Origin of the sequence: Bauldia litoralis (genome assembly GCF_900104485.1) — a bacterium.
In the GTDB taxonomy this organism is placed as follows: domain Bacteria; phylum Pseudomonadota; class Alphaproteobacteria; order Rhizobiales; family Kaistiaceae; genus Bauldia; species Bauldia litoralis.
The window spans coordinates 1-207835 of record NZ_FMXQ01000010.1; the positions used below are offsets into that span (position 1 = coordinate 1).

General features: G+C 66.0%; 190 protein-coding genes, 2 tRNA genes, 1 other RNA gene and 2 riboswitches. Of the genes, 90 read left to right on the forward strand and 103 right to left on the reverse strand.

All coding sequences use genetic code 11. The annotated features are described in order from the left end of the window. Positions 1-927 precede the first annotated feature (927 nt). The 4 genes from BLT60_RS20115 to BLT60_RS20130 all read left to right on the forward strand — a co-directional run bounded on the left by BLT60_RS20115 (position 928) and on the right by BLT60_RS20130 (position 4054). Positions 928-2325, forward strand: coding sequence for an MJ1477/TM1410 family putative glycoside hydrolase (locus BLT60_RS20115; protein ID WP_090879369.1), 1398 nt, complete (start codon positions 928-930; stop codon positions 2323-2325). Positions 2326-2422: 97 nt separating this feature from the next. Next, positions 2423-3169, forward strand: coding sequence for a hypothetical protein (locus BLT60_RS20120; protein WP_090879371.1), 747 nt, complete (start codon positions 2423-2425; stop codon positions 3167-3169). 95 nt (positions 3170-3264) lie between these two features. Continuing rightward, on the forward strand, positions 3265-3609 hold the full coding sequence (locus tag BLT60_RS20125; RefSeq protein WP_090879373.1) for a hypothetical protein: 345 nt from the start codon (positions 3265-3267) through the stop codon (positions 3607-3609). Then, positions 3602-4054 (forward strand): hypothetical protein, encoded by a 453-nt coding sequence (locus BLT60_RS20130; RefSeq protein ID WP_090879375.1) that lies wholly within the window; start codon positions 3602-3604, stop codon positions 4052-4054. The genes BLT60_RS20125 and BLT60_RS20130 overlap by 8 nt, the downstream gene beginning before the upstream one ends. Positions 4055-4059: 5 nt before the next feature. On the opposite strand, the gene BLT60_RS20135 is transcribed toward BLT60_RS20130, so the two are convergent. After that, complete coding sequence (locus BLT60_RS20135) at positions 4060-4953, reverse strand: IS1595 family transposase (protein ID WP_244521364.1); 894 nt, start codon at positions 4951-4953, stop codon at positions 4060-4062. 135 nt (positions 4954-5088) lie between these two features. Between BLT60_RS20135 and BLT60_RS20140 the strand changes: the two genes are divergently transcribed. Beyond that, the gene (locus tag BLT60_RS20140; RefSeq protein WP_175478550.1) at positions 5089-7140 is read left to right on the forward strand and encodes an ATP-dependent helicase; all 2052 of its coding nucleotides are present in this window, start codon (positions 5089-5091) and stop codon (positions 7138-7140) included. Positions 7141-7184: 44 nt separating this feature from the next. On the opposite strand, the gene BLT60_RS20145 is transcribed toward BLT60_RS20140, so the two are convergent. The 6 genes from BLT60_RS20145 to BLT60_RS20170 form a co-directional block, all read right to left on the reverse strand. Continuing rightward, positions 7185-7391 carry a helix-turn-helix transcriptional regulator gene (locus BLT60_RS20145; RefSeq protein WP_090879844.1) on the reverse strand — a complete coding sequence of 69 codons (207 nt, stop codon included), beginning with the start codon at positions 7389-7391 and terminating at the stop codon, positions 7185-7187. Next, the gene (locus BLT60_RS20150) at positions 7388-7786 is read right to left on the reverse strand and encodes a hypothetical protein (RefSeq protein ID WP_090879378.1); all 399 of its coding nucleotides are present in this window, start codon (positions 7784-7786) and stop codon (positions 7388-7390) included. The genes BLT60_RS20145 and BLT60_RS20150 overlap by 4 nt, the downstream gene beginning before the upstream one ends. Positions 7787-7875: 89 nt before the next feature. Next, on the reverse strand, positions 7876-8664 hold the full coding sequence (locus tag BLT60_RS20155) for an ATP-binding cassette domain-containing protein (RefSeq protein WP_090879380.1): 789 nt from the start codon (positions 8662-8664) through the stop codon (positions 7876-7878). Between the two features lie 9 nt (positions 8665-8673). Further along, positions 8674-9642 (reverse strand): ABC transporter permease, encoded by a 969-nt coding sequence (locus BLT60_RS20160; protein ID WP_090879382.1) that lies wholly within the window; start codon positions 9640-9642, stop codon positions 8674-8676. Positions 9643-9752: 110 nt separating this feature from the next. After that, on the reverse strand, positions 9753-10778 hold the full coding sequence (locus BLT60_RS20165; RefSeq protein WP_090879384.1) for a sugar ABC transporter substrate-binding protein: 1026 nt from the start codon (positions 10776-10778) through the stop codon (positions 9753-9755). 78 nt (positions 10779-10856) lie between these two features. Beyond that, on the reverse strand, positions 10857-11558 hold the full coding sequence (locus BLT60_RS20170; RefSeq protein WP_090879386.1) for a GntR family transcriptional regulator: 702 nt from the start codon (positions 11556-11558) through the stop codon (positions 10857-10859). Positions 11559-11845: 287 nt separating this feature from the next. Here BLT60_RS20170 and BLT60_RS20175 point away from each other — a divergent pair, with 287 nt between their 5' ends. Continuing rightward, complete coding sequence (locus tag BLT60_RS20175) at positions 11846-12292, forward strand: response regulator (protein ID WP_090879388.1); 447 nt, start codon at positions 11846-11848, stop codon at positions 12290-12292. Here BLT60_RS20175 and recR read toward each other — a convergent pair. The 6 genes from recR to ffs all read right to left on the reverse strand — a co-directional run bounded on the left by recR (position 12238) and on the right by ffs (position 16695). Then, positions 12238-12843 carry a recombination mediator RecR gene (gene recR, locus BLT60_RS20180; protein WP_090879390.1) on the reverse strand — a complete coding sequence of 202 codons (606 nt, stop codon included), beginning with the start codon at positions 12841-12843 and terminating at the stop codon, positions 12238-12240. The two genes, BLT60_RS20175 and recR, sit on opposite strands and share 55 nt — an antisense overlap. Before the next feature lie 207 nt (positions 12844-13050). Continuing rightward, positions 13051-13572, reverse strand: coding sequence for a 2,4'-dihydroxyacetophenone dioxygenase family protein (locus BLT60_RS20185; protein ID WP_090879392.1), 522 nt, complete (start codon positions 13570-13572; stop codon positions 13051-13053). A 22-nt stretch (positions 13573-13594) separates the two neighbouring features. Further along, positions 13595-14296, reverse strand: coding sequence for an SDR family NAD(P)-dependent oxidoreductase (locus BLT60_RS20190; RefSeq protein WP_090879393.1), 702 nt, complete (start codon positions 14294-14296; stop codon positions 13595-13597). 2 nt (positions 14297-14298) lie between these two features. Beyond that, positions 14299-14628, reverse strand: a complete 330-nt coding sequence (locus BLT60_RS20195; RefSeq protein ID WP_090879395.1) for a YbaB/EbfC family nucleoid-associated protein — start codon at positions 14626-14628, stop codon at positions 14299-14301. 48 nt (positions 14629-14676) lie between these two features. Then, positions 14677-16464, reverse strand: coding sequence for a DNA polymerase III subunit gamma/tau (locus tag BLT60_RS20200; protein WP_090879846.1), 1788 nt, complete (start codon positions 16462-16464; stop codon positions 14677-14679). A gap of 132 nt (positions 16465-16596) precedes the next feature. Then, positions 16597-16695: signal recognition particle sRNA small type (ffs, locus tag BLT60_RS20205), an RNA gene on the reverse strand. Between the two features lie 158 nt (positions 16696-16853). Here ffs and BLT60_RS20210 point away from each other — a divergent pair. After that, entirely contained in the window at positions 16854-17267 is a 414-nt protein-coding gene (locus BLT60_RS20210; protein WP_090879397.1) for an HIT domain-containing protein, read from the forward strand. A 14-nt stretch (positions 17268-17281) separates the two neighbouring features. Continuing rightward, a complete protein-coding gene (gene nudC, locus BLT60_RS20215) occupies positions 17282-18232 on the forward strand; it encodes an NAD(+) diphosphatase (protein ID WP_090879398.1) in 951 nt (316 codons plus the stop codon). A gap of 10 nt (positions 18233-18242) precedes the next feature. On the opposite strand, the gene BLT60_RS20220 is transcribed toward nudC, so the two are convergent. The 3 genes from BLT60_RS20220 to BLT60_RS20230 all read right to left on the reverse strand — a co-directional run bounded on the left by BLT60_RS20220 (position 18243) and on the right by BLT60_RS20230 (position 19936). Continuing rightward, the gene (locus BLT60_RS20220) at positions 18243-19256 is read right to left on the reverse strand and encodes a ligase-associated DNA damage response exonuclease (RefSeq protein ID WP_090879401.1); all 1014 of its coding nucleotides are present in this window, start codon (positions 19254-19256) and stop codon (positions 18243-18245) included. Between the two features lie 54 nt (positions 19257-19310). Beyond that, the gene (locus BLT60_RS20225) at positions 19311-19529 is read right to left on the reverse strand and encodes a YegP family protein (protein WP_244521375.1); all 219 of its coding nucleotides are present in this window, start codon (positions 19527-19529) and stop codon (positions 19311-19313) included. A gap of 137 nt (positions 19530-19666) precedes the next feature. Beyond that, complete coding sequence (locus tag BLT60_RS20230) at positions 19667-19936, reverse strand: BrnT family toxin (RefSeq protein WP_090879403.1); 270 nt, start codon at positions 19934-19936, stop codon at positions 19667-19669. A 98-nt stretch (positions 19937-20034) separates the two neighbouring features. Here BLT60_RS20230 and BLT60_RS20235 point away from each other — a divergent pair, with 98 nt between their 5' ends. Together BLT60_RS20235 and pdeM are read left to right on the forward strand one after the other, a co-directional pair. Next, entirely contained in the window at positions 20035-22614 is a 2580-nt protein-coding gene (locus tag BLT60_RS20235; protein ID WP_090879405.1) for a ligase-associated DNA damage response DEXH box helicase, read from the forward strand. Next, positions 22607-23326 carry a ligase-associated DNA damage response endonuclease PdeM gene (gene pdeM / locus BLT60_RS20240; RefSeq protein ID WP_244521365.1) on the forward strand — a complete coding sequence of 240 codons (720 nt, stop codon included), beginning with the start codon at positions 22607-22609 and terminating at the stop codon, positions 23324-23326. The genes BLT60_RS20235 and pdeM overlap by 8 nt, the downstream gene beginning before the upstream one ends. Before the next feature lie 19 nt (positions 23327-23345). Here the strand turns inward: pdeM and BLT60_RS20245 are convergent, their stop codons facing one another. The 3 genes from BLT60_RS20245 to BLT60_RS20255 all read right to left on the reverse strand — a co-directional run bounded on the left by BLT60_RS20245 (position 23346) and on the right by BLT60_RS20255 (position 29163). Next, complete coding sequence (locus BLT60_RS20245) at positions 23346-24110, reverse strand: TIGR02186 family protein (protein ID WP_090879409.1); 765 nt, start codon at positions 24108-24110, stop codon at positions 23346-23348. Between the two features lie 5 nt (positions 24111-24115). Then, on the reverse strand, positions 24116-25045 hold the full coding sequence (locus tag BLT60_RS20250; RefSeq protein WP_090879411.1) for a sulfite exporter TauE/SafE family protein: 930 nt from the start codon (positions 25043-25045) through the stop codon (positions 24116-24118). 107 nt (positions 25046-25152) lie between these two features. Continuing rightward, complete coding sequence (locus BLT60_RS20255) at positions 25153-29163, reverse strand: peptidoglycan-binding protein (protein ID WP_139167904.1); 4011 nt, start codon at positions 29161-29163, stop codon at positions 25153-25155. Positions 29164-29495: 332 nt separating this feature from the next. Here BLT60_RS20255 and BLT60_RS20260 point away from each other — a divergent pair, with 332 nt between their 5' ends. Next, positions 29496-30140: a S24 family peptidase gene (locus tag BLT60_RS20260; RefSeq protein ID WP_090879415.1), complete on the forward strand. Its 645-nt coding sequence runs from the start codon at positions 29496-29498 to the stop codon at positions 30138-30140. Then, a complete protein-coding gene (locus BLT60_RS20265) occupies positions 30107-30808 on the forward strand; it encodes a thermonuclease family protein (protein ID WP_139167905.1) in 702 nt (233 codons plus the stop codon). The genes BLT60_RS20260 and BLT60_RS20265 overlap by 34 nt, the downstream gene beginning before the upstream one ends. A 3-nt stretch (positions 30809-30811) precedes the next feature. On the opposite strand, the gene BLT60_RS20270 is transcribed toward BLT60_RS20265, so the two are convergent. Further along, positions 30812-32473 (reverse strand): lysine--tRNA ligase, encoded by a 1662-nt coding sequence (locus BLT60_RS20270; protein ID WP_090879852.1) that lies wholly within the window; start codon positions 32471-32473, stop codon positions 30812-30814. Between the two features lie 201 nt (positions 32474-32674). Between BLT60_RS20270 and BLT60_RS20275 the strand changes: the two genes are divergently transcribed. Next, positions 32675-33097, forward strand: coding sequence for a tellurite resistance TerB family protein (locus BLT60_RS20275; protein WP_090879419.1), 423 nt, complete (start codon positions 32675-32677; stop codon positions 33095-33097). Between the two features lie 10 nt (positions 33098-33107). Here BLT60_RS20275 and BLT60_RS20280 read toward each other — a convergent pair whose 3' ends face one another. Next, positions 33108-33998, reverse strand: a complete 891-nt coding sequence (locus tag BLT60_RS20280) for a transporter substrate-binding domain-containing protein (protein ID WP_244521366.1) — start codon at positions 33996-33998, stop codon at positions 33108-33110. A gap of 129 nt (positions 33999-34127) precedes the next feature. Between BLT60_RS20280 and BLT60_RS20285 the strand changes: the two genes are divergently transcribed. Next, a complete protein-coding gene (locus tag BLT60_RS20285; RefSeq protein ID WP_175478551.1) occupies positions 34128-35936 on the forward strand; it encodes a glycosyltransferase family 2 protein in 1809 nt (602 codons plus the stop codon). Here BLT60_RS20285 and BLT60_RS20290 read toward each other — a convergent pair. Both BLT60_RS20290 and BLT60_RS20295 read right to left on the reverse strand, forming a co-directional pair. Continuing rightward, the gene (locus tag BLT60_RS20290) at positions 35866-37080 is read right to left on the reverse strand and encodes a GNAT family N-acetyltransferase (RefSeq protein ID WP_139167906.1); all 1215 of its coding nucleotides are present in this window, start codon (positions 37078-37080) and stop codon (positions 35866-35868) included. The genes BLT60_RS20285 and BLT60_RS20290 overlap by 71 nt on opposite strands. A gap of 86 nt (positions 37081-37166) precedes the next feature. Continuing rightward, positions 37167-37442: a metal-sensitive transcriptional regulator gene (locus BLT60_RS20295; protein WP_090879427.1), complete on the reverse strand. Its 276-nt coding sequence runs from the start codon at positions 37440-37442 to the stop codon at positions 37167-37169. 103 nt (positions 37443-37545) lie between these two features. Between BLT60_RS20295 and BLT60_RS20300 the strand changes: the two genes are divergently transcribed. Then, a complete protein-coding gene (locus BLT60_RS20300) occupies positions 37546-39870 on the forward strand; it encodes a heavy metal translocating P-type ATPase (RefSeq protein ID WP_342028627.1) in 2325 nt (774 codons plus the stop codon). Positions 39871-39989: 119 nt separating this feature from the next. On the opposite strand, the gene BLT60_RS20305 is transcribed toward BLT60_RS20300, so the two are convergent. Continuing rightward, a complete protein-coding gene (locus tag BLT60_RS20305; RefSeq protein ID WP_090879431.1) occupies positions 39990-40415 on the reverse strand; it encodes an RraA family protein in 426 nt (141 codons plus the stop codon). A 462-nt stretch (positions 40416-40877) separates the two neighbouring features. On the opposite strand from BLT60_RS20305, the gene BLT60_RS20315 reads away from it, so the two are divergent. From BLT60_RS20315 to BLT60_RS24455, 5 genes are all read left to right on the forward strand, one after another. Next, positions 40878-42011 (forward strand): TRAP transporter substrate-binding protein, encoded by a 1134-nt coding sequence (locus BLT60_RS20315; RefSeq protein ID WP_090879435.1) that lies wholly within the window; start codon positions 40878-40880, stop codon positions 42009-42011. Between the two features lie 82 nt (positions 42012-42093). Next, complete coding sequence (locus tag BLT60_RS20320; protein ID WP_090879438.1) at positions 42094-42723, forward strand: TRAP transporter small permease subunit; 630 nt, start codon at positions 42094-42096, stop codon at positions 42721-42723. Then, positions 42720-44141 (forward strand): TRAP transporter large permease, encoded by a 1422-nt coding sequence (locus tag BLT60_RS20325; RefSeq protein ID WP_090879441.1) that lies wholly within the window; start codon positions 42720-42722, stop codon positions 44139-44141. Before BLT60_RS20320 ends, BLT60_RS20325 begins: the two co-directional genes overlap by 4 nt. After that, positions 44141-45478 carry an amidase gene (locus BLT60_RS20330; RefSeq protein WP_090879444.1) on the forward strand — a complete coding sequence of 446 codons (1338 nt, stop codon included), beginning with the start codon at positions 44141-44143 and terminating at the stop codon, positions 45476-45478. Before BLT60_RS20325 ends, BLT60_RS20330 begins: the two co-directional genes overlap by 1 nt. Before the next feature lie 17 nt (positions 45479-45495). Beyond that, entirely contained in the window at positions 45496-45663 is a 168-nt protein-coding gene (locus tag BLT60_RS24455) for a hypothetical protein (protein WP_175478552.1), read from the forward strand. Positions 45664-45705: 42 nt separating this feature from the next. Here the strand turns inward: BLT60_RS24455 and BLT60_RS20335 are convergent, their stop codons facing one another. Beyond that, positions 45706-45909 (reverse strand): dodecin family protein, encoded by a 204-nt coding sequence (locus BLT60_RS20335; RefSeq protein WP_090879447.1) that lies wholly within the window; start codon positions 45907-45909, stop codon positions 45706-45708. A gap of 183 nt (positions 45910-46092) precedes the next feature. Between BLT60_RS20335 and BLT60_RS20340 the strand changes: the two genes are divergently transcribed. Beyond that, positions 46093-47601 carry a GGDEF domain-containing protein gene (locus tag BLT60_RS20340; protein WP_425285040.1) on the forward strand — a complete coding sequence of 503 codons (1509 nt, stop codon included), beginning with the start codon at positions 46093-46095 and terminating at the stop codon, positions 47599-47601. Between the two features lie 43 nt (positions 47602-47644). Here BLT60_RS20340 and BLT60_RS20345 read toward each other — a convergent pair whose 3' ends face one another. The 4 genes from BLT60_RS20345 to BLT60_RS20360 form a co-directional block, all read right to left on the reverse strand. Then, entirely contained in the window at positions 47645-47851 is a 207-nt protein-coding gene (locus BLT60_RS20345) for a formate dehydrogenase subunit delta (RefSeq protein WP_090879450.1), read from the reverse strand. Beyond that, the gene (gene fdhD, locus BLT60_RS20350; protein ID WP_090879453.1) at positions 47838-48659 is read right to left on the reverse strand and encodes a formate dehydrogenase accessory sulfurtransferase FdhD; all 822 of its coding nucleotides are present in this window, start codon (positions 48657-48659) and stop codon (positions 47838-47840) included. Before fdhD ends, BLT60_RS20345 begins: the two co-directional genes overlap by 14 nt. A gap of 5 nt (positions 48660-48664) precedes the next feature. After that, positions 48665-51508, reverse strand: coding sequence for a formate dehydrogenase subunit alpha (gene fdhF / locus BLT60_RS20355; RefSeq protein WP_090879456.1), 2844 nt, complete (start codon positions 51506-51508; stop codon positions 48665-48667). Positions 51509-51754: 246 nt separating this feature from the next. Next, the gene (locus BLT60_RS20360; protein WP_090879858.1) at positions 51755-53311 is read right to left on the reverse strand and encodes a formate dehydrogenase beta subunit; all 1557 of its coding nucleotides are present in this window, start codon (positions 53309-53311) and stop codon (positions 51755-51757) included. 402 nt (positions 53312-53713) lie between these two features. Between BLT60_RS20360 and BLT60_RS20365 the strand changes: the two genes are divergently transcribed. The 7 genes from BLT60_RS20365 to BLT60_RS20395 all read left to right on the forward strand — a co-directional run bounded on the left by BLT60_RS20365 (position 53714) and on the right by BLT60_RS20395 (position 60926). Beyond that, entirely contained in the window at positions 53714-54895 is a 1182-nt protein-coding gene (locus BLT60_RS20365) for an ROK family transcriptional regulator (RefSeq protein WP_090879459.1), read from the forward strand. Beyond that, a complete protein-coding gene (locus BLT60_RS20370) occupies positions 54892-55689 on the forward strand; it encodes an ATP-binding cassette domain-containing protein (protein WP_090879462.1) in 798 nt (265 codons plus the stop codon). The genes BLT60_RS20365 and BLT60_RS20370 overlap by 4 nt, the downstream gene beginning before the upstream one ends. Positions 55690-55706: 17 nt before the next feature. Further along, positions 55707-56738, forward strand: coding sequence for a sugar ABC transporter substrate-binding protein (locus BLT60_RS20375; RefSeq protein ID WP_244521376.1), 1032 nt, complete (start codon positions 55707-55709; stop codon positions 56736-56738). 63 nt (positions 56739-56801) lie between these two features. Beyond that, positions 56802-57839, forward strand: a complete 1038-nt coding sequence (locus tag BLT60_RS20380) for an ABC transporter permease (protein WP_342028628.1) — start codon at positions 56802-56804, stop codon at positions 57837-57839. Between the two features lie 17 nt (positions 57840-57856). Then, positions 57857-58627 (forward strand): SDR family NAD(P)-dependent oxidoreductase, encoded by a 771-nt coding sequence (locus BLT60_RS20385; RefSeq protein WP_090879469.1) that lies wholly within the window; start codon positions 57857-57859, stop codon positions 58625-58627. Between the two features lie 5 nt (positions 58628-58632). After that, the gene (locus tag BLT60_RS20390; protein WP_090879472.1) at positions 58633-59730 is read left to right on the forward strand and encodes an alanine racemase; all 1098 of its coding nucleotides are present in this window, start codon (positions 58633-58635) and stop codon (positions 59728-59730) included. Next, complete coding sequence (locus BLT60_RS20395; RefSeq protein ID WP_090879475.1) at positions 59727-60926, forward strand: aminotransferase class V-fold PLP-dependent enzyme; 1200 nt, start codon at positions 59727-59729, stop codon at positions 60924-60926. The genes BLT60_RS20390 and BLT60_RS20395 overlap by 4 nt, the downstream gene beginning before the upstream one ends. A gap of 37 nt (positions 60927-60963) precedes the next feature. Here BLT60_RS20395 and BLT60_RS20400 read toward each other — a convergent pair whose 3' ends face one another. Beyond that, positions 60964-61770: a hypothetical protein gene (locus BLT60_RS20400; protein ID WP_090879477.1), complete on the reverse strand. Its 807-nt coding sequence runs from the start codon at positions 61768-61770 to the stop codon at positions 60964-60966. A 300-nt stretch (positions 61771-62070) separates the two neighbouring features. Between BLT60_RS20400 and BLT60_RS20405 the strand changes: the two genes are divergently transcribed. Both BLT60_RS20405 and BLT60_RS24165 read left to right on the forward strand, forming a co-directional pair. Further along, the gene (locus BLT60_RS20405) at positions 62071-63219 is read left to right on the forward strand and encodes a GSCFA domain-containing protein (protein WP_090879480.1); all 1149 of its coding nucleotides are present in this window, start codon (positions 62071-62073) and stop codon (positions 63217-63219) included. After that, complete coding sequence (locus BLT60_RS24165) at positions 63216-63980, forward strand: hypothetical protein (protein ID WP_139167907.1); 765 nt, start codon at positions 63216-63218, stop codon at positions 63978-63980. Before BLT60_RS20405 ends, BLT60_RS24165 begins: the two co-directional genes overlap by 4 nt. A 78-nt stretch (positions 63981-64058) precedes the next feature. Here BLT60_RS24165 and BLT60_RS20415 read toward each other — a convergent pair. Beyond that, positions 64059-64133: transfer RNA gene (locus tag BLT60_RS20415), tRNA-Gly, on the reverse strand. Positions 64134-64321: 188 nt separating this feature from the next. On the opposite strand from BLT60_RS20415, the gene BLT60_RS20420 reads away from it, so the two are divergent. Then, positions 64322-64738, forward strand: a complete 417-nt coding sequence (locus BLT60_RS20420) for an SET domain-containing protein (protein WP_175478553.1) — start codon at positions 64322-64324, stop codon at positions 64736-64738. On the opposite strand, the gene BLT60_RS20425 is transcribed toward BLT60_RS20420, so the two are convergent. Further along, positions 64735-65835 carry a 2'-deoxycytidine 5'-triphosphate deaminase gene (locus tag BLT60_RS20425; protein ID WP_090879489.1) on the reverse strand — a complete coding sequence of 367 codons (1101 nt, stop codon included), beginning with the start codon at positions 65833-65835 and terminating at the stop codon, positions 64735-64737. The two genes, BLT60_RS20420 and BLT60_RS20425, sit on opposite strands and share 4 nt — an antisense overlap. 89 nt (positions 65836-65924) lie before the next feature. Then, positions 65925-66003: riboswitch (SAM riboswitch) on the forward strand. Between the two features lie 46 nt (positions 66004-66049). On the opposite strand from BLT60_RS20425, the gene BLT60_RS20430 reads away from it, so the two are divergent. The 3 genes from BLT60_RS20430 (at position 66050) to BLT60_RS20435 (ending at position 68633) form a co-directional block, all read left to right on the forward strand. Further along, a complete protein-coding gene (locus tag BLT60_RS20430) occupies positions 66050-67252 on the forward strand; it encodes an O-succinylhomoserine sulfhydrylase (protein WP_090879492.1) in 1203 nt (400 codons plus the stop codon). Between the two features lie 65 nt (positions 67253-67317). Continuing rightward, entirely contained in the window at positions 67318-67710 is a 393-nt protein-coding gene (gene apaG / locus BLT60_RS24170) for a Co2+/Mg2+ efflux protein ApaG (protein WP_139167908.1), read from the forward strand. A gap of 17 nt (positions 67711-67727) precedes the next feature. Next, a complete protein-coding gene (locus BLT60_RS20435; RefSeq protein ID WP_342028630.1) occupies positions 67728-68633 on the forward strand; it encodes a phosphotransferase family protein in 906 nt (301 codons plus the stop codon). Here the strand turns inward: BLT60_RS20435 and BLT60_RS20440 are convergent. Genes BLT60_RS20440 through BLT60_RS20450 form a run of 3 tightly spaced genes read right to left on the reverse strand, consistent with a single transcriptional unit; the run spans position 68617 to position 71718 of the window. Beyond that, complete coding sequence (locus tag BLT60_RS20440) at positions 68617-69603, reverse strand: Hsp33 family molecular chaperone (RefSeq protein ID WP_090879498.1); 987 nt, start codon at positions 69601-69603, stop codon at positions 68617-68619. The two genes, BLT60_RS20435 and BLT60_RS20440, sit on opposite strands and share 17 nt — an antisense overlap. Then, entirely contained in the window at positions 69600-70520 is a 921-nt protein-coding gene (argF, locus tag BLT60_RS20445) for an ornithine carbamoyltransferase (protein WP_090879501.1), read from the reverse strand. Before argF ends, BLT60_RS20440 begins: the two co-directional genes overlap by 4 nt. Positions 70521-70524: 4 nt before the next feature. After that, complete coding sequence (locus BLT60_RS20450; RefSeq protein ID WP_090879504.1) at positions 70525-71718, reverse strand: aspartate aminotransferase family protein; 1194 nt, start codon at positions 71716-71718, stop codon at positions 70525-70527. Between the two features lie 357 nt (positions 71719-72075). On the opposite strand from BLT60_RS20450, the gene BLT60_RS20455 reads away from it, so the two are divergent. Further along, entirely contained in the window at positions 72076-72585 is a 510-nt protein-coding gene (locus BLT60_RS20455; protein ID WP_090879507.1) for a GcrA family cell cycle regulator, read from the forward strand. 36 nt (positions 72586-72621) lie between these two features. Here the strand turns inward: BLT60_RS20455 and phoB are convergent, their stop codons facing one another. From phoB to BLT60_RS20490, 7 genes are all read right to left on the reverse strand, one after another. Next, the gene (phoB, locus tag BLT60_RS20460) at positions 72622-73317 is read right to left on the reverse strand and encodes a phosphate regulon transcriptional regulator PhoB (protein ID WP_090879510.1); all 696 of its coding nucleotides are present in this window, start codon (positions 73315-73317) and stop codon (positions 72622-72624) included. Between the two features lie 67 nt (positions 73318-73384). Next, positions 73385-74113 carry a phosphate signaling complex protein PhoU gene (gene phoU / locus BLT60_RS20465; RefSeq protein WP_090879513.1) on the reverse strand — a complete coding sequence of 243 codons (729 nt, stop codon included), beginning with the start codon at positions 74111-74113 and terminating at the stop codon, positions 73385-73387. Positions 74114-74126: 13 nt separating this feature from the next. Beyond that, entirely contained in the window at positions 74127-74927 is an 801-nt protein-coding gene (pstB, locus tag BLT60_RS20470) for a phosphate ABC transporter ATP-binding protein PstB (protein ID WP_425285041.1), read from the reverse strand. Between the two features lie 49 nt (positions 74928-74976). Continuing rightward, complete coding sequence (gene pstA, locus BLT60_RS20475) at positions 74977-76260, reverse strand: phosphate ABC transporter permease PstA (protein ID WP_090879519.1); 1284 nt, start codon at positions 76258-76260, stop codon at positions 74977-74979. Positions 76261-76275: 15 nt separating this feature from the next. After that, positions 76276-77658 (reverse strand): phosphate ABC transporter permease subunit PstC, encoded by a 1383-nt coding sequence (pstC, locus tag BLT60_RS20480; protein ID WP_244521368.1) that lies wholly within the window; start codon positions 77656-77658, stop codon positions 76276-76278. Positions 77659-77760: 102 nt separating this feature from the next. Continuing rightward, positions 77761-78798 (reverse strand): substrate-binding domain-containing protein, encoded by a 1038-nt coding sequence (locus BLT60_RS20485; protein WP_244521369.1) that lies wholly within the window; start codon positions 78796-78798, stop codon positions 77761-77763. A 115-nt stretch (positions 78799-78913) separates the two neighbouring features. Then, a complete protein-coding gene (locus tag BLT60_RS20490; protein WP_090879870.1) occupies positions 78914-80257 on the reverse strand; it encodes an ATP-binding protein in 1344 nt (447 codons plus the stop codon). A gap of 152 nt (positions 80258-80409) precedes the next feature. On the opposite strand from BLT60_RS20490, the gene ppk2 reads away from it, so the two are divergent. Together ppk2 and BLT60_RS20500 are read left to right on the forward strand one after the other, a co-directional pair. Then, positions 80410-81351 carry a polyphosphate kinase 2 gene (gene ppk2, locus BLT60_RS20495; protein ID WP_090879521.1) on the forward strand — a complete coding sequence of 314 codons (942 nt, stop codon included), beginning with the start codon at positions 80410-80412 and terminating at the stop codon, positions 81349-81351. A 43-nt stretch (positions 81352-81394) separates the two neighbouring features. Next, entirely contained in the window at positions 81395-82993 is a 1599-nt protein-coding gene (locus tag BLT60_RS20500) for a hypothetical protein (protein WP_090879524.1), read from the forward strand. A gap of 24 nt (positions 82994-83017) precedes the next feature. On the opposite strand, the gene BLT60_RS20505 is transcribed toward BLT60_RS20500, so the two are convergent. Beyond that, positions 83018-84190, reverse strand: coding sequence for a pyridoxal phosphate-dependent aminotransferase (locus BLT60_RS20505; RefSeq protein ID WP_090879527.1), 1173 nt, complete (start codon positions 84188-84190; stop codon positions 83018-83020). Between the two features lie 103 nt (positions 84191-84293). Then, entirely contained in the window at positions 84294-84710 is a 417-nt protein-coding gene (gene mscL, locus BLT60_RS20510; RefSeq protein ID WP_090879530.1) for a large conductance mechanosensitive channel protein MscL, read from the reverse strand. A gap of 186 nt (positions 84711-84896) precedes the next feature. Here mscL and BLT60_RS20515 point away from each other — a divergent pair, with 186 nt between their 5' ends. From BLT60_RS20515 to pip, 3 genes are read left to right on the forward strand one after another with little or no spacing between them, the layout of a single operon-like run. Continuing rightward, positions 84897-85142, forward strand: a complete 246-nt coding sequence (locus tag BLT60_RS20515) for a DUF4212 domain-containing protein (RefSeq protein ID WP_090879533.1) — start codon at positions 84897-84899, stop codon at positions 85140-85142. Between the two features lie 4 nt (positions 85143-85146). Next, positions 85147-86967, forward strand: coding sequence for a VC_2705 family sodium/solute symporter (locus BLT60_RS20520; RefSeq protein ID WP_090879537.1), 1821 nt, complete (start codon positions 85147-85149; stop codon positions 86965-86967). Between the two features lie 42 nt (positions 86968-87009). Then, positions 87010-87969 (forward strand): prolyl aminopeptidase, encoded by a 960-nt coding sequence (gene pip / locus BLT60_RS20525; RefSeq protein ID WP_090879540.1) that lies wholly within the window; start codon positions 87010-87012, stop codon positions 87967-87969. A gap of 4 nt (positions 87970-87973) precedes the next feature. Here pip and BLT60_RS20530 read toward each other — a convergent pair whose 3' ends face one another. After that, on the reverse strand, positions 87974-88396 hold the full coding sequence (locus BLT60_RS20530) for a hypothetical protein (RefSeq protein ID WP_090879543.1): 423 nt from the start codon (positions 88394-88396) through the stop codon (positions 87974-87976). Between the two features lie 121 nt (positions 88397-88517). On the opposite strand from BLT60_RS20530, the gene BLT60_RS20535 reads away from it, so the two are divergent. From BLT60_RS20535 to BLT60_RS20545, 3 genes are read left to right on the forward strand one after another with little or no spacing between them, the layout of a single operon-like run. Beyond that, positions 88518-88862, forward strand: coding sequence for a DUF952 domain-containing protein (locus BLT60_RS20535; RefSeq protein ID WP_090879546.1), 345 nt, complete (start codon positions 88518-88520; stop codon positions 88860-88862). Continuing rightward, positions 88859-89923, forward strand: a complete 1065-nt coding sequence (locus BLT60_RS20540) for a quinone-dependent dihydroorotate dehydrogenase (RefSeq protein WP_090879549.1) — start codon at positions 88859-88861, stop codon at positions 89921-89923. Before BLT60_RS20535 ends, BLT60_RS20540 begins: the two co-directional genes overlap by 4 nt. 31 nt (positions 89924-89954) lie before the next feature. Further along, a complete protein-coding gene (locus BLT60_RS20545; RefSeq protein WP_175478554.1) occupies positions 89955-91112 on the forward strand; it encodes a glycosyltransferase in 1158 nt (385 codons plus the stop codon). A 67-nt stretch (positions 91113-91179) separates the two neighbouring features. On the opposite strand, the gene BLT60_RS20550 is transcribed toward BLT60_RS20545, so the two are convergent. Further along, the gene (locus BLT60_RS20550) at positions 91180-91650 is read right to left on the reverse strand and encodes a hypothetical protein (RefSeq protein WP_139167909.1); all 471 of its coding nucleotides are present in this window, start codon (positions 91648-91650) and stop codon (positions 91180-91182) included. 178 nt (positions 91651-91828) lie between these two features. Further along, positions 91829-92833 (reverse strand): helix-turn-helix transcriptional regulator, encoded by a 1005-nt coding sequence (locus BLT60_RS20555; RefSeq protein WP_090879557.1) that lies wholly within the window; start codon positions 92831-92833, stop codon positions 91829-91831. Between the two features lie 302 nt (positions 92834-93135). On the opposite strand from BLT60_RS20555, the gene BLT60_RS20560 reads away from it, so the two are divergent. After that, positions 93136-94572 carry a DUF1254 domain-containing protein gene (locus BLT60_RS20560; protein WP_090879560.1) on the forward strand — a complete coding sequence of 479 codons (1437 nt, stop codon included), beginning with the start codon at positions 93136-93138 and terminating at the stop codon, positions 94570-94572. 80 nt (positions 94573-94652) lie between these two features. Here BLT60_RS20560 and BLT60_RS20565 read toward each other — a convergent pair whose 3' ends face one another. The 3 genes from BLT60_RS20565 to BLT60_RS20575 all read right to left on the reverse strand — a co-directional run bounded on the left by BLT60_RS20565 (position 94653) and on the right by BLT60_RS20575 (position 98032). Further along, complete coding sequence (locus BLT60_RS20565; RefSeq protein WP_090879562.1) at positions 94653-95990, reverse strand: MATE family efflux transporter; 1338 nt, start codon at positions 95988-95990, stop codon at positions 94653-94655. Positions 95991-96078: 88 nt separating this feature from the next. Then, on the reverse strand, positions 96079-96354 hold the full coding sequence (locus BLT60_RS20570; protein ID WP_090879565.1) for a DUF6460 domain-containing protein: 276 nt from the start codon (positions 96352-96354) through the stop codon (positions 96079-96081). A 73-nt stretch (positions 96355-96427) separates the two neighbouring features. Beyond that, positions 96428-98032: a cisplatin damage response ATP-dependent DNA ligase gene (locus BLT60_RS20575; RefSeq protein WP_090879567.1), complete on the reverse strand. Its 1605-nt coding sequence runs from the start codon at positions 98030-98032 to the stop codon at positions 96428-96430. Positions 98033-98221: 189 nt separating this feature from the next. Here BLT60_RS20575 and BLT60_RS20580 point away from each other — a divergent pair, with 189 nt between their 5' ends. Then, complete coding sequence (locus tag BLT60_RS20580) at positions 98222-99022, forward strand: MBL fold metallo-hydrolase (RefSeq protein ID WP_139167910.1); 801 nt, start codon at positions 98222-98224, stop codon at positions 99020-99022. A 167-nt stretch (positions 99023-99189) separates the two neighbouring features. Further along, positions 99190-99813, forward strand: a complete 624-nt coding sequence (locus BLT60_RS20585) for a DUF924 family protein (protein ID WP_090879573.1) — start codon at positions 99190-99192, stop codon at positions 99811-99813. 64 nt (positions 99814-99877) lie between these two features. On the opposite strand, the gene BLT60_RS20590 is transcribed toward BLT60_RS20585, so the two are convergent. The 3 genes from BLT60_RS20590 to BLT60_RS24460 form a co-directional block, all read right to left on the reverse strand. Beyond that, positions 99878-101017, reverse strand: a complete 1140-nt coding sequence (locus tag BLT60_RS20590) for a serine hydrolase domain-containing protein (protein WP_175478555.1) — start codon at positions 101015-101017, stop codon at positions 99878-99880. Between the two features lie 31 nt (positions 101018-101048). After that, positions 101049-102254, reverse strand: a complete 1206-nt coding sequence (locus tag BLT60_RS20595) for a DNA recombination protein RmuC (protein ID WP_090879578.1) — start codon at positions 102252-102254, stop codon at positions 101049-101051. Positions 102255-102348: 94 nt separating this feature from the next. After that, a complete protein-coding gene (locus tag BLT60_RS24460) occupies positions 102349-102522 on the reverse strand; it encodes a DUF7230 family protein (RefSeq protein ID WP_175478556.1) in 174 nt (57 codons plus the stop codon). A 58-nt stretch (positions 102523-102580) separates the two neighbouring features. Between BLT60_RS24460 and def the strand changes: the two genes are divergently transcribed. The 4 genes from def (at position 102581) to truA (ending at position 105379) form a co-directional block, all read left to right on the forward strand. Beyond that, a complete protein-coding gene (gene def, locus BLT60_RS20600; RefSeq protein WP_090879581.1) occupies positions 102581-103117 on the forward strand; it encodes a peptide deformylase in 537 nt (178 codons plus the stop codon). Positions 103118-103281: 164 nt separating this feature from the next. After that, positions 103282-103530 carry a hypothetical protein gene (locus tag BLT60_RS20605; RefSeq protein WP_090879584.1) on the forward strand — a complete coding sequence of 83 codons (249 nt, stop codon included), beginning with the start codon at positions 103282-103284 and terminating at the stop codon, positions 103528-103530. A 114-nt stretch (positions 103531-103644) separates the two neighbouring features. Beyond that, positions 103645-104571: a methionyl-tRNA formyltransferase gene (gene fmt, locus BLT60_RS20610; protein WP_090879587.1), complete on the forward strand. Its 927-nt coding sequence runs from the start codon at positions 103645-103647 to the stop codon at positions 104569-104571. 40 nt (positions 104572-104611) lie between these two features. Then, on the forward strand, positions 104612-105379 hold the full coding sequence (gene truA / locus BLT60_RS20615; RefSeq protein WP_090879590.1) for a tRNA pseudouridine(38-40) synthase TruA: 768 nt from the start codon (positions 104612-104614) through the stop codon (positions 105377-105379). Here truA and BLT60_RS20620 read toward each other — a convergent pair. From BLT60_RS20620 to BLT60_RS20645, 6 genes are all read right to left on the reverse strand, one after another. Continuing rightward, the gene (locus tag BLT60_RS20620) at positions 105376-105966 is read right to left on the reverse strand and encodes a hypothetical protein (protein WP_090879592.1); all 591 of its coding nucleotides are present in this window, start codon (positions 105964-105966) and stop codon (positions 105376-105378) included. The two genes, truA and BLT60_RS20620, sit on opposite strands and share 4 nt — an antisense overlap. Then, a complete protein-coding gene (dapE, locus tag BLT60_RS20625; RefSeq protein ID WP_090879595.1) occupies positions 105959-107131 on the reverse strand; it encodes a succinyl-diaminopimelate desuccinylase in 1173 nt (390 codons plus the stop codon). The genes BLT60_RS20620 and dapE overlap by 8 nt, the downstream gene beginning before the upstream one ends. Before the next feature lie 34 nt (positions 107132-107165). Continuing rightward, positions 107166-107537 carry a DUF805 domain-containing protein gene (locus BLT60_RS20630; protein WP_090879598.1) on the reverse strand — a complete coding sequence of 124 codons (372 nt, stop codon included), beginning with the start codon at positions 107535-107537 and terminating at the stop codon, positions 107166-107168. Between the two features lie 67 nt (positions 107538-107604). Further along, positions 107605-108057 (reverse strand): DUF805 domain-containing protein, encoded by a 453-nt coding sequence (locus BLT60_RS20635; protein ID WP_090879602.1) that lies wholly within the window; start codon positions 108055-108057, stop codon positions 107605-107607. Between the two features lie 111 nt (positions 108058-108168). After that, positions 108169-109014 (reverse strand): 2,3,4,5-tetrahydropyridine-2,6-dicarboxylate N-succinyltransferase, encoded by an 846-nt coding sequence (dapD, locus tag BLT60_RS20640; protein ID WP_090879605.1) that lies wholly within the window; start codon positions 109012-109014, stop codon positions 108169-108171. 79 nt (positions 109015-109093) lie between these two features. Next, the gene (locus BLT60_RS20645) at positions 109094-109681 is read right to left on the reverse strand and encodes a TetR/AcrR family transcriptional regulator (RefSeq protein ID WP_210185653.1); all 588 of its coding nucleotides are present in this window, start codon (positions 109679-109681) and stop codon (positions 109094-109096) included. Positions 109682-109788: 107 nt separating this feature from the next. Here BLT60_RS20645 and BLT60_RS20650 point away from each other — a divergent pair, with 107 nt between their 5' ends. Beyond that, positions 109789-110229 carry an ester cyclase gene (locus tag BLT60_RS20650; protein ID WP_175478557.1) on the forward strand — a complete coding sequence of 147 codons (441 nt, stop codon included), beginning with the start codon at positions 109789-109791 and terminating at the stop codon, positions 110227-110229. A 77-nt stretch (positions 110230-110306) separates the two neighbouring features. Here the strand turns inward: BLT60_RS20650 and BLT60_RS20655 are convergent, their stop codons facing one another. The 4 genes from BLT60_RS20655 to argB all read right to left on the reverse strand — a co-directional run bounded on the left by BLT60_RS20655 (position 110307) and on the right by argB (position 113153). Beyond that, positions 110307-111203, reverse strand: coding sequence for a hypothetical protein (locus BLT60_RS20655; protein WP_090879613.1), 897 nt, complete (start codon positions 111201-111203; stop codon positions 110307-110309). 20 nt (positions 111204-111223) lie between these two features. Continuing rightward, positions 111224-111364, reverse strand: a complete 141-nt coding sequence (locus BLT60_RS24465; RefSeq protein WP_175478549.1) for a hypothetical protein — start codon at positions 111362-111364, stop codon at positions 111224-111226. 140 nt (positions 111365-111504) lie between these two features. Continuing rightward, positions 111505-112251, reverse strand: a complete 747-nt coding sequence (locus BLT60_RS20660) for a pyrimidine 5'-nucleotidase (protein ID WP_090879616.1) — start codon at positions 112249-112251, stop codon at positions 111505-111507. Next, entirely contained in the window at positions 112248-113153 is a 906-nt protein-coding gene (argB, locus tag BLT60_RS20665) for an acetylglutamate kinase (RefSeq protein WP_090879619.1), read from the reverse strand. The genes BLT60_RS20660 and argB overlap by 4 nt, the downstream gene beginning before the upstream one ends. 210 nt (positions 113154-113363) lie before the next feature. Here argB and BLT60_RS20670 point away from each other — a divergent pair, with 210 nt between their 5' ends. Next, a complete protein-coding gene (locus tag BLT60_RS20670; protein WP_090879622.1) occupies positions 113364-113651 on the forward strand; it encodes a hypothetical protein in 288 nt (95 codons plus the stop codon). A gap of 16 nt (positions 113652-113667) precedes the next feature. Here the strand turns inward: BLT60_RS20670 and yihA are convergent, their stop codons facing one another. Genes yihA through rpmH form a run of 4 tightly spaced genes read right to left on the reverse strand, consistent with a single transcriptional unit; the run spans position 113668 to position 116884 of the window. Beyond that, positions 113668-114306, reverse strand: a complete 639-nt coding sequence (yihA, locus tag BLT60_RS20675; RefSeq protein ID WP_090879625.1) for a ribosome biogenesis GTP-binding protein YihA/YsxC — start codon at positions 114304-114306, stop codon at positions 113668-113670. A gap of 58 nt (positions 114307-114364) precedes the next feature. Next, on the reverse strand, positions 114365-116371 hold the full coding sequence (yidC, locus tag BLT60_RS20680) for a membrane protein insertase YidC (protein ID WP_090879628.1): 2007 nt from the start codon (positions 116369-116371) through the stop codon (positions 114365-114367). Further along, positions 116368-116724: a ribonuclease P protein component gene (rnpA, locus tag BLT60_RS20685; RefSeq protein ID WP_090879631.1), complete on the reverse strand. Its 357-nt coding sequence runs from the start codon at positions 116722-116724 to the stop codon at positions 116368-116370. The genes yidC and rnpA overlap by 4 nt, the downstream gene beginning before the upstream one ends. Positions 116725-116749: 25 nt before the next feature. Next, positions 116750-116884: a 50S ribosomal protein L34 gene (rpmH, locus tag BLT60_RS20690; protein ID WP_090879634.1), complete on the reverse strand. Its 135-nt coding sequence runs from the start codon at positions 116882-116884 to the stop codon at positions 116750-116752. A gap of 383 nt (positions 116885-117267) precedes the next feature. Here rpmH and BLT60_RS20695 point away from each other — a divergent pair, with 383 nt between their 5' ends. The 7 genes from BLT60_RS20695 (at position 117268) to cobJ (ending at position 124262) form a co-directional block, all read left to right on the forward strand. Next, entirely contained in the window at positions 117268-118704 is a 1437-nt protein-coding gene (locus tag BLT60_RS20695; RefSeq protein ID WP_090879638.1) for a dihydrolipoyl dehydrogenase family protein, read from the forward strand. A 105-nt stretch (positions 118705-118809) separates the two neighbouring features. Next, positions 118810-120192, forward strand: a complete 1383-nt coding sequence (locus tag BLT60_RS20700) for a sensor histidine kinase (RefSeq protein ID WP_244521371.1) — start codon at positions 118810-118812, stop codon at positions 120190-120192. A gap of 109 nt (positions 120193-120301) precedes the next feature. Beyond that, a tRNA-Arg gene (locus tag BLT60_RS20705) sits at positions 120302-120378 on the forward strand. 169 nt (positions 120379-120547) lie between these two features. Further along, positions 120548-120725: riboswitch (cobalamin riboswitch) on the forward strand. Positions 120726-121003: 278 nt separating this feature from the next. After that, positions 121004-122167 (forward strand): precorrin-3B synthase, encoded by a 1164-nt coding sequence (cobG, locus tag BLT60_RS20710; RefSeq protein ID WP_090879644.1) that lies wholly within the window; start codon positions 121004-121006, stop codon positions 122165-122167. Then, complete coding sequence (locus tag BLT60_RS20715; protein ID WP_090879647.1) at positions 122167-122796, forward strand: precorrin-8X methylmutase; 630 nt, start codon at positions 122167-122169, stop codon at positions 122794-122796. Before cobG ends, BLT60_RS20715 begins: the two co-directional genes overlap by 1 nt. Positions 122797-122799: 3 nt before the next feature. Next, the gene (locus tag BLT60_RS20720) at positions 122800-123531 is read left to right on the forward strand and encodes a precorrin-2 C(20)-methyltransferase (protein ID WP_090879650.1); all 732 of its coding nucleotides are present in this window, start codon (positions 122800-122802) and stop codon (positions 123529-123531) included. Beyond that, positions 123528-124262 carry a precorrin-3B C(17)-methyltransferase gene (gene cobJ / locus BLT60_RS20725; protein WP_090879653.1) on the forward strand — a complete coding sequence of 245 codons (735 nt, stop codon included), beginning with the start codon at positions 123528-123530 and terminating at the stop codon, positions 124260-124262. Before BLT60_RS20720 ends, cobJ begins: the two co-directional genes overlap by 4 nt. Here the strand turns inward: cobJ and BLT60_RS20730 are convergent. After that, a complete protein-coding gene (locus BLT60_RS20730) occupies positions 124238-125002 on the reverse strand; it encodes a cobalt-precorrin-6A reductase (RefSeq protein WP_090879655.1) in 765 nt (254 codons plus the stop codon). The genes cobJ and BLT60_RS20730 overlap by 25 nt on opposite strands. On the opposite strand from BLT60_RS20730, the gene cbiE reads away from it, so the two are divergent. The 6 genes from cbiE to cobF all read left to right on the forward strand — a co-directional run bounded on the left by cbiE (position 125001) and on the right by cobF (position 130323). Next, on the forward strand, positions 125001-126206 hold the full coding sequence (gene cbiE / locus BLT60_RS20735; protein ID WP_090879657.1) for a precorrin-6y C5,15-methyltransferase (decarboxylating) subunit CbiE: 1206 nt from the start codon (positions 125001-125003) through the stop codon (positions 126204-126206). The two genes, BLT60_RS20730 and cbiE, sit on opposite strands and share 2 nt — an antisense overlap. Beyond that, positions 126203-126571 (forward strand): cobalamin biosynthesis protein, encoded by a 369-nt coding sequence (locus BLT60_RS20740; RefSeq protein WP_090879660.1) that lies wholly within the window; start codon positions 126203-126205, stop codon positions 126569-126571. Before cbiE ends, BLT60_RS20740 begins: the two co-directional genes overlap by 4 nt. Then, complete coding sequence (gene cobM, locus BLT60_RS20745) at positions 126568-127350, forward strand: precorrin-4 C(11)-methyltransferase (RefSeq protein ID WP_090879663.1); 783 nt, start codon at positions 126568-126570, stop codon at positions 127348-127350. The genes BLT60_RS20740 and cobM overlap by 4 nt, the downstream gene beginning before the upstream one ends. Further along, positions 127347-128675: a cobyrinic acid a,c-diamide synthase CobB gene (locus BLT60_RS20750; RefSeq protein WP_090879666.1), complete on the forward strand. Its 1329-nt coding sequence runs from the start codon at positions 127347-127349 to the stop codon at positions 128673-128675. The genes cobM and BLT60_RS20750 overlap by 4 nt, the downstream gene beginning before the upstream one ends. Beyond that, positions 128672-129397 (forward strand): uroporphyrinogen-III C-methyltransferase, encoded by a 726-nt coding sequence (gene cobA, locus BLT60_RS20755; protein WP_090879668.1) that lies wholly within the window; start codon positions 128672-128674, stop codon positions 129395-129397. The genes BLT60_RS20750 and cobA overlap by 4 nt, the downstream gene beginning before the upstream one ends. Positions 129398-129570: 173 nt before the next feature. Then, the gene (gene cobF / locus BLT60_RS20760) at positions 129571-130323 is read left to right on the forward strand and encodes a precorrin-6A synthase (deacetylating) (protein ID WP_090879672.1); all 753 of its coding nucleotides are present in this window, start codon (positions 129571-129573) and stop codon (positions 130321-130323) included. Positions 130324-130484: 161 nt separating this feature from the next. On the opposite strand, the gene BLT60_RS20765 is transcribed toward cobF, so the two are convergent. The 8 genes from BLT60_RS20765 to BLT60_RS20800 all read right to left on the reverse strand — a co-directional run bounded on the left by BLT60_RS20765 (position 130485) and on the right by BLT60_RS20800 (position 139393). Then, positions 130485-131234: an SDR family NAD(P)-dependent oxidoreductase gene (locus tag BLT60_RS20765; RefSeq protein WP_090879675.1), complete on the reverse strand. Its 750-nt coding sequence runs from the start codon at positions 131232-131234 to the stop codon at positions 130485-130487. Between the two features lie 63 nt (positions 131235-131297). After that, positions 131298-132272: an ABC transporter permease gene (locus tag BLT60_RS20770; protein WP_090879677.1), complete on the reverse strand. Its 975-nt coding sequence runs from the start codon at positions 132270-132272 to the stop codon at positions 131298-131300. Then, positions 132272-133852, reverse strand: a complete 1581-nt coding sequence (locus tag BLT60_RS20775) for a sugar ABC transporter ATP-binding protein (RefSeq protein ID WP_175478558.1) — start codon at positions 133850-133852, stop codon at positions 132272-132274. Before BLT60_RS20775 ends, BLT60_RS20770 begins: the two co-directional genes overlap by 1 nt. Positions 133853-133954: 102 nt before the next feature. Beyond that, complete coding sequence (locus BLT60_RS20780; RefSeq protein WP_175478559.1) at positions 133955-135130, reverse strand: substrate-binding domain-containing protein; 1176 nt, start codon at positions 135128-135130, stop codon at positions 133955-133957. Positions 135131-135247: 117 nt separating this feature from the next. Continuing rightward, positions 135248-136633, reverse strand: coding sequence for an aspartate aminotransferase family protein (locus BLT60_RS20785; protein WP_090879686.1), 1386 nt, complete (start codon positions 136631-136633; stop codon positions 135248-135250). Between the two features lie 104 nt (positions 136634-136737). Further along, positions 136738-137730 (reverse strand): 5-oxoprolinase subunit C family protein, encoded by a 993-nt coding sequence (locus BLT60_RS20790; protein ID WP_090879689.1) that lies wholly within the window; start codon positions 137728-137730, stop codon positions 136738-136740. Beyond that, complete coding sequence (locus BLT60_RS20795; RefSeq protein WP_090879692.1) at positions 137724-138668, reverse strand: 5-oxoprolinase subunit B family protein; 945 nt, start codon at positions 138666-138668, stop codon at positions 137724-137726. The genes BLT60_RS20790 and BLT60_RS20795 overlap by 7 nt, the downstream gene beginning before the upstream one ends. Further along, on the reverse strand, positions 138665-139393 hold the full coding sequence (locus BLT60_RS20800) for a 5-oxoprolinase subunit PxpA (RefSeq protein WP_090879873.1): 729 nt from the start codon (positions 139391-139393) through the stop codon (positions 138665-138667). The genes BLT60_RS20795 and BLT60_RS20800 overlap by 4 nt, the downstream gene beginning before the upstream one ends. A 402-nt stretch (positions 139394-139795) precedes the next feature. Here BLT60_RS20800 and BLT60_RS20805 point away from each other — a divergent pair, with 402 nt between their 5' ends. Next, complete coding sequence (locus BLT60_RS20805; RefSeq protein ID WP_090879695.1) at positions 139796-140530, forward strand: GntR family transcriptional regulator; 735 nt, start codon at positions 139796-139798, stop codon at positions 140528-140530. Between the two features lie 2 nt (positions 140531-140532). Beyond that, a complete protein-coding gene (locus BLT60_RS20810) occupies positions 140533-141195 on the forward strand; it encodes an aspartate/glutamate racemase family protein (RefSeq protein ID WP_244521372.1) in 663 nt (220 codons plus the stop codon). Positions 141196-141259: 64 nt separating this feature from the next. Here the strand turns inward: BLT60_RS20810 and BLT60_RS20815 are convergent, their stop codons facing one another. From BLT60_RS20815 to BLT60_RS20845, 7 genes are all read right to left on the reverse strand, one after another. Further along, positions 141260-143185, reverse strand: coding sequence for a glycosyltransferase family protein (locus tag BLT60_RS20815; RefSeq protein WP_139167911.1), 1926 nt, complete (start codon positions 143183-143185; stop codon positions 141260-141262). 160 nt (positions 143186-143345) lie between these two features. After that, positions 143346-143549 carry a hypothetical protein gene (locus BLT60_RS20820; protein WP_139167912.1) on the reverse strand — a complete coding sequence of 68 codons (204 nt, stop codon included), beginning with the start codon at positions 143547-143549 and terminating at the stop codon, positions 143346-143348. Positions 143550-143715: 166 nt separating this feature from the next. Next, positions 143716-144810 (reverse strand): hypothetical protein, encoded by a 1095-nt coding sequence (locus BLT60_RS20825; protein ID WP_090879707.1) that lies wholly within the window; start codon positions 144808-144810, stop codon positions 143716-143718. 83 nt (positions 144811-144893) lie between these two features. Beyond that, entirely contained in the window at positions 144894-145934 is a 1041-nt protein-coding gene (locus tag BLT60_RS20830) for a substrate-binding domain-containing protein (RefSeq protein WP_090879710.1), read from the reverse strand. Next, positions 145931-146896 carry an ABC transporter permease gene (locus BLT60_RS20835; RefSeq protein ID WP_090879712.1) on the reverse strand — a complete coding sequence of 322 codons (966 nt, stop codon included), beginning with the start codon at positions 146894-146896 and terminating at the stop codon, positions 145931-145933. The genes BLT60_RS20830 and BLT60_RS20835 overlap by 4 nt, the downstream gene beginning before the upstream one ends. Then, on the reverse strand, positions 146893-147954 hold the full coding sequence (locus BLT60_RS20840) for an ABC transporter permease (RefSeq protein WP_090879715.1): 1062 nt from the start codon (positions 147952-147954) through the stop codon (positions 146893-146895). The genes BLT60_RS20835 and BLT60_RS20840 overlap by 4 nt, the downstream gene beginning before the upstream one ends. After that, complete coding sequence (locus tag BLT60_RS20845) at positions 147951-149531, reverse strand: sugar ABC transporter ATP-binding protein (RefSeq protein WP_210185654.1); 1581 nt, start codon at positions 149529-149531, stop codon at positions 147951-147953. Before BLT60_RS20845 ends, BLT60_RS20840 begins: the two co-directional genes overlap by 4 nt. Positions 149532-149910: 379 nt before the next feature. On the opposite strand from BLT60_RS20845, the gene BLT60_RS20850 reads away from it, so the two are divergent. Continuing rightward, a complete protein-coding gene (locus BLT60_RS20850) occupies positions 149911-151431 on the forward strand; it encodes a GMC family oxidoreductase (RefSeq protein WP_090879720.1) in 1521 nt (506 codons plus the stop codon). 84 nt (positions 151432-151515) lie between these two features. After that, positions 151516-151974: a paraquat-inducible protein A gene (locus BLT60_RS20855; protein WP_090879724.1), complete on the forward strand. Its 459-nt coding sequence runs from the start codon at positions 151516-151518 to the stop codon at positions 151972-151974. A gap of 16 nt (positions 151975-151990) precedes the next feature. Here BLT60_RS20855 and BLT60_RS20860 read toward each other — a convergent pair whose 3' ends face one another. The 6 genes from BLT60_RS20860 to BLT60_RS20885 all read right to left on the reverse strand — a co-directional run bounded on the left by BLT60_RS20860 (position 151991) and on the right by BLT60_RS20885 (position 158740). Next, on the reverse strand, positions 151991-152536 hold the full coding sequence (locus BLT60_RS20860; RefSeq protein ID WP_175478560.1) for an alpha/beta hydrolase family protein: 546 nt from the start codon (positions 152534-152536) through the stop codon (positions 151991-151993). Positions 152537-152812: 276 nt separating this feature from the next. After that, entirely contained in the window at positions 152813-154012 is a 1200-nt protein-coding gene (locus BLT60_RS20865) for a GntR family transcriptional regulator (protein WP_090879730.1), read from the reverse strand. After that, on the reverse strand, positions 153975-155498 hold the full coding sequence (locus BLT60_RS20870) for a sugar ABC transporter ATP-binding protein (protein WP_090879733.1): 1524 nt from the start codon (positions 155496-155498) through the stop codon (positions 153975-153977). The genes BLT60_RS20865 and BLT60_RS20870 overlap by 38 nt, the downstream gene beginning before the upstream one ends. Positions 155499-155500: 2 nt before the next feature. Then, on the reverse strand, positions 155501-156454 hold the full coding sequence (locus BLT60_RS20875) for an ABC transporter permease (RefSeq protein WP_090879734.1): 954 nt from the start codon (positions 156452-156454) through the stop codon (positions 155501-155503). Positions 156455-156518: 64 nt separating this feature from the next. After that, the gene (locus tag BLT60_RS20880) at positions 156519-157532 is read right to left on the reverse strand and encodes an ABC transporter permease (protein WP_090879737.1); all 1014 of its coding nucleotides are present in this window, start codon (positions 157530-157532) and stop codon (positions 156519-156521) included. A gap of 164 nt (positions 157533-157696) precedes the next feature. Continuing rightward, positions 157697-158740 (reverse strand): sugar ABC transporter substrate-binding protein, encoded by a 1044-nt coding sequence (locus BLT60_RS20885; protein WP_090879739.1) that lies wholly within the window; start codon positions 158738-158740, stop codon positions 157697-157699. A 298-nt stretch (positions 158741-159038) separates the two neighbouring features. Here BLT60_RS20885 and BLT60_RS20890 point away from each other — a divergent pair, with 298 nt between their 5' ends. From BLT60_RS20890 to BLT60_RS20940, 11 genes are all read left to right on the forward strand, one after another. Continuing rightward, positions 159039-160214 carry a transporter substrate-binding protein gene (locus BLT60_RS20890; protein ID WP_090879742.1) on the forward strand — a complete coding sequence of 392 codons (1176 nt, stop codon included), beginning with the start codon at positions 159039-159041 and terminating at the stop codon, positions 160212-160214. After that, positions 160211-160813 (forward strand): ANTAR domain-containing response regulator, encoded by a 603-nt coding sequence (locus tag BLT60_RS20895; RefSeq protein ID WP_090879745.1) that lies wholly within the window; start codon positions 160211-160213, stop codon positions 160811-160813. The genes BLT60_RS20890 and BLT60_RS20895 overlap by 4 nt, the downstream gene beginning before the upstream one ends. Beyond that, positions 160791-161699, forward strand: coding sequence for an ABC transporter permease (locus BLT60_RS20900; protein ID WP_090879748.1), 909 nt, complete (start codon positions 160791-160793; stop codon positions 161697-161699). Before BLT60_RS20895 ends, BLT60_RS20900 begins: the two co-directional genes overlap by 23 nt. Further along, positions 161699-162619 carry an ABC transporter permease gene (locus tag BLT60_RS20905; RefSeq protein ID WP_090879751.1) on the forward strand — a complete coding sequence of 307 codons (921 nt, stop codon included), beginning with the start codon at positions 161699-161701 and terminating at the stop codon, positions 162617-162619. Before BLT60_RS20900 ends, BLT60_RS20905 begins: the two co-directional genes overlap by 1 nt. Before the next feature lie 74 nt (positions 162620-162693). Further along, positions 162694-164298 carry an ABC transporter substrate-binding protein gene (locus tag BLT60_RS20910; protein ID WP_090879754.1) on the forward strand — a complete coding sequence of 535 codons (1605 nt, stop codon included), beginning with the start codon at positions 162694-162696 and terminating at the stop codon, positions 164296-164298. Beyond that, complete coding sequence (locus tag BLT60_RS20915) at positions 164288-165232, forward strand: acetamidase/formamidase family protein (RefSeq protein ID WP_090879757.1); 945 nt, start codon at positions 164288-164290, stop codon at positions 165230-165232. Before BLT60_RS20910 ends, BLT60_RS20915 begins: the two co-directional genes overlap by 11 nt. A 60-nt stretch (positions 165233-165292) precedes the next feature. Continuing rightward, positions 165293-167068 carry an ABC transporter ATP-binding protein gene (locus BLT60_RS20920; protein WP_090879760.1) on the forward strand — a complete coding sequence of 592 codons (1776 nt, stop codon included), beginning with the start codon at positions 165293-165295 and terminating at the stop codon, positions 167066-167068. Positions 167069-167254: 186 nt separating this feature from the next. After that, entirely contained in the window at positions 167255-169030 is a 1776-nt protein-coding gene (locus BLT60_RS20925) for an N-acetylglutaminylglutamine amidotransferase (protein ID WP_090879763.1), read from the forward strand. A gap of 65 nt (positions 169031-169095) precedes the next feature. Further along, entirely contained in the window at positions 169096-170793 is a 1698-nt protein-coding gene (gene ngg / locus BLT60_RS20930; protein WP_244521380.1) for an N-acetylglutaminylglutamine synthetase, read from the forward strand. A 12-nt stretch (positions 170794-170805) separates the two neighbouring features. Next, positions 170806-172032 carry an osmoprotectant NAGGN system M42 family peptidase gene (locus BLT60_RS20935; RefSeq protein WP_090879769.1) on the forward strand — a complete coding sequence of 409 codons (1227 nt, stop codon included), beginning with the start codon at positions 170806-170808 and terminating at the stop codon, positions 172030-172032. Beyond that, positions 172029-173387 carry an aminotransferase family protein gene (locus BLT60_RS20940; RefSeq protein ID WP_090879772.1) on the forward strand — a complete coding sequence of 453 codons (1359 nt, stop codon included), beginning with the start codon at positions 172029-172031 and terminating at the stop codon, positions 173385-173387. Before BLT60_RS20935 ends, BLT60_RS20940 begins: the two co-directional genes overlap by 4 nt. On the opposite strand, the gene BLT60_RS20945 is transcribed toward BLT60_RS20940, so the two are convergent. Both BLT60_RS20945 and BLT60_RS20950 read right to left on the reverse strand, forming a co-directional pair. Then, the gene (locus BLT60_RS20945) at positions 173380-174231 is read right to left on the reverse strand and encodes a DUF3405 domain-containing protein (RefSeq protein ID WP_139167914.1); all 852 of its coding nucleotides are present in this window, start codon (positions 174229-174231) and stop codon (positions 173380-173382) included. The two genes, BLT60_RS20940 and BLT60_RS20945, sit on opposite strands and share 8 nt — an antisense overlap. 268 nt (positions 174232-174499) lie before the next feature. Further along, positions 174500-175261: an SDR family NAD(P)-dependent oxidoreductase gene (locus BLT60_RS20950; protein ID WP_090879778.1), complete on the reverse strand. Its 762-nt coding sequence runs from the start codon at positions 175259-175261 to the stop codon at positions 174500-174502. A 228-nt stretch (positions 175262-175489) separates the two neighbouring features. Between BLT60_RS20950 and BLT60_RS20955 the strand changes: the two genes are divergently transcribed. After that, positions 175490-176407: a serine protease gene (locus BLT60_RS20955; protein WP_090879782.1), complete on the forward strand. Its 918-nt coding sequence runs from the start codon at positions 175490-175492 to the stop codon at positions 176405-176407. Positions 176408-176466: 59 nt separating this feature from the next. Here BLT60_RS20955 and BLT60_RS20960 read toward each other — a convergent pair whose 3' ends face one another. Both BLT60_RS20960 and BLT60_RS20965 read right to left on the reverse strand, forming a co-directional pair. After that, a complete protein-coding gene (locus tag BLT60_RS20960; RefSeq protein WP_090879784.1) occupies positions 176467-183318 on the reverse strand; it encodes an nSTAND1 domain-containing NTPase in 6852 nt (2283 codons plus the stop codon). Further along, positions 183315-184865, reverse strand: a complete 1551-nt coding sequence (locus tag BLT60_RS20965) for a toll/interleukin-1 receptor domain-containing protein (RefSeq protein WP_175478561.1) — start codon at positions 184863-184865, stop codon at positions 183315-183317. The genes BLT60_RS20960 and BLT60_RS20965 overlap by 4 nt, the downstream gene beginning before the upstream one ends. 222 nt (positions 184866-185087) lie before the next feature. On the opposite strand from BLT60_RS20965, the gene BLT60_RS20970 reads away from it, so the two are divergent. Then, the gene (locus BLT60_RS20970) at positions 185088-186887 is read left to right on the forward strand and encodes a trypsin-like peptidase domain-containing protein (RefSeq protein WP_090879790.1); all 1800 of its coding nucleotides are present in this window, start codon (positions 185088-185090) and stop codon (positions 186885-186887) included. Between the two features lie 12 nt (positions 186888-186899). On the opposite strand, the gene BLT60_RS20975 is transcribed toward BLT60_RS20970, so the two are convergent. Continuing rightward, entirely contained in the window at positions 186900-188738 is a 1839-nt protein-coding gene (locus BLT60_RS20975) for a serine/threonine-protein kinase (protein WP_139167915.1), read from the reverse strand. Between the two features lie 168 nt (positions 188739-188906). Between BLT60_RS20975 and BLT60_RS20980 the strand changes: the two genes are divergently transcribed. Then, positions 188907-189752, forward strand: a complete 846-nt coding sequence (locus tag BLT60_RS20980) for a polyphosphate kinase 2 family protein (protein ID WP_210185655.1) — start codon at positions 188907-188909, stop codon at positions 189750-189752. Here BLT60_RS20980 and BLT60_RS24470 read toward each other — a convergent pair whose 3' ends face one another. Continuing rightward, a complete protein-coding gene (locus BLT60_RS24470; protein WP_175478562.1) occupies positions 189753-191717 on the reverse strand; it encodes a DUF2207 domain-containing protein in 1965 nt (654 codons plus the stop codon). It abuts the gene before it with no gap. Continuing rightward, positions 191714-192283 carry a LemA family protein gene (locus BLT60_RS20990; protein WP_090879799.1) on the reverse strand — a complete coding sequence of 190 codons (570 nt, stop codon included), beginning with the start codon at positions 192281-192283 and terminating at the stop codon, positions 191714-191716. The genes BLT60_RS24470 and BLT60_RS20990 overlap by 4 nt, the downstream gene beginning before the upstream one ends. Positions 192284-192428: 145 nt before the next feature. Here BLT60_RS20990 and BLT60_RS20995 point away from each other — a divergent pair, with 145 nt between their 5' ends. From BLT60_RS20995 to BLT60_RS21005, 3 genes are all read left to right on the forward strand, one after another. Continuing rightward, positions 192429-192902 (forward strand): nuclear transport factor 2 family protein, encoded by a 474-nt coding sequence (locus BLT60_RS20995; RefSeq protein WP_090879801.1) that lies wholly within the window; start codon positions 192429-192431, stop codon positions 192900-192902. 123 nt (positions 192903-193025) lie between these two features. After that, positions 193026-193667: a ParA family partition ATPase gene (parA, locus tag BLT60_RS21000; RefSeq protein ID WP_090879804.1), complete on the forward strand. Its 642-nt coding sequence runs from the start codon at positions 193026-193028 to the stop codon at positions 193665-193667. Between the two features lie 17 nt (positions 193668-193684). Then, positions 193685-195064, forward strand: coding sequence for a metallophosphoesterase (locus BLT60_RS21005; RefSeq protein WP_139167916.1), 1380 nt, complete (start codon positions 193685-193687; stop codon positions 195062-195064). A 64-nt stretch (positions 195065-195128) separates the two neighbouring features. Here the strand turns inward: BLT60_RS21005 and BLT60_RS21010 are convergent, their stop codons facing one another. Together BLT60_RS21010 and aceA are read right to left on the reverse strand one after the other, a co-directional pair. Further along, positions 195129-195335, reverse strand: coding sequence for a DUF4170 domain-containing protein (locus tag BLT60_RS21010; protein ID WP_090879810.1), 207 nt, complete (start codon positions 195333-195335; stop codon positions 195129-195131). Positions 195336-195371: 36 nt separating this feature from the next. Continuing rightward, positions 195372-196646: an isocitrate lyase gene (gene aceA / locus BLT60_RS21015; RefSeq protein ID WP_244521374.1), complete on the reverse strand. Its 1275-nt coding sequence runs from the start codon at positions 196644-196646 to the stop codon at positions 195372-195374. A gap of 161 nt (positions 196647-196807) precedes the next feature. Between aceA and BLT60_RS21020 the strand changes: the two genes are divergently transcribed. The 4 genes from BLT60_RS21020 (at position 196808) to preA (ending at position 201930) form a co-directional block, all read left to right on the forward strand. After that, positions 196808-198235 (forward strand): helix-turn-helix domain-containing protein, encoded by a 1428-nt coding sequence (locus tag BLT60_RS21020; protein ID WP_090879816.1) that lies wholly within the window; start codon positions 196808-196810, stop codon positions 198233-198235. Continuing rightward, complete coding sequence (locus BLT60_RS21025; RefSeq protein ID WP_175478563.1) at positions 198222-199172, forward strand: alpha/beta fold hydrolase; 951 nt, start codon at positions 198222-198224, stop codon at positions 199170-199172. Before BLT60_RS21020 ends, BLT60_RS21025 begins: the two co-directional genes overlap by 14 nt. Positions 199173-199242: 70 nt before the next feature. Beyond that, positions 199243-200592 (forward strand): NAD(P)-dependent oxidoreductase, encoded by a 1350-nt coding sequence (locus BLT60_RS21030; RefSeq protein WP_090879822.1) that lies wholly within the window; start codon positions 199243-199245, stop codon positions 200590-200592. A gap of 30 nt (positions 200593-200622) precedes the next feature. Beyond that, positions 200623-201930: an NAD-dependent dihydropyrimidine dehydrogenase subunit PreA gene (gene preA / locus BLT60_RS21035; RefSeq protein WP_090879825.1), complete on the forward strand. Its 1308-nt coding sequence runs from the start codon at positions 200623-200625 to the stop codon at positions 201928-201930. A gap of 32 nt (positions 201931-201962) precedes the next feature. Here preA and BLT60_RS21040 read toward each other — a convergent pair whose 3' ends face one another. The 5 genes from BLT60_RS21040 to BLT60_RS21060 all read right to left on the reverse strand — a co-directional run bounded on the left by BLT60_RS21040 (position 201963) and on the right by BLT60_RS21060 (position 206779). Continuing rightward, positions 201963-202928 carry a DUF3298 domain-containing protein gene (locus tag BLT60_RS21040; protein ID WP_175478564.1) on the reverse strand — a complete coding sequence of 322 codons (966 nt, stop codon included), beginning with the start codon at positions 202926-202928 and terminating at the stop codon, positions 201963-201965. A gap of 55 nt (positions 202929-202983) precedes the next feature. Continuing rightward, positions 202984-204063, reverse strand: a complete 1080-nt coding sequence (locus tag BLT60_RS21045) for a DUF2865 domain-containing protein (RefSeq protein ID WP_090879831.1) — start codon at positions 204061-204063, stop codon at positions 202984-202986. Between the two features lie 259 nt (positions 204064-204322). Then, entirely contained in the window at positions 204323-204970 is a 648-nt protein-coding gene (locus BLT60_RS21050; RefSeq protein WP_090879833.1) for an alpha/beta hydrolase, read from the reverse strand. Beyond that, a complete protein-coding gene (locus BLT60_RS21055; protein WP_090879836.1) occupies positions 204970-205596 on the reverse strand; it encodes an NUDIX domain-containing protein in 627 nt (208 codons plus the stop codon). Before BLT60_RS21055 ends, BLT60_RS21050 begins: the two co-directional genes overlap by 1 nt. Positions 205597-205633: 37 nt before the next feature. After that, on the reverse strand, positions 205634-206779 hold the full coding sequence (locus tag BLT60_RS21060) for a carboxylate-amine ligase (protein WP_090879838.1): 1146 nt from the start codon (positions 206777-206779) through the stop codon (positions 205634-205636). Positions 206780-207835 lie beyond the last annotated feature (1056 nt).

Genomic DNA, 207835 nt, shown 5'->3' on the forward strand with positions numbered 1-207835 from the left:
CAGCAGCACCCGCCACCCCCTCGTCTCTCAAGAGGCGAGGAGCGCCGACAGGGCGCGACAGGGACGGGACAAGAGTAGGGTGGGCAAAGCGGCAAAGCCGCGTGCCCACGCGGGATCAACCACAATCCGGAGCGGATTCGCTCGCGGCGACGAAGGCGTTTGCCTGATGCAGAGCGATGCCGCCGCCCCGACTGTCATCCCCGGCGCGGGCGAAGCCCGCGGGAAGGGGAACCAGTAACCGATGTCGCTGCAGAACGAAGCGCGGCACCGTTTACTGGATCCCCTTCCCTCGCGCCTTCGGCGCTCGCCGGGGATGACAGGTCAGTGGTTCCCGACCAACTCCGTGACGTGGCTCGGCCGGATGGCGCGCGCGCCCCTCGACGCTCCTCCCCGCGAAAGCGGGGACCCAGGCGGCGTCGGGCATGGGCGCGCGCGGTCGGCCGATACAGGCACGCAGCGTGAGGACTGGATCCCCGCTTTCGCGGGGACGAGCGGGAAAGGATTCACAGAATGTCCCAAGGGCCGGCGGGACCTGCCGCGTACCACCCCCGCGCAGTGGCGCGCTGTGCCAACGACAGGTTCGAGGGGGCGTACGCCTGCCGCGAGCAGGCCTTCCGCACGGCTCCCCTCGACCGTCATGGCCGGGCTTGACCCGGCCATCCACGCCATGACGGCGCAGCCAACGCCATTCGCTGCCGGTCGCGGAATCGCGATGGCATGGATGCCCGGGTCAAGCCCGGGCATGACGTCGAGTAGGTGGTCGGCCGCGTGCGACCATTGTCGACTGACAGCGCGGCGCCCGCCCGCCGCCCTCCCCGGCAACGCTTCGCTCACCACGCCACACCGACCCGTCCCGCCATCCCGGCGTTTCGCGCTATACAGGCGACGCGCCCCATCCAACCCGGCCGACATGAACCGGAGCCGTCGATGACCAGCATCATGACCGCCGACGGGCCGGTCGCCATCGAAAGCTGGAGCTACCGCCTGCAAGGTCCGGGCGGCAGCCCGCTCGATCCGGGCGCGGTCGCCGCCACGCGCACGGACCTGATGGTGGTCGACTATGCCCGCGACGGCACGGCCGCCTCCGCCTTCACGCCGGCGCAAGTCGACCTGATGCAGGGGAGCGGCGCCAGCCGCAAGGCCGTGCTCGCCTATATCTCGATCGGCGAGACCGAGGATTTCCGCTTCTACTGGAACGAGAGCTGGATGAAGACCGGCGAGGCCGGTGGCAAGCTCACCGCCGCCGCGCCCGACTGGCTGGGGCCGGTCAATCCCGACTGGCCGGAGAGCCGCAAGGTCCGCTACTGGGACCCGGACTGGCAGGCGATCGCCATCGACTGGATCGAGACCATCGCCGCCCAGGGCTTCGACGGCGCCTATCTCGATATCGTCGACGCCTATTATTTCTGGGCGCATGAGGCCCGGGCAAAGGACCGCGCACCGGGCGATCCGAAGACCGGGGCGGACGCTGCGGCGCGGATGATCGACTTCATCGTCGACCTCGCCGCCCATGCCCGCGCCATCAACCCCGATTTCGTCCTCATCCAGCAGAACGCCGCCTTCCTTCTCAGCGACCTTGTCCACGACACCGGCGGCAAGGCGAAGCCCGATGCTGCCCGCGTCGCAGCGCTCCATGACGCGGTCGCCGGCATCGCCGTCGAGGATGTCTACCTGCGCGGCGGCAAGGACGAGAACAACCGCTTCAGGCCGGACAAGCAGACCATCAAGGAACTCCAGAAGTCATATGCGGACGCCGGCGAACTGGTGCTGGCGGTCGACTATGCGGCCAGGCCCGACCTCGTCGCGCGCTTCCTCGTCACGGCGGAGAAGGACGGCTTCATCCCTTATGCCGCGCCCGACCGCGACCTCGATCGCATCGCCCTCCACGGCACGGCGGAGGCCGACATACTCACCGGCACGGGCGGCGGCGACCGGCTCTATGGCCTCGGCGGCGGCGACAGCCTCGCCGGCGGCCCCGGCAGGGACCTGTTGATCGGCGGCCGGGGCAAGGACCAGTTCGTCTTCGATACAGCGCTCGGCAAGGGCGCCGGCAAGGCCGGTATCGACCGGATCGCCGACTTCAAGCCCGGCGCCGACACGATCGGCCTCGACAGCGGCATCTTCGCAGCGCTCGGCGCCAGGGTGGGCCGCGACGAATTCCGCAAGGGCGGCAAGGCCAAAGGCGACAACGACCACCTGCTCTACAAGGCGAAGTCCGGCGCCCTCTTCTACGACCCCGACGGCGACGGCGGCGCCAGCAAGATCAAGTTCGCCAGGCTCGACGCCAGGCCGGCGCTCGACCACGACGATTTTTTGGTGGTCTGAAATTTCTTAATCGTCCCTAGCGACCGCTGCGCGACACCCAATCTATAAGAGCGTCTACATACGTCACACAACCCAATGCGTCCGGAGCCCGAGCGGAATGGAGTACCTTAAGGCATACCTGTCGGCCGTCGGCGGAAGGCTTTTTCTGCTCCCGAGCGTGATTTCTGGGATAGTCGGACTTTTGGGCATTCTCAAAGGCCTCGGCGTCGGATTCCTCCCCGAAATAACGGCTCCGTGGCTAATCCTGCTCGCCTTCTCGATCGTAGCAGCGTGGTCGATCGCTGGGCTTTTGAACAAAGTAGTCACGCTGCAGCGGCAAGTCGCTTCGAGCTTGAAGATTGACTTCGAGGATAGGGAGCCTTGGGTAAGTCAGATCGAAAATAGCAATATCCCGACGCCCGCAGATCCACACAACAAAGGACCGTCGCGCTGGTATCGAGTTAGAATATTCAATCTGCGACCTGACAAATCTGCAAAGAACTGCAGAGTTCGACTTGCAAAGATTGAATATTCACAGGATGGCACCGATTTCGCGGAATCCGCTGCGTCTCTTCCTCAGAAGCTCCGGTGGTCGAATAGCCAAGATTTCTATGAATCCATCGATGTAGCAGCGCTAGAACCGAGATTCGTGGACGTGATCTCCGTCGACCCTACACACAACAGACTATTCCTGAAGACTCCCCCTGACGAAGCCTGGCTGGTGGACAACGGCTTGACGGACCGTGTCGGTATTTACCGACTGACCATAGTCGCCGTCGCGGACGAAGGGGTCGGTGCCACTTGTACCTTGAGAGTAAAGTGGTCGGGGCATTGGGACGAAACCAAGGTGGAGCTTGAAGAATAGAACGCTCTGCAATGTTTACCCGGATATATCCCCTTTGGACATGTACCGATGAATTGTGATAATCTCACCCACAATCAGCAGTGGGGAACAGTCCAATGGCAAAGAAAGAAGTCGTAGCCTCGGCGGCCGCGGCCGAGCAGGCGGCGGCAGAGAAGAAGCCTGTCACGAAAGAGGAAATAGACGCAGTTATGGTCGGCGGGCCGGCTGTCTACGCGAACAAGGCCCTTGCAACCGTTACACCGGCCGGCCTTCGAGTGTCATTCGTGGAGGCGTACGACGCGGATTCGCCAGCGGTCCTTCGGGCGGCAGTCTTGTTGCCATACGACGTAGCGATTTCGGTGCGCGACCTGCTTACCAGGCAGCTGAAGCAAATAGAGGCCGCGCAAACAGTCGAGATCGAATTCGACAAAGACGGGAAGCCTTCTCTCAAAGATGGCTAAAGCTGCGGCCCAGCCGAAACCATCTAAAAAGAATGACGTTGACGCTACGCCGCCCCCCTATGAAGGGCGGACGGCCACTAGCGACAGCGTTGGCGTCGGCGCCACTTACACAGCCACCTATGTTGACCGCGTCATAGAGGGGGTGCCTGTGTCCATTCGCGAATTGGAAGATTTTAAGAGCGCCAGCGTCGAAGAATTTTGGCAGTTTGTGGCGGGCGAATTTCTGGTTGCTGGCGCATTCTGGTTAGGGGTTGAACGTCTGGTGACGGTCGACAATGCCATGGCGGACCTCCTATTTTGGATTTGCGTCGTGGCTTTTGTGGCGGGCTGTATTGTGGGGTTTTTTGGATACCGACAACTCAGCAGACGTCAGTCCAGAATCGAAGAAATAGTCGCAGCGGCGAAAGAACGGATAGCCAATCGTGAGACAACCCAATCAACCTGATGCATTCAATCAGTTGCTTCACGCGATGCTGACGAAGCCAGAATCGGACGCGGGAAGGCTTGCAAGAGCAGGTCGAACATCAGGTCAGGGCGCTTCCGTAGGTTCCAGCGAAATTCAATCTCGCCGAGGTACTTCGGAAGGTGCTTCTGCGACACCCAGATATGTGTCCCCTCAATCGTCCGGCGAACCATCGACCAAAAAGCCTCGATAGTGTTGGTGTGGGTCTCGCCGCGAACCCATTCCTTCGCGGTGTGGTTCACCATTTCATGGCGGTAGCCTTCAAGATGAAGATCCTTGAAAGCGTTGGCGCTGTCGGTCGCCATGCGCGAGCCGTGTCGCACAAAGTCCTTGATGACCGGCACTACGTTCAACAGCTTCCGATCCGGCACGATGCGAGTAACGACCTCGCCGCCGCGTTCCAGCATCCCTAGAACAACCGTCTTATCGTCGTGGCCTTGCTTGTCCTTGCCGCCGACGAAGTGCTTGTCAGCTTCAACAATCCCACCACCGACGCCGCCCAAGCGACCATCGCCATCGACGTAGCCCATGTACTTTCTGATCTGATCGCACATGCGCCAAGCCGTTTTGTAGGTCACGCCAATCTGGCGTTGGACCTCTTTGGCCGCCACGCCGTTGCGGGTGGTGGTGAACATGAACATGACGTGGAACCAGTCCCGCAGGGATGTGCGGGTGCGGGCGAAAGGCGTCCCGGCGGTCGGATAGACCTGATGACCGCAGAACTCGCACTCGTATGAGCGCCGAGCCTTCACGCGATAGTACCGCGCATCCCGGTCGCACTTCGGGCAGTTGAACCGCTCGCCGTAGCGGACCCTCATCATGTGGTCCAAGCAGGCGTCGTCATCCGGGAATTTGGCGAGGAATCTCTTGAGTGTGGTCATCATCTATCTCCGATGACCTTAATATAGGAAATCCTCTTACATGTTTAAAGGGGATATATCCGTGTTTACCGTTTGCGAACAAACCGTGAATGATATTTGCTGGCCGCGCCCCTCGAACCGGTTGATTCGGCCCCCGTGACCGCCCACCTCGCCACCCTCAATGTCGACCAGCGCCGCGCCGCCGAGCATGCGTCGGAGGGGCCGCTGCTGGTGATTGCCGGGGCCGGCTCGGGCAAGACGGCGACGCTGGCGCATCGCGTCGCCCAGCTGATCGTCGAAGGCGCCGATCCGCGCCGCATCCTGCTCCTCACCTTCTCGCGCCGCGCCGCGGCCGAGATGGCGCGCCGGGTGGAGCGGATCGTCGGCCAGGCGATGGGGGCGAAAGCCCAGGCGGCGACCGCGGCGCTGTCGTGGTCCGGCACCTTCCATGCGGTCGGCGCGCGGCTGTTGCGCGAGCGGGCGCCGGAGATCGGCCTCGACCCGTCCTTCACGATCCACGATCGCGGCGATTCCGCCGACCTGATCAACCTCGTCCGCCACGAGCTCGGTTTCTCGAAGACCGCCAAGCGCTTCCCGCTCAAGGCGACCTGCCTCGCCATCTATTCGCGGGCGGTCAACGAGCAGGCGGAACTCGATGTGATCCTCCGCAAGGTCTATCCGTGGTGCGCCGAATGGGAGGCGGAACTTCGCGACCTCTTCGCCGGCTATGTCGAGGCCAAGCAGCGCCAGAACGTCCTCGATTACGACGACCTGCTCCTCTACCTCGCCGAGATGCTGTCGGACCCGGACCTCGGCGCCGAGACCGGCGGCCGCTTCGACCATGTGCTGGTCGACGAATACCAGGACACCAACCGCCTGCAGTCGCGCATCCTGCTCGCCCTCAAGCCGACCGGGCGCGGCCTCACCGTGGTCGGCGACGACGCGCAGTCGATCTATTCCTTCCGCGCCGCCACCGTCCGCAACATCCTCGACTTTCCGGGCGAATTCCGCCCGTCGGCCGACATCGTCACGCTGGCGCAGAACTATCGCTCGACGCCGGAGATCCTCGCCGCCTCCAACGCCGTGATCGGCCTTGCCGCCGAGCGCTACACCAAGGACCTGTGGACGGCGCGCCAGGGCGGCGGCAAGCCGGTGCTCGCCCGGGTGCTCGACGATGCCGGCCAGGCCGATTACGTCGTCGACCGGGTGCTGGAGAACCGCGAGGCCGGCATGACGCTGAAGCAGCAGGCGGTGCTCTTCCGCGCCTCGCATCATTCCGGGCCGCTCGAGATCGAGCTGACCCGGCGCAACATCCCCTTCGTCAAGTTCGGCGGGCTGAAATTCCTCGACGCACAGCACGTCAAGGACATGCTGGCCGTGCTGCGGCTGGCCGAGAATCCGCGCGACCGGGTCGCCGGCTTCCGGGTGCTGCAGATCCTGCCGGGCATCGGCCCGGCCAATGCCGCCCTCATCCTCGACCGCATCGAGGACAGCCCCGACACCGCCGCCGCCCTCGACCGCTTCATGCCGCCGGCGACGACAGCCGCCGACTGGCCGGCCTTCCGCGACCTGATCGTCAACCTCAACGCCCGCCAGACCGGCTGGCCGGCTGAGCTCGAACAAGTCCGCCAGTGGTACGAACCGCATCTCGAACGCATTCACGACGATGCAGCGGTCCGCCTCGCCGACCTCGTTCAGCTCGGTCAGATCGCCTCGGGCTACGCCTCGCGCGAGCGCTTCCTGACCGAACTCACCCTCGACCCGCCCGGCGCCACCAGCGACGAGGCCGGCGTGCCGATGCTCGACGAGGATTACCTGATCCTGTCGACCATCCATTCGGCCAAGGGCCAGGAATGGAAGTCGGTCTTCGTGCTCAACTGCATCGACGGCTGCATCCCCTCCGATCTCGGCACCGGCACCACCGAGGAGATCGAGGAGGAGCGGCGGCTGCTTTATGTCGCGATGACGCGGGCTCGCGACGCGCTCGACCTGATCACGCCGCAGCGCTGCTATGTCCACCAGCAGGCGCGGCGCGGCGACCGCCATGTGCTGGCCCAGCGCACGCGCTTCATCCCCGACCACATCGTCGATCACTTCGAGGCGCGGCTGTGGCCGGCGGTCATCGCCGGTCCCGGCCACGCCCCGGCGCCCGGCACCCCGCGCATCGACGTCGCCGCCCGCATGCGCCAGCGCTGGGCGGCGAAATGAACGTCGGCGAAGACCGATGACCGGCGATCAGGGTGAGGACGTCTTCAACCGCGGTCCGCCGGCTCGTCGTCAAATATCGCCTCGATTTTCAATGCGAAGAGCCGGGCGATCCTGAAAGCCAGCGGCAGGGACGGGTCGTACCGGCCGGTTTCAAGGGCATTGATGGTCTGGCGGGATACGTCGAGCTTCTCGCCAAGCAGCGCCTGCGACCAGCCCTGCTCCGTGCGCAGCTTCCGGATGTTGTTTTTCAACGCCGGCCCGCCCACCTCGTGAAGACCGCGGCCGCTATCCCGTATGCGACCCAGAAGACCGGGTTCAACCAGAAAACAGGAAGGGCCGCCAGATCGGAATATTTCTCCAGATAACCCCAGCCGGTCGCGATCGCCAACGCTACCGCTGCGCCGCACAGCAAAGCGTTGATCTGAATCTGGCGCAGGTACTCGTCGATCTCCTGCAGGAACCGCCAGTGCAGCCAGAACATGGACAGAAGCGCCACGATCGGGACGATCGCCAGTGCTATCATGACCAGATCGGGCAGACCGACGTTCTTGTCCAGCCACGCCAGGCCTAACGACCCGCCAAGGAAAATCGCCATCGCTGGTACAAATCCCGCGAAGTAGCGGAGCGTTGCCTGTTTCTCGCTCATGGTCGCCTCGTCGATATGTAAAGCTCCCTTTACATATCGACTCACGCAATGTTGTCAAGCGTCCTTGACACAGGGCAGTCGTCGCCGCCTCAGGCGGAGGCTTCGAGCTCTTCCTCGAGTTCGGTGATCGCCTCGCCGCCGGCCATCAGGTTGAGGACCTCCTCGCGCGACTTCTCGCCTCTCGCGAAGCTCGCCGCGACCTTGCCCTGGATCAGCACGACGAAGCGGTCGCCGACCGTCATCGCGTGGCTGGCATTGTGGGTGATGAAGACCACCGCGACGCCTTCCGAGCGGGCCTGGCTCACCAACCTCAGGACGATCGAGGCCTCCTTGACGCCAAGCGCCGAGGTCGGCTCGTCGAGGATCAGAACCTTGGCGCCGAAATACATGGCGCGGCCGATCGCCAGCACCTGGCGCTCGCCGCCGGACATGGTGCCGACGAGCTGGTCGCCGTTGGTGATGCGGGTGATGCCGAAGCGCTGGATCTGCTCGATGGCAATGCGGTTGGCCTCGGCGATGTCGATATGCTCGAACGGCCAGACGCCCTTGGTCGGCTCGGCGCCGAGGAAGAAGTTGCGGCCGATGCTCATCATCGGGATCGAGCCGACGTCCTGATGCACGGTGGCGATCCCCTGCTGCCGCGCCTCGCGCGGCCCGGCGAAGCGGATCGGCTGGCCGTCGAGCAGCACGGTGCCGAGCGTCGGCGGGTGGTAGCCGGACAACACCTTGATCAGCGTCGACTTGCCGGCGCCGTTGTCGCCGAGCAGGCAGAGGATCTTGCCGGCCTCGACCTCCATCGACACCTGGTCGAGGGCCTTGGTGCCGGCGAAGATCTTGGAGACGTCGCGCAGCGCGAGAATGGGTGGCGTGTCGGCCATGCGGTCCTCCTATTTCACCGAGAGCGCCATGCGGCGCACATAGTTGTTGGCGAGAACCGCGGCTGCGAGCAGGCCGCCGAGGAAGAGCAGAACCCAGTCGGTGCTCCAGCCGGTATAGAAAATGCCGGTCGAGATGACGCCGAAGATCGCCGTGCCGATGAAGATGCCGGTCACCGAGCCGTAGCCGCCGCCGAGCAGCACCCCGCCGATCACCACGACGATCGGCGCCTGGAAGACATAGCCCTGGCCATAGGTCGAGTTGCCCGAGTTCCACTGGACGCCCTGCAGCACGCCGACGAAGGCGGCGGCGAGGCCGGCGCCAACGAAGAGCAGGACCTTGACCCGCTCGACCGGCACGCCCGCGCCGCGCGCCGCCTGGAGGTTGCCGCCGGTGGCGTAGATCCAGTTGCCGAAGGTGGTCTTGCCGAGCACCCAGCCGCCGATGATCGCAGCGAGGATCCACCACAGGATCGAGATATTGGCCTGGCCCCATTTGGCAGCGAAGACGGCGCGGGCTGTGTCGGACTGGACGATCGAGCTCGACGTCACCTGGGCGATCAGCCGCGAGAAGCCGAGGGTCGCGCCGAGCACCATGAAGTTGGTGGCCAGCGTCACGATGAAGGATGGCAGGTTGGTCTTGACCACGACCAGCCCGTTGATCAGCCCGATCGCCCCGCCCATCGCCAGGGCAAGCGCGATCATCGGCCAGATCGGCATGTCGAAGAAGGAGGTGCCGATGGCGACCACCATCGAGGCGGCGCCGACGGTCGAGCCGATCGACAGGTCGAACTCGCCGGCGATCATCAGCATGCCGACCGGAATGGCGATGATGCCGAGTTCGGCGGCGAGATTCATCCAGCCGGCGGTGCCGTTGACCGAGACGAAGCCGGCGCCATGGGTGACGATGGCGAAGAAGATATAGGTGAGCACGAAGGCGGCGAGCGCGCCGAATTCGGGTCTGCGGACAAGTCTCATCATGGGGAATGCAATTCCGATGGGCGTTCGGTCATCGCAAGGGACTGCGACGGTAGCAGTCGGCCGGGGATCCGTGAAATCGAATCCCCGGCCGGTGGATTGGCGTCAGAGTGTCAGGATGCGCCGCGCACGCCCGAATGCTCCTTATTCACCTCGAGCGTCCTTTCGACATTCGACGAGTCGATGACCAGCGGGCCGGTGGTGACGAGGCCGATCGGGTGGAGGCCGTAGTTGAGATACTGGAAGGCGGTCTGGATCGACATGAAGCCCTGCAGGTAAGGCTGCTGGTCCATGGCGAAGGCGATCTGCCCGGCCTTGATCGCCTCGAGGACCTCGTTGGAGAGATCCGAAGTGCCGATCATGATCTCGCCGGCCTTGCCGACTTCCTCGGTGGCGCGCAGCGCGCTGATCGCCGGCACTGCGTTCAGCGTGTAGATGCCGTCGATCGCCTGGTTGGCCTGCAACGCGCCCTTGATCGCCTGCATCATCGCCTGCGGGTTGGTGGCGTCGCCGGTACCGATGGTCATGTAGGTGGTCTCGGCCCCGGCCTTCTCCATCGCGTCGACATAGCCGGTGCAGCGGGCCTCGACGGTCGGATTGCCCGGCACCTGGTTGAAGCAGAGGCCATGCTTGACGCCAGCTTCGGCCTGGATCTCACCGGCTTTGAAGCCCATCTGGTAGGGGTCCTCGCCGATAAAGCCCATCGATCCGTTGTCGGCCCAGAAGAACTGACCCGAGTTGTGGATCAGGACCGGGATGCCGGCGGCGGTGGCTTCCTTGATCAGCGGGTCCATGCCGTCGGGGAAGAATTCGCCGACCAGCAGCATGCGCGGGTTGCGGCTGATCGCCTGCTGGAGGAGACGGGGATAGTCGCTGGTCATGTTGGCCGTGTCGGTGACGGCGACATACTGGTACTCGACGCCAAAGATCTCGGCCGCGTCGTCGAAGCCCTGCTTGACGGCGGCGAAGAATGGCCAGGACAGCGGCCCGCTGACCGCGATGATGGGGCCCTCGTCCTGCGCCACTGCCGGCTGGATCGCGGCAAGCGGCGCGGCAAGGCCGAGACCGAGTGCGGCGACGGCACCCGCCCGTGTGGCGGTCGACGCAAGTCCGCTGGCGAACCTGAAGAGTTCCTGCATGATGGTTTTCCTCCCTTTGGGTTTATGTCGGCGTCGCTTTCGCCTGACCGGAGCCGCTTTCGGCGCCGACCTTGCCGATCAGACGAAGAAGTTTGGGTTTTCGCGCTCCAGCTGCTGGAGATAGACCTCGGCGTAGCGGATATGTTCGGTGATCGCCCGGGCGGCGCCGCGCGGCCGCCGCGCCTCGATCTCGTCGACGACCCGGGTGTGTTCGGCATGGGCGTCGGCGAGACGACCGGGCTGGGGCAGGCCGAGGCGGCGGATGCGGACGAGGTTGAGCCGCGCCGTGGCGATCTGGTCCCAGATGCCGGGAATGCCGGCCTCGGTGATCATGAAGCGGTGGAAATCGTCGTCCGAGGCGTGAAAGCTGTCGACATCGGCAGCGGCGACAAATCCGGCCTGCTCGGCCAGGCGCTCGCGGAGCTTGTCGACCAGCGTGCGCTTGCCGGTGGAGGCCAGGCGGTGAACGATCTCGCTCTCGACCGCACTGCGCAGGAACGAGCTCTCGACCACAGCCTGGGGCGATATTCGCGAAACGAAGGACCCGACCTGGGGCACGACACTGACCAGGCCAAGGGCGCCGAGCCGGTTGATCGCATCGCCGACCGGCGTTCGCGAGACGCCGAGTTCCCTGGCGATGGCGTCCTTGGCCAACGCGTCGCCTGGCTTGAGGTCAACCTTGACGATGGCATCGAGCAGCACCTCGAACACCGCGTCGCCGCGGGTGCGAGGTCCATCGAATGCAACGCTGCGCTGGCGCAAGCCGAGTGCGCTGACCATCGGTAACCGTCCTCCCAATGCACGGACGGTAGGCCAGGGAGCGGGGCGTTTTCAAGTCGATTTTCGATATTTCCTAATTCGCATTTTCTATCTAATTGTTTTTGCTTGTTATTTTTCTTGTTTCTGGCGTTCTAAAATGTTACATTCCAGAATCCTGCCTGCGCAGCCCCCCTCCTCCGTCGTGACGCGACAGGACGATCGCTCCAATTTTAATCAATGGTTAGCCACAATCGGTCGCCCTCCTCGCGTCGTCGGAACCCATTGCTTCGTCAACCCGTTAGTGCGGCATGAGCCAGCCCGCCCCCAACACCCCCGATGTCGTATTGGTCGTCGAAGATGAGTTCTTCGTGCGCGAGGACGCGGTGTGGGTTCTGGAGCACCAGGGATTCGAGGTACTGCAGGCGGCGGATGCCGGAGAGGCGATGGCGGTTCTCCGCGCCCGCCCCGATATCAGCGTCGTTTTCACCGATGTCAGGATGCCGGGCGAGATGGACGGGATGGACCTCGCCCGACATGTCGCGCTCCGCTACCCGCATATCCTGGTGGTCGTGACGTCCGGCCAGACCAAGCTGGCGGACGAAACGATTCCCTATGACGGGCGCTTCATTGCCAAGCCGTACGTTCCCGAAATGGTCGGGCGAAAGCTCGGCGCGATGATCAGGGACCGCTGGGCGCTGGTTCAGAACGGGGTGCGGCTGCGGATGGCCGCAGCCAGCGTTCCCTCGTCCAGATAGTCGAGCTCACCGCCGACCGGCACGCCATGGGCGAGCCGCGATATCCTGACCTCGCCGCCGCCGATCTGGTCGGTGATGTAATGCGCGGTCGTCTGGCCCTCGACTGTTGCGTTGACGGCGATAATCACCTCGCTGATGCCGCCCTCGGCGACGCGCCGGACCAGTCCGGCGATGCCGATATCATCCGGGCCGATGCCGTCGAGCGGCGACAGCACGCCGCCCAGCACGTGATAGCGGGCGTTGATCGCCGTTGCCCGCTCCAGCGCCCAGAGGTCTGCGACCTCCTCGACCACGACGATCGTCGTGCCGTCGCGGCGGGGATCGGTGCAGATCAGGCAGGGATCGCTGGTATCGACATTGCCGCAGGTCGAGCAGATGACGATCTTCTCGCCCGCCAGGTCCATCGCCTTGGCCAGCGGCACCAGCAACTCATCCTTCTTGTTGATCAGGTGCAGCGCCGCCCGCCGCGCCGAACGCGGGCCCAGGCCCGGCAGCTTGGCGAGGAGCTGGATCAGGCGCTCGATCTCGGGGCCGGCGACGGAACGGGACATGGAAGACGCCTATGGGATGAAGGGTGGCGTAGCGCGGTTAACCGCGCACACATCATCCTCCGACTTGATCGGAGGATCGGCCGGGTCGCGCAAGATCGTCAATGTGTTTGCGTTGCCCCACGATCCTCCGATCAAGTCGGAGGATGACAGCGTTGGGGATACCAGTTGGTCGTTACGCTCGTTGGCGACGGTGCCCGACATCCGCGCTCACCTAATAAACTGATCAACGAAATCGGCCCCGAGGCCGCAGTCGGTGTAATGCTTCCGGCACATGTCGATCTTGGTGAAGACGTCCTCGAAGCCGAGCGCCTTGCCCCAGGGGTCGACATAGAGCATCAGCCCGTTGACCTGGAACATGGTGATCATCTCCTCGACATCCTCCGGCACCACCAGCGTGTGGGTCTCGCCTGGCGGTTCGTAGACATAGCCGCCTTCGGTCGCCACCCAGTCGTGCTCGAGATAGTGCCAGCGTCCCTTCAGGACATAGCCATGCACCGGGTTGGTGTGGCGATGACGAGAGAGGACGCCGGAGCGGGTGACCTTGAGGAGGTTGACCCAGTAGCCCTGCGAAGCGCTCAGGCAGAGCGGCCGGAACCAGACATTGTCGGCCTGCGGCACCCAGACCCGCTCGTCCTCCGGGAGAACGCTCGGCACGACGATGTCGGCCGCGGTCTCGGCCGGCATCGGAAGCTGGAAGGGCATGCGGGGATTGGGGTCTTCGATCGCCATCGTCTGTTCCGTTCGTCGCGGGTTACATCGAGGAATAGCCGCCGTCGACCGGCAGCACGGTACCGGTAACGAAGCGGGCGGCGTCGCTTGCCAGGAACAGCGCCGGCCCGACGAGGTCGGACGGCGTGCCCCAGCGCGCCATCGGCGTCCGCTCGAGTATCGTGCGGCTGCGCTCGGGATCGTCCTGCAGCGCCTGGGTCAGCGGCGTCGCGATCCAGCCCGGCGCGACCGCGTTGACCCGGATGTCATCCCCGGCCCAGGCGATGGCCAGCGACTTGGTCAGCGTGACGATGCCGCCCTTCGACGCGGAATAGCCCGGCACCAGCGCACCGCCGAAGAAGGAGAGCATCGAGGCGATGTTGACCACAGCGCCGCCGCCCTGACGCGCCAGCGCCGGCCGGCAGGCGGAGGAAAGACGCATGGTACCGGTTAGGTTGATGTCGACGACATCGGCGAAGACTTCGAGGTCGAATTCCTTGCCGCGGCGGATGATTCCGGCCGCGTTGACGAGGACATCGAGGCGCTCGCGGCCGGCGCCGAAGCGGGCGACCGCGTCATCGTCGCGAAGATCAAGCGTGACATAGTCGAAACCCGGCGCGAACCATCCCTGGTCGGCGCGGTCGACGCCGGTCACCCGATAGCCCGCCTCCAGGAACCCCTCGGCCAGCGCACGGCCGATGCCGCCGGCGGCGCCGGAGACAACGGCGCTCGGCTGATCCGCCATCGCTAGAACGGCAGCTTCAGGCCGGGCGGCAACGCCATGCCGCCGGTCATTTCGCTCATCTTCTCCTGAAGCGTCGCGTCGGCCCGCGAACGGGCGTCGTTGCAGGCGGTGACGATGAGGTCCTCGACGATCTCCGCCTCTTCCGGCTTCATCAGCGAGGGATCGATGTGGATCGCCTTCATCTCGCCCTTGCCGTTCATCGTGACGGTGACCAGACCGCCGCCGGCCACGCCCTCGATGGACATGGCAGCGACCTCTTCCTGCATGGCCTGCATCTTCTCCTGAAGCTGCTTCGCCTGCTTCATCATTCCCATCATGTCGCCAAGCGCCATGTCGTCTCCTTCCGATTCACGTACCGCCCGCCCGTCAGGCCCGCTGTCCTAGTCGTCATCGTCCTCGTCGGCAATGGCGATGACGTCGCTGCCATCCGACAGCGGCCCCGCCCCGCCCTCGTCGGTCCGCACCCGGACGTCGACGATCTCGGCGCCGGGGAAGGTCGCAAGCACCGCGGCGACCACCGGATCGGCGCGGGCGTCGTCGACGAGCTGGTTGCGGGCCGCCTGCCGGGTTTCGGCGATGGTCGGCGCATTGGCCTCGGCGACCGCCACCATCCAGCGGCGGCCTGTCCATTCCTCGAGCTTGCGCGACAATTCGCCGACCAGCGTCTTGGGGGCGTCCTCGGTGACCGCGAGTTCGATCCGCCCTTCCTCGAACCGGCTGACCCGGATCGAGTGTTCCAGGGCGTGCTTCCACTTCAGGTCGCGCTTCGCACTGGCCAGGGCAACGAGTTCGGCGAAGGTCGCGAGGCGAACCGCCGGCTCGGCCTCGGCCGCGGGCATTGCGATGGGCGCTGGCGCCGGGGCCGGCTGCTGGACCGGCAACGGCCGTGAACCGCCGCCACCGACCGAGGCAAGCCGCGCCCGTGTCTCGCCACCGGCCGGCGGCGACGCCGAGGGCGGCGGGGTGGCGCCTCGTCCGGCCGGCGCTCCGCCGTCGCGGATGGCGCGCAGCGCCTCGTCCGGCGTCGGCAGGTCGGCGGCATGGGCGATCCGCACCAGAACCATGTCGGCGGCGGCCAGCGGCCGGCTCGCCGCGCGGGTCTCGTCGATCCCCTTCAGCAGCATCTGCCAGGTGCGGGCGAGAACGCGCAGCGACAGCTTCTCGGCAAAGGCAACACCGCGGGTCCTCTCCTCCTCGGTCAGGCTGTCGTCGGCGGCGGCTTCCGGCGCCAGCTTCAGCCGCGTAACCAGGTGAGTGAAGGCGGCGAGGTCCTCCAGCACCACGGCCGGGTCGGCGCCGATGTCGTAGAGGTTCTTGAGCCGGGTCAGCGCGCTGGCGATCTCGCCGGCCATCAGGTCGCCGAACAGGTCGATGACCAGCGCCCGGTCGGCAAGGCCGAGCATCGAGCGGACCACCGCCGCCTCAACCTTGCCATTGGCATGGGCGATCGCCTGGTCGAGAAGCGACAGCGAGTCGCGGGCCGAGCCCTCGGCGGCGCGGGCCAGCATGACCAGCGCCTCGTCCTCGATCTCGACGCCCTCCTTGCCGACGATGCCGCGCATCAGGTCGATCAGCCGGCCGGCCTCGATGCGGCGGAGGTCGAAGCGCTGGCAGCGCGACAACACGGTGACCGGAACCTTGCGGATCTCGGTGGTGGCGAAGACGAATTTCACATGCTCGGGCGGCTCTTCGAGCGTCTTGAGAAGGCCGTTGAAGGCGGCCTTCGACAGCATGTGGACCTCATCGATGATGTAGACCTTGTAGCGGGCGACCGCCGGCTTGTAGCGCGACGCCTCGATGATCTCGCGGATATCGTCGATGCCGGTATGGGAGGCGGCGTCCATCTCGATGACGTCGATATGCCGGCCTTCCATGATCGCCGCGCAATGCTCGCCGAGCTCATCCATCTGGATGGTCGGCCGGTCGACCTTGCCGGGGACCGAATAGTTCAGCGCCCGGGCGAGGATGCGTGCGGTGGTGGTCTTGCCGACGCCGCGGACGCCGGTCAGCATGTAGGCTTGCGCGATGCGGCCGGTGTCGAAGGCGTTGGTCAGGGTGCGGACCATCGGCTCCTGGCCGATGAGGTCGTCGAAGCTTTCCGGCCGGTACTTGCGCGCCAGGACGCGATAGTGGCCGGTGTCGGCGGTTTCGTGGGTGCTGCCGTCCATCGCTCGCTGCCGGTTCAGGCCCGGACCGACCGGGCCGACCCCCTTCGAGGGCGCGGTCCTGAGCCCGCCCGACGACCGGCCTTCCCGCGAAAGGCCTGCCTTTCCCGAATCGACCAGGCTCGGCGAGGCAAGAAAAGGAAGCCGGCAAGCGACCCGCGCCGAAACTCGTTAGGGCTGCTTCCTTCCGGATCTGACCCGGTTGGCGAGGAGCACGTCCGCCACCGACTTCCCGGGCCACCATATCATGGCGGCAAGCCCCTGTGGCAAGGGTCCGGACGGTTTTGACGCGATGGAATCTGTGGGAAGCCGCATCCCCGGCAGCCCGCCCCAACAGCGCCGCCCGGTTTTGGGTTAGCCTGCCGACCCATTCAGATGGCAAGCGGAACCCCATGGACACCGGATTCACCCTCGACGAACGCCTTGCCGCCGACAGCGTCGCGATCGGCCGTCTGCCCCTTTCCGACCTTCTGCTGGCCAGGGACGCGCGGTTTCCGTGGCTGATCCTGGTACCGCGGCGGCCCGACATGGCGGAGATCATCGACCTTGCGCCGGAGGACCGGGCGGCGCTCCTCGACGAGATCGTCCTCGTCTCGGAAGCGCTGCGGACCGTCACCGGCTGCGACAAGCTCAACGTCGCGGCGCTTGGCAACATGGTGCGCCAGCTCCATGTCCATGTCATCGCACGCTTCACCACCGACCCGGCATGGCCGGGGCCGATCTGGGGTCGCGGCGAGGCGGTTGCCTATGAACCGGGTGTTCGGGATAAACTGGCGGGACGAATCCGCGACCTCCTTCCCGATTGAAAAGTCCCGACATCATGGCGCATTTTTTCGACGGCCTCCCGACGGAGGATCGAAGCAACCTTCACGGCTTCTCCGGCAACCGCATCGACCGGCGCAGCGAGAACCGGGACGACGACTCGGTCCCGGCGGCGCTGGCCGATCCGGCGGCGCGGCTCTACCTGCTGCGCGACGACCTGGCGATGATGAAGCACGGCCGCGCGATCGATCCGCTCTTCACCCTTGCCGAAGCCGAAGCCTTCGGCGCGGCGCGGGACGCCATGGTGCTGCTCGGCTGGAGCGACGACGGCCCGCGGCTGGCGGCCACCTTGCCGGCCGAAACGCCGGTCGACGAGGACCGAATCCAGCTCGCCGACCTGCGCAGCCTGGCCGTCGCCGGCGAGATGGCGGCGGACGATCTCGGCGCCCTCGCCCAGGCGCGCAGCCTTTGCTACTGGAACATCCGCCACCGCTATTGCGGCGTCTGCGGCGAAGAGACGGTGATGAAGGCCGGCGGCTACCGCCGCGAATGCCCGTCCTGCGGCGCTCCGCACTTTCCCCGCACCGACCCGGTGGTGATCATGCTGGCGATCGACACGTCCGGTCCCGAGGAACGCTGCCTGCTCGGCCGGCAGGAGCGGTTCCCTGAAGGCATGTATTCCTGCCTCGCCGGTTTCGTCGAGCCGGGCGAGACGATCGAGGACGCTGTCCGCCGCGAAACCGCCGAGGAGGCCGGGATCGCGCTGGGCCGGGTCAGCTATCATTCCAGCCAGCCGTGGCCGTTCCCCTGCTCGCTGATGATCGGCTGCCATGGCGAGGCGCTGACCACCGACATCACCCGCGACGAGGTGGAACTGGAAGACGCCCGCTGGTTCCCGCGCGACGAGGTGCGGTCCATCCTCGCCGGCACCCATCCCGGCGGAATCCAATGCCCGCCGACGATCGCCATCGCCCACAAGCTGATCCGCTTCTGGGCCGAGGGCCACTGAGGGCTCTGCCCTACTCTTCCGCCTCGTCCTCGTAGCCGACCATGTGGAGCGGCCGGGCGGCAATGCCCTGAAGCTCGCACCAGCGGACCAGCGCCTCCTCCCGGCCATGGGTCACCCAGACCTCGGCGGGCGCGAGCTCGGTGATCGTCGCGGTGAGCTCGTCCCAGTCGCCATGATCCGACAGGATCAGCGGCAGTTCGACGCCGGAGGCCTTGGCCCGCTGGCGGATCCGCATCCAGCCGGAGGCGAAGCAGGCGACCGGATCGGGAAAGCGCCGCGCCCAGCGCTCGGCGATCTGGGCCGGCGGGCAGACGACGACGCTGCCGGCGAAGTCGCCCTTCTTGCCGGTTTCCACCGTGGCGGACGCCAGGTCGCCCAGGGCCACGCCCTCCTCCTCGTAGAGGCGACAAAGCTTCTCCATCGCGCCATGCAGGTAGATCGTCCGATCATAGCCGGCGTCGCGGAGCAGGCGGATGACCCGCTGGGCCTTGCCGAGCGAATAGGCGCCGACGAGGTGGGCGCGCTCCGGGAACTGGTCGAGCGACGCCAGCAGCTTGGCGATCTCGTCTTCCGGCTCGGGATGGCGAAAAACCGGCAGGCCGAAGGTCGCCTCGGTGATGAAGATATCGCAGGGGATCGGCACAAACGGCAGGCAGGTCGGGTCGGCACGACGCTTGTAGTCGCCCGAGGCGACAATCCTCAGGCCGTCCGCCTCGACCAGGATCTGGGCCGAGCCCAGCACGTGGCCAGCCGGCTGGAAGGTGACGGCGGCATCTCCGATCCGCGCGGTTTCGCCAAGCACGGCCGTGTGGCTGGCGCCGGCAAAGTCCTCGCCGTAGCGGGAGGCCATGATCCGCAGCGTTTCGTGGGTGGCCAGCACCGAGCCATGGCCGGGCCGGGCATGGTCGGCATGGCCATGGGTGATCAGTGCCCTCGGCACCGGACGGGTCGGATCGATGTGGAAATCGCCGGCCTTCGAATAGAGGCCGGCCGGGGTCGGGCAGAGGACGTCTTCGGCGCGCATTTCAGGGCATCAGCCGACAAGTTACGTGGGCGCAGTCACAAAGAATGGCGGCGCTCAGCTGTCATCCAAGACGTCCGCGGCGGACGTGTGAAGCTTGATCGATTGGATCGCCCGCATGGCCGATGCTTTTGCCCTGTAGCCTTCGGAACCAAACATCGTTTCGCCATTCGATGCCTTGAAACGAAAACGATACTCTCCACTCTTGTCCTTGTAGATCTCGAATCGATAACCTGCGGAGCGGACTGGGGTCCTGACCCTACCGGTTCGACGCACGGGCGGCTGCACCTGCGCTGACATATCGGGAGCGGTATCAGGATCCGCCGCGATCTGTCGATCGATCTCATGATCGTCCGTCGCATTGAGCTTGGCACGATCTATGGTCGGCCGAACACCTAGGATATCATCAATTATCAGCGGCTTTGTCGCCATAGCTTCCGTTCCTTGGTATTTGCCAGTCGCGCAGAAATGATCCGCCGCGTGTCGTCACGATCCGTGTAAACGACCACCATCACATCGTCAGCAACCGTCCCTATAGCGATGATCCGCGCTTCCCCGTAGTTGCGACGGCGGTCAGGCCATTCAAGCGTACGGCCTTCAAATATAAGGGCTGCGTAGTCGAATCCAAATCCACGCTCCCGCAAATTGCGCTCATGTTTGTCGGGATCAAAAGAAACTCGCATGGGTAAAGATAGACGCGCACTGCACGCGAACCAAGCGCATGTGTGTTCAAGGAACAAAACGTGGACCTCGGGCACCCCCGGCACTACCTCTTGGGTCCATGACCGCCCGCGCCGACATCAGTGATCACACGACGGTTCTTCACGCACCCTTCGCCGAATGGTTCGCGTCGCGCGGCTGGGCGCCGCGGCCGCACCAGCTCGATCTGCTCGCCAGGGCCCGGGCCGGGCGCTCGGTCCTGCTGATCGCGCCGACGGGCGCGGGAAAGACACTGGCCGGCTTTTTGCCGACGCTGGTCTCGCTGCACGAAAGGCCGAGGGACGCTCCGGTTGGCGGGCGCGGGCCGCATACGCTCTACATCTCGCCGCTGAAGGCGCTGGCGGTCGACATTGCCCGCAACCTCGAACAGCCGGTCGCCGAGATGGGGCTGCCGGTGCGCATTGAAACCCGCACCGGCGACACCCCGGTTCACAAGCGCCAGCGCCAGAAGCTGAAGCCGCCGGACATCCTGCTGACGACGCCGGAACAGACCGCCCTTCTCGTCTCGGCGACCGACGCCGACCGCTTCTTTGCCGATGTCGATACGGTGATCCTCGACGAGTTGCATTCGCTGGTGGTCAGCAAGCGCGGCGACCTGCTCGCTCTCTGCCTTGCGCGGCTTCGGACGCTTGCACCGAAGCTCAAGGCGATCGGCCTGTCGGCGACGGTCGCCGATCCGGATGCGCTGCGGGCCTGGCTGGTCGGGCAGCGCGGCGCGCCCCCCACGCCGTCTGACGAGGTTGCCAAACCCTCCGCCGGCAGGAAGGCGAAGACGCCGCCGCGTCGGCTGGCCGACCTGATCACCGTCGCCGGCGGCGCCAAGCCGGAGATCACCATCCTCGACTCGGCCGAGCGCGTGCCATGGGCCGGCCATTCCGCACGCTATGCGCTCGCCGACATCTACGCGGCGATCGGCGCCCACAAGATGGCGCTGCTGTTCGTCAACACCCGCAGCCAGGCGGAGATGATCTTTCAGGAACTGTGGCGGATCAACACCGATGGGCTGCCGATCGCCCTCCATCACGGCTCGCTCGACCCGACCCAGCGGCGTAAGGTCGAATCGGCGATGAGCGAAGGGCGCCTGCGCGCCGTGGTCGCCACCTCGACCCTCGATCTCGGCATCGACTGGGGGGACGTCGACCTCGTCGTCCATATCGGCGCGCCGAAAGGGGCGAGCCGCCTCGCGCAACGGATCGGCCGCGCCAATCACCGGCTCGACGAGCCGTCGAAGGCGCTGCTGGTTCCGGCCAATCGTTTCGAGGTGCTGGAGTGTCGCGCCGCACTCGACGCCAACTACCTTGGCGCCCAGGACACGCCGCCGATCCGGGCTGGCGGGCTCGACGTGCTGGCCCAGCACATCCTCGGCATGGCCTGCGCCGCGCCCTTCGAGGCGGGCGCGGCGCACGCCGAAGTGACCTCGGCCTACCCCTATCGCAATCTCACCCGCGAGACCTTCGACCGTGTCGTCGATTTCGTCGCGACCGGCGGCTACGCGCTGAAGACCTACGAGCGCTACGCCAAGATCCGCAAAGGGCCGGACGGCCTGTGGCGGCTGACCCATCCGCGCTTTGCCCAGCAATACCGGCTGAATGTCGGGACGATCATCGAGGCGCCGATGCTCAATGTGCGGGTCAGCCGCTCGGCGCGGGCCGGCTTTGCCGGGCGCGGAGGGCGGACCCTCGGCAAGGTCGAGGAGTATTTCATCGAGCAGTTGTCGCCCGGCGAGACCTTCCTCTTCGCCGGCCAGGTGCTGCGCTTCGAGGGCATCCGCGAGAATGAGGCGATCGCCACCCGCACCGCCGACGACACGCCGAAGATCCCGATGTATGCCGGCGGCAAGTTCCCGCTGACCACCTATCTGGCGACCGGCGTCCGCGGCCTGCTGTCCGATCCCAGGGCCTGGGGGCAGTTGCCGGTGCAGGTCTCAGACTGGCTGCGGATCCAGAAGAAGCGCTCGATCCTGCCGCGGCGCAACCAGCTCCTCGTCGAGACCTTTCCTCGCGGCAATCGCTCCTATCTCGTCTGCTACCCCTTCGAGGGCCGCCTCGCCCACCAGACCCTCGGCATGCTGCTCACCCGCCGGCTCGAGCGGGCGCGGCTGAAGCCGACCGGCTTCGTCGCCACCGATTACTCGCTGGCGGTCTGGGGGCTCGGCAACCTCGGCCGGGCCTTCGCCGACGGCGCCCCCAGCCTCGCCGAACTGTTCGACGAGGACATGCTCGGCGACGACCTCGATGCATGGATGGCGGACAGCTACCTGCTCAAGCGCACCTTCCGGTCGGCGGCGCTGATCTCCGGGCTGATCGAGAAGCGACACCCCGGCAAGGAGAAGACCGGCCGGCAGGTCACCGTCTCCTCCGACCTGATCTACGATGTGCTGCGGGCGCACGAGCCGGACCATATCCTGATGCAGGCGACCTGGGCCGATGCGGCCACCGGCCACCTCGACGTCGCCCGGCTCGGCGATATGCTGTCGCGAATCAAGGGCAGAATCGTGCATAAGCGACTCGATCGCATCTCGCCGCTGGCGCTGCCGGTGATGCTGGAAATCGGCCGCGAGGTGATCGCTGGCGAGGCGCAGGAAGACGTGCTGCGCGAGGCGGCGGAGGACCTGGTGAAGGAAGCGATGGGCGATGGCTGAACCGGCGCGACGCATGGAGACCGATCCGGAACCGGCGCTTGTCGCCGTGGCCGGGGTCGTGCTCGAGGCATTCGCCGACGGTGCGCTGTGGTGGGCGGATCGCCGCCTGCTGGTCGTCGCCGACCTCCATTTCGAGAAGGGCTCGGCCTTTGCCCGGCGCGGCCGGATGCTGCCGCCCTATGACACGGTCGAGACGCTGACGCGGCTGTCACGGCTGGTCACGCGGTTCGACCCGGCAACGATCGTCGCGCTCGGCGACAGCTTTCACGATGACGGGGGCGCGGCGCGGCTCCGCCCCTCCGACCGCGCGACGCTGAAGGCGCTGCAATCCGGCCGCGACTGGATCTGGATCGCCGGCAACCACGACCCGGCCGCACCCGCCGGTCTCGACGGCGGCCATCTCGACAGCCTGGCGATCGGGCCGCTGGTCTTCCGCCACGAGCCGACGATCGGCGACGGCGGGCATGGCGAAATCGCCGGCCATCTCCACCCGGCGGCGCGCGTCGCCGGCCGTGGCAAATGGGTACGCCGCCGGTGCTTCGCCGGCGACGGCCGACGGCTGATCCTGCCCGCCTTCGGCGCCTATGCCGGCGGCCTCAACGTCCTCGACAAGACGTTTGCCGGGGTGTTCGACCTCGCCGCCTTCCGCGCCTACATGCTCGGCGAAGACCGGGTCTATGCGGTCGGCCGCAAGGTGCTTCGGCCGGACTGACCGCTCCCCTTCCCGCTAACTAGTCCCGACGGAAGATGACGCCGGCCAGCCAGCCGGTGAACAGCGCCAGCAGTACGCAGGCAAGACCGTAGAGCAGCGCGTGGTTGTGGGCCGAGGAATACATCAGCTGCTCGAAGCCGACCTTGGTGATGTGGAGCCTGCCCTCTTCCCGCGCCAGCAGCGCGTTGCCCGAGAACAGGAAGACCTCGACCGTATACTCGCCGTCCGGCGCATTGGCCGGGATCCACATCGCCGCCTGGAACACATCGTCCGTGCCGCCGATGAAGGAGACGCCGGCGGGTTGCTCGGAATAGAGGCCGGCATTCTTCTTGAGGCGGACGAAGGCATCGCGAAATTCCGTCGCGACCGGATCATCGGCTCCATCGCGGCCCTTGTACTGGAAGTCGATGCTGTCGAAGCCGATCTCGTTGCGGGCGAGGATCGGCGGTGTCGAGATCTCCGCCAGTTCGCCGGAGGTATCCAGCGCATAGAAGGACGGAGCGGCGACGATGGTCTCGGAGGCGCTGTTGACCCACACCATGGCGATGCGATCCTTGCGGCGCTCGATGACATCCTGCGGTGGCCCGCGCAGCACGACGGCGATCTCGTAGTCGGTGTTGCGCGAGACCGTCGCCGCATCGCGCTCGATGACGCCGAACAGCGTCACGGTCTCGCCGCTGAAGGTGGAATTGACCTTGATCTCAGCGGTCGAGAGGGCAATCGTCAGCGTCTCCGCCGCAGCGCTTCCGGCGACTAGGCCGAAGACCCCGGCGAGGATGGCCATCCGGCTCACAGCGCCCCCCCGGTCAGAATGGTCAGCGAATAGCGCTCGTCCGGCGGCGTCACCAGGCCGATCAGGAAGCGGATGCCGACCGCAAGGACGAGAAGCGCCAGCAGGGCGCGAAGCTGGTCGCCGCGGATATTCTGGCCGACCCGCACACCGAACTGGGCGCCGATCACCCCGCCGACCATCAGGATGAGCGCGAGCACGATGTCGACCGTCTGGCTCGAATAGGCATGCAGCATCGTCGCGATCGACATGGTGGCGACGATCTGGATCAGCGAGGTGCCGATGACAACATTGGTCGGGACGCGCAGCAGATAGATCAGCGCCGGCACCAGGATGAAGCCGCCGCCGATGCCGAGCAACGCGCCGAGAAAGCCGATGCCGAAGCCGAGCGCCACCACCGGAATGGCGCTGACATAGAGCTTGGAGCGCTTGAAGCGCATCTTGAAGGGCAGGCGATGGACCCAGTTATGCTGGGCGGCGCGGCGGAGCGGCGCGGGTCGTCCCTTGCGGCTGTTGATCATCGAGCGGACCGACTCGCGCAACATCAGCGTGCCGATCAGGCCGAGGAAGGTGACGTAACAAATGCTGATGATCAGATCGAGCTGGCCGAGCTGGCGCAGGGCGTTGAAGACGACGACGCCGAGCAGGGTCCCGACCGCGCCGGACAGCATCAGGACGAGGGCGAGCTTCATGTCGATCATCCGCCGACGCCAGTAGCTGAGCGCTGCCGACGACGAGGAGGCGACGATCTGCGAGGCGACGGTGGCGATCGACACCACCGGCGGGATGCCGGAAAAGATCAGCAAAGGCGTCAGCAGGAAGCCGCCGCCGACCCCGAACAGGCCGGAGAGGAAGCCGACCGCTCCCCCCATGCCGAAGATGATGAACATGTTCACCGACAGCCCGGCAATGGGAAGATAGATCAGCACGGTGGAACGCCAGTCGGAGACGGGAAGCTGAGGCTCGGGCGGTCACGCACGGACACACGAATCGATAAAGCGCCGCACGCCGCGTCCTGTCAACGCGAGACGGGGCGTCAGCCGGAATTGTCGAGCGCGGCGACCAGCCCGCGGTCGATGACCCCGTTCGCTTCGACGCCGATCCGGCGCTGGAAGGCGATGACCGCCTCGCGCGTCTTCGGTCCCTCGATCCCGTCCGGCGGGCCGGGGTCGTAGCCCTGCTCGGTCAGCAGCGCCTGAATCTTCATCACCAGCGCCTTCTGGTCCGCGGCGGTGATGCCGGTGCCCTTGCCATCCCAGCCACCTTCCGGTGCGGCGACGGTGTTGGCGGCGGCGAGCGGCGGCTTGGTCCGCCACGCCTGGACCGCGGCGCGGGCGGCGACCAGTTCGTCGGGCGACAGGAGCGCGGCGACCTCGTCGCGGCGGGCCGCGGCGTCCTTGTCCCCGGCAGCGGCGGCGACCGCGAACCACTTGTAGGATTCGCCGAGATTCTTCTCGGGGCCGAGCCCGCGGGCATAGATGACGCCGAGATTGTACTGGCTGTCCTTGACCCCGTAATTGGCGGCGGCGAGGAACCATTCGACCGCCTTGTTGACATCCGGCCGATCGCCGACGCCCTCGCTCATCATGACGGCAAGGTTGTGCATCGCGCCGATATTGCCCTGGTCGGCGGCGCGCTGGTACCAGTTGACGGCCTCGGTGAGGTCCTTGTCGACGCCCTGACCGCGCTCGTAGAGGCTGCCCAGCCGATATTGCGCGACCGCGAGACCGCCATTGGCGGCGCGGCGATACCATTCGGCGGCGACCGCCAGGTCCTTGGCGACGTCGCGGCCCTCGGCGAACCGGTTGGCGATCTCGAAAGCGGCGGACGGATCGCCCAAGCTGGCTGCTTCACGCAGTTGATCCGACCCGACCAGCGGCAGGCCTGGGTCCTGGGGGATGGCGGCGGAGACGGGGCGCGGCGCGGCCGACGCGGCTGATGGTTTCCCGCCGCCTTCGAAGACGTTGGCGAAGCGCTCGTCGGCCGTCGCGGCATTTGCCAGATCAATCGCCGCCTTGGCGCTGGACGGCGGCGCCACCATCGCGACAGCGTCGACCCGCGGCACGGTCGGCGAGCCGGCGCTGCCTGCGGCGGGACGGCGAGCCGTGTCGGCGACTGCAACGGGCTGGCTGATTTCGGGCGGCTCCAGTCCGGCGGTGCTTTTCGGGCTGTTCGGCCGCAGGCCGAAGACCTGGAAGGCGCCGAGCGCCAGGACGATGGCCGCCGCCGCCAGCAGCAGCGGCTTCTTGCGGTTGCGGATCGCATGGCCGATGCGGGCGAAGGGACTGACCTTGTGTTCGGCCTCGGCCGGTTCCGGCTGTGCGGTGGCGTCGGCCTCGGCGACCGCGGCCTGGGCGGCACGGCGCGCGGCGGCGATGAAGTCAGCCCGCCTGTCGGTCGGCTTGCGATCCGGATCGGTGGCGCTCGAGGCGAGTTCGCGCAGCGCGGCGAGATCCGACTTGCCCTGCTTCGGCTCGTCCGACCGCTTGCCATCACGAGGCCCGGCGGCGGGTGGCATGACGGGAGCAACGGCCGGTGCGACACGGTCATATCCCGACTCGGGGCCGAAGGTCCCGGTGGCGGCCACGGCAACGACATGCTCCTCGGCCGGCTCGCCTTCAAGACGGCCAAGTCGCTCGACGACCGTGGCGAGCGCCCCCTGCAGCGAACCGATGGTCTGCTCGGTCCGCTCGCCGGTGTCGCCGACCGCCTTGCTGATCTGGTCGAGGTCCTGGCGGAGCGCCTCGAGCAGCTCGTGGTCTTCATTGTGGCTGGCAAAGTCGCGGACTGCCTCGCGGGCCGCAATTCGCGCCGCCTCGACCGATTCCTCGCGGCCATCCGCCAGCCCGGCCTGGAGGCGCTGGAGGTTCGTCTCGAGATCCTTGAGCGCCTCGGTCCGGGGACCGGCGCGCTCGAGTTCGTCGGCGAGGGCGGCGATCCTTGTTTCGAGCGCGGCCAGTTGTCCGGCGTCGGCATCCGGCCGCGACGCCGCCTCGATCCGCGTTGCGAGTTCGCGGACCTGGTCTTCGAGCTCGGCGACGCGTGGCGACTCGCGGTTGGCGATCTCGTCACGGATGCTGGCGATCTCGTCCCTGATCGCGTCGAGTGCGCCGGGATCGGCCGTACGAAGATTGAGGTTCTCGATCGCCGCCGCCAGACGTTCCAGCCGGTCGTCCAGTCCGTCGATGACGTCCTTCATCGGGATCTGCGAGAGTGCGTCCTCGAGCCGTTCGGCCATCGCATCGAGACGCCGTTCGACCCGGTCGAGCGCCGCCGCTTCGCGATCGACGTCGGCGGTGTCGCGCGCCTCGAGGCTCTGCCTGATCTCGGCCACGGTGGCGACGAGGCGGGCAATGGCATCGTCGTCGGTCGTCGGCGTGCGGACCGACGTCATCTCCTCGAGCGCGCTGCGGAGTTCGGCAACGTTGGCCGCGAGGCCCGGCAGCGCCGCCATGTCCGGCCCGCTGCCCTGCGAAGCGGCGATATCCTCGATGGCGCCGCGGATGTCGGCCAGCGAAGACGCCATGCCGACCGCGATCGCCTCCGACGCCGACTGGCGGGCGCTGAGCGTGGTCTCGATGGTGCGAGCCAGCTCGTTGACGCGCATCTCCAGGCGCGACACGGCCTGCGGGCTGTCGTCGCTCTCCAGCGACCAGCGGAGCGACGCGACCTCCTCGCCAAGCGCATCGAGCTTGCCGCGATCGGGCAGGCGGTGGGCGAGATCGTCGAAACGCTGGAGCAGCGTCTCCTCGCGGGCGGTGCCGGCGACCGTTGCGGCGAAGGTCTCAAGCTCGGCGCGGATGGCCTTGAGCAGGGCGCGATCCGCCGGCGCTTCCGCCGCCAGCGCGTCGATCCGGTCGAGCAGCGCCGTCTCCGCGCCCCTGTCGCCGACAACCCGCTGGAGTTCGTCGATTGCGTCGCGGACCTCTCTCAGCAACGCGCGGTCGAGCGGTGCTTCGGCAGCGAGCGCATCGAGGCGGTCGAGCAGCGCCGCCTCGCGCCCGGTATCCGAGACAATGCCGCGAAGCCCGTCGATCGCGTCGCGGATTTCATTGAGCAGGGCACGATCGCGCGGCGCTTCGGCTGCCAGCGCGTCGATCCTTCGGACCACGGATCCGCGTGTTTCCTCGTCATCCGCGACATCGCGGACCGTCTTCACCACGCGTTGCTCAAGCCCGGCCATGTCGCCGCGCAGGGCCTGCAGGGCCTCGGCCACGGCGGCTTCCGCCGACGCGGCGGATCGATCCCGCTCCACCTGTGCGCCGGCAAGGCGATCGACGAGCTCGGCCAGGGAGGTCTCGACCTGACGGGCGCGTCCCTCATCCCGGCGCGCGACCGGTTCCTCGGGGCGCGGCCTGCGGGCGCCGGCTTCCTGGAGACGGGCCTCGAGATTCCTCAGCGTGCGATCGAGGCCGGCGGAGAGCGAGGGCTGGCGCTCCTGCGGTTTCGGACCGGCGGCAAGCAGATCGTCGAGACGGGCGCGAAGATCGCCGAGCGTATCGGCCGAAGCGGGAGGGGAAACCGGAGAGGGCGGCGTTCGCTCGGCCATCGCCGCGATACTGGTGTCGAGCCTGCGAATGGCGTCGGCAACGCTGCTCGTGGAGTCCATCGTCTTCGCCCTTCCGGAGCTTCGCAATCCCTCTATCGTCGCCCGGGCCGACTCATCGGCATCGTCGAGATCGCCGGCGAGGCGATCAACCATGGCGACGATCTTGCCGAGCGCCTCGCGATCGGCTGCGCCAGCCCGCGCTGCGCTGCCGACGCGGCCCAGGGCCGCTTCGATTTCGCCGAGGCGGCCGGTCAGATCGGTCACCGCCGACCGGGCTTCGGCCCGCATCGCCTGGACCCGCCGGGCCAGACGCACCACCGACTCGGCGACGGCCCGCAACTGGTTGTCATGGCGCCCCTGACGCTCCGCAACACCGACCTCCGCCGCATGGTCGGCAATCGCCCGGCGCAGCCATTCGTCAAGCGAGACACCCGATCGACGCGCGGCTTCCTGCGCTGCCGCGCGAGCCTCGTCGTCAACCTTTATGCTCCACGACATGCCCGACTTCATCCGTCTTGCCCCACCGCCGGCGCGGCACCCCCGAGGTCGGAGACCGGGCGATTCCAGACCTTGCGCCCAAGGCGCGACAAGGGAATCAGCGTCCGCTCCGACATGACCCACCCTTCGGCAATCATGGTAAACAGGGGGTTAACCCGCGCGCTTCTCGTCAAAGCCCCGGTAAGAAGCCTTAACGCGCGACGGCAGCGGACAGGCGCCGGCCAGACACGCATCTATCCCCAGCAGGACTCGACAAACCCGCTCCGCCGGGATAAGTCGAGGAGGTATTTATTCCTGTCAGCCGACGGGAACATACGGCACGGAGGGGTCTCGTGCTGTCGCATGGACAGATATGGGCGGCGATCGACAAGCTCGCCGAACGCAAGAAACTCACCGCGTCCGGCCTGGCGCGCCGCGCCGGGCTCGACCCGACGACCTTCAACCGGTCGAAGCGGGTCGCGGCGGACGGTCGCGATCGCTGGCCGTCGACCGAAAGCCTCGCCAAGATTCTCGAGGCGACCGGGACGTCGATGACGGATTTCCTCGGCTTTCTCGGCGAGCGCCCGCGTCGCGCCCGCAGCGTCGAACCGTTGCGCCAGGTGCCGCTCCTCGGCCTCGCCCAGGCGGGCGCCGGCGGGTTCTTCGACGACGGCGGCTTCCCGGCCGGCCAGGGATGGGACCAGATCAACTATCCCGGGCCGAACGGCGACGGCGCCTATGCGCTCGAAGTCAGCGGCGACTCGATGACGCCGCTCTACCGGGACGGCGATGTCATCATCGTCTCGCCGGCCGCCGAATGCCGGCGCGGCGACCGGGTGGTGGTCAAGACCACCGAGGGCGAGGTGATGGCCAAGATCCTCCAGCGCAAGACGTCGAAGGTCGTCGTGCTGGCGTCCTTCAACGCCGAACATGAGGACAGGACGCTGTCGCCCGGCGACATCGAATGGATGGCGCGGATCGTCTGGGCAAGCCAGTGACCGGCGACGGCGCACCGTCGATGCCTCCCCGCCGCGCGCCGCGCGGCCGCGCCGTTGCCCTCGGCGTCACCATGTTGACCCTGATCCTTGCCGCGCTCGCCCCGCCGACGATGGCGCAGGACCTGGAGCGGGTGCCGCGGGCGACGCGCAACGTCACCCCGCCGGGAATCCTGCCCGGCCCCGCCGTCGACGGGCCGCTCTACCGCGAGCCGACGCCACCTGCTCCGCCGCAGCCGCCGAAATGGCGCCGCTTCTTCCTGCCGCGGACGACGGATGGTGCAACCTTCATCACCAAGGAGGGCCTGACCATCAAGGTCTATGGCGTCGCGCCGCCGGCGGTCGATCAGACCTGCCAACGCGCCGATGGCGAGACCTGGCCCTGCGGACGGACCGCGCTGTTCTCGCTGCGGATGTTCCTGCGCGGCCGGGCGGTCGAATGCTTCCTGCCGCCGCTCGACGGCATCGACCGGGCCATCGCCCCGTGCCGGGTCGGGCAGATCGACGTTGGCTGGTGGCTGCTCAGCCAGGGCTGGGCGACGCCGGACGACAACGCGACGGACGACTACCGGACCGCGGCGCGGGAAGCGCGCTGCGAACGGGTCGGCATGTGGCGCGGCGCGGAGCCCGATCCGGACTGTCCGGCCGTCCAGCCTGCGCCACCGTCCTGAGGGTCAGGTGACCAGTTCGCCGGCCACGGCGCGGGCGATCAGGGCGCGGGTCTCCGGGATGCCGTAAATGGCGACGAAGGACCCGAAGCGCGGGCCGCGCTCCATGCCGAGCAAGATTTCATACAGCGTGGCGAACCAGGTCAGCGCGACGCCCGGGCGGCCGTCCGGCGCCGTCTTCTTGGTGTCCTGGAAGCGCACGAAGGAGCGGCCGACCTCGTAGATGGTGTTCTGGCAATCGGCGGCATCGGCATCGAGCGGCAGGCCGGCCAGCGCCTCGTCGAGGGCGAGCAGCGCCTCGCGCTCCTCCGCGTCGGCCTCGCGGAACCGCTTCGTCGGCGCGACGAAATCGTCATAGTAGCGAACCGCGTAGCCGGCCAGTTCGTCGAGCTTCGGATGGCTCTCCGGCGTCACGCCATCGACATGGCGGGTGATGAAGCCCCACAGCACGTCCTTGTCGTCGGCGTTGGAGGCGGCGGCGAGGTTGAGCAGCATCGCGAAGCCGATCGGCATGTCGATCGACGGCGGCGTGCCGGCATGGACATGCCAGACCGGATTTCCAAGCCTCTGGTCGATCTCCTGGCGGCCGAAGGCGCCGAGGAACGAAAAATACTCGTCGACGGCGCGCGGGATGACGTCGAAATAAAGCCGCTTGGCCGCCTTCGGCTTCTGGAACATGAACAGCGACAGGCTTTCCGGCGACGCGTAGGTCAGCCATTCCTCGATGGTCAGGCCGTTGCCCTTCGACTTCGATATCTTCTGGCCGGTCTCGTCGAGGAAGAGCTCGTAGTTGAACCCCTCCGGCGGCGCGCCGCCGAGCAGCTTGCAGATGCGGTTGGACAGGCGCACCGAGTCGATCAGGTCCTTGCCCGACATCTCGTAGTCGACGCCGAGCGCCGCCCAGCGCAGCGCCCAGTCGGCCTTCCACTGGCACTTGACGCCACCGCCGGTAACCGGCTGCTCGACCAGCTTACCCGTCTCCGGATCGCGATAGACGATGGCACCGGCGTCGAGCTTGCGCTCGAGGATGGGAACCTGGAGGACTGCCCCGGTGGTCGGGCTGAGCGGCAGAAAAGGCGAATAGGTCTCGCGCCGTTCCTCCCTGAGGCTCGGCAGCATGATCGCCATCACCTCGTCATAGGCTTCGAGCATCTTCAGCAGCATCGCGTCGAAACGGCCAGCGCGGTATGTCTCGGTGGCGCTCTGGAACTCGTAGTCGAAGCCGAAGCGGTCGAGAAAACGTCGCAGCCGGGCGTTGTTGTGGGCGCCAAAGCTGTCATGCTCGCCAAACGGATCGGGCACGCTGGTCAGCGGCTGGTCGAGATACCCGGTCATCATCTCCCGGTTCGGGACGTTGTCGGGAACCTTGCGCAGCCCGTCCATGTCGTCGGAGAAGCAGATCAGCCGGGTCGGCACCGCGTCGACGGTCAGCACCCGGAAGGCGGTGCGGACCATTGTGGTGCGGGCGACCTCTCCGAAGGTCCCGATATGCGGCAGCCCCGAGGGACCGTAGCCGGTCTCGAAGACGACCTCCGCCGGCGGCGCTGGCGCATGCCCGATCCGCGCAACGATCTTGCGCGCCTCCTCGAAGGGCCAGGCTTTCGAGCGTTGGGCGGAGTCGGCGAGTTCGGGCGTGATCTCGATCGGCGGGGCGTCGGAAGGGCTCATTTCGGTCACCGGTTGTCTTGGGCGGGCGGACCCTAGAGCAAACTCGGTTTCGATCAAATGCCGAACTTCGGGTGCTGTCGACCCCGTGCCACATCAGCCGGGCAGTGGAACACCGCTGCGCCCTTCGGCCGCGACGGCGTGCTTGCCTCGCGACCGCCGAGGCCATAGGGTTCGGCCGGAATCCGAACATCGAGGCACCCCATGAATCAAACGGTCAAGACCGTCCCGCACCACGACGCCCTGATCTACGCAATGGTCACGATCTCAGCGGTCGACCGGAGCATGACCGACCGCGAGTTGAAGACGATCGGCGATATCGTCCAGACCCTGCCGATCTTCGCCGATTTCGACCATGAGAAGCTGGTCGACACGGCCGAGGCCTGCGGCGCCCTGATGCAGGGCGAGGACGGTTTGCAGGCGGTGCTCAACGTCATCGCCTCCTCGCTGCCGCCCAAGCTCTACGAGACCGTCTATGCCCTGGCCGTCGACGTGGCGGCGGCGGACCTGCATGTCGAGCAGGAGGAGCTTCGCTTCCTGCAATTGCTGCGCGACCGGCTGAACCTCGAGAAGCTGGTGATCGCGGCGATCGAACGCGGCGCCCGCGCCCGGCACGCGGTCGCGTAGCCCTTCCCGTTCAGAAGAACCCGACCGGGAAGGAGCGGAGATAGAGCTCCGCGAAGACGCCTTTCTCGTAAAGCGAGGACAGGGCGGAATCGATCGCCTGCTTGAGATCGACCGCGCCGCGCGGCACGGCAATCGCCATGCCCTCGCCGAAGAAGCGCGATTCCATGTAGGGCCCGCCGGCGAACACGCAGCAGCCGCCGGCCGCCTCGCTCTGCAGCCAGAAGCTGAGCTGCATGCCGTCACCGAAATGCGCGTCGGCCTCGCCGGATTTCAGCGCCGCGCGCGCCGCCTCCGGCGTCGGGAAGAGCTTGCGCCCGACCTCGGGAAAGAAGGCCGCCAGATAGGCCTCATGGGCGCTGCGGGCGACCACGGCCAGGGTCTTGCCGGAAAGCCCCTCGGCCGTCGGGTCGAAGGCCTCGCCGTCGGCGCGGACGACGAAACGGCCCGGCGACCGCATGTAGATATCCGAAAAGTCGAGTTCCTGGCGCGCATCGGCGGTCACCGCGATGCCGGCGACGATCGCATCGGCGTCGCCCTCGCGCAGGACGCGCAGGAGATCGTCCCATTCGCGCGCCTGGATGGTGCAGCGGATGCCGAGTTCATCGCAGATGGCGCGGGTCAGGTCGACGTTGAAGCCGGTCAGCCGCCCCTCCTCGTTAAGGAAACTGAAGGGCGGAAAATCGTCGGTGGTCAGGAAGCGGATCACCGGAACCGATCCCGCCGGCGGGCGTTCGACCCGGCGTTTCGGATCCCAGAAGCCAGGAATGACCGGGGTGGAGACCTCCGTCTCCTGGGCAGCGGCTGCCCCGGCGATCATCGATCCCGACGCGCCAGCTACAACCACAAGCAGGCATATCCCTGCAACCCGGGCGAAACGACGCGAGATTCGTGCTGATTTCATGCCGCAATTCCGTCGTTCGCGCTTTTTCTCTTCACCTAATAGGTGCTTTCGGCTGAAATACAGCCAAAGATGTATGGGCCCGGGCCCCGGCCGGAGACAACCGGCGGCTCCCGGGGGTGGGGGGACATTGTGGCACGCGTCGATCCCTTTGATCGGCCGGTCGCAACCGATGTTGCGACCGGCGACGAGGAAGCGGTCTACCGCAACCGCGCGCGCCGGCTCGGCCTCTCCTATACATCATATGTCGATCTCGGCCCCAACGCCTATTCCGACGTAAGCGTCATTGATCGCGGGATGTTTGCGATGGGTGCCGACGCGGGCGCGCCGGCCTATCTCGCCCCCGACGAAACGCTGATGCCGGCGATCGGACACTGGCTGTCCGTCCATCCGTCGGCGCGCGCCCGCCTCGCCGTTGCGACACCAACCACGATACGGGCAGCCCTCCGCCACACCGGTGAGGGGCGCTATGCCTCGGCGGCGCGGGACAAGCTTGAATCGCTCGACCCGAGCCTGTCCGCACGCCGCACGGTGACGCTGGCGCAGGTCGTCGCCGCTTGCCTCGCCGTTGCCGCGATCGCCGCCGCTCTCATGCTGGCGCCGGTGGCGACCCTGCTGATCATCAATCTCGCCGCGGCCGTCTTCTTCCTCGGTGTCACCTTCCTGCGCTTCGCCGCCGCCGGCCACGTGCCGGACCACCCGCCGCGCCCGCCACTCGCCACCGGATCGGACGAACTCCCGGTCTATACGGTGCTCGTGCCGCTGCTTCACGAAGCCCATATCGTCGGACAACTGCTGGCGGGACTCGACGGCCTCGACTGGCCGCGCGACCGGCTGGACATCAAGCTGATCGTCGAGGAGGACGACGTGGCAACGCGGGCCGCGGCAACGCGGCTCGCCGGCGGGGCGCCCTACGAGGTCATCGTCGTGCCGGCTGGCATCGGCCCCCGCACCAAGCCGATGGCGCTGCAATACGCCATGACCTTCGCGCGCGGCGCTTTCGTCACCATCTACGATGCGGAAGACCGACCCCATCCCGGGCAGCTTCGCGAGGCCTATGCCACCTTCCAGCGGCACGGCAAGGACCTCGCCTGCCTGCAGGCGCCGATCGTCATCGACAACACCGATGCCGGGCTGATCGCCCTGCTCTTCGCGATCGAATATGCCACCGTCTTCGACGGCATTCTGCCGACGCTTGCCCGCATGCGCCTGCCACTACCGCTCGGCGGCACCTCCAACCACTTCCGGCGCGCCGCGATCGACCGCATCGGCGGGTGGGATCCCTATAACGTCACCGAAGATGCCGATCTCGGCATTCGGCTCGCCCGGTTCGGCTACCGGGCGGCGACCATCACCCTGCCGACCCGCGAGGAGGCGCCGGCGGCGATCGGGCCGTGGATGCGGCAGCGGACGCGCTGGTTCAAGGGCTGGATGCAGACATGGCTGGTCAGTTCACGGCATCCCGTCCGGCTTTGCCGCGAGATCGGCATCCGCCAGGTCGCCGGCTTCAACCTTGTCGGCCTCGGCATGATCGTCTCGGCCCTCGCCCATCCGGTCTTCCTCGCAACGCCGATCCTGGTGACCAGCGATCCCTTCGCCCTCTGGCAGGACGGCGATCCCGTCATCGCGGCGATGGTCGGCCTCAACATCTTCAACCTCGTCGCGGGCTATGTGGCGATGGCGATGCTGGCCCGCCGGTGCCTTGCCATGCGCAATCGCGACTGGGCGATATCGGCGCTCGTCTGGCTGCCGCTCTACTGGCTGCTGATGGGCGTGGCCTGTCTTCGCGCGCTGGGGCAACTGGTGCGCCGACCGCACTATTGGGAGAAGACGCCCCATGTCGGCCAGCGCATCGCGCGGCGACCGCCCGTCAACCGCGTCTTGCGGCCAGCCGACAGCGGACCTGGTTGGCGAGGCGCGTCAGCTTCGGGTTTGCGGTGACCGTCGCCCTGGCCGAACGCACGCCGCGAATGGCCAGCCCGAGGAGAGCGCCACGCGGATGGAGGACCTTGAGGCTGCAGCGCAGATACTCGTTCTCCTCGCACCAATGGGTCTTGAAGTCCTCGTCGCCGACGGTGAAGTCGAACTCGGTGAGGCCACGGTCGATCGACCAGCGCATCAGGTGGCGCATCAGCGCGCGCCCGGGCGAATGACGCGACACCGGGCCGCCGTCATATGAGGTCATCACATAGTAGTAGCGATCGCCGCGGATGAGGCCCCAGTTGGCGGCGACGACATCGCCGTTCGACTCGATCGCTGACACGTGGGAGAGCCCGGCCGGGTATGGCTTCATCGCCAGCGCGTCATAGAAGGCGCGGACATTTGTGTCGGCAAAGTAGGGCGGGATGCCGCCGGCCGCGAGGCTCTGGTCCTTCTGGACGAACAGCGCCGACAGGACGCGCCGGACATCGGCCGGCGTCTCGGCGTCGATGGCGGCGGCGGGTCCGATACGCTCCATCTTCTCCCACTTGAGCCGGTCGTGACGGCGCGAGCTCGAGTTGCGCTTGGAGCGATAGTACGTGTCCCAATCGCCGGAGAGACGGGTCCAGTGGGCCCGGGTCCGCTGGTCCGAAGCATGCCAGGCAGCGAAGGGATTGGGGTAGCCGCCGAGGGTTTCCGGCTGACGCCGGAGATGGACGACATCCACCTCGCTCTTCAGCGGCGCGATTGCCGCCTCGACGAAGGCCTTGCGGCGTTCGGCATCCAGCGCGAGCGCGGCCAGGAAACCGGGCGCGTAGAGGCCGGCGTGATAATCGGCATAGGGCCCGCCGATCCATTCGAGTTCGGTGGCGCCAAGGCACCTGCGCACACCGAATGGCAGCAGGAAGAGGATGCTGCCGCCCGCGTCGCGCCCGACGACGATCCGCGGCGACACCTGGTCCCGCCCGATATGGAGGAGCCACGGCCGAACGAAGTCGATGGACTGGAAGACATGGCCGACGGCGGTGCCCTCGAACGCCCGCCATTCCTCCTCGATCGCACGGAGGTCGGTGACGACCGAGACCTCGGCGAGGCCAGGCACGGCGCCCGCACGGGCGACCGGCGCGGAAAGAGACTCTGTAGAGACGCGCGCGAGGGTGTTCACGAAAGGCCTGTCGACCGGCTCTGGTTCAAGTTGCCGAGAGCCTATCGCGGCACGTGTTAATGCCGAACTACCCGTCCCGGTTAACCTTACCTTTCGGCCCGGCCGATGACCTCGATCAACTCATCGACCTTGCGCCGCTGGTCCTCGGGGTCGCCGCTGCGGATGGCGTCGGCGACACAGTGGCCGACATGGTCACGGATGACCGCCTCCTCGATCTTGCGCAGGGCGGCACGAACGGCGGCGATCTGGGTCACCACGTCAATGCAGTAGCGATCGGTCTCGACCATTTTCGCGATGCCGCGGACCTGCCCCTCGACACGGTTGAGCCGCTTGCGCACCGCTTCCTTCGTTTCAGCTTGCATTGATCACCCATTCATATACCCTATGGGGGTATATTATCCGCTTATTCGGGAAAGTCCATCGGCAATGAACGATCACGCGCAACATACAGACAAGGCACGCGACATGGCGACTGATCCGGTCTGCGGGATGTCCGTCGATCCGAAGGCGGGCAAGCCGCAAGCGGTGCATGACGGCACCACGTATCACTTCTGCTCGGAAGGCTGCCGGACAAAGTTCGTCGCCGGGCCTGATCGATACCTGAAGGCGGATTCCGACGAGAAGCACGGCCATCACCACCACACGCCCGTCCCGACCGGTCCGGTGCCGGAGGGCACGCTCTACACCTGCCCGATGCATCCGGAGATCGTCCGGGACGGTCCCGGCGACTGCCCAATCTGCGGCATGGCGCTGGAGCCGATGGTCGCGACTGGCGAGGAAGGGCCCAACCCCGAACTTGTCGACATGAAGCGCCGGCTGATCGTGGCGGCGCCGCTGGCGCTGATCCTGCTCGTCGTCGACATGGCCGACCATTTCCTCGGCATCGACATCCTTCCCTTCCTTGACGCCCACGCCCGGCAGTATTTCCAGCTGGCGCTGGCGATTCCGGCCGTGCTCTACGGCGGCTGGCCGTTCTTCAAGCGCGGTGCCGCATCGCTGCGCACCGGCAACCTCAACATGTTCACGCTGATCGCGATCGGCACCGGCGCGGCCTTCCTCTACAGCGTCGTCGCGGTCTTCGCGCCCGGCCTCTTTCCGGCGTCGATGCACAGCGCCCATGGCTTCGTGCCGGTCTATTTCGAGTCTGCGGCGGTCATTGTCGCGCTTGTGTTGTTCGGGCAGGTGCTCGAGCTCAACGCCCGGGAAAAGACCGGCGGGGCGATCCGCGCCCTGCTCGACCTCGCGCCGAAGACGGCGATCCGGGTCGGCGACGATGGCGAGACCGAAACGGTGGCGCTGGAGGCGGTCGGCGTCGGCGACGTGCTGCGGGTCCGCCCCGGCGACACGGTGCCGATCGACGGCGCGGTGATCGATGGATCGAGCGCCGTCGACGAGTCGCTGCTGACCGGCGAACCGGTTCCGGTCGAGAAGACGAAAGGCGATCGCGTCACGGGCGGCACCCGCAATACCAACGGCAGCTTCGACATGACGGTCGACCGCACCGGCGCCGAAACGACCCTGTCGCGCATCGTCGCCATGGTCGCCCAGGCGCAACGCTCCCGGGCACCGATCCAGGGTCTGGCGGACCGGGTCTCTGGCTATTTCGTCCCGGCGGTGATTGTCGTCGCCATTGCCGCCTTCATCTTCTGGCTGGTGTTCGGGCCGTCGCCGGCGCTCGCCTACGCCCTGGTGGCGGCGGTGAGTGTCCTGATCATCGCCTGCCCCTGCGCCTTAGGGCTGGCGACCCCGATCTCGATCATGGTCGCGACCGGCCGCGGGGCTCAGGCAGGCGTCCTGATCCGAAACGCCGAAGCCCTGGAGCGGCTGGCATCGGTAAACACCATCGTCGTCGACAAGACCGGCACGCTGACCGAGGGCAAACCGACCCTCACCGGGATCGAGACGGTGTCCGGCTTTCCCGAGCCGGTGCTCCTCGGCATGGCGGCGGCTCTCGAATCCGGCAGCGAGCACCCGCTTGCGGAAGCGATCGTCAAGGCGGCCCGCGACCGGAAGACCCCAGTCGGCAAGGCCGTGGATTTCCAGGCGGTGACGGGACAGGGCGTCAAGGGCACGGTCGACGGCCGGGCCGTCCTCCTCGGCAATGCGCGGTTAATGGAAAGCGCGAACGTTCCGGTCAAGCCGCTCCGTGACGCCGCCGACCGGCGTCGGTCGAAGGGCGAGACGGTGATGTTCGTCGCCGTCGACGGAACACTAGCCGGGCTCGTGGCGGTGTCCGACCCGGTGCGGGAGACGACACCTGCGGCGATCGACGCCCTGCACGCCCTTGGCCTGAAGGTGGTCATGGCGACAGGCGACAGCCAGGCGACCGCGGAGGCGGTCGGCAGCCAACTCGGCATCGACGCTATCCATGCCGGCGTCACACCGGAAGACAAAAGCCGGATCGTCGCCGACCTGCAAAAGACCGGTGCCCGCGTGGCGATGGCCGGCGACGGCGTCAACGACGCGCCGGCGCTGGCCGGGGCAGATGTCGGCATCGCGATGGGCGCCGGTGCCGATGTCGCCGTCGAGAGCGCCGGCCTGACCCTGATGACCGGCGACCTCGGCGGCATCGTCCGCGCCCGGACGCTTGCCACCGCAACCATGCGGAACATCCGGCAGAACCTCTTCTTCGCTTTCGTCTACAACGCGCTGGGCATTCCGCTCGCCGCTGGCGTCCTCTATCCGGTCTTCGGCATCCTGCTTTCGCCGATCATCGCCGCGGCAGCAATGAGCCTTTCCTCGGTGTCGGTCATAGGCAATGCCCTGAGATTGCGGCAGGTCAAACTGTAGTACCGACAGGCGATCCGACGGCCAGACTTTTCGATAGCGGAATTACGTAGCGGGGGGCCTGCCTGACTTCGCGACACTGGCGCGTTGGATGCCCCCCGCGACTGCCGGCCGATCCCGGTTCACCTGTGTTCAAGAAGAGAATTACACCCTGGCGCCCTTCGCGCCGGATCATATCTTCGCTCGTGACAGAACAGCTTCGCACGTATCCGAACCGCGCGGCGGTGCCTCAGATATCCACCGAGGATCTCGCCGACCATCGCAACGTCGGCGTTGCCCGCCGCAGAGATCATCAGCACATCCCCGGCGCCGACGATGTCCAGCGCATGGACGACCGCGCCAAAGTCCGGTGGCTCGCAATGTGCGGTTACGGCGCGGCCGAACAGACGCGGCTGCCGCCCCGGTGGGTTCAGTGGACGGATCGCCGGATCGATCTGCCCGTCGTCGCGCACGAGATCGACCGCGACGGCCACTGGGATCAAGCGCCACGCCTCAATCTCAGCGCCAACAGCCGTCGCGCCAGAAGAGGGATGAACGATGACAGCCATGTCAGATGTTCCTGGCCTGCCCGGCCATCGTCAGCATCTCGAACCGCCTACCACCTGCTGAGGCCTCTTCGCGTGATAGTCCGCGATAGGCGGGCCTTGGGCAACCCCGGACGACGCGATCCATGCCGGTGTAAGTGCCGAAGGAAGAGAGCCGGATCGTGTCGATTCCGAAGAGGCCGCCGCTCGCGTGGCATCTATCCGGTCCCGGCATCCTCCCGTTGCTTCGACTCGGGCAGGTCAAACGGATGCGTTGGACAAGCGGTTCGAGAGCCGGGCCTGTTCGACAATCGAACAATACTTGGCGACGGTCGGACTTCCTGCCTGACAATGACGTGATTGGACGATAAACCGCGCAACGCCTGTTGCTCGCGCAATACGGGTGTGTACAAATGACCTTGTAAGCAAATTAAAATTCCGCGGAAAAAACCGCGAGCCTTCGAGGCGACACCAGGGAGAAATCGCATGACCAAGACAAAAGAGCCGTTGTCGCGGCGCAAGTTCCTCAAAGGCACGGGACTCGCGGCTGGCGCCGCGGCGGGTGCGATCGCGGCACCGGCGGTGGTGACCGCGCAGAGTCCGGTTGTCATCAAGATGCAGACCTCGTGGCCTGCCTCGGACATCTGGATGGATTTCGCGCGGCAGTATGTCGACCGCGTCCAGATGATGTCGGGCGGCCGCATCACCGTCGATCTCCTGCCGGCCGGCGCCGTCGTCGGCGCGTTCCAGGTCCTCGACGCCGTCAATGACGGCATCCTCGACGCCGCCCATACCGTGCCGGTCTACTGGTACGGGAAGAACAAGGCCGCTTCGCTGTTCGGCACCGGGCCGGTGTTCGGCGGCAACGCCAACACGATGCTGGCATGGTTCTATGCCGGTGGCGGCGCGGAACTCTATCGCGAGTTGACCCAGGAGATCCTCGGGCTCAACACCTACGGCTTCTATGGCTTCCCGATGCCGGCACAGCCCTTCGGCTGGTTCAAGGAGCCGATCACCACTGTCGCCGAAGTCGACGGCTTCAAGTACCGCACCGTCGGTCTTGCCGCGGATCTGATGCAGAAGCTCGGCATGAGCGTCGCCCAGCTTCCCGGCGGCGAAATCGTGCCGGCGATGGAGCGCGGCGTCATCGACGCCTTCGAGTTCAACAACCCGTCCTCCGACATGCGCTTCGGCGCCCAGGACGTCGCCAAGAACTACCTGCTGTCGTCCTATCACCAGGCGAGCGAGTCGTTCGAATTCCTGTTCAACAAGGACTTCTTCGACGACCTCGACGAGGACCTCCAGGCGATCCTGAAATACGGCGTCGAGGCGGTGAGCACGTCCAACACGGCGCTCGCGCTCGACAACTACTCGTCCGATCTGCAGAAGCTGCAAGACGAGCATGGCGTCAACGTGCTGCGGACCTCGAAGGAGATCCTCGCCGCGCAGCTCAAGGCCTGGGACGAACTGATCCCGGTGCTCGAGGAAGACGACTTCATGAAGCGGACGCTGGACAGCCAGCGGGCCTGGGTCGATCGCGTGGTCTTCTACGAGTTGATGAACTCGCCGGACCTGGCGCTGGCCTATGACCACTACTTCCCCGGCAAGCTGAAGCTCTAGTCGGGCGCGTGAACCTTCGGCCCGGCGATGCCGCCATGGCTCCGCCGGGCCACTCCGCGGGGATGACGCGTTTGTCTCACTCATGATCCGGTATATTCACTTCGCCGACCGGCTATCCGCGTGGTTCGGCAAGGCTTTCGCCTGGGCGATCATGATCATGGCGCTCGGCGTCGGCTACGAGGTCGTCGTGCGCCGCTTCCTCAATGCGCCGACCTCCTGGGCCTTCGACGTCTCCTACATCATGTACGGGACGCTGTTCATGATGGGCGGCGCCTACACCCTGTCGCGCGACGGCCATGTGCGCGGCGATTTCATCTATCGCCTGCTCAAGCCGAGGACACAGGCCAAGCTGGAATTCATCCTCTACATCTTCTTTTTCTTTCCCGGCGTGACGGCCCTGATCGTCGCGGGATGGAAATATGCGGCGCGCTCGGTCGGCTATGGCGAGGTCAGCGTCAACAGCCCGGCCGACATCCCGATCTTCCAGTTCAAGATGATCATCGTCGCCGCCGGCATCCTGCTGTTCATCCAGGGCATCGCCCAGATGATGCGCTGCGTCCTGTGCATGCGGACCGGCGAATGGAGCCGCGCCAGCGACGATATCGATGAAACCGAGGATGCCCTGATCGCACCCGACATCGACAGTCAGCTCCGACACGGATCGGAAGCGGTCGATGTCATCGACCCGAGAGACGGCAGCGCCAGGCCATGACCGATCCCCAGGTCGCGCTGTTCATGCTCGGCATTTTCATTTTCATCATCCTGCTCGGCTTCCCGATCGCCTTCACGCTGATGGCGATGGGCGTCGGCTTCGGCTATTTCGCCTATTTCGACCCCCACCGGATGTGGCGCGCCTATGACCGCGCGGTCGAGAACGGCGCCGACTGGTGGGAACAGACGAGTCTGTGGGTCGGCGGTTTCTTCAACAACCAGATCTTCGACCTGTTCGTGAACCAGACCTTCTCGGTCATGGCCAACGACGTGCTGACCGCGGTGCCGCTCTTCCTGTTCATGGGCTATATCGTCGAGCGGGCGAACATCGTCGATCGGCTGTTCACGACGCTGAGCATCGTCGCCCGCCGGGTTCCCGGCTCGATGGCGGTCGCCGCCCTGATCACCTGCGCGCTGTTCGCCACGGCGACCGGCATCGTCGGCGCGGTGGTAACACTGATGGGGCTCCTCGCCTTCCCGGCGATGCTCAAGGCCCGCTACGACACCAGCTTCGCCTCCGGCATCATCTGCGCCGGCGGCACGCTTGGCATCCTCATTCCACCGTCGATCATGCTGATCGTCTATGCCGCCGCCTCCGGCGTCTCGATCGTCAAGCTCTATGCCGGGGCGCTGCTGCCCGGCTTCCTGCTCGCCGGCCTCTACCTCGTCTACGTGATCGGCCGGGCCTGGCTGCAGCCATCCGTGGCGCCGAAGACCGTCATCGAGGATGACGAGAAGATGTCGGCGTGGCGGATCACGCTGCTGCTGCTCACCTCCTTCTTCCCCCTCGCCTTCCTGATCCTGGCGGTGCTCGGCGCGATCCTCGCCGGCTGGGCGACGCCGTCGGAAGCGGCCTCCTTCGGGGCGCTTGGCGGATTGTTCCTGGCGGCCATCTACCGTGCGCTGACATGGCAGCGGCTGCGCGAATCCGTCTACCTGACGGTGCGGACGACAGCGATGGTCTGCTGGCTGTTCGTCGGCTCCTGGACCTTCTCCTCGGTCTTCTCCTATCTCGGCGGCGAGCAGATCATCTCGGAATTCGTCTCGACGCTCGACATCTCGCCGCTGACCTTCCTGCTGATTGCCCAGCTGATCATCTTCCTGCTCGGCTGGCCGCTGGAGTGGTCGGAGATCATCATTATCTTCGTGCCGATCTTCCTGCCGCTGCTCGACCAGTTCGGCATCGATCCGCTGTTCTTCGGCATCCTCGTCGCGCTCAATTTGCAGACCTCCTTCCTGACCCCGCCGATGGCAATGTCGGCCTATTATCTCAAGGGGATAGCGCCGCCACACGTGCGTCTGACGCAGATTTTCAAGGGTTGCTTTCCCTTCCTCGGGATGGTCTTCATCGCCATGGCGATCATGTATATCTTCCCCGAGATCGTCTTCTGGCTTCCCGACAAGATTTACGGACGCTGATGCGGAACGATCTTCCCGACCTGACTGCCCTCGACGCGCGGGACCGCATGGTCCGCGGCGAATTCACCGCGCTCGATTATTGCGAGGCGCTGCTCAAGCGGATCGCCGAACGCGAGCCCGAGGTCGGCGCCTTCGCCCATTTCGACGCGGATTTCGCCCGCACCCAGGCCAAGGCCTGCGACGCCCATCGCGCCACCGGTCGCGCTACCGGCCCGCTTCACGGCCTGCCGGTCGGGGTCAAGGATATCGTCGATACCCGCGATTTCCCGACCGAGAATGGCACGCCGATCGACGCCGGGCGCAGGCCGGGCGAGGATGCGGTCGTCGTCCAGCGCCTGAAGGCGGCCGGCGCCGTTATCATGGGCAAGACCGTGACGACCGAACTCGGTGCCCGCACGCCGCGCGGGACGCGCAATCCGCACCATCGCGAGCACACGCCGGGCGGCTCGTCGTCCGGCTCGGCCGCCGCGGTCGGCGCCGGAATGGTGCCGCTTGGAATCGGCACGCAGACCAACGGATCGGTGATCCGGCCAGCCTCCTTCTGCGGCATCGTCGGCTTCAAGCCGAGCTTCGGCCTGATCCCGCGCACCGGGGTCCTTCCGCAGGCGCCACCGCTCGATACCCTTGGCGTCTTCGCGCGGAGCGCGGCCGATACCGGCCTGCTGGTCGATGCGCTTGCCGGCCATGAACCGCGCGACCGCGACACCCGGCCGGCGCCGCCACCGCGGCTTCTCCAGACGGCGCTGACCGACCCGCCGGTCACCCCGGCGCTTGCCTTCGTCAAGACCTTCGCCTGGGAGCATGCCGAGGCGGAAACCCGCGAGGGGTTTGCCGAACTGGTCGCGGCGCTGGGCGAGACCTGCCACGAGGTGGCGCTGCCGGACACCTTCCTGGAAGGCGATCGCGCGCTGGTGACGATCACCAATGTCGGGCTCGGCCGCAACTACAAGCCCTGGCACGACCGCGGCAAGGACCAGCTCAGCGACTTCATGCGCACGATGATCGAAGAGGGCGAGACGATCCCGGCGGTCGATTATCTTGAGGCGCTCGACTGGCAGACGGCGCTGCGGGTCGGGATCAACCAGCTGTTCGAGCGCTACGACGCCATCATCACCCCGGCGGCGCCCGGCGAAGCGCCGCACGGCCTCGACTCGACCGGCAATTCGGCATTCAACAATCTCTGGTCGCTGCTTGGCGTGCCGGCGCTGACACTGCCGCTGCTCGAAGGCCCGAAAGGCCTGCCGGTCGGCGTGCAGGTGGTCGGTCGCCACGGCGACGATGCGCGGCTCTTGCGCACGGCGCGGTGGCTGCAGTCGACACTCGCCTACAACAGCTAGCGGAAGAAAGGGCAGGCATGGATTTCGTCATCAAGCTGGTCGCCGCCGCCGCGTTCATCGCCTACCTGACGGTGCTCGGCATCTATGTGCCGGAGCCGAGCCTTCTCACCGTTCTGGTGATTGCCGGCGTCATGGTCGTCTACGACTTCTTCTTTTTCCGGCAGCGCCCGCGCGACCGCGCCTGACCGTCCGGTCCGGCGCGGTCCCTGTCCCGCTCGCTCCGGCGCCTATTCGAGCTCGAAAGTGATCTTGGCGTTGATGCGGTAGTTGTCGATCTTGCCCTTGGCGTTGACCGTCGCCTGCATGTTGACGATGTTGATCGACTTGATCTTGCGTACCGACTTGGCGGCATTGGAAACCGCGACTTGCGCCGCGTCGTCCCAGCTCTTCTTGGACTCGGCCAGAACCTCGATGACCTTGAGCATCGCCATGTCTTCGTCTCCTCCCATGGTTGAACGAAACGAGACAGGCTAGCATACCATTGCTTGCACACCGATTCGCGATACAGGCCGCGTCCCGGTGATTAAAAAAGCGCCGTTTATCGTGACGCTTTCACCGCAAATATTTACCGGTTGGTATATAGATTTGGGCTGAACTCCTCCCGAAACCAATTGATGGACAAGACGGGGACCATGTCAGGTCAGGCTGCAGACGACAGCGATACCGGAATGTTCGACCTTGCGCCGGTGTCGCTCTGGCTCGAGGATTTCAGCGGCGTCAAGCGGCAGTTCGATGAATGGCGGCGCGATGGCGTCGTCTCGATGCGCGAGCATCTCGAAGCCGACCCGGAGCGTGTCCGGTTGTGCTCGTCGCGAATCCGCGTCCTCAAGGTCAATCGCAAGACACTTTCGCTTTTCGAGGCGTCGAACCTCGACGAACTGGTGACGAACCTCGCCGGTATCCTGCGCGACGACATGTTCACCTCGCTGGTCGACGAACTCTGCCAGCTCTGGGACGGTCGGCTGGAGTTCAACTGCAACCTCGTCAATTACAGCCTGTCCGGCCGCCGCATCGATATCCAGCTGACCGGCAGGATCCTGCCGGGCCACGAAGACACCTGGGATCGCGTGCTGATCTCCATCGAGGACGTGACCGAGCGGGAAGCCGCGCTGCGCCTCCAGGCCGCCAGCGAGCAATATGCCGTCGGCCTGTTCGAGCACTCGCCCGTCTCGCTCTGGGTCGAGGATTTCAGCAGCATCAAGACGCTGCTCGACGAGATCCGGTCGAAAGGGATCGAGGACTTCCGGGTCTTCACCGACGTTCATCCGGAATTCGTCCAGCGCTGCATGAGCGAAATCCGGGTGCTCGACGTCAACCGGCATACGCTGCAGCTCTTCCAGGCGCCGGACAAGCCGACCCTGCTCCACCGGATCGGCGAAGTCTTCCGCGACGACATGCAGGTGAACTTCCGCGAACAGTTGATCGACCTGTGGGAAGGCAAGCTCTTCCAGCAGCGCGAGGTGGTCAATTACGCCCTCGACGGCAGCGAGGTCCATGTCCTGCTGCAGTTCTCGGTGCTGCCCGGGCACGAGGAGGACTGGTCGCTGGTTCAGATCGGGCTGACCGACATCACCGCGCGCAAGAAGGCCGAGACCTATCTGGAATTCCTCGGCAAGCACGATGTCCTCACCAGCCTCTACAACCGGTCCTACTATGTCGACGAGTTGAACCGGATCGAACGCAAGGGCCTGCGGCCGATGACGGTGGTGATGGCCGATCTCAACGGGCTCAAGGCGATCAACGACCAGTGGGGCCACGGCGCCGGCGACGCGCTGCTGCGCCGCGTCGGCGAAGTGCTGACCAAGGCCGTGGAACGGCCGGGCTGCGCCGCCCGCATCGGCGGCGACGAGTTCGCCGTCCTGCTGCCGGGAATCGACGAGGCCGGCGGTGAACTGGTCGTCCAGGACATTCAACGGCTGGTCGACCTCAACAACCAGTTCCATTCCGGCACCCTGCTCACCCTGTCGATCGGCGCGGCGACGAACCGGCCAGGCGAACGGCTGGAGGAGACGGTGCGGCGCGCCGACATGACGATGTACCGGGCCAAGCGCGATTTCTATTCGGACTTCTCCCGCGACCGGCGGCAGCGCGACGCCTTCGACGCGGCCATGGCGGCGAACTGACTAGCCGACAATGACGCAGGCCTGAGCGGGGCGTCGGGGCGGATCAGGACAGCCGGGCGACCGCCGCGCGCACCGGCGGATCGAGGCCTTCACCGCCGGCGCGGAGATGGGCGACGATCTCGGACCGCATGCGCGGGTCCCAGAACAGACGCAGGTGCTCGGCAATGCCGTCGACCGCCGTGTCGCGGTCCTCGCTGACGAAGAACTTGCCGATCTGGTTGGCCATGTAGACGAGGTTAGACGTCGACATGAGCCGCTGCTCCCATGGCGATCCGCCGGGGGTGGGTGAAGACCTCGAATCCATCCTGCCGGGCGACGGCGACAATTGTGATGCCGGCCGCCTCGGCGGTGCGGATCGCCAGCGCGGTCGGCGCCGAGACGGCGACCACCACCGGCGCGCCAATCATCGCCGCCTTCTGGACGAGTTCGACCGACACCCGGCTGGTCAGCAGCAGCAGCCCGGCATCCGCCCGGGTCGCGCCGCGCGCCAGCGCGCCGGCGAGCTTGTCGAGCGCATTGTGCCGGCCGACATCCTCGCGCAGCGCCATCAGGCCGCCCGATGATTGCCACCAGGCGGCGGCATGGACCGCGTTGGTCTCGCGATGGATCGCCTGCTCGCCCCGGATCGCCTCGAGAGCCCGGGATATCTCGGCTGCCGTGACGGGGCCCCCCTCTCCGACCTCGGGAACGGCGCGCAAGGCCTCGCCGAGCGATTCAATCCCGCACAGCCCGCAGCCGACCGGCCCCGCCATGAAGCGGCGACGCGCGGCGAGTGCTGCGGCGCGCGGCTCGGCAAGCCGGATCCTGAGCTCGATGCCGGCCTCCTCGTCGAGAATGTCCAGCGTCTCGATCTCGGACGGCGCGCCAACGATGCCCTCCGTCAGGCTGAAGCCGATGGCGAAGTCCTCAAGGTCCTCCGGCGTCGCCATCATCACGGCGTGGGTCGTGCCGTCATAGGTCAGCGCAACCGGGGTCTCCTCCGGCACGGCCCGGGTGCCCGCCGACAGGCGGCCCTGCCGCCAGGCCGAGGTCCCGACGATGCGGATGGATTGCGTCACTCTCGTCACTCCGCCGGTTCGGCCACCGGCGCAATGCGCCGGCTGGCGCGGGCCTGGGCCTCGTATTCCCGCTGCCAGTCGGAGGGCCCGTTCGATGGCGCGACCTGCACCGCGGTCACCTTGTATTCCGGACAGTTGGTCGCCCAGTCGGAGAACTCGGTGGTGACGACATTGGCCTGGGTGTCGGGGTGGTGGAACGTGGTGTAGACGACGCCGGGCGCGACGCGCTCGGTCAGCGTCGCGCGAAGGGTCGTCTCGCCGGTTCGGCTGGCGAGCTTCACCCAGTCGCCCTCGACGATGCCGCGCTGCTCGGCGTCATGCGGGTGAATCTCCAGCCGATCCTCCTGGTGCCAGGCGGCGTTGGCGGTCCGCCGGGTCTGCGCCCCGACATTGTATTGCGACAGGATGCGGCCGGTGGTCAGGAGCAGCGGGAAGCGCGGTCCGGTCCGCTCATCGGTCGGGATGTATTCGGTGATGACGAAGCGGCCCTTGCCGCGGACGAAGCCATCGATATGCATGACCGGCGTGCCTTCGGGCGCCGCTTCGTCGCACGGCCACTGGATCGACCCGAGGCGGTCGAGCTTGTCGAAGGACACGCCGGCGAAACTCGGCGTCAGCGCCGCCACCTCGTCCATGATCTCCGAGGGATGGTCATAGGTCATCGGGAAGCCCATGGCGTTGGCGATCGCCATGGTGATCTGCCAGTCCTCCATCCCCGACCGCGATTCCATCACCTTGCGCACCGGCTGGATGCGCCGCTCGGCATTGGTGAAGGTGCCGTCCTTCTCCAGGAAGGTCGAGCCGGGCAGGAAGACGTGCGCGTAGTTGGCGGTCTCGTTGAGGAAGAGATCCTGGACGACGACGCATTCCATCGCCGCCAGCCCGGCGGCGACATGATGGGTATTGGGGTCGGACTGCAGGATGTCCTCGCCCTGGATATAGAGGCCGCGGAACGAGCCCTCGACGGCGGCGTCGAGCATGTTGGGAATCCGCAAGCCCGGCTCGCGATCGAGCGGCGCGCCCCACAGGGACTCGAAGATCGTCCGCGTCGCATCCTCGGAAATATGCCGGTAGCCGGGAAGCTCGTGCGGGAAGGAGCCCATGTCGCAGGCGCCTTGCACGTTGTTCTGGCCGCGCAGCGGGTTCACGCCGACGCCGGGCCGACCGATGTTGCCGGTCGCCATGGCAAGGTTGGCGACCGCCATGACGGTGGTCGAGCCCTGGCTGTGCTCGGTAACGCCGAGGCCGTAATAGATCGCCGCGTTGCCGCCGGTCGCGTAGAGCCGGGCCGCGCCGCGAATGGTTTCGGCCGGCACGCCGCAGACCGTCTCGACCTCTTCGGGGCTGTTGCGCGGATCGGCGACGAAGGCCGCCCATTCCTGGAACTCGTCCCAATCGCAGCGCTCGCGGACGAAAGCCTCGTCGAACAGGCCCTCGGTGACGATGACATGGGCCATCGCGTCGAGTACCGCGACGTTGGTGCCGGGCTTCAGCGCAAGATGATAATCCGCCTCGACATGGGGCATGCGCACCAGGTCGATCCGCCGGGGGTCGACGACGATCAGTTTCGCGCCGTCGCGCAGGCGCTTCTTCATCCGCGAGGCGAAGACGGGGTGGCCGTCGGTCGGGTTGGCGCCGATGACGACGACGACGTCGGTGTGCTCGACCGAGTCGAAGTCCTGGGTGCCGGCCGAGGTGCCAAAGGTGGTCTTCAGGCCATAGCCGGTCGGCGAATGGCAGACGCGGGCGCAGGTGTCGACATTGTTGTTGCCGAAGCCGGCGCGGACCAGTTTCTGGACGAGGAAGGTCTCCTCGTTGGTGCAGCGCGACGAGGTGATGCCGCCGATTGCGCCGCGCCCGTAAGCGCCCTGGATCCGCTTGAACTCGGAGGCGACCCGCCCGATCGCCTCGTCCCATGAGACCTCGCGCCACGGATCGCTGATCCGCTCGCGGATCATCGGGTTGAGGATCCGGTCGCCGTGGTTGGTGTAGCCCCAGGCGAAGCGGCCCTTGACGCAGGAATGGCCACGGTTGGCCTTGCCGTCCTTGTAGGGAACCATGCGGACCACCTCGTCGCCGCGCATCTCCGCCTTGAAGGCGCAGCCGACGCCGCAATAGGCGCAGGTCGTCACCACCGAATGTTCGGGCTGGCCGATGTCGATGATCGACTTTTCGGTCAGAGTCGCCGTCGGGCAGGCCTGGACGCAGGCGCCGCAGGAGACGCATTCGGAGGCGAGGAATTCCTCCGCCATGCCCGCCGACACCACCGAACCGAAGCCGCGCCCGGCGATGGTCAGCGCGAAGGTGCCCTGCACTTCCTCGCAAGCCCGCACGCAGCGCGAGCAGACGATGCACTTCTCGGGATCGTAGGTGAAGTAGGGGTTCGACTCGTCCTTCGGCGGCGCCGGATGCTTGTTGTCATAGCCGTAGCGGACGTCGCGCAGTCCGACGGCGCCGGCCTGTGTCTGCAATTCGCAATCGCCGTTGGCGGCGCAGGTCAGGCAGTCGAGCGGATGGTCGGAGATATAGAGTTCCATCACCCCGCGCCGCAGCCGCTTGAGGCGGTCGGTCTGGGTCTTCACCGCCATGCCTTCGGCGACCGGCGTCGTGCAGGAAGACGGCGTCCCGTTGCGACCCTCGATCTCGACCAGGCAGAGCCGGCAGGAGCCGAAGGAGTCCAGCATGTCGGTCGAGCAGAGCTTCGGAATCTCGGTCCCCATCTCCATCGCCGCGCGCATCACCGAGGTGCCTTCCGGCACGGTGACGGCGCGGCCGTCGATGGTCAGGGTCACTGTCGTCGCGCTGTCGATGCGCGGCGTGCCGTAGTCGATCTCGTGAACGAGAGACATGGTTCCTACTCCTGACGCTCGCTGCAGCAAACCGAACCAGCCCACGCGTCTCCCTCCCCGAACCGGGGAGGGTGGTTGCGTTCGGCGAAGCCGGATGCAACCGGGTGGGGTTCGCCCCCATCGCCATCGCGGTGCCGCAGAATACGGCCCCCACCCACCATGCTCCGCATGGTCCGCCCTCCCCGTGCCGGGGAGGGATTTGCGTGGATGGCACCGTCAATCATCATTCGCCAACCGATCCGACTGTCATTCTGCATTGACCGGTTCGATTTCGAGGCCGAAATCCTCCGGGAAATGCCTGAGCGCACTCATCACAGGATAGGGCGTAAACCCGCCAAGTGCACAGAGCGATCCATATTTCATCGTGTGGCACAGGTCTTCGAGAAGAGTGATGTCTTCCCCTCGCGCCGTGCCGGCGCGGATCCGGTCGATGGTCTCGACGCCGCGGGTCGAGCCGATCCGGCAGGGCGTGCACTTGCCACAGGATTCGAGCGCGCAGAATTCCATCGCGAAGCGCGCCTGTCGCGCCATGTCGACGCTGTCGTCGAAGACGACGATGCCGCCATGGCCGATCAGCCCGTCGCGGGCGGTAAAGGCTTCATAGTCGAAGGGCGTGTCGAACAGCGCGCGCGGGAAATAAGCGCCAAGCGGCCCGCCGACCTGGACGGCGCGGACCGGGCGGTCGTTCCATGTGCCGCCGCCGATATCGTCGACGAGTTCGCCAAGCGTCAGGCCGAAGCCGGTTTCGAACAGCCCGCCATGTTTCGCCATGCCGGCAAGCTGGATCGGCATCGTGCCCCGCGAGCGGCCGGCGCCGAAGTCGGCATAGGCCTTTGCGCCTTCCTGCAGGATGAACGGCACGGCGGCGAGCGACAGGACATTATTGACGATGGTCGGCATGCCGAAGGCGCCCTTGTGGGCGGGCAGCGGCGGCCTTGCGCGAACGACGCCGCGCTTGCCCTCGAGGCTTTCGAGCAGCGACGTCTCCTCGCCGCACACATAGGAGCCGGCGCCAACGCGGATCTCGATGTCGAAGGCGAAACCCGAGCCGGCGACGTTGCCGCCGAGGAACCCTGCCCGCCGCGCACTGCCGAGGGCGGCCTCGAAGGTGGCGATGGCGTCCGGATATTCCGATCGGACATAGACGAAGCCCTTCGACGCCCCGGCGGCGAAGCCGGCGATCGTCATTCCCTCGATCAGGACGAAGGGGTCGCCTTCCATGATCATGCGGTCGGCGAAGGTGCCGGAGTCGCCTTCGTCGGCATTGCAGACGACGTATTTCCGCACGGCCGGCGCATCCGCCACCGTCCGCCACTTGCGGCCGGTCGGGAAGCCGGCGCCGCCGCGCCCGCGCAAACCGGAGGCCTCGACTTCGGCAATCGTCGCCTCGGCGCCGAGCGACAAGGCCCGCGCCAGTCCGCGATAGCCGCCGTGCGCCTGGTAGTCGTCGAGGACCAGCGGATCGATGACCCCGCAGCGGACAAAGGTCAGCCGCGTCTGGCGCTTCAGCCAGGGAATTTCGTCGGTCGGCCCGAGCCGGGATGCGTGGTCGCCGCCGTCGAGAAAGCCGGCGTCGAACAGCCCGTCGGCATCGTCGCCGCCGACCGGGCCGTAGGCGACGCGGCCCGCCGCGGTCTCGACCTCGACCATCGGTTCGGCCCAGTAGAGGCCGCGCGAGCCGGTGCGCACCACGTCGAGGTCGATACCGCGACGGGCGGCGGCCGCTGCCAGGGCCAGGGCGACCCGGTCGGCGCCAACGGCGACGGCTGCGGAATCCTTGGCAACGTAAATCCGGGCCTTCACGGCCATTTCCTCCCTCAGCGCGGACCTCGATCCTGGCCCGGCGCGCAAGCTAGGTCCCTCACGGGACCTGTCAACGACGCGCAAGTTGCCTGATCGCGCGCCGGCCCGTGCGTTGCCGGCGCGCAGCACCGTCGATCCGTCGTCCGGCAGCCATTCTATCATCAGGTGGTTTACGGGACGTCGAGATTCCAGCGCGATGATCGAAAACCATCGGTTCCGCCGCTCCATCCGTCGCCGTCCCGCCGGGCATGGTGAACAAGCCACAACCCCCGGGTATCCTCCTGCGCCCTGACGCCTCTTCCGACAAACCAATCGCCTTTGTATTTATTAATTCCATTTGCATTAAGATTTGTTAGCCGGCAGTATCGCGTGAACGACTGGCTGAGAGGGGCTCTCGACTGGATGGCGTTACGCGGGACCAATCAGGAATTCGGCAGGCCGTACAATCGGCGGATCGTGCTGGAAACCATCCGTGTCCACGGACCGATCACCCGCGCCGACATCGCCCGCAAGGTCGGCCTGACCATCCAGACCGTCTCCACCATCATCCGCGAGCTTGAGGAGCAGGGCTTCATTCTCGCCCGCCGCGAAGAGCCGCGCGGACGCGGCTCGCCGGCCAGCACCTTCGCGATCGATCCGACCGGCGGCTTCGCCATCGGCCTGCACGTGACGCCCCGGGGGATAGAGGCGGCGCTGATCAATCTCGCTGGCGAGGTCATCGGTCGCGACGACCGGGCATTGCCCGGCGTCGATGCCGACACCGCCTTCACCGAGATCCGGACGCTGGTCGACGGGCTGTCCGCGCTCCAACCCGACGGCCGGATGCTCGGCGTCGGCATGGCGATGCCGGGACCGTTCGGCGTCGAGTCGATGAGCTTCGTCGGCCCGACCACCCTGCAGGGCTGGAAGGACGTCCCGGTCCGCGACCGGCTGGCCGCCGCCACAGGGCTGCCGGCCTTCATCGAGGTCGATCTCGCCGCCGCGGCGCATGGCGAGCGACTCTACGGCCTCGGCAGCGACTTCCGCGATTTCTACTATCTCTATTTTGGCGTCGGCCTTGGCGGCAGCATGGTCCATGACGGCGTCGCGCTGCGCGGCGCCTGGGGCAATGCCGGCGAGATCGGCCACATTCCGGTCGTGCCCGGCGGCGATCCCTGCCCCTGCGGCAACCGTGGCTGCCTCGAACGCTACCTGTCGCTCGAAGCCTATGAGCGGCGCGCCAAGATGATCGGCGAAGCCGCGTGGCTCGACGAAGTCGCGCCGATCCTGCGCTCGGCGGTGGTGACGATCGAGAACCTGTTCGACCCGGCCACCATCATTCTCGGCGGGCTGGTGCCCAACAACCTCCTCGCCAAGCTGATCGAGGCAGCGGAGCCGCTGCCGAATTCGATTGCCTCGCGCGGCAACCGGCGGGCGAAGCGGCTGATATCCTCCGCCGGCCACGACGCCGTGTTGCGCGGCGCCGCCGCAGTCGCCGTCTCCGGCGTCCTGTCGCCGCGCTTCGGCATCATGTTCACCCAGAGCGAAGACCGCGCCGATCGTGATCCGATCATGCGCGACGCCGGCAAGGCGAGGGCCGCATGACGACAACCACACCCCTCCTCCAGCTTCAGGACATCCGCAAGAATTTCGGCGCGATCGAAGCGCTCCGCGGCGTCACCTTCGACGTCAGCGGCGGCGAAGTCGTCGCCCTGCTCGGCGACAACGGCGCCGGTAAGTCGACGCTGGTCAAGATCATGGCCGGCGGCCAGCCACCGTCGTCGGGCAAGGTGATCTTCGAGGGCAAGGAGCGGCATTTCGAGTCGCCGGCCGAGGCCAAGGAAGCCGGCATCGAGACCGTCTACCAGGACCTGTCGCTCTGCACCAATGTCGATGTCGTGTCGAATTTCTTCATGGGCCGCGAGTTGACCCGCAAGGTCCTTGGCGTCCCGATCCTGCGCCAGCGCGAGATGGAAATCGAAACCGCCAAGGCGCTCAAGGAAGGCGGCACCAACATCCCGTCGCTTCGGGTCAATGTCGCGCATCTGTCCGGCGGCCAGCGCCAGGCGATCGAGCTTAACCGCTTCGTCCACTGGGGCGGCAAGCTCGTCCTGCTCGACGAGCCGTTCGCAGCGCTTGGCGTCGAGCAGACCCGCCGCGGCCTCGAGATGATCGAGCGCGTCCGCCAGCGCGGCATCGGCGTGATCCTGATTACCCATGTGATGGCGCAGGCATTCGCGGTCGCCGACCGCATCGTCGTCCTGCGCCACGGAGTTGTTGCCGGTGACGTCCAGACTTCGCAATCCAGCCCCGACGAAGTCGTCAACATGATCACCGGCGGCATCGAGCGTGTTGCCAAGGGGCTGGCAAACCAACCGGAAACCGGAGCAGGAACATGAAAGCATTGATGCGTTCCATGACCGGCGCGATCCTGGCGATCGCGCTTGCCGCAACGGCGGTCACCGCCGCCGCGGCAGCGGAGATGAAAGGCAAGATCTACTACCTGGTGCCGACGCTTCTCGATGAGTTCCAGACGGGCTCGATCGACGCCATCACCAAGTTCATGGGCGATGTCGGCTACGAAGTCGTCTCGCTCGACGGGCAGAATCGCACCGACCTGCAGCTCAGCCAGATCGACGACGTGATCAACCTGAAGCCGGCCGCGGTGATCCTAGCCGCCGTAGACTTCGACGCCGCCAAGACGGGCATCGAGAAGATGCGCGCCGCCGGTATCCCGGTCATGATCTTCGACCGCCAGATCACCTCGACGCCGTCGGACTTCACCTCCGTCGCCGGCACGATCGAGATCGGCCATGTCGCCGCTGACGAGATCACCCGGCTGCTGACCGAGAAGAACGGCTCGGCCAAGGGCAAGGTCCTGCAGATCCTCGGCGACCCCGGCGATCCCTATACCCTCGAGATCCAGCAGGGCTTCGAGGAGAAGATGGCCGACAATGGTGACGTCACCATCATCACCCATCCGGCCATGCAGTGGGAAGCCACCAACGCCGGCACGATCGCCCAGGATCAGCTCCTGACCAATCCGGACATCGACCTGATCTTCGTCCACGCCGCGCATCTGGCCGTTGCCGTCGCCGCGGTTCTCGAAGCCCAGGGCAAGAAGCCGGGCGAAATCATGCTGGTCTCGTCGAACGGCGCGCCGGTCGGTCTCGATCTCATCCGCAAGGGATGGGAGCAGGTCGAGGTCGAGCAGCCGATGGTGGCCCAGGCCGCCGCTCTCGCGATGTTCGCCGACAAGGTGATCAACGGCGAAGAGATCAAGCCCGGCACCTATGACGTCACCGGCCTCGAGTCGGTGGTGACGATCGAGGAGTGGGGTCCGAACATCAAGATCCCGGGCGCCGCGATCACCAAGGACAACGTCGACGACGTGAAGTTCTGGGGCAACATGAAGCCCCCGACCGATCCGGTCATGTCGGTCGAATAATCATCGCCGACCTGGAGCAGGGGCTTCGGCCCCTGCCCTTTCCCTCGATTGATTGACGGCTCCATGACCACCGAAACCGCGACTGCGCCACACAACAGTTCCGAGATGCCGGCCCGGCGCCGACAGGTTCTCGAGTTCCTTCTCGACAACCTCGTCTGGCTGATCCTGATCGTCGTGCTCGCCGTCTTCTCCGTGTCGATCGACCAGTTTCTGCAGATCGGCATCTTCATCAACATCCTGCAGAATTCGACCTTCATCGGCATCATCGCAGTCGGCCTGTCGCTGACGCTGATCGCCGGACACATGGACCTTTCCATCGAGTCGGTGATGGCGCTTGCCGCGATGGTGGTGGCGCTGACCTTCGGCACCGGCGGCGCCGGCGGGGCGCTGGCGCTCGAGCCGGCATGGCTCGCCTTCCCGGTCTCGCTGCTGATGGCCCTCGCCGTCGGCGCGATCGTCGGAACGATCAACGGCGTCCTCGTCGTCCGGCTGAGCATCAACGCCTTCATCGTCACCCTCGCCTCCTTCATCTGGGCGCGCGGGCTGGTCGTCGCCCTGTCGGGCGGACGGTCGGTCTACGGCTTGCCGGATTCGATGCGGGTGATGGCGGTCGACCAGATCTACGGCATCCCGCTGCTCGCCTGGATGCTGATCCTGGTCTACATCGTCTTCGCCTTCATCCTCGCCAAGACCCCTTTCGGCCGCCACCTGATGATGATCGGCGGCAACGAGGTCGCGACCTATCGCGCCGGCATCAAGGTCGGGGCGATCGTCACGGCAACCTTCATCCTTTCCGGCATGCTCGCCGGTTTCGCCGGCTGGCTGCTTGCTTCGCGCACCGCCGGAGCGACCGCCAATCTCGGCATCGGCATGCTGTTCCAGGCCTTCGCCGCGGTGGTGATCGGCGGCGTCAGCCTCAAGGGCGGACAGGGACGGCTGTCAGGCGTCTTCGCCGGCGTGCTGCTGCTGTCGTCGATCCAGACCGCGATCAACGTCATGGGCATGCCGCCGCATTACACGCAGATGATCCAGGGCGGGCTGGTGCTCGCCGCGGTGTTGCTCGACACGATGAAGAACACCATTCGACGACGTTACCTCTAGGAACAAAAGGGCGGATTATGGCTGGGCGGCTCGAGGGAAAAACCGCGATCGTTATCGGTGCGGCACGCGGAATCGGCGAGGGAATCGCCGCGCGTTTCGTTGAGGAAGGGGCGCGCGTCGTCATCGGCGATACCGAGGTCGAAGCCGGCAAGGCGACCGCGGAACGGCTCGGCGGCATTTTCGTCGAGACCAACATCGCCTCGCCGGCCGATGCCGAGGCGATCGTCAACGCGGCGCTCGAAAGCTACGGCCAGCTCGACATCATGGTGCAGAATGCCGGCATCTACCCCTGGACACTGATCGAGAATACGCCCGCCGAGGAGTGGGACGCGGTGATGGCGGTCAACCTCAAGGGCACCTTCCTCGCGGCACAGGCGGCGCTCAAGCCGATGAAGGCGCAGCGCAGCGGCAGGATGATCTTCACCTCCTCGATCACCGGGCCGCGCGTCACCAGCCCCGGCCATGGCCACTATTCGGCGACCAAGGCCGGCGTCAACGGCTTCATCAAGTCGGCGGCGCTCGAATTCGCCAATTACGGCATCACCGTCAACGGCGTCGAGCCGGGCAACATTCTCACCGAGGGGATGAAGGCCCATCGCAGCGAGACCTTCATCAAGTCGATGGAGGCCGCCGTGCCGCTCGGCCGTCTCGGCACGCCGCGCGACGTCGCCAACGCATTCCTTTATTTTGCCTCCGAGGATGCGGAATACGTGACCGGGACGACGATCGTGGTAGACGGGGGCCAGATCCTCCCCGAAGGCGCCGATTTCCGCATCAATCCGGACTGAACAACATGGATATTCTCGACTATTTCACCTTCGAGCCCGTCGGTGCGCGCATCGACGAGCTTGAGACCCCGGTACCGATTATCGACATCGATATCGTCGATCGGAACCTCAAGCGCTTTCAGGAGCGGTGCGACAAGCTCGGCATCGCCAACTGGCCGCATATCAAGACTCACAAGCTGGTGCCGCTCGCCCGCTACCAGGTCGCCCTCGGCGCCAAGGGGATCACCGTCCAGAAGCTCGGCGAGGCCGAGGCGATGGCCGATGGCGGCATCGAGGACATGCTGCTGACCTTCAACATCCTCGGCGCGTCGAAGCTCAAGCGGCTCGCGGCGCTGGTCCGGCGGGTCAACATGACGGTGGTCGCCGACAACCCGGTGGTTATCCATGGCCTCGGCGAAGCCGGCCGCGACGCCGGCAAGGATATCGGCGTCCTGGTCGAGTGCGACACCGGCGCCAGGCGCAACGGCGCCCAGACACCTGCGGAGGCGGCGGCGCTGGCCAAGGAGATCGCCGACACCCCCGGCGTCGTCTACAAGGGACTGATGACCTATCCGGCGCCGGGCACCCGCCTGTCGACCGAGGCCTTCCTGACCGAGGCGCGCGACCTGATCGCCAAGGCCGGTCAGGAGACCGAGATCGTCAGCGTCGGCGGTTCGCCGGACATGTGGAAGGACGAGGGGCTCGACCTCGCCACCCAATACCGCGCCGGCACCTATGTCTATTTCGACCGCGCGCTGATCAAGGCCGGCGCCTGCACTTTCGACGACTGCGCGCTCAGCGTACTCACCACCATCGTCAGCGTGCCGACGCCGGACCGCGCGTTGATCGACGCCGGCTCGAAGGCGCTGACCATGGATCTCCTCGGCCTCGAGGGCTACGGCGTGGTCCATGCAATGGGCGACGCGCCGATCTACGGCCTCAATGAAGAGCACGGCTACCTCGATATCTCGAAGGTCGATCCGAAGCCGGCGGTCGGCGACCTTGTGCGGGTGACGCCGAACCACGTCTGCCCGGTCTCCAACCTCTACGATCGCGTCGTCTTCCACCGCGGCGACACGGTGCTTGGCGCGGTCAAGGTCGACGCCCGCGGCGCCGTGCAGTGACCGTCTACGCGCGGCGTGGCATCCCGACGATCGTCAACGCGGCGGGAACGCTGACCCGGCTCTCCGGCGGCATCATGCGGCCGGACGTCGCCGCCGCGATGGCGGAGGCCTCCGCCTGGTGCGTCGACATGGTGGAGCTCCAGGCCCACGCCTCCGACGCGATTGCCGACGCGACCGGCGCCGAGGCCGGCTATGTCGCCTCGGGCGCCGCCGCGGGCCTGCTGATCGGCACGGCCGCCTGCATGACCGGCCTCGACGCCGCCGCGATGGCGCGCCTCCCCGACACCAAAGGCCTGCGAAACGAGGTCATCGTCGCGCGCGGCCAGCGCAACGGTTACGACCACGCGGTCCGCGCCGCCGGCGCGCGGCTGGTCGAGGTCGGCCTGCCGGACCGCGCGTCCGGTGCCGGCGTCCGCGATACCGAGCCGTGGGAAATCGCCGCCGCGATCACTGATGCAACCGCCGCCGTCCTCTATGTCGCGACCAGCAATTCACGCCCGCCGCTCCGCGACGTTGCGGCGGTCGCCCATGCCGCTGGCGTGCCGGTCATCGTCGATGCGGCGGCCGAACTGCCGCCGCAGGCCAATCTCCGGCGCTTCATCGCCGAGGGGGCCGATCTCGTCGTCTACTCCGGCGGCAAGGCGATCGGCGGACCGCAGGCATCGGGCATTCTCTGTGGCCGGCGCGACCTGATCATGGCCGCCGCGCTCCAGCATCTCGACATGGACGTGCTGTCCGATTTCTGGGAGCCGCCGGCGCGGCTGATCGACCGCAGTGCCCTCACCGGCCTGCCGCGCCAGGGGATCGGCCGCACCTGCAAGGCCGGCAAGGAGGAGATCATCGGCCTGCTGACGGCCCTCGACCTTTTCATCGCCGAAGGCGACGCGACACGACACGCCCGCTGGCTGTCCGACGCGCAGGTCATGCGCGACGGGCTCACCGGACGCCATGCCTTCGCGATGGTGCTGACCGGCGGCGAGAACGTCGAAGCCGTGCCGAAGGTGGTCCTGCGCTTCGCCTCGGCCGACCATGCCCGCGCGTTGGTCGCTGCCTTGTTGCGCCACGCGCCCGCCATCCACGTCGACGCCGGCGAGCATGAAGCAGGAGTGATCGTCCTCAACCCCATCTGCCTCCGCCCTGGCGACGCAACGGTCGTCGTCGATGCGATCGTCGCCGCGCTCGGCCACACAGCCTAGAACGGCCTCCTGAACCACTGACGTGCGACCGCGACACTCAGCGGGAGAATAGCTCGATCACGCTGTCAACGCGCTCGGCGATCCAGCTGACCTCCGGGGGGATTTCCAAAGCCGCCAGCCCGTCGACATAGGCACGCACATGCTCTTGCGCCTTGTCCGGTTCGGAAAAGATGACCGAGAGCCTGCTGGCAGAGCAGGGAGACTTGGCGGTAACGCCGATGACCTGATCGATATAGAGATCGCGAAGCGCACATGTCTCGGCGTGGGCAGATGCCAGAATGTGATCCTTCATTGTCATCAGCGGTGTCTGCTGACGAAGGCTGCCATTCACGCCATAATTGTTTGATTGATATCGAAAACCGAAATTCTTCCGTTGCCCGACAACAGTCCGCGCATTTCGTCCGTCGGGCACAAACGTGATGGTATCGGTCCAAAGCCGGACCAGCGGAAACACCAGCACATCGTACGAGTCCGGTGAATTCGCGGGAAGGTAATCGGCCAGATCGGGCGAGTACCAGTCATCGTCGTCGTGAAAGAAGACGACAAAATTCTCGATTTCCGCGCCGATGCTATCGAGTTCGTCACAGGAGATGCGACGAGCGTCGGGCAGTTGAGCGATCGTGTCGTCGGCGATTTCCTTCAGCCGAGCGCGACAGCTGAAAAAGTCGACTGGACTATGCATGTTCCAGAGATCAACGAGTTCAACAATATTTTCGGGGAAGGAGGGAATCGACTCGGCCGGCCGAAAACGATCGGGGTCGATCGGACGCCCCTGCTTGAAGTCTCTCGCCAGACCGACCCAATCGGGCGATTGACGCGTCACCAGGAGCAACTGCTTTTGCATTCTGACTATCTCAATCGGTTATTCTGATCAGCAACGTGAATCTCGTCCCGCAACTGGCTGCGAAGGCGAGCTAGTCTCCCGTCCCGCGCCGGCACGTCTGTCACATACAATAGAGAAGCCCACGGCAAAACCGGCCGTCATCAGGGTATTCCGTGCAAACCGCGCTGCCCTGCCGCGATGCGCCTGCGACGTCCGACGATCCACGCTTGCCGAGAACCGCCCGTGCCGGAATCCCTGCTCAATCCATCAACCGACGGTTGCAGATTCGATTCACAGCTCTTATTCGGCTAGTGTTTGTGAATGCTGTCAGGTGAGGGCGGATTTAAGTCCGGGCGATCCATGTCGCGAAATCCGTATGAAGATTTGCCGCCGGATCGGTTCTGGAAGCACGGAGTTGCGACCGCAAGCTCAAGTGCGCCTCCGAATCTCTATTGCGCCAAATGGAAGATCGAGAAAAGCGACCGGATCGCGACGGCCGGAAGTTGCTTCGCCCAGCATATTAGCCGCCACCTCAAACAGGGCGGATTCTCGCTCCTCGACGTTGAGCCGCCGCCAATCCCACTCCCCGTCGAGCGTCATCACGCCTACGGCTACAGCCTCTACTCGGCGCGATATGGAAACATATACACAAGCAGGCAACTGCTACAGATCGCTCGGGAAGCGTTCGAGGGCTTCACCCCTTCCGAGGTGGCATGGACAAAGCGGGGCGCTTTTTATGATTGCTTTCGACCGGGCGTAGAACCCGTCGGCCTTTCATCGCCCTTGGAAGTAGCGGATCATCGCCGCTACCACATAGAACGCGTCCGTGACCTCTTTCTTTCAATGGACATCTTCATTTTCACGCTCGGATTGACCGAGTGCTGGATAAACAGTTCAGGCGGGGAAGCCTATCCGACGGTTCCAGGCTCGATTGCCGGAACATTCGACCCAGATCGATACGTATTCAAGAACCTTACTTTTGGGGAAATCTATAAAGACATTCTTCGCTTCAGAGAAATTATCGACGCCGCTCGGGGCGGTCGACCATTTCGTATACTCCTGACAGTATCCCCGGTTCCGCTGACAGCGACTGCTTCGGATCAACACGTATTGCAAGCTACAATATACTCCAAGTCGGTCTTGCGGGCGGTGGCTGGTCAACTGCAATCAGAATTCGACGAGATTGATTATTATCCCTCCTATGAAATCATCACCCATCCGTGGGCGACCCGCGATTTCTTTGAGTCCAACAAACGTACCGTATCGTCTCAGGGTGTCGCTCTCGCGATGAAGACCTTCATGGACGAGCACACCACGCTCCGCCCCAGCGCGACGCTGGGTGCCGCTCCGGCAAGCGCGCTGGCCACCAGATCAGGGGACGTCCCGGAGCATTCTCCCCGCGAGGCCGGGGAATCGGATCTGAAATGCGAAGAGTACCTTCTGGAGCAGTGGGCCGGAGAAACCCGTTGAAGGAAGTTCTGATTGCTGGAAACTCCCAATTGGGTGCGCTGCGAAATGCCTATCTCCTTGACAAGGACGTTGTTTCTGCCCGGCTTGACATAACCTTCTTCGCAACCCCTGGTGGGTCCGGGCCCTACATGGCAGTTGAAAACGGTCGCCTGGTTGCGAGCGATCGCGCTGACCCGAATCGTGTCTTCTGGTCGCCAGCGAAAGCATCAGAGCGTCCGATCGACTCCTACGATGCAGTCGTCGTCAGCGCCTTGGGCTTCATCGATGGCTTCACGAACGATCTTCCGGCGGCCGCCCGCGTCCGACTGTCTACGTTCAAGCCATTGGATCGCGGGACGGTGCCGTTTGTGTCCGAGGCGTGTTTTCGTGAACTCATCAGAGCCGCCCTGAGCATACAGCCCGGCTTCATCTTCCTCAGAAATCTTCGACAGGTGTATAAAGGTGAAGTGATTGTCCAGCCATTTCCATATCATCCAAGTGGAGTGACAAGGCGGACCGGCTGGCAAATAGCCAGTCGATACGATGATTCAATCGGTTATTATAAATTTCTGAGCAAAATCAAAGACTCCTATCTTTCGCAAACCTGTAATAGTCTTGGAGCAACCCTTCTTGACTATCCATACGCCGATCTTCGGAGCACCATGTTCACGCCCGAAGACTTGGTGGATCCAACGGATTTTGTTCATCCCAATACGGAGTATGGCGCTGCCGTCCTCCAGCAGATCGCTGAAGTCCTCGCTACTGGCGAGAAAGGCAGTTGATGTCGGAACGCCCGGTGCGAATGCCTGGCAGTGGCACCTTCCCCGGATCGGATTTCAAGCGAGAATTGCTGAAAATGCTGGAGCGGGTGATCGGGATCGAACCGACGACATTCAGCTTGGGAAGCTGACGTTCTACCACTGAACTACACCCGCGCGGCCGCCATTGATCAGCCGGGACAGCCTCAAGTCAAGAGGCTTGCCGTAGCCACGCGCCGGACCGGCGGCGTCACCGATCGCTAAAATTCGATCCAATTCCACAAGCCGTTTTTCACGAGAATGCGATTGACTGCCCTCAACAGGAAGCGGCGCCGATGTCGCCGCGCCGACAGAGGCGTCAGGATATGTTGCGTGTTCCCACCTACCTCGCTCCGAGCGCGATCGAAGGCATCGGCCTGTTCGCCGCCGAGGCGATCCCGCGCGGTACGCTGATCTGGAAGCAGGACGATCGCTTCGACCTCAGCTACGATCTTCGTGATCTCGACCCGGAAGATCATCTCCTGCGGGACATGCTCCGCTGCTACGGCTACCAGCCCGGCGACGAGCCGGTTTTCGTGCTGTGCGGCGACAATGCGCGGTTCATGAACCACTCGTCGCAGGCCAATGCCGATGACATCGGCGACCTGACCATCGCCTGCGCAGACATCGCAAAGGGCGAGGAAATCACCTGCGACTATGCCAAATTCGATCGTGGCTTCGCCCGGCGCGACTTCGCCCGGCAACTCGGCATGCCCGCGTCCGTGTCGGACCGCGCCGCCTAGCCCACCCGGAAGTGCTTCGACAGCTTCAGGCCCTGCGCCTGGTAGTGCGAACCGATCCCCTGGCCATAGAGTTCCCGAGGCCGCTCCAGCATGTGCTCGTAGACCAGCCGGCCGACCGACTGGCCGTGTTCGAGGATGAACGGGATCTCGTGGCTGCGCACTTCCAGCACGGCGCGACTGCCGGCGCCGCCGGATTCCGAATGGCCGAAGCCCGGATCGAAGAAGCCGGCATAATGCACCCGGAACTCGCCGACCAGCGGGTCGAAGGGCACCATCTCGGCGGCATAGTCCGGCGGCACATGCACCGCCTCGCGCGAGACCAGGATGTAGAACTGGTCCGGGTCGAGGATCAGTTCGCGCCGGCCGCGGATGGCGATCGGCTCCCAGAATTCATGCATGTCATAGGCGTCGCGGCGGTCGACATCGACGAGCCCGGTATGACGCTTGGCGCGATAGCCGACGGTGCGCTCGTCGCCGCCAAGGTCGATCGACAGCATCAGCCCATCGGCGATCTGCGGATCGCCGTCGACCAGCGGCGTCTCGGCATGCAGCGCCTTCAGCGCCGTATCGTCGAGCCGCGCGTTGCCACGGCGGAAGCGGATCTGCGACAGGCGCGAGCCGGCCCGCACGATGATCGGAAAGGTGCGCGGGCTGATCTCGAGATAGAGCTGACCGGTATAGCCGGCCGCGACGGTATCGAACTCGCGCGACCGGTCGGTGATCACCCGGGTAAAGACGTCGAGCCGACCGGTGGAGGACTTCGGGTTGGTCGCGGCGGCGATATCCGCCGGCAGCGCCAGTTCCTCGATCAGGGGCACGATATAGACGCCGCCGCTTCGCCCCGGCTCCAGCAGCGCACCGGAGGTCAGGTCGATCTCGTGCAGCTTGAGCGCTTCGATCCGCTCGGCAACTGTCGCGGAGGGGCCGGGCAGGAAGCTGGCGCGGACGCGATAGGCCACCGGCCCGAGCCGCAGATCGAGGCTCGCCGGCTGGATCTGGTCGGCGTCGAAAGGCGTCGCCGGGCGTATCTGTCCCGCCTCGGCCAGCGCGGCAATCCTGTGTGCCGGCAAGATCCCGGTGGGTCCGTCCTCGGCCATCGCCCCCTCACGCAATTCGCGGCCCAGGCCACTTCACCCGAGGCTTAGCCCATGTGGCAATTGACGCCAAGCGCCAAGCGGACTAGAAAAAACTACTCCGTGGTAATTTGGGCCGGCCGGCTTGCAGCCACGTAAAACAAATCGCTAAAAGGTCGGAAGGGTGTGCACCCGACCCGGCCATGCGGCCGGGTTTTTTGTTGGAGGGGTGCAGGATATGGCCAAGCGCGCAAAGAAAAAGACAACCGGCCTGCGGCCGGCGACGACCCTGGTTCACGGCGGCATCGAGCGGTCTCGCTTCGGCGAAACCTCCGAGGCGATCTTCCTGACCCAGGGATATGTCTACGAGACGGCGGAATCGGCCGAGGCCCGTTTCAAGGGCGACGATCCCGGCCACGTCTATTCGCGTTATTCCAACCCGACCGTCGCGATGTTCGAGGAGCGGATGCGCCTGATGGAAGGCGCGGAAGCAGCCCGGGCGACGGCGACCGGCATGGCCGCTGTCAACATCGCGCTGATGGCCGGGCTCAAGGCCGGCGACCATGTCGTCGCCGCCAAGGCGCTGTTCGGCTCCTGCCGCTACATCATCGAGGACCTGCTGCCGCGCTTCGGCGTCACCTCGACGCTGGTCGATGGCGCCGACCTGGCGCAGTGGAAGAAGGCGGTGAAGAAGGGCAGGACCAGGGCCTTCTTCCTCGAGAGCCCGACCAACCCGACGCTGGAGATCGTCGACATCGCCGCGGTCGCCGAGATCGCCCGCAAGGCCGGCGCCAGGCTGATCGTCGACAATGTCTTCGCCACGCCGCTGATGCAAAAGCCGCTGGAGCTCGGCGCCGATGTCGTCGTCTATTCGGCGACCAAGCATATCGACGGCCAGGGCCGCTGCCTCGGCGGCGTGATCCTCGGTGGCGCGGATTTCATCGACGACGTCCATACGCTGCTCAAGCATACCGGACCGAGCATGAGCCCGTTCAATGCCTGGGTGCTGCTCAAGGGGCTTGAGACCCTGCCCATCCGCGTCGACCGGCAGGCCGCCTCGGCGGCGATCCTCGCCGATCGCATCGCCGACCACCCGGCGGTCAAGCGAACCCTCTATCCCGGCCGCGCCGATCACCCGCAGGCAGCCCTCGCCGCGCGCCAGATGACCGGCGGCTCGACGCTGGTCGCCTTCGACGTCAAGGGCGGCAAGAAGGGCGCCTTCGCCGTCTCCAACGCCCTGAAGATCACCCGGATCTCGAACAATCTCGGCGACGCCAAGAGCCTCGTCACCCATCCGACGACGACCACCCACCAGCGCCTGAGCGAGGAGGCCCGGCAGGAGCTCGGCATCACCCAGGGGCTGCTGCGGCTGTCGGTCGGCATCGAGGATGTCGAGGACCTCTGGGAGGATCTTTCCCAGGCGCTCGACAAGGCGCGCTGAGGCCCCACCGAAGGAATTGACGCCGCGGGTCCTGCCGCATAATTGTTCGGCGGCAAGGAGCACGCATGTACAAGGCCACGACCCAGCAGATTCAGGTGACTGTCGAACCGAGCTTCCTGGAGTCCGAGTCTGCGCCGGACGACAGCCGCTACTTCTGGGCCTATACCATCGAGATCGCCAATCTCGGCGATGCCGTCGTGCAACTGCGTTCGCGTCACTGGCGGATCACCGATGCCAACGGCCGCACGGAGGAAGTGCGCGGCGCCGGGGTGGTCGGCGAGCAGCCGGTGCTCAAGCCCGGCGAGACCTTCTCCTATACCAGCGGCTGCCCGCTGACGACGAATTCCGGGATCATGGTCGGCAGCTACGAGATGGAAGGCGAGAACGGCGACCTGTTCTCCATCGACATCCCCGCCTTCTCGCTCGACCTTCCCGACCAGCGGAAGACGGTCAACTGAGCAGCGGCAAGGCCGCGATCCTCGCGCGCTACGGCCTCGGCGAAGGCGATCTCCTCGGCGTCGGCTCCGAATCCTGGGTCTATGCCCTCGACGCCTCCCGCGTGCTGCGCATCCGCCGCGCGCCCGAAGCGCCCGGGACGGTTGAACGGCTGAAGCGTTTCCTCGACGATATCACCGGCCGCCTTCCCTTCCCGACGCCGCGCATCGAGGCGATCGAAGCGGAGGGCGTTACCATCGAGACGCGTCTCCATGGCAGGCCGCTTTCGGAAATCCTGCCCGACCTCGGCGCGGACGATCGGCGAACCGCGCTCCAGCGCTATTGCGACGTCGCCGTCGCCGTCGGCGCGGTGACGCTGCCCGACGAACCGTATGGCCTGCTCCTCGCCAGCGACCGGGTCACCGCCGACACCTGGCCGGGCTTCTTCGCCGCCAGCCTCGATCGCCATGTCGCCCGCACCCGGCCCTACCTCGCCGCGGCCTTTGGCGATGTCGACGCGCTTGTCGGCAAGGCGCTGGACCGGATGACCGCCCTTCCCGCCACGCCGCGCAAGGCGCTCGCCCATGGCGACGTCTTTCCCGGCAACGTGTTGATGGACGACGACCTCACCGTCACCGGACTGGTCGATTTCGGCACATGGACGCTGGTCGCGGACGCGGGCTACGACGTCACTGCCGCCGTGATGTTCGCCGAGGTCGACGCCGCCTGCACGCCCGACGACGGCGCCCCGTTGCGCGCGATCCTGCTCGACCATGCCGGCGCGGCCGCCATCCCGGCCATGACCTTCTACCGCGCCTATTTCGCCTTCACGCTGTTCGACCCCCACGACAACGGCCTCTACCCGAAACTCCAGCCCTGGAGTCTCGCGGCCCTGAAGGCGCTCGCCGATGGATCCATCGACGACTGGGCTATGAGCCGCCGCTGAACTGATCGGGATCGAAGGCGTATTTGCGGCCGCAGAATTCGCAGGTCACGGCGATGCCGCCGTCCTCGATGCTCTCGGCGATCTCCTCGGCGGAGAAGCTTTCAAGCAGGCCCTCGACCTTCTCGCGTGAGCACGAACACCGATCGACGACCTGGATCGGCGAAAAAACGCGCACGCCGCGCTCGTGGAAGAGGCGAAAGAGCAACCGTTCGGCGGGCACGGCCGGATCGGTCAGTTCGTGATCCTCGATCGTGCCGACCAGCGACTGGGCCTCGACCCAGGCGTCGTCTTCCGCGCCCGCCTCGACCTCCATCCCCTCGGGCGCATCGCCGCCGGGCAGGTCGGCCCGGATGCGCTCCGGCGCCTTCGGCAGGAACTGGACGATCAGGCCGCCGGCCCGCCACGTCCTGACCAGTTCGCCGGTCTCACGGCTCTGGAACTCGGCGACCGCCAGGCGGATGCGGGTCGGGATCTGCTCCGACTGGCGGAAATAGGTGTGGCCGGCGTCCTCCAGCGTCCCGCCGTCGAGCGGCACGATGCCCTGGTAGCGGCTCATCTCCGGGCCCTGGTCGATGGTCATCGCCAGGACGCCCTTGCCGAGCAATGCGCCGGGCTCGGTCCGCCCCTCCGCCTCGGCGGCGGCGACCTTCTCGGCGTCGAAGCGGGCATAGCCGCGCATGCCGCCGTCGGTGCGGTAGTCGACGACCAGCATGTCGACCGGCCCATCGGTGTCGGTCTGGAGGATGAACTTGCCGTCGAATTTCAGCGACGACCCGAGAAGCACGGCAAGAACCAGCGCTTCGCCGAGCAGCTTCGAGACGGAGTCCGGATAGGCGTGGCCGGCGAGGATCGTGTTGAGCACCGGCCCCATCTGGATGGCTCGGCCGCGCACGTCGAGCGCCGCGACCTCGAAGGGCAGCGCCGCGTCGTCGCCGGCCGGCGCCACTGTCTGGACACCCGCCTCGCTCATACCTCCGGTTCCATGCCGAAGCACCAGGCGAGGATGCCCTTCTGGGCATGCAGCCGGTTTTCGGCCTCGTCGAAGACCACCGATTGCGGCCCGTCGATCACCTCGGCCGTCACCTCCTCGCCGCGATGCGCCGGCAGGCAATGCATGAAGATCGCCTTGGACCCGGCGCGCGCCATCAGCCGCTGGTTGACCTGGTAGGGCTTGAGGAGAGCCTGCCGCCGCTCGCCTTCCTCGTCGCCCATCGACACCCAGGTGTCGGTGACAAGACAGTCGGCGCCCTCGGCCGCCGCTTCCGGGTCGCCGGTCAACTGGAGATCGGCCTTGTGTTCGCGCGCCCAGGCGACGAGGTCGGCCGGCGCAGCGAGTTCGGGCGGCGAGGCCACCCGCATGGTGAAGTCGAAGGCCGCCGCCGCCTGGATCCAGGACGTCAGCACGTTATTGGCGTCGCCCAGCCAGGTGATGGTCTTGCCGGCGATCGGACCGCGATGCTCCTCGAAGGTCATCACATCGGCCATGATCTGGCAGGGATGCGAATGGCGGGTCAGGCCGTTGATCACCGGCACGGTCGCCGCCTCGGCCAGATCGACCACCGTCTCATGCTCCAGCGTGCGGATCATGATGGCGTCGACATAGCGTGACAGCACCTTGGCTGTATCGGCGATGGTCTCGCCGCGGCCGCGCTGCATCTCCTCGCCGGTCAGCATGATTGTCTCGCCGCCGAGTTCACGCATGCCGACGTCGAAGGACACCCGGGTCCGCGTCGAGGGGCGGTCGAAGATCATCGCCAGGACGCGCCCGGCCAACGGCCCGGCGGCGCGCACGCCGGCACGGTCGGCCTTCAGCCGCCGGCTTTCGTCGAGGATCGACCGCAAGATGGCGGGTTCGATCGCCGCGAGGTCGAGAAAATGCCTGGTCATCGCCTCAGCTGCCCGCAGCCTTGGCAGCCTCGATCGCGGTCAATGCCGCGTCGAAGCGCTTGACGCCTTCGTCGATCTCGGCCTCGGTGACATTGAGCGGCGGCAACAGGCGCACGACATTCTCGCCGGCCGCGACGCACATCAGGTCCTGGTCGCGCGTCGCCGCGATCACGTCGCCGGCCGGCACGATGCAACGCACGCCGATCAGCATGCCCTCGCCCCGTATCTCGCCGACGCTGTCGGGGTGGCTGTCGACGACCGAGGCGAGCCGCTGCTTGAGATAGAGGCTCTTGCGCTGCACCTCCTCAAGGAAGCCGTCCGCCATGATGATGTCGAACACGGTGTTGCCAACTGCCATCGCCAGCGGGTTGCCGCCGAAGGTCGAGCCATGGGTGCCGGGCGTCATGCCCTTGGCCGCCTCGTCCGTGGCGAGACAGGCGCCAAAGGGGAAACCGCCGCCGATGCCCTTGGCCGAGCTCATGATATCGGGCGCGACGCCGGACCACTGATAGCCGAACAGCCGTCCCGTGCGGCCGATGCCGGTCTGCACTTCGTCGAAGATCAGGAGCAGGCCATGCTCGTCGCACAGCGCCCGCACGTCACGCAGGAACTGGCCCTCGACGAGGCGAACGCCGCCCTCGCCCTGGATCGGCTCGACCATGATCGCGGCGGTCTCGGGACCGATCGCCGCTTCCAGCGCCTTCTTGTCGCCGAGCGGGACCTGGTCGAAACCGCCGGCGGCGGGACCGAAGCCCTCAAGGTATTTGGGATTGCCGGTGGCGGCGAGGGTCGCCAGCGTGCGGCCATGGAAGGCGCCGCTGAAGGTGATGATGCGGACGCGTTCCGGATGGCCGCTGACGAACTGGTAGCGACGGGCGGTCTTGATCGCGCATTCCACCGCCTCGGCGCCGGAATTGCAGAAAAACACCTTGTCGGCAAAAGTCGCGCCGACGAGCTTCGCGGCAAGCGCCTCCTGCTCCGGGATCTGGAACAGGTTGGAGACATGCCAGAGCTTCTCCGCCTGCGCCTTCAGCGCCTCGACAAGCTGTGGATGAGCATGGCCGAGCGCATTCACCGCGACACCGCCCGAGAAATCGAGCATGCGGCGGCCGTCGGTGGTTATCGCCCATACGCCTTCGCCGCGCTCGAAAGCCAGCGGTGCCCGCGCGAATGTCTCGAAAAGAGGTGAGCGGTTCATGGTCGCCCCCGTGCCAACTCATTGTCCAGAAATCAAAAAAGCGCCGCCCGCGGGCAGCACTCTCGCGAGCAGACCTTATAGCACCGCGCCAAGGTTTTGTGTCAATCACGGCGGCCCGGCCTCCCGGTGGAGATCGCGGGGACGAGTTGGGGAAAACAAACTTAAAACGGTCCGGGAGTCCTGCCGACTCTTGTCAGCGAGTCAGTGCATATTGTAGCCTCACTCCAGTCGAGTACGACATCTGTTTAGCGGCGGATCTCTGTTCCCATTTTAAAGCGTTTGGCGTTGACCCGAGTATCGGGCGGCGCACGTAGAGGGATTCCGAATCCAGTCGCACCAAACGAGGGGTGAACCCGCATGAGCTGGACCGACGAACGCGTCGAGTTGCTGAAGAAACTCTGGGCCGAAGGCTTGAGCGCAAGCCAGATTGCCGCGCAACTCGGCGGCGTCACCCGCAACGCCGTCATCGGCAAGGTACACCGGCTGAACCTGTCCGGTCGCGCCAAGCCTGCGTCGAGCACGCCGCGTCCGCGCAAGGTGCGCAGTGCCACGCCGCACCGGCCGGCGTCACGCTCCACCTTCGTCTCGGGCAACACCGCGCTGAAGGTCCATGCCCAGCCGACGCCGCGCCGCGCCCCGGCGCAGGTGCCGATCGAGGACCTGGTGGTGCCGATCAGCCTCAAGGTGTCGCTGCTCGCCCTCAACGACCAGATGTGCAAATGGCCGGTCGGCGACCCTGGCGCGGAGGACTTCCACTTCTGCGGCCACCGCAGCTTCAACAGCCTGCCCTATTGCGAGTATCACTCGCGGCTCGCCTACCAGCCGGCCAATGACCGGCGGCGCGACCGTCGCGAAAAGGAACTCTGAGGGAAGACAGGGCAGCCCGGCGGTGAAGCGCCGGGCTCAGCCGACCTCGGCGAAGCTCTCGTCGAAGGAATAGCCCGAGCCGCGCACCGTGCGGATCGGATCGCGGCCGTGGCCGAGCGCCTTGCGCAGCCGGCCGACATGGACGTCGACGGTGCGTTCGTCGACATAGACGTCGCGACCCCATACCCCATCGAGCATCTGGGCCCGGGTGTAGACCCGGCCCGGACTCTGCATCAGGAATTCCAGAAGTCGGAACTCGGTCGGCCCGAGTTGCAGCTCACGTCCCCGCCGGCGGACCCGGTGGGTTTCACGGTCGAGTTCCAGTTCCCCGGCGCGCAGCACCGAGGCGATGAGCTCGGGGCGCGAGCGGCGCAGGATCGCCCTGACCCGCGCCATCAGTTCCGGGACCGAGAAGGGTTTGACAACGTAGTCGTCGGCGCCGGTTCCGAGCCCGCGGACGCGCTCCGACTCCTCGCCGCGCGCCGTCAGCATGATGATCGGCAGGGTCCGGGTCGCCTCCTGGGAGCGAAGCCGGCGGCAAAGCTCGATGCCCGAGACGCCGGGCAGCATCCAGTCGAGCAGGAGCAGGTCGGGCACCATCTCGCGCAGCCGGGTTTCCGCCTCGTCGCCGCGCTCGACGGTATCGACCTGATAGCCCTCGGACTCGAGGTTGTACCGGAGCATCAGCGACAGCGGCTCCTCGTCCTCGACGATCATTACCCGCGGCGTCATGGCCGGCACCTCCGGGGCACCGCCGGCACGGTCAAACCCCGTTCATCGGCCGTACCGATCCCGGCCATCAGTCGTCGGCGTCCGAATATTCGACCGTCGTGACGCTGCTCTCGTCCTTCTTCGGCCGCTCGTCGGTCAGCGGGATGCCGGTGACCAAGTAGTGGATCGTCTCGGCGATGTTGGTGGCGTGGTCGCCGATGCGCTCGATGTTCTTGGCGCAGAAGAGCAGGTGCGTGCAGAAGGTGATGTTGCGCGGATCCTCCATCATGTAGGTGAGGAGCTCGCGGAACAGCGAGGTGTACATCGCATCGATTTCATCGTCGCGCTTCCACACCGCGAGCGCCGAGTCGAGGTCGCGGGAGGTGTAGGCGTCGAGGATGTGCTTGAGCTGCGCCAGGCTCATCTCGGAGATGTGCTCGACGCCGCCGACCAGCCGCTGGGCGGCGAAATTGCCTTCGATGGCGAAGACGCGCTTGGCGGTGTTCTTGGCGAGATCGCCGACCCGCTCGAGGTCGTTGGCGATGTGGATCGCGGCGACGATTTCACGAAGATCCTGCGCCATCGGCTGGCGCCGCGCGATCATGTGCGTGGCGTCGTCCTCGATCTCGCGCTGCAGCTGGTCCATCCGCTTGTCGCTGGAAATCACGCGCTGGGCGAGAGCCTCGTCGCGGCGGGACAGGGCCGCGACGGACTCGCCGACCTGCTGTTCGGCAATGCCGCCCATTTCCGCGATCTTCTGGGCGAGACCGTTCAGTTCGTCATCGAAGGACGTGACGATGTGCTCGTTGGTGGCCATGTCGATCCGTTCCTCAGCCGAAGCGGCCGGTGATGTAATCCTGGGTCCGCTTGTCGCTCGGATTGGTGAAGATCTGCTCGGTCGCGCCGAGCTCGACAAGAATCCCCAGATGGAAGAACGCGGTCCGCTGCGAAACGCGGGCCGCCTGCTGCATGGAATGCGTGACGATGATGATGGTGAAGTTGGCCCGCAATTCGTCGATCAGTTCCTCGATCCGCGCCGTGGCGATCGGGTCGAGCGCCGAGCACGGCTCGTCCATCAGGATCACTTCCGGCGACACGGCAATCGCCCGGGCGATGCAAAGCCGCTGCTGCTGGCCGCCGGACAGGCCGGTGCCCGGCTCGTTCAGGCGGTCCTTGACCTCTTCCCAGAGACCGGCCCGCTTCAGGCTGCTTTCGACGATCTCGTCGAGTTCGGTCTTGCCACGGGCAAGGCCGTGAATGCGCGGCCCATAGGAGACATTTTCATAGATCGACTTCGGGAAGGGATTGGGCTTCTGGAACACCATGCCGACCCGGGCCCGCAGTTCGACCACGTCGAGAGACGGCGCGTAGATGTCGTCGCCGTCGAGGGAGATGCCACCCTTGACGACGCAGCCTTCGATCGTGTCGTTCATCCGGTTGATGCACCGCAGGAACGTTGACTTGCCACAGCCCGACGGGCCGATGAAGGCGGTGACCGACTTCTCGACGATGTCGATGGAGACGTCGAACAGCGCCTGCTTCTCGCCGTAGAAGACGTTGACGTCCTTGGCGACGACCTTCGGCTTGGCGGCCTGGTCGAAGTCGAGCGACTTCGAGAGGTTTGCTGTCATCTCTGCGCTCATTGATGCGTCATTCACTGGCATCTCCCAAATTTCGCGATCACCACGAGCGTTCCAGACGCTGCCGCAGGAAGATCGCGATGCTGTTCATAATGATCAGGAAGCCGAGCAACACAAGGATGCCGGCGGATGTCAGGGCAACGAACCCGCGCTCGGGGCTGTCGGCCCAGATGAAGACCTGGGTCGGCAGGGCCGTCGCGGCGTCGAGGATGCCGCCGGGCGGGCTGGTGATGAAGGCGTTCATGCCGATCAGCAGCAGCGGCGCGGTTTCGCCAAGCGCCTGGGCCAGGCCGATGATCGTGCCGGTCAGGATGCCGGGGAGCGCCAGCGGCAGGACGTGATGCATGACCATCTGGTGCTTCGACGCGCCGATGCCGAGGCCGGCCTCGCGGATCGATGGCGGAATGGCCTTCAGCGACGCCCGGGTGACGATGATGATCGTCGGCAGCGTCATCAGCGCCAGGACGAGGCCGCCGACCAGCGGCGCCGATCGCGGCAGGCCGATGAAGTTCAGGAAGACCGCGAGGCCGAGCAGTCCGAAGACGATCGAGGGCACCGCGGCAAGGTTGTTGATGTTGACCTCGATCAGGTCGGTCCAGCGATTGCGCGGCGCGAATTCCTCAAGGTAGATCGCCGCGGCGATGCCGATCGGGAAAGCGACGAGGAAGCAGACCAGCAGGGCGTAGAACGACCCGACGATGGCCCCGGCAAGACCGGCAAGTTCCGGAAAGCGGCTGTCCGAGTTGAAGAACAGGCCCCAGTTGAAGGGAGTCGAGACGCGCCCCTCGGCTTCGAGCTGGTCGAACCACTGGATCTGCTGGTCGGTCACCCGGCGCTCGTCCTCGGGCGTATTGCGGTCGACAAGGCCCTTGTTGAGTTGGTCGAAGGGATCGGAGGCAGGGACCGAGAGCGACAGTTTCCCGCCGATCACCGAGGGATCGGCAACCACCGCGTCGCGAACCATGAACTGGGTATTGTTGGTCAGCAACTGGCCGAGGGCGCGTTCGTCCGGTCCGGTGACGTTCGGGAACAGTTCCTCGATACCGGCCTTGACCACGGCACGGTAGTTGCCGCGCGCCGGATCCTCCGGGTTGACGTATTCGGTCGAGATCGGGAAATCGACCGTGATCCGCGTCGTCACGAAAGCGGAGTAGCCGGTCGCGATCAGCGAGATGATCAGGATGCCTAGCAGCCCGATCGCCAGCGAGATCGCTGCGATGCCATAGGCCTGCAGCCGACGATTGGCGGCGTAGCGGCTCTTGCGGCGCGCGCGTGCTGCCGGCGTCGACCAGTCGATCGGCGGGCGGGTGGCTATGTCGACCATCTGACGAAACGTCCCCTAGTCATACTGTTCGCGATACTTCCGGACGATCCGGAGGGCGATCACGTTCAGGCAGAGTGTCACGAGGAACAGCACCAGGCCGAGGGCGAAGGCCGCCAGCGTCTTGGGGCTGTCGAATTCGGTGTCACCGATCAGCAGCGTGACGATCTGCACCGTGACCGTCGTCACCGAGTCGAGCGGGTTGAGCGTCAGGCTGGCGATCAGGCCGGCGGCCATGACGACGATCATCGTCTCGCCGATCGCCCGGCTGACGCCAAGCAGGACGCCGCCGACAATGCCCGGCAGCGCGGCCGGCAGCAGGACCTTGATCATCGTCTCGCTCGGCGTGGCGCCGAGCGCCAGCGACCCGTCGCGCATCGAGCGCGGAACGGCGTTGAGCGCGTCGTCGGAGAGCGACGAGATGAAGGGAATGATCATGATGCCCATGACGCCACCGGCGGCGATGGCGCTGTTCGGCGAGACGGCAATGCCAATCAATCCACCGAATTCGCGGATGGCCGGCGCAACGGTGAGCACGGCGAAGAAGCCGTAGACGACCGTCGGCACGCCGGCGAGGATTTCCATGATCGGCTTGATGATCTTGCGAGCGCGGTCGCTCGAATATTCGACGAGATAGATCGCGGTGAAGATGCCGATCGGCGTGGCGACCAGCATGGCGAGGAAAGCGATGAGGATCGTGCCGGTGAAGACCGGGATCGCGCCGAAAGCGCCGAGGCCGGCGACCTGGTCGTCGCGAAGGGCGATCTGCGGCTCCCAGCGGAGGCCGAACAGGAACTCCGTCACCGGCACCATCGTGAAGAATCGCCAGGCCTCGAAGACCAGCGAGGAAACGATACCGATGGTCGTCGCGATGGCGACCACCGAGCAGAAGATCATCAGCCCCGAAAGCACATGCTCGAAGGCGTTGCGGGCGCGGAAGCGCGGCGCCAGCCGTGACCGGGCAAACGACAGGGCGACCACCATGACGGCCAGGGCGACAACGATCATCGCCCAGCGGGCGATCTGGCCCCAGAGTTCGTAGCGCTCGGCAGCGGCGACGATGTCCGGCGTCGGTTCCTTGAAGACCTGCCCGGCGGCGACGTTCTTGATTTCCGAGACGAGGAGATTGATCTGCGAGGCGGTCGCGCCATCGGTCATCGAGGTCGGCAGCGAGGCAATCAGGAACTGATCGATGATCGGCCCCTGGAGGAACAGCCAGAACAGGCCCAGGATGAAGGCCGGGATGCCAACCCAGGCGGCGACGAAGGCGCCGTGATAGCCGGGCAGCGAATGAACCTTCGATCCGTCGCCGCCGGCCCAGATCCGGGCTCCGCGGCCGCGGCCCAACAGGTAGGCGGCGGTTGTCATGAGGGCAATCAGCAGGAATGCGTAACCGGCCACTGTGCAATTCCCCTCGATCGGGACAAACCGTCGACATCAACGAAATCTGAGAGAGAATCCGCCGCGCCCTCGTCGGGCGCGGCGGTGATTGTCAAACCAGGCTTAGCTGCCGAAGCCGAGGTTGTTCTTGCCGTTGACAGCGGCGTCGCGAACGGCTTCGCGCTTCTCCGGCGAGAGCGGGATGAGGCCGCGCTCGCTCAGGTAACCGCCGTCACCCATGGCTTCCTCGGAAACGTACTCGACAATGAACTCGTCAAGGCCCGGGATAACGCCGCGATGCGCGTTCTTGATGTAGAAGAACAGCGGGCGCGAAACCGGATAGGAAGCGTCGGCGATGGTCTCGGTCGTCGGCGCGATGCCGTCGACGGCAGCACCCTTCATCGTGTCGAGGTTCTCGTAGAGGAACGAGTAGCCGAAGATGCCGTAAGCGTTGTGGTCGGCATTCAGGCGCTGGACGATGAGGTTGTCGTTCTCGCCGGCCTCGACGAACGGACCGTCGGTGCGCATGCGGGCGCAGACGTCTTTCATGCGGTCTTCGTCAAGAGCCTCGATCGCCGGGAACTCTTCGCAGCCCTCTTCCATCACCAGTTCGACCCACGCGTCGCGGGTGCCGGAGGTCGGCGGGGGACCGAAGACAGTGATCTCGAAATCGGGAAGCGAGGAGTCGATCTCCGACCACTTCTTGTAGGGGTTGGCAACGACTTCGCCATCAACCTCTACCTCGGCGGCGAGCGCCTGGAAGAGCTGGGCCTTGGTGAAGCCGACATCCGGGCCGTCTTTGGCATGGGCGAAGGACAGGCCGTCAAAGCCGATCTGCACTTCGGTGATCGAGTCGACACCGCCTTCGATGCAGGCCTTGAACTCGGACTCTTTCATCGCGCGGGAAGCGCCGGTGATGTCGGCCTTGTCCTCGCCAACACCCTCGCAGAAGATCTTCATGCCGCCGCCGGTGCCGGTCGACTCGACAACCGGAGCCGGGTTGCCGGTCATGTTGGCAAACTGCTCGGCAATCGCCTGCGTGTACGGGAACACCGTCGAGGAGCCGACGATGCGGATCTGGTCGCGCGCGGAAGCCGCGCCGGACATGGCCGTCGTCGCGAGCGCAACGGCCGCGAGACCGGTAAGAAGCTTGGTTTTCACCTGGTGTCTCCCTGATGGGACAAGTTTCGGGTTCGGGAGCCGGCGTGGCGCCCGGGGTGCGAGACGGGAACCTAGAGACGCTTGGTATTGTTTCTGTGACAGAAGTATTACAGTTTTATGACGATGTAACTGTCTGACTTATATCGCTTATTTCTCTCGGCTCCGGAACGGCTTGAGCAGCCCCCTGTGGAAAAATGACACGGAAGACCGCCCCTTCCCCAGGGCGGCTTTCAACGCTCATCCGGGCCTGGTGGCGCGCGAGGATGTGCTTGACGATGGCCAACCCGAGGCCGGTTCCCCGGTGTTTCCGGCTGGCATCGACGTCGATCCGGTAGAAGCGCTCCGTCAACCGGGGAATGTGCTCGGCCGGGATTCCCGGTCCGAAGTCGCGGACGGTGACGGTCGATCCCTCCTCGCCCCGCGCCGGGTTGACCGCAACCTCGACGCGGCCGCCGGACTGGCCGTATTTGCACGCATTTTCGAGCAGATTCTCGAAAACCTGGATCAGTTCGTCACGATCGCCCGCGACCAGAACCGGCGTTTCGGGCAGGTCGGCCTCGATCGTCACCTTCATCTCGCTCGACAACGGCTCGAGGGCATCGCCAAGGTGGCGGATCACCGAGCAGAGATCGACCTCGCCGGACGGCCGGACGTGCTGCTTCATCTCGATCCGGGACAGCGACAAGAGGTCGTCGACCAGACGGCTCATCCGGTTGGCCTGTTCCTGCATGACGCCGAGGAAGCGCTCACGGGCCTCGGTATCGTTGCGCGCCGGCCCCTGCAAGGTCTCGATGAAGCCGGCCAGCGAGGCCAGCGGCGTGCGCAACTCGTGGCTGGCATTGGCGACGAAATCCACCCGGATCCGCTCGCTGCGGTGGCGCTCGGTCAGATCGTCGAGGATCAGCGCGATGAAATTTCCCTGGCGGTGCCCGGCGTCGAAGGGCGCGAACCAGGCGGCGAACCAGCGCTCGGTCGGCACCCGTTCGGCGAATTCCACCCCTTCCGCCGGGCCGCCCTTGGCGACCCTGTCGAAGGCGGCGAGAAGGTCCGGAACCCGCAAGCGGAAGGCCAGCGGATCGCCCGGCCGGATCGAGAAGGCAGCGATCGCCCGGCTGTTGGCGAAGCGGACGACGCCCCGCCGGTCGAGCACCATGCAGGGATCGGGCAGCGCCTCGGAAAACAGCTTGATCCCGGTCTCGGGCCAGATCTGCTCCGTCGGGCGAGACACCGAGGCCGGGCGCGCCACGGAACCGCTCCGGCCGATCAGGGCAACAAAAAAGACCAGCCCGCCCAGCAGCACCAGTGCAGGCGTCCAGCCGACCATCCCGGTGAAGGCAAGGATCGCCAGCAGCGCAGCGAAGGCGACAATGATCCATCGCGCCTCGAAAAGCCGACGGAAAGCCGGCACTTCCGGGGGGGCGATACGGCTACCCTTGTCCTCCGTGTCGTCGCTGGCCATCGACGCCGGCTCCGCTTCCACTGGCTTCGCCTTGCGAATGCCCGAATCACCCCGATGGTGACCCGGTCGCGTCGCAGGATATATAAGGTCGTCGCGAACGACGCCAACATGAGTCGATGGACGCCGGAGCGGAAACAAGGTCAGGGGAACCGATGGGCGACAAGAAGAAGGACGGCAAGGCGCGCAGGAAGCCGCGGGCCCGGGAGCCGCTGCCGCCGTCGATCGCCCCGACGGAGGATGCCCCACGGATCAAGACCCCGTCCGGCAGCTTCGACCTCGACGACCCGATCCTGCCCGAATGGGTCGATCGCGAGGCGCTGTCCTCCGACGGCTATCCCTACGACAAGCAGATCAAGGACAAGCTCTACGAGGAGGAACTCGAACAGCTCCAGATCGAACTGGTCAAGCTTCAGCGCCATGTCGGCGAGGCCGGACTGCGGATCGTCCTGGTCTTCGAGGGCCGCGACGCCGCCGGCAAGGGCGGATCGATCTTCGCGCTGCGGCAGTATCTCAATCCGCGCTCGGCGCGCGTCGTCGCGTTGCCGAAGCCGAGCGAGGTCGAACAAGGCCAGTGGTATTTCCAGCGCTACGTCGCCCACCTGCCGACGCGTGGCGAAATGGTGATGTTCGACCGCTCCTGGTACAACCGCGCCGGTGTCGAGCCGGTGATGGGCTTCTGTACCCCCGAGCAGCACCGGGCCTTCCTCGAGGCGGTGCCGGCGTTCGAGCACCTTTTGATCGAGCAGGACATCATCTTGCTGAAATTCTGGCTGAATATCGGCCAGGCGACGCAGTTGAAGCGCTTTTTCGAGCGCCGCCACGACCCGTTGAAGATCTGGAAACTATCGCCGATTGACTATAAGGCCATGCACAAGTGGGACGATTACACCCGCGCCCGGGACGAAATGTTCACGGCCACCCATCGGCCGGCGACACCCTGGTCGGTCGTGCGGGCCAACGACAAGCGTCGGGCGCGGCTCAACATCATCCGGCATGTGCTCTCGATCATTGACTATCCGGGCAAGGACGCCGATGTCGTACGAAAGCCGGATCCGCTGATCCTCAACGATCCGTCGATCCTGGCCAAGGCCTAGGTCGCGCCGGCCTGCCTGCATATGAAGGACAGTTCTTACAGGTATGAGTGACTTCTATTCGGTCCTGACCCAGTCGATCATCGATCGCGGCCTCCGCTCGGCGCGCGATCGCGAGGCGACCTATTCCCAGGCCCGGACCGCGATGATCCGCCGGCTGTGGTCTTACGACCCGCCGCTGGCGGAAGACGAGATCGATGCCCGCATCGGCCAGTTCGACCTCGCCGTCGACCAGATCGAAAGCAACGTCGTCGAGGTCTTCGAGGGCATGCCCGAGACCGTCGACGAGGCGGAGCCCGAGCCAGCGCCGTCCCCGCCAATCATCGACGGCTACGACCAGGAAGCGGACTATGCGCCGGCCTTTGGCGGCAGCGGCGCCCACCCGCCTTCCGACGATGACGATGCCGGGAAAGCCGATCCGGGCGAAGTCGCCCCGCCCACAGCCAACGAAGAGCCGGCCCGTCCGGCCGCTCGCCCGGCGCCGGGCCGGACGTCGCTGACCGAACTCCTCAGCACCCTCGATATCCGCAGCCTCGCCGTCGAGGCCGCCCTGAATTCCGATCCGGATGAGCCGCCGGAGACCGGGGACGATGGTCCGGAAGTGGCGCCTCGCGCCGAACTGCGGACGAAACCCGACGACGACGAGCCGGAGACCGATGGCTACGACGACGAGACAGTCGACGACGATCGGCCGGACGACGACGCTGCCTACGCGGACGCCCCCAATGAAGACGACGCCGAAGAGGCGATCGAGGCGGCGCCTTCACGGTCCTACCTGCCAGTGCCAGTGAGCCAGGCACGGGAGATGGCTGGCTACCACCACTACGAGGAAGAAGCGGTTCTGGTCGCGCCGCCGCCGCGCGCCGAGGTTCGCCCTGAGTCACGCGAGCGTGCGCCGGCACCGCGGCGCCAGCCCGCGTCGGATACCCGGCGCGCGCCGCCCAAGAAGCCGGCGCGACGTCCCGCGACCGGCAAGACCGCCCCGCCGAAGCAGGCCGGATCGCGGGGATCGTCCGTGGAGCCCCGGGTCGGCATCCTGGTTGCCGCCGTCGGCGTTCTGGCCGTCGCGTTGATCGCGCTCACCGCCTATATTCTCATGCCGGCGACAGAGGGGCCTGACGTTGCCGGCCAGCCGCCTGCCGTCGTGACGCCCGCCCCGGCAACGCCCGCCGCTCCGGCCCAGACCGCCGGTCTGCCACCGCCCGCCGAGGGCACCATCCACCGCTTCATGCTTTTCGATGGCAGCGACCCGACGATTTTCGAGACGGATCCGAGCAACCCGGTGCGCTTCGACGGCAGTTCGGCTCGCATCGCCAGTTCGGCCGGGTCGGCCGGCGCCAAGGCGATCATCGGGCCCGGGCTCGCCGCCCGGCTTGGCGGTCACACCGTCCGCGTCATCGTCATGGCGCGGTCGGCCCGTGAGAACGGCACCGCGAACCTGCGTTTCGCCTTCCAGAGCGGCCTGGCCGTCAGCTACTGGAAGACGGCCAACCTGACCAGGGAATTCGCTCCGATCGACCTGACCTGGCGGGTGCCGACGATGCGGACGGACCCGACCGGCAATGCCATCATCATCGAGCCTGGAATTCCGGGCGATGCCACGGGCGCCGAGATCGGCGCAATCGTCATCGACGTTCTCGACTGAGCACCGGGGCGGTCGAAACCGTCCCTAGCGGCGCGCAAGCCATTCGACCATGCGGTCGGTCGCTTCCTGGATCTGGGCGGCGCCGCGGGCGAAGCAAAGCCGCATGAACCCGGAGTCATCGCCGAAAGCGGTCCCGGGCGCGACACCGACATTCGCCTCGTCGACCATGCGCAGCGCCGCGGCGCGCGAGTCGGCTTCGCCATCGATGGCAAAGTAGAGATAGAAGGCGCCGGCCGGTTCGGTGAGCCGGACGCGACCGGTCGCGGCGAGCCCCGAACAGGCGATCCGTCGCCCTTCGCGGGCCCGCGCGACCTGCGTCGCGATGAAATCGTCGCCGTCGTTCAGCGCCGCCGTGGCGCCGCGCTGCATGAAGGCGGCAACGCCGGATGTCGAATACTGGATCAGGTTCTCGATCGTCTGGCCGAGTTCGACCGGCGCCGAAATCCAGCCGATCCGCCACCCGGTCATCGCATAGTTCTTCGAGAAGGTATTGACGAAAAGGATCCGCTCGTCGCGATCGGCGAAATCGTAGAAGGACGCCGCCCGCGCGCCTTCATAGAAGAAGCGCCCATAGACCTCGTCGGCGATGATCCACAATCCGCGCTGTGCGGCGAAGGCGCGAATGGCCTCGAGTTCGGCCCGGGTCGCGGTCCAGCCGGTCGGGTTGGATGGCGAATTGACGAAGATCGCCGTGGTCCGCTCGGTCGCGGCGTCGAACAGCCTGTCGAGATCGAGCGACCAGCCGGCATTGCCGAAGGTCATCGGCACGGCGACCGGCACGGCCCCCGCGACCCCGACCGCCGCGGTGATGTTCGGCCAAGCGGGCGATGGCACCAGCACCTCGTCGCCGGTGCCGGCGACCATCCGCACCGCGATCTGGATCGCCTGCATGCCGCCGCCGGTGACGTAGAACCGCTCATCGGAAAAAGCGCCGCCGAACGTCCGCTGGTGATACGCGGACAGTGCCGCCCGCAGTTCCGGGACACCGCGTTGATAGGTGTAGAAGGTCTCGCCGTCGGCGAGCGATCGGGCCGCCGCGTCGGCGATGAAGGCCGGGGTCGGCAGGTCGCCCTCGCCAACCCAGAGCGGGATCAGGCCGGGCCGGTTTCGGCCATAGTCGAAGACCTCGACGATGCCGCTTTCAGGCGCTCCCCGCGCCTCCGGGCGCAGGATCGAGGTCAGGTCGGTTGGTCGCATGGGACGCTACGCAGGTGAGTCACGACCGCCCGATGCAGTGGCGGCGTTTCAGGTCTGCCGCGCCAAGCGAGTCGACGCGGCAGAACCCGGATAGTGCGGCTGCCTAGCCCTTCTTGGCAAGCAGGTCGCGGATTTCCGCGAGCAGCACTTCTTCCTTGGTCGGCTCGGCCGGTGCCGGCGGAGCCGCTTCCTGCTTCTTCTTCATCCGGTTCATCGCCTTGATAATCAGGAACAGCACCCAGGCCACGATGAGGAAGTTGATCAGGAGCGTGATGAAGTTGCCGTAGGCCAGCGTCGCGCCGGCAGCGCGTGCCTGTTCAAGCGTCGGCTGCGGTTCGCCGGACAACTGGATATACATCTCGCTGAAATCGACGCCGCCGGTGATGAAACCGACGATTGGCATGATCAGGTCATTCACCACCGATTGCACCAGGCCACTGAAGGCTGCGCCAATGATAAACGCCACCGCCAGATCGACGAGATTGCCTTTCAGCGCGAATTCCTTGAATTCCTTGAGCATTGATCGCCCCCTCTTCTCGCGTGCGCGGGAATAGACGTCGACTATCCTTACAACCGCCGCACACCGTTGTGGGTACCTTCAATCCAAATGTTTGGCAATGAAGAACAGGCTCTTGCCAAGTGCGAAACCCCGTGCCCCGTGCGATGCTGTGGACAACGAATCGCATGGAAAGAAGGGTGATCGCCGATGGCGGACGCCGGCTACAACCCCAGATGGCGCGAGACCGGTATCCTTGCCGGCGCGACGATGATCGCGGCGATTGTCGTGACACTGCTGTTCCTCGCCCTGGCCGATCCGGCCAACGGGAACGGCTTCCCGGCCGGCTTCGTGCTTGCCGCGACCGGCCTGCCCTTCGTCCTCGCCGGCATCGTCTTCTGGGCGGTGCATCGGCAGGAGGCGATCGACCGTCGCCACGGCCTGTTCGAGGATTGAGTCCATGGCCCTGAGCGCCCATCGCGGTCGCGGGCCTGGCAAGGTCTTCGGCCTTCTCGCCGCCGCCTTCGCCCTGTCCGTCGTGGTCATCGCCCTGCTCGGCGAATTCGGCCTGCCGGATCGGGTGACGGCGGTGCTTGTGATCATGATCACGGTGGTCGTCTACGCGGTGATGGGCGTCGTGGCGCGGACGCTGTCGCTGTCGGATTTCTATGTTGCGGGCCGCACCGTCTCCGCCGGCTTCAACGGCATGGCGACCGCAGCCGCCATGCTGGCCAGCGCCGGCTTCCTCGGCATCGCCGGGGCGTTCTATGCTGGCGAGACCGCCGGCCTGGCGCTCTCGGTCGGCTGGGCGGGGGGCCTCACCCTCCTCGCCATCGCGGTCGCTCCCTATTACCGCAAGTCCGGGGCGGTGACGCTGCCCGACTTCCTCGCCGTCCGTTTCGGCAATCCGCTGGTGCGGATCCTTGGCATCGTCGTCCTCCTCGCCTGCTCGCTGCCGCTCTTGGCGGCGGCCATCGTCGTCGCGGGCCGGGTGGCGGGTGCATCGCTGCACATCGATCCGACGACCGCGGTCGCGGCAGTGTGCATGGTCCTGCTCCTGTCCTCGCTGTTCGGCGGCATGCGCGGCGTGACACTGGCCGCCGGCGCCCAGGCGATCGTGATACTGATCGGTGTCGTCACCCCGGCGCTGGTCTACTCGCTCCAGCTCTACGGCCTGCCGATCCCCCAGCTGACCTATGGCGACGCAATGGCGCAGAATGCCCTGGCCGATGCCGCGTCGCTCACGGTCTTCTCGACCGGCGGGTTCCCGGACGGCGGCCTCGACGGCTTCAACCTCTTCGCCCTGGCGCTGAGCATCGTCGCCGGCGTGGTCTGCCTGCCGCATGTGCTCGCCCGGAGCGGCACGACGCGCGGTATCGCCGACGCCCGCCTCTCGGCCGGATGGGCGCTGCTGGTGGTCGCAGTCGTCGCCTCCACAGCGCCGGCGTTCGCCGCCTTCGCCAAGTCCGCGATCCTCGCCGAAGTCGTCGGCACCGAGCTCGCCGACCTGCCGGCATGGTTCTTCGACTATGGCGCCGACGGGCTGGTGCGGGTCTGTGGCGACGCCATCACGACGGTCGCGGCAATCAGCACCGCCTGCGGCGCGTCGGCGGTGGTCAACGGCCTGGCGCCGGGTGACGTCGCCATCGCCGCCGAGGTGGTGATGCTCGGCTTCGCCGATATCACCGGCCTGCCCTATGTGCTCACCGCGCTGATTGCGGCGGCTGTTCTTGCAGCGGCGCTCGGCACCGCCGGCGCGGTGGCGATGGCGCTCGGCGCATCGGCCGGCCACGACTTCTATACCATGCTGGTCAACCGCCGCGCTCCGGCCGGCCGTCGGCTATTCATCGCCCGCCTCTTCCTGATCCTCTTCGTCGCCGCCGGCGGCTGGCTCGCCGCCAGCGCTCCGGAGGATGCCCTCGCCATCGCCTTCGCCGCGCCGTCGCTGGCCGCCGCCGGCTTCTTTCCCGCCGTCATCCTCGGCATCTGGTGGCGGCGCACGACGTTCCGCGGCGCGGCTCTCGGCATGATCGCCGGCTTCGGCGTCACTGCCGCCTATGTCCTGATGCTGCGCGCCGGATCGATCGAGCCGCTGCCGATCGTCGGCCTGACGGATGGTCTTTCGGCCGCCGCCGCCGCGATCTTCGGTGTACCGATCGGACTTGCCGTTACCGTCGTTGTCAGCCTGCTGGGCGCCGCGCCCTCCGATGCCCGGATCGCGGTGGTCGACGCCATTCGCCGCCCGAGCCCGGACCCGGTCCTCGAAGACCATGCCGTCTAGCCCGGCCCGCCCTTCCGTCCCATACCCGGAGTTCGCGACCCGATGACCGCGCCGCTATCGCTTTTCCCGCCGATCCAGCCCAATCGCGTCGAGCGCCTCAAGGTCTCGGAGCTGCACGAACTGCATGTCGCCGAATACGGCAACCCGGACGGCAAGCCCGTGGTACTTCTGCATGGCGGCCCCGGCGCCGGCACCAACCCGACCATGCCGCGCTTCCACGATCCCGCCGTCTACCGCATCGTCATGTTCGACCAGCGCGGCTCCGGCCGCTCGACGCCGCATGCGGAACTGCGGGAGAACACCACCTGGGACCTCGTCGCCGACATCGAACGCATCCGCGAGCATCTCGGCATCGAGCGCTGGCAGGTCTTCGGTGGCTCGTGGGGCGCCTGCCTGGCGCTCGCCTATTCCGAGACCCATCCGGAGCGGGTGACCGAGATCATCCTGCGCGGCGTCTTTACGCTCCGCCGCAAGGAGATCCAGTGGTTCTACCAGGAAGGCGCCTCGAACATCCTGCCCGATGCATGGGAGGATTTCCTCGCGCCGATCCCGGTCGAGGAGCGCGGCGACATGGTCTCCGCCTATCACAAGCGGCTGACCGGCGACGACGAGGAGACGCTGCTCGCCTGCGCCCGGGCGTGGAGCATGTGGGAGGGCGCGGCGCTGTCGCTGCTGCCCAATCCGGCCCGTGTCGCGGCCTTCGGCAACCCGACCTACGCCACCGCCTTCGCCCGCATCGAGTGCCACTATTTCATCAATGGCGGCTTCATGGAGAGCGATGGCCAGCTGATCGCCAATGCCGGCATCCTGCGCGACATTCCCGGCGCCATCGTCCACGGCCGCTACGACGTCTGCACGCCGGCCTCGATTGCCTGGGACCTGCACCGGGCCTGGCCGCAGGCCGACCTCAATATCGTCCCGGACAGCGGCCACGCCATGTCGGAGCCGGGCATCGTCTCCGGGCTGGTCGCGGCGACCGAGCGTTTCAAGAAGCGGCACTGAGCCGTCAGCTGTTCGGCTGGCGCTCGGCCCTGATGTCGCGCACCAGCTGGAACAGTCGGCCGACCAGCAGTTCGGCAAAGCCCGGCGCCGGCTCGATCCCGGTGACGGTCTCAGGCGGTTCGGCCTCGACGGCCGGCTTGCCCGCCTCGAGCGCGGCGAGCCTCCCGACGACATCGTCGAGCCGCGCGCCCAGCGCCCGCACCGTCGCGTCCAGCGCCTCGATCGCGCCCTTCTCCTCGGCCAGCGTCTCGCAGCGCCAGACGCCGTCGCGGCGGGTGCAATGCGCCATCGCCCCGGTCTCGGTATCGAGGCGAATGAAGCCGTCGACGCTCGGCTGAATCGCATAGCGACCGGTCCCAGGCTCCTCGGCGGAAACCGGGACGACCATCAGGCCCAGCAGGCAGGCGGCGATCGCGTGACGACGCATGGCTCGCGTTCAACTCCGTAGACGAGGATTTTACCACGAATCGTGCCGCGAGTGTGACCTTGCCCCGACGCCGGGCGGTGCCTACCGTCCCCCCGAACCGAATCCAGCCGAGGCACCCCGCATGGCCATCATCTACAAGATCTGTCCGGCGCCGCTGTGGCGCGAGGCCGAGGCGGCCGGCGTCTTCCATGGCGCCGGCATCGACGCCAGGGACGGCTACATCCATTTCTCCACCGGTGCGCAGACGGCCGAGACGGCGCGGCTGCATTTCGCCGGCGTCGACAACCTCGTCCTCGTCGCGGTCGATACCGACAAACTCGGCGCGGCACTGCGCAACGAACCCTCGCGTGGCGGCGACCTCTTCCCCCATCTCTACGCCCCCCTCGACCTCGACGCGGTGGTCTGGGTCAAGCCGATGCCGCTCGGCGCGGACGGCCGCCACGCTTTGCCCGATCTCGCCGGATGAGCGGCTACGATCTCCTGCGGCCGGTCCTCTTCTCGCTCGATCCCGAGGCCGCCCATAAACTGGCGCTGAAGGCGCTGGCGACCGGCATTCACCCCCGCCCGCAGCGCCGTCACCCGGCGCTATCGCAAAAGCTCCTCGGCCTCGACTTTCCCAACCCGATCGGCATGGCCGCCGGCTTCGACAAGAATGGCGAGGTTCCCGACGCGCTGCTCGCCCTCGGCTTCGGCTTCACCGAGGTCGGCACGGTGACGCCGAAGCCGCAGGCCGGCAATCCCAGGCCCCGCGTCTTCCGCCTGCCGCGCCACCGGGCGATGATCAACCGGCTCGGCTTCAACGGCGAAGGCGCCGTCGCGGTCCATCGCCGGCTCGCCGCCCGCAAGGGTCGCCCCGGCATCGTCGGCGTCAACGTCGGCGCCAACAAGGACGCCGCAGACCGCGTCGGCGACTATGCCGCCGGCATCTACCGCTTCGCCGATGTCGCCGACTACTTCACCGTCAACATCTCGTCGCCCAATACGCCGGGCCTGCGCGATCTCCACCACGAGGTGGCGCTGAGCGAGCTCCTGTCGCGGATCTTCGAGGCGCGCGACCTGGCGAAGAGCAAGGTGCCGATCCTGCTCAAGATCGCGCCCGACCTCGACGACGAGGCGCTTGCCGCCACCACCGAGATCGCGCTGCGCTCCGGCGTCGAGGGCATGGTGGTCTCCAATACGACGATCGCCCGCGAGGCGGTCGCCGGCGACCCGGCGGCGGCCGAGACCGGCGGCCTCTCCGGCGCGCCGCTCTACCACGCCTCGACCGTCATGCTCGCCAGGGTCCGCCGGATCGTCGGCCGCAGGATGGTGCTGGTCGGCGTCGGCGGCGTCGAGTCGGCCGAAACCGTGCTCGGCAAGCTTCTGGCCGGCGCCGATCTTGTCCAGTTCTACACCGGCATGGTCTATGCCGGCCCCGGCCTGCCGGCCCGCATCCTCGCCGAATTGCCGAAGCTGCTGGCCCGCGAGGGCGTGGCGTCGGTCACCGAGATCGTCGGACGTGATACCGAGGCATGGGCCGGATCGTAGACTGCTGGCGGGCGCTTACCGGAGGCCGGAATTGACTGCACGAATTACTGTCGGCATGCCGCTCCACGACGGCCAGGACCTCGTGGCCGAGGCGCTCAGCGCCCTGCAGGCCCAGACCTTCACGGATTTCGAGGTCATCATCTCGGTCGACGGCAACGACCAGGCCAGCGCCGAGGCCTGCCGCCCCTTCCTGGCCGACAGCCGCTTCCGCATGGTGATCCACGAGGAGCGCCTCGACTGGGTCGGCAATTTCAACTGGCTGCTGCAACAGCCTCTCGGCGAATTCTTCTGCTATCGGCAGCATGACGATACGACCGCCCCCGACTTCTTCGAGAAGCTGCTGGCCGTTGCCGATCAGCGGCCCGACGCGGCGATCGTCTACGCGGATTGCCGGTACTTCGGCGAGGCGTCACACATCGAGGCCGAGCCCTCGATCGAAGGCGACACCCATCAACGCCTGAAGCGGTTCATTGAGCGGATCACGGCAACGCCGTGCCGCGGCATCATCCGGAAGGACGCGATCGCCCAGGCCGGCCCGGTCCGCGTCGACGAATTTCGCTCCAACCAGCAGATCTTCGTGTGGCTGGCCAAGGTCCTGCGCTGGGGCAGCTTCCTCCGGCTGCCCGAGCCGATCTACCTGCGGAGACTTCACGACGACAACTACCACAAGCAGATGCGCCGCGCGTCCGACGAGGAAAAGCTCGGCGCATGGACCACGGTCTTCACCGGCTTCCTCGAAGCGGTCCTGCCAACCTGCACCAGCGTGGAAGAGCACCTGTTCTTCCAGCACTTCATCCTCGACCGGGTGTGCGTCTCCCGGGAAGGCCAGACCTACTGGATCAGGCCAAACACGCCCGAGAAGAGCGGCGCCTTCATCCGCAAATGCTTCGAGCGCCTGGCCGCGGAGGGGAGCATGGATCGATGGATCGCACCCGATCCGGCCGTCGCATCCGGCGACGCTGCAACGTCGCTCGCCGATGCCATCGCGGCGCAGGCCGACAAGCATCGGCTTGCGATGCAGCAGGCCGCGACCGAACGCGATCGCCTCCTGCAGGAAAACGCCCGCCTGAAGTCCCGAAACGCGGCAAAGACCAGGCGGGTCAGGCGGCTCGCCAGGAAGAACCGCCGGCTCCGCAAGTCGAAAGCCTCCCGCCTGGCGCGCGCGACGCGGCGGCTCTTCGGCCAATAATCCTCGTCGATAGACGGGAGCCTGGGCCGCCCCGCGTGCCACCGGGCGATTTCACCCCGTCGGGCGGCTACTTCCTGATGAGATGACAATCGAGATTGTAGGCGATATCGGCCGTCTTCTTCGCCTTGGCCAGACTGAAGCCCTGGCTGCGCGCCTTCTTCTGAAAGGCCTTGTAGAGAGCGGCTCTCAATTCCGCGTCGATGTCCTCGTCGGTGATGACGAGCGAATCCGGAAAATCATCCCCGTCGCTGGCCTTCGATTTCGTCTTCCTGGCGGCAGCGCCACCGAATATCGCTTCCCAGCCTGCCCGGTAGGCCGGCGTCGAGACGCTCGAAAAATGACTGATCGACGTCTGGGATGCCGACTTGGGCGCCGCATCCGCCTTGGCCGCCGGCGTCTCCGCCGAAGCGGTTTCAGTCGCCTTTTCCGGCTTCCCGGCATCCGGCGTCTTCGCCTCGGTCGACTTGACTTCGGTCTTGGTTGCCTCCGGCTTCTTCGAGGCAGCATCGCCCTTCCTGGGCGCCTTCACGTCGCTCATTCCCGTCATGTCCTTCAAGAGACCACCAGACCGTACGCCTGGAAAATTCGCTGCTTCCATATCACTTCCGGCTGGCGGCGCAATCGGCGCTGAAGCACGCTTCCCGCCCTTTCCGGAAAATCGATTGCCGCCGGCGTTGACGCTGACGAATCCGGTCCCGGCATCGTCGGCCTCCCTCTCACCTGCGTGTGCGAAAATCCCGCGGTGTTCTGCCGGTGGCCTTTCGGAAAGCCCGCGCGAAATTGGCCGGTGACGAATATCCCAGTTCCGCCGAAACCTGGAAGATCGAGCCATTGGTGTGACGCAGCAGTTCGTTGGCCCTCTGCATTCGTGCCGCGGTCGCCAGGCTGCGGAAATCGGTGCCGGCGCGATTCAGCTCGCGTTGCAGCGTTCGCGTGCTGGTGTCCATCGAGCGCGCCGCACTGTCGAGCGACGCGTGGCCACTGAGAACCTGGGTCAGGATGTGTTCCCTGATGACATCGAGAAAGTCCCGGGGCGCGCCGCCATGGCGGTCGCGCGCCACGTCCTCGATGGTGATCATCGGCTCTGGCGCGCGCCTCGAAGCCGCTGTCATATGGTGGCGTTCGATGACGATGGTCACCTCCGGAGCGTTGAAGATGACCGGACAGTCGAAGGCGTCCTCGAAGATGCCCGGCTGGCGCGGTGTGTCGATGTCGAGCTCGACGCGAACCGGCCGCCAATCCGCCGGCAGGTAACTCCTGCAAACGCTGAGAAGAACGCCAGCGGCCGCGGCCGCGATGATCGCGTATCCGGCGCAACCGGCCAGGGCAAAGGCATAGCTGAATCGCAGCTCGCCGCCGACGACGGCGACCGACATCCTGTCATCCGTGCTGTGATAGGGAAGCGCGGCGATCGCGCGCTCGATTGCCAGGCCGAGGTTGTCGGCTCCAAGCAGGTAGCGCCCGTAGCTGCCATAGTTGGCAGCGTTCATCTCGGGCACCATCAGAATGCCGAGATTGGCTTCGCCGGCCGCTCGCGCCGCCGTATCGACGAAGGAGACGACTGCCGCGTGAGGAATGAAGCAATTCTTCCCCTCGAGGCGTTCGAGATCGAATCCAGCGGCGCGGTTGGCCCGCACCAATGCTCTTCGTCCGATCTCGTGGCGCACGAATGCCGGCATTCCATGCAGCACATGATTGGAAATGACCGGGATATCAGCCATTCGCTCGCTCCGGATACGCTCGATACCTGGCGCGAAATGAATGGTTTTCGACATCCATCCGCCAAACGACGCGTGTTAGTACGGCATGAAGATATGGCGCAAATCGGAAGCTCATTTCTTGCCTACGTGAATTGATTGGCGAACCCGGCGGGCGGCAGACTTCAGGCGTCCCTGACGCAGGCTGTTTCCCGATTCCCGGCAACCGCAATCGCAATTGGTCTCTTCAGCAAACTGTCGGCATGCGCCGACCGGCCGCTGTTGTTCAGGCCGGCCCTCGAGGCAACAGGAACAGGAGAAGTCGCATGCGTTTGGATGTTGGGTTGATGCGTGGCTACGCAATGCTGGCCGCTGCCGCGGTCTTCATGACCGTGTCCGCACCGGCGAAGGCCCAGGACTGGCCGGACTCCGACGAGGCCCGGGCGATCGCCGAGGAGGGTTACCTCTACGGTCTGCCGATCGTGATGAATTACGCGATCATGTATGACTATGCTGTCGACCGGAACTCGGGACAATTCAAGGCGCCCTTCAACGAGATCAACAATGAAGCGCGTGTCTACACCTACAAGGACACGACGATCGTCAGTCCGAACAGCGACACGCCATATTCCGTCGCATGGCTGGATCTGCGGGCCGAGCCCATCGTCCTGTCGGTCCCGGCGGTGGAGACTGATCGCTACTACTCAGTCCAGCTGATCGACGGCAATACCTACAACTATGGCTACATTGGCAGCCGCGCGACGGGCAATGACGCCGGCGACTACATGGTCGTCGGTCCGGCCTGGAAGGGGGAGACGCCTGACGGCATCAAGAAGGTGTTCCAATCGGGGACGCAGTTCTCTCTCGCCATCTATCGCACCCAGCTTTTCGGCCCCGATGACATGCCCAATGTCGAGAAGGTTCAGGCCGGCTACAAGGTCAGCACGCTTTCGGAATATCAGGGCAAGCCTGCACCCGCGGCGGCTCCGGCCATCGACTTTCCCAAGGTCGACAAGGACCTGATCCAGACCAACTTCTTCGCGTATCTGGATTTCGCTCTCCAGTTCGCGCCTGCCACTCCCGTCGAGGCGGACATGCGCGCCAGGCTCGCCAGGATCGGCGTCGGGCCAGGCAAGTCGTTCGAATTCAAGGATCTGCCGACTGGGCACAAGGCCGAAATCGCGGAAGGTATGCGGGATGGCGAAGCGAAGCTGAAGGAATACCTCGGGGAGAAGCTTTTCAAGGCGAATGGATGGTCGGTAAGCGATCTGTGGGGCGACGCCTCGTTTGTCGGCGGTGACTGGATCAAGCGGGCAGCCGGCGCATCGGCGGGCATCTACGGCAACGACGCGGCCGAGGCGGTCTACATCCTGGGCAGGAACGCCGCCAATGGCGACGAACTCGACGGCAGCAAGCAGAATTATACGCTGACCTTTGCCGCCGGCGCGTTGCCGCCTGTCAACTCGTTCTGGTCAGTCACCATGTATGACGGCAAGACCCAGCTTCTGATCAAGAACCCGATCGACCGCTATCTCATCAACTCGCCGATGGTGCCGAGCCTGAAGAAGAATGCCGACGGATCCGTGACGCTCTACATCCAGAAGGACACTCCCGGTTCGGAGAACGAATCGAACTGGCTTCCGGCGCCGGACGGACCGATCTATCTGGCATTGCGGATGTATTGGCCGAAGACCGGTGACCCGTCAGTCCTGCCGGTCGGTAAAGGCACCTGGCAGCCGCCGGGGGTCGAGGTGGCTAAGTAACCCTCACTGAGCACAGGTACGCGTGGCGCCGGGCAAGGCGCCACGCAACCTCACCTTCGTCCGATTATTCGGTCTCCTCGCTATCCGCCCCCCGGAAACGCCATCGCCGCCCTGGCGCGCGTCCGCCAGAGCAGCGACAGGCCCCGCGCGCCGAGAAACACCAGTAGCGCGATCCATAACCCGCTGACGCCGAGGAGCGGGGTGAGCATCCACCAGATGGCGACGTAGAGAGCCAGCGACAGGAGCATCATGTTGCGCATGTCGGCCGACCATGTCGCGCCGATGAAGACGCCGTCCATCTGGAAGGCCAGCGTGCCGACCAGGGGCGTCAGGGCCGCGAAGGGCAGGTAGAGCCGCGCCGTCTCGCGCACCGCTTCGTTGGTGGTCATCGCATCGATGATCGCCGGACCGGCGATCCAGAAGACCAGGCTCGCCGCGAAGCCGATGGCGAAGCCCCAGCCGACCGTCAGCTTCAGCGAGCGGTCGAAGGCCGGCCGGTAGCGGGCGCCGACCGAGCGGCCGGCAAGCTGCTCGGCCGCCGTCGCCATGCCGTCGAGGAAGAAGGAGCCGACGAAGAACAACGTCATCAGCACCTGGTTGGCGGCCAGCACGACGTCGCCATGGGCGGCACTTTGCGAGGTGAAAAAGGCGAAGGCGAAGAGCAGCGCGAAGGAGCGGATCATGATGTCGCGATTGACCGCGATCATCCTGATCAGGGCGCCGCGATCGAGGATCACACCACGGTGCGGCATGCGCATCCGCTCGATTAGCCCGAAGGCGATGAAGAAGCCGACCGCCGCGGTCACCGCCTCGGCGGCGAAGCTCGCCCAGCCGACGCCGGCGACCCCATAGTCGAGCCCGAGAACGAGATAGAGGCTGAGCCCGATATTGACGCCGTTGAGGACGGTCTGGAGGACCAGCGCCAGCCCGGCCCGGTTCAGCCCGATCAGCCAGCCGAGGATGACGTAGTTGATCAGCGCGAAGGGCGTCGCCAGCACGCGGATGCCGTAATAGGTCCGCGTCGCCGCCTGCACCGCCTCGCTGCCGCCGATCAGCGACAGGGCCACCTCGAGGATGACATCCTTCAGCGCCAGCACCGCAAACCCGATGGCGACGGCGACGATCAGGGCCCGGAAGAAGGACGCGTCGACCTCGGTGCGGTCCTGGGCGCCATGGGCCTGCGCTGTCAGCCCGGTGGTGCCACTCCGCAAAAAATTCATCGTCGTGAAGACGATGTCGAAGATCACAGCGCCGAGCGCGATGCCGCCGATCAGCGCCGCGTCGCCGAGTTGCCCGATCACCCCGGTATCGACCAGCCCGACCAGCGGCGTCGACAGATAGGCGAGCGTCATCGGAATGGCGATCGCCAGCACGCCGCGATGGGTGACCTCGAAGGGACGGACGGTGGCGGTGGACATCGACTTGGGACAAACCGGCGGACGGAGGTCCGGCTGATATCACGTCCGGCGCGTCGGCGCTGCCCTCATCCGAACGCGATTGCGGCGATCACCCCTCGCGGCGGCCGACGCGCAGGAGCCGCATGATCAGCCAGATCGGGATGACCACCACGGCGCCCAGCAGGAAGTAGCGGAAGATCCACTCGATGGTGCCGAAGCCCATGTTGTAGATGCGCATGACCAGCCGCTCGAGGCCGTTGAGGATGTCATAGGGCGAAACGCCGAGCAGGCTGAGGATGACGCCGACGACGAAGGACATGGCGATGAGCTGGAAGACGACGCGGCCGGGTGACCCACCGATAAAACGCGTGACTGTGCCGCTCATGATCCGTCTCCGAAACAACTGTCAGCCGTATATAGGAAAAGCGGCGGCGTTTTGAAACCGAACGCGGCCGCGATCACTCCCGGATCAGCTTTTCCAGCGTCTCCAGCCGGTCGGCCTCGGACGGCGGCTTGTCCCAGCGTAGCTTCGACACGCGCGGAAACCGCATGGCGATGCCGGACTTGTGGCGGGTCGAGCGTTGCAGCCCCTCGAAGGCGACCTCGATCACCAGCCCCTTGTCGATCGTATGCGTCACCTCGCGCACCGGGCCGAAGCGGTTCGTCGTGTTGTTGCGGACGAAGCGATCGATCTCGGCAAGCTCCTCGTCGGTGAAGCCGAAATAGGCCTTGCCGACCGGCACCAGTTCGTCGCCGTCGGCGCCGTCGCGCCAGACGCCGAAGGTGTAGTCGGAATAGAAGGAGGACCGCTTGCCGTGTCCCCGCTGGGCATACATCAGCACCGCATCCACGACATGGGGATCGCGCTTCCATTTATACCACGGTCCCTTCGGCCGGCCCGGCTCGTAGACCGAATCCCAGCGCTTCAGCATCACCCCCTCGATCACCGATTCCGGTGGCGCGGCGCGCAGTGCCTTGAGCGCGTCGCCGTTTTCGAAGGGTACCAGCGGTGAGATATCGAGACGGTCCGATTCAGACGCGCCCACCACCGCCTCGAGCCGCGCCCGCCTGTCCCTGAAGGGGTGTCCGCGGGTGTCCTCCCCCCCGTCCACGAGACAGTCATAGACCCTGAGAAAGGCCGGATGGCTGGCCATCAGCTTGGCGGAAACCGTCTTGCGGTTCAGCCTCTGCTGCAACGCGGAGAAGGATCCGGTGACGAATCCGGCCGCCTCCCGGGCGCCGATCAGCAGTTCGCCGTCGAGCGCGCCCTCGAAGTCAAGTGCTTGAACCACATCGGGAAATGCCGTCGAAATATCGTCGCCGGTGCGCGTATAGAGCCGGGCGACATCGCCCTCCCGCACCGCCTGGACCCGGATGCCGTCCCACTTCCATTCGGCCGCATAGAGGTCCGGCGTGATGCCGGCAAGCTCGTCGTCGCCCAGCGCATGGCTCAGCATCACCGGCCGGAAAGGCGCGGGAATCGTGGATTTCGGCCGCTCCCCCCTCCCCTCCAGCCAGGCAAAAAGCGCCTCATAAGGGGGCGTGATGCCGGGCCAGATTTCCTCGATGTCGTTGACCGGTTTCTGGCCGAATTCCGCCAATGCCTGCTTGGCCAGCCGCGCCGAAACCCCGATCCGCAAGCCGCCGGTGACCAGCTTGATCAGCGCCCAGCGTTCGCTGGCATCGAGCGCATCAAGCAGCCCCTCGACCAGCCGCGGCCCGTCGCTCCGCGATGCGGAAAGCAGGGTTTCGACGACCTCGCCGAGCTCCGGAATCCGGTTGGCGCCGGGCTTTCGCGGCCAGACCAGCGAGATGGTCTCGGCGAGATCGCCAACGTAATCATAGGAATAGGCGAAGAGCACCTCGTCGACCCGGTCGGTTACCAGGGCGCGCAGCATCGCCGGCTTGGCGGCGGCGATCGACAGGTCGCCGGTCAGCGCTGCCAGCGCATAGCCGCGATCGGGGTCGGGAACGCTGCGGAAATAGTCGACCATCAGCCGCAGCTTGACGTTCCGCTGCGGCGTCAGGACCAGTCGTTCGAGGAGGGCGGCAAAGGCCTGCATCGCCCCTATCTAGGCGCCCCGGCCGCGACGGCCAACCTGCGCGACAGATCGCGGCCCTCAAGCGATGTGACCGGGATCACAGCGCAAGCCTGCGGCCGGGCGTAATCGGCGCGGCCCGATCGACATGAATCGGTTTGTCCAGAGTCCCCCACCGCAAGACACCCAACAGTCCCGATCAGGAGATACACCTTGGAAGCCCCGACCATGCTTGGCGCGCGCCAGGTCGCGCCCGACACCACCTGCCTGGAATCCTACTTCCCCCTCCCCGGCCTCGGCATGCTGCCGGTCAACGCCTTCGTCATCGCGGCACAACAGCCGGTGCTCGTCGATACCGGACTGTCCATGTTGCGAGATGACTTCCTCGCGGCGCTGGCCGAGACGATCGACCCGTCGACGCTTCGCTGGATCTGGCTGAGCCACATGGATGCGGATCACCTCGGCAACCTGCAGCAGATCCTCGATCTTGCGCCGGAGGCGAAGATCGTCACCAACTTCCTCGGCATGGGGAAAATGGCGCTTCGCGAATTCGACCTATCGCGGGTGCACCTCCTTGAACCGGGCGCGACGCTGGACGCCGGCGACCGGGAATTGTTTCCGGTCAAGCCGGCCTATTACGACGCGCCGGAGACAATCGGCTTCGTCGACACCCGCACCCGCGTGCTGTTCTCGGCAGATGCCTTCGGCGCACTGATGCAGGCGCCTGCGGAGGAAGCGGCAGCGATCCGGCCGGAAGCGCTTCGCGACGGCCTGACCACCTGGGCGGCGATCGACGCTCCGTGGCTTGGCGTCGCCAACCCGGAGGCCTTCGGCCGGGCCCTGGCCGGGATCCGTCGTTTCGACCCCACGGCGATCATCTCGGGGCACCTGCCGGTCGCCATCGGCATGACCGACCGGCTGCTCGAAACGTTGAGCGGCGCCGTCGGCCGCGGCACGCCCGCGGCACCCGACCATGACAGCATCGAGCAGTTGATGGCCCGCGACGCCGCCTGACCGACCAGCCATGCCGACCCGAGCCAGACAGGCCTCAGCGACCGCGGGATCGTCTCTCGTGGAAGGTGGCTTCGGCTCGGGCCGGCCGGTCCCCGGCTTGCCATGATCGGTTCCGGCGCTACAAAGGTGCCAACATCCACAAGCTGTTTCAGCAGACAGGGAATCCCATGCCGTCCGATGAACAGAGCGCCATGCAGCCGATCCTTCGCGATATCCACCGCTACTGGTTCGGCCCGCTTGCAGCGCCGGCCGACCGCAATCCGGAAAAGGCCGAGATCTGGTTCAAGCGATCGGACGAAACGGACGCGCATATCCGCGAGACATGGGGCGACGCCATCGCAGCGGCCGCGGCCGTCGCCTGGGATCTCGACGAACTCAGCCGCGAGGAACAGGTTGGCCTGATCGTCCTGCTCGACCAGTTCCCCCGCAACATCTACCGGACGACCGGCGAGGCCTTCGCCTATGACCGCAAGGCGCGGGCGATCGCCGATGCGCTGCTCGTCGACGGCCTCGATCGCTTCTACCTCGTCGAGCAGACCTTCGTCTGCCTGCCCTTCGAGCATAGCGAAGCCATCGCCGACCAGGACCGCGCGCTGCTCCACTTCGCCGAGATGGCCGTAAACGCGCCGGAGGAACTTGCCGAAGCCAAGAGGCTCGGGCTCGATTTCGCCACCAAGCATCGCGACCTCATCCGCAAGTTCGGGCGTTTTCCCCATCGCAACGAGATGCTGGGCCGTGAGTCGACCGAGGAAGAGAAGGCTTTCCTCGCAGAACACGGCCGGGGCTACTGACACCGCACGGCAGCCTCTCGACCTTTGGAATCGCACATCGCTTCTGGCGTCAGGAACCCTGTGTCTAGAGGCCGAGCGGCGAGTCGGGCGCGAACTCCAGAACCAGCGCCCTGAACATCTCGAACGCGGGATGCACCACCTTCGGGTCCGCGGTCTGCGACGCGAACACCGCGAGGGTGAGGTCCTTCGCGGGCAGGTAGCCCATGACCCCGGTGTAGCCGTTGATGTTCGGGTTCTGGAAATACCACCCGTTGGCCACTACGAAGCCGGCGGCGAAATAAGGGCCTTCCTCCGGCGCCGCATCGGGCCGCTTGATCAACGCCTCGAAGGACGCCGGCTCGAGGAGCTGGCCGGTTCCGAATGCGGGGCCCCATCTGCCCAGGTTGTCCAGGTTGGAGTAGAGCGCGCCGGATTCCCCGGCCCAGGAGGGGTTCCAGAAGGTCGCCTCCTCGTAGACGCCCCGGTCCGATGAGTAGACATGGAGCACCGGGTCCGGGAGGGCGGGCGTCGTGCTGTAGCCGGTTCCTGTCAGCCCCAGCGGGTCGAGAATCTCGGCTTGATAGAGTTCGGCCATCGGACGTCCGGTCGCCCGCTCGATCACCTCGCGCAGGATCGTGAATTCGGTATGGGAATACCGTTGCTCCGTGCCGGGCGGGAAATTCATTTCGCCGTCCTTGGTGGCGAAATCGATGATCTCCTGCGACGAGAACTGTCGGAACGGATCCTCCAGGACCAGGTCCAGAAAGGCTTCGTCGCGAACGTAGTCTTTGTAGCCCGCAGTGTTCTGCGCCAGCATTGCGACCGTCACCGCATCGGCCGACAGCAGGTCGGGAAGATACTGCGAGATCTTGTCGTCAAGGCTGAGATGCCCCTGCTCGACCAGTCGCATCAGGAGCGTCCCCAGGAAGAGCTGGGAGATGCCGCCGATCCTGACCGTCATGCCCGGTTCGGCCGGTACCAGCGTCATCGATTCGCCCAGTGCGATCGTGACCCCGGGCGCATCGCCCTGCCATATGCCGGCCAGCACCGCCCGGGCGCCGCTTTCGGTGCGAAGCCGTTCGACCGTCGCCCGGAAAACGGCCGCGTCCGGCGCGGCCTGCGAACCGGGGGCATCTTCGGCAAACGCCGGGGACGCGACCACCAGGGCAGAAACACACACGATGCCGAGAGCTCTGGCGATCTGAACGAAGTGGCTGGTTTTCACGTCTCTCGCCTTTTGTTTGACGGCCGCCGGTCTAGCCTTCGCCGGCCGTCCGGAAGGGCAGTTCCGGCGGGCCATCGCTGTTGGCCGCCGGCGGGCGCTTCGGCTTTTCTTCGTCGACCTCGATCTCGACCGACTCGATGCTGGCGCCGCGCTTGGTGATCTTGTTGCTGGAGACCTCGATCTGCTCGATGTCCTTGTTGGCCTGGGCGAAATGCCCCTTGAGCCGCTGGACGCGGTCATCGAGCCGGGCGACATCCTCCATCAGCTTGATCACCTCGTGCTGGATGACATGGGCCTGCTCGCGCATGTTGGCGTCGCGGAGCAGCGACATCACCACCTGCACCGACAGCATCAGCAGCGACGGCGAGACGATGACCACCCGCGCCCGGTGGGCGCGCTGGATGATATCCTCGAAACGCTCGTGCATGTCGGCGAAGATCGATTCCGACGGCACGAACATGAAGGCGGTGTCGTGGGTCTCGCCGGAGATGTGATAGCGGTCGGCGATGTCCTGGATGTGCTTCTGGGTGTCGCGACGAAACCGCGTCTCGGCAGCCTTCACAAGCTCCGGGCTCTCCGCGCTGCGGATCGTGTTCCACGCCTCGAGCGGAAACTTGGCGTCGATGACCAGCGATGGCGCGTCATTCGGAAACAGGATGACGCAGTCCGGCCGCGTGCCGTTGGACAGCGTACGCTGGAACTCGTAGGCATTCTTCGGCAGCCCGTCCTGGACAATCGCCTGCATCCGCGCCTCGCCGAAGGCGCCGCGGGTCTGCTTGTTGGCGAGAATGTGCTGAAGCTCGACGACCTGGCTCGACAGCGTGGTGATGTTCTGCTGCGCCTTGTCGATCACCGCGAGCCGCTCGCCCAGCCGCGACAGGTTCTCATGCGTGCTGCGCGTGGTCTCCGTCATCGACTGGCCGAGCTTGTGGCCAAGGCCGTCCATGCGCTCGGAGAGGCCGCGAACCAGATCCGATTGCCGGGAGCCGAAGACCTCGGCCATGGTCTGCATCCGCCCCTGCATCTCGGTCTGGGCACGGACGAGTTCCGCCACCTGGCCCTCGAAGACCTGTCCCTGCTCGGCGCGGGCCTGCGCCTGCTCGGCCCGGCCGAGCGCCCGCCGCCAGGCGATCAGCAGCGTGAGAATCAACAGGGCGGCCAGCGCCGCCCCGCCAAGAACCACGACTTCGCCAAGGGTGAACGACCGTCCGCCCAGTTCCAGAATGTGTTCGCTCATCGACCTATGCTAGCTGATTCGGCCGATGAGTACAAATCAGGAACATTGGGGCGATCGCATGGGCATCCATTCCGATCGAATTCTGACCGATATCTCAGTCGTCACCATCGGACGTTTCCGGCGGCTTCGGGTGTTTCGGCGTCCGGCGGTATTCGTCCTTGCCCTTGGCCACCTTTGGCTTGTAGAGCGGATCGCGAAGCGCGCGCGCAAACGGATTGCGCGGCGGCTTCCCCTCCTTGGGCGTCTTCGGCGCCTTGGGCTTCTTCATCTCTTCATCCCGGCCGCGGCGGCTTGACCGCGCCGTCCGCCTTTCATATCTGAGACCCGTGGCAAAGCTCGATATCATCACCCTCCCCGACAGGAAACTCCGTCTCGTCAGCGAACCCGTTGAGCGCGTCGACGACGACGTGCGCAAATTCGCCGACGACATGCTGGACGCGATGTACGCGGCGCCGGGCATCGGGCTGGCCGCGATCCAGGTCGGTGTGCCGCGGCGGATGCTCGTCTGCGACGTGGCGCAGCGCGAGGACGAGGAGGCAGATCGCGACCCGATGGTGCTGATCAACCCGCAGATCCTCGCCTCGTCCGACGAAGGCGTGGTGCGTGAGGAAGGCTGCCTGTCGATCCCTGACTATTTCGCCGAGGTCGAGCGTCCTGACAGCATTCGCGTCGCCTTCCTGGATCGCGACGGCAAGGCCCAGGAAATCGAGGCGACCGGCGTCCTCGCAACCTGCCTGCAGCACGAGATCGATCACCTCAACGGCAAGCTGTTCATCGACTACCTGTCGAAGCTAAAGCGCGACATGGTGATCCGCCGGTTTACCAAACAGGCGAAGCTGTCGCCAAAATCCGGCATTCTCTAAGGCTTCCGGCGGCCCGGCCGCGTTCGCCAACTGCCTGCCGTGCTCCCGCGGCGGCCGAATAAAGACGAACGTAAGCGAAGCAGTTCATTGTCTTTTTCGGTGACTCATGGCCGTAATGGGTCGGTCGGCGTTACCGTCGGGTACGCATACAGGGAGCAGACACAATGAGGAAACTTGCAATAACCATCGCCGCGGTCTCCGGACTGGCGCTGACCGGTTGCACGACCGGCCAGGGGGCTCTGGTTGGCGGCGCCACCGGCGCGGCCGTGGTCGGTCTGGCGGGCGGCTCGCTCGGCGCGGCGATCGTCGGAGCCGGCATCGGCGCGGCGGCCGGCGCTATCCTGGTCCAGTCGACCGGCAACACCTGCTACTACAAGTACAAGGGCAAATACTACAAAGAGCCCTGCCGCTAAGGCACCCCGAACGGCATCCCCGCGCTGGTCGCGGGGGTGCGGTTCCTGGCTGGCATGTTGTGACCGGCGGCACGACGGGGTAAGCCCCTTGCGCAGCACATCACCGGCATCGACATGACCCTTCGCATCGTCTTCTTCGGCACGCCCGCCTTCGCCGTCCCGACCCTCACCGAGATCGTCGGCCAGGGCCATGAGGTGGTGGCCGTCTACTCCCAGCCGCCGCGCGCCGCCGGCCGCGGCATGGCGCTACGCAAGTCGCCGGTCCACGAGACCGCCGAGCGTTTCGCCATTCCGGTCGAGACACCGCGCAGCCTGCGGAGCGCGGAAGCAACCCATATTTTTGAAGCGCTTGGCGCCGATGTCGGCGTCGTCGTCGCCTATGGGCTGATCCTGCCGCCGGCCATCCTCGCGGCACCGACCCATGGCTGTCTCAACCTCCACGGCTCGCTCCTGCCGCGCTGGCGCGGCGCGGCCCCGATCGCCCGGGCGATCATGGCTGGCGACGAGGAAACCGGCGTGATGGTCATGCAGATGGAGGAAGGCCTCGATACCGGGCCGGTCGCCATGGCCGAGCGCGTACCGATCGGCCCGGACACCACCGGCGGCGAGCTTGGCGAGCGCCTGTCGCGCCTCGGCGCCGACCTGATGGTGCGGGCGCTTTCCGCCCTGTCCCGCGGCGGGCTCGAGACCAATCCGCAGCCGGCCGAGGGCGTCACCTATGCCGCCAAGATCGACAAGGCCGAAACCCGCATCGACTGGTCGCGGCCGGCGGCGGAGGTCCACAACCACATCCGCGGGCTGTCGCCCGATCCCGGCGCCTGGTTCGAGGGCAAATTCGGCCGCAATCCCGAACGGATCAAGGTGCTGCGTTCATCGCTGGCGGACGGCAACGGCGCGCCGGGGACGGTGCTCGACGGCCTGACCATCGCCTGCGGCAGCGGGGCGGTCAGCCTCACCGACGTGCAGCGCGCCGGCAAGCAGCCGGTCAAGGCCGATGACTTCCTGCGCGGCGTGCGCGCCATGCCGGAATCGGTCACCTGAGCGACCGGCCGATCGCAACCACATTTGCCGAGGCGAGACCTTGCCGCGCTACAAGCTGACCATCGAATATGACGGCGGTCCGTTCGTCGGCTGGCAGCGGCAGGAGAACGGCCGGGCGGTCCAGCAGGCGATCGAGGAAGCCGTCTTCGGATTCACCGGGGAAACCGTCGCGGTCAAGGGCGCCGGGCGCACCGATGCTGGCGTCCATGCGCTCGGCCAGGTCGCCCATGTCGACCTCACGCGCGACTGGGCCGGCAAGACGATCCGCGACGCGCTGAACGCCCACCTGCGGCCGGAGCCGGTCAGCATCGTCTCGGCCGAGCCGGTCGACGCGGCTTTCGATGCACGCTTTTCGGCGATCGAGCGGCACTATCTCTACCGGATCAGCGACCGCCGCGCGCCACCGGCGCTCGACCCTGATCGGGTCTGGTGGGTCTCCACCGGGCTCGACGCGGAGGCGATGCACCTGGCGGCGCAGGCTCTGGTCGGCCGGCACGACTTCACCACCTTCCGCAACACCCAGTGCCAAGCGAAGTCGCCGATCCGCACCCTCGACCGGCTCGATGTCAGCCGCGCCGGGGGCGAGATCGCCATCCGCGCCTCGGCCCGCTCCTTCCTCCACTCCCAGGTGCGATCGATGGTCGGCACCCTGAAGAAGGTCGGCGAAGGCCGATGGCCGATCAGATCCGTCGGCGAGGCGCTGGCGGCGCAGGACCGCACCCGCTCCGGCCCGGTTGCCCCGGCCCATGGGCTCTATCTCGCCGCGGTGGACTATCCCGACGCCGACGACACGCCCGCGAACGGCTAGAGGCCGAAGACCGAGTCGAGGGCAAGCGCGATCGTCAGGCTGACCGCGAGGTCGAGAATGACGATGCCGATGGCGAAACCGATGCCGACATCGAGGGCCCGGCGCGCGATCAGGAAATTGTAGCGCAGCACCACCATCAGCGAGGCGAGCATCAGGAAATTGGCGATCTCGGCATTGAGCAGGCCGAGGATGACCAGTAGTCCGATGACGCCGAACGGGGTCAGCGCGATCACCGCACCCCAGTTTCGGGCAACGATGAAGGCCGCGTAATTGCGCTGGATGCCGAGTGGCCGGGCCGCCAGCGCCAGCACCACCGGCAGCGCGATCCAGTCGAGCCCGAGGCCGACGACGCTGTCGAGGAACAGCGCGACGCCGCCCGGCCCGGCCGTCTCCACCGCCGTCTCGGACAGCATGATCTGCTCGGCCATCGTCGTCAGGAAATAGGCGGGCAGCAGCAGGACGATGACGCGGAAGGAGCGCCAGAAGCCTTCGACGCTGACATCGAAGGCGCGCATCGCCTCCGGCCGATCGAGGAACAGGTCCCAGGCGCCGGTCAGCGAGCGTCGAATCTCGTCCCGGTCAAGCATCGGCAGCCGACGCAAAATAGCGATCGAGGAAGCCGCGATAGATCGTTGCCAGGCGGGTCAGGTCGTCGATCGGCACCCGCTCGTCGACCTGGTGCATGGTGTCACCGACGAGGCCGAATTCGACCACCGGACAGACATCCTTGAAGAACCGCGCATCCGACGTGCCGCCGCCGGTGGTCAGCGCCGGCGTCTCGCCGGTGACGTCGCGGATTGCCGCGGACAGCGGGCCGATCAGCGCGTCGGACCGGGTCAGGAACCACTCGCTCGGGCGCTGGACGATGTCGAGTTCGTGGATCGTGCCGTCCGCAGCGGCGGCGATCTCGGCGCGCAGGAAATCGGTCAGGTCGGCGACCGACCAGCGGTCGTTGAAGCGGATGTTGAAGCGCGCCCTCGCCTCGCCGGGGATGACGTTGAAGGCCTGATTGCCGACATCGACGCTGGTGATCTCAAGGTTCGACGGCTGGAACCCGTCGGTCCCCTCGTCCAGCGTGAGCGACGACAGGCGATGCAGGATCCGGACGAGGACCGGGACCGGGTTGTCGGCAAGGTGAGGATAGGCGACGTGGCCCTGGCGGCCCGGGACGCGGATCGTCCCCGACATGCTGCCGCGCCGGCCAATCTTCACCGTATCGCCGAGGCGCGCCGCCGAGGTCGGTTCGCCAACCAGCGCCGCGTCGAAGCGATGCCCCTTGGCCAGCGCCCAGTCGAGGAGCTTGACCGTGCCGTTGATCGCCGGCCCCTCCTCGTCGCCGGTTATCAGCAGCGACAGGGTGCCGGCCGGGCCGTCGGCGGCGAGGAAGCCGGAGGCGGCGGCAACGAAGGCGGCGATGCCGCCCTTCATGTCGACGGCGCCACGACCGTAGAGCGCGCCGTCGGCGATCTCCGCGGCGAAAGGGGGATGGGTCCAGCGCATTTCGTCGCCGACCGGCACGACGTCGGTGTGACCGGCAAAGACGAGATGCCGCCCGCCGTCGCCGATCGTGGCGAAAAGGTTCTCGACATCCGGGGTGCCGGGCTCGGAGAAGACCAGGCGCTCGGTCGCGAAGCCCAGCCCACCGAGCGTTTCGGCGAGACGGCTCAAAGCGCCGCCCTCTGCCGGGGTCACCGATGGGCAGGCGACGAGGGACTTGAGGCAGGCGACAGGATCGATGGGGAATTGCGTCATGGCAGCCGATCTATCGCCGCCACTGCCCGCCGCGTCAATCGGCACGGAAGGCTGGCGGCGGGCCGTAGGCGTTCGGACCGTCGGTTCCTGCGGCGAAAGCCAGAGCGATCAGCCCGAAAATCCCAAAGAACGGAACACCAAGAATGAGGCAGAAAGCGCCCGATATGCCGAGATCGTGACAGCGCTTCGCCGCCAGCACCAGTTGCGCGACAAGCAAGGGAAGCCACAGGCTGAGCATCAGGACCGCAGCCAGCGTCGCCCAGCTTTCCCGCGTCAGCAGCAAGGCGAAGAGCGCTGCGTTGATCGTGAAGATCAAACCGGCACCCAGCGCATATTCACGCCGGGCGATTCGTCCCTGCGGCCGGAAAAAGAAGGTGAAGAAGTCTTCGAGGCCGACGGAACGCATCACACCGGGCGAGGGATCGGGGGCGCGGCCAAACGGGCCGCGCGCCCATGAGACAACGGGGCGTCGTTCAGGCGCGCCCGGCGAGCGGGTCTTCCCCGTAGGTATTGGATCCGACCGTTCCGCGCAGGATTCCGAGTTCGATCAGGTACCAGATGCCGACGATCAGCAGCAGGATGCCGAAGATGTAATCGAGGGCATTCTGGTTGAACGGATTGCCCATGAGGCCGAACACCGTCAGCAGCGACTGCAGGAGCGAGAGGCCGATGCCGATCAGCGCAAGCGATCCCGGCTTATTGCGATCCTGGAAGCGCTTGGCGGACAACGCGTAGGCCGGATAGAGCAGAACGATGTTGAGGATCAACATCGCGATACGGCCAACGACGGTCATGGCCCCGCCGAGGAGATAGGTAACGAGAACGCCGAGAATCAAGGCAATGACAATCAGAATCGCCAGCCCCGCCCACCATTGGCTGCGAGGAATTCGTCCGCTCGTCGACGTGAGAATGTAACCGAAATCCATGGCGCACCTCCGCTTTCCGGCCAAAAACCGTGCCGGACTCTAGCTGAGTCGCGCCGAATCCGACACCGGCGTCCAGTCCGCCGGTGTCGGCCTGTTGAACCCGTTGTCCGCTCAGTCGCGAAGCAGCTCGTTGACGCTGGTCTTGGCGCGGGTCTGCGCGTCGACCTGCTTGACGATCACGGCGCAATAGAGCGACGGGCCCGGCTCGCCATTTGGCAGCGGCTTGCCGGCGAGGTTGCCGGACACCACCACCGAATAGGGCGGCACCTTGCCGACGTGGATTTCGCCGGTGGCGCGGTCGACGATCTTGGTCGAGGCGCCGATGAAGACGCCCATCGAGATCACCGATCCCTCGCCGACAATCACCCCCTCGACGACCTCCGAACGCGCTCCGATGAAGCAGTTGTCCTCGATAATGGTCGGCCCGGCCTGCAACGGCTCAAGAACGCCGCCGATGCCGACGCCGCCCGACAGATGCACATTCTTGCCGATCTGCGCGCAACTGCCGACCGTCGCCCAGGTATCCACCATGGTGCCGGAATCGACATAGGCGCCGAGATTGACGAAAGACGGCATCAGCACGACGCCCGGCGCGACATAGGCCGAATGACGGACGATACAGTTCGGCACCGCGCGGAAGCCGGCCTTGCCGAATGCCTCTGCATCCCATCCGTCGAACTTCGACGGCACCTTGTCCCACCAGGATGCGTCGCCCGGTCCGCCCTTGATCAGCCCCATCGGATTGAGCCGGAAGGACAGGAGCACCGCTTTCTTGAGCCATTGGTTGACGACCCATTCGCCGTCCTTCCTCTCGGCGGCGCGGGCCGCGCCGCTGTCGAGAAGGCCAAGCGCCGCGTCCACCGCGTCGCGAACCTCGCCGGTGGTGTCGACGTTGATCGTGTCTCGGGCGTCGAAAGCGGCGTCGATGGTGGCTTGCAGGGCGGCGAAATCGGCCATGGGAGTCCTCGGCTTCAGAAAGGGAAGAATTGCGCGCGGAACCTAGGCGAAGCCCGGCGCGGGCGCAATCGACCCGCGGTCAGCGCGATACGATCCCGGCAAGCCAGTCTCCGACCAGGGACGCCTTCGCGTCATCGTCAAGGCCCTGCCCGTCGAGCGCGCGCCAGGTGGCAAACTGAACCGCCGCACCGAGCGTCGCGCCGGCGCGGGGATCGCTTCCAGCCGCATCAACCGCCGTGAGAAGATCCGCGACGATGCTTTCGAGGTAGGCACCAAACGCTTTCATGGGCCCCTGCAGGGCAGGAACGTCCTCGACGTCGCGATAGGAGACGGTCCACATCCGCCGGGTCGCCCGGTAGTAGGCGTAAAGGCTTGCCAGCGCCGTCCGGACACGCGCGCCCCCGCTCTTTTCGGCCCAGGTCTCAGGATCAGGCGGCGGATGGCCCTCCAGCCAATGCGCGGTGCAGGCCTCGAACAGCACGCCCTCGTCGGGGAAGTGGCGATAGACGGTAAGCCGCTGGACGCCCGCTCGTTCAGCGATCGCGCTGATGGTCGACTGGCGCGGCCCGAGTTCCTCATGAATTGCCGCCGTCGCCTCGATGATCTTCTGGCGGGTTTCCTCACGGGATTCGGCGCGCTGCTTCTGGACATAACGACGTTTGATCATTTCAATAAACATAATTGTTCAATGAATTCTTGACAAGGAAAAACGCCGCGGATAAATGCGCGCCAATCGAGTGAACAATAACGTTCAATTAAATATGGAGAATGAAAATGACGAACAGTGCGCAAATCGAACGCAACCGGACCGTCGTCGCCGAATTCCTCGACGGCACCCATTCCGGCCGCTTCGAGGTGATCGAGGATACCGTCGCGGAAACCATCGTCACGCACGGTTTCCCGGGTGGAAATCCCGATAGTCGCGAAAGCTACCGGCAGTGGTTCCTCGGCTTCCAGGCCGGATTCACGGTCGTCGGCTTCGACGTTCCGGCGATGGTCGCCGACGAGGAGAGTGTGGCGGTGCGTTGGGAATTCACGGTCGACCATACCGGCCCGTTTGCCGGCGTCCCGGCGACGGGCAAGCGCATCACCTTCGACGGCACCGCCTTCTACCGCCTGGAAAATGGCCGGATTGTCGAGACCTGGCTGCACATCGACCAGCTCTCGCTTCTCGGCCAGGTCGGCGCCTTGCCGGCCATGGCCAATGCCGCCTGAGCGACAGGCCAGGCCCACAACAAAAAAAGGCGAGAGGAGACTTCTCCTCTCGCCTTCCTCGCTCGGTCGATGCGCGACTAGACGCGTCGTGCGACGAACACGCGGGACACCGTGTTGCCATCCCGGTGCGAGCCGCCCATCGTGGCGCCGAACCACGCTGCGACGAGCGCGATCAGGAACCCGGTCGCGGTGAGGAAGCCCATGACCAGCGTCGCATTCTGCGCCGCATCGGTCGCTTCCTCGGCGGCATCGGCCGCGGCCTCGGCGGCGGATTGCGCCTCGGCATAGACCTCATCGACCCGGGCCTCGGCCTCTTCCTGCGTCAACGCCGTGCGGGAAGCGACGAGTTCGGCCAGATAGGTCTTGTCGTCGGCATCGAGTTCACCGTCGGCAACGGCGCGCGCCAGGATCTGCGCACCCTGCTCCCGGACTTCACTCGCCCGCGAGGCCGATATCGGCGGCGTGGCGCGGGTCAGCTTGTCGACGGTATAGCCCGCGACCGCTTCCGCTCCATCCGACTGGACCACGGAGCCCGCCGCATCGACCGCGGCGGAACCGACCTGGGCAGCACCGGTCGCCACAGAGGTTGCCGTGGAAATCCCGATCCAGGCGAAAACGAAAACGCCGAGCGCCCAGATGACCGCGCCATGGAGCGCGTCGCGCATCTCGACTTCGCCGCCGGTCGCGTCACCGACGGGCGGCCGCATCCGGCCAGCCACGTATCCGCCGACATAGTAGGCGAAGGCGGTCGAGGCGAGGAACCAGATCGCGGCGATGATGCCGATGGTCGTGACGCCTGCCCCATCGTTATCCCAGGGCGATACGAGCCCAAGGCCGAGCGCCGACCCGAAGCCGACAAACACCACGCTGGTCGCCAGCGCGACAGCCGCTCCGGCGAAAATGGCGCTCCAGTTGAAGTATGAGGCGACCGGGCTGCCGGCCGCCGGTGTGACCACGCTTGTTGTGTTGCTCATGACCCTGCCCCCGATCCGGCTCAAGCCAAACCGACGAAGGACAGGATCGCCATGACAACGACGATGAGTCCGATGATGTAGATGATGCCATGCATGGTGTTGCGTCTCCTCTCGATGATCCCTTTCGGGACGGTTCCGGCTGTCGAGCGCGCGAACGACATCGGCCCGGCAAAACCGCCGAGGAAGACACTTCGTTTTACGTGCGTTGTTGCGTCGCCAGCCCGCCTGACCTTACCGCCAGGCTATCGGAGACAAGAACGCGCCATCGCCAAATCGGTTCCACGGCCCTGACGACTCTCCGTCAGGCAGCGGGGATGGCGTCCAGCACGGTTTCGAGGAACGCGCCAAGATCGTCGGTCAGGAACTCGACATGCGGTTCATTGCGCCCCTCGACCTCCCAATCCTCGTGGAAGACCTCGGCAGTGCCACCAGGCACGACCAGAACGGTTCGCATGCCCAGCGCCGCCGGGACTGCGAGATTGCGCGAAAGATCCTCGAACATCGCCGCCCGCGCCGGATCGATCCCGGTCTCGGCGATGAAGCCGTCATAGGTCTCGCGATTGGGCTTGGGCAGAAGCCCGGCACGAACGATGTCGAAGATGTCCTCGAAGTGATCGGTGATGCCGAGTCGCGCGGCTACCTTCTCCGCATGTGCCTTGCTGCCGTTGGTGAAGATGAACTTGCGACCCGGCAGCCGCTGCAGCGCCGCGGCCAACCGTGGATCTGGCTGCACCACCGAATGGTCGATGTCATGGACGAATTCGAGGAATTCGTCCGGCTTGATCCCATGCTCCTCCATCAGTCCGCGCAGCGTCGTGCCATAGCGACGATAGTAGTCCTTCTGCACGGCATGGGCTTCGGTCGGCCCCATCTTGAGCAGGCGGCCGACATAGTCGTGAATGCGCTGGTCGACCTGGAGAAAGAGGTTAGCGTGGCGCGGATAGAGCGTGTTGTCGAGATCGAAAATCCAGCCGTCGACGGAGGCAAAGGGCTTCAGGTCGGCGACCGTGTGTCCGTTGGCCTGGCGCGGCGCGGGGATGTCGTTCATGGCAGGATCAGCGTTCCGGCGCCATGATCGGTGAACAGTTCGAGCAGGACGCAATGCGGCGTCTTGCCGTTGAGAATGACGACGCCTTCGACACCGCGATCAAGGGCCTCGATGCAGGTCTCGACCTTGGGGATCATACCGCCCGTGATGGTGCCATCGGCGATCAGCGCCTTCACCTCGGCGACCGTCAGTTCCTTGATCAGCTTGCCGTTCCTGTCGAGCACGCCGGGGACATCGGTCAGGAACAGGAGCCGCGCTGCGCCGAGCGAGCCGGCGATCGCGCCGGCAAAGGTATCGGCGTTGACGTTGTAGGTCTCGCCGTCGGCGCCGGGAGCGACAGGCGCGATGACCGGGATCAGTTCGGCGCCGAGCAGCATGTCGATCACCGCGCGATTCACCGTCTTCGGTTCACCGACGAAGCCGAGATCGATTACTTTCTCGATGTTCGAATCCGGATCGATCTCGGTGCGCCGCATCTTCTCGGCGACCACCATGTTGCCGTCCTTGCCGGAGAGACCGACCGCCTTGCCGCCCTCGGCGTTGATCGCCATGACGATCTCTTTGTTGATCGAGCCGGCCAGCACCATCTCGACGACATGGATCGTGCGCTTGTCGGTCACGCGCAGGCCACCGCGGAACTCGGACTCGATGTCGAGCTTCTTGAGCATTTCGCCGATCTGCGGTCCGCCGCCATGGACGACGACCGGACGAACGCCGGATGTCTCGATCATGGTGATGTCGCGGGCGAAATCCTTCGACAATTCGGCATCGCCCATGGCGTGACCGCCGTATTTGACGACGACGATCTTGCCCTCGTAGCGCAGCATGTAGGGCAGCGCCGCCGAGATCAGGCGGGCCTTGGCGATGGCATTCTCGGTGTCCTGATCGTAGCTGTCGACCATACCTGTACGCTCTCGATGAAGGTGGGCGGCCTCTATAGCCGCTGCGGACCGTGGCGACAATCGCAGCCGGAAGCGGCACGAAGAAGACGCCGGCCCGATTGGCGATATCTGCGAATGGGCGCGCGACGCCACCGGCGCTTGAATGTCGGGCGCCGCATCCGTACAAGCCGATTGCCCGCAACCCGTGGCGATCGTCCCGAGGCCAGCCCGATGTTTCGTCTCCTTCTCGTCCTGATCATCGCCGCCGCTGCGCTACCTCTCCTCGTCGAGAGCACCACGTCGCCCTGCGAGGCGCTGGAGCGCCGGCTCGCCCAGGCCGAGTCGCGCGCCGCCGGAACGTCGCCGCTGTCGAGCCTCCTGCCGAGCCCGGCGCCGCAGCCCTCCGGCAGCGGTATGGCGACCGTCGCGGTGCGGGAAAGGTATCCCGACCTGCCGCCGACGGCTGCCTGCTACATCGTCTATTACGAGACCTATTACCGGTCGATCGTCGGCAGCTAGCCGGCCGAAGGGCCGCTCACAGCAGCGCGGCGATCACCGCGCGCAGTTCGGGAATGCCAAGGCCGGTTCGCGACGCGGTCTGGATAATCTCCGGATGCGCCGCCGGGCGCTTCGAAATCGCCAGCCGGGTTGCGGCGAGCACGGCCTCAAGAGCCGTGGCCTTCGGCTGATCGCACTTGGTGAGCACGATCTGGTAGGAAACCGCCGCCGTGTCGAGGACATCAAGGGCTTCGATGTCGTTCGCCTTCACGCCATGGCGTGAGTCGATCAGGACATAGACCCGACGCAGGTTCGAACGGCCGCGCAGGTAGTCGAAGATCAGCCGGGTCCAGGCGCCGATCGCCGTCTTGGAGGCGCGGGCATAGCCGTAGCCCGGCATGTCGACGATGGTCAGGGCGGGCCCGGCGGAGAAGAAATTCAGTTCGCGGGTCCGGCCGGGCGTATTGGAGGTGCGGGCCAGCGCCTTCTGTCCGGTCAGCGCGTTGATCAGGGACGACTTGCCGACATTCGAGCGGCCGGCGAAGGCGACCTCGATACCGGTGCGCGGGGGAAGTCCGTCGACCGCGCCGGCGCTCATCACATAGGCCCAGGGACCGGCAAATAGCAGCCGCCCCTTCTCAAGGTCCGCGTCGTTGTCTTGCGATGACTCGGTCATGGCCCGGACGGCCTCCCGCAGCTATGGCGGCGGCCCGGGGACCCGGACCGTCCGAAGATCAGGCTTCTGCCGGTCGGGACGGCTTTGCCGTCGGCTTCCGTCGCTTTGCGGCTGGCTTCGCCTTGGGCGCAGCCTTCTTCTTCGGCGTCGACGACTTGGCCGGGACCGACTTGGCGGCGGGCGCCGAGTCGTTGGCCGGCTTCGGCGCCTCGACGGCCTTGGTGGCGCCGCCCGACGACTTCGGGGTGCCACCGCCAGCGCCACCTTCGGGCGTCGGCTTCTTGAGGCCAACCGATTCCAGGATGTTGCCCATCAGGTTCACGTCAACGCCCTGGCGGCGCATGATGTAATATTGCTGGGCGACCGACAGCGTGTTGTTCCAGGCCCAGTAGATGACCAGACCGGCCGGGAAGCCCGCCAGCATGAACATGAAGATCAGCGGCATCCAGGTGAAGATCATCCGCTGGGTCGGGTCCGGCGGCGTCGGGTTCAGCCGCATCTGGACGAACATCGAGATGCCCATCAGCAACGGCCAGACGCCGAGCATCAGGAAATCCGGCGGCGTCCAGGGGATCAGCCCGAAGAGGTTGAAGATCGACGTCGGGTCGGGCGCCGACAAATCCTGAATCCAGCCGAAGAACGGCGCATGCCGCATCTCGATGGTGACGAAGAGCACCTTGTAGAGCGCGAAGAAGACCGGAATCTGGATCGCGATCGGCCAGCAGCCCGCGAGCGGATTGATCTTTTCCTTCTTGTACAGCTCCATCAAGGCCTGCTGCTGCTTGACCTTGTCGTCCTTGTATTGCTCGCGCAGCTCCGTCATCTGGGGCTGCACCTTCTTCATCGCGCTCATCGACTTGTAGGACTTGTTGGCGAGCGGGAAGAAGACCAGCTTGACGAGGACGGTCACGGCAAGGATGGCGACGCCGAAGTTGCCAAGCATGCGGAACAGCCAGTCGATGAGGAAAAACATCGGCTTGGTGAAGAAGTAGAACCAGCCCCAGTCGATCAGGAGCTCGAAGCTCTCGATGTCGTAGGTTTCCTGGTAGCCATCGACGACCGAGACCTGCTTGGCGCCGGCGAAGAGGCGGCTGGTGCTTTCTGCCGTGCCGCCGGCCTGGATCGTCAGCGGCGAGCCGCTGAAATCGGCCTGATAGCGAAGCGAGGGGTCGGTCGAGCGGAGGAACCGGCCGGTGAATTCCTGGTCGGCCGGCGGGATCAGGGTCGTCGCCCAGTATTTGTCGGTGATGCCGAGCCAGCCGCGCTTGGCCGGCGACATGACCATCGGCGGGACGTCCTCGAGATCGCTGTAGTCGATCTCCTCAAGCCCTTCGTCGCCGAAAACGCCGATCAGGCCTTCATGCAGGATGAAGAAGCCCTCGATCACCGGCTCGTCAAGACGCGTCACCCGTCCATAGGGCGTCAGCGCAACGGCTGCATCCGTCGCGTTGGACACCGTTTCGGTGACGCTGAACATGTAGAATTCGTCGACCGAGATCTTACGCTCGAAGACCAAGCCCTGGCCGTTGTCATACGTCAGGGTGACCGGCGAACCGACGGCAAGCGTCGCACCTTCCGGCGCTGTCCAGATCGTCTCGGGACCCGGCAGCGGGCCGTTGTCGGCCGAACCGATCCAGCCGAACTCGGCGAAGTAGCCATCCGGCCCCTTGGCCGGCGACAGGAGGATGATCGTCGGGCTGTTCGGGTCGACCGTCTCGTGGAAGTCGTTGAGACGAAGATCGTCGATCCGTCCGCCGCGAAGATTGACCGAGCCGCTCAGGCGTTCCGTGACGACCGGGACGCGGGGCGATTCCGCCAGCGCCGCATCGCGGGTCAGCGCTCCGGTCTCGCCGATGCCGGCGGGCGCGACGCCGGCCGGAGCCGGAACCCCGGGAATATTAGCGTTGTCGCCGGTCGCAGGGGTCGCGGGACTGGCGGTCTGCTCAGCAATGATCTGTTGCTGGCGCGCCTTTTCGATTTCCGGGCCGGCAACGAAATATTGCCAGCCGATCAGCACCGCAATCGACAGCGCGATGGCCACGAGAAAGTTCTTGTTGTCCATCATGCTCCGGATCCGCCTCCGGCGGCCTCGTTCTGCGACAGTGCTGCCATTCCGCTGCTTAGATCGTCAACAAGTCGGTCAAAAGGAAGGCGCAGGGCTGCCCGACGCCCAATCAACACATAATCCGTGCTTTCGCTCGCACCACCCGCAGCCGAAAGCCTGACGACTTCCCGCAAGCGTCGACGAATGCGATTACGGACGACAGCGTTACCGATCTTCTTTGTCACGGTGAAGCCGAAACGTGGTTCGCGGCCTGTTTCAGTCGCCCGAAGCGCCTGAAGGACAAAGCCGGGGCGCGAAATGCGGCGGCCTCGACCGACCGCACGAAATTCACTGCGACGCTTCAGCCGGTCCATGGGCCCGGCATCCGCCCGCCGGACTTCAGGCGGACAGCCGCTTGCGGCCGCGGGCGCGACGGGCCGCGATCACCTTCCGGCCGCCGGTGGTCGCCATGCGGGCGCGGAAGCCGTGCCGACGCTTGCGCACCAGCTTGCTGGGTTGGAATGTCCGTTTCATATCTACCTACATCTCCGCGCGAGAACGCGTCGGGCTTATAAGGTTCGGGTCGAATCGAGTCAACGCTACCCGTGGCCGCATGCCAGCGGCCCGCCACCAGCTGGGAGGCGAGAGAACGCCGGAATCGCGCCGCGAGCAGCACCCCGATCCACGAATTTGACCGGCAAATTACATTAGCGCATTGTTTTTGCAAGATGATTCTGTCGAAGCCATCGCAAGGACGGGCTCGTCACTCCGTCCAGGGACCTTGTAGCAAAAAATATGGCGCCCCCTTTCGCCATCCCCAACTGGTAACCGGATGACCGCATCTTGTTCCGACGGCCTGCGCAACATGTCCCATTTCGCCATCTACCAATCGGCTTCGGTCGCGGCTACAGAGTGTCATGGCTGAAGAGCTGAAACCGGATATCTGCGTCATCGGCGGCGGGCCCGCCGGTATCGCCGTCGCCATTGCGGCTGCGAATGCCGAGGTTCCCGTTGTCCTCGTCGAAGGCAGCGAGATGGGCGGCGTCAACGTGGCCGCCGCGGTGCCCTCCAAGGCGCTTGTCGCGGCGGCGAGCCGATACGAAAGCCTGCGGGTCGGGCCGGCTTTTGGCGTGACCGGGGCACCGCTGCAGGTCAATCTCGGCAAGGTCCACGATCATCTTCGCTCGGCGACCGAGGCGGTGGCGGCCAACGGGTCGGCCGAACGGCTGACCGCGCTCGGCGCCACGGTCGTCAAGGCGCAGGCCCGATTCGTCGACGGGCATACGGTGGTTGCCGGCGACACGACGATCCGCGCCAAGCATTTCGTTATCGCCACCGGCGCCAAGCCGGTCATTCCCGATGTTCCGGGTCTCGGCGAGGTCGACTACCTGACCTTCGAGACGATCTTCGACGCGACGCGAAAGATGGGCCACCTGATCGTGCTCGGCGCCGGTCGATACGGACTTGAGATCGCGCAGGCCTATACCCGGCTGGGCATCGACGCGACGGTGATCGACGACGGGCCGGCGCTCGCCGACGAGGATCCGGAACTCGCGGCGCTGGTGCTGGAACGCCTGCGGGCCGAAGGGATTCGCGTCCGCGACCGGACACGTATCCTTGGTGTGGCCAGGCGGCGCGGAGGAATCCGGGCGACCGTCGCCGCCATCGCCGGGAGCGAAAGCGAGGAGATCCCGGTCGACGGCACACATATTCTCGTCGCACCGAGCCGGCGGGCAGCCAATATCGGCGGACTTGGCCTCGACAAGGCCGGCATCGAGCATGATGGCGAGGGCATCAAGGTCGATCCGCATTTGCGGACGACCAACAACCGCGTCCATGCGATCGGCGATGTGATCGCAGGGCCCGCCGGCGTCAACCGCGCCGAACATCAGGCGGCGATGGTGGCCAAGCGACTATTGCGCCAGGCCGGACCTGCGACCGGCGTGTTCCCCATCCCCTCCATGGCGATGACCGATCCGGCACTGGCCGCGGTCGGCCTTGACGAAAACGAGGCCCACCGGAAGCACAAGGATGTCCGTGTGCTGCGATTGCCGTTTGCCGAAAGCGACCTGAACCAGGCCGACCGAGCGACGTCTGGATTGCTGAAGATCATTGTCACGGATCGCGGGCAAATCCTTGGCGCCGCCGCGGTCGGCCGCGAGGCAGGCGAGGTCATAGCCCTCTGGTCGCTGGCGATCGCCAACCGGCTCACCATTGACGCCATGCAGACCTTCGTGGCGCCGTATCCGACCCGTGCCGACCTGTCGCGGCGGATCGCCGAAAGCTTCACCGGCCCGGGTTTGACGCCACCGCCGCGGCGACGCATCATCGATTTCCTGAGAAAATCCGGCTGATTGGCTATGGACGACCGGCCGCGCAATACAGAGGCCGAAATCGCGCGCGACGCAGCGGCCAGAATACCTCGGGCCCGTCGCGGCCCGGGCCTGTCGTGGAAGCTGTTGATCCTGACTCTGCTCTTCGTCTCGGTCAGCGCAGTGCTCATCTATGTTCCCTCGATCGCCAACTTCCGTCTCACCTGGCTCTCGGACCGGCTGGCGATGGCCGACACAGCCAGCGTCGTGCTCGCCGCCGCCGACACGGTCGACGTTCCCCGCGATATCCAGGACCAGTTGCTCGCCGCGGTCGGCGCCACGGCGATCGCCATCCGCACCGGCTCGGTCAGCCGGCTGATCGCCGCGGTCGAGATGCCGCCCGAGATCGATCGGACCGTCGACCTGAGGATGATGGAACCGGTGGCCGACATCGTCGCCGCCTTCGAGACGCTGCTCGCCCCTGACGAGCGGATGCTCCGGGTGATCGGCGATTCACGCAACAGCGGCGCGGTCGAACTGGTCATCACCGATACGCCGCTTCGCGATGCCATGCTGTCCTATTCAGTGCGGGTTCTGTGGCTCGCCGTGCTGATCTCGGTCATCCTGTCCGGCCTTCTCTTCCTGAGCGTCGACCGGATGTTCGTGCGGCCGATGCGCCGCCTGTCGCAGAACATGGTCGCCTTCTCCGACGCGCCGGACGATTCCACCCGGGTGATCACGCCGAGTGGACGCGGCGACGAAATCGGTGTCGCCGAGGACCACCTCGCCAGCATGCAGCGTGACCTGCAGACAACGCTGCGCGAACAGCGGCATCTCGCCGATCTCGGCCTTGCGGTGTCGAAGATCAATCATGACCTGCGCAACATGCTCGCCTCCGCCCAGCTCTTCTCAGACCGGCTCGGCGGCGTTTCCGATCCGACCGTCCAGCGCTTCGCGCCGAAGCTCATCGCCGCACTTGATCGGGCAATCTCCTATTGCCAGACGACGCTCGCCTATGGCCGGGCCCGCGAGGCCCCGCCGTCCCGACGTCTGATAGCGCTCGATCGGCTGGTCGACGATGTCGCAGACGGGCTGGGACTCGTTGGCCACCAGACCATCGCCTTCGACAATGCCGTGGCGCAGGGCATGGAGATCGATGCCGACCCCGACCAGTTGTTCCGGATTCTGGTCAATCTCGGCCGCAATGCCATCCAGGCGCTGGAGAGCGATTCGTCGCCCGCCCTCGTCCGGCGGCTGACGATCTCCGGCGAGCGGCGCGACGGGTGCATTGCCATCCGCGTGGACGATACGGGCCCGGGCATTCCGCAAGCGGCGCGCGCGCATCTCTTCCAGGCGTTCCAGGGCACCGTACGGCCCGGCGGCACAGGGCTAGGACTGGCGATCGCGGCCGAACTGGCACGCGCCCATGGCGGCTCGGTGGCGCTTGCCGAGAAGGCCGGCCCGGGCGCCTGCTTCGAGATCATCATCCCCCATCGCCGCGAATCGAACGGCCGGCCACGCGCCGCCTGAGCGCTCGCATTGGCGTCGTCTTCAACAGGACGAACGCCAGCGCGCTTGCATTCCCGCCGATCCTTCATTAGCTATTGCCGCCGTCCGGTCCGTCACGCGGCACCGGCGCGCGCCCGTAGCTCAGCTGGATAGAGCACCAGACTACGAATCTGGGGGTCAGAGGTTCGAATCCTTTCGGGCGCGCCAATTCTCTCCCGATATGATTGACCGGCAATCGATGCAATATCCGGCACCGCGCTCCCGCTCCTGCGAGGATGGTGATTGCGGTGGCGCCGATTCATGGAAATGGGGTTGCGCGAGCTCCGGCAAGGCGACCGCCGGAAACACTGCGGCTTGACAAGGAAGCGGATTGTTCCCCAAGAGAAGCAGCGTTGGACAGGCGAGGAGGGAATGCGACTGGGGCCCCCGAAGCGCTGCTGCCCCCCGCGATCGTGACTGGAAAAGGTCACCCCCAAGCCACTGACAATAATGCCGTGAAGGTGGAGAACCCTGAATGCGCAAGCCGGGAGACCTGCCAACGCAAAGAGTGAGTGGTCGGCCGGGGTGCTCCGCGGCCGGTTGGACGTGCAGTTGTCTTGTCAGGACACGCCACCTCCTGTCCTGCCCTTTCCATTGATGGACGGACAAGACGATGAGCGTCTCGCTGCAGGTTTGCGCGCGGCCGTGGCGCGGCTGAGTGGATTTTTGCCCTTGCGCCACCACCTGGACACAACGCGACGCGATCCCACACCCTTCCGGAAGGGATCGCCCGCGTGGCCCGTACCCGTTCCTGGCGGGCGGATCGCGATTGCGACGCGTCGGGGAGCCGACCATGGCTGAGCCGGTCATCAAGGGCTGGTGTCCGGGTGCGCTGCGCCCGATGCTGTCGGGCGATGGCTGGGTCGTTCGCCTGCGGCCGCCCGAAGGACGGCTCTCGCCGCAGCAGGCATCGGGAATTGCCCGGCTGGCGCTTGAATTCGGCAACGGTGTGATCGGCCTCTCGGTGCGCGCCAATATCCATTTGCGCGGCGTGATCGAGCAAGGCATCGGCCAACTGGTTGAACGGCTCGACGGGCTGGGACTCATCGACGAGACCCACGATGCAGAGGAGCGGCGCAATATCGTGCTCACGCCGTTCTGGTCTTCCGAAGACGGCATCGTTAGGTTGGCTGCCGCGCTGGCCGCATCGATGACCGCATCGGACGCACCCCGCCTGCCGGCGAAGTTCGGCTTCGCCATCGATTGCGGGCCGATCCCGGTCCTGAGCGGTGTCCCCGCCGACATAAGGCTGGAGCGTGGCGCCGATGGTGGCTTGATCTGTCGCGCCAGCGGTGTTGCGTCCGGTGCGCGTGTGTCGGCGGATACTGCCGTCGATACCATGTTGGCGCTCGCCAACTGGTTTGTGCAATCGGGCGGGATTACCGGCCACCGCGGCCGCATGACATCTCACATCGCGCGCGGCGCGGTGCTGCCGGAAATTTTCACCGAGGCAATGGCTCAGTCAGCATCAACGTTTTCCCCGAAGCCGGGGCCGGTTGCGGCGGGCGTTCTGGTCGGTTTCGAATTCGGCCAGGTGCCTGCCGACATGCTCAGGACGCTATCCGATATGGGCGCGCTACGCGTGACGCCGTGGCGGATGCTGCTGATCGAAGGTGTGAGCGCCACGCCCGACCTGCCCGGCCTTGTCACGCGCGCCAATGACCCGATGCTTCGCGTCATCGCATGCACTGGCGCACCGGGATGCCTGCAAGCCGAGCAGCCGACACGTGCGCTGGCGAAATCCTTGGCCCCGCACCTGCCGGACGACGCCGTGCTGCATGTGTCGGGCTGCGCAAAGGGCTGCGCGCATGCCGGCCCGGCACCTTTGACGCTGACGGCGCAAGCCAACGGGTTCGACCTGATCCGTCACGGTACAGCGAGAGACAGACCTCAGCGCCGAGGTTTGACGGCAGAGTTTCTTGCGGCCAACCCGGCAATCCTGCGGGAGGCGCCCTGATGCCTTTCGCCTACGAAACCGACGGCAGCGCGATCTATCGCAAGTCTTTCGAAACGATCCGCGCCGAAGCCGATCTTGGCCGCTTCACAGCGGAAGAAGAAGTCGTGGTCGTTCGCATGATCCACGCGGCAGGCATGGTCGGGCTGGAGCAGCACATAAGTTTTTCCTCCGGCATGGCACAGGCAGCGCGGGCCGCACTCGAAGCTGGTGCACCGGTCTTGTGCGACGTGCGGATGGTGAGCGAGGGAATCACGCGGCCTCGGCTTCCGGCCCACAATGACGTAATTTGCACGCTGCAGGAGACCGGTGTGCCCGAGCTTGCGCTCAAGATGGGGACAACCCGTTCGGCCGCGGCCGTCGAACTGTGGCGGCCTTATCTGGCAGGCGCCGTTGTCGCGATCGGCAACGCGCCGACTGCGCTGTTTCACCTGCTCAACATGCTCGAAGACGGAGCATGCCCCCGTCCTGCTGCGATCGTCGGCTGTCCGGTGGGATTTGTCGGCGCAGCCGAGTCGAAGGCGGCGTTGATCACCACGCTGCCGGCACCGGCCCTGGTCGTCAAAGGTAGACTCGGCGGGTCCGCGATGACCGTCGCTGCCATCAATGCGCTCGCAAGCCGTAAGGAATAGTTCTTGGGCACGATCATTTGCACGGGCCTCGGCCCCGGCGATCCGGATCTGATCAGTGTCCGGTCAGACCGGCTGATCCGCGCCGCACGCCATGTTGCGTATTTCCGCAAGGCCGGCCGACCCGGTCAGGCGCGCAGCATTGTCGAAGGCATGTTGGCGACTGATGTCACGGAACATGCGATGGAATATCCGGTCACCACGGAGCTTCCCTTCGGGAGTGCCGAATACAAACGGCTGCTGGCTTCCTTCTATGACGACTGGGCCATGCGGCTTGCCACTCTCGCCGCAACCACCGACGTCGTCGTGCTCTGCGAGGGCGACCCGCTGTTCTACGGTTCGTTCATGCATCTTCAATCCCGGCTGCACGGTCGGGCGGACGTCGAGATCGTGCCTGGCATCAACGGCATGACCGGATGCTGGAACGCGATCGGCATTCCCATCACCTGGGGAGACGATGTTCTTTCCGTCCTGATGGGTACACTGCCCGAGGACGATCTGCTGCGCCATATGCAGAGTGCCGATGCGCTGGTTGTCATGAAAACCGGTCGGAACCTGCCCAAGGTGCGCCGGGCGCTCGAGCGCGCGGGTCGCTTGTCCGATGCATGGTTGGTTGAACGCGGCACGATGCCCGATCAGCGCGTGGTGCGGCTCGCCGAAACCGAGATCGCCGAATGCCCCTATTTCGCAACCGTCCTGGTCCACGGACGAGGCCGCCGCCCGGAGACAGGGGAATGAACGGTTCCCTGATGGTCGTCGGCCTTGGTCCGGGAGACACGGCGCTCGTCACCCCCGAGGTCAGCGCAGCATTGGCGGCCGCGACGGATGTCGTCGGCTATCTTTCCTATCTGGCGCGCGTGCCGCCGCGCGAAGGTCTCACGGTGCACGCCTCGGATAACCGGGCCGAGCTGCAACGCGCGCGGCAAGCCCTGACGCTGGCGGCGGAGGGACGGCGTGTGGTTGTCGTTTCGTCGGGCGACCCCGGCGTATTTGCCATGGCGTCAGCCGTGTTCGAAGCGCTGGAGGATGCACCGGAGTTGCAGACACTCGATATTCGCGTGCTGCCCGGCATCACAGCCATGCTGGCGGCCGCCGCTCGCGTGGGCGCGCCGCTTGGCCATGATTTTTGCGCGATCAACCTCAGCGACAATCTCAAGCCCTGGGCGCTGGTGGAACGGCGGCTTCAGTTGGCCGCCGAGGCTGATTTCGCCATGGCGTTCTACAATCCCCGCTCCGCCGCCCGCCCGCATCAATTCGCACGGGCGCTGAATATCCTTCACGCCGCATGCGGACCCGATCGGCTGATTACCTTCGCGCACGCGGTGACGACGGCCGACGAGCACATCGAGACCGTGACACTGGCCGAGGCACGGCCGGAAATGGCCAATATGCGGACCGTCGTGCTGGTCGGGAATTCCGCCACCCGCCGGGTCGGGCGTCACGTCTACACACCGAGGCGCGCAGATTGATCGAGCCAGCGCATGACCTCATCGACGCTTTGTGCAGTCCTGCGCTCCGCCAGGCCAGGCGGATCAATTTGCGGCCGGCCGATCATGATGACGGGCAGGCTGAGCGCGCGAGCGGCTTCAATTTTCGCCCTCGAACCTTCGCCGCCTGCGTTTCTGGCGACGATGAGCGTGATGCGGTGATGGCGCAGCAGCGCGAGATCGCCCTCGACGGTGAAAGGACCGCGCGCCAGCACGATCTCGGCATCTGGCAACGCCAGCGTGGTCGCCGGCGGATCAACGAGACGCAGCAGGTAAAAGTGCTGCAATCGAACGGCGAACGGCTGCAGATATTGCTTTCCGATGGCAAGAAAAATCCGTGCTGGACGATCCGGCAGCGCCGCGGCCGCTTGTTCGACCGTCCCTACATGCTGCCAATTGTCACCCGGCCCCGCTACCCATGGTTCGCGCGAGAAAGCGATCAGCGGTGTACCGGTCCGTGCGCAGGCGTCGACCGCGTTCTTGCTGATCTGGCTGGCAAAGGGATGCGTCGCGTCGATCACATGGGTAATCCCTTCCTGCCTGAGATATTCGGCGAGGCCGTCAACGCCGCCGAAGCCGCCTGTCCGCGTCGGCATCGGTTGCGCGGTCGGCGCCGCAGTGCGCCCCGCATAGGAAATGACCCCCGGCACGTCGGCGGCGGCAAGCGCGCGGCCGATCTGGCCCGCCTCCGTCGTGCCGCCCAGGACGAGGACAAGCATCATGTCTGACTCCCCTGCCGGTTCGGCGACCAGGCCCTGGATCCGGATCATCGGGATCGGTGAGGATGGCCTTACGGGCTTGTCCCAATCAAGTCGAGACGCGCTGGCGCAGGCGGACATCGTGTTTGGAGGACCGCGTCACCTCAAGCTTGCCGGGATCGGTGCCGGCGGCCGCCCGTGGCCCGTTCCGTTTTCAGTTGACCCGGTGCTTGAATGCCGGGGCCGGCAAGTGGCTGTTCTGGTGTCGGGAGATCCGTTCTGGCATGGCGCGGGGGGCAGCCTGGCGGCGCGCCTTTCTCCCGGTGAATGGATCGCATTTCCGGCGCCATCGAGCTTCTCGCTGGCAGCTGCAAGATTAGGCTGGCGCTTGGAGGAGGTGAGTTGCCTTGGCCTTCACGCCGCCCCGTTCGAGACATTGCTTCCGCATCTGACGCGCGCGCGGAGGGCGATCTGCCTTCTACGGGATGGCGCGGCCGCGGGCGATCTGGCCAGGTGGCTGACGCACAAGGGTTTCGGTGCATCATCGTTGAGCGTGATGGAGGCGCTCGGCGGTCCTTCGGAGCGCATCCGCACGACGCCGGCCGCAAGCTTTGATCTTGCCGACGTCGCCGCGCCGGTCGCGATGGCGATCGTGGCGGCGGGAGCCGCCGGATTGCCTCGAACGCCAGGATTGCCGGACGAAGTCTTCGTCCACGATGGTCAGATTACCAAGAGTCCGATCCGCGCCCTGACATTATCCGCGCTGGCACCGCGGCCCGGGGAAACATTGTGGGATATTGGCGCGGGATCGGGGTCGATATCCGTGGAATGGTGCCTTGCCGGTGGCAATGCGTTTGCAATCGAAGCGCGCGCCGATCGCGCCGAGAATATTCGTAGCAACGCGGCCGCATTCGGCGTGGCTCATCGCTTGACGGTCGTGACGCAAGAGGCGCCGGCGGCGCTGGAGAAGCTGCCATCCCCGGATGCAGTCTTCGTCGGCGGTGGAGGCGGTCAGTCCTTGATCGACACGCTCTGGTCGACGATCCCCGCGGGATCGCGGCTGGTCGTCAATGCCGTGACGCTGGAAACGGAAGCGCTCCTGCTGCTCGAGCAGAAAAGGCGTGGCGGCGATCTCCTGCGGATCGAGCTTTCGCGGGAAACGCCGCTTGGAAAGATGCGCAGCTGGGTCCCCTCCCGACCCGTGGTGCAATGGAATGTGGTACGATGAGGATCGCCGGCGTGGGGTTCCGCGAAGCGGCAGGGATTGAGTCGCTGCGTGGCGCATTGATGGCCGCCGGCGGCACCGATGGCATCGTCGCCCTGGCAACGGCGGCCAAAAAGGCCCAGGCCGAGGCGCTGGTTGCCTTGGCGGCCGAACTGCGTTTGCCGATCTGGGCGATCGACCCCGCCGCACTGGCCACCGTTACAACGCGGACCTGGTCGGATCGGGTGGCTTCGCGTTTCGGAACAGGCAGTCTTGCCGAAGCAGCTGCGCTGGCAGCCGCCGGGCCTGCGGCCCGGCTGGTCGCGCCGCGCGCGGTATCGGCCGACGGCATGGCAACGGCGGCGATTGCAGAAGGGGTAGATCGATGACGGTGCATTTTATCGGGGCCGGACCGGGAGCCCCTGACCTGATCACCATCCGCGGGCGCGACCTGATCGCATCGTCGCCGGTATGTCTGTTTGCCGGTTCGCTGGTGCCGAAGGCCTTGCTTGGCCACTGCCCGGCCGGCGCCAGGGTCATCGATACGGCGCCGATGTCGCTGGACATGATCATCGCGGAAATCGCCGCGGCCCACGCGGCGGGGCAGGATGTCGCGCGGCTGCATTCTGGCGATCTTTCCGTCTGGTCCGCAATGGGCGAGCAGTTGCGTCGGTTGCGGGCACTTGGCATTCCATATGACGTTACGCCCGGCGTCCCGTCCTTTGCCGCCGCGGCGGCCGCTTTGGGCGCGGAACTTACCCTGCCTGGCGTCGTGCAGTCGGTGGTGCTGACGCGCACCTCGGGCCGGGCATCCGCCATGCCGGAGGGTGAAAGCCTCGCTGCTTTTGCCGCGACAGGCGCGACGCTGGCGATCCATCTGTCCGTGCATGTGCTCGATCGGGTCGTTCTGGAACTGACCCCGCACTACGGCGCAGACTGCCCTGTGGCCGTCGTCTGGCGCGCGAGTTGGCCTGATGAGAGAGTTGTCGTTGCTACGCTCGGGACACTTGATGCCGCCGTTGCAGGCGAGATGGAGCGCACGGCGCTGATCCTCGTCGGCCGCGCAATCGGCGCGCAGGAGTTCGACGAGAGCCGCCTGTACGCGCATGACTACGATCGCCGCTTTCGTCCCGTTGGCGTCGATCCCCGCTTTCGGGAGGGCGCTTGACCCCTCCCGGCCTCGTCATTTCCGCGCCTGCCTCGGGTACCGGCAAGACCACCTTGACGATGGGCTTGCTCGCTGCCTTTCGCGCGCAAGGTCTGGTGGTGCAGCCCTTCAAGTGCGGGCCGGATTATATCGATCCTGCATTTCACACCGCAGCGTCAGGGCGCTCTTCGCTGAACCTTGATAGTTGGGCGATGCAGCCAGCACAGATCGCGGCCCTGATACAGGCAGCGGATGGCGCCGATCTGGTGTTGGCAGAGGGATCGGTGGGCCTGTTCGACGGCGCCGCGATGCGCGGCGAGGCCGGAACCGGTGCCAGCGCAGATATTGCAGCGCTTGCGGGCTGGCCGGTGGTGCTGGTGCTCGACATTTCGGGACAGGCGCAATCGGCGGCCGCCGTGGCGCTTGGCTTTGCAACGCTGCGGAAGGATGTCGCCCTCGCCGGCGTCGTCCTCAATCGCGTCGCCAGCGCCCGGCACGAGGCACTCGCGCGGGCGGGCCTTGATGCCGCGGGTATCCGGGTGCTCGGTGCGCTGCCTCGGCGGCCCTCGGTTGCCTTGCCGGAACGTCACCTCGGCCTGGTGCAGGCAGAGGAGCAACCGCGTCTCGCCCAGATTCTGGCCGAGATGGCCGATTTCGTCACAGAGCATATCGATCTGCCGGCGCTGCGCGCGATCGCGATACGGGCGCAGACGGCCGATGCCGTGTCACTCCGGAATAGTCCACCGCCAGGAGGCCGGGTGGCGCTCGCTCGCGATGCGGCCTTTTCCTTTGTCTATCCGCATATGCTGGCTGAATGGCGCGCGGCCGGCGCGGAAATCCTGCCGTTTTCTCCGATGGCCGATGAGGCACCCGACGCATCGGCCGATGTCTGCTGGCTTCCAGGCGGATATCCGGAACTCCATGCCGGACAACTGGCGACCGCTGCCCGATTCCGCTCGGGCCTTCGCAGCTTTGCCGAGACGCGACCCGTGCATGGCGAATGCGGTGGCTACATGGTGATGGGCGAGTGCCTGGTGGACGCTGCGGGCGTAGAACACGAGATGGTTGGACTATTCAAACTTGCCACGTCGTTCGAGAAGCGGCGCTTGCATCTCGGCTATAGACTTGTGCGCTTGAACACCTCGATTCCCGGTCACGACGCCGGCGCTCGGTTGCGAGGGCATGAGTTCCACTACGCCACTGTCCTCGAACAGGACGACGCCCCGCTCGCGCAAGTGGAAAACGCCGCCGGCAACTCCGTACCGGAAACGGGATCGTGCAGAATTCTTGACGGTGGCGGGCGAGCGACCGGTTCATTCTTTCATCTGATTGCGGAGGCCGGATGACGGGCTTTGTATCCTTTGTCTCGTCCGGGCCCGGAGATCCGGAGCTTCTGACGCTGAAAGCGGTGGCGAGGCTTCAGGTCGCTGACGCGGTCCTGTTCGACGATCTGTCGTCAGGTCCGATCCTTGCGCATGTGCGGGCCGGCGCCGATCTCGTCAGCGTGGGCAAGAGGGCCGGCCGTGTGTCGCCGAGACAAGCCGAGGTGAGCCGGCTGTTGGTCGACTATGCGACAACGCACGCGCGGGTGGTCCGGTTGAAGTCCGGTGACAGTGGGTTATTCGGCCGCCTGGAAGAAGAAATCGAAGCGCTGTCGGTTGCCGGCATCGGCTACGAGATTATTCCCGGCGTCACATCCGCCTGCGCCGCGGCGGCGGCGGCCGGCATTCCGCTGACGCGACGGGAGCTTGCGCGGCGGGTGCAATTCGTCACCGGCCATGGCGCAACGGGTGCGCTTCCCGACGGATTGAACTTCGCCGCTCTGGCCGACCCGTCGGCGACAACGGTGGTCTACATGGCAAGACGCACGTTTCCCGAACTGGCGCAGCGATTGATCGCTGCGGGTTTGCCCGGGACGACGCCAGCGCTTCTTGCCGAATCTGTCAGCCATCCCGACCAACGCCTGACGCGATCGACCGTCGCCGAACTGGCGGCACGAATCGCGACTGAGGCGAGCAACGCCCCTGCCGTGATCCTGTATGGTGCACTGACCGCCGACCGCTCTTGACTTGGTGTGGGGCCGGTGACACCCGTAGGTCAGCAATCGTGCTCGCGGGTAATATACCCTTCGGTCGCCAGCTTCGGCCCCGCTCGCATGGCGGTCGCCCGGGACATGCGGCCTGATCGCATCGGAGAAACTGGCGCGGCCACGATTTAGGCCGCGTTTTCGTTTGGAGGCAGATGATCGAGCTTCTTCTGGTGGGCATCGGCACCGGCAATCCCGAACATCTGACGCTGCAGGCGATCCGGGGGCTCAATTCCGCCGATCTGGTTCTGATCCCGCGCAAGGGGTCGGACAAAGCCGACTTGGCCGATCTCCGCCGCTCGATCTGTGCCGAAGTGGTCACGAACTCCGCCACGAGGGTCGTGGAATTCGACTTGCCACGGCGCGATCGGACGGTCGCCGATTATCGTCGCGGCGTCGATGACTGGCACGACGCCATTGCCAAGGTCTGGTCCGATACCATTCGATCCGAACTCCCCGACGGTGGGTCGGTGGCGTTTCTTGTCTGGGGTGATCCGACGCTCTACGACAGCACGCTGCGCATTGCCTCGCGTCTGGAACCTGCCCCGCGAGTCCGGGTGATTCCAGGCATTACTTCGATCCACGCTCTCGCCGCATCCCATGCGATTCCGCTTACCGATATCGGCGCGCCATTTCTCGTGACGACGGGAAGGCTGCTGCGCGATGCCGGCTGGCCGGCGGGCGTCGACACGCTGGTCGTGATGCTCGATGGAGATTGCGCATTCCAACATCTCGATCCGGCAGGCGTTGTGATCTGGTGGGGTGCCTATGTCGGAATGGCGGAGGAGATCACTCTGTCCGGTCCCCTCGCTGAATCAGCTCCGAGAATCATCCAGGCCCGAGCTGAAGCGCGAGAAGCGATGGGCTGGATCATGGATGTTTATGTGCTGAGGCGCACTGGCGGCTGAGCACGTCCAACGATGGAAGACCGACTCGATGCGTTGTCTTGGTCGATGCCGACCACGACGGAGCGGCATCGGCCTATTTGTCTCGATCGGAGTTATTGCAACTCAGCGCTTGCCACGAAACGCATCGAACCGCTGCCTGCCGTGACGAGGGCCGCAGTCGGCTACAGGGCCGACATACCGCCGTCGACGAAGTAGTTGCCAGCAGCGACGAAGCCGGCTTCGTCGGACGCCAGGAAGACAAACATCGGCGCCACTTCCTCCGGCTCGGCACGACGGCCAAGCGGGGTGAAATCCATCAGCATCTGCGCCTCTTCCGGTGTCACCGTGCGTGACATCGGCGTGTCGATGTAGCCGGGCAGCACGCAGTTCACGCGTATGTTGTTCGGCGCGTAGGTGACGGCAGCGTTCTTCGACAGCATCACCGCCGCCCCCTTGGCGGTCTGGTAGGCGACGTTGTTCTTGATGCCGGTCCACCCCCAGACCGAAGCGACATTGACGATGGCGCCGCCACCCATCTCCATCATCCCGGGGATCACCGTCTTCATGCCGAGGAACATGCCGACCGTGTTGACCTCGAAGTTCGCCCGCATCGCGTCAAGGCTTTCCTCGTGCACCGGCTTGCCGCTGGAACCGATGCCGGCATTATTGATCAGTACATTCGGTTGCCCGAACGTCTCGACACAGGCCCCCAGGGCGTCGGCCCAGGCCTCTTCGCTGCGCACGTCCAGTGTCCGGAACACTAGTGACCCAGCGTTGTCGGCGACCGCTGCCTGCAGCATATCTCCCGGGTCCTTGATATCGGCGGCAACCACCTTCGCACCCTCTGCCACGAAGAGCCGCACCGTCGCCGAGCCGATGCCGGTCGAAGCACCGGTGATGATCGCGATCTTGCCGTCCAGCCGTCCTGTCATGCCTTTACCCTTTGTTTCATCGGGGTTTGCGGGAGGTCGCCACTGCGGGCGATCCCTTCGCCCCTACTTCCTGTTGACCGAAACCGCCCCGATGATGATCAGCCCCTTGACCACCTCCTGGATACTCGTCGACAGGCCCATGACGATGAGGCCGAAGCCGAGAATACCGATGAAGATGGCGCCGACGACAGAGCCGAGAATGAAGCCGCGTCCACCGAACAGGCTGGTTCCGCCAATGATGACCGCGGCGATGACATCAAGTTCGAGGCCCTGACCGAGGATCGGATTCCCGGCGGCGCTGCGCGCGGACAGGACCAGCCCGGCCATAGACGCCGTCACCCCGCACAACGCGAAGGCGATGATCCGGATGAGGTCCGTGTTGATTCCGGAGAAACGCGCAGCGATCGTGTTGCCGCCGGTGGCCAGCGCCCGCTTGCCGAACACCGTCATGTGCAGCAGGTAGAAACCGGCGACGACCGTGACCAGCGTCCACCATATCGGCGCCGGGATGCCGAGCATGGTTCCGCCGGCGAGAACCTCGACATACTCGCGATCGACGATCGGCACCGGCATCGACCCGGTGAAACTCAGCGCGAGGCCGCGCAGGACGCTCAGCATGCCGAGGGTGACAAGGAAGGACGGGATCCGGAGCTTGGTGACGATGATGCCGTTGATGGCGCCGACGCCAGCCCCGAGGAGCAGCACGAGCGGCGAGGCAATCCAGCCGGGGACGTCGTTGTAGAGAAGCATCGCAACGACCATCGCGGCGAAGCTGACATGCGATCCGACCGACAGATCGATCTCTCCGCAAACGATGACGAAGGTCATCCCCACCGCCATGATGGTCACCACCGCGGTGATCCGCCCCACCGCGCCGGCAGTGCCCCAGGTCGCGAAATTCGGGGCGAAGATCACGAAGAAGCCGATGATGATGATGAAGATGATGTAGGTGACGTGCGGCCCCGGGCTGAGCAGCCGCCCGAGCAGCGCACTTCCGGGGTTCGGTTGACTAACCGTGCTCTGCGTCGCGTTGGACATCAGGCAGCCTCCTTGCGTTTGGCATCGATGTCGGCCTGCAGGGCCGCGCGGAGCTCCGTCTCACTGGCGCCGCCGGGCAGGGTTCGGCCGAGCGACCCGTCGACCATGGTGATGATCCGGTCGGCAACCCGGGACAGCTCTTCCATCTCCGAGGCGATGAGCAGAACCCCCATCCCCTTCGACGCCGCTTCACGAACGATCAGCCGCATCTCTTCCTTGGCGTTGACGTCAACGCCCGAGGTTGGCTCGTCGAGGATGAGGAGTTGCGCATCGGTGGCCAGCCATTTGGCCACGACCACCTTCTGCTGGTTGCCGCCGCTCAGTTCGGAAGCGCGTTGACGGCCGGACCGGCAGACAATCTTCAACTGGTCCCGCATGTAGCTGAACAAGCTGTCGGCGCTGTTCGGCAGAACCATCGGAAACCGCCCGTTGCCAACGCGAAGCTTCTTCAACGTCGGCAAGGCCATGTTGATGGCCAGCCCGTGATCGACCACGAGGCCTTCGCCCCGCCGGTCCTCCGGAACGAAGCCGATGCCGGCGGCGATGGCGCGTGCGGGCGAGCCGGGCTTTACCGGACGCCCGTCCACCTCGACCGTACCCACCGCGTCGGGAAGCAGGCCGAACAGCGCCTTGGCAAAGGTCGAGCGGCCGCTGCCGACCAGCCCGGCGAGCCCGACGATCTCCCCCTTGGCAATGGTCAGATCGACGCCAGTCCGCAGCTTGCGTCCGGTCCGCAACCCCGCGACCCGAAGGGCGGGGAAGCCGTCCGGCGCGATCGTCGGGATGGCGACCGGGTCCCAGTCGATCGCCTTGCCGCCGCGCGACATCATCTCGGCGATCTGCCGCGTGTCGGTCTGGCCGGTCTGCTGGGTCGGCAACAGCTGGCCGTCCTTGATGACACTGATCCGGTCGGAAATCTTGAAGATCTCGGACATGCGGTGGCTGATGTAGATGATGCCGATGCCCCTGGCCTTGAGCGTGTCGATGATGCTGAAGAGCTTGTCTTCCTCGCGCACCGTCAGCGACGACGTCGGCTCGTCCATGACGAGGATACGGGCGCCGCTTGCCAGCGCCTTGACGATCTCGATCATCTGCCGCTGGGCAAATCCGAGGGTTTCGACCCGGGCACCGGCCTGGATCGGAAAATCATAGGTGTCGAGGAGTTCCTGCGACTGTCGGCGAAGCTCCCTGACATTGATCCGCCATCCCGGTCGCCGCGGTTCGCGGCCGATCAGCAGGTTCTCCGCGACGGTCAGGTTCGGCAGCAAGCTGAGTTCCTGGAAGATCATGGCGATGCCACGGCCGAGCTTGCTCTGGACCGACTGGTCGGTGACGTCGACACCGGCGACCAACACCTCGCCGGCATCCGGACGATGCACGCCAACCAGGATCTTCATCAGCGTCGACTTGCCGGCGCCGTTCTCGCCGAGCAGGGCGTGGACCTCCCCGGCCCGCAGGTCGAAGTCGATGTCCTTCAGCACCTCGTTCTCACCGAAGGACTTGTGGATGCCCTTCATGACAAGGAGGGGACTATTGCCCTCCTCCCCGGTGTGAGGCGCATTGGCACCAGGCGCTTTCATAGGCTGCATTCCCGGATCGACAGGCACGTCTGTTCGCTGCGAAGTGGACCGACGGGCGCCCCTGTCCGGGACGCTCGTCGGCCACAGGTTTCTATGCCGGCGTCAGAAGCATTCGCCGTCGCACGCCTTGATCACCGACTCCGGCGGCGGCTCCTGGGTGACTTCCTGGAGGGCGCTGAGCAGGTTGATCTTCTTGACCTTGAGGGCGGCGACCGAAAGATAAGGCGGAACCTCCTTGCCGAGCAGAGCCGCAGCCGCCGCCTTGGCTTCGGCCATGCCCTGCATGAACGGCCGCTGGGCGCCGATCGAGTAGATCTCGCCATTGGCAACCGCCACGGCGCTGTCTTCGCCAAGATCGACGGTCGCGACGAGAACGTCACGGCCAAGGGTCTTGGCGGCGTTGGCCGCCTGGATCGCCGGCGTGTCCCATACCGCGAAGATACCGCCGAGATCGGCGTTTGCGGTGATCATCGCCGAAGACGCCGAATAGGCGCCGGTCATGGTGCCGGGAAACTGGGCCGGATCCACTTCGGTGATGTCGGGGTACTCGGCAAAGGCCTTCCGTGCACCGGCCTCGCGCGCAACGATGACATAGGCGGAGTTGTAGACCGTGGTCAGGATGCCGACCTTGCCCTTTCCGCCCATCTCCTCGGCCATCGCCTTGGCGGCGAAATAGCCGTTGGCCTCGTTATCCGACGCAATGACGGAAACGTAGTCCTTGCCGGGCTCCATATCGACGGGAACGTTGTCGATGAAGACGATCTTGATGCCCTCGCCGGAGATTCGCTTGAAGACCGGCGAAGACGACACCGGGTCGATCGGAATCGACAGGATGACGTCGGGCTGGCGGGCGGCCAGCTGCTCGAGATCGTTGAGCTGGGTCGCCGGCTGGCCCTTGGCCTCGGTCACGGCCACCAGTTCGATGCCGTACTCCTTGAGACCGGCGGTGATGCCGGCCACCTGAAGCTGCGGCCAGGCCGCGTCCATGACATTCATGGAGATCGCGGCGGTGAAGTTCCCGTCCTTCAGCGTCTGCAACTCTTCGTCGGTGAAGGTGATCGAATCCGGCGACGATGCGGGCGGTCCCTCGGGGAAGCCGACGACGGCCTGGCCGCGCGGCGACAGCGGCATCGGCTCCATCATTTCCTTCGCTTCGGGCGGGATGTTGTCGGGCCAGCTGTAGTCCTGGGCGACAGCGGACGTCGCCATCGTCGCAACGACGGCGAGCGGCAGGGCTAACGTGGTGAGACGCATTCTCTGGAATGGATGTCGTGTCATTGTAGTCCCCTTCGGTAGGATAACTGGCTCTTTGGCATTCCCTGCTTGCGGGTGAACTGTCCCGCCGAATTCGCTCATGTCGGCCAGTGGATCACGAGCGGATATTCTTGCCGGCGATCAGAAGGCGTCGCGCGACCAGGCCAGAGCGTCATCGAGCGTCTGCCCGAACCGCTTCACGAGTTCGTCGACTTCCTCCTCGGTAATGACGAGGGGCGGGCAGATCGCCATGCTGTCCTGAACGTTGCGGATGATGATCCCGCGCTTGTGGCCCTGGTCGAAGAAGTAGGCTCCCAGCCGTCCGAGCGGATCGAACGACCGCTTGCTCGCCTTGTCGGCGACGAGTTCAACCGCAGCTATGAGGCCGACCCCGCGGATTTCACCGACAAGCGGATGATCGGAGAAAGCGGACCGCAGGCGCGTCTGGAGATACTCGCCGACCCGGGCCGCGTTGCCGAACAGGTCGCGCTCCTGGATGATTGCAAGATTCTCAAGCGCGACCGCAGAGGCGACCGGGTGCCCGCTGGTGGTGAACCCGTGGCCGAAGGTGCCGATCTTCGCGGTGTTGTCGGCAATGGGCTGGTAAAAGGCGTCGGTAAAGAGCACAGCCGACATCGGCAGATAGGACGACGTGATTTGCTTCGACAGAACGAGGATGTCGGGGTCGATGTCGAACCGCTCGCAGGCGAAGGGCGTGCCGGTTCGCCCGAAGCCGGTGATCACTTCGTCGGCGATGACCAGGATGTCGTATTTGCGGCAGATCGCCTGGATCTTCTGCCAGTAGGTCTTCGGCGGAACAATCACGCCGCCGGCCCCCATGACCGGCTCACCGATGAAGGCGGCAATGGTTTCGGGGCCTTCGTCGAGGATCAATTGCTCGAACTGTCCAGCCAGCCGGCTGGCGAATTCCTCTTCGCTCTCGCCCTCCATCGCAAACCGGTAGTGGTGCGGGCAAGCGGTGTGGAGGATGTTGGCGATCGGCAGGTCGAAGTCGCGATGGTTCCAGGGCAGCCCGGTGAGGCTGCCCGAGGCGATGGTGATGCCGTGGTAGCCGCGAATCCGCGCGACGATCTTCTTCTTCTCCGGCCGGCCGATGGCATTGTTGTAGTACCAGACCATCTTGATGACGGTGTCGTTGGCCTCCGAACCGGAGTTGGCGAAGAACACCCGCGCCAGCCGCTCCGGCGTCATCTTGACCAGCTGTTCCGCGAGGTCGATGGCCGGGCCGTTCGCCTTGTGCGCGAACGAATGATAGTAGGGCAGCTTCCGCATCTGTTCGGCGGCGGCCGTCACCAGCCGCTCCTCGCCATAGCCGACGCCGACGCTCCAGAGCCCGGCCAGTGCCTCCAGATATTCGTTGCCCTGGTCGTCGTAGACGAAGACCCCCTTGCCATGATCCATGATGATCGGCCCGCGCTCCTCGTGGGCGCGCGCATTGGTGTAGGGATGGAACGCGTAGGTCAGGTCTCGCGCGTATTGCGAATTGACGTTGGGCTGGGGCTTCATTTGACTTTCTCCAGTGGCGCGGCTGCCCGATGCAGTCCGCGCCGGTATGCGATCTGTCGCGATGTGCGCGACGCTTGGGGGCGCGAGCGATGCTGGCGCCGCGTTCATGACGCGTCGCCCTCGCCCGAAAGCGGAATCAGGCTTGCCGCCGAGGCCCGTGCCTCAAGCGCGGTGCGCATCTCGATCGCCTCGTCGACGCTCACCCGCCGGAAGACCAGCGTCTTGTTCGGACGAAGCTGGCCGACTCGCCACAGGGCGGCCGAGACCACGACGATGGGCGTGATGAAGCCGCCCTGGCTCGGCCCGTCGAGCGGCAGGATGATCGGCGTGTCGCCACAAAGATTGACGCCGCCGATGGCGTAGCCGGTGTTGATGACGTTGGTCGGATCGGGCCCGTTCTCGGCCGCCTTGTCGGTAGCGCGCGATGCGAAGCCGACCTCCGGCCCGGACAGCCGGATGCCGGTCCGGTCGCTGCGGCTCGAGACGGTCCATTCGCCACCGACCAGCGCGTCCCGGCCGGCCGCATCGAGCCAGTCGAAATGCGGACCCGCCGTGACTTCGATGATTGCCGTATCCTCGATCGACGGGATGGTTCCCGGGGCCACCTGGAGGCGCGGCTGCCCGGCGCGGGGTCCGGCGAGCGCCAGGATGTCCCCCGCCGCGAGGGCCTTCCCGCCGATGCCGCCGCGGGGAAAGGTCGAAGCGCTGCCGAGGACCGGTGCCTTGTCGAAGCCTCCGGCAACCGCCAGATAGCCGCGCATGCCGACACGAACCGGCCCACACTCGAGCACCTGTCCCCGACGCAGTGTCAGGGTCTGTCCTGTCTCGACGCGTACACCGTCGATCGTCGGCTCCGAGCCGGACACAACGGCAAGATCGACATCGCAGTCAGCCCTGAGCTTGGGGCCGACAAGCTGGAACTCGACCCCCGCAGCGCCGGGATCGTTGCCGACAAGCTGGTTTGCAAGCCTGAATGCCAGGTCGTCCATCGGTCCCGACGGCGGAATGCCGACGCGCCAGAAGCCGATGCGGCCGGGCCAGTCCTGGACCGTCGACTGCAAGCCAGGCTGCAGCACTTCGAGGTGCGGCGTCACCACGGGACCGCCTCCCCCGTCTCAAGTTCGGCGACGTCGGCAGCCCATTTCCGATAGCCCGACAGGGTGAAGAGCTCGCCTTCCGTGATCTGGAAGCGATAGGCGCCGCGATCCGCGGTCGCCTGTATCTCCTCGAACTCGGCGACATCGATGGCGTTGAACTTGACCCGGTCGCCCGGCTCGAAGAGCGTCGGGCGGGAGCGGAACGCCGACAACCGGGTGTCGAAGCTGAAGATCGGAATCGGCGTGCGACCGATCAGGTGATAGCCGCCCGGCGTGTCCATCGGATAGATCGACGTGAAACCTCCGCCGACGCCGATCGCGCCGGTGACCGTGCTGAGACGCGGCGGGTCGTATTTGGGGATCGAATGTCGACAGCGCGGGTCGAGCGGCATCATGTCCGGCAGGCCGGGCCAGAACCCGACACCGCCAACCCAATGCTGGGTGAAGGCGTGGCGGCGGACAAAGGCTTCCGGGCCCGGCAGACCGCTGATCTCCGCAACGAATGTCGGGTCGTCGCCGATCGGCTTGATGGTGCGGGAATAGATCTCGACGCATTCGCGCGTCCAGGGGTCGAGATAGCAGACCGGCACGTCGATCAGCCGCGACGGGACGACGACGTCGTCCTCCGCCGAAACCTCCGACCAGATCGCCTCGACACGGCTGCGAAGCTTCGCCGGCGCAAGCGTGGTGGAATCGAAGTGGATCAGCACCGAGATGAACATCGGCAGCGTCTCGATCAACCCGTCGATCTTTTCGTCGAGCAGCCGGTTGGCGAGTTGAACGGCACGCAGGTTGAGGCCGAGGTCCATCGACGCGCCGAGCTCAAGCAAGCAGTAGCGATCGCCGGCCGCGAGCCAGCGGATGCCGCCGAGATCAACGTCCTCGCCGTCAAGGAAGGCGTCGCTTTGGCGCTCGGCGGACAGACCTTCGGCGGTCATGTGACGCTATCCAGGAAGGTCCTGATCGCGCTGGCGATGTCTGGGCTGTTCGGCGTATCGGAGTGAATGCAGACAACGTCGGCCGTCACCGGTATCCGGGTGCCCACATTCGTCGTGACCGAGCCGGTCTCGATCACCTGCCGCACCTGATCGACAACGAAACCCGGGTCGACCGGCTCGGGATTGCGCGTGATGACCAGCTTGCCGTCACCATCATAGGCGCGGTCGGCGGTGAACTCGGCAATGACACGGATGCCAAGGCGGCGCGCCACCGCGGCAGCAACGCCCTTGCTCTCGCAGATCCAGGCCATCCCCGGATCGACAGCGATCACCGCGTCGCCGAATGCCGAGGCGAGGTCCTCACGTTCCAGCATCGCGTACATGACACCGTGCGGCTTGACGTGCTCGCACCGGACGCCTTCCGCCTCGATCAGCGCCTTGACCGCGCCGAGCTGGTAAATAATCAGGTCGGTGAACTCGAGCGGCGCAATGTCCATCACCCGACGCCCGAAGCCCATCAGGTCGGGCAGCGACGGGTGGGCCCCGCAAGCGACACCATGGGCTTTTGCAAGACGCGCGGTCTGCCGGATCGTCGTCGGGTCACCGCCATGGAAACCGCATGCGATATTGGCCGACGTTATGTTGGGGATGACCAGCGCGTCCTGCCCGACGGAAAGACGCCCATAGGACTCGCCGCAATCACAATTGATTCCGAGCCGAGGCATCTTCCTATCCATCCCTCTTACGCAGCCCGATTGTCGACAAGGATCGGCGTGCACGCCGTGAGATGGTCGCCCGGCCCTGACGAGCCCATGAGCACCGCCACCGGCCCGATCGTTCGATCCGCAATGCCATAGCGCCTCACCTCAGGCACCCGCGTATTCACTGGCCTTGGGCCGATATCGGCGCGGGCTTTCACGAGTCACTGCTTCCATTTCCTCATCAGGGTTTCCTGTCTATTGTCGACAGCATAGAGGCGGCTCGCAATTCGCGTCAATCAGGCGATTGCTTAAAATCCGCCTCTTCTGTGCATAGAAGATGAGCGAACGCTCTCGATTGCTTGTCGACAGGTCGGGCATGAGTTACAGTTTTGGCGTTCGATCAATGTCCAGAATCAGGAAGCGCTGATGCCGGAAGCGAAGAGCGGGAACGCGCCCTCTTTTGACTCTCCGCCGACCCTCGTCTCCGCGGTCGTCGCACACCTGCGCGATGCCATCCTGCGCGGCGTCTATCCGCCGGGGGCAGCGCTGCACGAGATCCCGCTGGCGCGGCAGGTGTCGGCTTCACGCACTACGGTACGCGACGCGCTGCGGACCCTCAGCGAGATCGGGCTGGTCACCATTCACGCCCGGCGCGGCGCGGTCGTGGCCTCGATGTCGCCCCAGCGGGCGCGCGAGATCTTTACATTGCGAGCCGTGCTCGAAGCCTTCGCCGTGCGGATCGCCCTGACGGAGGGCAAGATCCGAAGTCGCGAACTCGCCGAGATCGAAGCGGCGTTCGGACAGCTCCAGCGCTCGATGGAAAGCGGCGACACCTACGCGATGATCGAGGCCGACATGGGCTTCCACTGGGCAGTCTGCCGGCCATGCGGGCACGAGATCCTGCTGGATCAGTTGCGCGGCCTGCAGGCACAGACGCGGCAGTTCATCTTCTTCACCAAGTTCTATGCCTCGGACGCAGAAGGCGAAGTCGAGGCGCATATGCCGATCCTGATGGCCATCCGCGACTCGGCCTCCGAACGCGCTGCCGCGGCGATGCGCGATCACATCAACAGCGCCGGCGAACGGCTGCTGGTCAGCATGCTCGAACAGACGGCGGAAGAGCCTGCCCGAAGCGAAACGACCAAAACCAGGGAAGTATGAACATGGGCGGGCAACTAGCGCTGGTACACACCGTTCCCGGCCTCATTTCGACATTCGAGGAGCTGGCGAAGCAGCACCTCGACGGATGGACGACATTCAACATCGTCGACGAAAGCCTGCTCAGGAACAGCATCCGCGACGGTTCTCTGGGCCAGACCACGATGCGCCGCCTCGCCGGCTACGTCATGTCGGCGGTCGATGCGGGCGCAGATGCCGTCCTCGTCACCTGTTCGTCGGTCGGCCCCGCGGTGGACGCGACCAGGCCGTTCTGCCCTGTCCCTCTGGTGCGTGTCGACGAGGGGATGGCCGACAGGGCATCGGACGTCGGCGACAGGATTGGCGTCCTGGCGACCCTCAATACGACCCTGGAGCCGACGCGGGAGCTCATCGAGCGGCTGGCGCGAGCGAAAGGCAAGACGCCGCGCATCGAAGCCCGGGTTTGCGAAGGGGCTTTCGACTTGCTCTCGAAGGGCGACCGCGAAGGCCACGACCGGGCGGTGTCGGAAGGGCTGATGGCGCTTGCGGCGGAATCAGATGTCGTCGTACTGGCACAGGCCTCGATGGCTCGCGTGATGGACGGAGAAAAGGGCGTGCGACCGGACGTCCCGGTTCTTTCGAGCCCGGAGCTCGGCGTGCTGCGGCTGAAGACCTATCTCGGCGACTGACCTTATCCCGATCCGGGCGCGCCAATGCGTGACGCCGGGCAAGAAGGCGCCGATGACGGAGCCGTTAGCCGGCCCCGCTTCCTCCGTCGCCAAATAGCGACTTGAACGAGACATGCGGGAGGTCGTCGACGCCGCCACCGGGGGTCGCGTCGTGGATCGTGCCGCCGTGGTACTCGATCGCGTCCCGACAAGCGATCAGTTCCCGTCTTTTGGCGATCAGCACCGGGCGGGGGAACGGTGGCGCCGCATCGGCACCAGGCTCTTCGGCCTCGGATCGTCGCGGGCGGGTCAACTCATGGCCAACGAGATAGAATTCGCGAAAGCCGAGATAATAGGCGATCTGGATCGCCACCGTCGCGACACTCGTGCCTCTTGCTCCCTTCGGCAGGTATGTCTCGAACTGGTCAAGGAGCGACTCGCCGGGCGGGTAGGCTTCGTACCAACGGACGTCGTTTCCGTCCCTGAGGAGGCCGAAGAAGCGCTGCGGGAAGAAGTAGAGGCTGCCAGTCAGCCCGTTCACCGTCTCGGCGATCTGCGACGCCAGATGCCAGTCCAGAACCGTATAGAAGGTCGGAACCCAGTTCTTCCTTTCGCCGATCTTGTAGGTCCGGTTTGTGCCGAAGCTGCATTCGCCTTCGAGCAGGCTGAAGTCGAATTGCTTCGGCCTGAACTTGTTGCCGAAAATAAAGATGCGCCGGCCGTAGTATGTGTTCCGCATCTCCCGAAGTCGGGCGAGGTCGGCCCCGCGCGGAGTCACGCGCATCCGGTTCCAGGCGTCACGCCGGGTTTGCAGCCAGTCCTCGGCATTTCCGACGTGTGCATCGAACGGCTTGAGCTCGGGATCGGCGGCCGCCAGGTCGTCGGCCGAGACCGTGGCTTGCGGGCTGGCGGGTGGAAAGGCTGACGTCTTGAATCGAATGATGGCTGGCCCATCGCCCCGAAAATCCGACGATTGCAGTTGGTCGATCCGGGCAACCATCTGTTCTGCAACGCGAGCCCCGGCGAATGTCTGATTGACCTCCGGCGCATTCGCCCGAATGGCGCGATAGTCTTCGGGTTTCTCAAAGACATCGCGCATGGCGCGCGACAATTTTGCGGCATCTATCGAAGCCCAGGACTGGCCGCGATAGACTCGCTTGTTCTTGATCAGGTCCTCCCCCGTCAGGACGTGGGCTGGCTCCGGAGGGATGAGGACGCTGTTTTCCTTCGTCATGAAGGCGGTGTTGCCGCCCCAGTCGACACCGATGGAAACCAGTCCGAGCTGCATCGCCTCGAAGGCGGGAAGATCCCATCCCTTTCCCCGGTCGCTGGAGACATAGGCGTCGCATGCGGCAAACAGGGACCAGAGGCGTTCGTCGTCGAAATCGCCGCACAGCACAAGGACGTGGGCGAGGTCCGGATCATCGATGTCGAAATCCGGAAACACCACCTTCCGGACAATTTCACGTGCTCCGCCAAACCCGTCGAAGTGACCCGGAAGCTTGACCACCATGGTAGCGTCGTCGGCAGCGGTAAATTCGGACAGGTAGGCGCGCAGCACCATGCCGATGTCCTTCCGGTCCCAGGCCGAGGCGACGGTCAGGAATCGAAACCGGTTGGCCTGAGACAAATTCATCGGCGCGATGGCGTTCTCGGCCAGCGCGGGGTTTGCCGGAATAGGCATCACCTGAAGGCGTGCGGCCGGGATTCCGGCGTTGCGGAATGTCTCCCGGTTGAATTCAGACGGCACCCAGACCTCCTCGCAGCGCAGGAGTCGCCGCAGCCATCCGGTGGGCAAGCCATCGCATTCGAACATGGTAGAGGAGATCAGCCGGATGCTCCCCTTGACCTGGAATGAAGGCAGACCAAGCGGCGTGTCGCTGACAACGAGGACAACGTCGCGACCGGATTCAAATGTGAGGCTCGTTATGCCGTCCCGCACCGAGACGGAGAATGCCGCCCTCGAATCGGGGCCGACCACCATTCCGGAAACGATATCGAATACAACCACGTCGAAATCGATCGAGCGAAAGGCCTCGAGATAACGTCGGGTCGCTGCACCATAACCAAAAAGAAAACTTACGCGGCCCGCCCACAACAGGATCGGGCGGTCTCTCCTCATGATTGACGTCATTGCAGACGGCGCGCCTCGTTTGACCTGATCGCCATGCTCATGGCGAGCCGTCACCTTCGCGCCGCAACTGGCGGTTTTCCCGGATCAACTCATCGATCTCCTCCGACTGTCTTGTATTTTCTTCCTCAAGGAGAGCGATCTTCCTGTCCTTCTCCGCATCGGTGCCCGCCGACCATTCTCTCAGGGGCTGGTCACCATCGGCGTAGAGGAAATGGACTCCAGACTTTTTTGCCTTGTTCATCCCGTCTCGTCTCTGCATCGCCCGGTGGCCAGGCGACTTGGCGGCTGTCAAGACGCGAGCAACCGGCCCGGCCAGAAGATCCCGGCATGGGCGGTCCCTTCGCTTCTGGCGAAATGTTACCGAGCGCCAACGCGAGCGGAGGCTTAACGCGAATTCGCGGCGGGGCCTAGTCCGGATCGCTGTTGGAAACAAATGAAGGATCGCACGGGGCATAGACGGCGTGGCCATCGGCGTCGTGCAACGTCACGCCGCCCGGCGCCGGGGTGATATCCGCGACGCGACCGAACCCCGGTGGCACCGCGGCAACGCCGAACATATAGGAAATCGCCACCGTCCCGTTCGGATCGAGCGTTACCGCCGTGGGGCTCCCCGACTCGGCGACCGGGTTGTCGCCGATCGAGCGGGAATGGCTCAGGTGGAAGTAGCCGCATATTTCCTCAAGGCCGATGGCCCGGCGGTGCCGGCCGTTCCACGGCGCATAGTCGCGGCCGCCGTCGCTGAGCCACATCAGGGTCTGCGGCAGGACGCGCGGATCCTTCAGCGCGAACCACACCCAGCCTTCCTCCGCCGCGGTCGCCGCCGTCCAGGCAAACGGACGCGTGCGATCGGCAACGATCATCCAGATCTGCTCGTAATCCTCGGCGGTCGGAAACACTGTCAGGTCGACCGTGCCGCCGTCGGCGCGCCGGGCATGGTGAAGATCGGTGATCACCTGCCCCTCGGCCAGCAGCGCCCGGCCGTGCGGCGGCTCCTCGACCGGCTCGGGCGGGGTCAACGCCGTGATCCAGGGCGAATAGGCGAGTTGCAGACGCGTCTTCGCGCTCAGCATCGCGTGATGGCCAACCGGCAAACGCCCGTCGCCGCCGGCCAATGTGTGGCGCTGATAGACGACCGCCTCGCCGGGACGAACGGTGACCTGCTTGGTCACCGTCGCGCCCATGACGTCGCCGTCCAGAACGGCCGTGAGGCCTGCCGCGTCGGCTTCGGTCGCCCGCCACGTTCCGCTGGCCGGCAGGCCGTGGACAGGGAGATCGCCGGGCAGAATGTCGCTGGTGCCGAATGGCGCACAGAAAAAATCGCCGCGCAGGATTTTCAGGATCGGCGGGGTGTCTTCGGGGAGCGCTTCGTGTTCCCAGGGCGCCGTATGCATCGGGCGGATATCGCGTTCGCCATCCAGCGAGAAGACGACATCGGAGAGATGGCCACCGGTCTCGGTGACACCGAGGGACACCCGATCGGATTGCAGGGGGAACAGCTTCAAGGGATGGCCTGCCTTTGCGACGTCAGGAACAGGGTGGCCGACGCGCGACGGTTCCCGCGCGCCAGCCTCTTTCGGGATCGAGCCTACTTGGCTGCGGCCTCGACGTTATCCTTGTCATAGACCGAGAACGGCCCCATCAGGATGCGCAGACCAGCGTCGCGGGTCGGGTCCTTGGTGATGGTGTATTCACCCATACGGCCGGCCTTGAAGCTTGCGCCTTCCTCGGCCTTGAGGGCTCCGGTGGCGATCGCATAGGCGGTCTGATAGGTCAGGTAACCAAGATCGACGAAGCTCCACAGGGCGAATTCGGGAGCGCAACCGTTCATGGTGTAGGCCAGCATTTCGCTCGGAACGCCGAGACCACTGGTCTTCACCGTATCGCACAGATCCTCGTCCTGCATCGCCTTGGCAGCGGCGACGATGCCCACCGAGGTCGGCGCCATGATCAGCTCCATGTCAGGATACTTGTCGACCAGGGCGAGCGCCTGATTGTAGCTCTCTTCCGACTGGTCGTTGCCGTAGACCGTGTCGAGCAGTTCGAGCTTGGCGTATTTCTCACCCTTCAGAGCTTCCTTCATGGCGGCGTTCCAGGCGTTCTGGTTGGCCGCGTCCGGGGAGGCCGACAGGATCGCAAACTTGCCGCCATCCTCGCCGAGGATCGACAGCGCCATGTCGGCCATGACGACGCCGGTCTCGGAGAAGTCGACCTGCGCGACGAAGACGTCTTCGCCCTCGGCCGACGGAATCGGCGAGTCCCAGGTCACCACGGCAATGCCCTTTTCCTGGGCGGCCTTGGCGGCCGGCACGATCTGATCGCCGGAGTTGTTGGAGATCATGATCGCCGCGACGCCCTGGGTGGTGGCGTTGGTGGTGATTTCGATCTGGCCGGCGACGCTGTTCTCCGGCGTCGGTCCAAGAAACTGGAGCGGCGTCGGGTTCTCGAGTTCCTTTGCCGCTTCCTGGGCGCCCTGATGGGCCTGGTCGAAGGGCAGGATGCCGAGGAACTTCGGCAGGAGAACCATGTCCAGCGCCTCGCCGGGCTTGGCCATGGCCTGTGCCTGGACGCCGTGGTTGATCGATACGGCCATCGCCAGGGCGGCGGTCGCGAGCAGATACTTCTTCATGTCTCTCTCCCGTTCCATTTGTTGCTTATTGTCTGCGCCATGTTCGGGACCAGGACCGACAGGATCAGCAAGGCCCCGATTACGCTCGTCTGGGTGTTGCCGGTGATGCTGGCAAGGCCCATTCCGTTGCGGAGGTTCAGGATGACGAGGATCGACAGACCGACCCCCGCGAGATTTCCCGAGCCACCGAAAATGCTCACGCCGCCAAGCAGGACGATCGTGATGATATCAAGTTCGAAGCCGGCGGCCATATCGCCGCGCACGGACCCGAGCCGCGCCGCATAGAGGATGCCGGCGAGTGCCGCGATCGTCCCCGAAGCGCCGAACAGCGTCATCTTGACCAGCCGCACCCGGATGCCGGAGTAGCGCGCGGCCTGGAGATTGTTGCCAATGACATAGACCAGTCGCCCGAGCGCCGAACTGTGGAGGGTGATTGCGATGATCACGAACAGCAGGGCGAAGATGACGATTGAAACCGTCACCGGGCCAATCAGCGGCTGCTGGCCGACGAGGTTGAACCATTCGGGGAAATTGCCGATCGGGTGGTCCTCGACCAGGATCCGGGCGATGCCGCGATAGCCGATCAGGCCGGCAAGGGTCACCGCCAGCGACGGCAGGCCGACATAAGCGACCCAGAAGCCGTTGAAGAGGCCGGCGGCGAGGCCGGCCAGCAAGCCGCCGACAATGGCCAGCGGCATCGGCGTCCCCATCTCGAACAGCCAGGCCAGCACGCAGGCGGCGAGCCCCATCACCGAGGCGACCGAAAGGTCGATCTCGCCGTTGATGATGACGAGGGTCATGATCAGCGCGACGATGATCTTCTCGATCGACAACTGGAACAGGTTCACGATGTTGCCGACGCCGAGATAGTAGGGCGAATGCTCGATATTCACCGCGACGATGATGACCAGCAGGGCTAGGAGCAGTCCTTCCCAGCTCTTCAGGCGGCCGAGGGCACTCATGGCGGCGCCCTCCTTTCCGGGGCTGGCCCGTCATCCGGCGGCTTGGCGATGAACTTGAGATCGGCTCGCGCCCACAGCGACCGCAGCCGCTGGAGGATCACGGCATCGCTAGCGACGGCCAGCAGGATCAGAAGGCCGAGCAGCGCGTCCCGCCAGAACTCGCTGATCTGAAGCCGGAAGAGGCTCTGCTCGAGAATGCCGATCATGATCGCGCCGAGCATCGCCCCCATGATCGTGCCTGATCCGCCGAAGATATTGACGCCGCCGACGACCACCGCCGCGACGACCTCCAGTTCCAGCCCGCGCCCGGCTTCGACGGTGATGTTGCCGAAACGGGCGAGCGTGACGAAGCCGGCAAGGCCGGACAGCGCGCCGGACAGGACGAAGGTGAGAAAGACCAGCCTCTTGATCGGCAGGCCGATCAGCTTGGCGGCGTCCGGGTTCGATCCGATGGCGTAGAGCCGGCGGCCGAGGGCAAGAAAACTGGTGCCGACCTGGAAGATGATGACGATCATCAGCGCCAGCATGAACATGGCGCGGAAATCGAACTCGCCGATGGCGAAGAGATTGACCCGCGGCAGATCGACCAGCCATGACGGCAGGCTGTCGGTGGTCACGGTCTTGGCGCCCGAGAGGTCGACCAGCAGACCGCGATAGATTGCCAATGTGCCGAGCGTGACGATGATCGACGGCACGCGTCCCCAGGCAACGAAGACACCGTTGATCGCACCGAGCACACTGCCGAGTGCGACCGCGGCAAGGACTACCAGCAGCGGATGGAGGTCGTTGTTCTGGGCCAGCAGGGTCCCGGTAAAATAGGCGGTACAGCCGACGATCGAGCCGACCGAAAGGTCGATGTTGCGGGTCAGCACCACTAGCGTCTGGCCGACCGCGACGATGGTGATGATCGCCACGCTGGAGGCGATGCGGTTGAAGGTCCGTGACGTGTAGTAGTTGTCGATCATCGAGCCGAAGACGATGACCGCGACAATGATCAGGAGCAGCAGGCTGAGTTCGCGAACCTGCTCGGGACGGACGTAGCGTTGCAGCCAGTTCATGCCGCGACCCCGCCTTCGGACGCGGCTTCTTGGCCCATCGCGGCGGTCATCACCGATTCCTGGTTGGCGTCCTCACGATCGAAAATCGCCATCTGCCGGCCCTCGCGCATGACCAGCAGGCGATCGCTCATCGTCAGCACCTCGGGCAGGTCGGAAGAAATCAGGATGATGCCGATGCCCTCGGCTGCGAGTTCGCCGATCATGGTGTGAACCTCGGCCTTGGCTCCGACGTCGATGCCACGGGTCGGTTCGTCGAGAATCAACACCGATGGCTTGGTGTTGAGCCATTTGCTCAGCATCACCTTCTGCTGGTTGCCGCCGGAAAGCTTGGCCACCGGCAGGTCGACCGACGCCGTGCGGATCGACAGCCGCTCGCGGAAGGCCTCGGCCGTCGCCCGCTCCATCGCGGTACGGATCAGGCCGAAGCGATTGAGGTAGCGACGAAGGGTGGGCAGCGTGATGTTGGCGGAAATCGACATCGGCATGGACAGGCCGAGTTGCCGGCGGTCTTCCGAGACATAGGCGATGCCCAGGCCCATGCTTTCGCCGGGCGACCTGATGGTGACCTCTGTCCCGTTCAAGACAATGGTCCCGGCCGTCGCCGGCTCGATGCCGAACAGGGCGAGGCCGATATCGGTGCGCCCGGCGCCAATCAGTCCGCCGAAGCCCAGCACCTCGCCACGATGCAGGTCGAAACTGACGTCCTCGAAGACGCCTTCCTTGCCGAGCCCCCGCACCGACAGCAAGAGGTCGCCCTGCGGCGTCGGCGGCCGTGGCTGCAAGAGCCCCATCTCGCGGCCGACCATGTCGGTGATCGAATTCTGCGGCGTCGCCTCGCTGCGCGGCCGCGTCGAGATCAACTGCCCGTCGCGGAAGACCGTCACCTTGTCGGCGATATCGAAGACCTCTTCCATCCGGTGGCTGACGAACAGGATGGCGACCCCCTGATCGCTCAGGTCGCGGACGAGCTTGAACAATTGCGCGACCTCGTGCGCCGACAGCGACGCCGTCGGCTCGTCCATGATCAGGACCTTGACGTTCAGCGAAATCGCCTTGGCAATCTCGACCGATTGCTGCGCCGCCAGGGTCAGTCCGCGCGCCGTGCTGCGCACGTCGAGGGCAACGCCGAGCTTGGCCAGAATTGCCTCGGCGTCGCGAAACATCTCTCGCCAGCCGACGACCTGGCCGCGGTCCTGGTGGCTGATGAAGATGTTCTCGGCGACGTTGAGATCGGGAAAGAGCAACGGTTCCTGATAGATGGCGGCGATGCCGAGGCGCTGGCTCTCGGCGGCATTGCGGATGGTGACCGGCTTGCCCGCCAGCAAAATCTCGCCGCGATCCGGCTGGTGAACGCCGGTCATGATCTTGATCAGGGTCGACTTGCCGGCGCCGTTCTCGCCAAGCAGCGCGTGGATCTCGCCTGGATAAAGCGTCAGCGAAACGTCCTCAAGCGCCTGGGTGGCGTCGAACCGCTTGGCGATGTTGCGCATTTCAAGGACAGGGACCGACGCCCGGCCATCCTCCGCCCGGCGCACCGATGCGGCGCCCGCGGCGTGTGCCGTCTCAGACTCCGTCAAGGCGCCCGCCTCCCTGTCGTTTCCGCACCCGGCGGGCCGATTGTCGGCTCCTTCCCGTCTGCGATCTCCCGACCACGACTATATTGAAACGTTATCGCTCACGGCAAGCTATTCTCGAATTGTCTCGGGTTTGTCGCCGCCCGGACCACTGAATCGGCCCCGGACGAAGCATGCCGCCGGTAGTGGTCGCGATCCTGATCGCCGACTCGAGCCGGTTTGGCCGGCTTGCGTTTCGGCCCGCCAGGCCTAAGCTTGGAAACGTTGACAGTCGACCGATGCGCCGTGTGATCGGCGGTTGCCGGCACCGAAATGGAAACGATATTCGAGCCGCCCGTGCCGTGCGCCAGCCGGCCAAGAGAGGCCGCCGAGCGAGGAAACGATGGAACGATTCGACGTCATTGTCGTCGGTGCCGGATCCGGCGGCGGCGTGGTTGCGGCACGGCTCACAGAGAACCCCGACTGCCGCGTCCTGCTGCTCGAAGCTGGCCCCGACTTCCCGAAGGAAGAAGAAATCCCGCCGCTCTTCACGGTCAGTGGCGAGCACAGCTGGAAGACCGCCGGCCTGCCGGAGTTCGACTGGGACCTCTACAATCGCGATGGCGCCGGCACACTCAACGGCCGATCGATCTGGCTGCCCCGCGGCCGGCTGATGGGCGGCACGTCCATGGTCAATGCGACGATCGCGGCGCGTGGCGCGACCTTCGACTTCGACCGCTGGGCGGCAATGGGCAACGACGGCTGGTCGTGGAAAGACGTGCTGCCCTACTTCATCCGCATCGAGACCGACCTCGATTTCGGCGACCAGCCGGGTCATGGCAGCGACGGGCCAATCGTCATCCAGCGATACCGGCCGGAACGCTGGGCGCCGATCAACCGCGTCATGTACGAATCCTGCGTCGAACTCGGAGTCCGCGAAGCGCCCGACCTCAACGCCGAAGAGGGCCAGGTCGACGTCGTCGGCGTCATGCCGCACAACCGCTACAAGGAAGTGCGCCTCGGAACGCTGGTCACCTATATCCGCTCCGCCCGCCGCCGCCCCAACCTGACGATCCGGGCCGGCGCGATCGCCGACCGCATCCTGCTGGCCGGCACCAGGGCCGAAGGCATCGTCTACATCGACGCCACCGGGCAGAGCCTGACGGCGCATGCCGACCAGGTCGTGATCAGCGCCGGCGTCTACAACACGCCGGCCATCCTGCAGCGCTCCGGCATCGGACCGTCGGCCTGGCTCGAACCGCTTGGCATTCCGGTCGCCGCCGATCTTCCGGTTGGCCGCAACCTTCTCGACCATCCGGGCTTCGGCATGACCTTCAAGGGGGACGGGCTTGGCGTCACCACGGGCCGTTCCTTCGTCGCCGATGTCCGCGGTCCCGCTGTCCATAACGGCGAGCCGGCCTGGCAGACACACCCCTTCCCGATCGACGAGGAGGAAGGCATCGCCGGCTTCTGGACCTACCTCACCCGCCAGGACGCCACCGGCGAGGTCGTGATCGAGAGCAGCGATCCGCGCCGCCCGCTCCTGATCGATCATCGTTACAACACGGTCGAGCGCGACCGGCAGAATTTTGCCGACGCCCGTACATTCTGCCGCGAGATGCTGGCGACGCAGACCTTCCAGAGCCGCAACGCGGAATGGCTCGACGACATGGATCAACCCATTGCGGAGGCGTTGGCCGAGCGCATGGGCGCGGCGCACCACCAGGCCGGCACGGCGAAGATGGGACCGGCGGGCGATCCGACCGCGGTGGTGGGGGCGGATCTGCGGGTCCACGGTTTCGACAACCTGCGGGTGGCGGATACCAGCATCTACCCCGACAACCTGATGAACAACACCAACCTCACCGCGATGGTTGTCGGCGAGAGAGCGGCCGAGTTCGTGGCCAGCGATCTCGGCAGGTAGTCGGCGGTATTCCTGGACGACCCGCGCGCCCGTCCCGCCTATAGTCCCCCGATTCAGTCGGTACTAGTTCGGGATCCATGGAGCATGAGGATCGTTGTCGCGGCACTTCCGATCGTCCTTTTCGCGGCGACGGTCTGCTTCGGTTTCGGCCTGGTCCTGCCGATCGCCGTGTTCGAGTCGTTCCTCGTCTTCTCGGAACGGCCGTCGCTGATCGAAGTCCTGACGGGCCTGTGGCAGGAGGGCGACCGGGCGATCGCGGCGGTTGTCGGGCTGTTCTCCGTCGCCTTTCCGGCCGCCAAACTCATGGTCCTCCACCTCGCCGCGTACAGCCCGGATCGCATCCACTGGGTGAAACGGGTTGGCGTGCTGTCGAAATGGTCGATGGCGGATGTTCTGGTCGTGGCGCTGGCGATCTTCGCCGCCAAGACCAGTGGTCTGGCCGAAGCCGCGACCCAGGCCGGAATCTGGTTCTACGCCGCAGCGACCCTGCTGTCGGCCGGCGCTGCGATGATCCTCACGCGCCGCGTTGGCGGGGACGAATAATCCAGAAAGGCAGGGGTCAGAGCTTTCCGAAGATGCTCACGACGTTCGCGATGACCTCGTCGTGGAGGCTGCTTGCCTTGTCGATATTCAGGTGGTCGATATCCTTGCGGTCGCTGACATCGATGTTGACCAGCTTGCCCGTGAAGGAGGGCAGGACCTTGACGACCTTCCCGACACCATCCGACTTGTAATAGTTGACGACCTCGGCGATGCCGGCCCCCGGCTTGCTGGCACCGTCGACCGCGTCGAAGAGGACGATCAGGCGAACCGGCACGCCCCGCGTGGCAAGGTAGTTGCCCATGTTCACCGCGGCGTCGGCACCAAGGGAATGGCCGACGATCACCACCGGCGCCAGCGACTTGTCGGTGCGATAATTGCTGACCAGCAGCACGGCGAATTGCTGCCAATGGCTGTAATTGGTGACCCGGGACTGGATGCCCTTGGCTTCCAGCTTGTTGGAAAGCCGGTCCATGCCGCGCGAGAAGACGTTCAGCAGGCCGCGCAGGAAGAACACACTGCCGCGTTCGGCTCGTGCCGCGACCGGCAACGGAGATACCGTCACGATTTCCGAGGTTTTCGGCACGGCTGTCGGAGCGGCCTGGGCCAGGTTCCCGAATGCGATCGCCAGACCAAGAAAGCCGACCATTCCAAAGCACGTCAGGCGCCGCATCGTATTCTTCATCCTCGAACCATGACCGACCAACGAGATGTGTCGGCCGGTGACAGCCTCTTGTCCGGCGCCATCGGCCACCAGATTTTTTGGATATCCGATTTTAGGGCCACAGGTCGAAATTGGAAGGGACTGCCGCAACGAGGCCTGGCAATTCGACAGGCACTGTCAAAGCGGCACTGCCGTCAAATAGGGCAGGCGATTTGCTTCCGGCATCGCGCCGAGATTGCGCACGATCTCGATGTTCTGGGTCAACGAGCGGCGCAGATGGGCTTCGAGCGCGCGCATTGCCTTCTCGCGCCGGCCGGCCAGGACATGGTCGAGGATCTCGATATGCTCCGCCACCATCAGCGAAATCACCGCGGAATCGCGGTAGAGATCGAAGGAATGGTGGATCGCGACGATGACGAGCTGGCTCCGCCGGATCGTCTCCCGCAGCTGCAGGTTCCGGCAGCGCAGGATGAGGTCGATGTGCAGGTCACGTTCGAGCCTTTCGATACGCTCCAGCGTCGGCCGGGTTTCGGCCGCGCGGCGGGCTCGTTCGCGTCGCTCCTCGATTTCGGTGCGGCCGATCGAATCCATCACCTGCCCGAGCGCAATCGGTTCGAGCAGGCAGCGCATTTCGAAATGATCGCGCAGACCATCCTCGGCAAGAGGCCCGGCATACCAGCGCTGGTTGATATCCTGCGTGACGAGGCCCGTGCGCTCAAGTCGGGTAAGCACCTCGTGGGCAACCGTGCGGCTGACGTCGTGGTATTCGGCGACCGCGCTTTCATTGACCTGGAACCGGCCGTAGGGAAGCGCCCGGGCGATATGGTGCTCGACGGCGGGGTAAATTCGCTCACGTCGGTTGCGCACTCTCAGCGTCCGGTCCACTTCCGGCGGAACGATCAGGCCAGCTTCCCCGAGGTCCAGGCGGACCGGTTCGGAGTCGTCGGCGCCGGTCAGATAGCCGTGGCCATCGAAGTCGCGCAGCAATCCGTCCTGCCTTAACCGCTGCAGCGCGGCCGCCGCCGGAACGCGACTGGAGCGAAAGGCACGAGCGACCGCGGCAGCACCGAGGACGAGGCCGGGCGGAAAACTGCCATCGTCGATGTGTTCGCGAAGGACGGAGTAGATCACGTCATAGAGGGGTCGGGTTGCTGCCAACGGGCGATCCTCGGGCCGGGTGTTCATGCGCACCGCCCGCCTGTCCTCAGCGCCCCGTACGCGTCGCGGCGACGACGCTCCGACGGCCGATCGCGCGCAATCCCCGAACGACGGTCGGGGCTTTGGAACGCCTGACGCTTGCCATGCCTCTCCACTCCCTTCGTCGTTGCCGACCGTCGGCCTACCCGGCTGATGTCGGCTCGTCGTCCTCGACGGCATGGATGCAGGCCATGATCGCCTTGGAGGCCGTCTCGTACTGGTGATCGTTGGCGACCTCGCCGACGATGCGGAAGCCGTGCATGACCAGGATACGATCGGCGACCGCGACCATTTCCGGCATGTCGCTGGAGATCAGGATGATCGACACGCCGTCGCGGGCGATCTCGCCGAGCAGTTCGTGGATGTCGGTCTTGGTCTTGATGTCGATGCCGACGGTCGGCTCGTCGACGATCAGGATCTCGGCATTGGCCGCCAGCCACTTGGCGATCGACACCTTCTGCTGGTTGCCGCCCGAGAGATTGCCGACGGTCTGGGCCAGGGACGGCGTGCGGATCTCCAGCTTCTCGACGAAGGGCTCGACGGCGCGCGATTCCCTGGCGCCGGAGATCAAACCCAGGAAGCCCGCGAGCTTGCGCCAGATCGTGATGGCAATATTCTCGCGGACCGAATGCATGAGGATCAGGCCTTCGGCCTTGCGGTCCTCGCTGATATAGCCGAGCCGGTACTTCGAAAGCGCCTCGTGCATGTCGCGGATGCGGACCGGCTTGTCATGCAGCCGCAACTCGCCGGAGGTTATCTCGGCGCCCCCGAGGATCGCTCGCGCCAACTCGCTCCGGCCAGCGCCGACCAGCCCGTAGAGACCGAGGATCTCGCCGCGATGGAGCGCGAGGTCGATATTGCGGTGACCGTCCGATGTCGACAGGTCGCGCGCTTCGAGCACCACGTCGGCCATGTCGGCATTGCGCTCGCCGAGGACGGCGATGCGTTCCTTGCGGCCGATCATCAGCGACACCAGCTTGTCGCGGGTCATCGTCGTCATCGGCTCGCCGACCGCAGCGTTCTTGCCGTCACGCAGCACGGTCACCCGGTCGGCGATGGCGAACACCTCCTCCAGCTTGTGGCTGACGAAGATGATGGCGACCCCGTTCTCCCGCAGGCGCTTCAGGAGAGTGAACAGCGCCGCCGTCTCGTGCTCGGTGATCGAGGCGGTCGGCTCGTCCATCAGCAGGATCTTGGCCTCGAGCGACAGCGCCTTGGCGATCTCGACGATCTGCATCTGGGCAACCGAGAGGGTTCGCACCTCGGCCCGCGTGTCGATGCCGCGATCGAGCATGTCGAGCCACTTGCGCGCGTCGCGATTGATCGTGTCGTAGTCGATCATCCCGCCCCTGGTCGGCGGCCGCTCGAGCAGGATGTTCTCGCCGACCGAGAAACGCGGGATCAGGTTCCGCTCCTGGTGGACGGCGCTGATGCCGGCGCCAATGGCGTCGCGTGGCGATGCGAAATGCACCGGCTCGCCATTGAGCAGGACGCGGCCGCTGTCCGGCTGGTGAAGCCCGGTGATGATCTTGATCAGCGTCGACTTGCCGGCGCCATTCTCGCCCATCAGGGCGTGGATCTCGCCAGGCTTGAGGTCGAGCGACACGCCATCCAGCGCCTGGACGCCGGGGAAGGCCTTGCTGACGGATTCGATCGTGAGAACCATCGTCAATCCGTCCCTGTCTTGACGGCGCGCCAGCGGTTCAGCCACACCGCCGCGAGGATCAACGCGCCGAGCAGGAACTGCACCCAGTAGGGATCGACATTGGCCAGCACCATGCCGTTCTCGATCAGCGCGATCAGGATCACCGCCAGCGTCGTTCCGACAACCGAGACGTAGCCGCCGGTCAAAGCGGCGCCGCCGATGATCGGCGCGGCGAAGGAGAGCAGCAGCCAGTCGGCGCCGATCGACGGCTGGGCGGAGCCAAGCTGCGCGACCGCCAGCACGGCGGCGATCGCCGCCAGCCCGCCGGACAGGACATGGGCCAGCACGATGGTCCGTTCGCGGGAGATGCCGGAAAGGTCGGCCGCATGCGGATTGCCGCCGACGGCGAGAAGCTGCCGTCCCGGCACGGTGCGAGCGAAGAACAGCATGAGCAGCGCGGTGACGATGATCGGCGCGATGAGCAGATAGGGAAAGGCGAAGAAGCGCTCGTCACCGAAAGCGACAAGCGCCGCCGGCATGTTGTAGAAGGGGATCGCCTCGGTGATGCCGAGATTGATGCCGGTGAAGGCCGAGGCCGTCGCCAGGGTGATGATGAAGCCGTTGATCCCGGTTCGCGCCGTCAGCACGCCGTTGATCAGGCCGCACAGGGCGCCGATGGCAATCGCCAGCGGGACTGCAAGAACGAGCGGCACGCCGAGCGCTTCCATCATGCCGCCGAAGGAAATCGCGACGAGCCCGCCGATCGCCCCGACCGAGATGTTCATCTGGCCGACGCCGAGCGTCACCATCTGGGCGAAGCCGACCAGCAGCCCGACGCAGAAGCTCCGCAGCATCACGTAGATGTTGTACTCGGTCATGAAGTTCGGCGTCAGGACGGCAAGCAGCACTGAGCCAAGGACGATCGCCACGGCGAGCCCGGACCATTCGACAATGAGAAGACGACGGAGGAACGGCATCAGGCGCGCGCCCCTTCCGGACGACCCGGTGCCGCGAACGCCCGCAGCGCGAATCCCACCATCGTCATGACTTCACCCCGACGCTGCGGCGTTCGGCATAGACGCTGCGGTAGCGGTCGACGAGGACGGCGAAGAGCAGGATCAGGCCGAGGAAAAGCTGGAGCCAGAAGTTGCCGATCTGGAGTACGAGCAGGCCGCTGCGGATCGTCGTGACGAGGGCTGCGCCGATCATCGTGCCGATGACGGCGACCGAGCCGCCCGACAGCAAGGTCCCGCCGAGGACCGGACCGAGGAAGGAGGGCAGCAGCCATTCCTCGCCTCCCGTCGCCGGCATCGCCGCGCCGAGGCGGGTGACGACCATCAACCCGGCAGCAGCGGCCAGCATCCCGGACAGCACGTGGCTGATGACGATCACCCGGTCGACCGGCACGCCGGACATGGCAGCGGCGCGCGGATTGGCGCCGGCGGCAAGGATCTGGCGACCCAGCGCGGTGAATCGGTAGAGGACGACGAGGGCCGCGCCAATGGCGATGGCGATGATCAACAGCGGCGAGACGATGCCGAACAGCCGGGCGCGACCGAAGGCGCCAATCTCGGGCGGCAACCCGTTATAGGGCACCGCCTTGGTCAGGATGAGCATGGCGCCAAGGAAAAGGCTGGCGCTGGCCAGCGTGATGATGAAGGCGTTGACCCCAGTCTTGACGATGGCGAAGCCGTTCAGCCAGCCGAGGGCGCCGCCAAGCAGGAGCGCGCCGGCAAAGCCGACTGAAATCGGAAGCCCGAGATCCTGGAGCAGGAAGCCGGCCGCCATCACCGCGCAGACCCCGATCGAGCCGACCGCGAGGTTCATGCCGCCGGTGGCCAGCACGACCATCTGCGAAAACCCGATGACGATATCGACCGCCAGCGACCGGCCGAGCGCATAGAGATTGAAGGACGACAGAAAGCCCGGCGCCAGCGTCGAGAAGATGAACCAGAAGATCGCGACGATCGCCAGCAGGCCGACCTGCCCCGAAGCGCCGCCGAGGAAAGGCCTGCGGTTGCGAACGGGCGACGCCGGGCCGGTGGTTTCGCTCATGGGTTTCGGAGTTCCGAATCGTGGTGTCGATCAGTCGAAGCCGACAGTGCCATTGCTGACGGGTCCGCGTCGCCGGAGGGTATCCGGGATTGCCCGAGAGATGCATCGGGCGGTGACGAGCGATCGGCCCGGGCGAAGGCCCGGACCGATCAGGGGCAGAGCCCTTAGCTGCAGGTCATGTAGGTGTCTTTGAACTTGCCCTGGATGTCGGCGGTGATCGCCTTCAGGTCATCCTTGTAGCTGGCAATGTTGTCGAGGTTGATCACCATCGTGCCCGAGTCGATGAAGCGCGCTGTCTGCGGCGTCTCGATCCACGGTGCGTCCTCCTTCATCGTGCAGTCGCCGCTGGCCAGGAGGTCGAGCGCATAGGCGCCGATATAGCCCTGGCCGTAGGGGTTCTGCGCCATCGTGCCGGCGACGAAGCCGTCCTCGATCGCTTTCAGCACGATCTGGTCATCGTCGATGCCGATGAACTTGATGCGCTTGTCGCCAAGCGTGCGGAGCAGCTTCGAGGCGACCACCGACGGGATGTAGCCGGTGGCGATCATGCCGCCGATCTCATCCTTCTGGGCAGCCAGCAGCGCGCTGATCTTCTGGTCGGCGGCTTCCTGGGCGTCGGTGTCGGCGACGGTCTGGAGCAGAGTCACTTCGCCGTTGGTCTCTTCAACGGCGGTCTCGACCGCCTTGACGCGCAGCGTCGTGTTGGGATCGACCAAGAGGCCGGCGAGATGGACGATATTACCCTTGCCGCCCATCGCCTTGATCAGTTCCTTGGTGCCGATATAGGCCGAATTGTAGACATCGGTGCCGAGGCAGAAGGCCATGTCGGTCGGGTCCTGCGCGCAGCCGGCAAGGGCCGCGGACGGGAGACCGGCGGACTGCAATTCGGTGACCGTCGAGTTGATGCCGACGGAGTCGCCCGGGAAAATGCCGAAGGCCGAATAGCCCTGGGCCGCGAGGCTCTCAAGCAGTTCGGTCTGCAGGTTGAGCTTCCATTCGGCCGGGACCTTGAAGTCGACGGCGGCGATGTCGAAGTCCTTCTGCGCGTCGGCGGCGGCCTGTTCCCAGGGCGCGAAATAGGGATGCGGACCGCCCGGAATCAGGGCGATCTTGTTGTCGGACGCGAGCGCGCCGGTGGCGAGCGCGGTGGCGGCGATCGCGAAGACGCCGATGGCGGCCGGGAATCCCGACCTGTTCACTGATGTCATTTTTGTATTCCTCCCAAATGGCGGCATCCCTCCCGACGCCGTCTCAGGCCAGACTACGGAAAACGTATATCGCGTGCAATATCCAATTCTGGCGATCCGTCCTTCGCTGCCCGCGAGGGTCATCCCGGCGCCGCCTTGACTCGTCCCGAGGACGGCATAGTCTGTGATTGTACGTTGACTGAAAATACCGGCTCGACCATGCCGGGTGGCAGTTTGGCCCCGTCTTTCCCGCATCGCAGCGATCGCGCGGAAGCGGGGTTTTTTGTTGTGATGACGGCCGGCAGGGACGATCCGCCCCATGACGCGACGCTATCCGATCGGAGTTCTCTTCTCGAGGCGTGGGCCATACGCCCTCCTCGGGCGCGATGCCTTCGACGGTGCGCTGACGGCGCTCGGCGAGATCAACGACGACCCGTCCTTCCCCTTCGAACTGACGCCGCTGACCGGCGAGCCGGATGGCGTCGCCGACCGCTACCAGGCGATCGCCGACCGGCTGATCGCGCAAGGCGCCCGACACGTCGTCGGCGGCATCACCTCGTGGAGCCGCAAGGAGATGATCCCGGCGGTCGAGAAGGGCGACGCCCTCCTCTGGTACCCCTGCCCCTATGAGGGCTACGAGTGTTCGGACCGGGTGGTCTATCTCGGCGCCTGTCCCAACCAGCATATCGTTCCCCTCTTCGCCCATGTCATCCCGCGCTTCGGCAAGCGCGCCTTCCTTGTCGGCTCCAACTACATCTGGGGCTGGGAAACGAACCGCGTCGCGCGCCGGCTGCTCGACGACAACGGCGGCACGGTGCTTGGCGAGCGCTACCTGCCGCTCGGTCGCGAGGACGTCGACCGGCTGATTGCCGAGATCGCCGAGACGCGCCCCGACTTCATCCTCAACACCCTGATCGGCCCGTCGAGCTATGCCTTCCTGCGCGCCATGGCCGTCCTCGCCGAGCGCGACCCGGCGTTCGCGCCGGAACGCTGCCCGGTGGTGAGCTGCAATCTCGCGGAATGCGAACTCGACGAGATCGGCCCGGCCGCGGTCGGGCAGATCTGCACGGCGGTCTATTTCGACAGCATCGACACCGCCGACAACCATGCCTTCCTCGCCCGGGTACGCCGCCGGCTTGGCGCGGCCCGGCGGGTCTCTGCCTTCTTCGCCTCTGCCTATATGGCGGTCCGGGTGCTGGCCGAGGCAATCCGCGAGGCCGGCTCGGACCGGCCGGACGCCATCCTGCCCTACATTCCGGCGCGGCGCTTTGCGTCGCCGATGGGCGATCTCGCGATCAGCGGCCGGACCCGCCACACCGCCTTCGCTCCGCTGCTGGCAACGATTCGAACCGGCAATGCCTTCGAGATCGTCGAAAAGGCGCCGCAGGCGATCGAGGCGGATCCTTATCTTTCCGACTATTCGGGCACCGGTCCCGCCGCGATTCCCGCGACCGGGCGGACTCCCCAGCCGATGCTCCGGGTGGTGGCCACATGAACGTCTCGATCGGCATCCCGAATTTTCGCGCCTGGACGGCGATCATTCTCCACCGTCCGCATGACGCGGCGACCGCGATCAGCCGCCAGCTCGAGCGGATCGGCGTCGCCTCGCGAACCGTGTGGCCCGAGCTCGGCGCCGTCGACGCGGAGGCCGACATCGTCTTCTTCGATGCCGACCATGGCTATGACGGCCAGTTCCCCTGGGTCGCCGGCGCGGCGCCGATGCCGCTGGTCGCGCTCCTCGGCTCGGAGGCGCCGGGTCGGGTCGAATGGGCCATCGCCCAGAGCGCCGACGCGCATCTGCTGAAGCCGATCGGTTCGGCCGGCGTCTACAGCGCCCTGGTCATCGCCCGCCATGCCTTTGCCGCGCGCAACGCCCTCAAGACCGAGATCGAGGAGCTTCGCGGCCGGCTGCGGCGACGCCCGATGGTGGCGCGGGCGGTGATCGCCATCATGCACACCGAGCGCATCGACGAAGACGCCGCCTTCCGCCGCCTCGGCCAGATGGCGATGGCCGCGCGGCGCAGCATCGAGGACACCGCCGAAGCACTGGTCGCCCGACACGGATCTGCCGATGACGCTCGCGACAGCGCCTGAGGGAGCCGCGATGACACCGGGAGCCGGCGCCCGGCTCGGGACGGTGCTCGCCCGCCTCGCGCGGCGACCGCTGGCGCTGTTCGGGCTCATCGTCATCCTCATCGTGGTGCTGGCGGCGATCTTCGCGCCGCTGATCGCGCCCTTCCCGCCGAACGAACAACTGTTCGAGGGCCTGACGCTGGAAGGCGCGCCGCTGCCGCCGGACGCAACCTTCCTGCTCGGCACCGACCTGCTCGGCCGCGACCTCTTCTCGCGTCTTCTCTACGGCGCGCAGACATCGCTGATCATCGGCGTTGTCGCCAATGGCATAGCCGTTGCCACCGGCGCGATGGTCGGGGTCACCGCCGGCTTCTTCGGCGGTATCGTCGGCGCGGTGCTGATGCGCTTCACCGACCTGATGATGGCCTTCCCGGCGCTGCTCCTGGCGATCGTTTTGGCCGCGATCTTCCAGCCGAGCCTGTGGATCGTCGCGCTGGTCATCGCCATGGTCAACTGGACCCAGATCGCCCGCGTCACCTACACCGAGACCCGGTCGCTGGCCGAACGCGATTTCGTCGAGGCGGAGTCGGCGATCGGCGCGGGCCGCGCCCGCATCCTCTTTCGCCACATCCTGCCGCATCTGGTACCGACGATCATGGTCTGGGCGACGCTGGGCATCTCGACCACGGTTCTGCTCGAAGCGACGCTCAGCTACCTCGGCATCGGCGTCCAGCCGCCGATCCCGAGCTGGGGCAACATCATCTACGAGAGCCAGACCTACTTCACCACCGCGCCGTGGCTGGTCTTCTTTCCCGGCGTCGCCATCATCCTGCTGGCGCTTGGCTTCAACCTTGTCGGCGACGCGCTGCGCGACATTCTCGATCCGACGCAGAAGGGGCGCTACTGATGGCGGCCTACCTGCTCCGGCGATTGATCCAGGCGGCGCTGATCCTGCTCGGCGTCACCTTCATCACCTTCGTCCTGCTCTACATCCTGCCGGCCGACCCGGCGCGCCAGATTGCCGGCCGTAGCGCCACCGTCGAAACGGTCGAGAACATCCGCCAGCAACTCGGTCTCGACCAGCCGCTCTACATCCAGTACGGCCGCTACCTCGAAGGTCTGCTGCATCTCGACCTCGGTCGCTCCTATCTCCAGAAGACGGAAGTGGCGACCCTGATCGCCGCCCGCCTGCCGGCGACATTGCTCCTCATGGTGGGGGCGATTGTCTGCGAACTCGCCATCGGCCTGAGCATGGGGCTGTTCGCCGCGATGCGCCGCGGCGGGCGGATCGACCAGTCGCTGATGGTCGTTTCCTTCGTCGCGGTCTCCGCTCCGCAATTCGTCGTCGGTATCCTGCTGCTCTACGTCTTCGCCGTCTACCTCGGCTGGTTCCCGATCGGCGGCTACGGCACCTTCTCGCACCTGGTGCTGCCGTCGATCACCCTCGGCATCCTCGGCGCCGGCTGGTATTCGCGGATGATGCGGTCGAGCATGATCGACGTGTTGCGCCAGGATTACATCCGCACGGCGCGCGCCAAGGGCCTGGGGCCTACCACCGTCATGGCGGTCCATGCCATGCCCAACGCCATCCTGCCGATCGTCGCGATGATCGGCATCGACATCGGCTACTTCATGAGCGGCATCGTCGTGGTCGAGAGCGTCTTCGGCTGGCCCGGCATCGGCCAGCTTGCCTGGCAGGCGATCCAGCGCGTCGACATCCCGATCATCATGGGCGTCACGCTGGTCTCGGCCTGCGCCATCGTCATCGGCAACCTCGTCGCGGACCTGATCGCACCGCTGATCGATCCGCGGATCAAGTTGAGGTGAGGAAATCCATCGTCCGGGGACGGGCCGCAAGAGCCGGTCCCGGACATCGCGCAGAAGAAAGAAGGAGCAGGAACATGAAGCGAGTTCTCTTGGCAAGCGCCGCCGCCATGGCAATCGCCGCGGCATCGTCGGCCGCCCAGGCCGCCGGCGAAATCGTCATCACCTACAAGGACGACGTCTCTACTCTCGATCCCGCCATCGGCTACGACTGGCAGAACTGGTCGATGATCAAGAGCCTGTTCGACGGGCTGATGGACTACAAGCCGGGCACCACCGAACTTATTCCGGACCTCGCCGAGAGCTACGAAATCTCGCCGGACGGCACGACCTTCACCTTCAAGCTCCGTCCCGGCGTCAAGTTCGCCAACGGGCGCGAAGTGACCGCCGAGGACGTCAAGTATTCGATCGAGCGCGTGGTCAACCCGGAAACTCAGAGCCCCGGCGCCGGCTTCTTCGGCTCGATCGCCGGCTATGACGAGATGTCGGGCGGCGAGGCGGACAGCCTGTCGGGCATCACCGTCGTCGATCCGATGACAGTCGAGTTCAAGCTGTCGCGTCCCGACGCCACCTTCTTGCATGTCATGGCGATCAACTTCGGCCATGTCGTGCCCAGGGAGGAGGTTGAGAAGTGGGGCGCCGACTTCGGCAAGCACCCGGTCGGCAGCGGCGCCTACAACCTGACCGAATGGACCCTCGGCCAGCGCCTCGTCTTCGAGAAGAACCAGGACTACTGGCGCGAGGGCGTGCCCAATCTCGACAAGATCACCTTCGAGGTCGGCCAGGAGCCGACGGTGGCGCTGCTTCGCCTGAAGAATGGCGAGGTCGACATCCCCGGCGACGGCATCCCGCCGGCGCAGTTCCTCGAGGTCAAGGACGATCCCGAATACAAGGATCGCATCGTCGAGGGCGGCCAGCTCCACACCGGCTACATCACGATGAACGTCAACACCAAGCCGTTCGACGACGTGCGTGTCCGCCAGGCGGTCAACATGGCGATCAACAAGGATCGCGTGGTGCGCATCATCAACGGCCGCGCCGTACCGGCCAACCAGCCGCTGCCGCCGACGATGCCGGGCTATGTCGACGACTACGAGGGCTACGCCTACGATCCCGACGCGGCCAAGGCGCTGCTCGCCGATGCCGGTCTCGCCGACGGTTTCGAGACCGAGATGTATGTCATGAACACCGACCCCAACCCGCGCATCGCCCAGGCGATCCAGCAGGACCTGGCGGCGATCGGCATCAAGGTCGACATCAAGTCGCTGGCCCAGGCCAATGTCATCGATGCCGGCGGCAACGGCACCGCGCCGATGATCTGGTCCGGCGGCATGGCGTGGATCGCCGACTTCCCCGACCCGTCCAACTTCTACGGCCCGATCCTCGGCTGCGACGGCGCGGTCCAGGGCGGCTGGAACTGGTCGTGGTACTGCAACGAGGAGCTCGACGCGATGGCGCAGAAGGCCGACGCCATGACCGACCCGGCAATGGCGGCCGAGCGCGAGACGCTGTGGGGCGAGATCTTCCTCAAGGTGATGGAAGACGCGCCCTGGGCGCCGGTGTTCAACGAACAGCGCTTCACCATCCGCTCGGCCCGCATGGGCGGCGACGATGCGCTCTATGTCGACCCGGTCCATATCCCTGTCCATTACGACGCGGTGACCGTGACAGATGCACAGTAAGCCTCATCACACGATCCACGAGGCGCATCATCATTTCGGGTGGGATCATTCGATCCCGCCCGTCATGACCGTCGCGCCGGGAACGATCATCGAATTCGAATGTCCGGACGCCTCCGGCGGGCAACTGTCGAAGGACAGCACCGTCGCCGACGTGCCGAACATCGACTTCGAGAAGGTCAATCCGGTCACCGGCCCCGTCTTCATCGACGGGGCCGAGCCGGGCGACGCGCTCAAGGTGACGATCCACGCGTTCCAGCCTTCGGGCTGGGGCTGGACCGCCAACATTCACGGCTTCGGCCTGCTTGCCGACCAGTTCGCCGACCCGGCCCTCCACATCTGGACCTACGACAAGGTCGGCATGGGCCCGGCCGCCTATTCGCCGATGGGCCAGGTTCCACTCAAGCCCTTCCCCGGCACCATCGGGCTCGCCCCGGCCGAGGCCGGGCTGCACTCGGTCGTGCCGCCACGGCGGATCGGCGGCAACCTCGACATCCGCGACCTGGCGGCCGGCACCGAGCTCTACCTGCCGGTCGAGGTAGCCGGCGCCCTCTTCTCGGTCGGCGATACCCATGCCGCGCAAGGCGATGGCGAGGTCTGCGGCACGGCGATCGAGAGCCCGATGAGCGTCGTGCTCGGCTTCGACCTCGTCAAGCAGGCGGGGCTGCAGACGCCGCGCTTCACCACGCCGGGCCCGGTCAGCCGCCATCTCGACGGCAAGGGCTACGAGGTGACGACGGGCGTCGGCCCGGACCTGATGGAAGGCGCCCGTTCGGCCCTCAGCCAGATGATCGATCTGCTGTGCGGTCGCTACGCCATGCAGCCTGTCGAGGCCTATATGCTCTGCTCGGTCTGCGGCGATCTGCGGGTCAGCGAGATCGTCGACATGCCGAACTGGGTCGTTTCCTTCTATTTTCCGCGTCTGGTTCTCGAATAGGGTGGTAACGGGACGGACCGGGCTGCTGTCCCGGCCCGCCTCTTGCTTTCAATCGAGCCGATGACGGAAAAAAGCCAGCCAGCCGATGACCCCGTCCTTTCGGTCCGCGATCTCACCACCGAGGTCGCGACACCGGAAGGCCGGCGCGTCGTCGTCGATCGCCTGAGCTTCGATCTCGCCGCCGGCGAGACGCTGTGCATTGCCGGCGAGTCCGGTTCCGGCAAGTCGATGACGGCGCTGTCGATCATGCGGCTCCTGCCCGAGCCGATGGCGCGGATCGCCAGCGGCTCGATCCACCTCGCAGGCCGCGATCTCGCCGCGCTCTCCGGACGCGAGATGCGCAGGGTCCGCGGCGCCGACATCGCGATGATCTTCCAGGAGCCGATGACCTCGCTCAACCCGGTCCTGTCGATCGGCCATCAGTTGACCGAGGCGATCAGGGTCCACCGGCCGATGCCGCGCGGCGAGGCGCGGGCGCTGGCGGTCAAGGCGCTCAGCGCCGTGCGGATCGGCCAGCCCGAGCGCCGCCTCCAGCAGTATCCGCACGAGCTCTCCGGTGGCATGCGGCAGCGGGTGATGATCGCGATGGCGATCGCCGGCCGCCCAAGGGTGCTCATCGCCGACGAGCCGACGACCGCCCTCGACGTCACCGTCCAGGCCCAGATCCTCGAACTGATCCGCACCCTGCAGAAGGACTTCGGCACCGCCGTCATCCTCATCACCCACGACATGGGCGTCGTCGCCGAGATGGCCGACCGGGTCATCGTCATGAATGGCGGCGCCATGGTCGAAGCTGGCCCCGCCCGGCAGATCTTCCACGCGCCGGCAGAGGATTACACGCGGATGCTGCTCGCCGCTGTGCCCCGTCTCGGGGCGAGCCAGACGGTCTCCGACCTGGCCCCGCCGCCCGCCTCCTCCGTCCCGGATGACACGGTGGTCAAGGTGTCCGACCTTACCGTCCGCTTCGACATCGTCGGCGGCATCCTGCGCCGACCGGTCCAGCGGGTTCATGCCGTCGAAGGCATCTCCTTCGATGTTCGCCGCGGCGAGACCGTGGCGCTGGTCGGCGAATCCGGATGCGGCAAGTCGACGACCGGCAAGGCGCTCCTCAACCTTGTCCCCTGGGATGGCGCGATCGTCATCGACGGGGCGGCCACCGCCGGCCTCGGTCGCTCGGCGATGAAACCGATCCGCCGCTCGATCCAGATGATCTTCCAGGATCCCTATGCCTCGCTCGATCCGCGGATGACTGTCGGCGAACTGGTCGCCGAGCCGCTGACCATTCACGGACTGGCGAGCGGCAGCGAACTTACCGACCGTGTCGCCTGGCTGTTCAACCGGGTCGGCCTGTCGCCGGACCAGATGCAGAGGCATCCGCACGAATTTTCCGGCGGCCAGCGCCAGCGGGTCTGCATCGCTCGCGCCCTGTCCCTGTCACCGAAGATCATCGTCGCCGATGAAAGCGTCTCGGCGCTCGACGTCTCGGTCCAGGCCCGGGTCCTCGCCCTGCTCCAGGAACTCCAGGACGAACTCGGCCTGTCCTACCTCTTCATCTCCCACGACATGGCGGTGGTCGAACAGGTCAGCCACCGCGTCGCCGTCATGTATCTCGGCCAGATCGTCGAGATGGGCAGCCGCGCCCAGGTCTTCGGCGACCCCCGCCACGCCTATACACGACGGCTGCTCGAAGCCGTGCTGGTGCCCGATCCGGATCGACGCCACGGCGCCTTTCCGATCGCCGACAGCGAGGTGCCGAGCCCGATTCATCCGGTCGGTCAGGCGCCCGCTCGACTGGCGATGACGGACATCGGCAACGGCCACTTCGTCGCCGGCTGACCCTGGCATTCCCTGATTGCGGAACTTTTTGGCCGCGCAGAATTTGAACTTCGGGGTCCAGACCCCTAAGTTCTGCTTCAAAACCCAAGGAGAGTCGTGCTGAGTGGTCCCCGTGCTCCCGCTGGAGGCGCAGCGGGGGGCGTATTGCTTTGTTGACGCGACGAGAGACGAAGGAGTCGAGCCGGTTTGTGTGGAATTGCAGGTGAAGTTCAGTTCAGGGACCGCGCCGCGGATGTCGCGGCGGTCGAGCGGATGGTGGATTGCCTCAGGCCGCGCGGGCCTGATGGCGGCGGCATCGTCGCCTATGACCGGATTGCCTTCGGCCACCGCCGCCTGAAGATCATCGACCTGTCGAATGCCTCGCGCCAGCCGATGGTCGATCCGTCGCTCGGCCTGACCATCGCCTTCAACGGCTGCATCTACAACTACAAGGAGCTGCGCGACGAGCTCGAGATGCGCGGCTACACCTTCTTCTCGCATGGCGACACCGAGGTCATCCTCAAGGCCTATCACGCCTTCGGGCCGGAGTTCGTTTCCCGTCTCCACGGCATGTTCGCCTTCGCCATTCACGAGCGGGACTCCGGCCGGCTGGTGCTTGGCCGCGACCGCTTCGGGATCAAGCCGCTCTACCTGGCCGAAGCGAAGGGCCGGCTGCGCTTTGCCTCGTCGCTGCCGTCGCTGCTGGCGGGCGGCGATATCGACACCTCCATCGACCGCGTCGCCCTCGACAACTACATGTCGTTTCATGCCGTCGTGCCGCCGCCGCGCACCATCCTCACCGGCGTGCGCAAGCTGCCGCCCGCCACCGTCCGCATTGTCGAGCCCGACGGCCGGACCAAGGACACTGTCTACTGGTCGGCGCGCCACGAGCCGAGCCAGGCAGATATCGCGACATCCGCCGAGGAATGGCGCGACCGCGTGCTTGAATCGCTCCGCCTTTCGGTGAAACGCCGCATGGTCGCCGACGTGCCGGTCGGCGTGCTGCTCTCCGGCGGAGTCGATTCCAGCGTCGTCGTCGGGCTGCTCGCCGAGTCCGGCCAGACCGGCCTGATGACCTTCTCGATCGGCTTCGAGGAGGCCAACAGCGAGAAGGGCGACGAGTTCGTCTATTCCGACCTGATCGCCAACCATTTCCAGACCGATCACCACAAGATGATGATCGAGTCGTCGCGCCTGCTCGAGGCGCTGCCCGGCACCATCACCGCGATGTCGGAGCCGATGGTCTCCTACGACAATGTCGGCTTCTACCTGCTCAGCCAGGAGGTCGCGAAACACATCAAGGTGGTGCAGTCCGGCCAGGGCGCCGACGAGGTGTTCGGCGGCTACCACTGGTATCCGCCGCTTGCCGCCTCCAACAACGTCACCGCCGACTATGCCCGCGTCTTCTTCGACCGGTCGCGCGAGACCATGCGGCAGCACCTGGCCGACGAGTGGCTGGCCGAGGGCGACCCGAGCCTCGATTTCGTCGCCGATCATTTCGCCGCCGCAGGCGCCCCCGCTCCGGTCGACAAGGCGCTCCGCCTCGACACCAACGTCATGCTGGTCGACGACCCGGTCAAGCGGGTCGACAACATGACCATGGCCTGGGGGCTGGAGGCTCGCGTCCCCTTCCTCGACCACGAACTGGTCGAGCTCGCCGCCCGCATTCCGGCCGAGCACAAGCTCGCCCAGGGCGGCAAGGGCGTCCTCAAGGAGGCGGCCCGGCTGGTCGTGCCGAGCGAGGTGATCGACCGCAAGAAGGGCTATTTTCCGGTTCCGGCGCTGAAATATCTCGACGGCCCGTATCTCGCCATGGTGCGCGATGCGCTGGAGTCGCAGGCCGCCAGGGACCGCGGCCTGTTCCGGGACAGCTACCTCACTGCGCTGTTCGACAAGCCGAACGACCACATCACGCCGCTGAGAGGGTCCGAGCTCTGGCAGGTCGGACTTCTTGAAATGTGGCTCCAGACCAACGGGATCTGATCCGGATGATGGCGACCGAAAAATCCAAGTCGGCCTCCGAGGGGCCCGGCGATCTGCCGGCCGACATGCTGGGGGCGGCGCTTGAGCCCACCCCGGCGCCGATGACGGCCAACTTTGCACTCGACTGCGGCTGGGGCCGGCTCCTTTTTGCCCAGACCTTCGAGAACTCCAAGGCGATCGCCGACGCGACCCGATCCGAGGGCCACGACCGCCGGGACATCGTCTTCTACGTCGCCGATCCGCATGTGGCGCTGGCATCGGCGCCGCAGGAACTCTTCCTCGACCCCTCCCACACCTATCGGCTCGATCTTGCCAAGTATGAGCCGGCGGCCGAGCAGCCGCGCGGCTTCTTCATCCGCCGGCTGACGACGATCGAGGATGCCGAGGCGATCAACCGGCTCTACCAGACCCGCAACATGGTGCCGGTGCCGCCGGATTTCTTCTGGACCAAGCGCGATGCCCGCTCGATCACCTATTTTGTCGCCGAGGACGAGATCACCGGCGCCGTCATCGGAACGGTGACCGGTATCGACCACCATCATGCCTTCAACGACCCGGAGCGGGCGTCCTCACTCTGGTGTCTCGCCGTCGATCCGCAGGCCAATCAGCCCGGCATCGGTGAAGCCCTGGTCCGCCGTCTGGCGGAGCATTTTCAGGCGCGCGGCAATTCTTGCCTCGATCTCTCCGTGCTTCACGACAACGACCAGGCAATTGCCCTGTACGAAAAACTCGGCTTCGCGCGGATCCCCTATTTCACCCTGAAACGCCGAAACCCGATCAACGAGACACTGTTCGCCGGACCGGCCTTCACCGAGAAGCTCAACCCCTACGCGACGATCATCATCGACGAGGCGCGGCGGCGCGGCATTGCCGTCGAGGTGACCGATGCCGAAGGCGGATTCTTCCGGCTGACCTACGGCGGTCGCAGCGTCCATTGTCGCGAGAGCCTGTCGGAATTCACCACCGGCGTTGCGGTGTCGATCTGCGACGACAAGGCGGTGACCCGCCGCGTCGTCAGCGCCGCTGGCGTCAGGGTCCCCGAACAGATCGATGCCGACGACGGCGACATCGCGGCCTTCCTCGCCAAGCACGGTTCGGTCGTCGTTAAACCGGCGCGCGGCGAACAGGGACGCGGCGTCGCGGTCGGCCTCGAAACCATGGACGAGATCGAGGTCGCGGTGGCCGAGGCGCGGCAGATTTCCGATCGCATCCTCATCGAGGAATGCGTCAAGGGCCAGGATCTTCGCCTGGTGGTCATCGACCGGCGCGTGGTTGCCTGCGCCATCCGGCGGCCGGCGCAAGTCGTCGGCGACGGCAAGTCGACCGTCGAGGAACTGATCCTGCGCCAGAGCAAGCGTCGCGCGCGGGCAACCGGTGGCGAATCGCGCATCCCCCTCGACGGCGAGACCGAGCGTTGCATCAAGGCCGACGGCTATGAACGCGGTTCGATCCTGCCGGAAGGCATGACCCTTACCGTCCGCAAGACCGCCAACCTCCATACCGGAGGCACGATCCACGATGTCACGGCGGAAGTTCACAGCCGACTCGTCAACGCGGCAATCAAGGCGGCGGCGGCCATCGACATCCCGGTCGTCGGCATCGACCTCGTCGTCCCGTCGCCGCGCTCGCCGGACTACGCCTTCATCGAGGCCAACGAGCGTCCGGGTCTTGCCAATCACGACCCGCAGCCGACGGCGGAACGTTTCGTCGACCTGCTTTTTCCGCTATCCATTCCAACGGCGGTGCGCAGCGCCGTCGTTTGATTGGGGAACAGAATGCCGCGGCTAGCCATCGACTCGGAATACCTCGCCACAAGACTCTCGCAACTGCTCGATATCCCGAGTCCAACCGGTTACACGGACACCATCGTCCGCGAATGCTGCGACGAGCTGCGCCGGCTCGGCGTCAAGTTCGAGGTGACCCGTCGGGGCGGTATCCGCGCCTTCATTCCCGGCAAGACCGACAAGCCGGCCCGCGCCATCGTTTCCCACCTCGACACGCTGGGCGCCCAGGTCAAGCTGGTCAAGGATAACGGCCGGCTCGAACTGGTCTCCATCGGCAACTGGTCGGCCCGTTTCGCCGAAGGCGCGCGGGTGACGATCTTCTCCGAGAAGGGCGCTTTCCGCGGCACGATCCTGCCGCTCAAGGCGTCCGGCCACACCTTCAACGATGAAGTCGACACCGCGCCGGTCGGCTGGCGGCACGTCGAATTGCGTATCGACGCGATGACACGATCGGCCGCGGAGGTCCGTCGCCTCGGCATCGATGTCGGCGACATTGTCGCAATCGACCCCTCGCCCGAGTTTCTCGACAACGGCTTCATCGTTTCCCGCCATCTCGACAACAAGGCTGGCGCCGCCGTGATGTTCGCGGTGATGGACGCGATCCTCAGCCAGAAGGCCGAGATGACGGTCGATACCTTCTTCGTCTTCACCATCGCCGAGGAAGTCGGCAACGGCGCCGCCTCGATCCTGACGCCGGAAGTCGCCTCGATGATCACCATCGACAACGGCACGACCGCGCCTGGCCAGAACTCCGACGAGTTCGGCGTCACCATCTGCATGGCCGACGAGACCGGACCCTTCGACTATCACCTGACCAAGAAGCTGGTAGCGCTCTGCCGCGAGAACGACATCCGCTTCCAGAAGGACATCTTCCGCTATTACCGGTCCGACTCCGCGTCCGCCGTCACCGCCGGCGCCGATATCCGCACCGCCCTCATCACCTTCGGCATCGACGCCTCGCACGGCTATGAGCGCATCCATCTCCATGCGCTCCGCTCGCTGGCCGAGTTGACGACGACCTATGTCACCAGCCCGGTCGCCATCCGCCGTGACGCGACCGAGATGTCGCAGAGCCTTCGCGGCTTCCCGCGCCAGCCGATGGTCGAAGCCGACGAGCAGCGCAGCGAACCGGAAGTGGCGGCGGCGGAGCCGACGCCAGACCCCGAGCCGAAGAGCGCCGGCAAGTCTCATCGCAAGAAGAAGCAGGGCGCCAAATGAACAAGCCGCCGGAAAACATCGAGGCCATCAACCAGGCCGCCTTCGAGCATTGCATCTTTCCGCTCGCGGAAATGGATGCGGTCCGTCGCGACGGACCGCACATCTGGGTCGGCGGGCAGGGCGTCGAGCTGACCGACAACAACGGCCGCACCTTCCTCGACATGATGAGTTCGCACACCCGGGCGAACTCGCTCGGCTACGGCAACGAGGAGATCCCGCGGGCGATCTACGACCAGCTCGTCAAGCTCCACTACGTCGGCACCGTCGACAACTTCGTCGAGCCGGCGGTGGCATTGGCCGAAACGATTGCCGGACTGGCGCCCGGGCGACTGTCGAATCTCATGTTCGTCAGCGGCGGATCGGAGGCCGTCGAAACGGCGCTCAAGCTCGCCAAGCAGTACCAGATCGACAAGGGCGGCAAGCCGCGCGCCTACAAGGTCATCTCGCGCTGGAACGCCTATCACGGCTCGACGATGGGCGCGCTGTCGGTCACCGACTGGCTCGGCACTCGCCATGTGTCCGAGCCGGGCGTCCCCGGCACGTCGCTGATCCCCGGCCCGACCCGCTACCGCAATCCCTTCGGCATGGAGGACGAGCCCTACGCCGATTTCTGCGCCGCCTATCTCGAGCAGCAGATCATCCACGAGGGTCCGGAGAACGTCGCGGCCTTCATCGCCGAGCCGATCATGCAGGCGCACGGCGTCCAGATTCCCCCGCCCAACTACTTCCCGAAGATCCGCGAGATCTGCGATCGCCACGGCGTGCTGCTGATCATCGACGAGGTGATCACCGGCTTCGGCCGCACCGGCGCCTGGTTCGCCAGCGAGCATTTCGGCGTCGAGGGCGACATCATGACGATGGCCAAGGCGATGACCGCCGGCTACTTCCCGATGGGCGCGGCGATCACCCGCAAGGAGATCATCGAGACGATACCGATGTTCCGCCATGTCCATACGTTCAGCGGCCATGGCGGCGGGGTTGCCGCCGCGACCACCAACATCGCGATCTGCCAGCGCGACGGTGTCATCGCGAATGCGCGCGACAACGGTCGCTATTTCCTCGACGCGCTGCAAAGCGCCCTCGCCGGTTCGCCGATCGTCGGCGACGTGCGTGGCCTCGGCATGTGGCTGGCGATCGAGTTCACCGCCGACAAGGCGACGCGCCAGCACTTCGCCGACGACACGGTCAAGGCGGTCGTCCAGCGGATGAAGGACATGGGCGTGCTGTCGAGCGCGATCGGCAACGCCATGGAAATGGCGCCGCCGCTCATCACCACGCGCGATCAGCTCGACCGAGCCGCGGAGGTCACCGCCGAGGCGGTGCGCGATATCGCCCGAGCGCGCGGCTTCACCTGATCCGGCCGCTTCCGGAGGCCACGACAGAATCCACCGGGGGCGGCGATGCGCCCGGGGCTTCAGTCCCGGGCGACGGTCGCAGCCGGGAGAGGATCGCCAGCCGAAGGATCATCAGGCGGCAGAAAACGCAGGCAGCAGGCTTCTGCCGAAAAGGCCTGACCGCGTTTCGCCTTTGGCCGGGCTGGCTCTCCGGCGTCTTGCACGGGTGGTAGAGCGCATTGCGGATCGGCCGCCACCGAATCGGGGGATAGACCCTGAAGGTTCCGGCGGCGCGCAACTTCCGGCAATCGTAGTAATGCCGATCGATCCTGTCTTTCGGCGTAAAGGGCCCGTTTCCGCCGATGTCGGACAGGCCAAGCCCGGAATACGCCAGCGCCGACGGCACGAGAATCTCATAATGGCCAACCCAACCCTCGGCCACGACGCGCTCCAGCGCTTCGATGCCCCGCGCGCTGATGCGATGAATGGGGAGGAAGGCGATCAGCCAGTCCTTGCGCGTGACTGAACTGTCGCCGGTCGAGAAGGAACTTCCCCAGAACCAGCGAAGATCGCTCGTGAATTTGCGAAGGCGCGTCGCGATGAGGTCGGATTCGTCGCCTGCGAAGTCCTTCAGAAAGCGACGCCAGTCGCCGGTGTAGACGACATCGTATTCGATGAACCAGTAGTGCCGGAACTGCGGGAACCTTCGGCGGAAATCAATCGCGCGGAGATGGCCGCCGCCGGGGACTATACTGTCCCCGATCACCGATCGCGCCATCGATCGCAGCGCCGCGTAGTCGAAGAAGTGCGTAATGGCCCGGAACTCTTCCGGCACGTCGACGCCCTGTTCGACCAGGGCAAACACCTGCCATGAGCCGGCGCATTCGGTCCGGAGCTTTCGCAGTCTCCGTTCGACCTCGTCGTCGAAGAAATGGGTCAGAAAAACGACCGCGTCGTCCGTCGATGAAGTCGTCAAACCCGGATTCCGTCAACCTGTCATACCGTCGTCGGTCGGCCGGGTCGTCGCTCTGTGCCTGCCGCACAAGGCGCAGTATTGCGCCGGAACCGGGGCCGCCGCCAGCGAATTCTGCATGGAGGTCGCGAAACCGGTGCCCGGCGCTGACACTGTGGAGCTAGATCGACCCGGCTTCGACCATGTAGTTGTTCGCCGAGCACATCGCCGCGTCGTCGGAGGCCAGGAACACCACCATGCGGGCGACATAGACCGGATCGATCAGGTCCGGCAGGCACTGGCGCGCGCGATGACGCTCAAGGGCCTCCGGCGTTGCCCACTTCTCCTTCTGCCGTTCGGTCATGATCCAGCCCGGCACCACGGTGTTGACGCGAATCCGGTGATCGCCGAGGTCGCGGGCCATGGTGCGGGTCAGGCCGTGGACCGCCGCCTTGGCGGTGGCATAGACCGGGAAGCCGCCGCCGGCCTCCCACCACGAATTCGACCCCATGTTGACGATCGAGCCGCCACCGGCGGCGATCATCCCCGGGGCAACCGCCTGGATGGCGAAGAACATGTGGCGGAGGTTGGTCGCCATCCGTTCGTCGTAATATTCCGGCGTGACGTCTTCCCAGCCGTGGCGATCGTCGCGCGCCGCATTGTTGACCAGCACGGTGGCGGCGCCTTGCGCCTCGGCCAGCGCCGCAAAGGCGGCCTTGAGCGTATCGATGTCGCGGAGGTCGCAGGCCTCGAAGCGGACATCGGCGCCCTCGCCGGTCAGTTCCTTGGCCAGCGCACCACCGGCCGCCTGGTCGAGATCGACGAAGCCGACGCGAGACCCCTGGCCGGCAAAGGCCCGAACGATGCGCTCGCCGATGCCGGAGGCGCCGCCGGTTACCAGGACTGTCTTGCCGCTGAGGCTCGGATAGGTGGCGAATGTCATGAAGAACTCCCTGAGAAAAGAACACCCCCCTGTTGGCGATTTGGCCCGCGCCGTCAAGGCCGGGTGGGCAGGCGCGGCCTGTTCGCACCGCCCTTCCCGCCACCGCAGGCCCGGCCTGCGCGGCGAAGTTCATTGACAAGCGCCGCACGCTGCCGTTTTTTCGCCGTCGAGCCGGGCTAGAGCGGCGCCAGGCGGGCAGTTCACATCGACCCACCAACGGAGAAGACTATGAACAATGCGCGGTATCTGGGGTTCGGTTCGGCAGCGCTTGTCGCGGCGGCGCTGACGGTTTCTGGCCCGGCAACTGCCGAAATCTCGTCCGATTTCGTCGTCGGCGGCTCGCCGGCCCAGGAAGGCTCCTGGCCCTGGCAGGTCCGGCTTCTCAGCGACATGGATCGGCAGAGCGGTTTCTGCGGCGGTTCCCTCATCGCCCCGCAATGGGTGCTGACGGCGGCGCATTGCGTCGTCTATGGCGGCGAAACGACCGAAAGCGTCGTCATCGGCTATGGCAGCGTCTACCAGAGCGAGCTGAAGCTGGTTGCAAGCGAGAAGATCATCGCCCATCCCGACTACAACACCGCCAACCATGCCGACCTGGCGCTGATCAAGCTGGCGGAACCCGTCACCGACGGCGCCTTCATCGAGATGGCCGACGAGGCGACCGAATCCGATCTCGTCGCACCGGGCGACGAGTTGACCGTCACCGGCTGGGGCGCGCTGTGGGATTTCGAGGGCTTCGAGGAAGCGCTCTATGCCCGCAGCGGCAGCGGCCGCAGCGAGGTCAATACCCGCGCGCTGCTCAACGCCAATGCCCTGGTCTCGCCGGAGCAGCTCCACGAGGTGACGATCCAGTCGATCGCGACCGACGAGTGCCGCGCGGCCTACGAGGCCTTCGGCTCAGCCACAGATGCCGATTTCACCATCGCTGCGACCGAGATCTGCGCCGGCAGCCCGGTCGGCGCCAAGGACTCCTGCTACGGCGACAGCGGCGGTCCGCTGGTCGCCAAGGCCGACAACGAGCTCGGCTATGTCCAGGTTGGTGTCGTCAGCTGGGGCAGCCAGTGCGGCAATCCGGTCCTGCCCGGCGTCTACAATCGCCTGTCGCATTTCCGCGGCTGGGTCGAGGAGCAGATGAACGCCAACTAGGCGTTCCCTACAGCCACTGAACGATCAAGGCGCGGCTCCGGCCGCGCCTTTTTTCTTGTCTACCAGAGCCCGAGAAGCTGATCCGCCAACGTCTGGTCGACAAGGACGAGCGGCATCCGTTCTCGATTGCTCGCCGCCTGCCGCACCGCGACGATCTCGTCGCTGGTCAGGTCGAGCGCCGCAAGGCTGGCCCCGGCCGCGTCCGCCTCGGCATTGCGTCCCTCGGCGGCGAAGAGTTCTTCGGCAACGGCGAGGTGCATCCCCCGCGCCAGCAGATCGTCGGCCAGCAAGTCGGCAAGGTCGCGATGCGCTTCGGCGACGTCGAGCGTCGCCGCCTTGGTCGCCAGCCAGGCGAAGGTCTCGCGGGCCTCGTCCGTCGCCATCGATCGCAGGAGGCCAGACAGCGCACCGTAGGCGCTCTTCAGGCTCAGCGCCGAGTAGGTGGTGCGCAGGTCGCCCGGCGAAACGAAGTCGGGACGCAGCGCCTCGATCATGATCGCCAGGTTGTTATAGGCGACCGGCAGTCCCGCTTCGGCTGCCGGGATCAGGAATTTGAGGATCGTCGCCTGGTCGGGTTCGCTGCTCTTGCCGATCCCGCGGGCGCGATTGAACATCTCGCGGGGCGTGTCGCGGGTGCACGCGGCAAGGACCACCCCGACATCGATGTCGGAAAAATCGACAGGCGCTGTTGTTCGGGTGACATCATGGGGGTGGGCCGAGACGCGATCGCAGCCAGTCGCCGCGCCATTGGTACCGTCGGCGATGCCCAGCAGCGCCCCCGCCTCCGCCGCCGCGAAGCCCCAGTAATAGTCCGCCGGCGTGTCGAGCGGCCATCCCGAACCGTCGCGCAGCAATCCGAGTTCGTCCGCGCGATCGCGAAACGCTTCGCGCTGGCGGGCGAGTGAGAAGGCGTTGACCGCAAGATCGGCGACATGATCCCGGTCGAAGTCCGGATCGCCGGGATTTGGTCCAAACCCGGAGAGGCGCGGATCCTCAAGCGCACGAGTCAGGGCGTCATTGAGCACCCTGACCGCCCCGTCGACGACCAGCCGGCGCCGATAGTCGCCAATCTCCCTGAAGGTGGGCGCGGCGATGGCCCTTTCGAACGCTTCGAGTGACCGGGAGAGCGCCGGTGCGATATCCGCACCGACGGGCGCGCGCGCCAGTTCATAGCCACGGGCGGCGCCAAGCAGCGCGTGATCCCAAGCAAGCAACGATGTCGGATCTACGCTGTCGAGATCGGCGATCGCCCCATCGAGCCAACGGTCGAACTCGGCCGGATCCCGCGACGGCATGTCCTCACTGGACAACGTGCTGAGCCAGAAGCGGAGGCGGCCGCGAACCGCGGTCAGGCGGTCGTTCCCAGGCGCGACATGGTCCAGTATCGCCGTGACGAATGCCTCGGCCGCCACCAGTTCCTTCAGGAAGTCCGGCGCACTGCCCTCGCTCACGCCAGCGGCACGGCTTTGCCAGTCGTAGTCCCAGAAGTCGAAGCGCAGATCCTGCAACAAAGCGAAGTCGATCACGGCCGGATCGCTTGCCGCCAGTTGCTCGACAGCCTGGTGCAAGGTTTCTCGCAGGGCGGCGTTGGCGGTGATCGGCACGTCCATTTCAGAGTCGATCACCGTGACCACGGCGGCGGCTTCGGCCGCATCCGCATCGTCAGCACCGGTTGCGCGAAGCTTGTCGCCCAGCTGCTCGACATCGGCGAGCCGGCCGGCCATGCCGCCTTCCTCCGACAATGTCATCTCGGTCTGGACGACCATGCGCAGCGCCTGCCGGTAATGGGTGGCGGCCGCTTCGGCATCCGCGCTGGCAAGCGAGTCGCCGAGCTCTTCCTCGACGATGGCCCGAAGCATGAGGAGCGCTCGCGGATCGGCGCCCGCCGCTTCGATGCCGGCAAGCCACCCGGCGACATCGCGCAGCGACGCCGGGCCTTCGTTTGCGGGACCTTCGGTCAGCGCCTCGGTGGTCAGGCGCCTGTAGACGTCGACAACAACGTCGTCGGCGAGGACACGCGCCAGGCCGGCACGGCGGGCGGCGATCGGTTCCGGGATGCGCGACTGGGCGCCGCCGGCCAGGGTGAAGAGACTTTCGGCGCGCGCGTAGTGGAACAGAGCGTCGGCCAGCGTCTCCTTGTCCGGCACCGCCTGTTCGGCCATCACGGCGAGCAACCAGTGGTCGAAGGGGTCATAGCCGCCGGTCGTGTCGTCATAGGCCGCAGCAAGCGCCTCCGGCATCGGCGCGCCGGTCGTCAGCTGCTGGACAAGCGTTTCGGTCGGGAAGGTGGCGAGCCGCGGATCGTGGGCCGCCAGGGCAGCGGCGGCATCCGGCGCTTCCGTCGACAGATCCGCGACCAGCCGCGCAAGCGCATAGGGGTCCGACGGCGCAAGCCGCAGCAGGGCCATGATGCCGGCCCGCCCCTCGGCATTCGCCGCATCGGCGAGCGCCTGGCCTTCCGGCGACATCCGGCAGGCGCGGCGCGCGGTGTTGAGCGTATCGCCGAAGGCGCCGCTGTCGCCGGCCCTCGCCATGACCGCCAGCGCGGTCCGGCAGGCGGGCTGATCGCCCGCGCCGGCGCCGCCGCCCGGACGCTTGCCAAGCATCTGGAACACGTTCTGGAACTGGCTGGCGGCGTCGTCGGGCGAGCGCTGCTCGCGCATGATGGTGAGGGCGAGGAGGTCCTGGTCCGGCGGCAGCGACGACGGTTCGACAAACACCTCCGGGCCGTAGTCGACCGAAACCGCCGAGCCATTGCCTAGCTGGCCAACCAGGTTGATCCACGGCACCGCGAAGGTCTGGGTCAGCTTGCCGTCATCGATCGTGTAGCCGACCGACCGTTTCCAGTAGTCGAGCCCTTCGCGGTCGTCGCCGGCATTGGCGACGACCCCGCCATTGGCGACCGAGAGGCGGATCGCACCAAAGCTCGACAGGCCGGTTTCCACCCGGCCGAATTCGACCGCCTCGCCGTCCTCGATCCGGTGCAGCGTGATGCGGCCGTCGCTCGAGGCGATGGCGAAGGTGCCGTCGTTGAGCGCCGCCACGTCGGCGATCGCATTGTTCTCGATGTGCCCCAGTCGCTCGATCGCCAGCGCATCGTCACCTGTCAGCCCTAGGATCAGCAGCCCGGTGTTGCCCCAGACGTAAAGGGCGCCGGTCGAGGGATCGGTGGTGAAGGCGTCGAGTTCGCCGATATCCTGCCAGAGATCGTCGGCGGCAAGAACCGGATCGATCGACCCGGCCTCACCGGCGTCCTGCCGGATACGCAGAAGGTCGCCGCTGGAGCCGCGGGCGAGGAATGCGCTACCCGCCTCATCAAGGGGCGCGAGTTGCGACAACGCATTGATCCGGCGGCTGCTGTCGTCACCGAGCGTGCTCGGCTGCCACTCCACCTCGCCGCCGCGCTGGACGAAGGCGTGCTCGCCGTGATTTGTGGTCAGCAGCAGGGTCTCGCCGTCCGCCGAAAACGCCGCCGATACGAATGTGCATTCGCCGAGCGTCTTGTCCGGACCGGCGCGGCAGAAGATCGGCACCGGGGTATAGGTCTCGTCGACAACGAAGCCGCCGATTTCCGGGCGATAGAGATAGACCTGCGCTTCCTTCTCGGTGATGTGGACGACCCGGAAGCTGTCGTCATCGACATGGTTGGCGAGGATGGTGTTGGCGACATCGACCCCGGGAGCGACCCTCGGATCGAACTTGGCGATACGCGGCAGGGCGCGTGCCGCGAACAACTGCGCGACATGCTCGCGGGTCAGCGACGACGGATAGCCGGTTCCGGTGGCCGCGACCGTCGCATAGGGCGTGCCGAATCCCTCGGTTCCCCACTCCTGCGGGTCGAACCGCTTCAGCGTGTCGGTCCACTCGCCATTCACCCGGGCGAGCTTGCGGGTCCAGAGATCGTTCAGCACCCATGGCGCGCCCGGCGCGTGGGTCGTGCCGTCGGAGGCAATCTCGACGACCACCTCGATCGACGGATTGGTGCCGCCGACGCTGTGCGCCGTCTGCAGCCTGATCCTCGGCTGGGTCTCGCCCCGCCACAGGATCTCGCCGTCGGCGCGATCCACAAGGAAAAGGCAGGCGACCGGGTTGAGCATCGCCCCGGCAGCCGGGTTGGCGCAATCCTCCGCCATCGCCTGGACCGCGATATAGCGGCCGTCGACGGTAACGATCGCGTCCTCGACCTTGCCGAGGCCGCCGAAGGGCATGTGGTCGCCGCTCGCCGTGATCCCGGTCAGTTGATTGTCGACGACGACATAGAGCGCCTTGTCGGCTATGCCGGCGATCCAGACCGGCGGGACGCCGATCATCGGGGCGGCCAGTTCCAGGTCCACCACCTTCGACCATGTCGACCAGTCGTCGCCATCGCGGTCGAGGATCATCGCCCGCGGCACGCTGCTGGTCCCGTCGGAGGCCTTGGCGACATAGGCGATATAGAGCCGCTCCCCGACCGGATCGTAACGCACGTCGTCGATGCGCTCGGTCTCGCCCTCCGACCCGTCCGTGTAGCGGGTGAAGTCGCCGCGCGCGCCGAAGGCGGCCCAGATGTTGCCATCGCCGGTGGCGATGAACCCGGCCGGGATGTCGGGACCGATCAGGGCGGCGGCGACCGGCGTCTTTTCGTAGGTCGTTGGTGAATCGGGCAGCGGGTAGCGGGCGATGACCCGGCCGAGGATGTCGACGATCCGATAGAAGGGCGTGTCGTTGTCGACATCCGACCAGTCGATCACGACCGTCAGCCCGGGCCCGCCCGGCGGATTGCGCCAGCGGCTGACATCGCCCCAGCCGGGCAGCGTCGTCTCGGGAATCGTCGCATTGGCCAGCGTCGCCTGGAAGGCGAGCGCCGGGCGCAACAATTCGACCGTCGCGAGATTCTCGACCGTCGCCTCGCTGGTGTCGTTGACATAGGCCGATTCCGCCGCGCGCGACAGCAAGCTGCCGGCGGTCGGGATCGCGCTGGTCGACTGCTCGACGCCAACGTGGAAGGTGCCGATGCGGCCGGCGAATTGCTGGGCGATCAGCTTGGCGTTGGCGCGCGAGGCTTCCTCCTGCGCAAGCTTCGCCTCGACCGCCGAGGCCGCCGCCTCCTGCGCCTTCTGTTCGGCGACCACCCGCAGCCGCTCGGCCTCGACCTGCTCGCGCTGGGCAAGGGCGGCCTGTTCCTCGGCGCGCTGGCGCTGCTTCTCCGCCTCCTCGCGCTGGCCATCGGCGAGCTGCCGCTGGCGCTCCGCTTCCTGGCGCTGCTCGTCGGCGATCGTCGCCTGCTCGGTGGCGATGGTGGCCTGCTGGTTGGCTTCCCGCCACAGGTAGAGCGCCGCCCCCGCGCCGACCGCGGCGAGAACCACGGCGGCGGCCAGCGCGCCGCTCAGCCGCTTGAACCGTCCGCCGGTCCGCGCCGCTTCCTCGGCCTCGATCAGCTTGCGCTGGTCGTCTTCCTCGCGGTGCTTGCGCTCCGTCTCGGCGGTCTGGCTGTCTTCGAGAAATTGCCGGGCTTCGTCGAAATTGTTGCCGTAGCGGGCGGCCCAGGCCTGCGTCGGGTTGGTCCGCCGCCACCAGGCGACGAGGTTGTCGAGGTCGAGATCGGCGAGCAGGCCGCCGGAGCCTGCCGCGAAGCGTTCGGCGCGGCTGAGAAGCTGGTTCCAGGCGTCGGCCGACTGCGCCTCGTCGTCGAGACAGCGCGAGAGACGCCGCCACTGGCGGATCAGGCTCTCGTGGGAAATGTCGATGAAGGTGTCGTCGTGAATCGCTTCCGGCGCTTCCGGCGTCAGGAAGTTGACGCCGGGGACGCGGAACGCCTCGATCACCGCCGCGACGGACTCCCGACGATCGCCGGCCAGCTCCACCAGCTCGCCGAAGCGGGTCGGCCGGCGCACCGCGTCGATGACCGTCCGGCCGGTGACGAGGCTGCGAAACACCGTGTCGATGACGTCGGCATGGGCCGGGTCGATACCGGCGGCGACTTCGTCGGCATGCTTGTCGAGGGCGCCGCCGAGATGCCCGGCGGCATCGTAGTCGGCCAGCGTCAGGACGATATTCTCTTCGCTGCGCGACCGGGCGCGCTGCCACAAGAGATTGAGCACGTGCTGCATCAGCGGCAACTGGTCGGCGCGCCGTCCAAGCCGCCGCCGCTGGTCGTGCCCGCCCCCGGCCTCCCAGGGAGCGAAGTCGGTCAGGTCGTTGAGGAGGCGGTTGATCAGCGCATCCTCGATCTCGAAACCGCAAACGCCGGCCGGCCCGTCGATCGCCTGTCGGCATTCCTCGCGCGTCATGCGCGGGGTGAGGTAGAGGCCACGATTGATGAAGTCCGGCAGCGCCTCGATCAGCGTGCAGGCGCCGAGATATTCGGACCGCATGGTGATCACGACATGAAGCGGCAGCTCGGTCTCGCGCGCCGCCTCGATCAGCAGCGCGACGAAGGCCTCGGCCTCCTCGCGACCGGAGTAATCCTCGTAGCGGAACAGCTCCTCGAACTGGTCGACGAGGATCAGGAGGTTGGCGCCCTCCGGCAGGTGGCCGGCCTGGTACCATTCGACCAGCGAACGCGGCCCGCGACGCAGGAACGAGGAGAGGATCTCGATCTCGCCCTCGTCCGGCTCGGTCTCGCCCTGCAGGTCGAGGAGCGCAACGGCGAGGGAGCGGATCGGATGGCCGCGCGGCCGCAGGTCGGCGATCTGCCAGTCGGAACCGGCCGAGGCGAGAAAGCCGAGCTCCAGCGCATTGAGCAGCCCGGTGCGGACCAGCGAGGACTTGCCGCTGCCCGAGGTTCCCAGCACCGCGAGGAAGCGGCTCGCCGCCAGCGTGTCGACCATCTGGTCGACGCAATTCTCACGCCCGAAGAAGAGATCGAACTCGTCGCGGGTGAAGGGCCGCAGACCGGGGTATGCGATGCGCCCCGTGATCTGTTCGATCATGAGGCGAGATCCAGGACCACGCTGTCGACGACTTCAGGAGACAGGCCCGTCCGGCAATCGATCTCGTCGATTCCCGGCATGGCGATGCCCAGCGACGGCTTCTCGGCCGGCGGGCAATTGAGGATCTTGAACTTGCGCGGCGGACGGTCGCGATCGCGCTTCAGCTTGTTGTAGAGCATGATCTGGTTGCGCACCCAGAAGTTCTTGGCCGCCCCGTAGATCAGCACCACCGACCCGCATTCCCGCCAGCTCCGCTCGAGGTCCTGCCGCACATCCTTGGCGTCGCCATAGGGTTGCGAGAGCATGACCGGGACCTGCTGGGTCCGCATCTTCTCGAACAGCGCCTCGGCAAGCGGCTGGTCGCTGGTATCGGCGTTGATGAAGATCGGCGCGTCGCCGAAGTCCTCGAATTCCGGCTCGGGCCTCGGCGGCGGCTCAGTGGCCAGCTTGCGGATCTGGGCCTTGAAGGATTCGAAGCCGATCGCCGCCACTTTCTCGCCGAACAGGAAGGCGCGATGGGTCTCGTCGGTCACGTCCTCGGCAACCAGGTCAGGCGACCGCCACTGGAGGATCTTGCGGCCGGCCTCTTCGGCGAGGTGATACTGGGCGGCAAGATAGCCCTCGGGCATGTCGCGCGGCCGCCGCCCCGACGTCCGGCCCAGCAGCTGGACGAAGAGCTGGCTGCGGGCGATGTCCTGCGCGACGGCTTCCTTGAAGTCCGCCGAGCCCTGCGGATAGAAGTCGCTCGGCAGGTTCGGGATCTTGCACTGGTCGAGATAGCTGACCAGTTGCTCGCGTTCCGCCTCGAGGTCTTCCGTCACCTGGGCGATCATCACGGTCTTGACGTCGGCATCGCCATCGTCTGAGGCGGCTGGCTCGGGCGGCGCGGCCGGTGTCGCCGCGACCGACGGATGCCTTGGCACCGCGGCCGGCTCGGCGACCGGGTTCTCCGCCTGGTGCCGCGAGGCGGCGGCGATGCTGATCGGCGCCAGGTCCGGCGCATCGCCCTGCTTCCGCATCGCCACCAGCTGGCTGCGAATCTGCTCGGCGAGCTTCTGGAGGAGAACGTAATAGAGGTCGCTGTTCAGCTGCTGCGTCACCGTCAGCGGGATGTCGTCGGCGGGGTCGCGCTGCCAGAAATTGACGCGGTAATAGTCGTTGAGCGGGTCGGGGTAGCGATCGCCGGGATCGAGCGGCAGCCGCTCGACCGCGAAGAGCCGGCGGGAATCGCCCTTGGAGCAGTCGACGAAGGCAGCCAGTTCGTCCCGCGTCCATTGCCGGTTGATGTAGCTCGGCGAACCGATCGCCAGGAACACCGCCGAGCCCCGGACATTCTGGAGGATCTCATCGAGATGGTGATTGGCGCGAAGCCGCTTGGAATCGAAGAAGATCCGGACTTCGTCACCACGGCCGAGCCGCTGCTTCAGCGCGATACCGAGATACTTGGCGAGCTTGTCGACCCACGCGCCGCCGAACACGTCGACCTCGTTGTCGGCGTGGGCGTAGCTGATGAAGACGTCATTCTCGTAACCAGGCACAAACGCCATGGCTTGCCGATTTCCCTTGCGCCGTCCAGCCGATTGGAACGAGCCGTAGCCTACCCGATATCCTTGGTTTCGCAAGCGAAACGCGCTAACTCTGCGGACCGGGCGACGGCCCCGGAAAAAGGCGGAAATCGCCGTCTGATCGCCGGCTTTTGGGCCCGCCACAGCCGCAAGACCGCCTGTTTTGGCCACTAGAGGTCGAGCGCTTGAGACAGAGGATGTGACATGGATTACAGCGTCAGCATCGAGTCGCAGGGCGGCGGCAGGATCAGCAAGGGGCCCGAGGGCTCTGCCCCGGCCCCCGACGGCGCGATCGTCTTCGACGCGGGCAAGGAAGAAATCGTCTTCGGGCGCGAGCCGGCCTCCGACGTGGTCTTCGCACCCGAGGATCGCATCGTCAGCCGCAAACATTTCCGTCTCTACCGCCAGCCATCCGGCCATTACGCCATCGAGGTCTTCGGCGACCGCTACGTCGCCCTGAACGGCACGCCGGCGACCTCCGGCGAGGCAGTGTCCGATGGCGACGTCATTCGCCTCGGCGGCAAGGACGGACCGTCCTTCAGGATCGAGCTCGAGCAGGTCGCGGAGATGGGCGGCCTCGAGCGCACCCTCACCCAGGCCAAGGTCGTTCGGTCGGGCGAGCAGTTCCGCCAGTTGCGCCGCGTCGTCGGATCGCTGGCCGTGGCGGTTCTCGCAATCGGCGTCGGCAGCTACTTCTACTATGAACAGCAGTCGGGACGGCTCGACGAGATAGCCACCCTGCAGGAGGCGATCGGCAAGAAGGTCGCCGCCAGCTTCGACGACGAGACCATCGACAGGATCCAGGACGCCGCCTATGCCGTCGTCATCGAGGGCAAGGATGGCTCGCGCACCCTGCTCGGCACCGCCTGGCCGGTCGGCGAAGGGCTGGTCGCGACCAATGCCCATGTCGCTGCCAAATACGATCCGCGCGGCGCCCGAAAGCTGCTTGTCGTCCATCCCGGCAACACGCTGACCCATGTCGTGACCGACGCCTGGATCCATCCCGGCTACGCGGCGCTCAAGGACTTCCGCGCACGCGAAGGGCGCGAAGACCCCGATTTCAGCGCGGCCTTCGAGGGCTTGCCCCAGCCGTCCGGCTTCGACGTCGCGGTGCTGCAGGTCGACAATGCCGACAAGCTCGGCGCGCCGTTGGAACTGGCCTCGCCCGAGGAAATCGCCGAACTCGGCGAGGGCGACCTCCTCGCCTATGCCGGCTATCCGGTCGAGGGCACCACGGCGCAGCGCACGGCGGCCGACAATCCCGAGCCGCTGGTCAAGTTCGGCTATGCCAGCTCGATCACCGACTTCTTCCTGTTCGATACCGACCCGCGGCAGGCCTACCTGATCCGGCACAGCATCCCGGCGACCGGTGGCGCCAGCGGCAGCCCGATCTTCAACGTCAACGGCCGTGTCGTGGCGGTGTTGTCGGGCGGCACGGTCTTCGACAATGACGGATCGCGCCAGCCAAGCGCCGTGCTCGAGAATTTCGGCCAGCGCGTCGACCTCCTCAACGCCCGTTTCGATCCCTCGGATGTCTTCGACGCCGAGGCAACCGCGACCTATTGGCGGACCGTCGTCCTGCCGCGTTTCGGTCGTCACCGTCAGCAGATCGTCGCCGACACCGCGGCGGCGCTCGAGAAGGCCGAGCCCGGCAAGAAGGCCGTCGAAACCCTGCGCCTCAAGGCGTCGCTCGACGACCGCGACGCCGTCGCCGCCGGACCGATCCTCTATCGCGAGCACGAGATCAGCGTCGAGCCCGGGAAGCATTACTCCATCGTCGCCTATGGCGAGGTCGGGCGGACGTTGTCGCTGCGCCTCTTCCGGGGCGACGAGGCGGTCGATTTCGCCGGGTCCGGAACCTCCTTCGCCAATGTCAGCTTCGTCGGCGAGGATGCGGAAACCCTCAGCCTCCGCGTGCTGGGCGAAAAGAACGATCCGGTCGATTACGAACTCTTCGTGATGACCGCCGAGGATGCGGCAACGGCGGCAGCGCCGGCCGACTGAGCCCCCCGCCCCTCAATCTTCCAGGGTGACCGCCGCGTCGTCGAGCAGATCGGCGAGTTGGTCGAGATCGACATCGCGCCGGTCGGGCTCGGCGATGGTCATCGTCTTGACCATCGTTGCCAGCGGCCCGTCGATCCGGGCGGTGCGGCGCCAGCCGAAGCGACCGAGGATGCCGCGTTTCCGATCGCCCTGCTCCTCGTCCTCCATCATCTCGCCGATCATCCGGCCGAGCGCATAGATATCCTCGCGGCCGAGCCAGCGATCGTCAGTCGCTGCCTCGAGTTGCTCCGGCGCGGCGTAGCGCACGGTGCCGAGGCCGGCGGCGGTATCGGCCATGCCCTTCAGCCGGGCGATGCCGAGGTCGATGATCACCGGCTGGGTGCCGTGGCGCAGCACGATGTTGTCCGGCTTGAGGTCGCGATGGGCGATACCCGCCTGGTGGAGCGTCGCCAGCGTCCGGGCGATCGAGGCGGCAATCGCCATCTTGCGGCCGAAGTCCACCGCGCCGTCGTCGATGGCGACGCGCAGCGTCGGGCCGGCGACGTAATCCTGGACAAGCGTCAGCCCGCCGCCGCTATCCATATGGAGATAGCGGGTCCGCGCCACGAAGCGGCTGCGGATCCGCCCGCCCGTCAGGATCTCGTTGCGCGCGGTGGCCATCACTGAACGCGCCGTGTCGAGGTCGAGATTCTCCTGCCGCCGCAGGCGCTTGATCGCGACTTCCGTGCCGGTATCGAGATCGATGGCCCGTTGCACCTCGCCGAAGCCGCCGGTGCCGAGCGTTTCGAGCACCAGGAAGCGGCCGCTGCCGCCATCCTCGCTGAGCCGGTCCTCCGGCGACAGTTCGGCGATCATCGCCGGCCGCCAGAACCCCACCGCCACGGCGCGCACCCGGTCGGCCATCGCCGGCAACCGGCGATCCTCGGCCCGGCGCAACGCCTCGACGATGCAGGCTTCGGCCTCGGCCCGGCGCTCCATTCCGGCCAGCGTTTCGGCAAGCAGGATGCGCGCGTCGAACTCGTGCCGCGGCAGGTCGTCGTCGACAAAGCGGTCGAGGGCCCGCTCGACCCGGGCAATGGTTGCCTCCGGGTCGACCTTGCGATTGAGGAAGCCTTCGAGCAACGCCAGTTCGGCCCGCTCATAGGATGACGGGTGGTCGCCGACCCAGGCCCGGGCGTCCGCCTCCGCCGCCCGCGCCTCGTCGTCCCGGTCAAGCGCGGCGAGACAACGCGCCTTGATCACCCGGGCGACGAAACTGTCTCGGCCATAGCCGGCCGGCAGGGCGGCGATCATCGCGTCGATGCCGTCGAGACACTCGTCGTATCGGCCGAGCGCCAGCAACGCCTCGCGTTGGTTCACGGGCAGGCGTGATTCTTCCCGCCCCGGCAGCATCTCAATCCGTCCGGCGGCCAGCGCAAAGGCGTCCAGAGCCGCCTCATAGCGGCCCGTATCGAGGTTGAGGCGACCGAATTCGACCACGGCGGCCGCCGTATCGCCCGGGTTTCCCGCCGCATCGGCCTCGACCACCGAGCGCATCAGTTCCAGCGCCGCCGAGGCCGTTTCGCCGCGCCATATGTGGATTCGGCTGGTTTCCCGCGAGATCGCCGGGTGCAAGGCGGTCGCGCCGATGTCGCGCGCCAGGGCGCGTGCCTGCTGCAGCGCCTTGAGCGCCGATTCCGGCAGCCCCAGCCGGTTGAGGACGATGCCGCGCGCAATACCAAGGCGAACGCTGGCCTCGTCGCCTCGATCGGCGAGGTCCGGCAGATCGTCGATCGCCCGCAGGAGCGCCGATGGATCATCGAGCGCCGCAATCCGTTTCTCGATATCGCCCAACCGTCCGTCGTCGCTCACCGGTCCGTTCCTCCAGCAGATCCTCGCCGCGTCTCGCCTTGATACCGGTCCTGTCGCGGCTTGTCGCGGGCATGCTGCATGGCTCGGAAACCGCCCCTCTCCCGGCGACGCGTTGGCGGCGGTCGTCGATTCCGGCTAGGCTGAACGGGCAACCGGATGATGGAGCGCATGGCAAAATCCAGGAAGAAGTCGTCGAAGCAGCAGAACACGCTGGCCGATGTCGACCTGACCAAACGGCTCGACTCCGATCGCTACGAAGCCGAACTCGACAAGCAGCAGACCAAGCTGCGCCAGATCCAGCAGGCCTATCTCGGCTCCGGCCAGTCGGCGGTGATCGTCATGGAAGGCTGGGACGCGGCCGGCAAGGGCGGCACGATCCGCCGCATGTCCGCCGTCCTCGACCCGCGCGGTTTCAAGGTCTGGCCGATCGCGGCCCCCCGCCACTATCACCTCGAGCGGCACTACCTGCTCCGCTTCTGGGAGCGGCTTCCGCCCAATGGCGCGATCGCGGTGTTCGACCGCTCCTGGTACGGCCGGGTACTGGTCGAGCGCGTCGAGGGCTTCGCATCGCCGTCCGAATGGGGCCGGGCCTTCGACGAGATCAACGACTTCGAGCGGCTGCTGACCGACGACAGGATGCGGGTGCTGAAATTCTTCCTCCATATCAGCCCGGAGGAACAGTTGAAGCGCTTCGAGGCGCGGCTGCGCGACCCGATGAAACGCTGGAAACTCTCCTATGAGGATTTCCGCAACCGCAAGAAATGGGACGACTACGAGGACGCCACCAACGAGATGCTGGACCGCACCTCGACCAAGCGCGCGCCGTGGCACGTGATTGCCGCCAACGACAAGAAATGGGCGCGGATCCAGATCCTCAAGACCATCACCAGCGAACTTGCCAAGGGGATGGACCTCGACCCGGCGCCGCTCGACGAGAAAGTCGAAGAAGCAGCGGCGGCGCTCTTCGAGTCCTACAAGGACCTGATCGACAGCACCGCCGGTCGCTCCGACTGACTACCAGCCGCCGCCACCGCCGCCGCCGCCACCACCACCGGAGCCGCCTCCTCCGCCGCCCGAGAATCCCGAGGAGGAAGACTTCGGCGCCGGGATCGAACTGGCGAAGGAACTCTGCGCCGTCGACACCGTCGACGCGATCGAACTGGCGAGGCTGCGGCCGCCCCAGTTGTGGCCGCCATGCCAGGCGGGACTGTAGCCGGTCGCGACCGCGTTGCCCGGGTTGGCGCGGGCAAACGCCTTCTCGAACGCCTCCGACCACGGCTTCTCGACGTTGAGCGCCACCGCGTAGGGCAGGATCCGCTCGAACTGCTTCGCGTCGAGGTCGGGCGCGCCAGCCATGTTGAGGCGCTCGGTCTCGGCCGTGCGGATATACATCTCCAGCCCCTCGATCTGGTCCATGATCTTGCGGCCGGCGGCCGTCGGCGCCCGCAGGAGATAGAAGAAGGCGCCGTTCATCGCCGCGAAGCCGGCGACCAGCACCAGCGGGAAGCCGTTCCGCCAGATCGCGCCGAGAAGGCTCTCGCCGAAGCCCTGCGGCAGGCTGGAGAGAATGCCGCCCGCCGCTGAAAAGATGCCGACGCCAATGAAGCCGAGGACCAGCAGGTTGAAGCCGATGACGAAGGTCGACTTGACCGTCCGCGCCCCGAAGAGCGCCCGGACCAGCGGGATGACGAAGACGCCGAGGAAGAAGCCGATCATCACCGCGGCGATCAGCAGGCCGATCTCGTTGTCCGGCAGCCCGCCGAGAAACAGCACGAAGGCCAGCGACACGGCGGTGAGGAAGAGGCCGGCGATGAAGTAGCCAAGGTTGCGCCGGAAGAAGCGGTCGCGGGTTTCCCGCTCGACCGCCCCCTTGAAGCTGTTGAAGGCGGTGGCGAGACTCTTGCCGTTGGCCTTGTTGATCGTGACCTTGCCGCTCTTCCTGTCGACCCATTTGAGGATCGCGTTTTCTCCCGGCGGCAGCATGCGCGCCGGCTTTTCCTTGTCGGTGCGGGTCAGGACGATGTCGTCGCCCGAATCGTCGAAGACCAGGTATCCCTTGGTCGCCAGCGACAGGGCAGCCGCGGTGAATTCCCGCCAACCGCCGCTCCAGCCATAGTCGCGGATATAGCCGGCGAGCGCCGGTGAGATGCCTTCCGGCGGATGGAACAGCGGGATGATCGTCCCCTTTGGTGGATCGCGGCCGACCGCGTTCCACGTAAAGAGATAGAAGGCGAGGACGCCGACGAGGCCGATGCCGCCAATGACGAAGCGGCGGTTGTCCATGAACCAGTAGGAGAAGGCCTGGAAGCCGCTCGGCGGGGACACGAGGCCATCGGGAATCTGCAGCACCACGGACAGGCCGGAACGCGGCGGCAGGGTCGCGGTGGTCGACACCCGCAGGCTGTCGTCGCCGGTGATCTCGCCGGAAAAGGCCTCGCCTTCTTCGCCATAGCGCCCGGTATAGGCGGTCCAGCGGATGGGCGGCCGGTTGTCCGGCAGGGTGAAGAGCGCCGTCGCCTCGCGGATCGGGAAGGCCCAGTCGTTGCCGGTGACGTTCCAGAACAGCTCGGTGTGTTCGTCGAGAAAACGCACCTGCCGGCCGGTCTCGTAGCGGATGGTATAGGTGTAGACGCCTGGCGCGAGCAGCACGTCCTGCTCGCCGATATAGATGCGGATACCCTCGTTGTTGCGCGCCGTGTGAAAGGGCTCCGGCTCGCCGTCGCGGGTGACGTCCTCGATGGAAAAGGTGACGGAACGGACGCGGTCCTCCGCGTCGACAAAGGTCAGCGGAAAGTCGCGGAAGATGCCGCGCCTGATCTGGTCGCCCTCCGCCTTGACCCGGATCGTCTCGGTGACGGCGAGCACACCGTCCGACTGGACGACGATCTCCGCGTCGAACCGTTCGATCACTTCATCCGCAACTGCGGGAGCCGCGACAAGCAGTAGCGCGGCGGCGAGGCATGCGGCGAGCGTCCTCACGTTCCCGCTCCCTTGAAGTCGATGCCGGGAACAGCCCCGTCGCTCGGGTCCATCTCGAAGAAGTCGCGCTTGACGAAGCCGAACAGGCCGGCGACCAGGTTGCTCGGGAAGGATTCGACCATGACGTTGAGGTTCCGCGTCGCGCCATTGTAGTAGCGCCGCGCCATCTGGATCTCGTCCTCGACGGTCGCCAGCGTCTTCTGCAATTCAAGGAAATTGTCGCTCGCCTTGAGGTCTGGATAGGCCTCGGCCAGTGCCATCAGCTTGCCGATGGCGCTCGAAAGCTTGCCTTCGGCACGGGCGCGCGCGGCAACGTCGCTTTCGGGGACCTTGCCGGCGGCGGCGCGAAGCTCGGTCGCCCGCACCAGCACCTGCTGCTCATGCGTCGCGTAGCCCTTCACCGTGCTGACGAGGTTGGGGATCAGGTCGGCCCGGCGCTTGAGCTGGACGTCGATGCCGCTCCAGCCTTCCTCGGCCATCTGCCGGGTGCGAACCAGCCGGTTGAAGAGAACGATGCCAAAGACGATGGCGACTGCCACGACCGCCAATACGATCCACGTGGTCATTTTCACGCCTCCCCGAGAACCAATGCGTCCACCGACACCCCCATCGACGTCATGCGCGTCGCGATTCGGACAATAGCCCAACGTTGCAGCACCTTTTGGCTGCGGGCAAAGTGAGCGCGTTCACAGCCTGGAAAGGGCGGCACCAATGATCAGGAACGCGGCTCCCCAAGCCATGATCCGCAACGCAACCGCCGGTATCCTGGCCTTGATGCTGGCAACAGGCTTCGCGTCCGCCGGCGCCGCGGCAGACGATTCGCTTGAGGCCGAGGCCCGGGCAGCAATCACCGCCGTCTTCGATGCGCTGGCAACCGGCGATCCGGAGACGGTGCGCCCGTTCATCGCGCCCGAGTTCCAGCTCGTCCGGTCGGACGGCGCCGCCTACAACAAGGAAGAGTACCTCGCGCGCAGCATCCCGCATATCGACAGCACGCCGGTCATCAACGACCTCGTTGTCACCCGCAACGGCGATATCGTCGTGACGCGCATGCGGCTTCAGATCGAGGAGGAGCTCGACGGCAAGAAGGCGGAGAGCAACGCGCCGCAGCTCATCGTCTTCCGGGTGACGGGCGATAACTGGCAGGTGGTCGCGTCCGGCAATTTCGCCAGGCTGGCCGAGTAGGCCGCGCCATCTTCCGCCGCTGTGCATAAGCTGACCGGCAGCCGACGATTCTTTGGCAAGGCAATTGCTTCGGTGTCATGATTGCGCGTTAGGGAGGTTCACGCTCCGCGAGAAGGACTGCCCATGCCCGGTGTCATCATCACCATTGCCCAGCAAAAAGGCGGCTCCGGCAAGACCACGGTCGCCGCGCACCTCGCCATCGGCCTCGGGACCGGGGGCAAGTCGGTCGCCATCGTCGACGTCGATCCCCAGGGAAGCCTCGGCCAGTGGTTCGAGCGCCGCGAGGAGCGGCTCGGCGAGGAGGGCATCGACCTCGAGTTCCGCACAGCCAGCGGCTGGGGCGCCCGGCGCGAGGCGCGAAACCTCGCCAAACACCACGACTTCGTGGTGATCGACACGCCGCCGAAATCCGACCTCGAAATGCGTCCGGCGATCGAGATCGCCGATCTGGTGGTCGTGCCCCTGCAGCCGACCCCGGTCGACCTGTGGGCGACCGAGCCGACGCTGCAGATGGCGACGAAGGAGCGCAAGGAGACGATCCTGGTGCTCAACCGGGTCAATCGCCGCTCGCTGCTCACCGCCGAAATGACCGACGCGACCCGCGACCTCGGCTACCGCGTCGCGAAGGCGCAGCTTGGCAACCGCGTCGCCTACCCGTCGAGCATGGGGTCAGGGAGCACGGTCCTCGAAGCCGAGCCGGGCGGGCTCGCCGCCGAGGAGATCCGCGACCTCGTCAAGGATATCCGCAAGGCGTTCCGCCGTTGACGATGCGGCGGTCCGGGGTGCTGTCTGCTTTCGTCGCCGCCGGCTTGGCCGCTCTGTCGCCATCGGCCGACGCCGCCGACCCGACCGGCCGCTTCGGCCTGATCTCCGACATCCACCTCGACCCGTTCGATCCACCGTCCCTCGCCGCGCGGCTTTCGGACACCGATGTCCGCGACTGGCCCACGGTCTTCGGCGCCCTGACCGAACAGGCGATGTCGCCCTGGGGCAGCGATTCCAACTTCGCCCTGATGCAGTCCGCGGTCGAAGCCTTCGCGCGAGAGGCCGCTGGTGCGGACTTTGCCATCGTGCCGGGCGATTTGCTCGCCCACGCGTTCGAGCAGAAGGCAGCGGAAGCGCTCGGCGTCGCGGCCGACGCTCCGTCCGTCCGCGAATTCGCGATCAAGACGACCCTGTTCGTCGGTGAAAGCCTCGCCGCCGCGCTCCCCGACCGGCCGGTCTTCCTGGCGCTGGGCAACAACGATTCCGACTGCGGCGATTACGAGATCACCCCGGGCGGCGGCTATCTCGCCGCAACCCGCGACATGGTCCGCCGGCTTGCCGGTCCTGATCTGGTCGCGGCCGACTTCGATGCGACCTACGCCGCCGGCGGCTATTACGCCGTCCGGCATCCGGGACGGCCCGACACTTTGATCCTCGTGGTCAACGACGTGCTCTGGTCGGCCAAATATCGCGATGCCTGCGGCACCGGCGGGGAGGCGGCGGCCGCGGCGATGATGACCTGGCTGGCTAATGCCCTCGCCCGTCAGAAGGCGGCCGGCGACGCGGTCTGGATCGTCCACCACATCCCGTGGGGCATTGATCCCTTCTCGACCGCCCACAGCAAGGCGGCGACCTGCCCCGCCCGGGTCGTGCCTTTCCTCCGCCAGCCCTATGCCGACGGCTACATTCAGCTTCTGCGCACTTACAGGGACATCGTCCAGGCAAGTTATTCCGGCCACGTCCACATGGACGACTATCGCCTCCTGATCGACGACGCCGGCAAGGCCCTCGGCCTGCAGAAGATCCCGCCGGCCATCAGCCCGATCTATGGCCAGAATCCCGGCTTCGAGATCGTCACCTATGACCCCGGCACCGGAATCCCGACCGATTTCACCACCTGGTATCTCGCCAATCTCGACACGGCCTCGCTGGCGGTCGCCGGCGACTGGCAGCCCGAATACACCTTCACGGAAGCCTATGCCCTGCCGCAGTATTCGGCCGAAAGCGTCGCGAGGATGATCGGCGACGCGGAGGCCGGCGGTCCCTCCGCCGATACCTTCCGCCGTCTCTACACGGTCAGCCACGAGCCGCTGTCGGAGGCCGACCTGCCTGCCTATCTCTGCGCCATCCAGCACCAGGAGCAGGCCGACTTCACCACCTGCTATTGCGGCGGCTGAACGACGACGCGACGGCCGCCCCTCTCTGGCGACCGCCGCGTTTTACCACCGGGCTCTCCCGACCTCAGGCGGCATGGGCCCGCGATGCCGTCACCACGATCGAATAGCGGACCGAGGCGAGCGAGCGGCTGCCATTGCTGCGGTCCGACCACGAGCGGTGCGCTTCGTCGTAGCGGGCGAAGGGGCCATAGGCCTCGGCGCCGCCGTCGGCGAGATCGGTGAAGCTCGTGTCGCGGTAGCGACCGCCGACGACCCAGAATTCATCCTGCATGATCAGTCTCCCTGTCGATTGGTGCTGCGCCGGTGTTCAGGCGGTTTCGGGTTCGGTTCGGCGGAATTGCGCGGTTTCGGTCGATCCGGCCATCGCGGTGGTCGAGGACTGGCCGGCCGAGATCGCCATCGCGACCGCGTCGAAATAGGAGGTGCCGACCTCGCGCTGGTGGCGCACGGCGGTGAAGCCATCTGCCTCGGCCCGGAACTCCCGCTCCTGCAGTTCCGAGTAACCGCCCATGCCGCGATCACGATAGGCGCTGGCCAGTTCGAACATCGACAGGTTCAGCGCGTGGAAGCCGGCGAGCGTGACGAAATGGAAGCGGTAGCCCATCCCGGCCAGCTGCTCCTGGAAGCTCTCCATCGTCTTCTCGTCGAGCTTGGCACGCCAATTGAAAGACGGTGAGCAGTTGTAGGCGAGAAGCTTGCCGGGGAACTGGCGGTGGATCTCCTCGGCGAATTCGCGCGCCTCGCCGAGGTCGGGCTCCGAGGTCTCCCACCACAGGAGATCGGCATAGGGCGCATAGGAAAGGCTCCGCGCGATCGCATGCTCGACCGAATGGGTGCTGCCCTGCTTCAGCTTGTAGAAGCCCTCGGACGTCCGCTCGCCGGAAATCCAGGCCGCGTCGCGCTCGTCGATGTCGCTGGTGATCAGCGTCGCCGAATGGGCGTCGGTGCGGGCCATCAGCAGCGTGTTGACGCCGCAGACATCGGCGGCGAGGCGCGCCGCATTGAGGGTTCGGATGAAGGTCTGGGTCGGCACCAGGACCTTGCCGCCAAGGTGGCCGCACTTCTTCTCCGAAGCGAGCTGATCCTCGAAATGGACACCGGCGGCGCCCGCCTCGATCATCGCCTTCATCAGTTCGAAGGCGTTGAGCGAGCCACCGAATCCGGCCTCGGCATCGGCGACGATCGGCGCCATCCAGTAGGTCTCGTCGCCGCCTTCGAGGGTGGCGATCTGGTCGGCGCGCAGAAGCGTCTTGTTGATGCGACGGACGACGTCGGGCACCGAGGACGCCGGATAGAGCGACTGGTCCGGGTACATCTCGCCGGCATTGTTGGCGTCGGCGGCGACCTGCCAGCCGGACAGGTAGATCGCCTCGAGGCCGGCCTTGACCTGCTGCATCGCCTGGTTGCCGGTCAGCGCACCGAGAGTGCGGACAAACGGCCGGGTGCGCAGCAATTGCCACAGCCGCTCGGCGCCGAGACGGGCGAGGCTGTGCTCGACATGGACCGAACCGCGCAGCCGGTTGACGTCTTCCGGCGCGTAGTCGCGACGGATGCCCTTGAAGCGATCGGGTGGCGTACTCATCGTCATCTCCCTTGTGTTGACAGGGGAGAGAGGTATATTTGACAGCGAGTGTTGGTCAATAAATATATGAAATAACAAAGAAATCTGGAACAGTGTAACTTTCTTTACAAACTTGTTCTGTAACTCTGTAGGTTTTGTAGAGGCACCCGAAGGAGGGTCCGATGAAGGCGATGCGGATTGGCGGCAAGCTGCGGCGGCTGCGCCAGGAACGCCACCTGACGCAGGCGCAGATGGCGCGGGAACTCGGCATCAGCGCCAGCTACCTGACCCTGCTGGAGAGCAACCAGCGGCCGGTGACCGTCCGCGTCCTGCTCAAGCTGGTCGAGCGCTTCCAGGTCGACCTCCAGAGCTTCGCCGCCGACACCGACCAGAGGCTGTCGCTGGAACTGATGGAGGCGTTTTCCGACCCGATCTTCGAGGGCGCCGAGGTCAAGACGACCGACGTGCAGGAGCTTGTCTCGCTGCTGCCGGCGGTCGGTCGGGCGATGATCGATCTCTACGAGGCCTATCGCCGCCACCTGCCGGCCGACGCCACGACCAGTGCCGGCGAGGATGCCAGCGAAACGCCGCCGGTCTCGATCCCGTCGGAAGAGGTGACCGAGTTCATCCAGAAGCGCCTCAACCATTTTCCGGAGCTCGAGGAGGCGGCCGAGGCGCTGTGGCGGGAGGACGGGCTGTCGATCCACACGCTGCAGCAGGACCTGATGACGGTGCTGCGCCAGCGCCACGGGACCGAGGTCGAGATTCGCCCGGCCGATGCGATGAAGGGGCGCTCGCGGCGCTACGACCAGCTCGCCCGGCGGCTGCAGATCTCGGAAATGCTGCCGCCATCGAGCCGGCTTTTCCAGATCGCCCACCAGATCGCCTATCTCGGCCATCATCCCGCCCTGGACCGGATCGCCGCCTCCGGCAACTTTTCGTCGAGCGACGCGGAGGCGCTGATGCGGACGGCACTGGCCAACTATTTCGCCTCCGCCGTGATGATGCCCTACCGGATGTTCATCGAGGCGGCGCGGGCGACGCGCTACGACATCGACATCCTCAGGAACCGCTTCGGGGTTTCCTTCGAGCAGGTCTGCCACCGGCTGACGACGCTGCGCCGTCCCGGCGACGAAGGCGTGCCGTTCCACTTCATCCGGGTCGACATCGCCGGCAACATCTCGAAGCGCTTCTCGGCCTCCGGCATTCACATCGCCCGCTTCGGCGCCGCCTGCCCGCGCTGGAACGTCTATGACGCCTTCTCGACGCCGGGAATGCTGCGGGTGCAGATCTCGCGGATGCCGGACGGCGGCAGCTTCTTCTGTGTCGCCCGCACCACCGGGCGGGCCACCGCCCTGTCGCCGACCAGCGGCTTGCCGCATCGCGTCGGCCAGCGCGCCATCGGCCTCGGCTGCGACGTCCGCCATGCCGGCGAGATCGTCTATGCCGACGGCCTCAACGTCGCCGACCCTCAGATCGCCACGCCGATCGGCGTCTCATGCCGCACCTGCCCGCGCACCGACTGCGCCGAACGCGCGATGCCGTCGCTGTTCCAGAAGCTCCACATCGATGAGAACGTCCGCGGGCCGTCGACCTATGTCCAGGCCTAGAGGCTGGATCGGCGTCGCGGCCTTCGTCATCGTCGCCGCCATCGCGGCGCTCTTCGTCAATGCCGCTCTGGTCGACGCCGAAACCCACGCGGCCATCGCCCGCGACGGCGGCACCGTGATCACGACCGATGTCGTGCCGGCCAACGTGCTGATCGAGGGCGAGGGACCGGCGATCGTCCTGATCCATGGCTTCGGCGCTGCCCTCGACTGGTGGGACGCCGTCGCGCCCGACCTCGCCCGCGACCATCGCGTCATTCGCCTCGACCTGATCGGCCATGGTGGCACCGAAGCACCGGAACGCGGCTATTCGATCGAACGCCAGGCGGCCCTCGTCACCGCCTTGCTGGACGCGCAGCAGGTCCAACGCTTCACCGTCATCGGCCATTCGATGGGCGGCGAAGTGGCGACCGCCGTGGCCGAAGCCCGGCCTGACAGGGTCGCTGGCGTCGTGCTGATCGATACCCCGCCGACCGCCGCGGTCGACTTCAACACGGTCACCCAGTTCTACATGAGCCCGGTAATCGGGCCACTGCTTTCCCGCTTCGTCACCGCCTCCACTCGCCGCAGGGCGCTGGCCCAGGCCTTCACGCCCGGGTTCGCGGTGCCCGAAGCCTTCGTCGCCGATCTTGCCCAACTCACCTATACGGCAGCGGTCGGCGCTCATGACGAGAGCGTCGCTTTTCGCGATGCACGGCCACTGGACCAGCGTCTCGCCGCGCTGCAGCCCATACCGCCGCTCCAGGCGATCTTCGGGAACCTCGACGCGATCGTCCCGGCAACCGAGGCAAGACGATACGAGACCGTCCCTGGCGCGTCGGTGACGATCATCGACGGGGTCGGCCACTCGCCGATGGTCGAGGCGCCGGAAAAGACGCTGGCGCTGATCCGCGCCTTCCTCAAACGGACCATCGCGGACGCCACGCATCAGCCGTCTTGACGCCCTCTGAAAAATTTGTCCAAATGATCAAGAGTTATTCCAAACTGCGACAACGAGCACGGGACTGTTCATGGTCGATGAGAGAACTCCCGACATCGCCGCCGGTCGACTGACCGCCGAGCAGTATGTTGCCAACTTCAACGACCTTCATCCGCCGCTCGACCGGCATCAGGCTCTGGTCGAATCCGACCGCTGCTACTTCTGCTACGACGCGCCCTGCGTCACCGCCTGTCCGACCGGCATCGACATCCCGCTCTTCCTGCGCGAAATCCTGACCGAGAATCCGAAGGGCGCGGGGGAGACCATCCTTTCCGCCAATATCCTCGGCGGCATGTGCGCCCGGGTCTGCCCGACCGAGACGCTGTGCGAGGAAGCCTGCGTCCGCGAGAAGGCGGAAGGCAAGCCGGTGCGGATCGGCGAATTGCAGCGCTACGCAACCGACGCGCTGATGGCCGACGGGACACAGCCCTTCGTTCGCGCCGCGCCGACCGGGAAGCGCGTTGCCGTCGTCGGCGGCGGTCCGGCCGGGCTCTCCTGCGCCCATCGTCTCGCGGTTCACGGCCACGACGTCGTCATCTTCGATGCCCGGCCGAAGATCGGCGGTCTCAACGAATACGGCATCGCCGCCTACAAGACGCCGGGCGGCTTCGCCCAGGCCGAGGTCGATTTCATTCTGTCGATCGGCGGCATCACCGTCGAGCCGGGCAAGGCGCTCGGCCGCGATTTCTCAATCGACTCGCTGCGCGAGGAATTCGACGCGGTGTTCATCGGCGTCGGCCTTGCCGGCGTCAACGCGTTGCGGCTTGCCGGCGAGGACCAGCCGGGGGTCAGCGACGCGGTCGCCTATATCGCCGAGCTTCGCCAGACCGACGACCTCGCCGCGCTGCCGGTTGGCCGCCGCATCGTCGTCATCGGCGGCGGCATGACCGCCATCGACATCGCCTCACAGTCGAAGCGGCTTGGCGCCGAGGACGTCACCATCGTCTATCGCCGCGGCGCCGACCGGATGGGCGCCAGCGAATACGAGCGCGAGCTTGCCCAGACCGATGGCGTGACGATCAAGTTCAACGCCCAGCCGACGGCGCTGGTCACCGACGGCGGCCGCGTCACCGGCGTCACCTTCGAATACACCGCCGAAAATGGCGCAGGGCTTGCCGGCACCGGCGAGACCTTCACGCTCGACACCGACATGGTGTTCAAGGCAATCGGCCAGACCTTCGTGCCCGAAGCGCTCAACGGGGCCGGCCAGGCCATCGCCATCGACAGTGGACGGATCCAGGTTGACGACGAGCGCCGCACCAGCCTCGCCGGAGTCTGGGCAGGCGGCGACTGCATCGTCGGCGGCGAGGACCTGACCGTGGTCGCGGTGGAGGACGGCAAGATCGCCGCCGAGTCGATCAACCGGGCGCTCGCCGGCTAGACCGGCGAAGGACCGAACAGGAAGAGACAGATGGCAGACCTTCGTTCCGACTTCGTCGGCATCAAGTCGCCCAACCCCTTCTGGCTGGCATCGGCGCCGCCGACCGACAAGGAATACAACGTCGTCCGCGCCTTCAAGGCAGGCTGGGGCGGCGTCGTCTGGAAGACGCTCGGCGAGGATCCGCCGATCGTCAATGTCGCCGGCCCCCGCTACGGCGCCGTTCACGCCGGCGACCGGCGGCTGATCGGCCTCAACAACAGCGAGCTGATTACCGACCGCGAACTGCAGGTCAATCTCGAGGAGATCAAGCGGGTCAAGCGCGACTGGCCGGACCGGGCGCTGGTCGTGTCGCTGATGGTCCCCTGCGAGGAGCCGAGCTGGAAAGCGATCCTCAAGGCCGTCGAGGACACCGACTGCGACGGGGTCGAGCTGAATTTTGGCTGTCCGCATGGCATGAGCGAGCGCGGCATGGGATCGGCCGTCGGCCAGGTGCCCGAATACATCGAAATGGTCGCCCGCTGGTGCAAGGCATCGACCCGCATGCCGGTGATCGTCAAGCTGACGCCGAACATCACCGACATCCGCTATCCCGCCCGCGCCGCCCACAAGGGTGGCGCCGACGCCGTTTCGCTGGTCAACACCATCAATTCGATCACCAGCGTCGACCTCGACAACTTTGCGCCCGAACCCTCGATCGACGGCAAGGGGAGCCACGGCGGCTATTGCGGCCCGGCGATCAAGCCGATCGCCCTGTCGATGGTCTCCGAGATCGCCCGCGACAAGGAGTGCGCCGGCCTGCCGATTTCCGGCATCGGCGGCATCACCACCTGGCGCGACGCGGCCGAGTACATGGCGCTGGGCGCCGGCAACGTCCAGGTCTGCACCGCGGCAATGACCTACGGGTTCAAGATCGTCGAGGAGATGAAGTCAGGGCTGTCGCGCTATCTCGACGAGAAGGGCATGACCCTGTCGGACCTCACCGGCCGGGCGGTTCCCAACGTCACCGACTGGCAGTATCTCAACCTGAACTTCGTCACCAAGGCGCGGATCGACCAGGACCTCTGCATCGAATGCGGCCGTTGCCACATCGTCTGCGAGGACACCTCGCACCAGGCGATCACCGCGACCAAGGACGGACGCCGCCACTTCGAGGTAATCGACAGCCAATGCGTCGGCTGCAACCTCTGCGTCAATGTCTGCCCGGTCGAGGATTGCATCACCATGGAGCGGATCACCGCCGCCACCGATCCGCAGTCCGGGGCGCCGGCCACTGGCTATCGCAACTGGACCCAGCACCCCAACAACCCGATGGCGAAGCTGCCCGAGCCGGCGGAATAGATCCCCGCCAACGGGACGGCGGAGCGCTTCGGCTAGCCGCCTGACAGCGCCTTGAGGCGTTCGTCATAGGCCGATGTCAGGCAGAGCAAACTGCTGCCGCAGGCATTGCGGACATTGATCCAGGCGCGCTGGGCGTCGCGGACCGCGGTCTGCTTGCCGTCGTCGGCATAGCGCAGGGCCCGTCGATAGGCGTCCGACATGTCGCGGTCGAGACGGGCGACGACCACGTCGGAACAGATCGCCGTTTCCGTCGCGGTTCCGGCCCTGGCGCAATCGAAGGACGGCACCGGCGTCCGCCAGTCCCGCCGCATCAGGCCCTTGAGTTCGGCAAGCGGCAGCTCGACCGCCTGCGGTCCCGCCGCATAGGCCGCCACCTGATAGGGCGGGAAGCGGATGACCAGCGAATTGGGAAGCAGCATGAAATCCCGGAAATTGTCCCAGTCCGGGCCTGCGCCGGACTTCAGCCAATCGTCGTCGCTCAGTGAATCGCCGCCCCACTGGCGCTTGAGGTCGGCGATGGCGAGTTCGCTGATCCGCTCCACCGCAAGGGGATCGAAGATTTCCGGCAGGAAGACGCGCCAGCCGTCCGGCATCAGATAGTTGAAAGTCTCGATGTCCTGGTTGGGATGGGCGCCACCGGTGTAGATGCCTTCGTCGAAGCCGACGACAAAGGCCGTCTCGTCGTTGCGCGCCACGCCGAAACTGAGGTCGAGCGAATAGCTCCCGAATGGCGGGTCGTCGCCGAAGGAGGCGAAATCCTCCTCCGCCTGCTTGACGAATTCATCGGCCAGTCCTGTCGCCCATTCCTGCATCGGCCGATCGACGGTGGCGAGCCCGGTGCGCGGATAGTGGACGTTCACGTCGTAATTCTTGGTCGACCGCTCGATGCTGACGGTCTCGACGTGAAGGGGTGCACCGGCCGCACCGGATGTCATCATAAGGGCGGCACCCGCCGATGCGGCGATGATCGCGCCTGTCCGCTTCGGGAATACCGACATGGGCGAAATCCTCGCTTGGTATGGCCACCTGCCGCATCGAAGGCGGCAGGATATCCTATTGGACGACCGTCGACCCGGTCGGACCGTCGGCCTTGGGCGGCGGCTCAGCGGCATGGGCCGAGCTGATCAGGCTGAATTCCGGCCCCAGATCCGGCGCTTCGTAGAGCGCATCGATCGTGGTCGGCGCGATGTAATAATAGTCGGGGCCGAGGCGTCGGATACCGGCAACCGTGAACTCGCCGCCGTCCTCGGATTCGATCGGCGCGACCTTGAAGCGGCCGGCGACATTGGCCTGGGTTTCGGGATCGCGGGCGGGGTTGATCCGGGCCGTCGGCCGCGGCAGCAGATCCGGCGCCGGCGTGCCCTCGACCGCGGGCCTGTTGGCCTTGGACGCGGCGACCTGGTCGGCGAAGACCTCGGCGAGATTGGCAAGACCGCGCTTCAACTCGATCTGACACGACTCGCTGAAACTGGAGCGATAGGCAAAGGCATAGGACTGCGCAGAAAGCGGCGTGCCCTGCAGGGACACCGCCGTGTCGGCGGCACGGCCATTGGAGTGGACGAAGAGTTCGGCTTCGGCGCCGCCATACATCGACTTGCACACGGTCTCGTCAATCTTGAAGCGGGACCGGGGCGACGAGAAACTGACCGGGAAATAGAAGCCGTCGCAGGTCCGCACACAGAGCGTGCGGTAGCCGGAACTCGCGGTCTCGCCGAGCGAGGGGATCGAGCACCCGTTGCGGCGAAGCTGGCTGTACAGCCGGTCGCGATCGGAAGACGAACGCCGGCTCGTACTGCCTCGCGACGCCTGGCTGAGTTGCTGTTGAATACGGTTCAGCTTGCTCATCACCGACGGGCAGCTCGGCGAGGGCTTCCGGAAAATCCCGAGGCCGCGACAATTCTTGCGCTTGGCGTCCGCCTCGGCCGAGGCAAGTTCGCGCCGCAGGCGGCTGTAATCCGAGCGACTGCCGCCGCCCCCACCGCCGCCCGACCGGACCGCGGAAAGATAGTCGGCCTGGAGGCGTGCACAGAAGCTTGCAGCGTCGGCGGGCGCACTGATGGCGAGGGTCGCCGCAGCAACCGCAGCGAAAACCGATACCCTCGCACTGACCAATTTCACAATCCGCGTCGTCATTGCCCGCGACTCTTGCCTGTCCGTCCACTCGACCAGCGCCGGATCGTCGCTTTCAACCTATCGAATGGAGGTTTATTCGCCGTTACCGGGTAGCACATGGTCAACTCGCTTGTCCGGTATTTGTCCATTGAAACAAAAGCCATACAACACCGAACTGTGACATTGTCGCGACCTGTTGCGCCGCTGCCGCACCGCCTCCAACCACGATAATCCCCGGGTCCCCCGGGCGCTGTGACCGGTGTCACAACCGTGGCCGGCGCTACCCTGTCAATCGGTCCAGCAGGGCGCGGACATGGGAAACCTCGTCCTCGTTGATGGTGTGGCCCATGCCCGGATAGATTTTCTCGGTCACCTCGGCGCCGAGCTTCTCCATCACCGCGGTGGATTCGCCGACCCGGGCGAACGGAATATGCGGATCGACGTCGCTCGAGCCGATGAAGACCGGTGTCCCTTCCAGCGAACCGCGATAGTCGGCGGGGTCGATGACATCGCCGATCAGGCCACCGGTCAGCGCGACGACCGCGCCGTAGCGGTCGGGATGTCGGGCGGCGAATTCGAGCGCCAGGCAGGCGCCCTGCGAGAATCCGACCAGCGCTATCCGCTCCGGCGGGATGTCGCGGGTGATGAGGAGGCCGATGATGTCGGCGATCAGTTCTAGCGCCGAGGCGAGGTAAGGCTGGTTCTGGGCCACGGGCGCGATGAAGGGCCGCGGATACCAGGTGTGGCCGGCGGCATCGGGCGCCAGATAGGCCAGCGCCGGCCGATCGAAGCTGCCGGCGAGACCGAGAATGTCCGCGGCGTCGGCGCCACGCCCGTGCAGCATGATCACGGCGGCGGTCGCCTCGTCGAGTGCGGCGCCGGACTGGAGGACCGGCTGGCCCTTGTGCGGGTTGGCGGGGTCGGCCATCACGCGCGCTCCTCGCCCTGCCTGGCCTTGTCGGGGGGCAGGCCGTTCATCTTGAGATACTGCAGGAGCATGATCGTCTTGGCGTCGGTGATCTGCCCGGCCGCGACCATGGCCAGCGCCGCATCGAGGGTTGGCTCCATGACCTCGATATCCTCGCCCTCCTCCTCGGCGCCGCCGCCGGCGGAGATGCGGTCGGCGGGCGAATAGCGGGCGACGAAGAGGGCGAGACGTTCGGAGACGCTGCCGGGGCTCGTATAGGTATCGAAGACGCGGCTGATGCCCTTCATCTCGTAGCCGAGTTCCTCGACCGCCTCGTTGCGGATGGCGGCCTCGGGATCGAGTTCGTCGAGCAGGCCCGCGCAGGCCTCGATCAGCCAGCCGCGCCCGTCGACGAGATAGACCGGCAGCCGGAACTGGCGGACGAGGAGCACCGTGCCGCGGTCGGGATCGTAGGGCAGGATCGCCGCGCCATGGCCGCGATCGTAAACCTGCCGGATCAGCGTCTCCTGGGCACCGTCGCGACGGCGGTAATCGAGGGTGTACTTGGTCAGCGTCGCCCAGTCGTCGGAAAGCAGCTTCCGGTCAACGATCTGCACCGGCGCGGCGTCGGGTGTTTCGTCCTTCATCGATCGGTCTTCGTTTCCTGGCTGGTGCGGGCGACGGTCAATCGGCGTCGCAGTTGGCGCGTGTCTCTTCGACGAGGTGGTCGACAATGCCCTTCAGCGCCTCCTCGGCCGAAGCGCCGGTGGCGATCGCCCGGTCGTATAAGCGTATCTGGCGGTCGGCGGAAGAGCCTTCGGCGGCGATGCGGCCGGCATGTTCGACCTCGGCGACGCAATCGAAGAACTCGGCGTCCTCGCGGATAAGGTCGATCAGTTCGCCGATCAGGTCGGGAACCGGCACCGCCTCCCCCTTGCCGAAATCGATCAGCGTGCGGGTGGCGCCGAAGCGCTGGGCGAGCCAGCGGTTTTCGTTGACCAGCAGGGCCGAGTAACTCCGCCAGCGCTGGTTGTCGCGGCGCAGGCGATAGAGCATGCGGGCGATGCAGCGGTAGAGAGCGGCGATGGCGATGGTGTCGTCGAGCCGTGAGCAGACATCGGTGATCCGCATTTCCAGCGTCGGGAAGCGGGCCGAGGGGCGCAGGTCCCACCAGATCTTGGTGGCGTCCTCGATCTCGCCAACCTTGACCAGAGTCTCGACCGTGCGGTGATACTCGTCCGGTCCGAGGAAGGTCGGCGGCAGGCCGGTGCGCGGCACCTCGTTCCATACCGCCAGCCGGTACGAATGCAGCCCGGTCTGGTCGCCGCGCCAGAAGGGCGAGGAGGTCGACAGCGCCAGCAGGTGCGGCAGGAAATACGGCAACTGGTTGAACAGGTCGAAGCGGAGCGCCTCGTCCTCGATGCAGACATGGACATGCATGCCGCAGATCAGCAGCCGCCGCGCTACCGCCTGCAGGTCGCGGGCAATGACGTTGTAGCGCTCCTTGTCGGTGTTGCGCTGCTCGGTCCAGTCGGCGAAGGGGTGGGTCGAGGCGGCGATCGGCGCCAGGCCGTAGCGATCGGCGCAGGCGATCACCGCGCCGCGCAACCGGCGAAGCTCGTCCCGCGCCTCGGCCATCGAGCCGCAGACGGAGGTGCCGATCTCGACCTGGCAGCGCATGAATTCCGACGTCACCTGCGATCCGAGCGCGGCTTCGAGATCGGCGGCCAGCCCGGCCGGAGGATCGGCGGCCAGGTCGCGGGTCTCGCGGTCGACAAGGAGGTATTCCTCCTCGATGCCGATGGTGAAGGAAGGCGCGGGCGTCGTCATCGGCTAAGCGTGTCAGAAAAGGCGCGACAGGCCAATGTCGTTTGTTGAGGCGTGGTTCCCGCGACTGCGCCCTTGAGAGAATGACGTACGACCTCTCCACCGCCGTCCCGGCTTTGTCGTGACCGGTGTGCGCCCTGCATGACGGCGAGCGCCCCTCCACAGACGAAGGGCGCCCCCTCCACCACCCTTCGGGCGATCCCCCTCCCCCGTGAACGGGGGAGGATCGCGGTGGCGATGTCGCGCGACAAGCGATGACGAGGGCGACACGCGGGCGACCGGGCGCATCCTCCCCTGCGCAAGCGGGGGAGGGGGACCGCCGCGCAGCGGTGGTGGAGGGGGCGCGCGGCGCTGACGGACACCCCTCGCGAGACAACAACCTGTCGTCGGCACAGTGGCCGCCGCGCGAGGATGGTACGTGGCAGGTCCCGCGGCCTTGGGACACTCCGCCGATCCTCAACCGCTCGTCCCCGCGAAAGCGGGGATCCAGTCCTCACGCTGGGTGCCTGTATCGGCCGGCCGCGCGCCCATTCCCCAACGCCGCCTGGGTCCCCGCTTTCGCGGGGATGAGCGTCGAGGGGGCGCGCGCGCCATCCAGCCGAGCCACGTCACGGAGTTGGTCGGGAATCACTGGCCTGTCATCCCCGGCGAGCGCCGAAGGCGCGAGGGCAGGGGATCCAGTAAACGGTGCCGCGCTTCGTTTTGCACCGACATCGGTTACTGGTTCCCCTTCCCGCGGGCTTCGCCCGCGCCGGGGATGACAGTCGGGGCGGCGGCATCGCTCTGCATCAGGCAAACGCCTTCGTCGCCGCGAGCGAATCCGCTCCGGATTGTGGTTGATCCCGCGTGGGCACGCGGCTTTGCCGCTTTGCCCACCCTACTCTTGTCCCGTCCCTGTCGCGCCCTGTCGGCGCTCCTCGCCTCTTGAGAGACGAGGGGGTGGCGGGTGCTGCTGCAACGCCAACCGGGTAGTCCGAATATGGGCGCTTCAGAAGCACCCGCCGCGGTGGTTTGGGCGAACGCACCGTCTGGGCTGACGGGGGCGAGGCGGCTCCTCAG

Coding starts and splice junctions, on each gene's coding strand:
- BLT60_RS21030 (WP_090879822.1), top strand. CDS start 199,243: ATGGTCGATGAGAGAACTCCCGACATCGCCGCCGGTCGACTGACCGCC.
- BLT60_RS20330 (WP_090879444.1), top strand. CDS start 44,141: ATGCGGAACGATCTTCCCGACCTGACTGCCCTCGACGCGCGGGACCGC.
- BLT60_RS20405 (WP_090879480.1), top strand. CDS start 62,071: ATGCTGTCAGGTGAGGGCGGATTTAAGTCCGGGCGATCCATGTCGCGA.
- BLT60_RS20620 (WP_090879592.1), bottom strand. CDS start 105,966: ATGCTTGACCGGGACGAGATTCGACGCTCGCTGACCGGCGCCTGGGAC.
- BLT60_RS20900 (WP_090879748.1), top strand. CDS start 160,791: ATGACGCTCGCGACAGCGCCTGAGGGAGCCGCGATGACACCGGGAGCC.
- BLT60_RS20300 (WP_342028627.1), top strand. CDS start 37,546: ATGGCGACTGATCCGGTCTGCGGGATGTCCGTCGATCCGAAGGCGGGC.
- BLT60_RS20455 (WP_090879507.1), top strand. CDS start 72,076: ATGAGCTGGACCGACGAACGCGTCGAGTTGCTGAAGAAACTCTGGGCC.
- BLT60_RS20910 (WP_090879754.1), top strand. CDS start 162,694: ATGAAGCGAGTTCTCTTGGCAAGCGCCGCCGCCATGGCAATCGCCGCG.
- pstB (WP_425285041.1), bottom strand. CDS start 74,927: ATGACAGCAAACCTCTCGAAGTCGCTCGACTTCGACCAGGCCGCCAAG.
- BLT60_RS20400 (WP_090879477.1), bottom strand. CDS start 61,770: ATGCAAAAGCAGTTGCTCCTGGTGACGCGTCAATCGCCCGATTGGGTC.
- BLT60_RS20550 (WP_139167909.1), bottom strand. CDS start 91,650: ATGAGCGACGTGAAGGCGCCCAGGAAGGGCGATGCTGCCTCGAAGAAG.
- BLT60_RS20210 (WP_090879397.1), top strand. CDS start 16,854: ATGGACACCGGATTCACCCTCGACGAACGCCTTGCCGCCGACAGCGTC.
- BLT60_RS20795 (WP_090879692.1), bottom strand. CDS start 138,668: ATGACCGCCGAAGGTCTGTCCGCCGAGCGCCAAAGCGACGCCTTCCTT.
- BLT60_RS20500 (WP_090879524.1), top strand. CDS start 81,395: ATGAGTGACTTCTATTCGGTCCTGACCCAGTCGATCATCGATCGCGGC.
- BLT60_RS20315 (WP_090879435.1), top strand. CDS start 40,878: ATGACCAAGACAAAAGAGCCGTTGTCGCGGCGCAAGTTCCTCAAAGGC.
- BLT60_RS20920 (WP_090879760.1), top strand. CDS start 165,293: ATGACGGAAAAAAGCCAGCCAGCCGATGACCCCGTCCTTTCGGTCCGC.
- BLT60_RS20570 (WP_090879565.1), bottom strand. CDS start 96,354: ATGAGCGGCACAGTCACGCGTTTTATCGGTGGGTCACCCGGCCGCGTC.
- BLT60_RS20505 (WP_090879527.1), bottom strand. CDS start 84,190: ATGCGACCAACCGACCTGACCTCGATCCTGCGCCCGGAGGCGCGGGGA.
- BLT60_RS20255 (WP_139167904.1), bottom strand. CDS start 29,163: ATGTCGTGGAGCATAAAGGTTGACGACGAGGCTCGCGCGGCAGCGCAG.
- BLT60_RS20670 (WP_090879622.1), top strand. CDS start 113,364: ATGTTTCGTCTCCTTCTCGTCCTGATCATCGCCGCCGCTGCGCTACCT.
- BLT60_RS20345 (WP_090879450.1), bottom strand. CDS start 47,851: ATGTCGACGTCTAACCTCGTCTACATGGCCAACCAGATCGGCAAGTTC.
- BLT60_RS20440 (WP_090879498.1), bottom strand. CDS start 69,603: ATGAGCGAGGCGGGTGTCCAGACAGTGGCGCCGGCCGGCGACGACGCG.
- BLT60_RS20870 (WP_090879733.1), bottom strand. CDS start 155,498: ATGGTTCTCACGATCGAATCCGTCAGCAAGGCCTTCCCCGGCGTCCAG.
- argF (WP_090879501.1), bottom strand. CDS start 70,520: ATGACCAGGCATTTTCTCGACCTCGCGGCGATCGAACCCGCCATCTTG.
- BLT60_RS21055 (WP_090879836.1), bottom strand. CDS start 205,596: ATGAAGGACGAAACACCCGACGCCGCGCCGGTGCAGATCGTTGACCGG.
- BLT60_RS20595 (WP_090879578.1), bottom strand. CDS start 102,254: ATGAGCGAACACATTCTGGAACTGGGCGGACGGTCGTTCACCCTTGGC.
- BLT60_RS20220 (WP_090879401.1), bottom strand. CDS start 19,256: ATGCGCGCCGAAGACGTCCTCTGCCCGACCCCGGCCGGCCTCTATTCG.
- BLT60_RS20635 (WP_090879602.1), bottom strand. CDS start 108,057: ATGGATTTCGGTTACATTCTCACGTCGACGAGCGGACGAATTCCTCGC.
- BLT60_RS20185 (WP_090879392.1), bottom strand. CDS start 13,572: ATGGCGATCGAAGACCCCAATCCCCGCATGCCCTTCCAGCTTCCGATG.
- cobA (WP_090879668.1), top strand. CDS start 128,672: ATGACGGGCTTTGTATCCTTTGTCTCGTCCGGGCCCGGAGATCCGGAG.
- BLT60_RS20565 (WP_090879562.1), bottom strand. CDS start 95,990: ATGTCCACCGCCACCGTCCGTCCCTTCGAGGTCACCCATCGCGGCGTG.
- BLT60_RS20830 (WP_090879710.1), bottom strand. CDS start 145,934: ATGAAGAAGTATCTGCTCGCGACCGCCGCCCTGGCGATGGCCGTATCG.
- BLT60_RS20245 (WP_090879409.1), bottom strand. CDS start 24,110: ATGGCCATCCTCGCCGGGGTCTTCGGCCTAGTCGCCGGAAGCGCTGCG.
- ppk2 (WP_090879521.1), top strand. CDS start 80,410: ATGGGCGACAAGAAGAAGGACGGCAAGGCGCGCAGGAAGCCGCGGGCC.
- BLT60_RS20775 (WP_175478558.1), bottom strand. CDS start 133,852: ATGAAAGCGCCTGGTGCCAATGCGCCTCACACCGGGGAGGAGGGCAAT.
- BLT60_RS20125 (WP_090879373.1), top strand. CDS start 3,265: ATGGCAAAGAAAGAAGTCGTAGCCTCGGCGGCCGCGGCCGAGCAGGCG.
- BLT60_RS20955 (WP_090879782.1), top strand. CDS start 175,490: ATGAACAATGCGCGGTATCTGGGGTTCGGTTCGGCAGCGCTTGTCGCG.
- pdeM (WP_244521365.1), top strand. CDS start 22,607: ATGGCTGAACCGGCGCGACGCATGGAGACCGATCCGGAACCGGCGCTT.
- cbiE (WP_090879657.1), top strand. CDS start 125,001: ATGTCTGACTCCCCTGCCGGTTCGGCGACCAGGCCCTGGATCCGGATC.
- BLT60_RS20265 (WP_139167905.1), top strand. CDS start 30,107: ATGGATGGCGCGGATCGTCTGGGCAAGCCAGTGACCGGCGACGGCGCA.
- BLT60_RS20740 (WP_090879660.1), top strand. CDS start 126,203: ATGAGGATCGCCGGCGTGGGGTTCCGCGAAGCGGCAGGGATTGAGTCG.
- BLT60_RS20325 (WP_090879441.1), top strand. CDS start 42,720: ATGACCGATCCCCAGGTCGCGCTGTTCATGCTCGGCATTTTCATTTTC.
- BLT60_RS20160 (WP_090879382.1), bottom strand. CDS start 9,642: ATGATGAGACTTGTCCGCAGACCCGAATTCGGCGCGCTCGCCGCCTTC.
- yihA (WP_090879625.1), bottom strand. CDS start 114,306: ATGACCGAGTCATCGCAAGACAACGACGCGGACCTTGAGAAGGGGCGG.
- dapE (WP_090879595.1), bottom strand. CDS start 107,131: ATGACGCAATTCCCCATCGATCCTGTCGCCTGCCTCAAGTCCCTCGTC.
- BLT60_RS20660 (WP_090879616.1), bottom strand. CDS start 112,251: ATGAACGACATCCCCGCGCCGCGCCAGGCCAACGGACACACGGTCGCC.
- phoU (WP_090879513.1), bottom strand. CDS start 74,113: ATGGCCACCAACGAGCACATCGTCACGTCCTTCGATGACGAACTGAAC.
- BLT60_RS20780 (WP_175478559.1), bottom strand. CDS start 135,130: ATGACACGACATCCATTCCAGAGAATGCGTCTCACCACGTTAGCCCTG.
- BLT60_RS21010 (WP_090879810.1), bottom strand. CDS start 195,335: ATGCAGGATGAATTCTGGGTCGTCGGCGGTCGCTACCGCGACACGAGC.
- BLT60_RS20765 (WP_090879675.1), bottom strand. CDS start 131,234: ATGACAGGACGGCTGGACGGCAAGATCGCGATCATCACCGGTGCTTCG.
- BLT60_RS20380 (WP_342028628.1), top strand. CDS start 56,802: ATGACCACCGAAACCGCGACTGCGCCACACAACAGTTCCGAGATGCCG.
- BLT60_RS20280 (WP_244521366.1), bottom strand. CDS start 33,998: ATGAAATCAGCACGAATCTCGCGTCGTTTCGCCCGGGTTGCAGGGATA.
- BLT60_RS20270 (WP_090879852.1), bottom strand. CDS start 32,473: ATGAGCCCTTCCGACGCCCCGCCGATCGAGATCACGCCCGAACTCGCC.
- BLT60_RS20655 (WP_090879613.1), bottom strand. CDS start 111,203: ATGAGCAACACAACAAGCGTGGTCACACCGGCGGCCGGCAGCCCGGTC.
- BLT60_RS20305 (WP_090879431.1), bottom strand. CDS start 40,415: ATGGCTGTCATCGTTCATCCCTCTTCTGGCGCGACGGCTGTTGGCGCT.
- BLT60_RS20165 (WP_090879384.1), bottom strand. CDS start 10,778: ATGCAGGAACTCTTCAGGTTCGCCAGCGGACTTGCGTCGACCGCCACA.
- ngg (WP_244521380.1), top strand. CDS start 169,096: ATGCTGGGGGCGGCGCTTGAGCCCACCCCGGCGCCGATGACGGCCAAC.
- apaG (WP_139167908.1), top strand. CDS start 67,318: ATGTACAAGGCCACGACCCAGCAGATTCAGGTGACTGTCGAACCGAGC.
- BLT60_RS20365 (WP_090879459.1), top strand. CDS start 53,714: ATGGCGTTACGCGGGACCAATCAGGAATTCGGCAGGCCGTACAATCGG.
- BLT60_RS21040 (WP_175478564.1), bottom strand. CDS start 202,928: ATGTCGGTATTCCCGAAGCGGACAGGCGCGATCATCGCCGCATCGGCG.
- aceA (WP_244521374.1), bottom strand. CDS start 196,646: ATGAGTACGCCACCCGATCGCTTCAAGGGCATCCGTCGCGACTACGCG.
- BLT60_RS20490 (WP_090879870.1), bottom strand. CDS start 80,257: ATGGCCAGCGACGACACGGAGGACAAGGGTAGCCGTATCGCCCCCCCG.
- BLT60_RS20375 (WP_244521376.1), top strand. CDS start 55,707: ATGACCGGCGCGATCCTGGCGATCGCGCTTGCCGCAACGGCGGTCACC.
- BLT60_RS20390 (WP_090879472.1), top strand. CDS start 58,633: ATGGATATTCTCGACTATTTCACCTTCGAGCCCGTCGGTGCGCGCATC.
- BLT60_RS20840 (WP_090879715.1), bottom strand. CDS start 147,954: ATGAACTGGCTGCAACGCTACGTCCGTCCCGAGCAGGTTCGCGAACTC.
- BLT60_RS20370 (WP_090879462.1), top strand. CDS start 54,892: ATGACGACAACCACACCCCTCCTCCAGCTTCAGGACATCCGCAAGAAT.
- BLT60_RS20195 (WP_090879395.1), bottom strand. CDS start 14,628: ATGGCGCTTGGCGACATGATGGGAATGATGAAGCAGGCGAAGCAGCTT.
- BLT60_RS20450 (WP_090879504.1), bottom strand. CDS start 71,718: ATGAACCGCTCACCTCTTTTCGAGACATTCGCGCGGGCACCGCTGGCT.
- BLT60_RS20320 (WP_090879438.1), top strand. CDS start 42,094: ATGATCCGGTATATTCACTTCGCCGACCGGCTATCCGCGTGGTTCGGC.
- cobG (WP_090879644.1), top strand. CDS start 121,004: ATGGCTGAGCCGGTCATCAAGGGCTGGTGTCCGGGTGCGCTGCGCCCG.
- BLT60_RS20430 (WP_090879492.1), top strand. CDS start 66,050: ATGGCCAAGCGCGCAAAGAAAAAGACAACCGGCCTGCGGCCGGCGACG.
- BLT60_RS20420 (WP_175478553.1), top strand. CDS start 64,322: ATGTTGCGTGTTCCCACCTACCTCGCTCCGAGCGCGATCGAAGGCATC.
- BLT60_RS20715 (WP_090879647.1), top strand. CDS start 122,167: ATGCCTTTCGCCTACGAAACCGACGGCAGCGCGATCTATCGCAAGTCT.
- recR (WP_090879390.1), bottom strand. CDS start 12,843: ATGTCCCGTTCCGTCGCCGGCCCCGAGATCGAGCGCCTGATCCAGCTC.
- BLT60_RS20585 (WP_090879573.1), top strand. CDS start 99,190: ATGCCGTCCGATGAACAGAGCGCCATGCAGCCGATCCTTCGCGATATC.
- BLT60_RS21025 (WP_175478563.1), top strand. CDS start 198,222: ATGTCCAGGCCTAGAGGCTGGATCGGCGTCGCGGCCTTCGTCATCGTC.
- BLT60_RS20785 (WP_090879686.1), bottom strand. CDS start 136,633: ATGAAGCCCCAGCCCAACGTCAATTCGCAATACGCGCGAGACCTGACC.
- BLT60_RS20340 (WP_425285040.1), top strand. CDS start 46,093: ATGGACAAGACGGGGACCATGTCAGGTCAGGCTGCAGACGACAGCGAT.
- BLT60_RS20385 (WP_090879469.1), top strand. CDS start 57,857: ATGGCTGGGCGGCTCGAGGGAAAAACCGCGATCGTTATCGGTGCGGCA.
- BLT60_RS20800 (WP_090879873.1), bottom strand. CDS start 139,393: ATGCCTCGGCTCGGAATCAATTGTGATTGCGGCGAGTCCTATGGGCGT.
- BLT60_RS20965 (WP_175478561.1), bottom strand. CDS start 184,865: ATGGCGTTTGTGCCTGGTTACGAGAATGACGTCTTCATCAGCTACGCC.
- BLT60_RS20950 (WP_090879778.1), bottom strand. CDS start 175,261: ATGACATTCGCCACCTATCCGAGCCTCAGCGGCAAGACAGTCCTGGTA.
- BLT60_RS20730 (WP_090879655.1), bottom strand. CDS start 125,002: ATGATGCTTGTCCTCGTCCTGGGCGGCACGACGGAGGCGGGCCAGATC.
- fdhF (WP_090879456.1), bottom strand. CDS start 51,508: ATGTCTCTCGTTCACGAGATCGACTACGGCACGCCGCGCATCGACAGC.
- BLT60_RS20970 (WP_090879790.1), top strand. CDS start 185,088: ATGGATTACAGCGTCAGCATCGAGTCGCAGGGCGGCGGCAGGATCAGC.
- BLT60_RS20695 (WP_090879638.1), top strand. CDS start 117,268: ATGGCTGAAGAGCTGAAACCGGATATCTGCGTCATCGGCGGCGGGCCC.
- fmt (WP_090879587.1), top strand. CDS start 103,645: ATGACCCTTCGCATCGTCTTCTTCGGCACGCCCGCCTTCGCCGTCCCG.
- BLT60_RS20905 (WP_090879751.1), top strand. CDS start 161,699: ATGGCGGCCTACCTGCTCCGGCGATTGATCCAGGCGGCGCTGATCCTG.
- BLT60_RS20770 (WP_090879677.1), bottom strand. CDS start 132,272: ATGTCCAACGCGACGCAGAGCACGGTTAGTCAACCGAACCCCGGAAGT.
- preA (WP_090879825.1), top strand. CDS start 200,623: ATGGCAGACCTTCGTTCCGACTTCGTCGGCATCAAGTCGCCCAACCCC.
- BLT60_RS20335 (WP_090879447.1), bottom strand. CDS start 45,909: ATGGCGATGCTCAAGGTCATCGAGGTTCTGGCCGAGTCCAAGAAGAGC.
- BLT60_RS20540 (WP_090879549.1), top strand. CDS start 88,859: ATGAGCGGCTACGATCTCCTGCGGCCGGTCCTCTTCTCGCTCGATCCC.
- BLT60_RS20810 (WP_244521372.1), top strand. CDS start 140,533: ATGGGCGGGCAACTAGCGCTGGTACACACCGTTCCCGGCCTCATTTCG.
- BLT60_RS21060 (WP_090879838.1), bottom strand. CDS start 206,779: ATGACGACGCCCGCGCCTTCCTTCACCATCGGCATCGAGGAGGAATAC.
- BLT60_RS20200 (WP_090879846.1), bottom strand. CDS start 16,464: ATGGACGGCAGCACCCACGAAACCGCCGACACCGGCCACTATCGCGTC.
- BLT60_RS24455 (WP_175478552.1), top strand. CDS start 45,496: ATGGATTTCGTCATCAAGCTGGTCGCCGCCGCCGCGTTCATCGCCTAC.
- BLT60_RS20560 (WP_090879560.1), top strand. CDS start 93,136: ATGCGTTTGGATGTTGGGTTGATGCGTGGCTACGCAATGCTGGCCGCT.
- rpmH (WP_090879634.1), bottom strand. CDS start 116,884: ATGAAACGGACATTCCAACCCAGCAAGCTGGTGCGCAAGCGTCGGCAC.
- BLT60_RS20940 (WP_090879772.1), top strand. CDS start 172,029: ATGAACAAGCCGCCGGAAAACATCGAGGCCATCAACCAGGCCGCCTTC.
- BLT60_RS24460 (WP_175478556.1), bottom strand. CDS start 102,522: ATGAAGAAGCCCAAGGCGCCGAAGACGCCCAAGGAGGGGAAGCCGCCG.
- BLT60_RS20115 (WP_090879369.1), top strand. CDS start 928: ATGACCAGCATCATGACCGCCGACGGGCCGGTCGCCATCGAAAGCTGG.
- BLT60_RS20575 (WP_090879567.1), bottom strand. CDS start 98,032: ATGCAGGCCTTTGCCGCCCTCCTCGAACGACTGGTCCTGACGCCGCAG.
- cobF (WP_090879672.1), top strand. CDS start 129,571: ATGATCGAGCTTCTTCTGGTGGGCATCGGCACCGGCAATCCCGAACAT.
- BLT60_RS21020 (WP_090879816.1), top strand. CDS start 196,808: ATGAAGGCGATGCGGATTGGCGGCAAGCTGCGGCGGCTGCGCCAGGAA.
- BLT60_RS21045 (WP_090879831.1), bottom strand. CDS start 204,063: ATGACGACGCGGATTGTGAAATTGGTCAGTGCGAGGGTATCGGTTTTC.
- BLT60_RS20535 (WP_090879546.1), top strand. CDS start 88,518: ATGGCCATCATCTACAAGATCTGTCCGGCGCCGCTGTGGCGCGAGGCC.
- BLT60_RS20295 (WP_090879427.1), bottom strand. CDS start 37,442: ATGCAAGCTGAAACGAAGGAAGCGGTGCGCAAGCGGCTCAACCGTGTC.
- BLT60_RS20150 (WP_090879378.1), bottom strand. CDS start 7,786: ATGAGCGAGAAACAGGCAACGCTCCGCTACTTCGCGGGATTTGTACCA.
- BLT60_RS20990 (WP_090879799.1), bottom strand. CDS start 192,283: ATGACCACGTGGATCGTATTGGCGGTCGTGGCAGTCGCCATCGTCTTT.
- mscL (WP_090879530.1), bottom strand. CDS start 84,710: ATGCTCAAGGAATTCAAGGAATTCGCGCTGAAAGGCAATCTCGTCGAT.
- rnpA (WP_090879631.1), bottom strand. CDS start 116,724: ATGGACCGGCTGAAGCGTCGCAGTGAATTTCGTGCGGTCGGTCGAGGC.
- BLT60_RS20515 (WP_090879533.1), top strand. CDS start 84,897: ATGGCGGACGCCGGCTACAACCCCAGATGGCGCGAGACCGGTATCCTT.
- BLT60_RS20650 (WP_175478557.1), top strand. CDS start 109,789: ATGACGAACAGTGCGCAAATCGAACGCAACCGGACCGTCGTCGCCGAA.
- BLT60_RS20170 (WP_090879386.1), bottom strand. CDS start 11,558: ATGGTCAGCGCACTCGGCTTGCGCCAGCGCAGCGTTGCATTCGATGGA.
- BLT60_RS20875 (WP_090879734.1), bottom strand. CDS start 156,454: ATGCCGTTCCTCCGTCGTCTTCTCATTGTCGAATGGTCCGGGCTCGCC.
- BLT60_RS20835 (WP_090879712.1), bottom strand. CDS start 146,896: ATGAGTGCCCTCGGCCGCCTGAAGAGCTGGGAAGGACTGCTCCTAGCC.
- BLT60_RS20850 (WP_090879720.1), top strand. CDS start 149,911: ATGGAACGATTCGACGTCATTGTCGTCGGTGCCGGATCCGGCGGCGGC.
- BLT60_RS20230 (WP_090879403.1), bottom strand. CDS start 19,936: ATGCGAGTTTCTTTTGATCCCGACAAACATGAGCGCAATTTGCGGGAG.
- BLT60_RS20135 (WP_244521364.1), bottom strand. CDS start 4,953: ATGACCACACTCAAGAGATTCCTCGCCAAATTCCCGGATGACGACGCC.
- BLT60_RS20520 (WP_090879537.1), top strand. CDS start 85,147: ATGGCCCTGAGCGCCCATCGCGGTCGCGGGCCTGGCAAGGTCTTCGGC.
- BLT60_RS20895 (WP_090879745.1), top strand. CDS start 160,211: ATGAACGTCTCGATCGGCATCCCGAATTTTCGCGCCTGGACGGCGATC.
- BLT60_RS20275 (WP_090879419.1), top strand. CDS start 32,675: ATGAATCAAACGGTCAAGACCGTCCCGCACCACGACGCCCTGATCTAC.
- cobM (WP_090879663.1), top strand. CDS start 126,568: ATGACGGTGCATTTTATCGGGGCCGGACCGGGAGCCCCTGACCTGATC.
- BLT60_RS20855 (WP_090879724.1), top strand. CDS start 151,516: ATGAGGATCGTTGTCGCGGCACTTCCGATCGTCCTTTTCGCGGCGACG.
- cobJ (WP_090879653.1), top strand. CDS start 123,528: ATGAACGGTTCCCTGATGGTCGTCGGCCTTGGTCCGGGAGACACGGCG.
- BLT60_RS20915 (WP_090879757.1), top strand. CDS start 164,288: ATGCACAGTAAGCCTCATCACACGATCCACGAGGCGCATCATCATTTC.
- BLT60_RS20425 (WP_090879489.1), bottom strand. CDS start 65,835: ATGGCCGAGGACGGACCCACCGGGATCTTGCCGGCACACAGGATTGCC.
- BLT60_RS20175 (WP_090879388.1), top strand. CDS start 11,846: ATGAGCCAGCCCGCCCCCAACACCCCCGATGTCGTATTGGTCGTCGAA.
- BLT60_RS20935 (WP_090879769.1), top strand. CDS start 170,806: ATGCCGCGGCTAGCCATCGACTCGGAATACCTCGCCACAAGACTCTCG.
- BLT60_RS20980 (WP_210185655.1), top strand. CDS start 188,907: ATGGCAAAATCCAGGAAGAAGTCGTCGAAGCAGCAGAACACGCTGGCC.
- BLT60_RS20155 (WP_090879380.1), bottom strand. CDS start 8,664: ATGGCCGACACGCCACCCATTCTCGCGCTGCGCGACGTCTCCAAGATC.
- BLT60_RS20885 (WP_090879739.1), bottom strand. CDS start 158,740: ATGACATCAGTGAACAGGTCGGGATTCCCGGCCGCCATCGGCGTCTTC.
- phoB (WP_090879510.1), bottom strand. CDS start 73,317: ATGACGCCGCGGGTAATGATCGTCGAGGACGAGGAGCCGCTGTCGCTG.
- BLT60_RS20630 (WP_090879598.1), bottom strand. CDS start 107,537: ATGCGTTCCGTCGGCCTCGAAGACTTCTTCACCTTCTTTTTCCGGCCG.
- BLT60_RS20805 (WP_090879695.1), top strand. CDS start 139,796: ATGCCGGAAGCGAAGAGCGGGAACGCGCCCTCTTTTGACTCTCCGCCG.
- BLT60_RS20120 (WP_090879371.1), top strand. CDS start 2,423: ATGGAGTACCTTAAGGCATACCTGTCGGCCGTCGGCGGAAGGCTTTTT.
- pip (WP_090879540.1), top strand. CDS start 87,010: ATGACCGCGCCGCTATCGCTTTTCCCGCCGATCCAGCCCAATCGCGTC.
- BLT60_RS20235 (WP_090879405.1), top strand. CDS start 20,035: ATGACCGCCCGCGCCGACATCAGTGATCACACGACGGTTCTTCACGCA.
- BLT60_RS20645 (WP_210185653.1), bottom strand. CDS start 109,681: ATGATCAAACGTCGTTATGTCCAGAAGCAGCGCGCCGAATCCCGTGAG.
- argB (WP_090879619.1), bottom strand. CDS start 113,153: ATGGTCGACAGCTACGATCAGGACACCGAGAATGCCATCGCCAAGGCC.
- BLT60_RS24465 (WP_175478549.1), bottom strand. CDS start 111,364: ATGTCGTTCGCGCGCTCGACAGCCGGAACCGTCCCGAAAGGGATCATC.
- pstA (WP_090879519.1), bottom strand. CDS start 76,260: ATGGTCGACATAGCCACCCGCCCGCCGATCGACTGGTCGACGCCGGCA.
- dapD (WP_090879605.1), bottom strand. CDS start 109,014: ATGGCCGATTTCGCCGCCCTGCAAGCCACCATCGACGCCGCTTTCGAC.
- nudC (WP_090879398.1), top strand. CDS start 17,282: ATGGCGCATTTTTTCGACGGCCTCCCGACGGAGGATCGAAGCAACCTT.
- BLT60_RS20605 (WP_090879584.1), top strand. CDS start 103,282: ATGAGGAAACTTGCAATAACCATCGCCGCGGTCTCCGGACTGGCGCTG.
- BLT60_RS21050 (WP_090879833.1), bottom strand. CDS start 204,970: ATGGCCGACCCCGCCAACCCGCACAAGGGCCAGCCGGTCCTCCAGTCC.
- BLT60_RS20995 (WP_090879801.1), top strand. CDS start 192,429: ATGATCAGGAACGCGGCTCCCCAAGCCATGATCCGCAACGCAACCGCC.
- BLT60_RS20130 (WP_090879375.1), top strand. CDS start 3,602: ATGGCTAAAGCTGCGGCCCAGCCGAAACCATCTAAAAAGAATGACGTT.
- BLT60_RS20555 (WP_090879557.1), bottom strand. CDS start 92,833: ATGGCTGATATCCCGGTCATTTCCAATCATGTGCTGCATGGAATGCCG.
- BLT60_RS20865 (WP_090879730.1), bottom strand. CDS start 154,012: ATGCCGTCGAGGACGACGAGCCGACATCAGCCGGGTAGGCCGACGGTC.
- BLT60_RS20890 (WP_090879742.1), top strand. CDS start 159,039: ATGACGCGACGCTATCCGATCGGAGTTCTCTTCTCGAGGCGTGGGCCA.
- BLT60_RS20820 (WP_139167912.1), bottom strand. CDS start 143,549: ATGAACAAGGCAAAAAAGTCTGGAGTCCATTTCCTCTACGCCGATGGT.
- BLT60_RS20190 (WP_090879393.1), bottom strand. CDS start 14,296: ATGGCGGATCAGCCGAGCGCCGTTGTCTCCGGCGCCGCCGGCGGCATC.
- BLT60_RS20880 (WP_090879737.1), bottom strand. CDS start 157,532: ATGAGCGAAACCACCGGCCCGGCGTCGCCCGTTCGCAACCGCAGGCCT.
- yidC (WP_090879628.1), bottom strand. CDS start 116,371: ATGATGGACAACAAGAACTTTCTCGTGGCCATCGCGCTGTCGATTGCG.
- BLT60_RS20960 (WP_090879784.1), bottom strand. CDS start 183,318: ATGATCGAACAGATCACGGGGCGCATCGCATACCCCGGTCTGCGGCCC.
- parA (WP_090879804.1), top strand. CDS start 193,026: ATGCCCGGTGTCATCATCACCATTGCCCAGCAAAAAGGCGGCTCCGGC.
- BLT60_RS20530 (WP_090879543.1), bottom strand. CDS start 88,396: ATGCGTCGTCACGCGATCGCCGCCTGCCTGCTGGGCCTGATGGTCGTC.